The sequence below is a fragment of the Arsenophonus endosymbiont of Crataerina pallida genome, from assembly GCF_964020125.1.
Lineage (GTDB): Bacteria > Pseudomonadota > Gammaproteobacteria > Enterobacterales > Enterobacteriaceae > Arsenophonus > Arsenophonus nilaparvatae.
Genome location: NZ_OZ026540.1, coordinates 1477661 through 1707088 on the forward strand (window position 1 = coordinate 1477661; position 229428 = coordinate 1707088).

The window sequence follows — 229428 nt, forward strand, 5'->3', positions numbered from 1 at the left end:
GTGGAGCCGACCTATATGGAGCCAACCTACGTGGAGCCAACCTATATGGAGCCAACCTACGTGGAGCCAACCTATATGGAGCCAACCTGCCAGAGTTTACATTTATGATCATCGGTGAAACCTATCCAATCACAATCACAAATGGAGAATATCTGCGTGCTGGATGTCAGCATCATTCGGTAGAGAAATGGCGGCAATTTACCAAAGAAGAAATCTCAGGGATGGACGGTAGAAAAGCACTTGAATTCTACCCTCGTTTACTTGACATTCTGGATTTTTACTTGGGTAAAGGTGAACGCCCTGACTGGTTAAACCAAACAGCGCAATAAGAAGGAGTCTGCTCATGAAACTCGATAATCCACGCATTGTAACAGCGAAACATCCCAATATGGGCAATTTGGTTGGAGTAACTAATGGTAGTCGTCATTTGAGCGATGCAAAATACTTAAGCAGCATTGATATATGGAATGACGACGACATGGAAACAAGAACTTTCAAGGAAATTATACAGTGCTTAACAAAAGAAAATGAGCGTCTTAAAAAAGAGAATCGAAGGCTGATGAAGATATATCGTGAAATTGGCGGGCTGTGCAGGACTTGAACCTGCAACCGAAGAATTAAATCCCCTGCTATACCATTCAGCTAACAGCCCAATGATAATTATAGTGCAAGAATTAGAAGAATTTCAGTATTGCCGTTGCAGCACTAACAATCCCTAGCATAACAGCACTTAGTTTTATAAGAAGACTATTAGTTAACGCTTCGACATCTTTGCGGACTAATGCTATGTCAGAAGATAAATCTTTGCGGACTATTTCCATGTCTTTGCGGACATTGGTTATTTCAGCAGATAAATCTTTACGAACATCGGCTATTTGAGCTTCGTTCTTCTCAAAGCGAGCAGCCATGTCTTTGCGAACATCAGCTATATCACGTTTGACTTCGGTAATATCAGCTTTAGTCGCTACATCAACCGCTTCGTGCGATTCACGAACAGCCAGAGATATAGCTTTTGCCTGGTCTTTAGGTAAACCAGCACCTTCAAGCGTTTCAACAAATTTTAATGTATCAAATGCAACTTGACCCATAGGGAATCCTCCTTTTTGGTAAGTATAACGGATTTCAGGTTCAATCTGCAAAATCTTTCACGTTAATACCTTCATTCGTTTCATTACGGAGAAATATTTTTATGTCAAAATTACATCAACTGATTGCAATAGAAACTAATAGTATTAATGGCGAAACTGTCCAAACGGTTAATGCTCGTGATCTACATACGTTTTTGGAAAGTAAGCAAGACTTTTCCACATGGATAAAAAAACGAATTTCAGATTATGGATTTGTTGAAAATAAAGACTTTATTCGCTTCCACAAAAAAATGGAAGCCAACAACGCTACTATAATCGACTATTACATTTCCCTCGACATGGCGAAAGAACTATCCATGGTTGAGCGCAACGAAAAAGGGAAACAGGCAAGACAGTACTTTATTGAATGCGAAAGACAGGCAAAAACTGCTACTCATGTTATTCCACAAACACTTCCTGAAGCACTACGGCTTGCCGCTGAAATGGCAGAGAAAGTTCAACACTTGTCGTTAGTTAACAAAGAGCAAAAAACCGAAATCGATAGTCTTAAAAACCTGTTCCAGGTTGGCATGTCACCTGTTCAGTTTTGCAAACAACTTAATGGCGTGAACATCAACCAGGTAAATCTATTTCTAGAATCGCGTCATTTTCTCTACGACGCAGAAAAGGATATCTGCAAGCCCCATGTTTGGCGTGTTCACTCCTATGCGAGAGATACGTATCTAACCGAATCACCTTTTATCATGACAAACGATTACGGGCAACGCCAGTGTTACAAAGTTGTTCTGCTAAAAAAAGGCGCTGCATGGCTATATAACCAATACCTCAAAGGTAAGCTACCCATGAAGAAAGACTGGAACGGTGAATTCACCCACGACAAATATAGTCAGGTGGCATAAGATGACGATGAATCAGGACGTTATTATTGCTCGTATCATTGCGGCATCCAAAGATATTTTTACCTGTGAAAAATCCATTGTGACGCTGAAAGATATTTATCATTCTGCTATACGCCAATATTTACTCAAAAATGGTGACCCTAGAGCGAATTGTGGTTCACTTAGCCCAGAAAAACCGGAATACGAAGGGGTCATCAAATATACAAAGCCTCACTATAGAGCGTTAATGAAGAAAAAGCGTGAACTCTATAACGCGCATCGCCGCCACCGCAGAGCAACACAGACACTACTCAAATATCAATCAAAGAAAACGGACGAATAAAGACCGGATTCTACAAATTAATCCCATCTAAATATCAATTAAGGTTTAAAAACATGAACCAGCTTAAACAGCAGGAGCTTCGCTATATCTTAAATAGTGACAGCTTCTCTCGGAAAGAATCCATAAAAATTATCCCCACCTTGCTAATCATCGCGTTGGCAAGCCTCGTTTTACTGTTAGCAAGATAGGAATAACCCATGACTTTATTTGAATTGACTCAGTTGCTCAAGGAGCGAAGAAAAAGCAATGAGCTTAAGGAGCATAACAAATATGAACATCAACGTGAAGTGCTTGGACAACAAAACGTCCCTATCAACTGGCAGGATTTTCGAGGAGATTTTACATGAAAATGCCACGATTGACTGATGATAAGAGATGTAAGTCGAAAGAGGAAGCTATTGCTTATGCAATGCAACAAATAGAGGTTATCAAACAAGGTAAAGAACCCTTATCGCCGTCAATGAAAGAAAAACGTCAAGCAATGGAAATGTACGATAAAGAAGCAAAAGAAATAGAAAAACTAATAACCAAAACATCGACAAATTACCAACCGATAAATACAGAAAATAAAAAATACAACCCTTTCATTGGTCAAGAACTAAGAGATGGACCGTTCGGTGGAAAAATCAGAGGTGATTAGATATGGGAACAGCAACATTAATATTAGGTGAGTCAGGAACAGGAAAAAGTACCAGCTTAAGAAATCTTGATACAAGTAAAACGTTAATCGTTCAATGCATAAATAAACCGCTGCCATTTCCCACTAAACAATGGAAATTAAGAAATAGCGCTAACCCTGATGGCAATGTATATCGTACTGACCAAACCGATAATATCGTAGCCGTTCTTAAAAAAGCGCCACATGAAATTATTGTTATTGATGACTATCAGGCTGTGATGGTTAACGAACTCATGGCAAAGTGCAATGAAAGAGGGTATGACAAATTCACATCTATTGGTAAGAATGCCTGGGAAGTATTTCGAGCTGCTGGCGAGGGTTCAGCGCGTCGGCGTGTTTACATCTTGTCCCACACTCAAACCGATGACTTCGGCAGCGTTCGGATGAAAACGGTCGGTAAATTAGTTGACTCAACACTCGTACCCGAAGGGTATTTTACTATCGTTTTGCGAACACATGTATCAAACGGCTCTTACTCTTTCTCAACTCAATCAAATGGCAGTGATTGCTGCAAAAGCCCTATGGGAATGTTTGATTCTCAACTCATTGAGAATGACCTGAACGAGATAGATAAAGTTATCTGCAACTATTATGGCATCACGCCACAACAAGAGGAAAATAAAGTATGAATCACAACGTTATTTTTACTTATACAGAAGAATCCGCCCTTGCTGCTTATCAGGGAGGCTTCATTAATGAAACAGGCGCATATGTAATCACTATTACGGAGGCTAAATTAACAAGAAGCGAAGGAGGCGCAGAGTTTATTGAATTCTCGGGTGAATCTGAGGATGGGAAAAAAGTTAACTATCTGAGTATTTGTTGTAAGAAAAATGACGGCACAGTCAACAATTTTGGTCAGAATATAGTCAATGCCATTATGGGATGCGTCGGTATTCAGCGAGTCACCTCGGTTGTTCACAACAATAACCTAGTTGCACCAGAATTTCATGGCAAGAAAGTAGGACTTGTTTTACAAAAAATTCTGAGAACAAAGAAAAATGGTGATGAAAGTTACAGCTTTGATATCCGTATGCCATTTGTAGCAAACACGGGGAAAACGCTTTTAGAAAAAGTTGAAAACAAACCCGCTCAAGCTGTTAAAAATCTATTACGCACTCTGAAAGATAGAGACGAGCGTAGACCAACTAATACGCCAGTAAGCACTGAACAAGTAAATAATGAGTTTACCTCTTTTTAGACAAGGAGTCCCCACCATGTGGATTTTAATCTTAGCCATGTACGCCAGCCCTTACGCATCAAGTAACGTAGCCAGCCTTCATACTCAGGAATTTGACACTGAAAACATGTGTCAATTCGCCGCTAAACAGTTTGAGTGGGAATTTGAAACTTTCAAGGATATCAACGCCAAAGCGATTTGCGTTAAGAAATAAGCTAATTATATCGGAGGTTCAACCATGAAACTTAACATCATCAAATTACTAATCACGACATTATTGTTTATCAGCGCAGCGTTTGCCTTCGAACTGATAGTGGGACATCTTGCCCATGCCGATGCCGTCATTGACCCGCAAATCAGGTTTAAACGTGGCGAATTAGGCAATATCCATTTAGGCGGGCAAGAGCTACTGGTTATTAGCATCATGCTAGTGCCAGCTCTTATGGTTTATTTGGGGGTATTTCTTGATACCTTGAAGAAATAGTTACAAAACAAGAAGTCATTACCCCACCTAGCTTATTCCACTTAATTAATACTCATTCATCAATTTTAATATTGAAGGATAGCTATATGCAAAATTTAACAAATGAAAATTATCCCGTTATTGCGGGCGTAGAAATCACGACAGACTCAGAAGGCCGATTCAACCTTAATGCGTTACATAAAGCCAGTGGTGGCAAAGATGCTAAACGCCCTAAAACATGGCTTGAGACAAAACAAGCCAAAGAGTTAATTGAAGAGCTAAGGCAGAATTCCGCCTTAGGTCAAGAAGTAATCAAAGTTCAAAAAGGCGGCATAAATCCAGGCACTTTTGCTCATGAACTGTTAGCCATTGAGTATGCAGGCTGGATTGCACCAAAGTTCAGATTAATGGTTAATCAAACCTTCCTTGATTACAAAACAGGAAGATTAGCCCCTGTCATCCAAACAACAGATTGGTTAGATAATCCCGCCCAATTACGAAAAATGCTAATTAGCTATACCGAGCAAGTGGAAAAAATAAGCAGTGAGCGTGATGAAGCAATTAGAACAAAATCACAAATCAGTCGGACGCGTGAAGCTTCTGCAATGGGTAAACTCAGTGTTGCTACCCGTAAAAATCGGGAGCTAACAGAACGATTAGGAGAAAGTGTTAAACATGCCACCATCACAGCAGTAAAGAATGCTACAGGGAAAGAATATAAATTTGCCCCACTTCGTCGATGGTGCCGTGAGAACGAGGTGGAAGCAACCGAAGTGCCTGATATTCGTTATGGTCAGGTTAAGTCATGGCCTGCTGAATCATGGCTACAGGTATACGGCATCAATCTGAAATCGTTATTTGCTAATAGCCAACGTATTCACTAGAAATTGACCGCTATTTGGTATTTCCGAGCAACTTTAAAAAAGACCAGCGCAAGGCTGGCCAACACCAGGGAAAATGTTGCTGTTAACCAACACACAACAGAAACAAGACTACCATAAATAATTGAATTTGATCAAATTTTGATCAACATTTACATTCATGTAATCAATAACCGGAGAAATACTATGAATAACATCCATGAATACAGAACAACGTTACATCATGTCAAAGCAGGGATGCAGGTTATTTATCATGGTGAGATGATGACAATAATCAGGTTGCGGGAGAAGAAATTAACAAACAAAGGATTGATATATCAATTTGATATCGATGGAGAAAGTGGAACATTAACCGGAAATGGCGGTAATAAAATCACTGTGTTAGAAAAAATAGACGACTTGCATAAAAGTAAAAGTTGGTATGTTTAGGAGATGAAGTGAAGTATGACCTGATACTCGCAGACCCACCCTGGCAATACCAAAACAAAGCATCAAACGGCGCAGCACACAATCACTACAACACCACTGACTTTTACGCCCTCACCCGATTACCCATAGAAACCATCGTTAATGATAACTCCGTACTCTGCATGTGGTACACGGGGAACTTTGCGCTGGAAGCTATCCGGTTAGCAGAAGCATGGGGATTTAAAGTCAAAACCATGAAGGAATTTACTTGGGTCAAGTTGAATAAGTTAGCCAAAGAGCGGATTTCTAAAGCTATCGAAAAAGCCAAGCTGTCTGATGCTGATGACTTTCTGGCATTACTCAATGCTGAAACACGCATGAATGGCGGTAATTATACCCGCAGTAATTCAGAAGATTGCTTAATTGCCATCAAGGGGAAAGGACTAGAACGCAAGGACGCTTCCATCAAACAGGTTATCTACGCCTGTCTCGGTGAACATAGCCAAAAACCCAAGGAAGTCCATTACCGATTAGAGAAGCTCTACGGTGATGTGAAACGTATCGAACTTTTTGCTCGCGACAAAGTGCAGAGGTGGGATATGTGGGGCAATGAAGCGCCTGAGAATAGTGTGAGTTTTTAAATGAGGATAAATAAACATGATTACTTTAGCGGAATGGAACGCTCGAAGGGACAGGCCGCGCCGGATGGATACCGTCAGAATTTGGGCAAGAAATGGACTCATACAGCCCCCACCCATTAAGGACGGTAGAGAGTACCTTGTCGAAGAATATGCCGTCAAAGTCAATAGTCTTAACGAAATTAGCCATCAAAGTATGTTGCTGCAAAGGATAGGTTATGACCGGAATCAGAAAGATAAAAAATCGGGATTTACCCCCTAATTTGTACAAAAGAAATGGCTACTATTCATACAGAGACCCTCGCACACGGAAGGAATACGGTTTAGGCAGAAACAAGGCCTATGCAATTAACGAGGCTATCAGTGCGAATCAGTTATTGCTCAATACAGAGAAAGTAAAACCACTGACAGAGAGGATTGATGGACAGGGAAGTGTCTATTTTCATGAGTTTTTAGATAGATATGAAGAAATATTGAAAACAAGAGGATTAAGAGAAAAAACATTAAAAGACTATCGACAGAGAATAGGCGTAATCAGAAAAGGATTTCTTGATACACCGATACAAAATATAACCACAAAAAATATTGCGGATTTTCTACATCCTTTTATTCATGAAGAAAAAACTACAACTGCGAAACTAATGCGCAGTTTATTAAATGACTGTTTTAAAGAAGCAATATCATTAGGGTTACTACAAATAAATCCGGTTATATCAACAAAGACACCAAAAATAAAAATACAAAGAGCGAGATTATCTTTCAATGATTTTAATGCTATTTTGAGCTTAATAAATAATGACAACCATTGGTTAACTCGCACCATGAAATTAGCTCTAGTTACAGGGCAAAGAGTATCTGATGTTTCAAAAATAAAATATAAAGATATTCATGATAATAAATTATGGATTATTCAACAAAAAACAGGAGCAAAAATAGCAATACCTCTTGATATTGAACTTTATGGAATAAAGTTATCAGATATTTTGGCAGATTGTAAAAATAATTCAGAGTTTGTTATTAATATTAATGGAAATAAAATTACAGTAGAAAAAATATCAAAAGAATTTAGAAGATTTAGAGATATTTCTCAATTGAAATGGAAAGGTGAACCACCCTCTTTTCATGAAATTAGAAGTTTATCAGCAAGACTGTACACTGAAAAAATGGGTAGCGATTTTGCTCGAAAATTGCTTGGGCATAAGTCGGCTGCAATGACAGCTAAATATCAAGATGATAGAAATAATGGTTGGATTGAACTTTAATTTATAGTGAATGAATGGTGAATTATAGTGATAATATTATTTTAATATATTGATTTTTATAAATAAATTATTGTGGAAACTAAGAATGCTTTAGTGGCTTAACTAAGTTGTCTAGCCCTTCCACTTTGACTGTTAACGTCATTTCCATTAAATAACCTAGTCTTCCTTGAGGAAATTCACCTTTACGTGCAAACCAAAGTAAATATTCTTCGGGTAAATCAATCAAAACCCGTCCTTTGTATTTACCGAATGGCATAACGGTATTAGCAATATCGATCAGATCCTGTTTCTGCATGCAGAATTCCACTATATTATTGGTTAATAGAACCAAACACGGCATTCGTTAATCAAGAATGCCGCTTTGCAAACATACTGTCAAATTATCACAAAACTAATCCCGTTATTGCTGCCGATAAGAAACTGACTAGCGTGGAACCATATAATAATTTTAAGCCAAAGCTAGAAACAACATTTCCCTGCTTTTCATTGAGCCCTTTTATTGCTCCTGCAACAATGCCTATTGATGAAAAGTTAGCAAAAGAAACTAAAAAGACCGACAAAATACCTACTGAACGAGGGGATAATTCAGCGGCAACTTGTTTCAAATATCCCATAGCGACAAATTCATTAGATACTAATTTGGTGGCCATAATACTACCTACTTTAAGTGCATCTTCAGCAGGTATACCCAAGATCCATGCTAATGGATAAAACACATAGCCTAAACAATCCTGAAAGCTTATTCCTATCACTGCACTGAAAATGGCGTTAATTCCGGCGATAATCGCAATAAATCCTATCAACATTGCCGCTACAATCAAAGCAACTTTAAAACCAGCCAGAATATATTCGCCTAACATTTCAAAAAAACTTTGTCCATCATGAAGATGACTGACTTGAATATCTTCTTCTTCGTCAACCGAATAGGGATTAATTAATGATAGAATAATGAATGTACTAAACATATTCAGGATCAGCGCCGCAACGACATACTTAGGATCAAGCATTCCCATATAGGCGCCTACAATCGCCATAGAAACCGTCGACATGGCTGTTGCTGCCATCGTATACATACGACGTGGTGACATTCGACTCAATATATCTTTATATGCAATAAAGTTTTCTGACTGACCAAGGATTAATGAACTGACCGCATTAAAAGATTCCAGTTTTCCCATACCATTAACTTTAGCCAGTAATGTTCCTATTATTTTAATAATAAAAGGTAGCACTTTGATATGTTGCAGGATGCCAATTAAAGCTGAAACAAAAATAATTGGACATAATACTCGCAAAAAGAAGGTAGCGAGATTTGCGTCCATCATTCCACCAAATACAAAATCAGTTCCTGCTGCGGCATAAACCAATAAATAGTCAAAAAATTTAGTAAATCCAGCCCCAAATCCCTGACCAATATCTGAATTGAGGAAGAACCAGGCTAATATTAACTCAATAACTAATAGTTGAAAAACATAGCGAATGCGAATACTAGCACGATCGCTACTGGTTAAAATCGATAACCCACCAATAAGAATAATGGATAAAAGAAAGTGAAAAACGGCAGACATAAATATTTCCAAGTAGGTTTTTAATTTAACAAATAGTTATATTATTTTATGTAATAGAAAATAATCGGGCGTGATTTTAATCACAAAAAACCGTATTAAGTGGGTAATTTAATGATTTAACTTGCTGATAGCTAATTGATGATGAATAAAACGATTACGAAATCAAAGCAGTCAACATCCTGCGAATTACTACGCCGAAAAGCCATAAAAGATTAATGTTCTTGTAGTAACTCCATTAATTCATCCTCATTAATAATTTTTATTCCTAACTCATTTGCTTTTGCCAATTTAGAACCAGCAGCTTCACCTGCGATCACCAGATCGGTTTTTTTAGAAACACTGGCAGTGACTTTTGCGCCAAGTAATATTAATTTGTCTTTAAGCTCATCACGCGTTAAACGGTTTAATGTACCGGTTAAAACTAGTGTTTTACCGGTAAATGAACTATTGGTTTTCTTAACTGGTATAGCTGGCCAGCTAATACCAATTTCATTCACTAATTCATTAACAACATCGCGATTATGTTGTTCGTGAAAAAAATTAATAATATGCTTTGCTACTACCTCGCCAACATCGGGTACTGTTTTTAGCGACTCTATATCCGCTGACATGAGTGAAGTTAACGTCGCATAATGTGTCGCCAAATTGCCCGCCGTTGCTTCGCCAACTTCCCGAATACCCAACGCATAAATAAAGCGGGCTAATGTGGTTTGTTTGGATTTATCAAGCGCATTAATTAGATTTTGTGCAGATTTTGGCCCCATACGCTCTAATCTGGCTAAAATATCAGGATTTAAACGGTAAAGATCGGCCGCTGTCGTTACATACTCTTTATCAACCAATTGATCAATAATCTTATCACCCATGCCCTCAATATCCATTGCTCGGCGCGAAACAAAGTGCTTCAAGGCACCCTTACGTTGTGCGGTACAAATTAAACCACCAGTACAACGGATCACAGCCTCACCTTCGATACGTTCAATGGCTGAACCACAAACCGGGCAGTGAATAGGAAACCGAATTTCTCTGCTATCAGTAGAACGTCTTTCAGTGAGCACATTAACAATCTGCGGGATCACATCACCCGCTCTGCGAATAACGACGGTATCCCCAATGCGTATACCTAAACGTTCTATCTCATCAGCATTGTGCAATGTTGCATTGCTTACCGTGACCCCTGCAACCTGAACAGGCTCTAATCGGGCAACCGGTGTAATAGCACCGGTACGTCCTACTTGAAATTCAACATCATGCAATAAAGTTATCTGTTCTTGAGCGGGAAATTTAAATGCCGTAGCCCAACGAGGAGCTCGAGCAACAAAACCAAGCTCTTCTTGCAGCGACAACGGATCCACTTTAACAACGACACCATCTATATCAAAACCTAAGCCTAAACGCTCTTGCTCAATTTGATGGTAATAGGCTAAAACTTGTTGGCTATTTTGGCAAAGCGCTACCTTATCACTAACGGGTAAGCCCCATTTTTTAAACTGCATTAGACATTGATATTGGCTAGCCGGCAATTGTCCGCCCGCTAACAAGCCGAAACCATAACAAAAAAAGGCTAATGGCCTTTTGGCAGTAATACGAGGATCAAGCTGACGTAATGAGCCTGCTGCGGCATTACGTGGATTGGCAAAAATTTTACCATCATTACGCCGAGCTTCCTCATTCAGTTTTTCAAAACCGCGATGAGTCATAAAAACTTCACCCCGAATTTCAATACGCGCAGGAATATTATCGCCGGTCAAACGGAGCGGAATTGCTCGAATGGTACGAATATTAGCCGTAATATTTTCGCCTGTTGTACCATCACCACGCGTCGCAGCCTGCACCAGTTCGCCATGTTCATATAACAGGCTAACCGCCAAACCATCTAATTTAAGTTCACAACAAAATGTCAACTGGCTATTATTTTTTAAACGATCATGTACTCGTTTATCAAAGGCTAAATAACTCTCTTCATCAAAAACGTTATCTAATGACAGCATCGGTATTTCATGGTGTACCTGCTCAAAAGCCGTTAATGGCGCAGCACCAACCCGTTGTGTTGGCGAATCAGCAGTAATCCATTCTGGATGCTCAGCCTCCAATTTTTTCAATTCCTGCATCATCCGATCATATTCTGCATCGGGTATTTCAGGCGTATCTAATACATGATAAAGATATTCATGATGCCGTAATTGCTGTTTAAGCCGAGCAAGATAATTTTGTTGTTCTTTCATTATTCACCATACAACTAAAGACAAATCCCCCGCTATCACGGGGATCGATTACTAATCATCTAATATTTAAGTTAATGCTTTTCTAATTCGGCTATGATATTCCTCTATCATTTGGGGTGTCAGCATTTTGCGATCCTCATCAAGCACGACACCACCAACATCAGCCGCAATACGTTGTGCTGCTTGCAACATCAATTTGAAGTTTTGTGCTGAGTCACCATATGAAGGTACCATCATAAATATAGATACACCCGGAGTGGTGAAATCAGACATGGCCTCTGGCTCAAAAGAACCGGGTTTCACCATATTGGCTAAGCTAAATAAAATCTGCCCAGAACCAGAAGGATCAACATGACGATGAAAGATCTGCCTTTCACCAAACTGAAAACCCGATTGAAAAATACTTTGTAACAACAGATCACCGCCTAAAACTTGACCTTGCAGTGCCGCAACATGTAAAACAGCAACAATATCCTTTTTATCAGCTTCATCAGCTAAGTTACTTTGTTGTTTTTCACCATCAGGATGTTCAACTCCACCAACAGCCTGTTGGCTGCTTTCTGCTGTGTTTGCTACGAAAGCGTCTTCCCTTTCTTCACTATTAATTGAATTTAGCGCAGGCTCAGAAATCTCAAGTTCAAGCTGTTTAGTCTGAACGCTCTTTTCTTGCTTAGCACGAGATCCAATTTCTACTTCAGTATTAGTTAGATGTGGATCATCGTTAGGTGTTTTCACTACCTTAGATGATTCAGATTTTCGGGAAGCAAATTGTTCATTTGCCTTCTGACTAGTCAATTTAGATGCTGATTGTTGTGCCTCCATCATTTTATCGCCAAGGGATGGATCGCCTGCACTCTCAGGTGTATCCTGATTATGTTGTTTACGGCGCTTCATAGGGCGATCTTTAAATAGCTTCGAACGCTCTTTACCACTTGTCCAAAAGCCATGTAACAGTAAAGCTATTATAGCTATCGCACCAACGACCACTAATATTAGACGCAAATCCTGCATCACTCTATCTCTGTTGTTTGAAAAAATAATCGCCACCATGGCGGTATCATTATATTAAGAGTATTTGCCAATAACGTTAAGTGCAACCCTCTACATAATTTTCTTACAAAAAGTTAGATATTTATTCTTTTTTCGCTGTTTTTTTAGCCAACAAAAGACTAGCCAGCTAAAAATCCTATCTATATGATACAAGATCAAACCTAAAGGAGATAATATGAAGTATGATTAATTCAATAAAATCACTAAAAACTGCGAATGGTTTCTATTATTTTGCTCAGGGATGGCAGCTAGTTACTCGTCCAGGTATAAGACGTTTTGTTATCTTACCCTTATTAGCAAATATTATTTTACTCGGTAGTGCCTTTTGGTGGCTTTATAGCAAATTAGGCGATTGGATCCAAACATTACTTTCTTATGTTCCCAGCTGGATGCAGTGGTTAAGTTATCTAATATGGCCTATTGCGGTGATCTCTATTTTACTTATATTTGGCTACTTCTTTAGTACTATCGCCAATTTTATTGCTTCTCCTTTTAATGGCTGGTTAGCTGAAAAATTGGAAGCCGAATTAACAGGAACTCCCGCACCCGATACCAGTTTTGCGGTACTTATTGCCGACATACCGCGGATCTTAGCACGGGAAGTAACAAAATTATGTTACTACCTTATTCGTGTTATTCCGTTGCTGATCCTGTTTTTCATTCCCGGTATTGCTCAGACAATCGCACCGATTTTATGGTTTTTATTTGGTGCCTGGATGATGGCAATTCAATATTGTGATTATCCTTTTGATAACCATAAAGTAAAATTTGATCAAATGAAGTTGGCACTTGCCAATAATCGAACAACCAGTATCCAGTTTGGTGCAATAGTCAATTTGCTGACGATGATCCCTATTATCAATCTGGTTATCATGCCCGTCGCAATCTGTGGTGCAACAGCAATGTGGGTTGATCTCTACCGTCTGAAACATAACCGTCATTAACTCAAACGCTGAAGTTAGCTAAAATTTCTTACCCTAACTTCAGCTATTCTCAGATAGTAATAATAATCAAAATAAATGATTGTGGCATATTTGATGTTAGTATCCACAGTCAACATAAAAATTAAGCTTAATTTACTAAAAAATAGTTATTAGTTACCACCAAATATCCCGTTATATCAGTTAGTAAAAATTAATCAAAGCGACGATAAACACCTGTGCGATATAACGATAGGATAAATTTTTATTTCCAAAATAATTCGCTTAGCGTATGGTGATTAGTACTATATTTGAGCATGTTTATAGCTTCTGAAAAATAGTAAGGACGATCGATGAGCAACATCTTTGAAGATAACTCGCTAACTATTGGTCATACTCCATTAGTTCGTTTGAAACACTTTGGTAACGGAAATTTGTTAGCAAAAATCGAATCACGTAACCCAAGTTTTAGCGTAAAATGCCGCATTGGTGCCAATATGATTTGGGACGCAGAAAAAAAAGGTCTGTTAACCCCTAAACTAGACAAATTGACAACCAATAAAACTTTAATCGAGCCGACCAGTGGCAATACCGGAATTGCCCTGGCTTACGTTGCCGCTGCGCGTGGATATAAGCTTACCTTGACCATGCCTGAAACTATGAGCCTTGAGCGGCGTAAATTATTAAAAGCGCTTGGCGCTAATTTAGTCCTAACTGAAGGTGCTAAGGGCATGAAGGGCGCCATTGAAAAAGCCATCGAAATTGTTGCCACTGCTCCCGATCGTTATCTTCTTTTGCAACAGTTTAATAATCCAGCCAATCCTGAAATTCACCAAAAAACAACTGGACCTGAAATTTGGCAAGATACTGATGGTGAGATAGCCGCTGTCGTGGCTGGAGTTGGTACCGGTGGTACAATTACTGGCATCGGCCGTTATCTAAAAAAGAAAGCAGGCGGTGAAGCCATTAAAATGATTGCTGTCGAGCCAGCCGCATCGCCAGTAATAAGCCAGACATTAGCTGGCCTAGAAATAAAACCTGGTCCACATAAAATCCAAGGCATAGGTGCTGGTTTTATCCCTGATAACCTGGATCTTGATCTTATTGATGATGTGTTTGCTATTAGCGATGACGAAGCGATACAAACCGCTCGTCTAATTATGCAAAAAGAAGGTATTTTAGCCGGTATATCATCAGGCGCTGCAGTTGCCGCAGCGGTAAAATTAGCGGCAAAACCGGCATTTCAAAATAAGAATATTGTGGTTATTTTACCTTCTTCCGGTGAACGTTATTTGAGTACAGATTTATTTTCTGCTGCCAATGCAAGCTAATGACTATTTTTGCGCACAATTAGCTAAAAAAGCACTTTAAAAGTGCTTTTTTTGTGTCGTAGATCAAAGTTTAGTGTGTATTAAGATGATTTCTTGAAACGAGTTTAGTATTTAAGTCATTAATTATTTCGACAATCGAAATTAATCAAAAAATAAGCAGTGAAAATTTACAAATAAGGCATAAACTAGGCAAATTAACATGTCTGGCTCTATAATGTCGATATACATAAAATTTATGTTTGATAATGGAAAAAAAACGTTTTTCTTTTATTATCACTGAAAAGTAATACGCAAATCCAGATTATTTCAGCTAAAATATTTTAGATTTACTAATAAAAAATATTAAGTTTGTTGAGGGAAAAAATATGTTCCAACAAGAAGTCACCATCACAGCACCTAATGGTCTTCACACTCGCCCGGCGGCTCAGTTTGTCAAAGAGGCAAAAAGTTTTTCTTCTGAAATTACACTTTCCTATAACGGCAAATCTGCGAGCGCTAAAAGTTTATTTAAACTACAAACACTCGGCCTGACTCAAGGAACTGTTGTCACTATTTCTGCTGAAGGTGAAGATGAGCAGAAAGCAGTAGAACATCTAGTTAAACTAATGGCCGAATTGGAGTAATGACATACGGGCAATATAACATTTATTTTCTATTTTTTATCCCTGAATATCTTTATCTGGGGATATCTATTTAACCATAAGTATCAAAGCCAGTCCTATGAGCTAGCTATTTTTCGCCCATTGGTAGTAAGGTAACATTTATGATTTCAGGAATTTCAGTATCACCAGGTATCGCCTTCGGCAAGGCATTAATTCTTAAAGAAGCGCCAATTGTTGTCAATCAAAAGAAAATTTCTGACGACCAAATTGACAGTGAAATTAACCGTTTTATTGCTGGACGCGAAAAAGCAATAGCACAATTAAAAACGATAAAAAAAACCGCAGAAAAAAATCTTGGTGAAGAAAAAGCGGAAATATTTGAAGGTCATATAATGCTGCTTGAAGATGAAGAACTTGAGCAGGAAATTTTTTCTTTCATCAAAAAAGAGCACAAAACTGCGGATGCTACAGCCCAAAAAGTGATTGAAGAACAAGCCACAGCATTAGAAGAATTAAATGACGAATACCTCAAGGAACGTGCCGCTGACGTCAGAGATATTGGTAAACGCCTGCTAAAAAATATTTTAGGGTTGCCTATTGTTGATCTTGGTTCAATTACAGAAGAAGTCATTTTGGTTGCGGCAGATCTTACCCCGTCTGAAACCGCACAATTAAACTTGAAGAAAGTGCTTGGCTTTATTACTGATATAGGCGGACGCACTTCTCATACTTCAATTATGGCCAGATCGCTGGAAATTCCGGCTATTGTTGGCACAAGCAATGCAACGAAGAACATCCAACCAAACGATTATCTTGTTTTAGATGCTCTCAATAATCATATTTATCAAAATCCATCTGATAGTGAGATTGACAAGCTTAAACAAATTAAAGATGAGTATTTACGTGAAAAAAGTGAGCTCGCAAAATTGAAAGATTTGCCCGCAATAACTTTAGATGGTCATCAAGTTGAAGTTTGCGCAAATATTGGTACTGTACGTGATGTAGAAGGTGCTGAGCGTAATGGTGCTGAAGGTGTGGGTCTGTACCGTACTGAATTTCTGTTTATGGATCGCAATAATTTACCTAGCGAAGAAGAACAATTTCAAGCTTATAAAGCGGTTGCAGAAGCTATGGGGCCACAGGCTATTATTATTCGTACCATGGATATTGGTGGGGATAAAGATCTTCCCTATATGAACCTACCGAAAGAAGAAAATCCTTTTCTTGGTTGGCGAGCAATTCGTATTTCCCTTGATCGCAAAGAAATCCTGCACGCTCAATTACGTGCTATTTTAAGAGCCTCTGCCTTCGACCATCTACGTATTATGTTTCCCATGGTCATTTCTGTGGAAGAAATTCGCACCTTAAAAGAAGAGCTAGCTATACTTAAACAGCAATTAACCGAGGAAAAGCACGCTTTCGATCAGTCGATTGAAGTTGGGATTATGATTGAAACACCAGCAGCTGCGGTTATTGCGCATCATTTAGCAAAAGAAGTCGATTTTTTTAGCATCGGAACCAATGATCTAACACAGTATACCTTAGCGGTTGATCGCGGAAATGATCTGATTTCTCACCTTTATAATCCAATGTCTCCTTCAGTGTTAAAACTTATTAAACAAGTTATTGATGCTTCTCATGCAGAAGGGAAATGGACAGGTATGTGTGGTGAGCTTGCTGGTGATGAACGTGCTACACTATTATTACTTGGTATGGGATTAGATGAATTTAGTATGAGTGCAATCTCAATCCCAACTATTAAAAAAATTATCCGAAATGCAAATTTCAAAGATGCAAAAACATTAGCAGAACAAGCTCTTAATCAACCGACAGCGAAGGAATTGATGGATTTGGTTGAAACATTTATTAAAGAAAAAACACTTTGCTAAAATCATCAACCAACTCTTGACCCCATAAGAAAACAATTAATTAGCAACTGTCTTGAACGTTAAAATTATGGAGAAACGTGATGGTACGACTCATTCCATTCTTCGTTCTTTCTGAGCATCGCGTTCAGGATAGTCAGCAGCTTGCGCATACAGGCGACCAGCGCCACTTTTTTGGCTTTTCCCGCTGCAAGCAGACGCATGTAAAAGGCTTTTATCACCGGATTAAAGCGAGTTGCTACAAGCGCGGCCATATAAAGTGCTGTTCGGACTCCGTCCCTTCCGCCAAATATGGTTCGCCGACCACGCATGGTACCCGAGTCCCGGTTTATGGGGGCAACGCCTACAAGCGCGCTAATAGCTCGCCTCGAGAGGCTGCCCAGTTCGGGAAGCTCCGCCAACAACGCAGCAACTGTCATGGTACCAACCCCTTTAATGCTGCTCAGCCTAGCGGCCAGATCCTTAAAGTGGTTCCTTATGTGGTTGTTCATATCCTCATCGATTCTGGCAAGTTCATCTTCCAGCGCCTTGATGATGATGTTGATGCTTTTTCTATTCTGTGGATGTGCGGTATACAGCCTATTACGTTCTGCCACCAACATTGTAATCAACTGGCGTCTGCGTACGACCATCGCAGCAAGAACCTGACGTTCTGCATTTGGCAGAGTCCGGATAAAGCGCTCTCGCTCCGGATGTCGATTAATAACCTCTGCCATTTGTGCAAGCACTTTGGCATCAATACGGTCAGTTTTTGCCAGATAGCCCATAGCGCGGGCAAAGTCTCGGGATTGTCTGGGATTGATCACAGTGACGTCAAAGCCTTCAGCCTGGAGCGAGCAGGCCACAGTAGCTTCAAGCCCGCCAGTTGCCTCCATCAGAACCAACACCACCGAATGCTTTCTCAATTCGGCGATAATGGCATCAAAACCGTCAGAGTCATTACTGACCGTAAACTGTGCAATATCACAGCTGGCTGCTATGTCCAGCGTTGCTTTAGAAACATCAATACCCACACAAAGTGGATTTGGCTGACTCATGATTACCCATCCTTGCAAATGCGTTATGGAGTACGGACAACTGTTCGGGTTTCAGATGAGTGGCTCAGTGTATGCGCCGGTCGCTAATTAACGGGCTTAAAACCCTAGGAGGAATCGGGCTGCATGCACCTTGCCAAATCTAATCGTAACTATTTTAAACCGTTTTCAAGATACAAGGAGGAATCGGGCTGCATGTACCTTGCCAAATCTAATCGTAACTATTTTAAACCGTTTTCAAGATACAAGGAGAAGATCCATGGGTCTGTTTGACAAACTCAAATCACTGGTTTCAGATGATAAAAATAGCACTGGTAATATTGATATTATTGCGCCAATTTCAGGTGAAGTTGTTAATATAGAAGATGTTCCAGATGTTGTTTTTGCCGAGAAAATTGTTGGTGATGGCATTGCTATCAAGCCTACTGGTAACAAAATTGTTGCTCCAGTTGATGGAACTATTGGTAAAATATTTGAAACGAACCATGCATTTTCTATCGAATCAGATAATGGTATTGAGTTATTTGTCCATTGCGGTATTGATACAGTTGAATTAAAGGGTGAAGGATTCACCCGAATAGGAGAGGAAGGACAAAAAGTACAAAAAGGAGATTTAGTGCTTGAACTTGATCTTCCTCTATTAGAAGAAAAAGCAAAATCGACATTAACACCTGTGGTCATTTCTAATATGGATGAAATAAAAGAGCTAACTAAACTTAGTGGCTCTGTTGTTGTAGGTGAAACCGTTATTATGCAGATCAAAAAATAAACTACCATTCTTCCCTTCATTAATAATTAATGAAGGGAACTTCTTCTCTATTTCGCTATTTAATAACAATGATTGTTTACTATAAACAACTATTTATCTTTGATATTATTTAATTCAATTAAATAATCCGGTGGAAAGATAACGATCCCCTCTGTCACAAATAATAGTCACAATAACTGCCCCAGGGTTCTGTTTAGCAACGCGTAATGCCCCTGCCACAGCGCCTCCTGAACTAACACCACAAAAGATACCTTCATCTATTGCTAGGCTCTTCATCATTTGTTCTGCTTCTATCTGAGTGATATCCAATATTCTATCAACTTGTGCAGATCTGAATATACTTGGAATATAATCTTGAGACCAGCGCCGAACCCCTGGAATATAGCTATTTTCCGCTGGTTGCAAACCGATTATTTCTATTTTATTTGATTTAGATTTTAAATATTGGCTGACACCGGTAATTGTCCCAGTTGTCCCCATACTTGAGACAAAATGCGTGATCCGCCCTGCTGTCTGACGCCAAATTTCAGGGCCTGTCGTCATAAAATGGGCTAATGGATTATCAAAATTATTAAATTGATCAAGCACTTTACCTTCATTTCGAGATTGCATCTCTAATGCACGATCACGAGCCCCTTCCATCCCTTCCGCTTCACTAACCAAAACTATTTCAGCACCATAAGCTCGCATCACTGACTGACGTTCAACACTCATATTTTCCGGCATTAATAATTTTAGTTTATATCCCTTTATGGTGGCTATCATTGCCAATGCGATCCCTGTATTACCACTAGTTGCTTCAATTAAGGTATCACCAGGTGTAATTTGACCTCGTTTTTCTGCTTGCTGGATCATAAAAAGGGCAGCACTATCTTTGACTGAACCGGCAGGATTATTACTCTCTAGTTTTACCCAAATTTCAGCATCCCTATTTTTAGCCAATCTTTTTAGCTTAACTAGTGGCGTATTACCAATAAATTTTTCCAAATAATCCACATTATTTACCTAATTATTTTTATTATAAAGAATAAAACAACGCTAATAGCAATATAAACAACAAAAATAGCTGATAATCCTTGCAACAAAGTTATAATATGCAACTTTGATTAAAGGATTTAAACAATTCAATTTTTATGTCATATCTTGATATAATTTATTACTAAATTAAATCATTATTGTGCAGACCAAATAATACCACTTACTTTCCAATTAGCTAAAACATCATTTGATGGCACTAGATTTTTGGGACCACTCCATTTGCCAGTAAAACGATAAGTAACATGGCTAGATTGAGGAGAAACACAATTGATAGTTAACATATTGGTTTGCTTTGAATCAGGGTAACAACTACCTTGCACTGCGTTTTGATAGATTTGCGAGAATAGTGTTCCTATTTTTGTATCCCATACTGTTTTAATATCTTCATCCACGATTTCGATTCGCTTAACTTCCCCATTCTCAACACCATAAATAACTATCTTTTCTTGAAAATTATTTATACCTTGGAAAAGAGACATTAATTGCCCCTGCTCAATTTGCATTCCAGAGCGAAAATGGTATCGGTTATTTAACGCTGCTGCAATAATCTGCTCTTCCATCGGGGTCATTTTATTAATCTGACCAACTCCGGTAGCGGAAATTTTAACTGAACTGGCAAACCAATTCATTGGATATAAACTTGACCATGAAATACTGCTACATCCGGTTAGTGATAATAGACTTGTTGCAAATGACACTTTTAACCAAAATAATCGGCTGTTGCCAAAAAGTTGTGGCATAAAAAACCCCTTAAAATTAATTTACAATATAATAAAAAAAGTAAAAATATTAATAATTTTATTTAAAATTTGTTTATAATGTGTGAAATTAGCAGCGTGATAGAATACAAGTTAATAATCTACAAAAAAGTAAGTAAAACAAGTTTTTTCCAAATAAAGATGAAATTAACTTTTATTAATCTGACAGTTTAAAAATAACCCACTAATACCAATAAAAAATACACTGGCACAAGATTGCGCAGTCTCTATGTTTACCTTATGGAAAAGAAATTTATCCCAACTATAAAAAATGGTGTGATCGCTATTTTTTTATCAAACATCGCAATGAGCCACGCGGCGTTGGCGGCCTTTTCTTTGACGATTTAAACCAGCCCGATTTTACTACCTGCTTTCACTTTACACAGGATATTGGCAATGGTTTTCTTAAGGCATATTTACCTATTGTTGAAAAAAGAAAACAGACAGCTTGGAGTGAACGCGAGCGCCAATTTCAATTATACCGCCGAGGACGTTATGCAGAATTTAATCTGGCATGCGATCGTGGAACCCTGTTCGGGCTGCAGACTGGCGGTAGAACAGAATCAATTTTAATGTCCTTACCACCACTAGCACGCTGGGAATATAACTATCATCCTGAGTCCAATTCAGATGAAGAAAAACTTTATAATCATTTTTTAATCGAAAAAGAGTGGGTATAAATATTAGCAGCACACTTATTTTTTAAGTGTGCAATTTGTTATTAACGTTTTTTAAGATGGGCAATTAGACGTTTACGCTTACGTAGCTGCGTTGGTGTCAATTTATTTTTCTTGCCGGCATAAGGATTAGCGCCTTCTTTAAATTGAATACGAATCGGCGTCCCCATAACCTGTAATGTGCAACGAAAATAGTTCATTAAATAACGTTTGTAAGAATCGGGTAATTCAGCAACTTGATTGCCATGGATGACCACAATCGGTGGATTATAACCGCCGGCATGAGCATATTTCATTTTCACTCTGCGACCTCGTATCAGGGGTGGCTGATGTTCTTCTTCTGCCATCTTCATAATACGTGTTAATAAGGCTGTACTTACTCGCCGTGTTGCCGATTCATAAGCTTCATGGATAGACTCAAATAAATTACCAACACCACTACCATGCAACGCTGAAATAAAATGCACTTTAGCGAAATCAATAAAACCTAATCGCAAATCCAGCATATCTTTAACCGATTGACGATCCTCTTGCGACATGCCATCCCACTTATTGACTACAATCACCAGAGAACGCCCTGCATTCAAAATAAAACCTAATAATGATAAGTTTTGATCAGAAATACCCTCTCTGGCATCAATAACCAGTAAAACAACATTAGCATCTTCAATTGATTGCAACGTTTTGATCACCGAAAATTTTTCGACCGTTTCAGTTATTTTTCCGCGCTTACGCACACCCGCTGTATCAATCAGTATATATTCACATCCATCCCGTTCCATCGGAATATAAATGCTATCCCGCGTTGTACCTGGCATATCATAAACAACTACTCGATCTTCGCCCAAAATACGGTTAGTTAAGGTTGATTTACCAACATTTGGCCGACCAACAATCGCTAACTTAATCGGTAGTGAACGCGGATCAAAGGCTTCTTCTTCACTATTATTATCAAGCGCCTCTTTCTCTTCCTGAGCAAGCCAATAAGCTGCATTAGCCTCCTCTGGCGACAATTCAATATCATTGGCTGATTTTTGCGGCGAATAGGGAGAAACCACTTTTTCAATCAGTTGAGTAACACCACGTCCATGAGATGCGGCAATGGGATAAATATCCTTGATCCCAAGTGCATAAAAATCACCTAAAACTGTATCGATATCCAAACCATCAGTTTTATTTGCTACCAGGTAACTATCCTTTTTGCGACTGCGCAAATGTTTCGCAATCTCATAATCTGCCGGCATCAATCCTGAACGAGCATCAACCATAAAAAAAACAATATCAGCTTCTTCAATCGCTAGTAAGGATTGAGAAGCCATATGGGTTTCTATCCCCTCTTCTGAACCATCGATACCACCGGTATCAATAATAATGAATTCCTGTCCTGCAAACTCTGCTGTGCCGTATTTTCGGTCACGGGTTAAACCAGGAAAATCAGCAACCAGCGCATCCCTAGTTCGAGTTAATCGGTTAAATAAGGTAGATTTTCCTACATTTGGACGCCCTACTAGCGCAATGACAGGTATCATTTTTAAGATGCCTCATAAAAATTAAAATCGGTATTCTGATTCCAATCTTCAGAATACTAAAAAATAAAACGGCTGCGGAAATCAGCAGCCGTTAATTCTATCTGGAAAATAAGAAAATGTCAGGCAATTAACGTTCAATCAGATATACAGTTCCATCTTTTGCCTGAATAAGTAATTTATCACTGGCAATAATCGGACGGCTGCGTAAGCCCGAACTATCAACTTTATTTTGTGCCACAAATTGACCATCTTGGGTATCTAACCAATGAAGATAACCTTCACCATCGCCAACTACTAAATAACCATCATAAATAGCCGGTGCGGTCAAATTGCGATGTAATAAAGCATCTTGTGTCCATAAAGTGACACCATCATTTTTACGAATGGCCAGCACACGATCATTTTGATCAACTAAGTAGATAATATCATTAGCGACAATAATATCATTCACCGTGCCTAGATCACGCTTCCAGATAATTTGGCTAGAGCGCATATCCATTGCAACTAAATCACCATTATACGCAATAGCAAAGATAGCGCCTGAATTAGTATCAATAACCGGCGTCATATTAACATCGTGCAAACGATCAATTTCCGTTGCATCACGGATCTGAGAAATATATTGTTGCCAGGCAATCTGCCCTTGAGCAAGCATTATGGCACTAATACGACCACCATCACTACCAACAATCGCGACGCCATAAGCAGTAGCTGGCGCTGACTTTCCTCTTACTGATAATGTCGAGGTGTCTAAATTAATACTCCATTTACTTTGTCCAGTCTGTGCATCTAACGCTTGTAACACACCGTTACTGGTATGGATCAATACCAAACCGTCACTCACTACTGGCTGCGAAAGTGCTTCTCCGGCAACATCTGTTTCCCATGCCATTTCTCCATCGGCTTTATTCAATGCGATAACTTTGCCAGTTTCTGTCCCTATATAAAGCTTATCTCCTGAAACCGTTAATCCGCTGGAAAGTAAGGCCGGCAAATTAGCCGTGAAAAAACCAACATGTTCTGATAAATCAATTGACCATAGTATCTCACTTGAATCAACATCCATTGCTTTCACCGTTCCTTTACGATCGGCTGCATAAACAACAGAATCATCGTAAGCCGGTGAAAGTTGAGAATAATATTTTCCACTACCATCCCCTATCGAGCGATGCCAGATGATAGAAGGGGTAAATTGATTGTCAACCTCAGGTAAAGGAGACATTACGATAGAATCTTTTTCCGTTGAGCATCCCATTAATAAAGTCATTGCCAACAAACCAACCAAGAGCGTTCTAGCCAATTGCATGTTAATATTCCTCTTAGTTTGGCAAGCTATTAATTTTTATTTTTAATATTGTCTTCATCATTTCAGCTCCACTTGATTCAATTCCTTTAGAATAAGCTGCACGAGCGCCAGCAACATCACCTTTTTTCAATAATATATCGCCACGAATATCTTCAACAATCGTACTCCATCCTTTATCCTGTACTTGAGTCAAAGTAATCAGTGCTTGATCTGTCTTGTTCAAAGTTAACTGTACGCGTGCCAATCTGACATTGATCAAATCTTTAAGATCATCTAATTTTGCTACTGCTAATGCCTTTAGTAATGCTTTTTCTGCACCAGCAATATCACTCTTTTCCACCGCAATTTTGGCAAGTTCAATATTGGTCAATACACCATAAATATTGTTTGTTTCATTAGCAAATTGTTCGCCAGCAGCCAGTGCTTGTTTTGAACCTGTCTGCAATTGAGATGAAATTTGTTCAAAGGCTTGAGCACTTTCTTGCAAACGATTTGCCTGATGTGATTGCCAATAATTCCAACCAATAATCGCGCCAACTCCGACAGCTAACCCAATTACTAACGCTTTGCAATTGTTAACAAAAAAGCGTTTAATAGCATCTACCTGCTCGTTTTCAGTGGTATAGACTTCCACAGAGTCTCCTTTAACCTAAAAGTTCAACCAAACGTACAGCAACATTCTGCTGAGAAATTTTTTCCTGTTCGCCGGTACGCAAATCTTTTATTGTGACTTCATCCGATTGACACTCATCTTCACCTAAAATTAGGGCAATTTTCGCCTGGTGTTTATCTGCGCGAGCTAACTGTTTTTTAAAGTTACCTCCACCATGATGAGTCATTAATTTCAAAGTTGGCAATTTATCGCGAATTTTTTCCGCCAGGACTAATATTGCCTGTTGACTTGCCTCACCACAAGCAACCAAATAAACATCAACTAAGGTACAGTCAGCAACAAAACCTGGATTAAGCTGTTGCACCAATAACACCATGCGCTCCATTCCCATCGCAAAACCTACCGCGGTGGTCGCCCGCCCGCCGAGCTGATCGACCAGACCATCATAGCGGCCGCCGGCACATACCGTACCCTGCGCACCTAATGCATCAGTAACCCACTCAAATACAGTACGATTATAATAATCTAAACCACGAACTAAACGTTGATTAATTCGATATTGAACGCCTGCTGCATCAAGTAATTTACAAAGTCCAGTAAAATGTTGTTTCGAGTCATCGTCAAGATAATCAGCAAGTAATGGCGCATCATTAAGCAGTTTTTGCACGTCAGGATTTTTTGAATCAAGGATGCGTAACGGATTAGTCAACAGTCGACGTCGGCAATCTTCATCCAATTTATCTTCATACTGTTGCAAAAAAGTGACTAATGCCTGACGATATTTTGCGCGCGCTGCTAATGAACCAATCGAGTTTAATTCCAGTGAAACATGGTTAGCGATCCCCAATTCTCGCCACCAACGTGCTGTCATCATGATAAGTTCGGCATCAACATCGGGCCCGGCTAAACCAAAAACTTCTGCACCTAACTGATGGAATTGGCGATAACGCCCTTTCTGTGGCCGCTCATAACGAAACATCGGGCCTAAATACCAGAGACGTTGTTGCTGATTATACAATAAACCATGTTCGATCCCAGCGCGTACACAACCAGCTGTATTCTCTGGACGCAGTGTTAAGCTGTCACCATCCCGGTCATCAAAGGTATACATCTCTTTCTCAACCACATCAGTGACCTCACCTATTGCGCGAGAAAATAATGAGGTTTGCTCTACGATGGGAGTTCGAATCTCACTAAAACCATAACTAGCAAGGATTTGTTTTGATTTACTTTCAATTTTTTGCCAGAATTGAATATCGGCAGGAAGACAGTCATTCATACCGCGAATAGATTGAATGTTTTTAGCCACGTTATTTCTCTATTTAAAAATCTACCATAATATGGATTATAAAAGTGAATATTAACAGGGTGCAATCCATAAACAAAATCGGCTCATTACTTTATGAGCCAATATGATTAAATTATTTATCTAATTGTTCAATATCAATCCGCCAATTTTCATCCAACATAACGGCCTTTGCCCGAATTTTAGCTTCCAACTGATAGATCATATCAACATTGTCTAAACGTTCTTTTTGACGAACGCCGTCTTCATAAAATCCGCTCTTTGCTCTTGCCCCTGTGACGCCAAGGGTAGAAACCTCGGCTTCACCAGGACCATTAACAACACAACCAATAATTGAAACGTCCATCGGGGTAATAATATCTTCTAACCGTTCTTCTAATGCATTAACGGTACCAATGACATCAAACTCTTGACGTGAGCAGGTTGGACAAGCAATAAAATTAATACCTCGCGAGCGAATACGCAGAGATTTCAAAATATCAAAACCGACTTTAACTTCTTCAACCGGATCAGCGGCTAATGAAATACGTAATGTATCACCAATCCCCTCAGACAATAACATTCCCAATCCGATAGCAGATTTCACCGAACCGGCTCGCGCTCCACCCGCTTCGGTAATACCTAAATGTAAAGGTTGATTAATTTTATCAGCTAGTAAACGGTATGCGCCTACAGCCAAAAAAACATCTGAAGCTTTAACGCTAATTTTAAACTGATCAAAATTCAATCTATCTAATATATCCACATGGCGCATAGCCGATTCAACTAACGCTGCTGGCGTGGGTTCCCCATATTTTTCTTGAATATCTTTTTCTAATGAACCACCATTAACGCCGATCCGAATAGGAATATTTTTATCACGTGCACAGTCAACAACCTGACGAATACGTTCTTCATTACCAATATTACCTGGATTGATACGTAAACAATCCACACCATATTCAGCTACTTTTAGTGCAATACGATAATCAAAATGGATATCAGCAATCACAGGAACATTAACTTGTTGCTTAATAAGTTTAAACGCTTCTGCTGCATCCATTGTAGGCACAGAAACACGCACAATATCAACGCCCACTCGTTCTAAAGATTTAATCTGTTTAACTGTCGCTTCAACATCCGTTGTCCGCGTATTTGTCATAGATTGTACTGTGATGGGTGCACCATCACCAACGGGAACATTTCCTACATAAATGCGCGTTGATTTACGCCTTTTTATCGGTGATTGATTATGCATATTACTCTCCTTCAACATCCATGTTTAATAAGTTGCGCTATTTCTATAATTGAAGCCATCGAATTGACGATGGCTTCTTATTTGTTCACAATTTATCATTATTTATAGATGTTGTCTTACAATATTCATTTACAATCCAGGCAATTTAAACTTGGCTGGACGATTAGCTTTAATAAAGCGATTTAGATCAACGGAATTACCTTTGAATAACAGATTAACATTGGCGGGTATACCAATATTAAATTGATAAGGAAGTTCACCATTTAATTCAAGTTTCTGGCCTGCATTTTTAATACCACTAAATAAAATCTTACCTTTAGCATCACGAACTTCTAACCAGCACTCCCCTTTAAAGTTCATCACAACTCCATCACCAGATTCTATATTAGCAGCATCAGTATCAGTAGAAACCTCTGCTGTTCTATCTCGTTCTGGATTACTATTATTATTCATACTGCCTGGCAATGGTACTGTTTTTACTTCTGCTGGATTTACTGACTCGATATTAGCATTTATATCACTATTTTTTGGTGTTTCAGAAGTTAATGGCGTTTTAGGAGCCGGTGATACGACATTATTAGCTATCGATGAGGTTACCGGCTGTACAGTAGTTTCTGTCGACGATGTATTTAAATTATTCTGTTCAGTCTCTGCTACTTCACCAGGAGTAGAAGAAGTTGGATCTGCCGGCATTTGAGCAGTATTCGAGCGATTCTGTTCAGCCATCGTGGCAATTTCTTGTTTTTGTACTTTATAACCCTGCCACCACCAAATACCTACCATGGCAATACAAATAATGATAATTAGCCAGGTAAATTTCATTAACCAGCCTTCGCGTTTTTTACGGGTTTTTCCTAGAGAATAACTCTGCATAGGAGAAACTACAGCTGCTTTTGCTGGTGTATGTTTATCCAATAATTCAAGAATTTCTTTTTCTGGAATTTTCACTAATTTTGCATAAGAACGAATGTAACCACGCAAGAAAATAGGATCAACATTATGGGAATTGCTGTCTTCTTCTATCTCACGTACTGTGCACACTTTTAAGCAAAGTCGCTCGGCAACGATTTCTCGGGAAAGACCAAGCGTTTCCCGTGCCTGCAATAAACGTTGGCCAACGGTGATTTCTGTTTTTTCTGTTTTAGGTTTGCTATTCATTCGCGGAAATATTGGTCTTTTTTGAGTTTTAACATCATGAAGGCTTTTAAAAAACTTCATCTATAAGTTAATAAAAAACCTTCATACCGATAATATTTCTTATTTTACTTTTGAAATATTTTGACAATTCAGCCCACTACGCTCTTCCTCTTTCCTCAATTTAATTATCTCCTCAGATATGTTTTCAGAGCATAAAAAGTCTAAATAATAATATCGCATACTTGTATTATTGATTGCTGATGAACGAATTGCCACTTTAAAATATTTTAATGCTAAATCTGGTTGCTTTTGCTGACGCATAATGACCGCCATGCCTAAATTTGCTATCCCATTTTTTGGCTCTACCAGCATTATCTTCTTAAAATGATAAGATGCTGCTGGATAATTCCCTGCTGATAAATAAGCAATGCCTAGCTGTGTCCGTGTCACAATCGCAATATCAACGTCTTTATTAATACTAATACATCCTATTAATAAACCCACTAACAATAGAATATTAATGATAGATATCCTTATCATATCACTCTCGTTTGTTTATATAGCTGGTAATAAAAGGAATTATGATATCTAATTCTCTTTATTTACATAATTAATATTCAGACTGCTTTTACTATAATTGGTTCACCAACAAGCTGTTTTTTCAATGTTCGTTTTGTTCGATCAATAACATCACCCGCTAATTGACCACAGGCCGCATCAATATCATCACCACGTGTTTTACGCACAATAGTAGTATAACCATATTTCATCAATACTTTTGCAAAACGATCAATACGACTATTAGAACTACGGCTGTAAGGCGCACCAGGAAATGGGTTCCAAGGAATTAAATTAATTTTGCTAGGCGTATGCTTAAGACATTCAGCTAGCTGATGTGCATGTTCAATACTATCATTCACACCATTTAGCATCACATACTCAACGGTAACACGTCCCTGATTTGCATTAGATTTAGTGAGATAACGCCGAACACTAGCTAGGAAGGTTTCAATATTGTATTTTTTATTAATAGGTACAATCTGGTCACGAATTTCATCAGTCGGAGCATGCAAGGAAATTGCCAAAGCAACATCGATCATATCACCCAATTTATCAAGCGCAGGCACAACACCAGACGTCGATAAAGTCACCCGTCGTTTTGACAATCCAAAGCCAAAATCATCCATCATAATTTCCATTGCTGGAATAACATTGTTTAGATTTAATAGGGGCTCTCCCATTCCCATCATCACAACATTGGTAATTGGCCGCCGGCCACTAGATTTTAAAGAGCCGATGACTTTAGCTGCCCGCCACACCTGGCCTATGATTTCTGCAACGCGTAAGTTACGATTGAAACCTTGTTGAGCGGTTGAACAAAACTTACATTCAAGGGCACAGCCAACTTGAGAAGAGACACAAAGTGTCGCTCGATCATCTTCAGGAATATAGACTGTTTCGACTTGTTGCTCACCTACCGTGATTGCCCATTTGATAGTGCCATCAGCAGAGCGCTGCTCTTGCGCAATTTCAGGCGCCCGAATTTCTGCAACTGCTTTTAATTTAGTCCGCAACACCTTATTGATATCAGTCATCAAATCAAAATCATCATAACAGTGGTGATAAATCCATTTCATTACCTGATCGGCTCGAAATGGTTTTTCACCCATGTCACTAAAAAATTGCCGCATCTGTTTACGATCCATATCCAACAAATTAATTTTTGTTGATTTGGTAACAGGAGAAAAAGAGGGCACACACTGCGCTGTTGTTTTAGATTGAAACATTTTTATTGCCTCGTTATTACACTTTTCGGCGAAAACTGTAGATTTTTAATAATTAACTATATTTATTGGCATTAAATCTTATTTTAATAGCTTTATATGCCATAACCTTGTCAATAAATCACTTAACAAGGCATGGTATTTTACAAACTTTATTAATATTTTGCTAATAATATCCTATTTCTGTTTGTTAACGCGGACAAATTTCGTCATCAGTAAAGAAAAAAGCAATTTCTCGCTCTGCTGACGCGACAGAATCTGAACCATGGACTGCATTTTCGGTAAAACTATCAGCATAATCAGCACGTAATGTCCCAGGCAATGCCTTAGCGGGATCCGTTGCGCCCATCAAATCACGATAGCGCTGTATAGCATCGTCACTAGCTAAAACTTGCAACATTATGGGGCCTGAGGTCATAAACTCGACTAATCCTGCAAAAAAAGGCTTACCTTTATGCTCAGCATAAAATCCAGCTGCCTGTTCTTCGCTTAAATGCACCATTTTAGCAGCAATAATTTCAAATCCAGCTTGCTCAAACCGGCCATAAATCGCACCAATAGCATTTTTCTTAACTGCATTTGGCTTAATAATGGAAAACGTGCGTTGTATTGTCATTAGAAATCCTCTTAGCTGTTATTTTTCATCAGGATATTTTTGCCTTGCATCCATTCTGCCCGCCAAGAAAAAGATTTATCATCATTTTATTAAGGCAAAATAGCTAGCTATTATAAATATTGGCAATTCAATTGCCCACTTAACGATAAATTTTGTTAATTTTTTTTTATACAATTTTTTTATTTCTTTAGCTTAAATCACATTTTTATAAAACTTAAAACACCAGCCATGATCACAAACAATAATCTGCCCAATTCTCTTTAGGATTTAGGCATAAACAAATTTAAATATAAAAAAGCGGGGTATAAATAAGGGAATAATGGGTGACATAATTTAACAATTTTTAACAGCAATGGTGCTGCGCAACCAGCCCCCTATTTTACGTTGATAAAATGGCTGCGTATGGCACACAATAAAATGATCGATACCTGTACTATTCGGTTGCAAAAAATAAAAATCAACTGACTGATTAGCTTCCAGATAATCAAGCGCCATGCTTCCTAACTGCGGAATTAATAGTTGCCCTTCTTTTTCATAGCCAATATTAATTTCTAAAGCAATAAGCATAACCGACGCTTCTACTACAGTATCATCCTCCGCTTGCAGTAAAAAAGCACGGCGTATGATTTTATGTTGTTGGAAAAATTGACATAGCACATTGATTAATTGTTGCGGCATAGTTTCAGGTATGCGCAATTTAATGACACTACCGCCTGGCACTGTAATGGTAGTCATCAGCGCGGCTTGATTAATTTTATTAGCTGCCATTTTAGCTTCTTTCCTAACTAATACTCTTTTGCTAACTAATTATTTACCCGTGGAAATAATATTTCTGGGTAAATAATCATACCAAATAACCGCTATTTTGCTTTTTTTAGCAATAGACTAGCAATCGTCCTGACGCCAATGCCAGTCGCACCTTCCGCCCATAAATTCACAGCAGATTTACGATAAGCCGCCGAACAATCGATATGTAACCACCCCTTATGATAATTTTCAACAAAATGAGATAAGAAAGCAGCAGCGGTGCTGGCGCCCGCAGTATGAGAAGGTGATGCAATATTATTGAGATCAGCAAATCCAGAAGGTAATTGGCGGCGATGAAATTCAGCTAAAGGTAATCGCCAAAAGAGTTCATTCTCCATTTCTGCTGCTGACATCAATTCAGCCACCAATTTGTCATCAAAACTCAATACCGATTGATAATCGTTACCTACCGCGATTTTGGCAGCGCCAGTTAACGTAGCAGCATCAATAATTAATGCTGGTTTTTCTTTGCAAGCATCGATCAATCCATCTACTAAAACCAGTCTTCCTTCCGCATCGGTATTCATAATTTCAACAGATTTGCCGTTACGGTAGCGAATAATATCACCTAATTTAAAGGCATTACCACTAACCATATTATCGGCAATGCAGAGGAAAAGTTTTACTCGTTGTTTTAAACCTCGGCTTATTGCTAAGGCTAACGCTCCAGTTAGCATAGCTGCCCCACCCATATCGGCTTTCATTGAATTCATTGATGAAGATGGCTTTATGCTATAACCACCAGAATCAAACGTAATTCCCTTTCCTACTAAACAAGCAAATACCGGTGCTTTTAAATTGCCAGTTGGATTATAATCCAGCACTAGTAATGCGGGTGGACGGCTTGAGCCACGGCCTACAGTATAAATTCCACTATATTTCTGTTTGGCTAACTCTTCACCCTGAATGATACGGTAGTTAATATTATCTTTTACTGTTTCACATAATAAATCAGCGCTACGCTGAGCCAGCTGTTCAGGCGATAATTCTTCAGCCGGTGCGTTAATAATATCTCGTACCCAATCAATAATTCGGATGCGATACTGTAGCTCTTTTTTTTCATTTTCAGATAAATTTGGCCATTCAATCGAACGCGCTCCCTTAGGTGCTCTGAAACCTTGCCAAAATGCCCAACTTTTTTCCAAGTCCCAGTCATTACCTGCTAACAGCACATGATGAATGCCTTGACTGTCCAATCTACGACCAGCACTCTGGATAGCACACAGTTTTGCTTGTGGCTTCAGATGAATGACTATCCCTTGTTCACTAGAACTGATTAATGCATTCTTTCCCCAACAAGGCGCCGCTGCTTGATAAGATAGCGAGACTTGCATGATCTGCTTTTCCATTCCCTCTTCCCACCTTAGTTTGTCATATTGTGTTTATGGAATAATTGATAAATATAAGATATTAATCATAGAGGTTATCATGAGTTAATACATTGCACGATGAGTGATAGCAATAAAAAAGCTGGCAATTCCCAGCTTTATATGTAATTGATTGCTTCAATCAGTCATTATTGATACTCATCAAGCCATATTAATAGAATGGCTTCTAGGATCTTTTCATTTGAAGCTTGCGGATTGTCATTAAAATCATCTAATTGGCAAATCCATTGATGCATATCGGTAAAACGAACCGTTTGCGGATCAATATTAGGATATTTATCATAGAGTGCCTCTGCAATTGCACGGCTATCAGTCCACTTTAAACTCACCATCCCCTCCTGCAATTAAATATAAGGATCAATGCTCTCTGGCATGATTGATCGTATATCTAGGAATTTCTATTACCAGATCTTCGTTGGTCACAATAGCCTGACAACTTAAGCGGCTTTCAGGCTCTAACCCCCATGCTTTATCTAGCATGTCATCCTCTAGCTCAGAACTTTCTTCCAGTGAATCAAAACCTTCACGAACAATACAGTGGCATGTGGTACAAGCACAAGATTTTTCACAAGCATGTTCAATATCAATACCACTACGTAAAGCAGCATTAAGAATTGATTCACCTTTCTCGACTTCCACAACCGCCCCTTCAGGGCATAACTCTTTATGCGGTAAAAAAATTATTTTCGGCATTATTATATCTCGTCCACAGAATGACCTGATAATGCCTGACGAATAGAGATATCCATACGTCTGGCAGCAAAATCCTGTGTTTGCTTATCCAGTTGTTTAATTGCATTTTCAATCGCAACAGGGGAGGAGCTTTCCTGTGTGCAGTTAACTAATTTATTTACAGCATTATCAATTGCTGTTTTTTCTTCTTTATTCAATAAATGCGCATCTTGTTTTAATGCAGCCATTAAACTTTCTATTACCCGAGCAGCTTCAACTTTCTGCTCAGCAAGACGACGCTCTACCATATCATCTTGAGCATTAGTGATTGAATCAGTGATCATATTGGCAATTTCTTCATCGGTTAAACCATATGAAGGTTTAACTTGAATCGAAGAACGAACACCGGTTGACTTTTCTACTGCGCTGACACTCAATAATCCATCTGCATCTATTTGAAAAACGACCCGAATATGCGCTCCGCCGGCAGCTAGTGGCGGTATTCCACGTAGGGTAAAACGCGCTAACGAACGACAATCATTAACCATTTCACGTTCTCCTTGGACAATATGAAATGTCATGGCTGTTTGCCCATCTTTGAAGGTAGTAAATTCCTGTGCCTTAGCGATAGGCAGTGTCGTATTGCGTGGGATCACTTTTTCAACCAGGCCCCCCATGGTTTCTAAGCCAAGGGACAAAGGAGTAACATCCAGTAGCAATATTTCACTATCAGGTTTATTACCAACTAAAATATCTGCCTGAATAGCCGCCCCAATAGCAACAACTTTATCCGGATCAATTGAAGTTAATGGTGTAAGGCCAAAAAATTCTTCAACCATAGAAACCACCAACGGTACACGCGTCGAACCACCCACCATGACGACCTGCAAAACATCATCGATATCAAGCGCTGCATCTTTCAATGCGCGACGACAGGTTAATAAAGTGCGTTTGATCAATGGCCAAATTAATGTGTTTAGCTGCTCCCTTGACAAAACCCCTCGCCAACCATTGATTTCAATCTCAGTATGGCTACAATTCGTTAATGCTATTTTAGCCTGGCTGGCTATATTTAAAATCTGTCGCTGTAGGCGATGATCTTGGCGATCAGTAATACCCGCTTGTTGATATATCCAATCCACCAGCAGATGATCAAAATCATCACCTCCTAATGCCGTGTCTCCTCCTGTTGCTAATACTTCAAATACGCCACGCTGTAACCTAAGAATGGAAATATCAAAAGTACCACCACCCAAATCATAAACAGCAATGATACCCTCTTGTTGTGAATCTAAACCATAGGCAATAGCAGCCGCAGTGGGTTCATTCAATAAACGTAATACCTGTAATCCGGCCAACCGCGCCGCATCTTTAGTCCCTTGACGTTGCGCATCATCAAAATAAGCAGGCACAGTGATCACTACACCTTCTAATCTACCATTAAATGTTTCTTCTGCCCGCTGCACCAACGACTTTAATATCTCAGAAGAAACTTGAATAGGATCAACTTGCCCTATAGCTGTCTGGATCAGCGGTAAGCCATTTTTACTTGCTGTCAATTGGTAGGGTAAATTAGGATAACGTTGCTGGATCTCAGCCAGTGAGCGACCCAATAAACGCTTAGCTGAAATAATGGTATTAGCCGGATCTTGTTCTACTTTTGCTTGTGCTTGCTTACCTACTGTAATAGCCGTTGGTTGATAACTAACTATTGAGGGTAGCAATTCATATCCTGCTGGATCAGGCAGTGTTTCCGCTTTTCCGCTGCGAACCGTTGCAATCAACGAATTTGTGGTACCTAAATCAATACCAGCGGCTAAACGGTGCTGATGTGGCATCGACGACATGCCCGGCTCACTAATTTGTAATAATGCCATAAAATTTACTCTAAAAACGATTGAATAAGCGCTCTTCCAATTGTTCAACTTGTTGCTGCAACTTATCAAGAAAACGAAGTTTCCGAACAGTATCAGCTGCATTTATCCACTGTTCACTATTTAGTTGTTTTTCCATTTCCTGTAAGTAGCTTTTTATTGTTTTAACTAAACTAGAGGAAAACAAGGCTAATGCCTCTTCTGCTTGAACACTGGTTTCGATACACTCCAATTCTTCACGTAGCACAAGCTGCTCCATCAAAAAAGCCGTATCATGCATAGTATATTGCTCATTATTGATATCAATATCATATAAAGTGAGCATATATTCAGCACGTTTCAAAGGGTGTTTTAAGGCTTGATAAGCAGCATTAATTGTCGCAGCCTGTTGCAGTGCAGATACTTTGTCTCTTTCAGATTGGTTAGCAAAGCGATCAGGATGATACCGGCGCTGTAATTCCTGATAACGGTAAGTTAATTGCTCAAGATCAATAGAATATGAAAATGTCAGACCGAAAAGGGTAAAATAATCCATAAATGCTCTAAGTTGAAAATATTAAATAGACGGTTAAAAAATTTATCACGTCGTCTATTTAGTTTTAGACTTAACAAATAAATTCTCATACGTTAAAGCTTTCACCGCAGCCACACTCATTTTTGCTGTTAGGATTGTTAAACTTAAAACCTTCATTAAGACCTTCTTTAACAAAATCCAATTCTGTCCCATTGAGATAAACAATGCTTTTACCATCAACGATAACTTTTACGCCTTTGTCTTCAAATACTGTATCATCTTCATTAATGATATCAACAAATTCAAGCACATAAGCCATGCCTGAGCAGCCAGAAGTCCTAACGCCTAAACGTAATCCTTCACCTTTTCCTCGGTTATGTAAGAAAGTCAGAATACGCTCTGCAGCATTTTCTGTTAGAGAAATTGACATACAACACCTCTCAATCAAAACCAGTGCAGGCGGATACTATAAACAAAAATAAAATAGCATCACGCCTAAAAGGGATTTTTATATTAATTAATTATTTGCTTTGCCGTTTATTTTTATAGTCTGCAATGGCGGCTTTAATCGCATCTTCTGCCAAAATAGAACAGTGAATTTTAACCGGAGGCAGCTCTAATTCCTCTGCAATAGCCGTATTTTTGATAGTCTCCGCTTCATCCAATGTCTTACCTTTCATCCATTCCGTTACCAATGAACTAGAAGCAATGGCCGAACCACAACCATAAGTTTTAAAACGCGCATCTTCGATGATGCCTGCGTCATTAACTTTGATCTGAAGCTTCATGACATCACCGCATGCAGGTGCCCCTACCATCCCACTGCCCACCATTGGATCATCATTATCAAACGAACCTACGTTACGTGGATTTTCATAATGATCAATTACTTTCTCACTATATGCCATATTGTAAACTCCTTAATCCGTCTATTAATGATGAGCCCATTCAATGCTATTAAGATCGACACCCTGCTTATACATCTCCCATAGCGGAGAAAGATCACGCAGCCGACCTATCGCATTATGGATTAGCTGGATGGCATAATCGATTTCTTCTTCTGTGGTGAATCGACCAAAGGAGAAACGAATTGAGCTATGAGCTAACTCATCATTCATTCCCAATGCCCTTAGTACATATGAAGGTTCGAGGCTGGCCGATGTACACGCGGAACCTGATGAGACAGCCAAATCTTTGAGTGCCATCATCAATGATTCACCTTCTACATAGTTAAAACTGACATTCAGAATATGAGGTGCGCCACTTACCAGGGAGCCATTAAGATAAACTTCTTCAATATTCTTAATGCCGTTCCATAAACGTTGGCGTAAGGCATTTAATCTATCAGATTCTACCGCCATTTCTGCTTTAGCAATCCGATAAGCTTCGCCCATTCCTACAATTTGGTGGACAGGTAATGTTCCTGAGCGCATGCCTCGTTCATGACCACCGCCATGTTGTTGGGCTTCAAGTCGAATACGGGGTTTACGACGCACATAAAGTGCACCTATTCCCATTGGTCCATACAGTTTATGTGCTGAGAAAGACATTAAATCAACTTTTAGTTTACTCAAATCAATCGGTAATTTACCGACCGCTTGGGTAGCATCAACATGAAAAAAAATTCCTCGATTGCGGCAAAGTTCGCCAATAGAGGCAATATCTTGAATGATTCCAATCTCATTATTGACATGCATGATAGAAACCAAAATTGTATCATCACGCATAGCCGCTTCAAGTTCATGTAAATCAATAAGACCACTATTTTGTGGTGAAAGGTAAGTCACTTCAAAACCTTCACGCTCAAGTTGACGGCAAGTATCCAAAACCGCTTTATGCTCGGTTTTACTGGTAATGATATGTTTACCTTTTTTCTGATAGAAATTGGCAACCCCTTTCACTGCCAGGTTATCTGATTCAGTCGCTCCTGAAGTAAAAACAATCTCACGCGGATCCGCATTGACTAATTCAGCAATCTGATTTCGCGCAATATCAACAGCTTCTTCAGCCCGCCAGCCAAAACCATGAGAGCGCGATGATGGATTACCAAAATTGCCATCCATTGTCATACACTGGATCATTTTTTCAGCAACACGAGGATCAACTGGTGTAGTCGCCGAGTAGTCTAAATAAATCGGTAGTTTCATTAACTCACTAGCTCCATAAGACGAAAAACGTCTCAAAATTTTATCACTTTGCAATTATTCTATTTTGTAGAACCGTGCAATTTATGCTCGTATATTAATAATGGGTTCGGATTGATGAGTCGCTCTCACATGGTGTTTATCGTTATCTTGACGATCAGCAACTTCTTGTACTTCTTGATTATTGACCAATTCTTCTAAGCTAATATTACTAAGAAAACCTGTAATACGGTCACTTAAATCACGCCACAGTGCATGGGTCAAACAACGCTCTCCACCTTGACATCCTTCTTTTCTTCCTTGACAACGAGTGGCATCAACAGACTCATCAACAGCAGAAATCACTTGAGCGATAAAAATATTTTTCGCTTCCCGACCTAATAAATATCCGCCGCCAGGGCCACGAACACTGGAAACCAGTTCGTTTTTGCGAAGTCGAGAAAAAAGTTGCTCAAAATAAGAAAGAGAAATGCCTTGACGTTCCGATATATCAGCCAATGGCACAGGCCCTGTCTTTGAATGCAATGCCACATCCAGCATGGCTGTTACTGCATAGCGTCCTTTAGATGTGAGTCTCATAATATATCCCCATAGTTAAATGTGACGAAAATTGTGTCATTCCAGAGTGTTTTAATCAACTATTTAACCTAGTAATTTACTCAACTATTATTTATGCCATTTTTCAATTGATGTGAGAATGCCACGCAAAATATGGAGTTCCTGCACTTCGGGACGCGCTCGAGTAAATAAACGTCGCAATTTATTCATGATTTGCCCAGGGTGACGCTTTCTGATAAATCCAGATACATTAAGCACTGCTTCAAGATGGTTATAAAATCGTTCTATATCCTCAAATGGCGGATATTGTACCCTATCTTCATTATCTACCGAGGATTTTTTTCATTTATTGCTAGGTATGCCATACGAATTTCATAACTGATCAATTGAACAGCCATTGCTAAATTGAGTGAACCATATTCAGGGTTGGTTGGAATATGAAGATGATATTGGCATCTCTGTAGTTCTTCATTTGTTAAACCAACTCGTTCACGGCCAAAAATGATAGCCACCGGAGAATTTATTGCCTGGCGGACAGTTTTTTCGCCACATTCGCGAGGCGTTACTTGTGGCCATGATAACGTACGATCGCGCACACTCGTTCCAATTACCAAGCTGCATCCAAGCAAAGCTTGATCTAATGTTTTCACGATAGTCGCTTGACCAATAACATCACTGGCGCCAGCTGATAATGCAATAGCCTGTGCATCCGGCAATATGAGTGGATTAACTAAGTACAAATTAGTTAGTCCCATCGTTTTCATCGCACGGGCAGTTGATCCCATATTTCCGGTATGCGAGGTTTCAACCAAAATAATGCGAATATTTTCTAGCATGATTGTCTTTATTTGGTGTTAATAATCAGGCTATTCTACCACAATCATAGTCATGTTGACGAATCTCTGTTATACTGCCGAACTTGCTTAAACCTTGTTCTTTAACATTCCAGTGGAAATAACCCATGCATCCAATGCTAACTATTGCTATACGGGCAGCTCGCCAAGCAGGTAACTTTATTGCTAAAAGCTATGAAAAACCTGACTCTATCGAAATAATGGCAAAAGGCCAAAATGATTTCGTGACCAATATTGATAAAAAAGCAGAACAAATTATTATTGAAGTCATTCAAAAATCTTATCCTACTCATACCATTATTACCGAAGAGAGTGGTCAAATACTTGGTGAAAAAAATGATATTCAGTGGGTTATTGATCCTTTGGATGGCACAACCAATTTCACTAAACGCTTACCCCATTTTGCCGTCTCCATCGCAGTACGTATTAACGGCCGTACAGAAATCGCCGCTATTTATAATCCTATGCTTAATGAGCTATTTACTGCGGTACGTGGGCAAGGTGCACAATTAAATGGTTACCGCCTTCGTCTTAAAAATAATAATGAATTAGAAGGGGCAATTATTGCCACGGGTTTTCCTTTCAAAGCGAAACAACATTCAGCTGCATATATTAATATTGTCGCTAAACTATTTAAAAAATGCGCCGATTTTCGCCGCACAGGTTCAGCGGCTTTGGACTTAGCTTATGTTGCTGCTGATCGTGTCGATGGCTTTTTTGAGATTGGCTTAAAACCGTGGGATTTTATGGCTGGAGAACTATTGGTGCGTGAAGCCGGTGGAATTGTAACTGACTTCGTTGGCGGACATAATTATCTCACCTCTGGCAATCTGCTAGCTGGCAGTCCACGGATAGTGAAAAAAATGGTGCTAGAAATGCAGACCGAGTTAAGCGATCCATTGAAATGCTAAACAATGCGCTTAAAAAGCAATAGCCAAAGTTATATTGAGTTAATAATGTCTTGATGGCGTAACTTTGTCATTTACTAATTGGTGAAGGCTGCAAATGGTAAAAATTCACCATGGCTTTAATTAGTTAAATAAACCCGCTAAATATTTTCAATATTTACTCTTGTTGTCGGTGCTTTATTGCTTAATTGGATATAAAACCCCTATTCCTTTTCAGGCATTAAGGGGTATTTTAATGATTGGCCAGCTTGTTTAGTTTTAATATAAAAATTTTTATCTGCATAGTTGGTTAATATTTATCTGTTATTCAAATTAAATGAACAACTTTAACTTAATTGTTTGGCTATTCCATCGAATTTAATGATGTTATTTTTTTATTCGGGCGAATAAATAGTGCTGGAATGGCAATCAATACCATTAACCAAAATACCCAGTTATGGTGAAAAGGTAAATGTTCATAAACAAAACCTACCACAATTGTCACTAGCGCTAAACCACCTCCTAGTCCAAATGCCGAATAAAATGCTTGCAGCGGAATAATTTCACCTTCGCTACGTGCACTAATAAAACGCATTGCCGCTAGATGACAAACAGTAAAAGTACCACTATGTAAAAGTTGGCTAACTATCAGTATTGGTAAAGTGGTAAAATAGGCCATTAATCCCCAACGAACAACCGCGCAACTAGCTGATAACAATAATAATCCACTTACCTGCCAATGACGGAAAAGGACATGGCTAAAGGTAAACACAATCACTTCAGCAACAATACTTAAAGACCATAACAGGCCAATGATACCATCGGAATAACCCACTTCTTGCCAATAAATTGAAGAAAAACCATAATAGGCAGCATGAGAAGCTTGTAATAAGGTAATGCACAGTAAAAAACGCCAGACTGAGCTATCGGCTAATAATTGCTTCAATGATATAGTTGTATTAGCTATTTGGCGATAAGTGGCTTTAGGCATAACTGTAGGTTGTAATAACATCGTCAACAGCATAATGATTATACTGACAAGTAATGCGTAAATAATTATTTTATGTCCCCCGCTATTCGCTAAATAACCGATCCAAGAAGCGCTAATAATAAATGCAATCGAACCCCAAACCCTTAATTTTCCATAATCAAATGTTAACTGTTTTTGCCAAGTCGCGGCTAACGCATCGGTTAAAGGTATCATCGGTGAAAAGAAGAGATTGAAAGCCAACATGATAAATAATAACCATAACCAATGTGAACTTACGGTAAATCGAACAGCAAAGAGCAGCGTTAAACCAGCAAATAGACGCAAAGTCGTAATTAGGTGATAGGCTCGTTTCACTATCGGTGCGATCATTAAAGAACCAATAAAACGAGCGGTAAGGCCGGCGGCTAGCAAGATACCAATTATATCAGCCTCAAGTCCTTCACCATTTAGCCAAATCGCGATAAAAGGCAAAAAAATGCCATAAGCAAAAAAATAAGTGAAATAATCTAAAGCAAGCCAACGTGTTGATGGAATAATCATTATTTATTCCCATTTGATTATCGATGTAAAAAGCCCGTTTCAGTTAACAACTAAAACGGGCCGAAACGGATGACTAAATTTTAACTTATTTATGCATAAACAGGAAACTGTTGGCAAATCAACAATACTTTTTGTTTTACATTTTGGATCACGCTTTCATCATCAATCTTATCCAAAATATCACATATCCAATTGGCCAATTCAGCCGATTCTTTTTCTTTAAAACCACGACGAGTAATGGCGGGTGAACCAATACGAATACCTGAAGTAATAAATGGGCTCTGAGGATCATTCGGTACACTATTTTTATTGACGGTAATATTAGCGCGACCCAGCGCAGCATCTGCCTCTTTACCTGTGATCCCTTTATCCACTAAATCTAATAAAAATAAATGGTTTTCAGTTCCACCAGAAACAACCTTGTAACCACGTTTGATGAAAACTTCCACCATCGTTTTCGCATTTTTAGCCACTTGCTGTTGATAAGTTTTAAATTCAGGCTCCATCGCTTCTTTTAATGCAACCGCTTTACCAGCAATAACATGCATTAACGGACCACCCTGAGCACCAGGGAATACGGCAGAATTTAGTTTTTTGTAAAACGCCTCATCACCACCTTTAGCCAAGATCAAACCACCACGAGGGCCAGCCAAAGTCTTATGGGTAGTGGTGGTCACGACATGTGCATGAGGAACAGGGTTAGGATAAACACCAGCAGCGATCAAGCCAGCGACATGTGCCATATCAACAAATAAGTAAGCACCAATACTATCTGCAATTTGACGCATTTTAGCCCAGTCAACCACGCCTGAATAAGCAGAAAAACCGCCAATGATCATTTTAGGTTTATGTTTTTGTGCCTGAGTGGCTATATCGTCGTAATCAATTTTACCCTCTTCATCGATACCATAAGGAACGATATTATAAAGCTTACCGGAAAAATTGACGGGTGAGCCATGGGTTAAATGTCCACCATGTGCCAAATTCATGCCTAATACCGTATCACCAGGTTGCAATAAAGCCATATAAACAGCGGTATTAGCTTGTGAACCTGAGTGTGGCTGAACATTAGCAAAATCCGCATCAAATAGAGTTTTTGCTCGATCTATAGCGAGTTGTTCAACAATATCAACATATTCACAACCACCATAATAACGTTTACCAGGATATCCTTCGGCGTATTTATTCGTAAGTTGAGAACCTTGAGCCTGCATAACTCTTGGACTGGTATAATTTTCTGAAGCGATTAACTCAATATGCTCTTCCTGACGCTTAACTTCATTTTCCATTGCCAGCCATAGTTCTTGATCATAATCTGCAATATTCATTTCGCGCTTTAACATTTACTTCTCCTGACTCAGCCACATTTTAAATCTTTATTCAACTAAATGAATATCACACAGTGTAAACTCTTTTAGCTCACTGAGATAGCCCAAAAATAAAAAATTACGCAAACGATTGCCACATCCGAATTATCAAATAAAAACATTTCTCAATAGCGATTTTATTGCCAATTAAATATGCTAATTCAATCTCAGTTTTACAATTAATTATTTACTTTTAACATTAAACAATTTAAGTTTCATATGAAATGCAACTTATAAACTCTGGCCAAAACTTAGGAACTTTATATGATAGATACTCAAACTATCGCGACCGTCAAATCAACTATTCCTCTTATTGTCTCCACCGGCCCTAAATTAACCGCTCATTTTTATCAGCGTATGTTTCAACATAACCCTGAATTAAAAGATATTTTCAACATGAGTCATCAAATTAATGGTGAACAAAGAGAAGCTTTATTCAATGCCATTTGCCTCTCTGCCAGCAATATTGATAATGTTTCAGCCTTACTGCCTGCCATTGAAAAAATCGCCCAAAAACATGCCAGTCTGAATATAAAACCTGAACATTATTCGATTGTTGGTCAACATCTATTGCATACCATTGATGAGCTATTTCAGCCTGGAAAAGAAATTATTGATGCCTGGGCTAAAGCTTTTCACGTGCTAGCCGATATCTTTATTAACCGTGAAGAGCAGATCTACCAAACAAATGAAGAGCGTATCGGAGGTTGGCGAGGTTTACGTCATTTCAAAGTGGCTAAAAAGATCCCGCGCAGCGAAACGATCACCAGTTTTCAATTTATTCCAGAAGATGGTAATGAAGTAGTCGATTTCCGCCCAGGACAATATTTAACTATTTACCTACAGGATAATGAAAAACTCACTAATCAACAAATTCGGCAATATTCATTAACCAATGCACCTAATGGCAAAAGTTATTGTATCGCTGTAAAACGTGAAGAAAAAGGAAGTGTGTCAAACTATCTTCATAATGAGATAAAAGAAGGTGACATCGTCAAACTGGCACCACCCTGCGGTGATTTTTTTCTCGCCGTTAATGCCGATACACCAGTAACACTAATTTCAGCCGGTGTCGGCTTAACGCCGATGATAAGTATGTTGGAAAAGTTACATCAGCAACAACATAAAGCACCACTGAATTGGCTACACGCGACAGAGCATGGTGGACATCACGCCTTTGCTAATGAAGTAAAAAATAAATTAACCGATTTTACTCATGGCTTCAGTGCCGTTTGGTATAACAATCCGCGAGAGCAAGACAGACCACAAGAACAGTACCAATACCAAGGGTTAATGGAGCTGTCAAAAGTAAAAGAGCAGCTTAATCTTAAAAATATGCATTATTACTTCTGTGGTCCAGTCAACTTTATGCAATTTATTGCCAAACAGTTGCTCGCCATGGGTGTAAATACCAGTCACATCCACTATGAGTGTTTTGGACCACATAAAGTTATTGAGGGAAATGAACAATAATAATTAAAACCCTCACTAAAACCAGGGTAAGTGGTAACAGGTGGAACAAAAAGTTACAGATTCCATATCAACTCCTTTTTAACTTTCAACCATCTGTTACCCTTTAAAATCAAATAGCCGCTTCATCCTGCTCGCCGGTTCGAATACGGATCACATGAGCAATATCATAAACAAAAATTTTGCCATCACCAATTTTTCCTGTTTGTGCCGTCTGTATTATCGTTTGAATACAACTGTCAACAATATCGTCCGGAACAACAATTTCAATTTTTACTTTAGGCAAAAAATCAACCATATATTCTGCACCACGATAAAGTTCTGTATGACCTTTTTGGCGGCCAAACCCTTTTACTTCCGTCACTGTCATTCCGGTTATGCCGACATCTGCTAAAGCTTCTCTTACATCATCCAACTTGAAAGGTTTGATAATTGCATCAATTTTTTTCATCAAATTATCCTATTATCACCAGTTTTTACGACCAAAAGCCGAAGTAATTGGGTAACGCCTATCCTTGTTGAAATTTCGCATTGTAACGCGCGGACCTATCGGTGCCTGACGCCGTTTATATTCATTAATATCAACTAACTTGATCACTTTACGAACTGTTACTTCATCAAATCCAGCCGCAACTAATTCACTGACCGATTTATCCTGTTCAACATAACCTTCCAGGATCGCATCCAATACAGGATAAGGGGGTAAATTATCCTGATCGAGCTGCCCTGGCGCTAGCTCAGCAGAAGGCTGCCGTTCGATCACGCGCTGAGGGATGATTGGTGAAATCGTATTTCGATACTTTGCTAGCTCAAATACTAACATCTTTGGTACATCTTTAAGCACCGCAAACCCGCCGGCCATATCACCATAAAGAGTGGTATAACCAACGGCGGACTCACTTTTGTTACTGGTCGTTAATACTAAACGGCCACGCTTATTCGATATTGCCATCAGAATGATAGCCCGACAGCGAGCCTGCAAATTCTCTTCGGTTGTGTCGGGCGCCATGCCGATAAATAATGGTGACAAACCTGCCATAAATGCATCATACATAGCTTCAATAGATATTATCGCAAATTCAATATCTAACAATGCTGCCTGCTCTTTGGCATCATGGATACTCATTTCAGCGGTATATTTGAAAGGCATCATTACTGCCTGAACTTTATCTTTACCTAAAGCATCTACTGCAATAGCCAAGGTTAAAGCTGAATCAATTCCGCCTGATAATCCCAAAATAACGCCAGAGAATCCATTTTTATTAATATAGTCACGGGTTGCCATGACTAATGCTTCATAAACCTGGGCTATCGGTGATAAAGTTTTTGCTGAATTAGCCACTGGCAGTGGTTCATCATCATTAAATTTACACTGGAGAACTTGCTCAGCAAACTGCGCTAAATAATGCGTTATCTCACCCTTGCCATTGAATACTTTTGAGCCGCCATCAAAGATGAGCTCATCTTGTCCACCAACCTGGTTTAAATAGACAATTGGTAATTGGGTTCTTTGGCAGTGTGATTTTAATAATGTTGAACGAATATGTGGCTTTTCACGATTGTAAGGTGAAGCATTAATGATAATGAGGACATCAGCGCCTTGGGCTTTAATTGCATCAACTGGCTCATCAAACCAGACATCTTCACAAATTAAAAAACCTAACTTGTAACCTTTAAAAGGTATTACACAAGTTTCGTTAGCTGAATGAAAATAACGCTTTTCATCAAAAACACCATAATTAGGCAATTGTTGCTTAAAATATTGCGCCACTAACTGCCCCTGCCAGAAAAATGACAATGCATTATAACATTTTTCGTTTTGCCAGCATGGATGACCAACAACAATGGCAATATTTTGACTAGCGTCTTTCAGACGATCAAGCTGTTTGCTACAGCGTTGGTAAAAATCCGGCCGAAAAAGTAAATCCTCGGGCGGATAGCCAGTTAAAGCTAATTCCGAAAACAGAATAAGATCTGCCCCCTGTAACTGTTGAGCCTTAGCTTCCTGCAACATGCGTTCACAGTTGCCTTCAATATCACCTACCAGCCAATTTAATTGTGCTAGTGCAATATTCAGCGTTCGGTTCATAAAATTTCACTCTCCAGACATAATAAAAATTATTCTTTAAAATCATTAGCATCCAGTTTATGCCTGGCTAATAACTTATAAAACTCCGTTCGGTTTCGACCTGCCATACGCGCGGCATGGGTAACATTACCTTTTGTCATTTGTAACAATTTACGCAAATAATTAAGCTCAAATTGATTGCGAGCCTCAACAAAAGTAGGTAATGCAGTATTCTCGCCTTGCAGCGCCTGAATGACTAATGCTTCACTAATAACCGGCGCGGTTGTTAATGCAACACACTGCTCAATAACATTCACTAATTGCCTTACATTACCCGGCCAACTTGCCGCCATTAAACATTTCATTGCATCCCTCGATAGGCTATGCACAAAAGGTTTATGACGCTTTATTGATTCCCTTAACAAATGATTTGCTAATAAAGGGATATCCTCCGAACGCTCATTAAGGGTAGGAATTTTGATATTTACCACATTCAAACGGTAATAGAGATCTTCCCGAAATTCATTTTTTTCCATTGCCTTTGGTAAATCACGATGGGTCGCTGAAATAATTCGAACATCAATATCCAAATCACGGTTACTGCCTAAAGGCCGCACTTTACGTTCTTGCAAAACCCGCAATAGTTTCACTTGAAGAGACAAAGGCATATCACCAATTTCATCGAGAAATAGTGTCCCACCTTGCGCAGCGAGAAATAGACCTTCACGATGTGTAACCGCACCGGTAAAAGCGCCCTTGGCATGACCAAACAGCTCCGATTCTAAAAGCTGCTCAGGTAAAGCCCCACAGTTAATTGCAATAAAGGTTTTTTTAGCTCTAGGACTAGCACGATGAATTGCTCGTGCCAACACTTCTTTACCAGTACCACTTTGCCCATTTATTAATACACTAACATCAGATTGCGCCACCATACGTGCCTGTTCTAATAAACGAAGCATTATCGGGCTACGAGTGACAATTTCCTCACTCCAATTTTCATCAGAAACGGAAATTGACATAGCCAAGGCTTCACCAATCGCTTTATAGAGGGCATCACGATCAACCGGTTTAGTGAGAAAACTCGATACCCCTCTTTGTGTTGCCGCTACCGCATCAGGGATTGAACCATGCGCCGTTAAAATAATGACCGGCATGCCTGGCTGCTGTTTCTGTATCTCCGCAAAAAGTGCCATGCCATCCATTTCATCCATACGCAAATCACTGATAACCAGATCAATTTTATCTTTTGCTAGAATTTTCAAGGCATCCACACCATTTTCTGCGGTAACCACCTTAAATCCTTCACTAGTCAAACGCATACCCAATAATTTCAATAGACCGGGATCATCATCTACCAATAATAGATTGGCTGATTTATGCACTGTCATTGGGGATTTTCTCCGCTTTTATCAACCTGATGAGACTCTTTAATCACATCTGTCGTTTTCGGCTCTGCGCTATTTGCTGTTGAATTGGTACTGCTTTTATCCATTTTTCCACTTGAAACAGCTTGTTCCTGCTGTTTGCGTGAAGAAAGTTGTCGTTCAATATCGGTCAGATTTTCCAACTTACGTGAGACAATATTTAATTCATAGGTTAGATGAGCGTTTTGTTCAGCTAAACGATCTAGTTTATTATCGCTCTCTTGTTGTAAACGTAAATATTTAGCATTTGCTTCTTCAACATTAACAATCTGAATTTGCTTTTCACGCCATAATTCTAACAGTGGGCGAATAGGTGAAGGGAACTGCAAACTATAACTATTCAAATTATCAATTATTTTACGCCGGGCAGTGACGGTTGGCTCTGCGACATCGAGTAAAATACTATGTCGAAAAACATTTTGCCAATTAATTAACTGAATCGTTTTAGCCATCAAAGCCGCTTGCTCTTTATTCAATCGATTAGCACAGTCAACAATTCTCAACCAGTAAAGCGGATTATCTGAAGCATTCTCACTATCTATATTCCATATTTTTTCACAAGTAACATAGCGATAATCTGTTATACGTTCTTCTATTGGTATCGATTCATTTATCATATCCAGTGGTAATGGATGGTGATATTTACTACAAGCTATTAATAAAAAAGGTAAAAGAAGTGTTGTTAACTTTACTTTCCATTTAGTGGAAAAAGATCCCCCACAACTTAGCTTCGCAAATGCAATATGCCATGTTTTCCGCATTATCCCTGCGGCTATTAGGGTGTTGTAATTAGACCAATTTGGCATTATTCATACTCTGTGGTTAGTGGTAGCTCAATACGAAAACAGACATCAGCAAACTGACAATCAATAAGCAACAATTGACCATTCATTCTTTTAATACAATCTTGGGCAATGCTTAATCCTAACCCGCTCCCTTTTACTGCCCCTTTACGCAATAAAGATCCTTGAAAAAAAGGTTCATAAATCATATTTTGTTCAGATTCTGGGATAGGTGTTCCTGTATTAGCGATATCGATTTGGAGTTTATCATCAGTTTCATTGCTTATTATCCAGATCTTACCCGATTCAGAACCGTAGTGCACTGCATTAGAATAGAGATTATCGATCACTCTTGCCAAAAAAGTTGGCTCTGCACAACAATGAGTAATATTTAACTCAATTTCAGTTTGAATATTTTTAGCTCTAGCCGTTAGATTATGTGAGGAAACGACATTTGCCACTAACTTGGTTAAATCAATTTGCTGAATCAGTGCTGGCCCATCGGCTAACTGACGATTATAGTCTAATAATTGCTCAATGAGTTGTTGCAAATGTTTACTACTATTATCCAAAATAGCGACAACCTCTCGTTGATCTAAAGTCAAAGGCCCTGCTACTTCATCAGCTAATAGTTCAGCCCCTTCACGTATACTGGCTAAAGGTGTCTTTAATTCATGAGAAATATGACGTAAAAATTCATGCCGTTGTGATTCCAACCAGCTCAGTCGCTCACTTAACCAAACAATACGCTGAGCTAATGAACGTAACTCACTAGGGCCCTTAAAACGTTCAAGTCTGGTGAAAAGTGTTCCTCCTGCCCCAAGATGATTAATCATACGCTCAATAGCTTTAACCGGACCAATAATCATTCTAGTAAACAACACAACTAATAATACACTCAATAAAAACACAATTAGCGTTTGCCAACCAAAATATTGACCTTTTTCAGCAATTGCATTCTGCAATTGCGTACCTCGTCCAAATACAACATCACGTGTTAATTGTACTAACTGATTGTTGGTAACCGAAAAACGTTCAAGTGCCGTCGCTATTGCCGGGATAGGTGAGTTATTTTCGCATTTTAAATCGGAGAGATCTTCCAGTAAGGTTTGAATAGTCGTGATTTGGTTTTTATCAGGCAAAATAGTCATTTGGCGAGCTAGCATCTCACTATATTCTTGCCGTTTTTTCTTATATAGAGCAGCAAAAGTTTGATCGTTTAACACACAGTATTGACGATAGCTACGCTCCATTTCAAGCGCAGTACTCGTCATGATTTCACTGCGCCTAGCATCAAGCAAAGTGGTACGGTTGATATCAGCCGCTTGATTACTCAATTGATCTAAACTTTGATAGGCCTGGTATGCCAATATTAATAATGGCAAAAGAACCAATAAAAAAGCCATCACCACCAGTTGGCGTAGTGAACGCGGAAAAGAATGCCACTTATTCAAAGAAATCATCTCATTACCTATTCATACTATTATGGTAACAGAACTTATATTCGATAGTGAATTTGCCTGCCGATTTAATAAAAAATTTCTAATTTGATTATTATGTGAAAAACAGTCTTTTAATCACCAAAATCGAGGGTAACATTTTAATTAATAAGGGAATAAGGCAAGGAGAGTAAATAATATTCATGCGCTTAAGCAGCAACAAATACTTTATTAAATAATTCACTGCGCCCCACCGATATTGGCGAGGAGAGCAGAGAATTTTTAATAGATGGTGCCTCACTCCACGTGTCACCCGATGTTTGATAAAGCTTGTTTATAAGCAAATATCATGCTGCTGGACGGTAGGCACCTGACTTTTGGCATCATTCCTGGCTTATGTGGTGTGCATCCCTCTATATTGGGACCAACATAAAAAGTTGAATGAGCGACTACCCAATATAATATGCACCTTATATGCCAACTTTTTAAAAATTTTATTAACTTATTGAAATTTAATATAAAATAAATTTTTTAAGCATTTAAAATGGTTTTTCATTAAATTTAATGCCATGATTTTTAATAAAAATGTCGCCTATTAGCGATATTTCATTGAGTGAATAAAATATTAACAAAAAATCATACAATTAAATGTCTCCAATTAGAGACAACTTATTTTTATCACTTAGCTAATTGACGACAGTTATAAGATTTAATAAGCAAATTTAAATAATTTTAATAATAATCAACATCAAATTTCAGCTAAATTTAGCTCATAATGAAATTTATTTTTACTTATTTTCAATCAACCGCGCAAAAACTACATTTTATCTCCTATGACTAACCAAGTTTTTATCACTTTAATTAGCCATAGGGAAAAATATTTATATCAATATCAACCCAGCTGCCGCCGCGCATTACGAAAAATACGCATCCAGGGGCTATCTTCGCCCCATTCTGGCGGATGCCATGAATGGGTAACTGTACGAAATACTCGCTCCGGATGGGGCATCATGATAGTCGCCCGCCCATCTAAGCTGGTCACTGCAGTAATACCATTAATCGATCCATTTGGATTTGCTGGATACTGTTGAGTAACCTGACCATAATTATCAACAAAACGTAGCGCAACTAAATGATTTTTTTCCAACTGGTCAAGATGCGCAGTGTCTCGCATTTCAACTTGACCTTCACCATGAGATACCACTATTGGTAGCTGACAATCAGCCATATCTTGTAAAAATAGTGAAGGACTTTCCATCACTTTGACCAAACTAAAACGCGCTTCAAAGCGTTCTGAACGATTACGTACAAATCGTGGCCAATGCTCAGCACCTGGAATCAACTGATTGAGATTAGACATCATTTGACAGCCATTACATATGCCTAATGATAAAGTATCAGAACGAGTAAAAAAGCCTGCAAATTCGTCACGTACGCGTGAATTGAATAAAATTGATTTTGCCCAGCCTTCTCCCGCCCCCAATACATCACCATAAGAAAAGCCGCCACAGGCAACTAATAGCTGAAAATCAGCGAGTGTTACCCTGCCTGCTAACAAATCACTCATATGCACATCAATGGCAGTAAAACCTGCACGGTGAAATGCGGCCGCCATTTCAACATGAGAATTGACACCCTGTTCACGTAAAACAGCCACTTTAGGTGACGGGGTTGTCATAATATAAGGCGCAGCAATATCATCTGCTGGATCAAAGTTTATTTTTATATTCAATCCAGGATCTGTCAGATCTTGTTTAGCCTGATGTTCTTGATCTGCACACGCAGGATTATCACGTAAACGTTGCATTTGCCAGGTAGTCTCAGCCCACCATAAACGCAATTGGCTACGTTTTTCACGATAAATTTCTCTACCGTGACTATTGATAGTAACAATATCGTCTTTAATTGCTGTACCAAGATACTGTACACACCCAGCCAATCCATGCTCGGCCAAACATGCTTCCACCATTTCCCTATCCGCTTGCTTGACCTGAATGACTGCCCCTAATTCTTCGCTGAATAAAGCAGCAAGAATATCTTTATCATAATGACCGATATCAATATCTAACCCACAATGACCGGCAAATGCCATTTCTGCTAATGTAACAAATAGGCCACCATCGGAACGATCATGATAAGCTAATAATTTTTGTTCTTTTATAAGCGCCTGAATTGCATTAAAGAAACCGGTTAATAATTTAGCATCACGAACATCCGGGGCATGATCACCTATTTGCCGATATACCTGTGCAAGTGCTGAACCTCCCAATGCATTATGACCTTGCCCGAGATCAATTAATAATAATGCATTATTTTGATCAATTTTCAGTTCAGGTGTAACCGTCAGACGAACATCCTCAACCCGGGAAAAAGCGGTAATAACCACAGAAAGCGGCGCCGTCATTTCACAAATCTGTTCGCCATCATGCCAGGTGGTCTTCATTGACATCGAATCTTTACCAACTGGGATGGTTAAACCTAATGCCGGACATAGCTCTTCTCCAATAGCCTTCACCGCTTGATACAAACCGGCATCTTCACCAGGATGTCCCGCTGCTACCATCCAATTAGCGGAAAGCTTCACCCGTTTTAAGTCCTGAACATAAGCAGCAGCGATATTGGTCAACGCTTCTCCAACCGCCATCCGGCTAGATGCCGCATAGTCCAATAGCGCAATGGGTGAGCGCTCACCGATCGACATAGCTTCGCCATAATAATTTTCTAAACTAGCTGTCGTGACCGCACAATCAGCAACCGGGATCTGCCAAGGGCCAACCATTTGATCGCGGGCCACCATTCCGGTAACACTGCGATCACCAATTGTAATCAGAAAAGTTTTCTCTGCTACTGCTGGCAAATGTAATACCCGTTTAACTGCTTCGGTTAAGGTTATCATTTCTCGATTAATCGGCTTACCGGCAGCAAATTGAGAACTAACATCACGTAGCATTTTAGGCGTTTTACCTAACAAAATATCTAGCGGCATGCAAATAGGCTGGTTAGTAAAATAACTATCATTAAGAACAAGATCGCGATTTTCCGTCGCTTCACCAACAACAGCATATGGCGCGCGTTCTCGACGACAGATAGACTCAAATAGGGGAAGTTGTTCAGGTAAAACAGCTAATACATAGCGCTCTTGAGATTCATTACACCAAATCTCACGAGGATCCATGCCTGGTTCATCATTCAATATTTGACGTAGTTCAAATATTCCGCCTCGATCAGCATCATTCACTAACTCAGGCATAGCATTAGAAAGTCCACCAGCGCCAACATCATGAATAAATAGGATCGGATTATCAGTACCCAACTGCCAGCACCGATCAATAACCTCTTGACAACGGCGCTCCATTTCAGGGTTATCACGTTGTACCGAAGCGAAATCAAGATTAATATCAGACTGCCCTGAAGTCATCGATGAAGCTGCGCCACCTCCCAGCCCAATATTCATCGATGGGCCACCCAATACGATTAATTTAGCGCCAACTGGAATATTGCCCTTTTTAATATGTTCTGCCCGAATATTACCTATACCGCCTGCTAGCATAATCGGTTTGTGGTAACCACGTAATTCTGCTCCATTATGACTATTCACTAGCTCTTCATAAGTGCGAAAATAACCTAATAAAGCGGGTCGGCCAAATTCATTATTAAAAGCGGCGCCACCCAATGGCCCATCAAGCATAATATTAAGCGCACTAACAATACGCTGTGGTTTGCCAAAATTTTGTTCCCAAGGTTGTTTAAAACCTGGAATACGTAAGTTAGAAACAGCAAATCCAACTAAGCCGGCTTTAGGCTTTGCACCACGCCCTGTTGCCCCTTCATCACGTATTTCTCCACCTGAACCGGTGGCAGCACCAGGCCAAGGAGAAATAGCTGTTGGGTGGTTATGGGTCTCTACTTTCATCAAAATATGAGCATTTTCATGATGATAATCATACTTGCTGGTTACTGGATCAGGAAAAAAACGCCCAATATTCAATCCTTCCATTACGGCAGCGTTATCTTTATAAGCTGATAAAATATAATCTGGCGTTTGTTGATAAGTATTTTTTATCATACTAAACAAAGAATTAGGTTGTGATTTACCATCAATAACCCAACTGGCATTAAATATTTTATGCCGACAATGTTCTGAATTAGCTTGCGCAAACATATAGAGTTCAACATCCGTTGGATCCCGTTCTAATGTTTGGAAGGCATCCATTAAATAATCAATTTCATCTGTAGCTAACGCTAACCCTAATTCAATATTTGCCAATTCAAGTGCACGACGACCGTTTTTTAATATTTCTATCGTCACCATCGGTGCCGGCTTATGGTGCATAAAGAGTGATTCTGCTTGCTCGAAAGAAGTCCAAACAGTTTCAACCATCCGATCATGCAAAATGACAAATAAATCATCCAATTGTGATATATCCAATGGCGAGGAATAAATAATATAATAAGCAATTCCACGCTCAAGCCGGATAACCTGCTGTAATCCACAGTTATGAGCAATATCCGTTGCCTTTGAAGACCAGGGTGAAATAGTGCCTGGTCGAGGAGTAACCAAGAGTAACTGGCCAGCAGGCTGTTGCTCAGTTAATGAAGGACCATAATGAAGCAATTGACTTAGTTTTTGTCGATCATCCTGATTTAATGGCGCACCAAGTTCAGCAAAGTGTACATATTCAGCATAAATGTCAGTAACCGGTAGTTGCTGCTGCTGGCATAGGGAAAGAAGCTTAGTAATGCGAAATGTCGATAAAGCGGGTGAGCCACGCAGAATTTCCATAGTAATAGATTCTCTTAACTTATAAAGCTGGCCTGAAGGATATGTATCAGGAAAACTGGAAGGCTATTATAAATCATCATGAACCAATACGAAACCGTTTGCGTGCACATTTATCACGCACTCGCAAATGTTAAAGATATGTAAAATAGATTAAATTAAGTTGCAAATTCTACTTTTGTTAAGCAGAATGTCGGGCTCTTAAAAAATTGGCCATAATTTGGTCATTTTAATTAAGAAAATATGTTTAACTAACGAGATATAACCATTTGATTAATATTAGAATTAATTATCTTGTTATCGTTATTGTCTCTATAATTTCTGTTGGTGTCATTACACTTAATATTGAGTGGCCCAACCAGCAGCAAGACCAGGTGAAGAGAATTATTTCTCGCGGTGAATTACGTGTAAGTACCATTAATTCACCCCTTATGTCCTTTAACGATAAGCAAGAAGCAAGCGGATTTGATTACGAACTGACTAAACGCTTTGCCGATTACCTTGGCGTAAAGCTACATATCAATGTACGTTCAAATATCAATCAACTTTTTAATGACCTTGAAAACGGTAATAGTGACTTTATTACTGCAGGACTTCTTTATAATGAGAAGCGCCTCGATAAAGCACAGCCTGGCCCTGTCTACTATACCGTTTCCCAGCAGCTAATTTATCGCAAAGGGGTAAGTCGTCCACGCTCTTTGAACGATGTAAAAGGAAAGTTTGTCGTTGCCACTGATTCAGTAAACGCTAATACGCTGCAACAGTTGAAGCAAAAATATCCAAATCTTCAATGGGAAGAAACCAGTCATTATAATGCGACTGAGTTATTGCAACTGCTAGCCGAAGGGAAAATTGATTATACCTTAGAAAATTCTATTGTCGTCGCTATGCAGCAATGTTAGACTTCTTCAATAAAAGTAATGAAGAAGAACTTTTAACACGTTTAGATGAAAAATATTTTGGCCATGTTGCTACTTTTGACTATTTTGATACGCTTTCTTTTATTACTGCAATTAATAAAACTTTGCCAACCTATAAGCATCTATTTAAAAAATATGCAGAAGATATAGATTGGCGTCTACTAGCAACAATTTCCTGGCAGGAATCACACTGGGATCCACTAGCCACATCACCCACTGGTGTTCGTGGTTTAATGATGCTAACAGTACCTACTGCACAAACTATGGGTGTGTCAGATAGGCTGGATCCAGAGGAAAGTATTAAAGGTGGCGCCGCTTACTTGCAATATCTGATTTCGCGCTTACCAACTACTATTGCGCCTGATGATCGTATTTGGTTTGCCTTATCGGCCTATAATATGGGGTTGGGACATATGCTTTATGCCAGGAAACTGACACGCATACAAGGCGGAGATCCGGACAGTTGGTTAGATGTAAAAGCCAGACTGCCGCTACTTAGCAAGAAAAAATATTTTGCTAAATTAACCTACGGTTATGCACGTGGCTATGAAGCCTATCGCTATGTGGAAAATATCCGCCGTTATCACCAAAGTTTGGTGGGTTACCTACAGAATAAGGAAATTAATCAAAATATGCAGCTCGCTGCAAGGGAGCCGCTATTATTCTCTAGAACCAGCAGCAAAGAAAAAAGTAGTGACTAATTTAGCTAATCATTACAAACAGTATTAGCTTCTATTTCTGCCTAAGCCGCCTTACTAAGCGACTTAGGCAGATTTAATTTATCAACGCTGCCCTTTCCTGGCCAATTTTTTTTCTGCTCGCCGTTGTTGAAAAAAAACACTTAACATCGTCGAACATTCATCGGCCAAAACCCCTCCCAATACCAGAATACGATGATTCATATCCGGATGATTAAAAACATCAATAATTGAACCAGCAGCACCAGTTTTTTGATCAAAGGCGCCATATACCAAACGACCGATGCGCGCATGGATCATAGCTCCGGCACACATAATACAAGGCTCGAGTGTCACATAAAGCGTCGTATTGAGTAAGCGATAATTTTGTAAAGATTGACCCGCTGCCCGCAAAGCTAAAATTTCCGCATGAGCAGATGGATCATGAGACAAAATAGGATGATTCCAACCTTCTGCAATCAATTCATCTTCATGTACTAATACCGCGCCAACAGGAATCTCACCTTTTTCTTGAGCATTTTTGGCTAGTAAAATAGCTTTTCGCATCCAATAAACATCTTTTTTGGCTTGATCCACGAATAAAAACCTCAAATATTAATTTAAATCGCAAAAATAGTTATAATATAATATCAACTTATGATTTAATAACTCTTTAATACTAATTAATAGCCATCTCATAAATAAACCACCCAAAAAATCACTTATGTTATTAATAAAATTAACTAATTTAACTTTGTGTATTGTTGCATTAAGGGTAGTCACTGATCTAAATCGGATATAATAAATGATAAAAAAATTAATAAATGATAATCGAAATTTTTTGCTGAAAATATCGCTACTTATTATATTATTCAGCCTAATTCATTACGCTATGGGTTACCCTCCAAGATTAAACTATACAGCTGGTATCGTCGCATTGCTAATCGTTATCAATCAGTTACGAATAATATATAGTGGATTCATTATTATATTCACCATTATTGCAGCGCTATATTTTCCGATTAGGCTACTCTATGGTACTCCCTCACTAACCATAGCAACATCAGTTACTTATACCAATTTAAATGAAGCAATAGAATTTATTAGTAATATTCCATACTATCTTTATGCTGGATCATTATTTATTTTACTGTTCGGCTTTTTCTGTACAACATTTAAGCTTAAAACAGGTAACAAAACAAAGATTGGTGCTTTTATTACCTTTTTGGCGTTTCTTCTATATGGCCCAATAAAAGATTATAAAGAAACGGGTGAATTCGATATTTTAAATAGCGGTTATCCAGAAATCAAATTTGTCAAAGACTTTAATAGTGCCAAGGAAGAAACCAATAAACTTTTTAGTTTACTTGCGCAAACAGATGACTTCCAGCCAAACAATAGTGCCACGCCATTTGATACCTATGTTATGGTGATTGGTGAAAGCGCTAGACGCGATTTTATGCACGTTTATGGCTTTCCAATTAATAATACCCCATTTATGGATAGCGCTAATGGTATTCTATTCAACCATTATATTTCAGCCGCTTCATCAACTATTCCATCATTAACCAGCTCCCTGACTCAAGCGCCCAAATTAGCCAATAGCGTTATTGCGCTGGCAAAAAAATGGGGATTTACTACCTATTGGTTATCAAATCAGGGAGCTGTTGGTATCTACGACACACCGATTGCCTCTATGGGGAAAAAAGCAGATCATTCGTTTTTTCTGAAAAGAGCAAGTTATAACAGTAAAGAGACCAATGATGATGAATTACTGCCACAAATCGCAACAGCAATCAAAGCTCCTCAGGCCAAAAAATTCATTATTGTTCATTTAATTGGTAGTCATCCTCGCGCTTGCGCAAGGACTAATGATCACTATGAAACTTTTTACAAAAGTGAAGAAATTTCATGCTATATACAGAGCATAAAAAAATACTGATCAACTGTTAGCAACAATTCATCAATATTTAACCGACAGCCAATCAAAATGGACAATGATCTATTTTTCTGATCATGGCCTCGGTTTCGTCAATAAAAATAATCCGAGTGACCTAAAACTTACCCATAATGATCAATACCGTCAGGATTATGAAGTACCACTATTTATTAGTTCTTATAATTCTAACGAACGGCAGTACATTACTGCTGCTAGAAGTGGAATTAACTTTTTAACTCTATTTTCTGAATGGTCAGGCATTGACGATGCCAGTATTGACCATTCCTGTCATATGATTTCAAACGATATTTGTCATCAACAAAATAGTGTTATTGACTTTAATAATAAACGAATTGACTATACAAAATTACCGTCAGATATGGCGCCATGACATTATGCCAAATAGCAAACAGCGAATAAGGCAAATATTGTGATTATAGCATGATAATTTGTTATCTGAGGTATAAAATATACTGCGTTTATTCATGGCCTTAGCTTAATAATAAATGCAGTTTTGACTAATTTAATGATATAAGTAATATTTTAAATAGAGCTTAACATGTCACTATAAATTACTTATCGCTGTATCAATTGTGATATAAAATAACTTTAAATAGTTTTAAAATAATTGTAATATAGTTTTGTATTATCTTTTAATTTTTTGAATTGGCGTTACTTATTCGCAATTTCGCTCTATTTATCAACACAAAAAAATACCAAGCATACATAGAAATACCAACCTGCTATTAAAACAAATTAAAGATATATTCAATACCGCTAGCTGAAAAGTTATATATCTTCATTTTTATTGCAGATTAATAAATTAATTATATGAAAACCGCAAAAAATACTTTAACTATATAATAATATTATTATTATTTATATTCTCACTTCTATTAAATGTTTTTGTTTTCAAAGAAGATTCAAGACTATCGCATATATCTAGTTTTATTATTCTCTTAATTACTTTCTTATTAATAATAAGTAAGAATAAATTACCAAAACTAATTGGATTACTTTTTTTATTCTTTATAAATATAAAAGTTATATATTCGTTAAATTTTAACGGAAATATAACAACCTCTGTTCTACATTCCATCCTTGAAACCAACATAAATGAAGCTCTATTTATGTCAGGCAGTTTACTGCTAAAGTTAATTTTTCCTACATTGATTTTTACTGCTTTTTTATTTTATCTAATAACAAGAATTAAGAAAAATTTAGAAAATACCTCTCTATTATTGTATTCAGCATTATCGTTTACAGCACTTTCGATGATCCTGGTTGTTTTAGATATCAAAGATGAAAACAGATTAATTTCTAATATCAAAGAAGATAAAAAACAGCTCGGGATTTTTTTTCATCATAAAATCCCTTTAGTATTTGGTGACGTGGTTTATTTATTAATTTCATCATATGAAAATAATAAATATGCAAATACAGCCGAAATTGAAAAATTTAATCATGCAATATTATCTAAAAAAGACAATAATAATAAAAATATTATATTAATCATGGGAGAAGCCTCACTCTACTCCCGTTATAGTGCATATGGCTATCATTTAGATACAACGCCACATATGACAAAAATATTTTCAACCGAAGATAGCTGCATCTTAAATAATGCCCATTCCAGTTCACCGATAACCCGAGATTCAGTGTCAATGACACTAGCCTTTCACACACCGGAAAATGAAGAAAACCTGTTCAACAATAAATCTATTATTGAAATGGCAAAAGCCAATGGATATAAAACATATTGGTTAGGTTCCCAAGAAATAAAAGGTCTGCATGGTTCAAAATATGGTTTTATCGCTCAAAAAAGTGATGATTTAAGGCTAACCAATTATAACGATAATAAATTAGCCAACCTGCTAGCAAAAGTGTTATCTGATAATGCACAAAAGAGATTTATCATTATTCATCTTTATGGTAATCATTTACCCTATGACAACTATGATGCAATAGATAAAAAAGCTTTACCAAAAGCAGCGGATTATGATCTCACTATTCATCATACTGACAGAATCATAAATGATATAATGAATATCATTAATGCAAAAAAATAGATTTTAATTTAATTTATACCGCAGATCACGGCGAGATAGTCAATGTTGGTCATGGATTGGAAAAAGGAAGAGAACAATATTTGATCCCCTTTATGTATAAATCGACCAATAAACATTTTAATTGTGCTTTTATCGAATCTTTTCGTAATAAAGACGGATACTTGAGTGGTTTGATGAATAAGTATATTTTATCCGAACTGCTTGGCTATGACATTGATAAAAATATTCTTAGAAGCGAAAGAGAATATGATCGAGTGCTAACAGCTAATGAAAATATTTTACCTTTTTCCTTGATAGAATAACAATTACTTAGTAATAATATTGCTGGATTTCAATTTAAAATCCAGCCTTAGATTATATTCTTTTGGGTTTTTAGATCGACACGATTTAGCAAAGTGTTTTAAAATAGATTTAGCTGCTGCAACACAGATTTTAGCTATGAGTTTACATCAAACCGCCAACACTCAGTTTTTTTGTCTGTGGTGTACTGTTCTAGCTGCTATTGAACTGCTTTTTGAACAAACAGTCAACGTAATGCTCATACCCTTATCATTGTAAAGAGAGTAAAATCGATCTGGGTTGCAGCTTTGTATTACTGAATTGGGTTTTTCAATAGAATATATACTGTACAAAATCATCAGTTACAGATAACATTATGTTTTTAATGCATAATTTACTCAAATTACTTATAACATATTGCTATGTCTTTATTAATTACTCAACGCTGTATCAATTGTGATATGTGTGAACCAGAATGCCCAAATGAAGCGATTTCAATGGGAGAAGAATTTTACCAAATCAATCCCAATCTTTGCACTGAATGCATTGGCCACTATGATAAGCCAACTTGCCAATCCGTTTGTCCGATCAACAATACCATTTTAAAAGATCCTGATAATCCTGAAACAGAAGAACAATTATGGGATAAATTTGTCCTATTACATCATGCCGATAAAATTTAACTTTCCATAATCACAGTGGCACAAGCATAATTTTGTTCATCAGATAATGATACATGGATATGTTGTACACCTAAAGAATCAGCCAATATTTTTGCTTGTCCTAATAAATTAAGCCCTGGCTTACCTAATTGATCATTAAAAACTTCAAATTGATTAAGCGCTAAACCGTTTCGGATCCCCGTGCCTAAAGCTTTTGCTGCTGCTTCTTTGACCGCAAAACGCTTAGCCAAAAAACGGACTGGCTGAGAATGATGTTGATATTGTCGCCACTCTTGCGCGGACAATATACGCTTCGCTAGACGTTCCTCTAAACGCTTGATAATTTGTTCAATACGTACAATTTCAACCAGATCAGTACCTAATCCAATAATCGCCATTAACAACGCGTCTCACGAAGAATTTTCTTCATATCACTCACAGCTGTCGCCATGCCACTAAAAAGTGCTCGCCCAATAATCGCATGGCCAATATTAAGTTCATATATATCAGGCAATTGAGCAATACGTTGAACATTATGATAAGTTAACCCATGACCGGCATTGACCTTAAGTTTTTTTGCAGTGGCATAACTTATCGCCTGCTTGATACGTTTAAACTCTTCTTGCTGCTTTAACTCGCTCTTAGCATCAGCATAGGCACCAGTATGAATTTCAATAAAGGGCGCACCAATTTCCACTGCTGCATCAATTTGTTGTTCTTTAGCATCAATGAACAAAGAAACCGTGATACCTGCTTCGGTTAATCGTTTGACCGCCGTTGCGACTAATGCTTGTTGTCCAACAACGTCAAGCCCACCTTCCGTCGTAACTTCTTTACGTCGCTCTGGTACCAAGCAGCAAAATTGAGGTTTGATCTGACAGGCAAAATTGACCATTTCATCCGTTATTGCCATCTCCAAATTCATCCGGGTTTGTAACGTCTGGCGAAGTAACTTAACGTCACGATCAGTAATATGACGGCGATCTTCACGCAAATGAACAGTGATCCCATCTGCCCCAGCTTGTTCAGCAAGAAATGCTGCATGTAGTGGATCAGGATATTGTGTTCCCCGCGCATTTCGCACCGTGGCAACATGATCAATATTAACGCCTAATAATAACTCTGCCATATTTAACTCCTGTTATCCATTTCATAGTTTGAATTTCGTTTATCCATGCAATCATAATATATTCAAAGAGGTTTTAATAAGCTCGCTTCAACGCGTTTTAGGCAATATGACCTGGTAAAAAAGCTCACGGCTTTTTAATGGACTTCCCCCCAGATAAGGCTTTAGCGCAATACGCGTAAAACGCTTGGCTGCTCTTAATGTATCGACATCAGGAAACTGACGAACGGCAAATGCCTTAAGCTGCTTACCGGTAAAACTTAAGTGATCAATAACCAAACTGGCAATAAAACCTTTTTCTTCTCGATAACGGTAAGTCATGCTATCTGCCACCAGTTCACCACTACCGGCACAGTGTAAAAAATCAACACCATAACCTAAATGAGATAGCAATGATAATTCAAAACGGCGCAATGCATGTTCCGGCGTATATTCACTACCAGCCAATACCTGCAAACAGGTCAGGTATTCAAAAAATAGGGTTTGATAAGGGATATTTTGGGCTAAAACTCGCGCAAGCAATTCATTAACATATAGACCGCTATACAGTACGGTACCGGTAAATGGTAGCGCTAGAGAAATAGGTTCTGCGCCACGCAACGTTTTCATTTCTCCCTTGCCTCCCCAACGGATCAGCAATGGCGTAAAAGGTTGTAAGCAGCCTTTTAAATTAGATCGACGGCTACGAGCACCTTTGGCTAATAGTCGAATACGGCCCTCATTTTCGGTGAAAAAATCTAACAGTAAACTCGTTTCACTATAAGGGCGAGTATGAAGTACAAATGCACGTTGCCAACCGTCCACGGAAACCCGCCTTAATGAAGATCGTCCATATAGCCTAAACTACGCAGTGCACGTTCATCATCAGCCCATCCGGCTTTAACTTTCACCCAAAGTTCAAGATGAACCTTAGTAGCAAAAAGTTTTTCCATATCCATCCGAGCTTCAATGCCAATTTTCTTAATTTTGCTACCTTTATTGCCAATAACCATTTTTTTCTGGCCATCTCTTTCAACCAAAATCAGGCCATGAATGTTATAGCCACCGCGTTCATTTACCACAAATTGCTCAATTTCAACTGTGACCGAATAAGGGAGCTCATCGCCGAGAAAACGCATTAATTTCTCACGAATAATTTCACCAGCCATAAAACGTTGTGAGCGATCAGTGATATAGTCCGCTGGAAAATGATGTGCTGCTTCTGGCATATGTTGACGGACAATTTTAGTAATAATATCGATACCGGTACCTTTTTCTGCACTAATTGGCACAATATCCAGAAAATTCATTTGCTTGCTAAGAAATTCAATATGGGGCAGCAAACGGGTTTTATCCACCACATTATCAATTTTATTGATCACTAATAATACCGGACAAGGCAAATGACGCAGCTTATTTATTACCATCTCATCATCGCTTGTCCAATGTGTGCCTTCAACAACAAAAATAATCAGTTCCACATCACCAATTGAGCTACTTGCTGCCCGATTCATTAAACGATTTATTGCGCGCTTTTCTTCTACATGCAATCCTGGAGTATCGACATAAATTGTTTGATAATTACCTTCTGTCTCAATGCCCATGATGCGATGACGGGTTGTCTGTGGTTTACGTGAAGTAATAGAAATCTTTTGCCCGAGTAATTGGTTCAATAATGTTGATTTACCCACATTTGGGCGTCCTACAATGGCTACAAATCCACAATAGGTATTCTGTTTGCTCATTCAAGCTCCAATATTTTTAATGCCTGTTCAGCTGCGGCTTGTTCAGCCTTACGACGACTTGAACCCACTCCTTCAACCGGTTCATTTATACCACTAACCTGACAATGAATAGTAAATTCCTGATCGTGCGCTTCATCGCGAACTTGAACTACCAAATAACTTGGTAAAGGTAAATGGCGTCCCTGTAAATACTCTTGTAAACGTGTTTTAGGATCTTTTTGTTTATCGCCGGGGCTAATTTCTATTAATCGAGTGTCATACCAAGCTAAAACAATTTGTTCAGTCGTTTGAATATCACTATCTAAAAAAATACTGCCAATTAACGCTTCGATAGTATCTGCTAATATTGATTCTCGACGAAAACCACCGCTTTTTAATTCACCTGGCCCTAAACGCAAACATTCTCCCAAATCAAACTCTCGTGCAAGCTTAGCCAGTGTATTACCCCTGACTAATGTTGCTCGCATACGACTCATATCGCCTTCATCAACCTTAGGAAAACGATGATAAAGATCATTGGCAATCACAAAACTAAGAATTGAATCGCCTAAAAACTCCAATCTCTCATTGTGACTACTACTGGCACTACGATGAGTTAACGCTTGCTTTAATAATTCAATTTGTTTAAAAGTATAGCCAAGCTTACGCTGTAGCTGTTTAATTTCTTGTCGCTCTGACCACTCAATTAAAGAAGAATTCATGTGCTACCAATTATTTCATTATCAAATTACAAAAAACATACGCAACAGATCTGCAAAATAAATTTTTACAAAACTGTTGCGTTGGCAGGTTTCCTGATATCGTTCAAGAAACCATCATTTTTGATTATCGTGCTATATTCTATATCGATTACGATATAAATCAATTTAGCATTAATGATTAGTTTATCTCATTATTTTATTAGTTGATTGCACCAATACGACTTAAACGCACTCCAGTTGGCCATTCACCCTCATGCTTATCAAGGCTAAACCAGATAATAACTGCACGCCCAACTAAATTTTCTTCTGGCACAAAACCCCACATACGACTATCTGCACTATTATCCCGATTATCTCCCATCATAAAATAGTGTTTAGGGGGAACAATCCATTCATTGTCTGGTAAACCGGGCTGTTGGTAACGTGACTGGGTATATACTTGTGGGATCACTAAGATTTCATGGCTAGTATCATCTAATTTTTCGATTCTTTCCGCTTGACGTAATGCGTTACTTGGTACTAGTTCGCCCAATGGAATTTGATAACTTCCTTTCTGACTTTCGACCATAGAGTCAATATTAAAAAATAAAGACCATTCACTCTCTTTTAATGAAGAATAGATAATTGGTAACGCTCGAACACAGTTTGAAATTGAACAATTCGGATATATACGTAACTCTTTTTGTTCAGGATCATAAACAATTTTATCACCAGGTAGACCAATAACACGTTTAACAAAATCTACACTAGGATCCTTAGGATATTTAAATACCGCAATATCACCACGTTTAGGTTTTCCTGTTTCCAATAATGTCGTTTGGGTAACAGGATCTTTTAATCCATAAGCAAACTTTTCTACTAGTATAAAATCACCGACCAATAAGGTAGGCATCATTGAACCTGACGGGATTTGAAATGGCTCATAAATAAACGAACGTATCACTAATACAATCGCTAATATCGGAAAAATAGATGAACACGTATCAACCCATGATGGTTTATGAATACTTTCAGCTAAATGCGTCTGCTCTACGCTTCCCTCAGTAACTTTTTGCTGCTGCGCTATTTTTTTCTTACGAGCAGGTGCTAATTTAAAACGATCAATACCCCAGATAATCCCTGTAATCAAGGTCGCCAGCGTCAAGATCAAAGAAAAAGTGTTAGCCATTATGACTCCTTACAACGGTTAGTTATCTTTACCTACGTGAAGAATAGCAAGGAACGCTTCCTGTGGTAGTTCAACATTACCAACCTGCTTCATACGTTTCTTACCTTCTTTCTGTTTCTGTAGTAATTTTTTCTTACGGCTAACATCACCACCATAACATTTAGCTAATACATTTTTACATAATTGTTTCACCGTTGAACGCGCTATAATATGGGTACCAATTGCAGCCTGGATTGCAATATCAAACTGTTGGCGCGGGATCAGATCTTTCATTTTATCAACTAGCTCACGACCACGATATGGTGCATTTGCACGATGGGTAATCAATGCTAAGGCATCCACTCTTTCGCCATTAATTAACACATCTACACGCACCATATCAGCCGCCTGGAAGCGGACAAAGCCATAATCCAATGAAGCATATCCTCGAGAAGTAGACTTCAAGCGATCAAAGAAATCTAACACCACCTCAGCCATAGGAATTTCATAGGTTAATGCGACCTGATTACCATGGTAAACCATATTAGTCTGAACACCGCGTTTTTCTACGCAGAGCGTAATAACATTACCAAGATATTCCTTAGGCATTAGCATGTTACATTCTGCAATTGGTTCGCGTAATTCATTTATATTATTAAGTGCTGGTAATTTAGAGGGACTATCAACATAGATGACATCACCATTTGTTAACTCAACTTCATAAATAACTGTAGGCGCGGTTGTAATAAGATCCAAATCATATTCACGTTCCAAACGCTCCTGGATAATCTCCATATGAAGTAGGCCAAGGAAACCACACCGAAATCCAAAACCTAATGCAGTTGAACTCTCTGGTTCATAAAATAACGAAGCATCATTCAAGCTTAATTTAGCTAAAGCGTCACGAAATGCTTCATAATCATCAGAGCTAACGGGGAATAAACCGGCGTAAACCTGTGGTTTTACTTTTTTAAAACCAGGCAACGCCTGTATTGCAGAATGACGAGCACCAGTTAATGTATCGCCAACCGGCGCGCCGTGAATATCTTTTATGGCACAGACCAGCCAACCGACTTCACCACAATTTAGTTGTTGACGATCAATTCGTTTGGGTGTGAAAATTCCTAAGCGATCAACATTATAAAGTTGGCCAGAGCTCATCACTTTAATTTTATCACCTTTACAAAGCGTACCATTTTTAATCCGTACCAGCGAAACAACACCTAAATAATTATCAAACCACGAATCAATAATTAATGCCTGCAAAGGCGCTGCCGGATCACCTTCTGGTGGTGGGATCTCTTTAACCAGCCGCTCAATTACGTCTTGTACCCCTAATCCAGTTTTTGCCGAACATCGAACAGCATCATGAGCATCGATGCCAACAATATCTTCAATTTCTTCAGCTACCCGATCAGGCTCTGCAGCAGGTAAATCGATTTTATTAAGTACAGGAACAACTTCTAAATCCATTTCAATAGCGGTATAGCAATTAGCAAGGGTTTGCGCTTCCACACCTTGCCCTGCATCAACAACCAGTAATGCCCCTTCACAAGCAGCTAATGAACGGGATACTTCATAAGAGAAGTCAACATGGCCAGGTGTATCAATAAAATTAAGCTGATAAGTTTCACCATCACTGGCTTTATAATTCAGAGTAACACTCTGCGCTTTTATTGTGATCCCTCGTTCCCGCTCCAAATCCATAGAATCTAATACCTGGGCTGCCATTTCACGATCAGAAAGGCCACCACAGATCTGGATAATACGATCCGACAGAGTTGATTTACCATGATCAATGTGAGCGATGATGGAAAAATTTCTTATATGTTTGATTTTCAAGGTTATATCTTCTTCTAAATGGCCTTATAAAATCAGTTTTAGCGATAGCTTAGCCCTACAAAGCTAAAACTAATAAAAGCTGTTATAACAATCTTGGGAATGCATTTTACATATAAGCGACAAACAACTCAAAGAATCATTGATAATGAAAAAGTCGTTTTTATGAATAAGGCGGTTATAGGCATAGATTAGTGACGATATGTAATTACTAATGATAGGCATTTAGGCTTACTATGTCATTCATACTTGCTGTTTTAATTCATCAGGCGGTAAACCTATTTGTAAAATGATCGGTTGATATAGCGTCTCTTTTTCCCAATATTGCGCAATTTTTTTTGCCAGAAAAAAGCCAACACTGCCACCAATAACTGCACCTAAAAAGATAATAAATTGATTTAAAAAAAGAAATTGCATAACCCCACTGCCGATAAAAAGGCCAAGTAATGGGGTAAGGTAAACAAGCATTGCTGAACGTAATAAACTGGCTTCAGGGATCCCGACTTCAATTTTCTGACCAACTATCAGAGGCTGACTGACCTCAAGTTCTAATTGATACTCAGTTTTCGGTCCTATTTTATTGAGAATATAAGATCCGCAAGTTGAGCGAGCAGCACAACTACCACAACCGGAATTAGAACCATATCGCAACACAGCTCGACCATTATGCCAATACACAACCGTTGCCCACTCTTTAACCATTACTAGCCTCTTTAAAACTAACATTAGCTGCAATCTGGCTAGCGGTTAACAATGGTAACTGGCCAATAACCGTCACTTCGTATTGTCCTTTTATCACCGTATAAATAGTTAAACCACCTTTACGAAATGGTTTTTCACTAAGTTGACGCTCACCTGCTTTAGTAACATTAATAGAAAAACTAAATAACCCATCACTAAATAACATGGCCTCTAAAGATTCATTAGCAGCAATCTCTTTACAACTACGAGAAATTTCTTCAAATCCCAACGGCAGTTGGTTTATTTGCCAGTTAAATCGCTTAGTGATCGATTTGGGAATAAGTAATAAGGGAGGCATATTCAACGATGCGATCACATGCATTGATTTCAGCAACGCTTGACTATTAAAAGCCACAGAAACAACTCTAAATTGCTCTAATATTTCATTCTTATTATCTAAAAGATCAATGCGCAATGGTAACTTGCTTTTTTCATCAATTAATAAGATATAGCTAAAACGTGAATTATCTTTCGGTATAACACGAATAACCTGACAGCTTATATCACCAATATGTGTTCTACCTAACTTAATGAAATTATAATAGGATTGCAGTTTAGTAAAATTAGCAAAAACTACCGACGGCAAATAATCAACGATATAAGCGCCCTCTAAGCTAAAAGAATCAAATCCTGGCTCAAAGTAGCTAACTTGATTACCTTTCTGAATAATTTCACGACGAGAATTATCCATCTGCATCATTTGAGCAATTGGTTTATTGTCAATAATGACATGACGATATCTGATCGGCGTTATACCTTGTGGATTGACAATAATAAATGATAATTCGTAGGGTAAAGACTTTACTGCATTACCCATATCAGTTAATAAAGTTTCAGCCGATAATTCTTTCGCATAGGAATGTAAAGGCAACAATAAACCGCCCAGCAAAAAAAAGAGGGCGGATAACCAATGCTTCATTACTACTATTCTGCTCCTGAGTAAGATTTTTCTGCTACTGGTGAAGATGATGTTACACTTTGATTCAGCATTGAGCGACGCTCAAGCTCATATTGTTGTAACATCAGACCAAGTCGGCGATTACGTTGTTCTAGCTGCTCGGTTTGTGGATGAGCAAACAATTGATCATTAGATACATTTAAACTCACAGACGACGCAGCCCCCATGATAGGTACCGTATTAAATATGGGTGAGTCAGATTTGACATCAGTTTCTATGCTAGACATATTATAATTCTGAACACCTGCAATAACAGCTACGGCAACGCTCGCTGCGACACCAACTTGTGTCATCTGGTTAGCCCAAGGGCGAAGCTTACGCCAAAAAGGCATTAAACACCAGCTAGCAGGCACAGGTTGTGACTCCGGTATTGCATTAGGCGCAATTTGGATAGGCTCACTTGCCAGCGCCTGCTCTACTTTGTCGGTAATATCAAGATGGATAACTTCATTGATATCGCCTCTCAAACTGTCGCGGATAAGATGGTAGCTCTCCCATCGTTTCTGTAACGAAACATCTTGTAAAATGGTATGGATCAATTCTGAATCAAAGATCTCTCCATCCATTAAAGCGGAAAGTCTCTCTCTATGCATGCCAAAGTACCCTTCAGTAAAATGTGAACCACATTTAATTTCGTATTAGCGGTTGCACTTTATTATCAATAGCTTCTCTTGCTCGAAAAATGCGCGAACGAACTGTACCAACAGGACAATCCATAATAAGCGCTATCTCCTCATAACTTAGTCCATCTAACTCCCTAAGCGTAATTGCCAGACGTAAATCTTCAGGAAGTGACTCTATAGTCCGGAAGACTACTTTTCTCAATTCTTCTGACAACATTAAATTCTCAGGGTTCGAAATTTCTTTTAATGCATTAGAAGCCTCAAAATTCTCTGCATTAACTACATCCAAATCATTCGATGGCGGTCGACGTCCTTGGAATATAAGATAATTTTTTGCTGTATTTACAGAGATCCGGTAAAGCCAAGTATAAAATGCGCTTTCACCACGAAATAAACTGATAGCGCGATAAGCTTTAATAAATGCCTCTTGAGCTACATCCGGTACATCTCCCTGCGGCACATAACGAGAAATAAGGCTCACAACATTATTCTGGTATCTAATAACCAGTAAATTAAAAGCTTTTTTATCCCCTTTTTGCACCCGTTCAACCAGCACCTGGTCTGTTAACTGCTCGCTCATTCGAGGTCACTTCTCCCGAAAATAAGCCTCATATTTTCCTTATTTGAACCCGCCATGTTTTCTCTCATTTGTAAGCAAGCATTTTTTTGAGTGACAAAAACTCGCAAAGTTCCAGTCAATTTAAATTATTTATATTTAATCTAAGCTAAACCATAAGAAAAGTTCTTTCAAGGCCATCGTATTTACTCTAAATAAAAGAATAGGCTAACATGGTAATTTACTCTATTCCGAAACCTTAGTAATAAAATATTATGCCATCAACACAACATTATACGGATATTTTAATCATTGGTAGTGGCATCGCCGGTCTGTCGTTAGCACTTCGATTAGCGCCACAATACCAAATAACGATACTTAGTAAAAACATTTCAACTGAAGGCGCATCTTACTATGCTCAAGGTGGAATTGCAGCGGTTTTTGATCAAACCGATAGTATAGAAGCCCACGTTAATGATACTTTAATTGCCGGTGCCGGGCTGTGTGATAAAAAAACCGTTGAATTTGTCGCCTGCAATGCCCGCCATTCTGTCCAATGGCTTATTAATCAAGGTGTTTTATTTGATAAAGAGCTAAATTTGGCCGGTAAAGAACAATATCATCTTGCAAAAGAAGGTGGCCATAGCCATCGCCGTATTCTTCATCATGCCGATGCAACAGGCAAGCAAGTAGAAACCACCTTGGTTGAAAAAGCCATCAAGCATCCGAATATCACGATTAAGGAGCAGCATAACGCCATCGATTTGATCCGCTCAGATAAAGATCCAGCAACAATTATCGGTGCTTACATTTGGGATCTCAATCAACAACAAATCGTTATTTGCCATGCAAAAGTGACAGTTTTAGCAACCGGAGGAGCCGCAAAAATATATCAATATACTACCAATCCTGACATTTCATCAGGCGATGGAATTGCAATGGCCTGGCGAGCCGGTTGTCGTGTAGCCAATCTTGAATTTAATCAGTTTCATCCGACTTGTCTTTATCATCCACAAGCGCGCAATTTTCTACTAACTGAAGCGTTACGAGGTGAAGGAGCCTATCTTAAGCGACCTGATGGCAGCCGCTTTATGCCTGATTTTGATAAAAGAGCGGAACTCGCCCCTCGTGATATAGTTGCCCGGGCTATTGATCATGAAATGAAACGCTTGGGGGCAGATTGTATGTTTCTTGATATTAGCCATCAGCCGGCAAGCGAGATAAAACGACATTTTCCAACTATCTATCATAAATTAGCCACATTAGGTATCGACATTACCAATGAGCAAATTCCGATTGTACCAGCGGCGCATTATACATGCGGTGGTGTTATGGTGGATCATTATGGTCAAACCGATCTTCGACACCTATATGCTATTGGTGAAGTCAGTTATACCGGGTTACATGGCGCCAACCGACTAGCATCCAATTCATTATTAGAGTGTGTCGTCTATGGATGGTCTGCGGCAAAACAGATAAAACAACATATCGAACAAATTGATATGCCATCTACACTCGCCAAGTGGAATGAAAATCAATGTCATAATTTAGATGAAAAAGTTGTTATTCAACATAACTGGCATGAGTTAAGACTGTTCATGTGGGATTATATGGGAATTGTCAGAACGACCAAACGACTGACCCGCGCATTGCGGCGCATCCATTTACTACAACAAGAAATAGAGGAATACTATTCAAATTTCCGTTTATCAAATAATTTATTGGAACTGCGTAACCTTGTGCAAGTAGCTGAATTGATGATCCGCTGTGCGCTTGATCGTAAAGAAAGCCGTGGATTACATTACACATTAGATTATCCGCAACAGCAACCAGATGCTAAACCGACTATTTTGACCCCATCAACTAAATAACTAGAGAGGGGAATATAATTAACCCTCTTTCATATATGACGGAGAAAATACTACCGAATTGCCATTAATTACTAATAATTATTTATATATCACTCAAACATTCAACAAAACATTTTAATAGATGAACAATTTGGGCGTTCTGTTTATAATCCATTGCCTAACCAGAGGTATACAATGACTGCAACCACATTTTCTGAACTTGAGTTAGACCAAAGTCTTCTCAATGCACTGGATGATAAAGGCTATGACCGCCCGACAGCCATTCAGCTTACAACTATCCCTGCCGCTATGGAAGGACGCGATATTTTAGGTTCATCGCCTACAGGAACAGGAAAAACTGCCGCTTACTTACTGCCGGTGATCCAACATTTACTTGATTTTCCACGTAAACGATCTGGACCACCGCGTATTCTCATATTAGCGCCAACCCGTGAACTGGCAATGCAAGTAGCTGAACAAGCAAAAGAATTAGCCAAATATACCCATCTTGATATCGCAACCATTACTGGCGGGGTATCTTATATTAACCACGCTGAAATTTTTAGTGAAAACCAAGATATTGTGGTCGCAACCACAGGACGCTTACTACAGTATATCAAAGAAGAAAATTTTGATTGTCGGGCGATCGAAACGTTAATTTTAGATGAAGCTGATCGAATGCTTGATATGGGATTTGCCAACGACATTGAAACCATTGCCGGTGAAACACGCTGGCGCAAACAAACTATGCTATTTTCAGCAACACTAGCCGGTGATGTCATTCACAATTTTGCTAATCGATTACTAAATAATCCTTATGAAATTGATGCTGACCCTTCAAGGCGTGAACGAAAAAAGATCCAACAATACTATTATCGCGCTGATAACCTCGAACATAAAACTGCGCTACTTTGCCATCTGTTAAAACAACCCGATGCCACTAAATCTATTATCTTTGTCCGTAAACGCGAAAGAGCACATGAGTTAGTTCAATGGTTACAGCAAGCCAAAATAAAAACCTGGTTACTTGAAGGAGAAATGGTTCAAGCAAAGCGGACTGAAGCGGTTAAACGCCTAAATAGTGGGCAAATTAACGTCTTAGTCGCGACCGATGTTGCCTCACGTGGCCTTGATATTGACGATATTAGTCACGTATTCAATTTCGACTTACCGCGTACTGCTGATGTTTATCTGCATCGAATTGGTAGAACCGCACGCGCGGGGCGAAAAGGGATTGCAATTAGCTTAGTAGAAGCCCATGATCAACCGCTATTAGGTAAAATCAACCGTTATCTTAAAGAGCCATTAAAAATACGCGTCATTGATAGTCTTCGACCCACCACCAAAGCACCGGCTGAAGGTTCACTACGTAAACCCAAACCGTCGAAAAAAATTCAGCTAAAACGACAAGAAAAGAAAAAAATTGACCAACAAAAAAAGAAAAAAACCAAAGAACGCCATCGCGACAGTAAAAATATTGGCAAACGTCGTCAACCATCAGTAAAGCAAACTAATAACAAATAATAAATATTTAAACTATTTATTGATTTATTTGGTGAAATAACCAAAATTAATAGCCTGATAAAATTATCAGGCTATTAATTATCCATCAATTAATTGAGCGCTACTTTATTATAAACTTTGCGTAAAAGTACGCGTAATAACATCGCGTTGCTGCTCAGGGGTTAAAGAATTAAAACGCACCGCATAGCCTGAAACACGAATGGTTAATTGAGGATATTTTTCTGGGTTTTCAATCGCATCTTCTAATGTTTCCCGAGTCAGAACATTAACATTTAAATGTTGTCCGCCTTCTACTGACACCTGCGGTTTAACCTCAAGGGGAATTTCGCGATATTCAAACGAACCTAACAACTCCTTGGCAACAATTTGTCCTTCATTAAAATCAGTTTTAGCGCAAATACAGCGAACTTCATTTTTTTCGTCGTCTAATAACCAAAAGGAATTTAATAGTGCTGTATTAGCTGCCTTAGTAATCTGAATTCCAATAACCATGTCGACCTCCAAATTCGAACAAGATTGAAATAACAATTTGAAATTATTTTCAAATTGGCTATTTGCTATAACCATTATTTCTATAAAATATATATCAATTAAATATCAGCAATTCATTGACATTAATCAATAATTTCAAAGCGTTATTAATAATATTATCGACAGGTTACTGTTTTAAATCAATTTTTCATTTAAAAAAATTTATAATTTTTAGAAAATATTTTTAATATCAAAATATATAATGAAAAATAAGCGATTTCCGTTTTAAAATTTACCTCACATAACGTAGATGTTAAGTTAAACATGATATTAATCAAAATCTAAAGGAATGGTTATGCCCTCTTTGCCCAGCTGGCACGATGTCATCGGCCTAGAAAAAGAACAAGATTACTTCCGTAACACCCTGGCTTATGTTGCCAAAGCACGTCAACATGGCACAACAATCTATCCACCACAAAAAGATGTCTTCAACGCTTTCCGTTACACCGAACTCAGCGAAGTAAAAGTTGTGATCCTAGGACAAGATCCATACCATGGACCGAATCAAGCGCACGGACTCTCGTTTTCAGTTCGGCCAGGTATTCCTGCACCGCCTTCACTGGTTAATATGTACAAAGAACTGGCAAAAGACATTGCCGATTTCCAATACCCCAATCATGGTTATCTCGTCAGTTGGGCACAACAAGGGGTATTATTATTAAACACGGTTTTAACCGTTGAACAAGGCAAAGCTCATTCTCACGCCCATCTTGGCTGGGAAACATTTACGGATAAGGTTATAGCGGCAATTAATCAACACCGTGCTGGCGTGGTTTTTTTATTGTGGGGATCCCATGCGCAGAAAAAAGGCCAATTTATCGATAACCAAAAACATTTTGTGCTTAAAGCGCCCCATCCTTCACCACTCTCGGCCCATAGAGGTTTCTTTGGATGCAAACATTTTTCCAAAACCAATGAAATACTCATAAAACAAGGATTAAGCCCGATAGACTGGACACCTTTCATTCCAGAACAATAAACTAAATGCCACCACCATATGGGTGGCATTATTTCAGTTTATTTTGCTTTTGACACAATCACCATCGCCGGGCGTAGCAAGCGACCGTTTAAAGTATAGCCTTTCTGCATAACATCAATAACTTGATTAGGTTCATGTTCTTCTGAATCGATCATGGTCATGGCTTGATGCAGTTCTGGATTGAAAGCAACATTCTTCTCCGCTACCACCTTAATACCGTATTTACCAACAGTAGCTAAAAAAGATTTTAAAGTTAATTCAAGTCCTTCAAGCATTGACATCGATTCAGCATTTTCCCGATTAACAAATTCGATTGCTCTTTCCAAATTATCAATAACGGGTAATAACTCATTGGCAAACCGCTCTAGGGCAAACTTGTGTGCTTTTTCAACATCTTGCTCAGTACGGCGGCGAATATTTTCCACTTCAGCCTTAGCGCGTAGCAACGCTTCACGCTCACGTTTTTGCGCTTCAAGCAACTGCTGCTCTAATTCAGTAATGCGTGGATCAATTAATACTTCTTCAGTAGAACTCACTGGTTGTTCGGTCTCAATTGCTTGTTCTTTTGCCTCATTTTTTTGTGATTTTTTTAATTCTTTTTGTTTAGAGGCTTGCTCATCATGCACTTTATGATCTTTACTACTCATGAGTATCTCCACATTCTTTTTAGCATTAATCCAGATTATTAGCTTATTATGGGGATAAAAGTTTGGGATTCAAGAGAACACGCCAACTTGATAAGAGGAAATAAACCATGCTGACCGGAAAAGCAGCAAAAAAGACATTATTTGAATATATTGGTATTGTTGGTCATCCTCGACATCCAGAGGCATTGGCAACTCATGAACAACTTTATAATTGGCTTCGAGCGCAAAAATATAAAGTTATTGTTGAACGACAAATTGCTCAACAGCTTAAACTAAAAAATGCCACCATTGGTGGATTAACAGAAATTGGTAAAACAGCTGATTTAATTATTGTTGTTGGCGGTGACGGTAATATGCTCGGCGCTGCTCGTGTTCTATCACGCTATGAAAATAAAGTTATTGGCATCAATCGCGGTAACCTTGGTTTTTTAACTGATCTTGGGCCAGATAACGCGCTACAACAGCTAACAGAAGTATTAGCTGGCTATTTCTATGAAGAACAACGCTTCTTACTGGAAACTCAAATCAGCAAAAAAAATCACAAACCTCTCATGAGTACGGCAATTAATGAGGTCATTTTACACCCCGGCAAAGTGGCTCACATGATTGAATTTGAAGTTTATATTGATGATCGCTTTGCCTTTTCTCAACGTTCCGATGGACTAATTATTACTACACCAACTGGCTCAACCGCTTATTCACTCTCTGCCGGTGGCCCGATACTCACTCCAAATCTTGAGGCTATCGCGCTAGTCCCTATGTTCCCTCACACCCTTTCATCGCGTCCATTAGTCATCAGAAGCGATAGTAGTATTAAATTAAAATTTAGACAAAAAAACATCAATTATGAAATCAGCTGTGACAGCCAAATTATTTTACCTATCCAAGATGATGATGAAGTATTAATCAAACGAAGTAATAAAAAACTTAATCTCATCCACCCAAAAGATTATAATTATTTCAATACATTAAGTTCAAAATTAGGCTGGTCAAAGAAAACCTTTTAATTTTTTTTAATTACCACTTTACTGTATAAAAAACCAGTTTATACTGTATTTATTAACAGTTGTGTTTTTACATACAGGAAAAGCACATGCTTATTCAATTAACCATCAATAATTTTGCCATTGTCCGCAAACTAGAAATTGATTTTCATCCTGGTATGAGTGCTATTACCGGTGAAACAGGGGCTGGCAAATCAATTGCAATTGATGCATTAGGTTTATGTTTAGGCAACCGAGCGGATACCAATATTGTTCGCCCTGGTGCTTCTCGTACCGATATCTGTGCCTATTTTTCTCTTACTGATACTCCTTCAGCGCAAGATTGGCTTAAAAATTATCAGTTAGATAACCATAATGAATGCTTGCTACGCAGAACCATCACTGCTGATGGACGATCACGTGGTTTTATTAACGGCACAGCGGTTCCCTTATCACAATTGCGCGAACTAGGGACGTTACTTATTCAAATACATGGCCAGCACGCTCACCAATTATTATTAGATAATCAGCATCAAAAATTTCTGTTGGATACTTACGCTAACCAAATCACTCCTTGGCTGAAATGAAATCGGCGTGGAAAAATTGGCATCAAAGCTGCCAAGAACTAACGAAATTTCAACAACAAGCAACTGAACGCCTGTCGCGCCAACAACTTATTGAATATCATCTTAAAGAATTGGGTGAATTGATACCACAAGCTGATGAATATCAAAAATTAGAGCAAGAGTATAAACAGCTAGCAAATCGTGAACAATTTCTTTCCTTGAGTCAAAATGCATTACAAATTCTTAATGACAATGAGGAACAAAATATTATCAGTATGCTAAATCATGCAAAGCAAGAAATTAATGAGCTTGCTTCTGTTAGTAATCAATTCAGTCATTTACTTGATATGCTTGAAGAGGCATCGATCCAAATTAATGAAGTGAGTAATGAATTGCGTCATTATGGTGATCGAACGGAGCTAGATCCTAGCCAACTATTCGAATTAGAACAACGCATCGCGAAATATGTCAATTTAGCCCGTAAACATCGGGTTGCGCCCGAATTATTGTTTGAATTACACCAACAACTACTGGCAGAACAAGAAAAACTAAATCAGCAGCAAGATGATTGTGACCACTTAACTAGTCAGGTCGAAGTTCAACATCAATATGCATTAGAAATAGCCGGCAAACTCCACCAAATACGGCAACAATATGCCAGTGAATTAAGTCAATTAATCACCAACAGTATGCATCAACTTTCAATGCCTCATGGCTATTTTACGGTTGATGTAAATTTTAATCCTGAACATTTACAAATTGATGGAGCAAGCCAAGTAGAGTTCAACGTGACAACCAATCCTGGGCAACCACATCAAGCATTAATAAAAATTGCTTCAGGTGGAGAACTATCACGCATCGCGCTGGCCATACAAGTCATTACAGCCCAAAAAATGGATATTCCCGCACTTATTTTTGATGAAGTTGATGTGGGTATTAGCGGTGCTACCGCCGCGGTGGTTGGAAAATTGTTACGTGAATTAGGCAATTCAACTCAAGTTATGTGTGTTACCCATTTACCTCAAGTTGCAGCCTGTGGACATCACCATTTTTATGTGAGTAAACAGACCAATGGCTGTGAAACAGAAACACAAATGCAATTATTAGATAAAAAAACTCGCTTACAAGAGATTGCCCGTTTACTGGGTGGTAGTGAAGTAACAAAAAACATCCTGGCTAGCGCAAAAGATCTACTTGCTGCTTAAAAACATCCTCAACTTTATTGTATAGTATAGGTCATAGAAAAATGAGGAAAGGTTTTCAATTTCATCAATGTCGATTATTATCGATATTCTGACTCTTAAAGGAATATATGACCATGCGTTGTAAACTGTTAATTGCTGCTGCTATGTCTGTTGTTGTTTTAACAGCGAGTTGTTCTATAGCAGAACGACTTGTTTACCGTCCTGACATTAATCAAGGCAACTATCTTTCTGCCAGTGATGTTGCAAAAATCCAAAAAGGAATGACGCAACAGCAAGTAGCCTATACATTAGGAACACCAATGCTAAAGGAACCGTTTGGCCAGCAAGTTTGGTATTATATTTTCCGTCAACAGCCTGGACATGAAAAAGTTAAACAGCAAACACTAACACTCACTTTTGATCGCAATGGGATTTTAGTTGACATTAAAAATAACGATACCTTAGCAGCACAAAAAGCATCAACACTTATATAGATGCTACATCACGTTATTGATATTTATTTAAATAAATATTAATAGACTGCCAATTAGGCGACATTTAAATTGGCGGTCAACCTATCTCATTACAAACAGGCTATTAAGATTTTTGTTTGGCTTTTTCTGCCCGTTTACGACGTATCTCTTTCGGATCAGCAAGTAATGGACGATAAATTTCAACCCGATCACCATCAGATAAGATATCGGATAATTTAGCGGGTCGACTATAAATACCGACTTTATTTTTACTCAAATCAATGTCATCTCGAAGTGACAAAATACCTGATTGCATAATTGCCTCTTCAACACTCGCACCTTCTGCTAGCTTGACGTGCAACAGAAATTGCCTATCCGGCAATGCATAAACCACCTCAATATTTATTTCAACCACGATAAACCTCGTGAGCACGTTGAGTAAAAGCTTGTACCATATTTCCAGCCAGCTCTTTAAAAATCCGACCAAAAGCCAACTCAATCAATTTATTAGTAAATTCAAAATCAAGATATAATTCCACTTTACAGGCATTTTCATTTAAAGGTGTAAATAACCAATTACCCATTAATTTACGAAATGGCCCTTTTACCAACTGTATTTGAATACTCTTATTATCTTGCAGTATATTATGCGTAATAAAAGTTTTACTAATACCCGCTTTAGCAACCTCAACCGACGCAGTCATTTCATTATTAACATGATTCAGCACCCGACTGCCCACACAACCTGGTAAAAATTGTGGATATGAATCTACATCATTAACTAAATTGTACATTTTCTCCGCACTATAAGGCACTAATGCAGATCGACTAATTTGCGGCATAACCATTCTCACCAAATAAATCAGAGACAATAATAACATTGATATACACTTAAATAAAAATTCTGCACGACAACTTAGTCTAATAAATGCTCACTTAACACCAAATAATAGATCCTTACCGTGCCATTTATTTATACATACAGTATAATCGCCAATTATGACAAAGAAAAAAGCACACAAGCCCGGTTCGGCAACGATTACGTTAAATAAAAGAGCACGCCATGAATACTTCATCAGTGAAGAAATTGAGGCGGGCTTAGCTTTGCAGGGTTGGGAAGTCAAAGCACTACGCGCAGGTAAAGCCAATATTAGCGACAGTTATGTTTTACTGAAAGAAGGTGAAGCTTATCTTTTTGGTGCAACAATTACCCCGCTAAATGTAGCCTCCTCCCATGTGGTTTGTGATCCAATGCGCACCCGAAAGTTATTGCTAAATCATCGTGAACTAGATTCGCTATTTGGTAAAATCAATCGCGAAGGCCACACAGCGGTAGCATTATCCCTTTACTGGAAAAATGCCTGGTGTAAAGTCAAAATTGGTGTCGCCAAGGGTAAAAAAGTGCACGACAAGCGTTCTGACATTAAAGATCGCGAATGGAAGTTAGACAAAGCGAGAATTATGAAAAACGCAGGTCGATAATGACCTAAGTGCTAGCATTATTAAGTTTTTTTCTGATATAATTGAAGTAATCAACTTGGGGCTGATTCTGGATTCGACGGGATTTGCGAAACCCAAGGTGCATGCCGAGGGGCGGTTGGCCTCGTAAAAAGCCGCAAAAAAATAGTCGCAAACGACGATAAATACGCACTGGCAGCTTAATAACCTGCGCAGAGCCCTCTCTCCCTAGCCTCCGCTCTTAGGACGGGGATCAAGAGAGGTCAAACCTAAAAGAGATCGCGTGGATGCCTAGCCTGGGGTTGAAGCGTTAAACTTAATCAGGCTAGTCTGTTAGTAGTGTGTCTGTCCACAGCTAGCTGGCGAATGTAAAGACTAGACTAAGCATGTAGTACCGAGGATGTAGAAATTTCGGACGCGGGTTCAACTCCCGCCAGCTCCACCAATTTTACCTGGTCAGCAGTAGGACAATAGCTTTAAAAACAGCAAGTTATAAAAATTAAGCGGACTTCGATATGACAACAATAGGACTTGAAAAGATACGCAAATGACACGCGTCTTCTCCTGAAAAATACCCATTGACGAAAGAAGAAATCATGCGCTATAGTCCTTCTAAGGTGCTGAACACACTCTAGAAGCGGATACCGCTCCCGATAGTCTAGCGGCTTTTTTATGTCCAAAATTTGTTATGGTCGGGTAGCGAACAGAATATACAACACCCTCCTATTAGGGGAAAACTGTTGGCCGTCTTCTAGCGGTGTTCAAGTACCCGACCGCCCATCTGAACAATGGGATTTATGAACAATCTAGAAGGACATTGAAAATGAATAACCAACTGTCTACCATTAACCCAAAAGTTACTATTCACAATGGAAAAGCAATTACCACATCCTTTTCGGTAGCTGATTATTTTGGGAAAAGACATGATAATGTTTTGCGTGCCATTGATAACATTGATTGCTCGGAAAAATTCACTAACCTCAATTTTGAGGTTTGCTTTAAAAACAATGAGTTACAAAATGGAAAGCCCCAGAAATATTACCAAATGACCAAAGACGGTTTTGTGTTCTTGGTTATGGGATTTACAGGAAAGAAAGCTGCTCAATTTAAAGAGGCTTACATCGCTGAATTCAGCCGCATGGAAACAGAACTTAACACAAATTTACAAGACAATATGACTTATACAGAAGTAATATATGTCGATAAAGGGAAAGTGGTAAGAACCCAACGATTAGAAAAAGGTGAAATTGTGGCAAGCATTGAACACTTTATGCAAATAGCAAGAAAAGCTGGATATATCGTTGTAAGCCAAAAAGAGCTACTGGAAAAGTTAGCTCAATAAAATGAATACTAAACCTAACTTAAACGAAAAACCAATTAATACTCAAAAAACAATAATCAGTTAACTATAATCATGCCCCTGTAAACAGGGGTTTTTTGTGAGGATTTATGAATAAAACATCAATTTTATTAATTTCTTGTCTATTTTCTGGTGCTGTTATAGCAAAAGAAGGCGATCAAACTCTATTATTCGGCTATTTGAATGTTAACTCTAATAGCATTAAAGATAACGTTAATTTAATGCGTAATGATGTAAGAGAGGCCGGAAATACAATAACAAATAGTTTTGGAGTGCCAGCCACTTTGTCTTTGGACAGTTATTCAAACTTGGGCGGTGCTTTTATGCGTTACCGATATGAACTAACTGATGATTGGGGGATTATTAGCTCTCTTGCTTATTCAACAAAAGATTATAATGCCAATGCAAGTGCCACTAAAAATAAAGAAAAAGACAGAATGTCAACAAAAAATAAAGTTTCTGGTGATTACATTTCTTTGATGATCGGCCCAACTTATCGATTTAATGAATATGTTAGCGTTTATGGTTTAATTGGCGGTGCTTATAAAAAAGTTTCTTATGAATCTATTTCTCAAGAATTTAAAAATAACTCATTAATTAATAGCTCAAGAAGTTCTCAGTCAGATAATAAAACAGAAATAGCTTATGGTGTTGGTATGCAAGTTAATTTCTGGCAAAATGCAACTCTTGATCTTGGCTATGAACAATCAGGCAGTGGTGACTGGAAAACAAGCGCTTGGACGGTCGGGATAGGTTATAAATTTTAATTTTCTTGCTTTTGATGCCACACAGAATTTGGTGGCATTTCAACTCTAACATCCAACCATGTCGACATCGGAATATCAACTCGTTCACCGTCAGCATAATGAATTGGCATGCCGTCAATAATCTCTTTAACTCGCCAATTTTGAAAATCTTTAGGTAAATGGGTGTGTTGTCGGTGAAATGTTTGAATCTCGATGCTACCATTAGATAGAATTTTGTCTTTGACATAGATAAGTTCTAATCCGTTAATATCTTTAGGTATTGATACGCCACCATTTATGCCCCATGCACCGTCTGCGTTATAGCCCAGGATGCCAGAAATTAAATATTTTCCTGTATCGAGTCGTTGAACCGTTGCGCCTTCTGATTCCTCATTCGTTTCAAAATTTCCATTAGCGTAAATTTTTATGATGGGCGATGCTTTTTTGAAAAAACCATTTGAATCTGCTCTCATTTTTGGAATGTCAGAGGTTAGTGCCATAATTCCGCTTTTTTGAGGAATTTGTATAGTTGTCTTTGCTCCAACATCATGAATTTGAGTTCGTTTTGAACTTCTAACATAGGCGAATTCAGAACCAGAAGAGCCATTTGTGCCGCCAAGATTGAAGATTGTATCTCCCCTAGCTGATTCAACGTTTAGTCTGCCAGATTTCAACGTTTCAGTTGAATCTTTTTTCGCAAAAGCATCGGTGCTAGCTTTCTGACTCATGACTTTGTTATCAGCATCGCCTACCACCTGTACAATATCAGTTTCATCAAGTTTATTTTTTATCGTCTCACTGACTTCAGTAACTGATTTACTTATTTCTTCAACCTTTTTTGCATCTGCTTTACTTTCTAATGCATCTTTTATTTCTTCAACACTACTTGCATCTGCTTTACCCTCTACTAATTCCTGTAATGCCTTAATTGACTCTAACTTAATCGTTTTTCCACTGGGTAAAGTAAGCTCAACGACACCATTATCCCCCATCCAGGTATCCATGTTTTGCAAAAAATAGAGGATGTAAGTGTTAGCAGCGACAAGCGCTCTTGCCGCATCAGAATTATTATTGGGTTCAGTGAGATTAATGGTGTAAGTTGTGTCGGTAGCTGAGAATGTAGCTTCTTCAGCAAGTACTAATTCCGTATCACTGTTAACGGCTTTAATCATGTAAAGATAATTTATATCCCCGTTTTTAACTAGCATTAACATGCCAGGTGATACTAATGGATTATTACTATTCCATTTCGTGCCTGTGCCTTTGACAATAGTTGAACCTGACACTATTGTAATTGTGCCTGTGTTGTATATCATAATTTTTCTCTAGAAATAAAGGTCGAAATCAATAACGTAAGATGGCGTGCTGTAACTGATATAATCAATTGCTGAAGTATCTACAAAGACCCACTCCAAATTTCTGCCAGGCTGAATAGTTATTTTATTTCCTTGAAAACGATAACCACCCGCTTTGCAATATGTCCAGTCTTGATAAACGCGATCTATCATTTCTGCGCATTCATTTGCTTGTAACATAGGCCTGGCAAATGGGGTTGTTACACCCTGTTGAGTCAGTGTGATATTAGCACCAACCAGAAAAGGTAAATAATTAGATGAATAACTCACTGTTCCTTTTTGATTGTAAATATTAAGACCGTATCTTGTCCTGATAACCAATCCATGGACTGCCTAATCGTCTGTAAATCCATTTATTTCCACTCAAGAAATCAAACAGGTCTTTGGGACGTAATTGCAACTGTTTAGCAGCATCAGTCACACACATAGCACCATCGGATTTAGCGATGCGTTCCAAAGCTGCTACATCAGGTTTCATTTCGGCTATTTGACGATCACGCTCGAGAACTTTTTCAGTGTAACTCAGAAGTGTACTACGAAGAAATTCGGGATCATCAAGTGCTATAATGGGTTTATTAAACGCCTTTAGTTTTTGTAATACAGCACGACGTACAGCTTTTGATTCACGCATGCCAACTAAAGTCATTTGTTCCATATTGAGAACATACCCTTTAACAGCTCGTTTTGCCCCCTGAGAAGTGGTCACGTAAAATTTTTTCGCGACACCTAAATCATCAATCTCGTCTTCGATGCGGGTAATAAAGTGACGATTTTCTATCTGAGGTTCGCCAGCTAATAGCTAATAGCTAATAGGCGCGCCGGATTTATAATGTTGTTGAGAAAGTCAATACTTGACATAGTGACATTTGGTGTTGTAACTGCTAAAGTATTCATGTTGTTAATCTCACTGTAAATGGTTAACTCATTTGAAACCCTAACTGTTCCCGCAGTTGGGGTTTTTGCTTTATTACCCAAAAATTTTTTTATCATAATTAATACTCCAAACAAGTCTTTGAATAATTGCTGAATTTAAAGATAAACCTTCTTCTTTTGCTTTTCTTTCAATTTGAGCTTTCACTCCTTTTGGTAACCGTAATGTTAACTTTTCTGTTGCTCTTTGAGTATATAGTGAATCATTCATTTAATTTTCCTTTTTAGAGGCTATTTGCCGCTAAAGTCAATTTAACACGATTGACAATAAAGTCAAGTAGCCACCATAATTAATTTAGTAAAATATTATTAGGTAACAAAATGAAACGATTTCCAAGTCAAATACAAGATAAGTTTACAGTCAGATTTCCTGATGGAATGCGAGATGCTATAGCTAAAAGAGCCGAAGCTAACGGACGTTCAATGAATTCAGAGATAATCAAAATCTTGCAAGACACATTAGATAATAAAGATCCAATTAATTTTTCTGAAGATACGGTAAAATTTATTGCCATTAATATAGGAAATAAAGGCGAACATTTGTTAACTATTGATTTGGATAAAATAAAAAAGTCTATAAGAAAATAAACCTACATGAGATCAATAGATGCTAATTAATTATGATCCTCTGCGTAATACAGATAATGATTATAGGAATCACCCTTGGGAGAAAACCGCTTATAAAGAAAATATGGGTTTCTACACTAACTTTATAGATTATCCTGAAAAAATAGCTTTAGTCTTGGAGGACTTTATTCCTCACGCTGAACAACCTGCAATTTCCTGTTTCTATAATTACTTACATTGGATAAACGGTAAAGACAGTCCGTTTGAAACGAATGATGGCGCTTTAAGAGAAGGAATTATTGTTAATAACGACAAAATATTTAAAAAATCCCATATGATAGATGGTAGGGTTGAGTTTTTCTTTAGGAATCATGCTGTCAGTTCTAATACAGCAAGTATTACATGGCTAGTTAGAATGTTTTCTCTTTACCTGCAGGTATACAGGCCCGATTTCCTCAATGGAATCGTCGATATCCAGTTTGTTGCGAGGACAGCTTTTAAGGTTTGCCAGACGGATTGTTTCGTTGATTCGTGGAAGAGTAAGTTATCTTCCATCACTTAACTTCTCTCATCTCCACCCCTTTAGCGGCATAACCGGTTACCTGTTTCCCCGCTATCCGCTGACGCTTTTTCGTCAAAAAATGGATATGGTCTTCATAAACATAACGGTATTCACCATCGACAAGGATGTGTTTAAAAGCTTTCATTGGTTGTTTTGCATACTGCACAAATTTATTATTATCTTTATATATCAATACATTAGATGGACGTAACGTTTTTCTTGCTTTCGATTCTTTAATTTCCTTCTCTGCACCCCTGTATATCCAGAATGTTTCTTTATGGCCCGTAATTTTACGTGTACGAACTTTAATATAACCAAGCCGTGCCATTAATCGACTAAACTCATTATTACTTTTTACCAACAAAGAAAGTTCATAGGTTGATTCACATAACCAGCCATGACGAACATACTCTTTGACCAATGCCTTATTGTGTTCAATGTTAATCACTGTATATTTATCATGTTGTCTAGGATGTCGATAGATAACCCAATTATCAAAAGCGTCTTGCCTTTCATTTGTTAATATCTGCACTGCAAAAGTTCTTAACGCTTTTCCATTTTTACGATTCCAATATTCAACCCATGAATCAGAGCGGTTAAGTATCAAAAGACAGTAATCATCAACTTTATGTGAATGCACGCCACGTGAAAAAACCTTATTTTCCAATGGCCTATCTGGACATAACGATGCTTGATATTCATAAGATTTTTTATATCCTCCGGTGAATCCGGTATCACTATCTGCCTCATGAACGGAAATTCCAGAGTTTAGCCAGACTAACCCATTTCCATTGTGTCTCAGTCCTAAATCCGTTAATGTACAGATACCGTTGTTAATGGCTGACCAGTTACCCGTAATCACCGCTTTTCGGCGGTTAAATATATTGAAGTCCTCACTTTGGGCACAAAAATGTCCCTCACAGCGATTTGCCATGTTTTGAATTTTCATATTTTTGCCTATTTGATTTTTATTGGGGTAGGTTTAGCGAAGTACAGGTGAAATTTTCTATTGATACTTTTGGCAATTTATCACGCTTTCCAGCTTTGCCATTGCCAACAGTCCAGTAGTAATCCGTCTTCATAAATTGCATTTTGAACATGGACGGCTGGGATAACATTTCCAGGCATCCTGTTCTGAGAGTGCTTTGTCGCTAAAGCGATACCAATAGACAGGTTCGCCACCATCCTTAACAAGGGTTGCTTCGATTTGGTATTTCATGATTATTGACCTAAATTCCCTTATGCTTGACTCTCAACATTCTGTCCTGTTCAATGAGCTTGCCTATCATCGATAGGATAAATTTAATTTTTTGGTTATCGGATGTCGTTTCATAACGTTGTAACAATGCCAACTCCGGTCTTTCTGAATTTTTTAATATTGACGATATATCGTTTAAATAGGGAGTTAAATTACTCATGGGAATGCTCTCTTTTGATATTACCTGCCCACACTGCCTTAAAGACAATGCCGTGCTGGAAGGATTTAGTGAACATCATAAAAATGATAAATATATTTATGATGTTCCATTTTATTGTAGAAGCTGTGAACAAGCAGGTATTGCTGTTGTGGATTCCTCTACTAACGAAGGTCCTTATTCATATTGCATGCGTAAAAATATAAATATTGTCTTACCTCGTGATAATTCAATTTTTATATTGGATAAGATTTATCCTGAACCGAAAATCAATATATGCCCTCAAGATACTCCTGATAGAGCAGCAAAATTCTTCATTGAATCGAAAGACGATTTGCAGCGTCAGCGCTATGAAACCTGTGTGATGAATTGTCGAAAGGTTATCGATATTTCAACCAAAGAACTTTTGGGGGATGAAGTGAAAAATGAAAAATTATCTCAATGCATTTCCATGCTACAGGCAAAAGATAGAATCACTGAACAAATGAAAAACTGGGCACATATTATTCGAATTGATTCAAATGGCGCTGTTCATTCAGATGAAGAGTTTACTCAAGAAGAAGCGGAAGAAATACTGAATTTCACAGAGTTATTCCTGTTGTACGCATTCACGCTTCCTGCGATGGTTGAACCAAGAAAACAGACCAACCACTACACGTTAAGCTAAATACCACTCTTAGCCACGGTGACTTCGATTTGGTGTTTCATTGGGGGTGTCCTGATTATTTGAAGATGTTGAAACTGGGTTCAATCTCTAGATACATTGTTGTTCATCCATACCTGGTCATAGTCACTGTTTGGCATGTTGGCGATGTAATTGTATGGACTTGTATTTTCTTCTGGTAAAAATTGATGCGCCTGTTTATCCAGATACAATGAGATTTTTCCTTCCCACCCTTCCCCATTTCGCTGTTTTTCCAGACACAATATGGAAGCAGGCTCTTTTAAATATTCCTGCTCTTTTTCAGTTAGTATTTGACTAGCCTCTAGTTTCTGTAACGCTCGTTCTCTGCGTTTATTTCGCCAGATGATGAAAAGGTTATCGGCAAGGTCAGTGATTGAACCTGAGCCTTTTACGTCCATTTTTCCTGTGGGTTTTTCTTCACTTTCCGATTTACGGCTGTGTGTCACTAAAATAACATGGCTTGAAGTTTTGTTTTTAAAATCACACAATGCATCCATGAAGGCTTTTTGCCCATTGTAATCATCATCGGCAAGCCCACACTTCATCAGGCTATCAATGATAAACAGATTGATACCATATCGGCGGTTAGCATATCTAAATATTTTTCCAGTAATCGTGATGATTTCGCTGTCCCTGTTAAGCCAAATAACCAGAGACTATCATCATAAAACTTAAAAGCGGACTCAATTTCTAATTGTGAGGGTAATTTAGTGCATGTTGCTTGACGGGTTAGACGCTTTAGAAATGTTGCGGGTTTTAACTCAAACGAAGCAACACAGGCTCTGATTTCTTGGCGCATCGCTTCACACAGAATATGCCCCAATATTTCACTCTTACCGTGTCCATTGACCCCATTGAGTAGCGTTAACTCAGATTCACGATAACTAAAATGGCGATTTAATGACTCCCAAGGTGTCTTGAACAAATATTCCTCTCTACCGTAGAATGCATCCAGCGTACTCTGATAAAAATCTCTCGCTGTGCAGAGTTCTTCAGGGTCAAAATAAGCGGCTGTTTCAAGGTAGTGTACAATTTCCTGTTGTGTCAGGCCAGCCTGTAAACATTCGTTAATGTCCTTGTGGGGCAATTTGACTAAACGACACCGATATTCCCCTAATCGACGAGCAATTTCCAAGGCGGCCTGTTGCCCCACTTCGTCATTGTCCATTGACAACCAGATTTCAGTAAAGCGGTCAAGATTATGAAATTCATACTCAATCCACTGTTGTTTTGCCCCACTGCCGCCGCCAAAGGGAACCGACAATGCGCTTAACCCGTACTGATGATAACTCATGCAATCAATTTCACCCTCGCATAAAATTACTGCACGGGTTGCTTTAGGTAACGCCTGCCAGCCGAACAAGCAAGGCTCGCAATCTGCTTCAACTGAAATGACCTTCTTCCCATTAGGTCTTACTGTGCTAATACGTTTAACCTGCATCAGCTCGCCTTCTCGCTTGTAAGGGAACGCTATAGCGGGTAATTCCCTGTTATCTTCAGGTGACCAGACAATCCCATCACTGACCTGAAATTCTTCTGCCGTTTTGCGGTCTATGCCTCGTGATTGAAGATATTCGTAACAGTCTTGTGGTTTACGGACGGTTTTTTTCAATGATGCGGGTTGTGGGCGTTTAAACTGTTTTTTCCGTTTTGCTTCAAATGCACCGGATTCATCCGCTATCCCTAGAAACTGTTTTGCCTCTGCCATCGCCTGATGCAAACTACAGTCCCTGACCTGAATCCATAAATCGAGTAAATCCCCCCTGTTCCCTCAGCAAAATCTGACCAAACCTTTTTGCCAGACAGATTAACTTTTAAACTTTTCCCCTGCTCACCATGCACAGAGCCAGCCACCCACTCATGACCCTCTTTTTTGCCTTCAGGTAAGAGATATTTAGCCACTCTGACAACATCAAGCCATAAGCGCTCAGATAATTCCGTAATCGTTATCATGCTTCCCTCAGATTAAATTTATCAAAACCGTATTGCACAATGCCAGCACTCAGCCAGCCGTAGTTATACCCACGGATGAGTATTGATTTGATAATTGATTTCATGATGATTTTGTTAGAAAAATACCAAGCCGTTACTAACGGTAAACGTTGATGTGGTTGTTGCTTGAGGTTTGGTTGAATGGGATTGTATTACCGGTTTGTCATCCAGCCAGCGTTTGCCATTGAGGTAAGTGGCAGGATGTAACTTTTCAAAGCCAAATTGTTTAGCCTGTAACCTCGAACGGATATCAGCCACAAGAAATTCTGCAAACTGCTCAGGTGTTTCTCCAGTCTCCTTCCGCCACAACTTGAATTGAGTTTTAAATGCGGATTTGGCGGATTGCTTACCCACTTTGCGCTGAACCTGTGGCCAGAATATGCCTTCAAACGCTAAATCAATTGGATTTTGATTTGCTTTTGCAATTTCAGAGTCTGTTTTTTTAACCTCAGATCGAACGGGTTCGATCAATATGTTTTTATTCTTTGTAGTAATCTCTGTAGTAGTCTCTGTATACGTCTTACGTTTCAACGTAGGGGGTATTCCGTTTCAACGTAACCCCTATTGCATTTTTTCGTAGGAGCTATTACAGAAACTGATTCTAGTTCAGGGTGATTATTAACCCATTGTGTGGCGTTAGTTATCTCATCAATGCGTGCAGGAACAGGTTCAATAAACAAAACATTACAACAAGCCCCGGTTGAAGTATTAATTGTACGGAGTTCTAGGGTAATAATACCTTGCGATTTCAATCGCTTTAAGGCATCAGTCACTTCTCGTTTTGTAAATCCGAACTGATCAGCAAAAGATTGATAACTACGCTGTAATTTGTCACCCTGAAAACGCTTGCGCCAGCCTTTCAGTTCGCCCGTACATTCGTCTCTGATTTCAGTTGGACGATACCAGTAAATAATTTCAGACAATAGAACAATAGCGGTGCTATCAGGCTTTCCACTTGGCATTTTGATATGATGCCACCAGTTAGCAGGGATAACATTACCAGACAGATTTAGACGCCCAATTTGGTTAACGGTCTCGGTTGGAGTAAGATGTTTCATTTACTTTCCCTCACTTAAAATGGTATATCCACGAGCGGATTCGACCTGTAGCTTAGAGTTATTATCAAGGGAGCCTATTTTTCGAACTTTTAAATACCCCTGCCTTGCCAGTGCGTTACGTTCCCGGTAGAATGCGTGCTTGCTACAACAACAGAAATCAGAAAATGCACTGTCATCAATAATCCTTTCTTCTGTACCGTCATGACTACCAGCCATTACAATTCTTACCATAATTAATCTATGAATTGGTTTAGTAAATGGATATGACATCGCAAAGTCTGATGGCGTGTTGTAATTATTGAACGATTTCATTTTGATTCCCTCATAATTGATTCTTGACGGTGTTTAAGCGTTAATTTCGCATCTTCTAATGCAGCTTTAAGCTTCTTGGCGGCTAATTCTGTGAAAGAGTGATTGAAGCTCTCTCGAATAATGTTTTTATGGATATTTGGCTGGTAAAATCGTCGTTTTTTTGGCATAATGACCTCGCTGAAATTGAAAGAAAAAAGGGAAATTCGGTGTTTCCCTTCTCCTTGAAATACTAATTAAATACAACCCTCGACTTGACATTTAGAGGCTTCATCGTTTTTTAACCTTGAAGCTTCTTTTTTTGGCAATCTCAAATGCTCCAGCATGTCTATCAGCTTGCGTATCTCTTCACCTGATATATTCGTTATGACTAAATCCTGCTTCGGTGAATCGTAGCCAATGTAATCAAGCAATTTTGCCATCTTCGGAATTATCCCATCCTCTGACTGCCATCTCGTGATTTGAGATGAATTTACACCAATAGCCTGAGCAATTCGTATTGCTGAATGCGCCTGAATGCCATTGCGTATTATGGCTTCAATGTTTTTTGCATTTGATTTGCGTGTAATTGTGGTTTCCATGTCTATACTTAATTCCATAAGTTTCAGATAATAGTTATCCCTCCCGATGGGCTGGGAATGTAAAATCTCCCAATTTCAGGGAGCCCAGGTTGTTAAAGAGCGGTAATTGTTTAGAACAATCTATTAATAAAAAATTAAATCGAATTATTTTTCAGAGTTTTTATTGTCTTATTTTGATAAAGGTTAACATCAAGCATTAGGTTCTTTTTCGTCAATTTTTCAATGAGAAGAGAATATTTCCAAGGAATAACCTCTTCCCAAAGGCTAACTGTAGATTTGGAAATATTAAGAATTTTTGCTGTAGCAACTGTACCTCCAAAATAATTAATCACATTTTTCTTAAGCATGAACTTATTTCCATCCATAGGAGATTTAACCATGTCAGGAAGTTTACACAACAAAACAAATATGATCAACATTCAAAACTTAAAATGTTTAATAATATAAACATGAAAAAAACAACTATTAATGAACGTATCATCTCGCGCATGCGAGAATTAAAGCTAAAACACAAAGACATTGTGAAAGCGACTAAAGCTTCTAAAGGAGCAGTGAGTCAATGGATCAATGGCGGGAATAAACCGTCAGCAGATTATGTGGCTGCTTTAGCCCACGTACTTAAAGTAAGTGAAAAATGGTTATTAGAAGGTGAGTTAAATGATGAAGTAAAACCGTATCATTATAAAATGAAAAAAATACCACTACTATCGCTAGAGCAGGCAGTAACATGGAGTGATAGTATTATGAATAATAATCCTTGGATAGAAACTTCGTTTAATACCAATAATTCCTGTTTTGCAGTTAAAATTAGAGGAGATTCTATGGTAAGTACAGCTGGATCAGGGATTTCACTTCCTGAAGGAGCTTTGTTAATTATTGATCCTAAATATAAAGTTAGTAGTGATCTGATAGTGGCTGCTCATTTACCTAGTTCTGATGCCATTATAATAAAAAGATTAATTATAGACGGACCAAATAATTATCTTATCTCTATAAATCCCAATTACAGACCTATCCAGATTGATACTTTAGATTGTATCATTGGTGTTGGAACTCGTATTGAGTTTGATCTTGTCTAATCCATTCTTTTTAATAACTCGCTGAACTAAAAAGTCAAATCTAAAATTCTTTTAACATAAACTGCCTGCCTAAAGTTTATATAACAAAACAAACATTGACACAATTAGTTTTGTTATATAAACTATATTACATCAACTCACTGCAACAGGCAAACGCCAGACAAGACTCCGAGTTATCTGAAACCTTGCCAGACGTTGCTAAGTAGCCAGCCTGAGGCATATGAACATGAAGGCAAGTGACGACAGTTAAGCCGTACCGCTCTTTACCGCTCTTTACCGCTCTTTACCGCTCTTTACCGCTCTTTACCGCTCTTTACCGCTCTTTACCGCTCTTTACCGCTCTTTACCGCTCTTTACCGCTCTTTACCGCTCTTTACCGCTCTTTACCGCTCTTTACCGCTCTTTACCGCTCTTTACCGCTCTTTACCGCTCTTTACCGCTCTTTACCGCTCTTTACCGCTCTTTAACACTCTTTCGCTGAAAAAGCGTAACCATAAAACACCCAAACAGTCGGTTTTGGGGTGTGTGAAATAGCCAAAATACAGTCATTAAGTTAAAACCAACACCAGGGCACTATTAATATGACTGTAAATTTGACTTGTTAGCTTTATCACACACCACCAAAACCCATTGTCAGGAGGTCATATGTGTAACTTTCATGGTTATGATAATGCTCGCCGTCGTCGACATAAGCGTAGAAGCGCCAAGCAAGCAGCCTATCACTATAACAAAGCGCTTAATATGGCATTAAAAGCAGCGTTAAATCCATCTAAACCCTCTCAGCAACAAACAACGCCAAACACTAAACGCCCTATTCTTTCACTAAAAAGAAAAGTGATAAATCGTGTAGAAAAAGCTATATCAATTCGTCCTACTAAAGTTTATGACGCATTTGATAATTGCTGTTTACCTCAAGCAGCTTTGTACAACAGCAAACGTTTTAACAATAAACCTAAATCACATTTTGGAGTTAGTGCAAATGCTTGATAATGACGAAAAAGAGCGTAAAGAATGTGAATGGTCTTGGATTGATTCAGATTATTATTGGGACGCATCTTGCGGATTTACATTTCAATTCATGGATGGTGGCCCGAAAGAAAACGACATGAACTATTGCCCAGAATGCGGAGGTAGGTTAATTGTAGAAAATACATAAGTTTCGCACTGACATATTACATTCTATTTTAGGAGAAATGATGAAATTTGAAGAATTGAGTGAAAAATCTCAAGAGAAAGCCAGCGAAGCGTTACTGTATGCATTACAGGCAGAAATGGATTCAAATCGTGCTATCGATAATGTCAGGGCGAAAGCACTTGCATCGGCTATCAGAGACGGTTTTATTGCACTTGAAACAGAAGAGCTAGAAAAAAGAGCTAGTAAAGATCCTGGTAAAAACAATAAGAATTTTGGGTTTGCCAATTCATGATGTATACGGTAACCAGGCTTCCCAATCGTCAACCAGGCTAGTCACTCATTATTGATATACCTGTTTTGTGTGTTGTCGTAAACCACAAAGGGGGCGAGCCTGACGAGCCAGAAATATCAGGAGTTAATAAAGGAAATCGCTTTTATAAGCATCAGCTATCTTAAAAAGTTCTTTTTCATTGTCACCCACAAAAAATATAAGCAAGGATTCCGTAGGGGGATAATAGCGTTCAATTATGCCTTTTTGCCTCAATTTGTTGACTATTCTGTTTTCTGTTGGTAATTCAACGATTTCGCCTGAGTCAATCATGTATTTAATTAAACTGATCTCATCATTAGTTAATGTATTTAATATTGCTTGCCTTGTTGAGCGTTTAATACGAGACCTGAATCTTCGTTTAACACCAGCTATTAAGAGCATGATTAATTGCGAAGTCACATAACTAACAAGAAACAAACAGAAATAAAGCCAGTAAGATAAAAAAATATCCGGACTACTGGAATTAATCCAGTCTTTTATTGATGAGGGTGTAATTAATATCAATAGTACAAAAATAATAAGCATATACATCAATCGGTTTAGTGTTATTCCTTGCAGGAAGAAACGAACAAATTCCTGCCACCAAGTGTTGTTCATAGGCTTAATTTTCTCACTCTGTAAGGGTGAGATTATTTTAGCCTATTTCTCTCTGTAGGGGTACAAGAGAAACCACCGAGCCTGATGTGGTGAAAAGACAGGCGTTTCAACCTAAAATTCACGCCTCCGGTCAAGCTACCGCCGGAAAATTCAATAACAAACACGAGGTTTCTATGGAAAACAAAGTTAATTCAACTGAGAAATTGGTCACTATCGGCGACAGGAAAATTGATAGGGAAATTGCCAAGTACTGTTTGGAAAAAGCGGAGCCCGCTATTTATGAGGTGGTGACACATTTAGTCAAAGAACGGTGTGAAAAAGCGGATGTCATCGAAGCAGCAAAAACGACCGCCGAGGCGATCGTAGAAGGCATGACCTCTATTTTTCGTCGTTAAAGAAATTAAGTAATCTAGAAGAATTCTCTCTTAATTTTTAGTTAAAATTTACCTTTAAGGTAAGGAACTCATTATATGCTTAAGCTCTCTACCTTTAAACGAAGAAAGCCAACCACAAGTTCGACACTGAAAGGGGAAATGGGGGAATCCAGCGCCGACCTGTTTAAGACAATTGGGGCAATACACCGATGTGATGTAGCCGCCAGAGGGATTTTTTCGAAAAGACGCTCCCATATGCTCGACAAACTCATCTTTTTCCCTATAACTCGCTATTTGCTTCTCAAATTCTATTATTTTTGCTTTTGCTTCGGACAGTTCTTTTATGGTAGCTTCATTGGATTTTCGAACTACCTCCAGCTGCTCATGGATGAAAACGATTCTCTCTCGAAGGACTTCATTGCTTTGAACGCTAGAAAGCGCCCCAATAGCATTTTTAATCGTGCCGATAAATAAATTAATATCCATGTTAAATATATTTTCTTTGACTGTGGAAAAGTCAATATATCAAATTTCCTTGACTGTGGAAAGCAAGGAACCACTGCCGCCTGAGGTGGTTAAACATTCAGGCAATCTAATCAATTTAAGGATGTGTGAATACGGCTCTGCGCTCGTGGGACAGTCAACACTATAAATTATCTTTCAAATAGCTAATAGCGTTTGATTGCGTTTACCCGTCCGTCATGACTGTAAGCGGACACCGAGAGGCACTCGGCATACATCCTATCTCACACAAATGTATAAGACCTAATCAGGTCTTTTTTATTGCCGAAATTAAGGGTAAAAAATGAACAGCGATGAATTAAGAAAAATACTTGATGAACATAAAGTTTGGGTAGAGTCGCTTGGCGAGGATGGATCTAAGGCCGACCTGTGTAGAGCCAACCTACGTGAAGCCGACCTATATGGAGCCCAACTACGTGAAGCCGACCTACGTGGAGCCAAACTATATGGAGCCAACCTGTGTAGAGCCAAACTACGTGAAGCCGACCTATATGGAGCCAACCTGCCAGAGTTTACATTTATGATCATCGGTGAAACCTATCCAATCACAATCACAAATGGAAACTATCTGCGTGCTGGATGTCAGCATCATTCGGTAGAGAAATGGCGGCAATTTACCAAAGAAGAAATCTCAGGGATGGACGGTAGAAAAGCACTTGAATTCTACCCTCGTTTACTTGACATTCTGGATTTTTACTTGGGTAAAGGTGAACGCCCTGACTGGTTAAACCAAACAGAGCAATAAGAAGGAGTCTGCTTATGGAGCTCGATAATCCACGCATTGTAACAGCGAAACATCCCAATATGGGCAATTTGGTTGGAGTAACTAATGGTAGTCGTCATTTGAGCGATGCAAAATACTTAAGCAGCATTGATATATGGAATGACGACGACATGGAAACAAGAACTTTCAAGGAAATTATACAGTGCTTAACAAAAGAAAATGAGCGTCTTAAAAAAGAGAATCGAAGGCTGATGAAGATATATCGTGAAATTGGCGGACTGTGCAGGACTTGAACCTGCAACCGAAGAATTAAATCCCCTGCTATACCATTCAGCTAACAGCCCAATGATAATTATAGTGCAAGAATTAGAAGAATTTCAGTATTGCCGTTGCAGCACTAACAATCCCTAGCATAACAGCACTTAGTTTTATAAGAAGACTATTAGTTAACGCTTCGACATCTTTGCGGACTAATGCTATGTCAGAAGATAAATCTTTGCGGACTATTTCCATGTCTTTGCGGACATTGGTTATTTCAGCAGATAAGTCTTTACGAACATCGGCAATCTCAGCAGATAAATCTTTACGAACATCGGCTATTTGAGCTTCGTTCTTCTCAAAGCGAGCAGCCATGTCTTTACGGACATCTTCTAAATCTCTCTTGGTTGCTACATCAACCGCTTCGTGCGATTCACGAACAGCCAGAGATATAGCTTTTGCCTGGTCTTTAGGTAAACCAGCACCTTCAAGCGTTTCAACAAATTTTAATGTATCAAATGCAACTTGACCCATAGGGAATCCTCCTTTTTGGTAAGTATAACGGATTTCAGGTTCAATCTGCAAAATCTTTCACGTTAATACCTTCATTCGTTTCATTACGGAGAAATATTTTTATGTCAAAATTACATCAACTGATTGCAATAGAAACTAATAGTATTAATGGCGAAACTGTCCAAACGGTTAATGCCCGTGATTTACATGCGTTTTTGGAAAGTAAGCAGGAGTTTGCTAATTGGATAAAAGATCGCATTCAACAATATGGTTTTATTGAACATCAGGACTTTTTGATAAATTTATCAAAAACCCCAAATGGAGGCCGTCCAGCAAAGGAATATCATATTTCCCTCGACATGGCGAAAGAACTATCGATGGTTGAGCGCAATGAAAAAGGGAAACAGGCAAGACAGTACTTTATTGAATGCGAAAGACAGGCAAAAACTGCTACACATGTTATTCCACAAACACTTCCTGAAGCACTACGGCTTGCCGCTGAAATGGCAGAGAAAGTTCAACACTTGTCGTTAGTTAACAAAGAGCAAAAAACCGAAATCGATAGTCTTAAAAACCTGTTCCAGGTTGGCATGTCACCAGTTCAGTTTTGCAAACAACTTAATGGCGTGAACATCAACCAGATAAATCTATTTCTAGAATCGCGTCATTTTCTCTACGACGCAGAAAAGGATATCTGCAAGCCCCATGTTTGGCGTGTTCACTCCTATGCGAGAGATACGTATCTAACCGAATCACCTTTTATCATGACAAACGATTACGGGCAACGCCAGTGTTACAAAGTTGTTCTGCTAAAAAAAGGCGCTGCATGGCTATATAACCAATACCTCAAAGGTAAGCTACCAATGAAGAAAGACTGGAACGGTGAATTCACCCACGACAAATATAGTCAGGTGGCATAAGATGACGATGAATCAGGACGTTATTATTGCTCGTATCATTGCGGCATCCAAAGATATTTTTACCTGTGAAAAATCCATTGTGACGCTGAAAGATATTTATCATTCTGCTATACGCCAATATTTACTCAAAAATGGTGACCCTAGAGCGAATTGTGGTTCACTTAGCCCAGAAAAACCGGAATACGAAGGGGTCATCAAATATACAAAGCCTCACTATAGAGCGTTAATGAAGAAAAAGCGTGAACTCTATAACGCGCATCGCCGCCACCGCAGAGCAACACAGACACTACTCAAATATCAATCAAAGAAAACGGACGAATAAAGACCGGATTCTACAAATTAATCACATCTAAATATCAATTAAGGTTTAAAAACATGAACCAGCTTAAATAGCAGGAGCTTCGCTATATCTTAAATAGTGACAGCTTCTCTCGGAAAGAATCCATAAAAATTATCCCCACCTTGCTAATCATCGCGTTGGCAAGCCTCGTTTTATTGTAAGCAAGATAGGAATAACCCATGACTTTATTTGAATTGACTCAGTTGCTCAAGGAGCAAAGAAAAAGCAATGAGCTTAAGGAGCATAACAAATATGAACATCAACGTGAAGTGCTTGGACAACAAAACGTCCCTATCAGCTGGCAGGATTTTCGAGGAGATTTTACATGAAAATGCCACGATTGACTGATGATAAGAGATGTAAGTCGAAAGAGGAAGCTATTGCTTATGCAATGCAACAAATAGAGGTTATCAAACAAGGTAAAGAACCCTTATCGCCGTCAATGAAAGAAAAACGTCAAGCAATGGAAATGTACGATAAAGAAGCAAAAGAAATAGAAAAACTAATAACCAAAACATCGACAAATTACCAACCGATAAATACAGAAAATAAAAAATACAACCCTTTCATTGGTCAAGAACTAAGAGATGGACCGTTCGGTGGAAAAATCAGAGGTGATTAGATATGGGAACAGCAACATTAATATTAGGTGAGTCAGGAACAGGAAAAAGTACCAGCTTAAGAAATCTTGATACAAGTAAAACGTTAATCGTTCAATGCATAAATAAACCGCTGCCATTTCCCACTAAACAATGGAAATTAAGAAATAGCGCTAACCCTGATGGCAATGTATATCGCACTGACCAAACCGATAATATCGTAGCCGTTCTTAAAAAAGCGCCACATGAAATTATTGTTATTGATGACTATCAGGCTGTGATGGTTAATGAACTCATGGCTAAATGTAATGAGCGAGGGTATGACAAATTCACTTCTATTGGTAAGAATGCCTGGGATGTGTTTAGAGCTGCTGGCGAGGGTTCAGCGCGTCGGCGTGTTTACATCTTGTCCCACACTCAAACCGATGACTTCGGCAGCGTTCGGATGAAAACGGTCGGTAAATTAGTTGACTCAACACTCGTACCCGAAGGGTATTTTACTATCGTTTTGCGAACACATGTATCAAACGGCTCTTACTCTTTCTCAACTCAATCAAATGGCAGTGATTGCTGCAAAAGCCCTATGGGAATGTTTGATTCTCAGCTCATTGAGAATGACCTGAACGAGATAGATAAAGTTATCTGCAACTATTATGGCATCACGCCACAACAAGAGGAAAATAAAGTATGAATCACAACGTTATTTTTACTTATACAGAAGAATCTGCCCTTGCTGCTTATCAGGGAGGTTTCATTAATGAAACAGGCGCATATGTAATCACTATTACGGAAGCTAAATTAACAAGGAGTGAAGGAGGCGCTGAGTTTATTGAATTCTCGGGTGAATCTGAGGATGGGAAAAAAGTTAACTATCTGAGTATTTGTTGTAAGAAAAATGACGGCACAGTCAACAATTTTGGTCAGAATATGGTCAATGCCATTATGGGATGCGTCGGTATTCAGCGAGTCACCTCGGTTGTTCACAACAATAACCTGGTTGCGCCAGAATTTCATGGCAAGAAAGTAGGACTTGTTTTACAAAAAATTCTGAGAACAAAGAAAAATGGTGATGAAAGTTACAGCTTTGATATCCGTATGCCATTTGTAGCAAACACTGGGCAAACGCTTTTAGAAAAAGTTGAAAACAAACCCGCTCAAGCTGTTAAAAATCTATTACGCACTCTGAAAGATAGAGACGAGCGTAGACCAACTAATACGCCAGTAAGCACTGAACAAGTAAATAATGAGTTTACCCCTTTTTAGACAAGGAGTCCCCACCATGTGGATTTTAATCTTAGCCATGTACGCCAGCCCTTACGCATCAAGTAACGTAGCCAGCCTTCATACTCAGGAGTTTGACACTGAAAACATGTGTCAATTCGCCGCTAAACAGTTTGAGTGGGAATTTGAAACTTTCAAGGATATCAACGCCAAAGCGATTTGTGTTAAGAAATAAGTTAATTTTACAAAGGTTCAACTATGAAACTTAACATCATCAAACTATTAATCACGACATTATTGTTTATCAGTGCAGCGTTCACCTTTGAAATGATAGTTGGACATCTTGCCCATGCCGATGCCGTCATTGACCCACAAATCAGGTTTAAGCGTGGCGAATTAGGCAATATCCATTTAGGCGGGCAAGAGCTACTGGTTATTAGCATCATGCTAGTGCCAGCTCTTATGGTTTATTTGGGGGTATTCCTTGATACCTTGAAGAAATAGTCACAAAACAAGAAGTCATTACCCCACCTAGCTTATTCCACTTAATTAATACTCATTCATCAATTTTAATATTGAAGGATAACTACATGAAAAATTTAATAAATATACAAAATGTTATGCTTCCTAACAGTGAAACAATAGACTCGCAACAATTACTGTTCATGGTTAACGAAACACGAAAAGAATATGGTGAATCACCTATTAGAAATAACGTCTTTATTGATCGCATTAAAGATGAACTTGAAGGAGAGACCTACAAAATTTTTGTAGGTCAAAAAAACGGCGCTGATATTGAAATTATCGAAATGACGCTTAAGCAAGCCCTCCGCGTTGCCGCCCGTGAATCTAAAGCGGTTCGCCGCTCGCTAATTGATAAACTGGAGCAGCAAAGTAAACCACAAAGCGCCAATGAAATTATTGCAGCAATGGCATTAGCTAACGTTGCACAGGAGCGTCGGTTAAAGAGTATTGAACATCAGGTAGAGCAAGTCTCAGAAGAAATCGAACATATCAAACAAGGCACTATCCCAGCCGGTTTCCAAGGCTATAGCCATCTGAAAACAAAGTATGGCTTGAGTGATGCGAAATGTCGGCAATTAGTCATGGCGTGGAATGTGCCTTGCAAAAAAGTGCCCCATGTTGCGCCAGGCGGCCAAATTACCCAAATGTCAGTGGTTGATGAAGCAGCCTTTAGAAGTGCACGGCATAACATGATGCTTCAGGCTGAGAAACGTGGCAGTCAGTGGTATCATCCCAAAATGGGGCGCTTTGCTATTTCAGAATAGGAAACTAAATAATGACTGATTTTGTGCCGATATCAACCGGTATTTTTAACGAGAAACAAGGATGTTTCACTTATGCCGATGCTATCAATATGCTCGACTCTGGTAAATTTGATAACGATTTAAAATCTGGATGCACGCTTGTAGGAGCCATATCCAAGGGATGGGAGCATAATTACTTTTCACCCACCGTAGACCAACGTGTAAGTATTTGGCGCTGGATAGTGGCCACTTGCTTTATTATCGAGCAAACCAAAAAGAACGGGATAGTTGAAGTTCAAAATGAGGAGGGTAGCATCGATATTGCGGCGCTTTACGCGAACGACACATCATCAATAACCATTTACCCTGCGGCTGAACGCTTTGCTTTAGCTAATCATGTTGAAAGCATTGCTATTGAGAAGTATGGCAGAGAGCAAGGGCTGGAAATGGCCATCAGGATGTATAACGGTTTTATTACGACTACACCTGAAGACGGGATGATTTTATCTGATTTTGGTCGTGAAAGTCTGACAACGCTCCATGAAGACTATTTAAAGATGCTGCAAGATGAAGGTATACCATTACCTGTCATGGTTCACTAGCAATTACTCAAGAAATCAACCGCTATTTGGTATTTCCGAGCAACTTTAAAAAAGACCAGCGCAAGGCTGGCCAACACCAGGGAAAATGTTGCTGTTAACCAACACACAACAGAAACAAGACTACCATAAATAATTGAATTTGATCAAATTTTGATCAACATTTACATTCATGTAATCAATAACCGGAGAAATACTATGAATAACATCCATGAATACAGAACAACGTTACATCATGTCAAAGCAGGGATGCAGGTTATTTATCATGGTGAGATGATGACAATAATCAGGTTGCGGGAGAAGAAATTAACAAACAAAGGATTGATATATCAATTTGATACCGATGGAGAAAGTGGAACATTAACCGGAAATGGCGGTAATAAAATCACTGTGTTAGAAAAAATAGACGACTTGCATAAAAGTAAAAGTTGGTATGTTTAGGAGATGAAGTGAAGTATGACCTGATACTCGCAGACCCACCCTGGCAATACCAAAACAAAGCATCAAACGGCGCAGCACACAATCACTACAACACCACTGACTTTTACGCCCTCACCCGATTACCCATAGAAACCATCGTTAATGATAACTCCGTACTCTGCATGTGGTACACGGGGAACTTTGCGCTGGAAGCTATCCGGTTAGCAGAAGCATGGGGATTTAAAGTCAAAACCATGAAGGGATTTACTTGGGTCAAGTTGAATAAGTTAGCCAAAGAGCGGATTTCTAAAGCTATCGAAAAAGCCAAGCTGTCTGATGCTGATGACTTTCTGGCATTACTCAATGCTGAAACACGCATGAATGGCGGTAATTATACCCGCAGTAATTCAGAAGATTGCTTAATTGCCATCAAGGGGAAAGGACTAGAACGCAAGGACGCTTCCATCAAACAAGTTATCTACGCCTGTCTCGGTGAACATAGCCAAAAACCCAAGGAAGTCCATTACCGATTAGAAAAACTCTACGGTGACGTGAAACGTATCGAACTTTTTGCTCGTGACAAAGTGCAGGGGTGGGATGTGTGGGGCAATGAAGCACCTGAGAATAGTGTGAGTTTTTGAATAATCTACATCTGAAAATGTACAGAGGTGAATATGTTTTACGAATGCGTACCAATCTCAAAATATTGTGAGTTATTTGGTGAATCAACCGAAGCAATAAATAAACGTTTACAAAGGCAATTTTGGCAAGAAGGTGTTCAAGTTTTAAAAGTTGAAGGTTCAAAAGAGCGTTGGATTGATATTAGGGAGGTAAACAAATGGGCCAGAAAAAACAAAATGAAATTAATATTCCCAGAGGAATAATGATCCGTAAACATAAAGCTGGCTCTACAATTAATATATCTTTTACATATAAAGGCTTGAGATGTAGAGAACCTTTATCAAATCTAGAAGTTAACTCTAAAAATATAAAGTATGCAGAGCGTTTATTAGCAACTGTCTTGAACGTTAAAATTATGGAGAAACGTGATGGTACGACTCATTCCATTCTTCGTTCTTTCTGAGCATCGCGTTCAGGATAGTCAGCAGCTTGCGCATACAGGCGACCAGCGCCACTTTTTTGGCTTTTCCCGCTGCAAGCAGACGCATGTAAAAGGCTTTTATCACCGGATTAAAGCGAGTTGCTACAAGCGCGGCCATATAAAGTGCTGTTCGGACTCCGTCCCTTCCGCTAAATATGGTTCGCCGACCACGCATGGTACCCGAGTCCCGGTTTATGGGGGCAACGCCTACAAGCGCGCTAATAGCTCGCCTCGAGAGGCTGCCCTGTTCGGGAAGCTCCGCCAACAACGCAGCAACTGTCATGGTACCAACCCCTTTAATGCTGCTCAGCCTAGCGGCCAGATCCTTAAAGTGGTTCCTTATGTGGTTGTTCATATCCTCATCGATTCTGGCAAGTTCATCTTCCAGCGCCTTGATGATGATGTTGATGCTTTTTCTATTCTGTGGATGTGCGGTATACAGCCTATTACGTTCTGCCACCAACATTGTAATCAACTGGCGTCTGCGTACGACCATCGCAGCAAGAACCTGACGTTCTGCATTTGGCAGAGTCCGGATAAAGCGCTCTCGCTCCGGATGTCGATTAATAACCTCTGCCATTTGTGCAAGCACTTTGGCATCAATACGGTCAGTTTTTGCCAGATAGCCCATAGCGCGGGCAAAGTCTCGGGATTGTCTGGGATTGATCACAGTGACGTCAAAGCCTTCAGCCTGGAGCGAGCAGGCCACAGTAGCTTCAAGCCCGCCAGTTGCCTCCATCAGAACCAACACCACCGAATGCTTTCTCAATTCGGCGATAATGGCATCAAAACCGTCAGAGTCATTACTGACCGTAAACTGTGCAATATCACAGCTGGCTGCTATGTCCAGCGTTGCTTTAGAAACATCAATACCCACACAAAGTGGATTTGGCTGACTCATGATTACCCATCCTTGCAAATGCGTTATGGAGTACGGACAACTGTTCGGGTTTCAGATGAGTGGCTCAGTGTATGCGCCGGTCGCTAATTAACGGGCTTAAAACCCTAGGAGGAATCGGGCTGCATGCACCTTGCCAAATCTAATCGTAACTATTTTAAACCGTTTTCAAGATACAAGGAGTAAAAATGACACCGGAAACAGTGATGGGGCTTGGTATTGATGGGATGAAAGTTGCTATTGCATTAGCAGCACCACTGTTGCTGGCGGCGTTGATCAGCGGTTTAATTATTAGTTTATTGCAAGCAGCCACCCAAATTAATGAGATGACCCTGTCTTTCATTCCTAAAATTATTGCGGTTTTTATAACTGGGATAGTAGCCGGCCCATGGATGTTAGAACTATTTATTGAGTATACCCGTCAGTTAATCACTCAACTACCGCAATTTATTGGTTAATGATGATCACTTTTACCACCGATTTTTTTTATACTTATGTTAACCAACTATTTTGGCCATTTGTGCGAATATTAGCCCTATTTAGTATTGCACCTTTTTTTGCTGAAAGACAAATTCCTAAAAAAAGCAAAATTGCCCTCGCCTTGATGATCACGATTTTAATCTCAACGGCATTGCCTTTACCGCAAATTCCGCTCTTTTCTGCCATGGGTTGTTGGATATTAATACAACAAGTTTTAATCGGTTTATTAATGGGACTGACGATGCAAATTGCCTTTGCCATCGTTCGTTATGCAGGGGAAATATTAGGCATGCAAATGGGGCTCTCTTTTGCATTATTTGTTGATCCGTCAGCCGGCCCCAATATGCCAATTATAGCGCGTTTTATGAATCTATTATTACTACTCTTGTTTCTCTCTTTCGATATTCATCTTTGGCTATTGTCACTGTTGGCAGATAGTTTTCAAACCATTCCGTTGCTATCATCATCATTAAATAGCAACAGTTTTATATTAGTTGCCCAATCAGCCGGAATTATTTTTTATTATGGCTTATTATTGGCTTTACCTATTTTAACCTTATTATTAATTATTAATATCAGTTTGGCGATTTTAAATCGAATGACCCCCCAGCTTTCTATTTTTGTTGTCGGTTTCCCACTGACACTTTTAATTGGTATTTATCTATTACCGCTGTTAACAACCATAGTGACCAAATATGCCGAGAAAATATTTAATGATATTCTCGGTCAATTAACGCTGATATTGCTTACATTAGCTGGAAAATAATAGTTTTAAAATCGCTTTCTCCGATAACTTTAATTCTTTATTTAATACTAGATCGCTAAATCCGTTTAATTCTATGCCATAACCGGTATAAATTTAGCTTATTTTTAAATTAATAAAGCCACTTTGCCCGATAAGTAATAGAGTTTATTTAGGTATCGCTATCCACTCAGCAACAATATCCTGATAAACACCAGTCTTTTTATTTAGATGTAACCATTGATCTACATATAGTTTCCAACTCATATCGTCACGTGGCAGCATATAAGCTTTCTCAATGTATTGCAGAGGTCTTTTCGGATTAAGCGCGCACAATTTTGGATACTGCTTTTGTTGATAAAGCGCTTCTGATGCATCGGTAACCATAACATCAAATTTTTTATCAATAATTTGCTGGAATATTGCCACATTATCATGAGTCAGCTGTAACTGTGCTTTCGGTAAATAACGGTGCACAAAAGCTTCGTTAGTACCACCAAACGGAGCAATTAAACGTACTGTTGGTTTATTGAGTTGCTCAATAGTTTGGTATTTTGCTTTATCATCACACCGTACTAATGGGATTTTACCATCAACCGCGATTGGGGCAGATAACCAAGCCGTCTGTTGACGCTTTAAGGTGACAGAAATACCACCAACCGCAATATCACACTGTTTATTGCGAAAATCTTCCATTAAAGTTTTCCAGGTGTTTTTTTGCCATTTAACTGTTGCTCCCAGACTGGTGGCCAGATTTTCCATCAGTGCCACATCAATCCCTTCATATTTACCATCCTGCAGTAAATGAGTATAAGGCTTATAATCACACGTTGCGCAAACCGTTAATGTTTTCGTTTTCATCACTCGATCAAGATGAGACTGCGCCTGTGCTGCTGCGCTCAAGAAAACCAGGCTGACTACTGTCAATTTCTTCGTTATGCTTGTTCCTTCCTTTATCTCAGGAAATTGTTTATCGCAGAAAAATCCAGCTAAACAAAATTACCCTCAATTATGAAAATGAAAAATAGTAAAATTTGTTCAATATTACTATTTTTTCAACACTATGAAACTGTTATTTTTTGATATTACGTTATAATTTTTGACGTTATATTATATATAGTAACTTGATAGTTAATTCAATAGCTATCCATCGAATTCTATTATCCTGCAATAATATTGGCTCAATATTTAATATAAAAAATTAACTATTATTGAATAATAAAAATAATTTTTCAGCTATTAATTAAAATAAGTAAGATAGAAATAAAAATAGCGTAGATGAAAAAAAAATAAAAAACCAGGAGAAAAATATCTCCTGGTAAAATTTTTATTTAATTATCAGCTGATTTTTTGTTGTTTACTTTGTAATCTAAAAAAGTATTAACAAAATCACTCAACGCAAAATTTTAAATAGCGATAAATCTTTCATTTGACCATATATGCTATAAGAAGCCTGCATCACTTCTTCTAACTGCTTAAATTCCGTTATTTCTTCCAGCAAATTTGTATCCATTAATTGGCTTTGCCGCTCTTTTAATAATACTGAAGTCTCTTCATGACGGCTATTTAAATTTTCAACCTCTTTTAATTGTAAACCAAGCTGGCTAGTAATAGTAGAGAGGGCTTTGGTGGTATCTTGTAAACCTCTAGTAGCCGTACTTATCACAGCGGACATAGCAGTTTGATCCTGAGGAGCCGCTGATTGATAAGGTGTTTTTAAAGTAGTAATTACCGAATCTAATGATTGAAAAATATTTGACCCAGCTGTCGGCAACAAAACTTGTTCGGCAGTAAAGTACACCGTTACTTCACGATCAGCATCAATATGTTGCTTAACCACATCGGCGCCACCTTGATAACTAACCGTACCACTGTTATTCATCTCTAACGGTGCGGTATCGGTTTTATAACCAGCAAACATATAATTGCCTGAACCATCTTTACTATTGGCTAAAACAAACAATTGAGATTTTAAATCTTCAATTTTAGTGGCATAAGCCAGGTGTTCTTTATCATTCAGAATCGATTGATTAGAAACTGCCACCAAGGTTTCCTTGATGTTACGCGTCACATCCGCCATTTTGTCTACAACCTGCAATTGTGATTGCATCTGATGTTGAGCAATATTATTCACTCTTTGATATTGAGCTAAACGGACTTGTGTCTGCTTAATTTGTAGGCTTTCTGCCGCTGCTGCCGGATCATCCGCTGCTTGTAACAGCCGTTCTTTGGTTGTTATACGCTGATATTTTTCTGCTAAGTCTGACTGGGAGCGCATCATGCTACTCATCTTCTGATAATGCATCAATTGATTGCTTAAACGTGTTATCATCACTCTTTCCTTTTAAATTAATTACATTATCAACATCAGAAAATACGCATTAAAGTCTCAAACAAGTTATTTGCCACTTGAATAACTTTGGCGTTTGACATATAAAATTCTTGCATTTGGGCCATTTCCAAATATTCTTCATCCAGGTTGACACCCACAATTGACTGCTGCTTCTGGTAATAACTATCGGTTATCACTGATTGTCCTTTTACGTCTACTTTAGCCTGGTTTGCTTTAGTCGCTATATCACTAACAACCGAAGTATAAGCTTTGCTGTAAGTTGACGTGCCATCAATCAACTTTTTATCTTGTAGTGCTAATATTTTCTTAATATTGCTATTATCTGCTTGCCCTGCTCCCGCCTGGCCGGCAGCCGCAATACCTGTCGGATTGGTCATCACAACCGATAATCCATCAATAACACCCTCAACCGGCTTGATAATAAACTGGTCACCCGCTTGTGGTGCTGAAGTCGTAGCAACCTCAATTTCCATGCCAGCAAAGGTCAATTTTGTGCCGTTAGTACCAGATGCAGGTGTAACATTGACAGTTACCTACTGCTTTGTTGCCAGTTCAGTGACCTGCCAATTGTTACCATCAAAGGTCATGGCATAGTCAATGCCTTTAACCTGAGTGGTATCGGTAAATTGAGCAGAAAAATCACTGCTACCCTGATTTTGTTGATCGGCCACAATAGTCGGTTGGCCAGTCTTAAACAGTGCTTGACCAGCATTGCCCTGTAAATCAAAGCCGCCCTGCTGAACCTGATTGACACTTTCAGCCAACACCAAACCCAGATGATTAATTTTTTGTCGGTTAGGTTGCAGTACCTCATCACGCACGGCTAATGCACCGGCTAATTGACCGCCAGTGACAGAAGCATAATCAATTTCACGGCGGATGGTCATCCCATCATCATAACCTAGTGTGATATGGTTAGGATCAGCGGCTGATGGCTGCGCAAAGATCTTATTCGCTTTGCTACCATTGACCAGTGATAAACCATTAGTAAGGTTAATATTGATAGTCTCACCATGGGCAACAACATTAATGCCAACCACTGCTGACAGTTCGCGTGTCAGTTGATCACGCCTATCTAATATCTCATTCGGTACATCGCCCTGAAGGCCTTTGACTTTTGTGATCTCACCATTTAAATTGGCCACTTGTTGCGCCAACTGTGAAACTTTATCCGCTATCATGCCAATGTTGCCATTTAACTGCCGTTCCATGGCATTAAATTGTAGCTCAACCGATTTAAACCGATTAACTAAAGCTTGAGATTTGTTAACCACGACATTTCTCAACGGTTCAGAAGCAGCATCCGTTGACAGCATTTGCAAACTACTAAAGAATTCAGTCACCGATGAAGCTAAATCGGTATCAGAAGCCGACATTAATTTATCCAATTGCAATGCATAGTCAGCATAAACTTTTAACTCAGACTGCTTTGTTAATGACTTGTTATAATTGGTATTGATAAATTCATCGTATTCACGTTGAATACCAGCCACTTTTACTCCATTCACATTGTTTGTACTGCTGCCATCCGTTGCTAAGGTAATGGTTTGACGGTGATAACCCTCTACTTTAGCATTGGCTATGTTACTACTAATTGTTCCAACGCAGTTTGCGCTGTTTTTAAGCCGCTCATTGCGGTATTCATTAAACTGCCAGACATAGTCAGTCTCCTAACAAATTCTAATACTGCCAGCTAACCGACAGTGAGATAATGGTTTTACCCAATAAAATATCGGCTTTGAAAGACGAAACTTAAGTAGTGAGCATCAAAAAAGATCTCTTAAATCATGCTGATAGAGTTGCTTTGCTTGTTGAGTGGTAGTTTTCAACTGTTGAATAAGTTGGATCAGTTTTTGCACATAGCTCGGATCGGTAGCATAACCCGCTGCTTGTAACGCAATTGCCGCCTGTTCTGGGGTGTTGGCAGCCGCCACTTTAGCGTAACGTTGGTTTTGCGTCAGCAAATTAACATAATCGGTAACCGCCTCAAAATAAGAGGGATAGACCCGAAAATCATCGCGTATTTTGACTGCCTGGCCATCAATATATTCAGTAGTGACAATATTGGTCACCTTGCCACGCCAATTTTTACCGGCTTTAATAGCAAATAAATTATGGCTAGGGGTTCCTTCAACAGTCATAATTTGACGCTGTCCCCAGCCAGATTCTAAGGCCGCTTGGGCAATAATCAGTAAATGCGGAATACCACTATTTTCACTGGCTATTCTGGCTGGTATAAACAACTTAGCCAGGAAATCAGCACTGTTTTCTGATAGATATTTTAGGGCTCCCGCTGCTTCTTCAGGTAAAAAACGGCGAAATGTACTAACTATCTGTTCCGGTAGATGGTGGTTAAGTGGCGGCGCAGACTGAACATCTTGCGGTTCACTATGCTGACGAGTTAACTGTTCAACCATAATATCAGCAAAACCTAAGCTTTTGTGCGACAAATCTTGGGCTAATTGCTGATCATAAAGGGAGGTATAAAGATGACTTTGTTGGTTACTGAACAAACTTTCCTGTGGTAAAGCAGCCCGCATGCTTTTTAGCATCATCTGGACAAAAACACTTTCTAATTGCTCAGCGACCTGACGCAGCCCCTGTTGGGGCTGCTGGCTAACTTGATTCTTCAAGGCATTCAATGATCTGGCGTCGTAGGCTGCTCCTACCAGTGTAGCAAGATCTTGCATTAAATGATCTCCAACTTAGCGCGCAAACATCCCACACTTTCCATCGCCTGTAAAATTGACATGAGATCCATTGGCGTAGCACCTAACACATTTAACGCGCGGATCACTTCATTTAAATTGGCACTGGCATTCACTTTATGTAGCCCATCATTTTTTTCATTCAAGGTGATATCGGTGTTACGGGTCACTACCGTCTTACCACCGGCAAAAGGGGTGTCAGGCTGACTGACGTTAATTTATCTATCCACCGTAATCGAAAGCCCACCTTGAGAAATGGCACAATTATCTAACATCACACTACGATTCATCACCACCGAACCGGTACGCGCATTTAAAATAATTTTGGCATCAATTGGTACTGATTTAATAGATAAATTCTGAATTTGCGCTAAAAAACGCACTTGTTCACTTTGAATAGCCGGTAATCTGAGTTGAACTGTTCGGGCATCCAATGGCGTTGCAGTACCAAAACCTTTGATACGATTAACTGCATCAGAAATAGTCTGTGCCAGTGAAAAATTTTCTTCATTCAACTGTAAATTAAGGATGTTGGTTTTACCAAATTGGCTGGCCAATTCACGTTCGATTACCGCTCCTCCACTAATGCGGCCACCCGCTAATTGGTTCACCTTGACACTACTGCCACCGGCACTGGCGCCGGCGCCACCCACAATGATGTTACCTTGGGCAACGGCATACACCTGATTATCGGCGCCTTTTAACGGGGTCATCAAAAGAGTACCGCCACGCAAACTCTTGGCATTACCCAATGAAGAAACTACCACATCAATGGTTTGTCCAGCACGGACAAAAGGGGGTAATTTGGCGGTGATCATCACCGCCGCCACATTTTTCAACTGCATGTTGGTACCCGCTGGCACCGTGATCCCCAATTGAGACAGCATATTATTCATACTTTGGGTAGTAAACGGGGTTTGCATAGTTTGATCCCCCGTTCCATCCAGACCGACTACTAAACCGTAGCCGATCAACGCATTTTCCCGCACGCCTTCAATACTGGTTAGATCACGAATACGTTCTGCTGATACCATGCTCGAACATAACAATAACATTGGCAATGGTAACCAAAATAGTAACTTAGCTAATAATGAATCAACCATAAGCACCCTCTGTTTAGAATGGCGAAATATTTAACAATATCCGCTGTAACCAGCCCATATTTTGCGCTTCGTTAATATAACCATCACCGACATATTCAATACGGGCATCAGCAACCTGGGTTGAATTGACGCTATTGCTACCACTAATGGTTCTTGGATTGACCACGCCCGAGAAACGGATATATTCGGTGCCCTGATTAATAGCGAGCTGTTTTTCACCGACAACCTGCAAATTACCGTTAGCCAATAATTTAGTGACGGTCACGGTTATGGTTCCTTTGAAGGTATTATTGGCATTGGCGCCACCTTTGCCGCCAAACTCATTTTCGCCTTCCATATCAAACTGTAATTTATCAACGTCGACTAATTTATTTAACACCTTCGGTGTAGCGCCAGCAGAAAAACCACTTTTCCCTTTACGACTGGCATTAGCAGAAGAATTTTTACTGGCACTGACATTTTCTTGTAAGATGATGGTCAATGTATCACCAACATGGCGGGGACGCCGATCTTCAAATAGCGGTTGATAGGCATAATTAACCGGTTGACTAGCTTGATAAATCGAACCGGTTACTTTGGCACCTGGCATCGCTGCGGCTCAACCGTTGTTGGACCTGAAACCAATGGCTTTTTCGGTACGTAAGCACACCCTGACATTACCAATGCTGAGCCAATAATCGCCAACCACCATCGGCTATTTCCTGTCTGGCGAATCGCGGTAAAAATAAGCGGTAGCAAATTGGCCATGCTCTTTTTATTCATGTTAAAAACTCTTTATGATCAACCATCACAGTCTATTGCTAGGGTGATGGCGGGATGAATTAAAGTTGCATTAAGCGCTGTAACATTTGATCGGAAGTTGACACCGCTTTGCTATTAATTTCATAAGCACGCTGAGTCTGGATCATGGAGACTAACTCTTCCGCCACATTAACATTCGATGTTTCAACATAACCTTGGTAGAGTAGCCCTGCTCCATTAACCCCCGGCGCCGTTTCAACCGGCACACCTGAACTGTTAGTTTCCAAATAAAGATTTTCACCAATATTTTCCAAAACCGTCTCATTAATAAAGGTGGTTAAGGTTAATTGGCCAACTTGCTGCGGTTCAGAATTACCCGGCGTAACCACACTGACAATACCATCTTGGCTGATGGTGTATTTAAGTGCATTTTCCGGTATCACAATTGCCGGTACCACCGCAAAGCCACCGGCAGTGACTAACTGGTTATGTTGATCTCTTTGAAAAGAACCATCACGGGTGTATGCATCACTACCATCGGGTAATTGAATGTGGAAAAATCCCTGTCCTTTAATGGCAACATCTTTACTGTTATTAGTTTGTGATAAATTACCCTGGCTATGTAATCGCTCAGTAGCAACCGGTCGGACACCTGTTCCTATCTGTAATCCTGAGGGTAGTAAGGTTTGCTCTGAAGTCAGTGCACCCGGTTGACGTAAGGTTTGATACATTAGATCTTGAAATACCGCCCGTTGACGCTTAAAACCATTGGTGCTGACGTTAGCCAGGTTGTTAGAAATTACATCCATGTTAGTTTGTTGAGCATCCAGCCCAGTTTTTGCAATCCATAAAGAACGGATCATTATCTGTTTTCTCCCTTAATAACTTAACTAATGGCTAACAGTTGATTAGCACGCTGGGCATTATCATTAGCACTATGGATGACCTTCATTTGCATCTCAAAAGTGCGTGCATTGGCTATCATCGCCACCATGGCTTGTGCCGGATTAACATTACTCCCCTCTAGTACACCGGACAGTAATTTGACACTATTGTCGATCGCTAACGGCTGCGCATTAGGTTCAGCTAGATGAAATAAACCCTCTTCACCACGTACCAATTGTTGCTCGCTGGCTTTTACCCGCTTGATCCTACCAACCTTGCCAAGATCGGTCGGTGGATCGGTTGGAATATAACCAGTAATGGTGCCATCGGCCGCAATCGTCAGTTGTACCTGGGGCGGAACCCTGATTTCTCCTCCATCGCCCATCAATGGACGATGTTGGATCACTAATTCACCATCAGCGGAAATTTGAATATTGCCGTTGCGGGTGTATGCTTCGCGCCCATCCGCTAATTGCACCGCTAAATAACCACCCTCACTGATGGCTACATCCAACGAACGGCTGGTATAGTTCATCGCACCGGCTCGCTGATCAGTAGCCGGTGTTGATGCCATAGCTAGTGTGCGAGTTTGGTGCCCCACTGTGCTTTCAATCGGCACAAAGCGGGTGGCAGCTAACTGAGCTTTAAAACCATGGGTTGAGACATTAGCCAAATTATTGGTAATGACCGCTTGATGTTCTAATGCATGACGCGCACCATTTAGGGCGGTATAAATGACATGATTCATTTAATCACCCATCATTAACGTAAATTGACCAGAGTCTGTAGCATCTGATCCTGAGTCTTAATGGTTTGCGCATTAGACTGATAATTGCGTTGTGCCAGGATCATGGTTACCAGCTCCTGTCCCATATCGACATTAGAAGCTTCTAACGCATGAGAAGTTAATTTACCGAGAATACCCGTGCCAGCCGTACCAATCAGCGCTGTTCCTGAACTACTGGTTTCGGCCCATACGTTGTTGCCCTTCGCTATTAAGCCGGTAGGATTAACAAAATTGGCTAACACTACCTGGCCGACTAATTGCTGTTGGCTATTGGAATAAGAAGCGCTAATAGAACCATCTTCTTCAAAGTTGAAACTGGTAAATTCACCAGCCTGATAACCATTTTTTTCTATATGAGAAATATTCGATTCAGCTAGTCGCTGTTGGCGTGAACCGGCAAAATTAAAATTAATCACACTGGCAGCACTACCGTTATGAGCGGCTAAGTTATAATCAAAATTAGCGGCTAACGGACTTGCGGCAGTTTCCGGATTTAATTGGCCATGTTGATTAAAATTGAGACTTAGGCTTGCTGTCGTTGGCACTGTCTGACTAGGATCAACTATATAGATATCCCATTTAACATCAGTAGACGGAGCTGCATTAGGGCCACGCTTAACAAAATAGACATTCAGTGCGCGCTCATTACCTAAACTATCAAAGGCAGTCACACTGGAGCTATAACTATAGGTTTTATTATCCGTTGGACTAAATGTAGTAGTAGCAGGAATTACCGCTTTTCCTGAGTCTAAATTGGCCGTCATCGAAATATTGTCGGTTGCTTTAGCATTCATCATATCCGTCGGGATAATAATCGGGGCTGGTGATGCACCAGGTTGGATTGTCGGTATACCATTTATCGTTGCTACCGGATAGCCAGTGACGACCATTCCTTGGGGATTAACTAATTGGCCTTTAGCATTTTTATCAAACTGACCATTACGGGTATAAAAAATATCGCCATTAGTATCTTGCACGCGGAAAAAACCACCGCCAGAGATGGCTAAATCGGTCACCCGATTCGTTTTAGTAATCGAGCCATTACTAAAATTTTGCTGAATGGCGGTAAGTTTTACTCCTAAGCCAACACCTGAACCAGCATAAACATCGGCAAAAGAAGCTATCGCACTTTTAAAACCAAAAGTTGCTGAGTTGGCAATATTATTACCAATCACATCCAGATGACTGGATGCCACATTTAATCCACTAATTGCTTGTGAAAAGGCCATACGCCCTCCATGTTAATTTTTATTGTTCCAATTACAAAACCTGACGGATCTCTTCTAATGAAATACTGTTATCTAAACCAACATCGAGCAAAATACCTTGCGGGCCATTTGAAACGCCATTAACCAAAGCGTAATTAAGTGGCTTAACCGGTACTTGGCCCTGTTGAGAATAAGCGTTGACAGAAAAACGATACCTACCTGCAGGCTGTTTATTACCCGCGGTATCACTACCATCCCATTCATAACGGTAAACATCTGGCTTCATCCCTTGCGCCATCTCGACGGTTTTTAGCACATTGCCAGCTTTATCTATGATCTCAAGTACCACCTTATCTGCTGCTCCAATTAGCTCAAAACCAAATGGCGTAGCAGTCAACTCATTGCTAGCTGTGGCCTGAGCATTTTGCTTTTCAAATAAGCTGATTTTATTACCTTCGATCATCACCCCCTGACCAACCAGTTTAGCGGCGGTTAATTTTTGATTTTCATTAAGCTGGCCAGTTAAGTTACCCACCGTTTCATTGAGTTTTTCCACCCCTTGCACCGTACTGATTTGGGCTAATTGGGTAGTCAGTTCATTGTTTTGCATCGGGTTGGTCGGGTCTTGATTTTTCATCTGTGTCAGTAATAGCGTCAGAAAATTATTCTGAATATCATCACTGCCTTTTTTCTTGATATTTTGTGGTGAAGCCGCTGAACCCACTCTGGTATTGTCCAGCGATTCATTGATTGAACTTACAACGCCCATTTATCTTCCTTTACTATTGGCCTAGGGTTAATGTCTTTTGCATTAAGGATTTGGTGGTATTCATCACTTCAATATTGGCCTGGTAACTGCGAGAAGCAGAAATGGTATTGATCATCTCGGCAGTCACATCAACATTAGGTTTACGAATATAGCCGCGTTCATCGGCTAAAGGATGAGAAGGCTGATATTCCAAACCAAAAGGCGACGGATCATCTACTACCTGAGCCACGCTAACACCACCAATACCATCAGCTGACAAGCTAGAAACAGAAAAGACCACTTGTTTAGCACGATAAGGTTCACCATCAGGGCCCGTAACACTATCAGCGTTATCCATATTACTGGCGCTGACATTTAAACGTTGAGATTGGGCAGATAAAGCAGAGCTGCTGATCTCAAAAATCGAAAAAAGTGACATCATCTATTCCTTCTATTTATTGCATAACCGCCATCATGCTTTTTATTTGCCCATTTAATATCGACAGATCGGTTTGATATTTAACGCTGTTATCCGCAAAATGACTGTGCTCTATGTCCATATCAACGGTATTACCATCCATAGCGGCTTGTTGGGGAACACGATAAAGCAGATCGACCGTCAGTGAATTCACTGGCTGTACCGCAATGTGTTTGGCGGAGGTTACCGCCAGCGATAACTGTTTACCGCTGACTGAATTTGCCATCAGTTTTTTTTCTAATTGGGCACTAAAATCGATATCACGTGCCTGGTAGCCCGGTGTATCAGCATGGGCAATATTGGCTAATAAAATAGACTGGCGCTGGTGCCTTAATGACAGTGCCTGTTGCTGAAAACTCAGCGTTGCATCGAGTTTATCGAGCATAACTTTCCTCTGTTAACGATAGAGATCCAATTTTGACAATATTTTAGGGCAATAGCTTATAGGCAGAATAAAAAGTCAAAGGCGGGAAAAAACGATTATTAATAGTTTATTTATCACATTATCAGCGAAATAATGCTCTACACTGCTGGCTATACAGATAATGGTTGGTTAAATAGTGGCTATTAAATAAAAATGAAGAGAAAATTTGTGGTTAATCGAATATTTGTTTTACTACTACTCTTGCTACCCGTTAGCGTCAGCGCAGCTGTTAGTCTGCCAAAGACGTTACAGAACTATTTTAACCCGCAGTATCTAAAGAAAGATAAGGTGACAATTACTATTCTTACCCCTGCAGAGCAGTTGCCTAGCTGTCACAAATTACAAATTAAACCGGCGCCTTCCCAACAATACTGGGGGAAATTAACCCTACCTGTTAGTTGTGATGAAAAAAATATTATCTTCGCTTAGCCGTTAGTGTTGAAGGCACTTATTGGGTAGCTAATAAACCGATAAAACGTAATTCGGTTATTAATCAGCATAATGTGATGGCTAAACGCGGTATGTTAGAAAAATTACCACACGGCATTATCCGTGATATGCGTAGCTTAAAGGATAACTTTAGTTTACGTGATATTGCTGCCGGACAGCCCATTACGCAGAATATGTTACGCCCTGTCTGGGTTATTCAGGCCGGTAAAAATGTGATTGTTTATGCCCAAGGTCACCATTTTCAAGTGAAATATGCAGGCAAGGCGATTAATAATGCTGCCGAAAATGAGCCTGTGTGGATCAGAATGCCGGCCGGCCAAATTATCACTACGATTGCACAAAAAGAGGGTAATGCCAAAATTACGCTAAAAAATTAAAGTTTTTGGTCGCTAAGCCGTTATATGATCTATAAAACATGATAGTAAACCTTAATGATAGCTATCACACCTAAGCCGATTAAATAACAGGATGTAACTCATGAGCATTGAAAAAACCACCCCACTCAGTGGTATAGCAGCGCTTTCGCACCATGAAGAGCGACAACCACAACCTAAAAAAGTAAAACCATCAGTCACTAGCGACGAAAAAGACCCTATCTTTACCTTAAGTTTGAGTGGATCACCAGAAAAACTATTGCAAGCCAACGACAAAGATATTCGTCAGCCCTTAGTTGAACAGGTACGACAAAAAATTGAACGTGGCGAATTAACCGTCAATGCAGAAAAAATTGCTGATGCCCTGATCCAATTAAATACCAGCATACGTGATTAAATCGATGATCCAACAGACGCTACAGGAGATCCTCATTGAGCAACTTTCCCAATTGGAAACGCTCAATGAGCTACTCAATATTAAATATCAATTACTGATTGCAGGTAAAGTTAATTTACTGCGTTTAAATGAAGTGACCGAAAAAAAACAGTATTGGTTAACCGCACTACACCATAGTGATGAAAAACGCATTACTTGCAGTCAACAAGGCAATTGTTTGCCGCCCTATCAGCAAGATAAAACGCTGGCTCCTATTTGGCAAAAAATCGAACTGCAAATTAAACATCTTTATCAACATAATAGCCAAAATGGGCTGCTGCTTAAGCAGCATATGCAGATCAATCAAGAGCAATTAACCTTCCTTAAAAAACGTCATAGTCCAGCACTGTATGGTGAGCATGGCCAGACAGAAAATGTCGTCGCCAGCGGTTACCGAATCAAAATTTAATCCTCAGGCATTGACCAACAATGCCTTATTTGCGATTAAGCAATACGATATAACGCTGCTATAAACCGATTACCAATCACCAACAGCTTGTTGCTCAATATTACCCGCCAGCCCCGGCTCTAATCCACCGCCCGATTGTAGCGCCTGGATCAAAACTCGCTCAAGGCTAACATCCAGACCAATGGCTTGGATCTCTAGTTTATCACCAAACCAATGCTGCGTGATCGCCCTGGCTAACGCAATACGAACCAAACTGGTCAGTTCCGTTACCTCTTTTTGTTCTGCCGCATGCTCTGCTAAGGTTTCAATGATGGTGCGCATATCACGTATCGGCACCTGCTCACTTAATAAATTCTGTAATACTTTATGAAACAGCGTTAAATTGATCACATCAGGCATCAAATCCTGCGTCAGTTTTGGTAACTCTTTACTGATCCGTTCATAAAGCTGCTGCGCTTCTTGACGACCAAATAATTCACTAGCAAAGCGACTTAACAGATGATTAAAATGCGTCGCGATTACCGTACTAGCTGCAACCACCGTATAACCTTGCACTTGCGCCTGTTCACGTAATGCTTCATCGATCCAGATAGCCGGTAAACCAAAAGCAGGCTCTTGGGTCGCATCACCGATCAATTCCCCGATGGCACCACCTGGATTAATTGCCAACCAACGCCCTGGATAGGATTCCCCCCGACCAATTTCTACCCCTTTCATTAAAATACGATAGACTTCGGGCTTCAGCGCCATATTATCGCGAATATGTAACACCGGCGGTAAATAACCTATCTCTTTGGCAAATTTTTTGCGGATGCCGCCAATTCGATTAAGCAGCTCGCCATTTTGTCCCTGATCAACCAATGGGATCAAACGGTAACCAACCTCCATACCCAATGGATCTTCAGGCTGAACATCATCCCAACTAACCTCTACCGCCTGGTAACGCTGTTCAATCTTTTGTTGTTGCTCAACATCAATTACCGGTTTGGCCGAGCGTTTCATCAATTTCCAACCAATAAAACCTAATACCAAAGTAAAGAGCAAAAAAACAATATTTGGCATACCGGGGACAAGCCCAAGCAAACCTAATACTCCCGCCGTTAACATCAATACCCTTGGGTTATCAAACAGTTGGCCCAACATCTGCTCGCCGACGTCTTCATCAGTTGCGACCCGGGTAACAATCACACCAGCAGCGGTAGAAATAATTAATGCCGGGATCTGTGCCACCAGGCCGTCACCAATGGTTAACAGGGTGTAGATACTCGCTGATTCACCCAACGTTAAACCATGTTGAGCAACACCAACCACTAACCCGCCAATGATATTGATCGCCATAATCATCAGTCCGGCGATGGCATCACCACGCACAAATTTACTAGCACCATCCATTGAGCCATAAAAATCAGACTCTTGGGTAACTTCTTTCCGTCGTGCTTTCGCTTCCGCTTCATCAACCAAGCCGGCATTAAAAATATATTATTCTTGATATAAACAGGTTTTTATAAAATAAAGATATTCTTAATAGAGATTTTTTTATTTAAAATTTAGAATATATAATACAAATAATAAAAGAAATATTTTTAAAAATATAATATAAAAATAATAATTTTTTAGTAAATTATACCTGGTCTTATAGGCTTATAAAGCATATTTAGTTATAAATTATTTATTAAAACAATTATCAATTTAATCAGCTTTAAAAACCCTTTACCCATGGCAAAGATATTCAGTGCAGAAATAATAATTCACTAGGTTAGGAAGATGTTAATTTATATTTAGTCACTCTCTTTTGGTATCACATAAATACCTGCACCTGCCGTATTCTCATTAAAAAACCAAATACCAGTAGTATATTCAGGCAACTCAATTAAATACATTATTCCCTCATTAAAAGGCTCTATTAATCGAATAATACCTTCTCGCATCTGCTTGCCATCAGTCTTTACTAAAACGCTATCATTGATTTTCATCGGTTATGCCAAAAAATTGAATGTTGTACCAAAAAATTTTACTACAAAATAATAAAGAAGCCTGCCGCTTGCACGACAGGCTTCAAGAAATCCATTTATTTAACTAATCTTAAAGAGCAGTTACATTCGCTGCAGCTGGGCCTTTCGAACCATCTTCAATAGTAAATTCTACATTTTGCCCTTCAGCCAGGGTTTTGAATCCATTTCCTTGAATGGCAGAGAAGTGAACGAATACATCTTTGCTACCATCAGAAGGAGTGATGAAACCAAAGCCTTTAGATTCGTTAAACCACTTCACTTGACCCTTCATTTTGTCAGACATGTGCCTTTTCCTATATAACTAATAAACATTGCCGCTTTCGGCAGGTATATAAAAGCCTACATCACTATTTAATTCATGGAAGCACTCAGCAAGAAACGGTCGAAAGGCTATCAAGGATAACGCTACTCATAACACATTAACTTAAATGTCGTAAATAAAATAGATCTGTTTATTAGGCTTCCTCCCATTAACGCACGAGTAGTTAATAATATCAATAGTTTTATGCTTTTGTTTAAGAAAAAAATCGAATTTTTTCAAGAATATTCTTCGTTAACCCAATAAATTAATAAAAAAATCAAAATGATCTAAATAAATCCATAAATATAAATTTTTTTTCTGTTTGGGACGATTCCTAATCAATAGAAATTTTGTTTAAAATAAGAGAAAAAAAGATATGTCGATAACTCAAGCAATTTAATATACTAGTCTCAGGGTTTAGATTCATCTATAAATCTAATCAATTAAGGTAAATATCATGGATATGATAAAAGTAATCCTGAATGAAAATCTCTGCCAAATAAATAAACAGCAAAATCGTAATAATAGGCCTTATCTAAATTGGCAGTTTATTACTGCCCATCCATACCTATGTATAGGAATGGTCATGACTTACTTGCTAACAGCGATTCTAATCTATCATACCTCGTACTTTGGTTTGTACTGGACAATCGGTTTTACACTTTTTTTTCTTTTGCTCGCCGCTGCATTACTGTTTGATATCAAACCAACATACCGCTTTAAGGATATTGGGATACTGGATTTACGTGTATGTTACAATGGTGAATGGTTTGTTACTGAAAAAGTATCAGATGCTGCGATTAATAAAATACTTGCTGAGCCAACTATCAACAATGCAATCAAAACCGAGTTAAAACGTCTTATCAAGCAAAAAAACAAAATAACATTTTATGATATATATCTACTTGCATACCCGCCTAATTCAATAAAAAATCGCTCATAATTCATATAAAACTCATATAATATCAGATAAATAGTTTATTTTTGATGCAATGTGATTACAGTATAAACAAACAGTAAAAATATTATATTTTTAACGTTGACAGTGGTGCAGGACATCGTTAGTATGCAGCCAGCTTTTTTAGCTAGCTTAATTCCTCCATAGTTCAGTCGGTAGAACGGCGGACTGTTAATCCGTATGTCACTGGTTCGAGCCCAGTTGGAGGAGCCAAATACTTAAAGCCCGCAATCTTGCGGGCTTTTACTTTTTAGTTAACATACCATAATTATACGCCGCCAAAATTTACTTGTTTTTCATCCAATTCTTTTAGCTAATACAAAATACGCCACTCAATTTGGTCAATTTTTTAAACTTCTACAATATAAAACTCGGATTTTTAAATCTAAAATCTTGGTTCTTGATTACCTTATGACCAAACAGTGATTATTTTCATTTTTACACTTTACAACTAAGATAAGCCCCGCTATTATTCCGCTCGTTGTGAAGCGCACAGCCAATTCCTCCATAGTTCAGTTGGTAGAACGGCGGACTGTTAATCCATATGTCACTGGTTCGAGCCCAGTTGGAGGAGCCAGATTCTTAAGAAAACCTGCCTAGTTGGCAGGTTTTTTGCTTTCATAGGCAAATTAGATAGATTAAAAATCAACCGTTATGCTTACTATAACGCAACCTCTCGCTAGCCAACATATTGTTATATTCAAAACTCCGCACTGCTGATTAATATTACTCCTTTTGGTCTTTGACAAATTGACTTTCTATCGATAACATTCAGTGCTCATCTAATGTTATTCCTCCATAGTTCAGTCGGTAGAACGGCGGACTGTTAATCCGTATGTCACTGGTTCGAGTCCAGTTGGAGGAGCCAAACAATCTTAACTTATACTTTTGTTATTACTTTTATAACTTATTAGTTTGATACAGGTTAATCTGCTATTTAATATAGCTATTTTGCTTTTTTCACTTTATCATCTCTAGTTAACATACTCACAACTCATCTTTTTCATTATCTACTTTTAAGATGGAGTCAATTTAATGACCCAAATCACGACAACTATTAAAATTCGCCGCCCAGACGACTGGCATGTTCATTTTAGAGATGATGATATATTAAAACTTGTTATGCCTTATACTAGCCGATTTTTTGGTCGAGCTATTGTTATGCCAAACTTGGTACCGCCAATTACTGATATTGATCAAGCAAAATCTTATCGAGAAAGGATCCTTGATGCGATCCCTGCAGAACATTCATTTACACCATTAATGACCTGCTACCTAACCGATTCCACTGACGCCCAAATAGTAGAAGAAGGCTTCAATCAGGGGATATTTACTGCCTGTAAACTTTACCCAGCCAACGCAACGACTAACTCTAAATATGGGGTATCAAAGATAGCCAATATTTATCCCGTTTTTGCCAAAATGGAAAAAATAGGTATGCCACTATTAGTTCACGGTGAAGTCACAAACAGTGATATTGATATTTTTGATCGCGAAGCCTATTTTATTGATCAAACGATGGAGCCTATTAGAAAAGATTTCCCCAGCCTAAAAATTGTGTTTGAACACATTACCACTAAAGAAGCCGTTCAATATGTACTGGCTGGTAATGAAAAGCTGGCTGCGACCATCACACCACAACATTTAATGTTTAACAGAAATCATATGTTAGTTGGTGGCATCAAACCTCATTTATATTGTCTACCTGTTCTAAAGCGCGACATCCATCAAAAAGCATTACGTGAAGCAATAACAACAGGTTGTCAACGCTTTTTCCTTGGCACAGATACTGTGCACCCCATACACAAAATAGAAAAGAGTCTGCCTGTGGTTGTGCCGGTGTTTTTAATGCACCTACTGCCCTTGCAGCTTATGCTACCGTTTTTGATGAAATGAATGCGATGGAAAACTTTGAAGCGTTTTGTTCATTAAACGGCGCTAAATTTTATGGCTTACCTGTTAATGAAGGGTTTATTGAACTTAAACGTAAAAAAGTAATTATCCCTGACAAAATTTCCCAAGGTGAAAATCATTTAATTCCTTTTTTAGCAAATGAAGATGCTAATTGGGAAATCAATGTACTATAATTCTCTACTATAAAGTTACCATGGCAATGGTTGATTATTAATTTATCAACCACGGCCATCTTTTATCATATGATTTGTGCTTTAAAAACAGCTATTTCATTAAAAATAACGCTATTATCGAGGTTTATTTTACTAACAATATATTATTTATAATCAATATAAGATCATACATTAGTTAATCTGTTTAGCAAAAAAATTCTATAAAATAAACAATAAAACTAATAAAAATCCAGAAAGATAATGAATATACTTTCTGAAAAGTGTTATTAATAAAGCTAAATTATATAAATAAACTAAATCAATAAATAAACAATATTAAGCTAATATGGGTATTCAATTAAATACTTACTATGATATTTTAATTATATAACTAAGACATTTACAAAATTTTATCGTTATTTCTTATTTTACTTATAGCAAGAAATCAATAAGAAATTTATCGTTTATCTATTACTTAGACAAGGATGTTTTGTAATGAAAGTTTTAATCGTTGACGAATGTTATTATACAAGATTAGCATCAGTGAATATTTATCAAAAATCAATAAACTACAGTTTATTAGTCAAGATAATATTAACTCTGCCATTAATCATATTAATAATTTTTCTCCTGATGTTGTTTTAGCCAATTTAACACATTATTGTCATCATGCAGAGTATTGTAATCAACTACAAACATTTATTGAAAAATTACATAATGTACGTTTCTATATTTATCTTGATTCTCCTTATCCTTTCACGAATCGGCCCATCTTACTAAAAAATCAATGTTTTATTATGTCTAAAAAAATATTAAATCACGTATTAGAACGTTTAATAGAAACCAATAGCATATTAAAAAATATCACTTATTTATCCAATGACAATGCATCTATTTTTAGTTATCAAGAGCAAAAAATTATTAAAAATTGGATGAATGCAGTACCTAATCACGTTATTGCCAGAAAACTTGGAATTAGTAATAGCACTGTGTATTCCCATAAAAGACACATTACTGAAAAAATTTTTGTTAATAATCGAATTGAACTTTTTTTTGTTTATAATATTTTTAAATATATATATTCAAATGATTAAAATATTTTCTATTTACAAAAGGAATACAACTTAATCATATTATAAATAATATAATTAATTTTATTCTTAATTTATATCAATTTTCTTGCTTTGCATTTATTTAAAATGAGTACGACCAATCATTCTCGTGCTCACTATCTTTTATTTCATTTACATCTGATATCATTGATAAAATACTTCAATATATGATCTTTAATAAGTTATACCAACTGCTAAAAAGAAAGACCATATTAAATTGCAGCATATCACCCTCATCAACGGAAAAACGTATAGTAACCCCCTCTTGAAGCAAACCAATGTTAAGTAGTGAATGGCGGTTAAATATACAATTATAGTTTTAGCTTTGCTAAAAAGGTGTCACAATAGATAATATTAATACTGACTAAACAAAACGCAGATGATAAAAGTAACTCCTTTTAAAATTTCATATTTACATCCCCAATATTGGCTAACATGGTTAGGAATTGGGCTCCTTTATTTACTGGTTTTACTGCCTTATCCTGTTATCTATTGGCTAGGAACTCGCCTTGGACGGTTAGCCAAATATTTTCTAAAAAAACGCCTACAGATTGCAGAGCGCAATTTAGAACTCTGCTTTCCGGCTATGAGTGCGCAGCAACGCCAGCAAATGATCGATAAAAATTTTGAGTCTGTAGGTATGGGATTATTTGAAACAGGTATGGCCTGGTTCTGGTCTGATAAACGAATACAACACTGGTTTACGATTAAAGGGCAGAATAATATTGAAAAAATTCAGCAGACAGGGCAAGGGATCATCGTAGTAGGAATTCATTTTCTAACGCTCGAATTAGGCGCTCGTATCTTTGGTATATTAAATCCTGGTATTGGTGTTTATCGCCCAAACGACAATCCAGTAATGGATTGGTTGCAAACCCGAGGACGGTTGCGCTCTAATAAATTTATGCTTGATCGCAAAGATATAAAGGGCATGATACGCAGCCTAAAGCACGGAGAAATTTTGTGGTATGCGCCAGATCACGATTATGGCCCAAGAAAAAGTGTTTTTGTGCCTTTTTTCGCTGTCAAACATACCGCTACCACTATCGGTACCCATATTCTGGCAAAACTTGCCGATCCAGCCATAATACCTTTTACCCCCAGGCGATTAACTAACGCAAAAGGTTATGAATTGCTTATCCAACCGGCAATAACCCACTTGCCACAGCAGGATGAAATTTCTACTGCAGCTTTTATGAATAAATTGATTGAGAAACAGATTATGCAAGCGCCCGAGCAATATATGTGGCTACATCGTCGATTTAAAACTAGACCCAAAGATATGCCATCGCTTTATGGTGAGCTTGATAACATACACGATTAATAAAACTACCAGTGACTGTGTTATCTGACCAGTCACTAGGCTTATCCAGACAATTTTTTGCTAATCTTTTTTATAAAAAATGGTTTAAATAAAAGTAAATATAGTTTTCTAATAATTAAACATAAAATAATATTGCACGATATTGGATTAACAGCAATATTTGAACTGAAAAAGATAATATTTTATAACTTAAGGCTAATATTTTTTACTTTTATAATTTCACTGGTAGAGTATTGATGGGGAATATTTAGATGCAACGCACAGTAACTAAAACCTTCTTTGGTCATCCCTATCCTCTGAGCTCTCTCTTCTTAACTGAGATGTGGGAACGTTTTTCATTTTACGGCGTGCGGCCACTGTTGATCCTCTTTATGAGTGCAACCTTATTGCAAGGAGGAATGGAATTAACAATCGAGCAAGCATCAGCTATTGTTGGTATTTTTGCCGGTGGAGTTTATATTACCTCACTCCCTGGCGGATGGTTAGCTGATAACTGGCTTGGGCAGCGTAAAGCAGTTTGGTATGGATCACTAATTATTGCATTAGGCCATCTTTCCATCGCGTTTTCTGCAATTTGGGGTAATAGCCTATTTTTTATCGAATTATTATTTATTGTACTTGGAACGGGTTTATTTAAAACCTGTGTTACTGTTATGGTTGGCACTCTGTATAGAAAAGATGATACACGCCGTGATGGCGGATTTTCACTGTTCTATATGGGAATTAACATGGGCTCATTTATTGCACCGTTAATTATTGGACCACTTTATGAAAAATATGGTTGGCATATCGGCTTTGGCCTTGGTGGAATTGGGATGCTGGTTGCTCTACTTATCTTCCGATTTTATGCCGTCCCCCAAATGCGTCGCTATAGTAAAGAAACAGGTATTGATGCTAGTTGGGAACAACCAACCACCGTCAAGCGTAAAAACATTGGTAAATGGATCACATTTGTGCTAGCAACTCATTATAGTTTACTTGCTGTGGATCAAAAGCGATGCGAATAGCTTCTGCATGTCCTAATTACCGGAGCAAACCTGTTCATAAGTGGGGTTTTCTACAGTTCCACCGGTATATCCGCTTTCTACCGATTTTACACCAATTACCTGTTCAAATATCGCTTCCGTACACCAAAAACATCCACCACTAATTACTGCATATTCAATAGTCATAGTGATTGCCTTGTAAGCTGGTAAATAGAATTAGAATCAATTAATACGATTTATCAAAAAAGATGATAGCTATTTTTGTCATATCAAATGAGTCGTCTGAGCCTAGTTTATTACTGTAATATAGTTTTAGGTTGATAGCTATTCTAAGTGGCTAGCTTATAGTTTTGATGCTGAAAATAGTCAACATTTTGATTTTTATCCGTTATTAATAGCTCCCCTTAATTTTTCGATCGAGGGGAAGGAGTTCATTATTTAGCCTAAATAGTTTGTTGATCGGCGTTTTGTAGCATTTTTCTGATAGGAATAATTAAGATTGCCAACACTGCAGCGCAAATTATTAGGGCAATAGAAACGTGGGAAAAGAGGGCCGGCATAGACTGTAACTGTTCTTTATTGATATTTCCGCCCATAATTCCTGCAACCAGATTACCTAACGCGCTAGCACAGAACCAAAGCCCCATGACTTGTCCGCGCATTTTTTTAGGCGCCAGTAATGTCATTGTTGCTAGTCCAATTGGACTTAAACATAATTCACCTAAGGTTAATAATAATATACTGCTGATTAACCAAATAGGTGAAACATTGACATTATGCATGATAACTATGTTTGCGGCCAGCATCATAACGGCAAACCCAGCAGCAGCAAATAAGATACCTATGACAAATTTTGTGGTACTAGTCGGGTTTATATTGCGCTTAGCCATTGTTGGCCATAGCCAACTGAATAGCGGGGCAAGAGTGATGATGAAAAGCGCATTAATTGATTGAAACCAAATAGTTGGAATTTCGAAGCCATTATTAAGATAGCGATCAGTATAGTCACGAGCAAAAATATTAAATGAGGTCGGTTTTTGCTCAAAAGCTGACCAGAAAAATGTCGCTGAAATAAGTAGGATGAGGCAGACTAATAATCGCATCCGCTCATTTTGATTTAATCCTGCCAGGAAAAACATATAAATAAAATAGAGGCTAACAAAGGCGGCAATGATATAAGCAAAGCTTTTGGCCACAATGGTAGCATTAAATGGCACGATATCGGTCGCAATAAATATCACGATAGCGGCCAATAATACCATTACAAATGTGATCCATTTACCAATGTTTTTACGCTTGACGGTGGTTGGTTGTTCCCAACTAGCATCAATACCTGTTTCTTTACTATAGCGACGCATTTGGGGGACGGCATAAAATCGGAAGATAAGTAGAGCAACCAGCATCCCAATTCCACCAAGGCCAAAGCCGATATGCCAACCATATTTTTCATAAAGTGGTCCAATAATTAACGGTGCAATAAATGAGCCCATGTTAATTCCCATATAGAACAGTGAAAATCCGCCATCACGGCGTGTATCATCTTTTCTATACAGAGTGCCAACCATAACAGTAACACAGGTTTTAAATAAACCCGTTCCAAGTACAATAAATAATAATCCGATAAAAAATAGGCTATTACCCCAAATTGCAGAAAACGCGATGGAGAGATGGCCTAATGCAATAATTAGTGATCCATACCAAACTGCTTTACGCTGCCCAAGCCAGTTATCAGCTAACCATCCGCCAGGGAGTGAGGTAATATAAACTCCACCGGCAAAAATACCAACAATAGCTGATGCTTGCTCGATTGTTAATTCCATTCCTCCTTGCAATAAGGTTGCACTCATAAAGAGGATCAACAGTGGCCGCACGCCGTAAAATGAAAAACGTTCCCACATCTCAGTTAAGAAGAGAGAGCTCAGAGGATAGGGATGACCAAAGAAGGTTTTAGTTACTGTGCGTTGCATCTAAATATTCCCCATCAATACTCTACCAGTGAAATTATAAAAGTAAAAAATATTAGCCTTAAGTTATAAAATATTATCTTTTTCAGTTCAAATATTGCTGTTAATCCAATATCGTGCAATATTATTTTATGTTTAATTATTAGAAAACTATATTTACTTTTATTTAAACCATTTTTTATAAAAAAGTCAACAAAAATATTATTTTTCCTATCTTAGATAGATTAAAAACAGAAAATATAGTTAATATAAATTTTTAAATTTAATAATAATTAAATTTAAAAATCATGTAAATCAATAAGATAAATGTTCATTTTCTGATTGTTATTATATTGTTTATTGCAGAATTTAAACAGCAAGCCATAACCGCTATGACAGAAAAATTAGTACATTTAGATTTAGCAGATGCTTATAAACAAATTTCCACTATTTTGGATTTTAAAAATTCAACACTATGTAAAAAAGACAAGTTGTGTGATCTGATTAGTACCCCCAATAAGATGATTATTAATGCCGATAAACAGCCACTTGTATTTGGACCGTTAGGACTTTATTTTAATATCACAGAAAATTTTGTAAAACAATTGTTACTGTAAATTAATCAAATCATATCTTAGTTAATATAATCTTGTATTAATGTATTTCTGGTATACAAATCATGATCTGCTTAAATATATAAATAGTAATTTGTACAAATATATAAATAAGGAGGATTTGACATGAAAAAAATAGTAACCCTGATAATAGCAGTATCATTAATTAGTTTTTCTATAACATCTGAGACCACTGAAAATTGTCCGGCATTAAATAAAATTGCAGGTGCTAGCGGTGTTTTCCGCGCAGATGGAATAAATGGAGAGTGGCGTGGGGTGTTGCAAGGCATTATTGCAGAAAAAGCAGCGGTACAATCTTTTGAAATGGCACTTGCAATACAGGAAAGTCAGACGGCTCCTAGCAAGTTTCAGCATTGTACCTATTTAGTTGGTGATGATAAAACCCTAGATATGAAGTTTGTTTTAAAGAATGAAAATGAAAATGAAATTGAAAGAGAGTTTACCATCCAAACTGTAGGTAACCTATGGAAAAAAGAAGATGGGCCTTTTGGACTTATTTATGATGCCTGTGAAAAAACTGCGCCAGAGAATTGTATATTTACAGTTGATCATTAAAATATCCTTTAAAGAATAATTTTTTGGTTCTGTCCCAGTAAGATTGCTTCAATTTGTTCAAAGCAACAGATAGCAGTTTTATGGTAAACAGCTATTGATTTTATTGGGTATCTGTTTTATTGGATCGGAACCTTTATTTTTAATTTAGTCGAAAGCGTCAATACTGTTTAAAAAAAGAAGCTAATTAATAAAGGCTAAATGTTCTATTAAGCGGATTTTGGTTTTAGCCTAATATGAAATAGTATAGATTTTACGCTTCCATATATTTATTAATAATTAATTTCTATTAGGTAATAGTGTATGAATAATTTCGGTATTGGTAATAAACATGGTTATATTCGATTATCAAGTGACAGTTCTATGAATGCTACAGTTAGTGATATTAGCCACACTAACGTATTATCGGATCAATTGGCTAGTGTAAAAAATAGTGCCGCTGCTAACTATCAACCAGATAATCCTAACATGGAAAACTATGGACGTAGTACTCGGGATAATGGTAAGGATACAATGAGAATGGCAATAACTAAGCTTTATAAAGTGGTTTCTAATTCTGATAAAATAAATATTGATAAAAAAGATTTAAATAAACTAATTGATAAAATGAATCGTAATGACGTTAATTATTATGATATAAAAAAACAAGTCACAACTTTAGGCGAATTAAAAGTCTTGCATCGCAGTATAGGTAACAAACATAGCTGAATCGCGAAATTATCACTTAGAAGATAAAAGATAATAATTAGTAGGCGATAGTGATTAAATAGCAGTTATTTTAATAAGCATTTATAAAAAATTAATAATTGCCAATATTAAAATAGCAGCAAAAATTCCCAATACCATGCTAATTATTTCTTTTGTTAAAAGTTCACTGTTTGCTTACGATGGTGAGCGGCAATTGTTAGCAAAAAGTGAGCGTAGCTTTTGTAATTTGGCAGGGATTATAGCTAAACAATAACTGTTATGTTGACCTTCATTCTGCCAAAAATTTTGATGATATTTTTCTGCTGGATACCATTTTTTAAAAGGCTCTAAGGTCGTTACTATCGGTGCTGCATAGGTTTGTTGGGCATTGTTTATCGCTATTTCGGCGGCCTGTTTTTGTTGCGCAGAGGTGAAGAAAATAGCGGAACGATATTGGCTACCAATATCATTGCCTTGTCGGTTTAACTGAGTCGGATCATGGGTAGCAAAGTGGATAGCTAGCAACTCATTATAGTTTACTTGCTGTGGATCAAAAGCGATGCGAATAGCTTCTGCATGTCCTGTATTACCGGAGCAAACCTGTTCATAAGTGGGGTTTTCTACAGTTCCACCGGTATATCCGCTTTCTACCGATTTTACACCAATTACCTGTTCAAATATCGCTTCCGTACACCAAAAACATCCACCACTAATTACTGCATATTCAATAGTCATAGTGATTGCCTTGTAAGCTGGTAAATAGAATTAGAATCAATTAATACGATTTATCAAAAAAGATGATAGCTATTTTTGTCATATCAAATGAGTCGTCTAAGCCTAGTTTATTACTGTAATATAGTTTTAGGTTGATAGCTATTCTAAGTGGCTAGCTTATAGTTTTGATGCTGAAAATAGTCAACATTTTGATTTTTATCCGTTATTAATAGCTCCCCTTAATTTTTCGATCGAGGGGAAGGAGTTCATTATTTAGCCTAAATAGTTTGTTGATCGGCGTTTTGTAGCATTTTTCTAATAATTAACGGTGCAATAAATGAGCCCATGTTAATTCCCATATAGAACAGTGAAAATCCGCCATCACGGCGTGTATCATCTTTTCTATACAGAGTGCCAACCATAACAGTAACACAGGTTTTAAATAAACCCGTTCCAAGTACAATAAATAATAATCCGATAAAAAATAGGCTATTACCCCAAATTGCAGAAAACGCGATGGAGAGATGGCCTAATGCAATAATTAGTGATCCATACCAAACTGCTTTACGCTGCCCAAGCCAGTTATCAGCTAACCATCCGCCAGGGAGTGAGGTAATATAAACTCCACCGGCAAAAATACCAACAATAGCTGATGCTTGCTCGATTGTTAATTCCATTCCTCCTTGCAATAAGGTTGCACTCATAAAGAGGATCAACAGTGGCCGCATGCCGTAAAATGAAAAACGTTCCCACATCTCAGTTAAGAAGAGAGAGCTCAGAGGATAGGGATGACCAAAGAAGGTTTTAGTTACTGTGCGTTGCATCTAAATATTCCCCATCAATACTCTACCAGTGAAATTATAAAAGTAAAAAATATTAGCCTTAAGTTATAAAATATTATCTTTTTCAGTTCAAATATTGCTGTTAATCCAATATCGTGCAATATTATTTTATGTTTAATTATTAGAAAACTATATTTACTTTTATTTAAACCATTTTTTATAAAAAAGTCAACAAAAATATTATTTTTCCTATCTTAGATAGATTAAAAACAGAAAATATAGTTAATATAAATTTTTAAATTTAATAATAATTAAATTTAAAAATCATGTAAATCAATAAGATAAATGTTCATTTTCTAATTGTTATTATATTGTTTATAATAAATTTAATTTGAAGTAAAAAAAACGATAAAGCCATCATTTAATCACATATTAGGGTGATATTTTAGCATTTAATCAATAGTTAATTTAATATAACTAACTGGCGATATTAAAGCTAAAAGAAGCCATATCATTAATCTTTTTTTCATCTTTTCAACGCTCCTTTAAAGTTCATTATAATTTATTTTATTAATAAAACTTTATTTAGATGGAGTCAATTAAAAATAAATTTCATTTACCATAAAATTTTGACTTTGCTTGTTTTTAAGAATATTTATTAATTTCCACTTCAATTACATGAAATAAGATGGTATTTGATAATACATTTTCTGGTAATAAATTTTGCTTATATTACAAACAACATAATCATTAACATAATTAATATTTATTTAATATCGGATGATTACTTACGTACCTTTAACAAGCGGGCACTGCAATCAGAATAATATACTGATTATGGTAATATGTTAGTGAAAAAAACTAAAACCTTCCGCCAATTACAACGTGCTAATTACAAGACTGATATTACAAAAATAAAAGTCTATATAATATCTATTATTATATAAAATAAAAATTCTCGATTATTAAATTAATAAAATTTAACTTTTACATAATTGCAAAAAAAAAGCCATCATCGCCAAAATGACTGGCTTTAAACACACAAGGAAAAAAAATATTTTTTGATAAAATTACTTGTTTTAATCTCATAAACGAGAGTAAAAAAATCAGTATTTTTAAATAGTGTTTATTTTAATCAATCTATAAGCATATAATTCACTATTAATTAATAATAAATTATATGAGCGATAAATTAGCAACCAAAAATATTACAAATCTATTAATTGACTTCAAATTATCTTTTATATCTGTGCCTTAATCATTATTAAATTTTCACAAAAAATACTCATATTGCAAAAAACCATGATGTAATAATCCCTAAGTGTTGGCGCCAATCATGCCATAAAAATAATGCTGGTTTAGACTAAAGCTATTTTTATTGTTTAATATGCTTTAGTAAAAATTATGCTAATAAAATATTTATCTATAACTTTTCTAATTATGGTAAACATAAAATACCGATAATCAGAAAAATCATAGCTCAGAACAGCTGACGATTTAACACTATTAACAATGCAGATACCATATTGCTTAAACGTGTTAGCGGTACATTTTTCATTGTCCTCTAGTTGAGTAAAATTTAATACCTCAAGTAATAAACATAAAAAGAAAATATAAATCTTAGTTAACGTAATCATTATAAATTAAACCAAAACAAAATTTATGGAATAAATCATACCTAAAATAGTCATATAAAAAAAATTGATATAAACGATCAATACTTGCATATATGATAGACTTAAACTATTGTAATGCAATTATCGATCGTTTATATCAATAATTTACGCTGAATTTATATTAAAATAAAAATTTTTATGATAAATTTTCTATTTTTAAAACTCATGCTTCTATTTTACAACTCGATAACCATAAAAATATCACAACTTACTTAAAAAGAGTAAGCGATTTTTAACTAATAAAATACTAAATTAAACAAGTAAATTTTAACTTTACAAGATCGTTTTTAAAGCCATATTTAAATTTATAAAAAAGCAAATACAACCCCATTTGCTATTCTTACTGATATTTAATTACTAAATAATTTTTTTGTGTACTGCTGGCACACTTTGCTTCTTACACCTTTCTCATTAAAATATCTATCAACGTAGCATTTTTTATCCTTTATGTCACAAAAAACTCCATTATCAAATGTAAAGGCGGTTTTATCAAATGAACCTTGAGACAATATGCGCTTAGCTTGTATTTTGCCTAAATATTTTTCTGTTAAACTGGCCGATACTCCTTCAATTCTATCAGCACATATGTATCTATCACACAATACATTAGGTGCTGGTGAAGTAAGTAATTTTGGTGATATGGCCAAAGTAAAAGCTGAATAGAAATATAAAACCACACTTAGTAACAATAATATAAAATTTTTCATAAAAATATTCTTCATTTAACCTCTAACTAAAAAATATAAATAAAGTATCTAATACAAAACTGATAAAGATACACATAAATTTCTATTTTACCTTTTCCCGAGTAAAAATAGAGCTATGGCACAACATGAACGATTATTTAACATTAATGTAATAAAATGTTATTTACAATTAATCCATTGAGCTTATTTAATTAAATTATGTATCAAATATAAAATACCATACGATGATAAAATTATCGATTTAACCATTTCAGATAGCTATTATATTAAATATTTTAACAATTTTATATTTATTATCAATGAATTGCATGATGGCTATAATACTTGTCTAAATTTAGCAAAATGAGCATTAATTATGTAAAAAATAGTGTTAACATCATCTCATTACAATCTTTATCTCTGTTATTTTTATAATCATAAACAAATAATCACAAAATGTAGAAAATGATCCTATAAAATCTACATTACGAAAAAATAAGAGGGAAAATTACTATAAAAAAAATACTACAATTAGTTAAAGTAAGCATAGTTAACACATTATGCTTTAGCGCCCTTAATTTAACAAAGTCATAACATTATGTGCGGAACTGTTTTATTACAGATGACTAATTCCTAACGCTAAATTTTTTGGCAAAATAACATAAAAATTAGAATATTACGTCATTTATTTATTTTGTTAATTGAATAGCAAGTCAATTAACAAACGGGCTAATTATCAGGGTATATCATGAATACATCCATTATCTATACCGAATCTTCGATGAACTTTGGTGGCCAAGAAGCTCAAGCTTTACTACAAATGAAAGGCCTAATACATCGAGGCTTTAACGTAACTTTAGCTTGCCATATTGACAGCCAAATTGCACATGAAGCAAAAAAAACAACATTCCTATCTATCATGTTTCATTTACTAATAGTGCTCATCCTACGTCAATCATACGTCTACGCAGACTAATACGCCAGCAGCAAACAATTTTAGCCGTTTGTCACAGTGGCCATGATGCGAATAACCTTGCCATCGCAGTAAAAACATTAGCTAAGAAACAACGACCATGTGTACTGCGACAAAAAACCTATCTGTCGGGTAAAATAAAAGCCTTCAGTATGAATTACTTATTCGATTACGTCATTGTACCCAGCGAACCAATGCGAAAAACATTATTGCAATCTGGTTGTATGCCACAAAAGGTGAAGGTTGTTCATCCTGGATTTGATTTTTCTAAAATGGTTGCCGAAAATCATACACCTGTCGCTGATAGTATTTTAACTTGGATAAACGATGGAACAGCACCAATAATAATTCAAGTCGGTATGCTAAGAGAAGAAAAAGGACATGATATTATTTTAGCAGCGCTCGCCCAATTAAAGCGTCAAGGCCGTTCATTTCGTTATTTAATTATTGGTGATGGCGCTTGTAAGGCTAAATTACAGAAAAAAATTATCGACTATGATTTAGAGCCTGAAACACTGCTAGCCGGTATTGTTTTTCCTTCTTCTGCCATATATTCATATGCATCTTTAACCGTAATTCCTTCTACTAAGGAAGCGTTTGGTATGGTAGCGGTTGAATCACTTTTCTTTGCTGTGCCCGTCTTTGCTAGTAATCTGGGTGGACTACCTGATATTATCCAACATAAGAGCAATGGACTATTACTACCACCATCTGATATCAACAATTGGGTAGCAGCTATTAATGATTTTCTACAACAACCTAAAAAATATCAAGAAATGGCACAACGAGGACAACTTCAGGTAACCCAAAAATTTTCAATCGAGTCATGCTTATTCCGTCTGTTACAAATTGGCAAAGTATCTGATATTAATTCTCATAATAAAGCCTCTCAGGAGCGAACAAATAATTAAAGTCATCCAAATTAAATAAAAACTCTGTACTGATAGCTAATTTATCAACTAATGCTGACAGCTAACTCTATTTGTCTTATAACTACAAAAATTACTAATATTCTCTTTTTTTTATAATTATTTGATCGATTAATGATATAACATTAACATTTATGTAATATTTAAATACTTGCCATTATGCTAACAATTGAGTAAAAATAGTTAACTACGTATTAATCAATGATTTTATTAATATAAAAAATAATAAGTTAGATAAAATAAATTATATTAGTCAAAAGGTTAATTAAAAAATATGTATCTTAATTTATTTTTATATACACAGTCATGTACAAATTATTTTTCATACCCCCGTGTTATCTTTGCCATAATACCAAAAACAAAACCGCAATCTCTCACAAAGCCACTTACACTCAACCAACAACTAATAGTTAACAACTTCCGCCAACGCTGCTAATATCATGCCCCTGAAATGGGGCTAATTTGTTATTCGGGCTTCTTAGGCCAGTCAATCTCGGGTGCGGTGGCGGTATCAATATCATTGAGTTTTACGCTGTACATTTCCCAAGCCCGTAGCGCGGTTTTCTCGCTATTGGTGGCCATCCCTAATCGCACTTTACGCTCAAGCAAGGTAATTTTTGTTTCCGCTTCGTCGATTAAATGTAATTTTGTCTGATTTGCGGTGTTGATTTGGTCTGCTTTCATCGCCTGATTATCCGTTACCCATTTTTTGCCATCCCATTTATCGAATTTCGTTACCGGTGCTAACAAGGTGAAGCCGGTTTTTATCACGCCGAGATAATCAACGGGATAGGAAGCACGATTATTGGTATCGTATACCGTCTTGCCGCGGTGGTCAGGAACATATAGCCACTGTTTACCATCAAGACTCCGGATAATGGCGATTTCGTCATTGTTCGGTATTTCTGGCGCATCCGTATAAGAACATTCTCCCACGCTGAGACCATCATGCAAAAATTCCATTGTTGCACCGATATATTCATGGGGTGCGTCCTTCATGCAAATAAACGTTTTTATCCAGCCTCGGTTTTTCGCGAAACCGTTTTCACCGATTTCGGTGGTTTTTATGTCTACACTGTATTTCATTATGCAGCCCTCACGATGTATAAAAATGCGACATTTCGCGGTCGGTTTTCGTTTGCGGTAGGAACGACCCGCGAAGCATTAAAAGACATGACGCTGCCCCAATCGTCATTTCGTCCATTACCGATATTACTGTTGTGATTGCTGTCTTTTCGGAATGCGCCATCACCCCCTGCAATCGGTGGTTCGGTTCCGCCATGTCTGGCATACCCAATGCGTCCGGTGATATTTCGAATAGCATCACCTTGATTACTTAATACTGTTCTGCCTGGGTCAACTCCTATGCCTAAATCCAGCCCGCGAATAAATTCACCGTACAAAATGGGCAATTTCCCAGAAGGGTAAGCTAATGCTAATTGGGGATACTTGGCTTTATCGAAGTTATTGCCATCGCAGACAAAATAACCGTTAGGGGGTGTCGCCTGGGGCCAGGGAATGGGCGCGCCGACCGGATAATTGTTAATCGCGTCCACATCAGACGTTAAAGCAAGTTCACCGGATTTTTGCGGAAACAAAACCGTTGTTTTTGTGTTTGTATCGTGAACCTGGGTTCTTTTTGAATTTCTGACGTAAGCAAACTCAGCACCGCTAGAACCATTAGTGCCACCTAAATTGAAAACCGTATCACCCGTTGGTGATTCAATGTTCAGTCTTCCAACTTTGAGAGCTTCTTCTGAACTTTTCTTAGCATAATTATCGTCACAGGCTTTTTGGCTCAGCACTTTATCGGTCGAATTCCCCGTTGTTTGCAAGACGCTTGCTTTATCGAGTTTTTTATTGACTTCATCAATACTCACCGTTTTCGCCAAGTCATAAGCAATTTTAACCGCTTTAGGTGTGGCTGCTAGCGTTTCGTCATTGCTGTCAGTGGCGCTACTGAGTTTCGTTATACCTGCTACTGTTTTTGTGGCAGTTGGCACCGTGTTATTCACGTTTTTTGATAAGGCACTGATGAGTCCGGCTTTCAGTTTGCCAACGTTGCCGTCGTCCAGTACATCACTGTTATTAGTCTCTGCAATAAATTGCGCCACCACGTGCGCAATCATTGCTGACTGACGCCAGACAGTATTGAGTTCCTGTGAACGTGCCACCCCCCGCACTAAAACCATTATTACGCGCGGTGAGTTTCTGATACTCCTCTGCCGGCAACACGTTAGCCCCGTCGGCTATACCAAACGGTAAAATTTCATTTTTTGCCATGATTATTCCTATAATTTTACTGACCAGCTACCGACGTCAAAGCCGTCGATGTAACGATTATTGACATCAAACCCAAAAATACCGTTATCCCCTTCGGAACCGGTGTAGGCGTTAAGTCTTACGCCTTCTGGCTTGATATTGAGATATCCCTGTTTGATAACGGCTTTTGTCACTTCCGGTATGACGCCACCGGTTAGATACACATCCATCGACATATTCTGATTGTCGATAAAAAAGATTTTTACTGTTTCATCAGGGATTACGCCCTGATAAATTTCTGAGAGCATCTCGCTTGTGCCATCCCAGTGATTTGCGCGGATTTTTGCTCTTAATATGAAGCGGTAGGTTTCGTCATCAAGCTCAGTAAAACCACTATCAGCATCAAAGCGCCGTTTCCAGCTCCCTTGGTCAAAGCCCACCTTTTCGGTATCCAGTGAAAAATAGACCCCTTTTATCGGCGTTTTGACAAAACGTGATAAGCCTATCCATTCACCCACGGCATCCAGTTGTTTACCCGTTGCCGTATCAATACTGAAAAAGGCATTAAGCTGTGAGGCCAAAGCTGAAATATCACTTAGCGCGCGCGTCATTAACTCAATATGTTGCGTAAACTTTTCTGCTTGACGATGTTGTGGGGTAATGTACTCGGTGTAATCTCTCATGAGGTCACCACCAGTTTGATGTTATTCTCACGACAACTGACTGCTTCGTTGAAGGCAACGACTAAATTTTCTTCTTTCACGCTTTCTGGTGTTCGACCAATCTTTAACGACGTAATATCAAACGTTTTCCCTTCTTCATCAGCGGGCAGATTTGCCGGGGAGTAAAGACGGGTCAGATACAGATTGTCGCCAATGAGTTGCTGGTTAATATAGTCTGCAACTTTACGTCGGATTTTATCACCGGTTAAGGTGGTAAATCCTAAAAACGCCGTTAAGTCAATTTCAACGTGTACCTCAACCGTTTTAGGCCGGGAAAAGCGAATCGTAATTGGCATATCGTAACGGTCTTTTACTGTCACGGCGGTATCACCATACGTGCCTGCACCTGGGGTTTTCTTTTGTGAGATTGCGTTGGCAATCGTGGTGACATCGCCACCATCGACTATCATCGCAATGGAATGCGGAGAAATACCGGTTTTATCCGTTTTACTGGTGTCATTTTCAAAACCGCGTTGTCTCGTCACCCCTGATATGAGACTAATCGCGCCCTGTATACCTTCCAGTACCGTGCGTGAAGGGAGTGAGACCGATTTTCGCTGCCGTTCCCGTAACTGATTATCCGTTTCAATCGGCCTGCCTTGTGTTGCGGATTTTGGATTGCTCACCGTTTGCCAGCCTCGCGTGGGTGTGGCTATCTCGTTAATTTCACCGGTCAATGCGGTAACACTTCCGGCAACCAGACAAACCGCTGTCACCGTCGCTTCACCGTGCGTATCGAGCGTAACCGTTTTCGGTAACCGCCAGATATTGCCGTTTTTATCGCGCACACGGCCATTTTTTATCACCGTACCCACTTGCCCCGTTAATACGACATCCACATTCGAGTACCCCGATGCATGACGGGAAATGCCGTTAATGGCGACATTATTTGAAAGTGCAGCCCCTGTACTGGTACTCGGGCTAAAACTGTTGTAGGTGGCGATAAGCGCATTATTGGCATCGTGGATAGCGAGTGCGTAAATGGCTATCATCTGGCCGTCTTTGCTATCCGGCGTTAAATACGCATCCTGCCCATAAATTTCATGAAAAAAATCGGTTAATCGCATCAGTATCGTCTGATAATCCGGCGCACTGATGCCATCGTCAGTCACTTTCGCTGACAACGCTAACGTATCAAGATTTAACATTATGCCTCGTGGGTAAAAGAAGTTTCGCCGTATTGGGTTTGTACTTTTGTGCTGATAGTCAGTTTTCGCGTCGTTGAATTTTGATTGACATTGAAATCGGTTAATGTGGTTACACCCTGCGTGTCCAGTATGCGCTGTTTGAGGGTCATACCGTAAGCCTCCCGATAAGGCTTACCCAATACCGATTGCAACCAAGGCGTACCTTCTTCACGGTCTAAAAACCATTGCCCCTGCCAGAGGGACAAGCGGGTTTTAATTGCAAGGGCGACGGCATCAGGGGTGTTGGTTAAAAACGTGTTATCCCCTTGACCAAAGCTGTAGTCGCCTTTAGTCGTTTCTCGTCGATAACGCATCAATAGAGTCCTTTTACTGTTGCTTTTTATTTTTTTCAACTACCTTGATGTCTTCTAACTTTAAGGATGGCTCTTCATTGATGATTAATAAAAAAATCACGCCCAGAAGTCGCCATGAGGTTTTTAGTTTGTGTAAATATGAACCGCCGAAAAAAATATTAACGCTTTCTTTCATTTAATTTACCTCACCTGAATTATCCCCACCGGCTTTGACACCTTTGTAGGTATGTGTGTCGTCAATCCGTTTGCCGTTGGCGGTCAATGTGCCCAAAAACTCAATCGCACCGGTGATTTTTGCAGCCACACCGGAGGCCGTTGAACCTACCATGCCACCTAGCCAACTCAATAGTCCTTTTACGGTAATTCTCTCCGAAAAAATAGCTTCCGGTGTGATAATTTCAAGCCCCCCAGGGGCGACAATTTTCATTTTTTGCGTTGTCGGGTTTACTTCAAAATAGGTTGCGCCATCGTCACTTCTTAACTGCATTGCATCGGTGCTAATTTGGCTTATCTTCTGTTTTTGTGATTGCACACCGACGAAAGCGAAGGCATCTGATAAATCATGCTGTCTGGGGTCGATCGCTTCTTGTATCCCGCCGTTTTGCCACCAAAAATCAATACATCTATCTGCAAACACCACCAGACACTCATCACCGCTTTTAATGGGGAAGGTCATTGTGACACCGCCACCGCGCGGGAACACAACCGGTACATCAACTAGCAGGGGCAAATTCACCGACTGGCTATTCCCTTTGGTATCCGTCAAGGCTCCCTTTATCGCTGGTTGTACAACACAAGTGACTTTGCTGGCATCGAAGGATTGAACAATAGCCGGCATCGCGACGCGAAGTTGTGACGAAATCGCATGGCGAAAGACTTCAAGCAGTTGTTGTTGGTCGCCGGTGCGCGCTGATACGGAAATCGCCATCATCCCACCTTCTTGATATCGATTCGGTCATTTGATCCCTTGGCAATACACACCAAATCCATATACCACGGCTTGCCGCGCGTATCGCCGGAATACGTGATGTTTTTCACAATATAATCCCCATCGGTGGAAAGACTGGCCGGTTGTGAAACAGCGCCTTGGGTTTGCTGTAAGCCGCCGTCATCGTTTTCGCTTAACTTGCTGTACCCCAAAGCGATATCGCTGTTGGGCAACATCGTGCGATAGATTAACGCCTGGTCAAGACGAATAAGCCCATTGATTTGAATGTTTGGGTTAATCAAACAACGCACATTCACCCCCGCCTCAATCGTTTGTTGCGGTAAGCCAATCAAGCCCGTTGCGCTATTCAGGACAATCGCTTCATGGATATAATTCTTCTCCGGCACCATCACGAGCTGGCCGTTAATGTATTGCCACGAGGCAAGGCATTGCCCTGCCAGATTATCAGCGGCGTCCCTAACCATACCAAAATAGACTTTACCCCTTGGAAAGCGGATACTATCAAACTCAGGCGTCACGCCTTTGACAATCCCGTAAGGGGTAAGCCCTGTCAGTAACGTATTGTGTTGCTCTGCCTGAGTATGCCCTGCGCTTAAGGTAGTATTTAGCGTGGCGTAGTCATAGGCCTCATGAGAATCAATCGCCTGAACAATAACAAACGTGTCAGTAGGATTATCTCTACCTGAAATCGTGTAGCGGATTTTTCCAGTAAATATCAGACCCGTATTATCCTGATAGCCTGCCATGAGCTGAATGTTAACAAACTCCTTCGCCTGAATTTGACTGACGGTTTCTTTTCTCAGATTCCAGACTTTAAACACCCCCGCACGAGGGTAACGCGTATCTGGCCACGTGATATTGAACGTGGCGCGAAAATCCGATAGCTCAATACCTTCCCCGTTTTTATCAGAAACAATCAGTGAGCATTTTCGTATCCAGTTTTTTGACATAACAATCAGTCCGTGATCCAGTATAATTTTACGGTTGCGCCCAACGTATCCGCGTTGATATCGCTTTCTTCATCTGATAGCAAAACGAGATTTCCTTTACTGATAAGGTGACTATATTGAGCCAGTAGATTTTCACCCACGATCAGCGGAATACCCTGTATCACCGGTTGATTGTCAACCGTGAGCATATCCAGCACCCAGCCCGCACTATCACGCCAGATAAGGCGAAACTGCCAAACAGTATCAGATAGCTTAATCGTAAATTGCTGGTTGGTGGGGGTAAGCGGTATTTCGTTAATTTCCATTGAAAAATGCGGCTCCTCGCTGTAATAGGCTGCGATTATCAACGGGTTTTGGCGTTTTCATACCGGTATTACTCACGCCACTCGTTGTATTCCCTTCCCGCATATTTTTTGCATCGGTAGATTTGATATTAACCGTTTGGGTTTGGGTGATGTTAAGCTCCCGCAAGGTTAATATCGCCATCAACACGGTTTCTGTGTGCTTATCCGTGGTCACCTCGATAGCGCGAATGCGCATATTCTTATACTTGCGCTTACCTGTTATGACATCAAACGGTTGACGGCTGGCTTGAAGCGCTAAAATTTGCTGGTAGATTTCCGGTGCGCTTAACCCTGCGCGAATAGCCACTTTTGCCGTGTCCCAAAAATCCAGTAGAGATCCACCACTTGAAAAACCCACCTCCATGGTCACTTCCGCCGGACGTTTGTAAGCGTGATCGGCAATTTCCGCGCCCAGTTCAACCGGATGTTCTGTGATTTCAAGGGTGTCGTGATGTTTTTCTGAGATAATGACATCCGGCACCAGCAAACCGATTTTGCGCGATCGTTGTGAAAAAAGCGTAGAAAGGATATCCATCAGTAGGCTCGCTGGGTTAATTGTCCAATCAGTCTGGCGTTAACGCCCGTTTGTTTATCGGCAATCGCATTGGCGGTAGCGTGGGGGTCTAATGCGCCTTCAACATTGATCGTGATATTCTGGTCAATATTATTTCGCATACCCGCATTTGCGGCATGATAGAGCATTGCCTGACTATACGGCTGTCTGCCATTTTCGTGCTCAACGATGCCAGACATGAGCGATGTCATGACCGTCGGATTGGACAGATTCAACACGGTGTCAGGGGAAACCCCTAATTTACCGGATATTTTATCAATGTAGGCACGAGTATTATTTTCACTGGCGGGAGCCCAGGTGCTAATAATTTTTTCAACGGTATTTAATCCCCTTTCAGCGTAGCGATTAAGCTGTGAAGAAAGTGCTTGTAAGCCCTCAAATGCGGTATTGAATTTGGCGAATCTTCCGTTAGGTGATTCACGTACTGCACCGCGTTGTCCAACAAAATTCAAATTACCCGGATTGTTATTACGAATACCCCGTGGAATATCGCCGGTAGGCACATCAGCGATATTATCCGGTATATTGCTGCCTTGATTTTTGTTTGCCCAGTCATTATCAATACCAAAAAAACGCAAACCGTTACCGATCGCACGTTTGACTTGACGGGTGTTGTAATCCCATGATGCGCTTGCGCTATCACTAATATTATCTTTATCTGAAATCAGATACCCCGCATAGAGACTCCACAATTTCAGCCAAGGTGGGATAGGTAACTTCGCTATTTTACTAAAAGCGCCCAATACCTTACTTACCCACGCGCCCGCAATAAAAATTGCTAAGATTTCAAGTGCATTTTTCCATCCACCCACCAGGTCAACCAATCCCGTTAATTTTTCACCTAACCATTTAAATGCCGCTTTTGCCTGGTTGATTTCACCTTCCCACTTAGACCAGTTGATAAAGGATTTTCCACCTTCTTTCCACGTCTGGTAGTCTTCCCAAAGTAACAATAAGGCCGCGATAAGACCGGTGATAATCCCGATGGGCGAAGCAAAGAATGCCCGATTGAGCCCCCAGATAGCCACTGCCAATCCGCTAAAGGTAGTGATGAGTTTTTTAGATTTTCCGTCTAAATTGCGCCACCAGTCAAAAATCTGCTCGATCGCCTGACTCATTCGCCAGATAACGCGCCCCACCATTTCACCGGCTCGAATAATGCCACTAATGAGACGGGTTAATACTCTCTCAATTTTAGGAAAATTATCCAGCAGTATTTTGCGCAGATTGTCTATCTCTTTAGTCAACCCCCCTGCTAGGTTTGATCCGACTTTATCGCGTAAAATACCAAATAACCCGGTCAATCCTTTCATCGAGGTCATAAACTGGTTGGACTGTTTGGCAGCAACGTCTGCGTTAAATCCGGTTTGTTTAAGCATACGCTGGTAATCAGCAGAAAATTTGTTCAACCCTCTACGCATGGCCATTAGCGTATTTTCATCAATGCCTAACAGTTGGGCATATTGATTGGCGCGGTAATAGGGCATTGAGGCCAGTTTATTCCCCACACGGGTAAAAATAGCGCTCATATCCTGCAAATTGCCATTGGCATCACGGGTCTGCACCCCAAGACGATTTAAAAACCCCTCAGCACCCGGACTGTTTCTCAAAAATCGTGCCAGATTTTCAAGTGAACCTCTTGCCGCTTCTGCGCTACTGCCGGTGAGACTGGCGGCATACCCTAATGCTTTCATGCCGTTAACACTAGCGCCTGTACGCTGTGACGCCCAGTACATCTTATCAAGACCGGCGGCAATTTGTGTGGTAAATCCCACGACGGCAAGCGCTGCCCCCTCAACCGACGCACCTAGTTTGATAACATTGGCACTCACCCCCGTAACAACGGACTGAAATTTTCGCAGGCCACTGTCATCAACCTTAAAACCTAAGCTGATGAGAAAATCTTGCAACGTTTCAGCATTCGCCATGGCGATTTCTCCAACGCGCAATTCGCGCTTCGTTATCCTGTTCGATATCTATCCACTCATTCATTTCTGCTAAATCTGCCAAATCGATTGAGCCATCTTTTAATTTGTCGAATTTTATGTACCCATACTTAACAGGAAGGCGTAAAAAGTCTTTACCATCCGGCATTGAATCCAGGGTTAATCCTGCGACAGGAGGCTGGCTGTCTCGTCGCCTTGGGGTGCGTGAAAAAAATTACCGAGGGAATCTCCAATCACCTGCGCCACAATCTCAAGCAGGGTTTTTAAGTCAATATCATCAAACATCAATTCGCCCTGGCGAAAAATCGGCGTCCATGCCTTGGCATTTTTGCGTGAAACCACGGCTAAACAAGGGTGCAAAATCGCGTTACAGTCTTCATCGCTCATTTGGGCAATGGAATTTGCCATAATGGGTAACACCGCTGCCATTGGCATTTCCCCTTGCTGTAATTTTTGCAGTTCACCCGTTAAACCGGATAACACCGGCAATAACTTTCGCGTCACCTTAAGCTGGTCAAACACATTGAGTTTTTGACTTCGATATTCATGACCGTTAATTTCAATTTCCACTAGAATTCTCCTAATAAGGCGTCGATCTTAATGCAGTCAAAGACCCATGCTAAAACATTCGCCTCTTTTGCATTTTGCAAATCCGGTATTTTTTGAAACGCACAACTGCGCGCGGTGATCATATCGCCAGATACCGGATTACGGATCACAATCACGTTATTACCCCAAAGGGTAGATGACACGCTTTGCGCGTTATAGGCGATCATCAGTTTTTTGTTAACCGGTGAGGCTTTAATCAGACTGACCGTAACGGTGCCGGATTTTCCGCCATGTCGGGTATGCATCCCTTCACCATCAGCACCAATGGTCATGGTGTTTTTGGCTTCGGTCATTGTCACCACTATTCCTTCTTCCGAGTTCGCCGAGCCAGCGCCCAAATCTATCACCCCCGTGGGGCCGGTTAGCGTGGCGGAAACATCAGCAAAACTATAAGCGGCCATTTTCTCTCCTTATCGAACAATGGTGATTAAGACATCCGCGAAATGCACGGCACCCGCTAACTTACAGGCAACCTGAATCGGCGGCGCCTTGCGTTTTTCGCGCTCAGATTGCGCCTGCACTGCCAGCGGTTGAATATAAACGTAATATCCTTTGGTGAGCGTATCCCCGCTTGTTAATTGACCTATACTGCCACCGTTCCATACCCCCGGTGCCAGTAGCCCATTAGTGACCACCTGCGCTAACGATTGCTCAACATTGGTCAGAAGCTGCGTGCTGCCTTGCTCCGTTTGAGGGACTTTGGTGGGGCTGGTATACAAAAGATTATACAGATTGGTTTGCACAAAGTTTTGCAACCAGTCCAGCCCATGGCGTTCATCGAAAAAATCACCATTGGCCATCACGCCTTCTTGTATAATGGCGGTGTCGTTATCGTAATTGACAAACACGTTGCAGTTTTTGGCCGCCAGCGTATTCGCCTGTGACGTAGTCAACGTCTCCGCTTTAACACCCGGTTCCTGTTTGAATTTGAGGGTGATCGTGGTGTTATTGCCGTTGAAATTCACTGAAAACGCCCGTCCAAAAGCAGAGGCTGCTGCATAGGGGGTTGATGAAGAATATTGTGTAAAGACCCGTTGATATTTCGCTTTTTTCAAAACAGAAGCGATATCATCCGCTTTCGTACTATCCAGTACGGCGGTATCTTGGGTGGTAAACCCAAAAACGCGGGAACTTCCGGCCGCGCCAATAAAGTTGGCGATACCTTTCACTTCATCGGTAGAAAGCGCAGCGGTTACCACCAGTCCATACCAGCCGCTCGAAAAATCCGCCAATGTTGAAACCGCATCAACGATAGTTTCACCGTCCATACCTAAAACAGGGGTTGCGCCACTCTCTTGGGTTAGTTTCAACAACGCCGATAAATCGGTACCTGATTCCGGTGCGGAAGCAAAACCCACTGCGCTTGTTTTATCTGCCGTATTCGATGTCATCACAAATCGACTATCGTTATTATTCCACGTTATTGTAGACGTGCTCATTTTTTCACCAATTCGGGCGGCAACACCGTTTAAATTGGTTTCTTGCGAAAAATCAATGGCACTTAACTTAACCGTTCTTCCGTTTACACTGATATTCATCGCGCCATCGGTAATCGCCTTAAAATTGTTAATTTTTGTCTCTTCTTCGGACAAAATGCCACCGCGCAATAATGCGGGTGAGGCTGCTTTTACCCAGCGTCCCACGTATAAATCGACGGGTTTTGGTGACTGCTGGTAATAGAGTGAAGCCGCCTGATACTCGGGTGCGGTTGTACCAAAATCATTGGCGACTTCCTCAATATTGGAATACGCCCGTAATCGCTCAAGCGGATCGATAACGGGTGAATCACCTAAAATGAGTAGTGAACCAAAATTACGGCGACTTGCGGCACGCGGTGACATATCAAGCGTGACCTTAACCACCCTTGAAACGGGTAAACCTGTTGACATTATTTGTCTCCCAAAAACGTGACGTGGGCATCTGTCACTGATTTTATGTGATAGCGACGCACCACTTTGCGACGTAGATGAACGGTTATATCAAATCGGTTCACCCACTGATTGTTGATAAGCTCAGGAAACGCGGTAATTTGGCTGTGGCTACCGAGGGTAAGATTGGACTTATTCAGTTCGGCGTTATTTTGACTGAGCATAATGCCATCCCGAAATCGGGCGGCGTAATACATGCCCTCTTTTCCGTAGAAAGAGGCCATACAGGTTAAGGTTTCGTACTGCCAAAGCTCGCTCGATTCATCACTTTGATTAACTAAAGCGGGATTGGCGTCACTTTCAATATTGATAATACCAAACGCGCACCAATCGGTATCCGGTGGTGGCAATGGTGCGGGCTTTGCTTGCCAACGGGGTAAAACCTGTTTTTCAACCAAGCCAGAAACACCACCAACCCAACGACTTAACAGGCGATTGAGGGCTTCATTGTATAGGGCATTATCATTAAAGGGCGTTAACCATCCCGCCTCGGCACTGCTGTTATTGCTCAAAGTAGGATCCCCCGTCAAACGGCATCAATTCACAATGCGCCTGCACAAATCCGGCACCGTAAGCGGTGTAAGGATCGACGGATTTCACCAGATATTTGCGCCCCTGATAGGTAACAATATCGCCAATATGATAGGTCTCACCGGCGATCAATCGGGTTGTGGTGACAACCAGTATTCGCCCACTGACCAGTTGCCCAGAAGTTCGTATTTGTGCTTCAAGCGCACTGTCCACGGTTACCACGCCTGAAAAAGGATACGTACTTTCCTTTGTCGAAGTAATACCGTCATCATCAATCAAAATTTCACGCCGCGTGTAAGTGAGTGTGGTATCGCAAAAATCCGGATCAAAAAGCACATCAGTCACATCAAGCATTGGCATTTTTCTTCCTCACAACATAGGTGATCGAACGACGATAGATGCCGGTGTCAATCAGGGGTCTCGCGTTGGCATTATCCGGCGCTAAACCGGCTTTTCGATTTTCAAGCTCTTGTGCCGCGCCTTTGCGCCCACGTCTTGCTCTGGCAGCTAATGTACTGTCCGCCAGTGGCACAAATTTGCTTTGAGTAATGACGGCTTGCACGCCTTGAACGGCGATCTGACCTGCTCGATTTAACGCTTGCTCTGCTTTATCCGGCTGATCATCCAAAATGGCTTTAGCGGCAGATTTCAATTCAGCAGTGGTTTTGGGTTCCACTGAACGAATGCCCGGTATCAAATGCGGTCTTGCCGGAATGTTTTTTGCCGGTGAGCCAAACTCATTGATATAACCAATCGCCGCATTGCTAAAGGGAATATCCTCCCGTTCGCTATTTTCAGCCGGAATTCCGACCAGTACCTCTTTTTTGCCAAGTTGAACGAGGGCATCAAAAAATTCACTGGCCTTGTCAACACGTAACGTAACGCCACTTTTCATAATTGCCTTCCTCCCGTGCCAAACATTAACACCCACTGATAAAACTCTGCGCCAAAACGGGTGTTATTCCAAAATCCGGCATCGGGGTTTAGCGTCACGCTGTTGTCATAGCTGACACTCACCTTATCCACTGACTTAGAGGTTGCCACCCCTGAACTTGAACCGCCCACACCGCCCGCCTGTAAATAACGCGAATCCATGGCATAAAGCGTGAGGTAATGCGCCACGAACAGCCCCGCCCAGTAAGGAAAAACTTCACTCCCTGAGACATTTTCGCTCAGGAATTTGTCGGCTAAAGTTAATCGAAACTGAATTTGCGCATCTGGAAATTTAACCTCATCGTTAAACTGGGGAAAATCATTGCGAAATTGTTGTACCGTTGGCAGGTTTTTGTTCCGTTGACTCATCAATACCCTCTTTATTTTCGGTTTCCTGGTTGATTTTTTCTTTCCCTTTTTTCTCGGTCTTGGCATTCCCGTTTTCTTTGGTTTGCAGCTGAACGGGAGTCCATCCCAGCTCCATTCCCCAATTTGCCTGAATTCGCATAATTAGATTCCAAAAATGAAGCCCCAATAAGGGGCTTAGATACCATCGCAGTAAGCAAGTGTTTCCGGATAAACCGCTTCAACCGCACCCAGACGACCATAATAAGTCACCAATTGATACAATCCGCGGTATTGGATAGGGATACTCTGTAACGGCACCATCGGGAAGCGAACATACTGTTTATCATTGGTATAAGCGATCATGCGATCTTTGTTGCTGACACCTCGCCCTTTTAACCATTTCACCGCGTAAATATTGAGTGGCACCCCGTTTTGGTGATAGGCAATGGTATTGGTCTTCAGATACGTTAACAGTGACTGATTACCTGCGCTCGAAACGATAATACTGGATATGTGAGCAAACTGTTCAGGCGGAATAAGTAAGTCGGTGGGAACCATCGAGTAGGCCGATGCTGCCCACGCATCACTGAGTATTTTATTAATACTGTCACGGATTTCATCAGCGGTGGACTGGCTCCAGGTTTTGGAGGCATTGTTAGTCTTGATATTGTCAAGATTCAGCAAGCCTTTAATGCCCAATCCGGTATCACCAATATAGACTTGTTCGTCCATATCCATATTCCACTTCAGACGCATCCCTTCATGTTTCTGTGCATCCACGGGGCGACCTGCTTGTCTGGCGGATTGTAATTCGACAACCGTCCAGCCCAACTCCATTCCCCACAGTGGCAGAGGGAAACCCTTTTTTTGAATATCGATATTGATGCCCGCTAATGCGGTGGAATCCATGCTAATCCAGTTTTTACCGTTAGGATTAGCGCCACTGCCTGCTGCTGCAAATCCGGTACGGGTAAAGCTCGAAATTTCATCCGCAATCGAGACATCTTCCCTGCGCTGCACATCCCGACTGTTGGTGTATTGCACCAAAGGCATATTAATTGTAGGGTCTAAACGCTCAAGCTCACCGATTAAAAACGCACCCGTTGAATCAATCGTGCGTTGGTCAAAAGTTAACATAGTCATTCCTTAAATTTTGTACGAGATTTCAACGTTGCCGTCAGCATCACCGTGGCCGGTAAACTCAGCATTATTCAATATCACGGTATTGGTTTTTTCTGATGCCCCTGACCCTGTTTTTTCTTCGGCAATCAAAATAGCACCCAGTGGGCTCTTATCCGTTGCCCCTGCCACTCGCACATAGACCTTAGCGCCTTTTTTAACCTGTTCGCTATCCACACCCACATTCACCATCACATAGCCTCGCTTTAGCGCATCACCGGTGAAATTTTTATCTTTCCCGACTTGTTGAATAAAATCTTGCGTTTGCGTTGTTGGATAAGGACGAATATAGATGCCTTTGATAACATCAGCGGTATCACCTTCGGCAAGCGGCACAAAATAATCGCCGTCATATTTCCCGGCTAATCCATAGGCGGGAAAACCGTCTTTAGATTTCAGCAAAACGGGCTCCGTTGTTAAATCTCGATAGCGTGAGATAGCACCGGCAATGCCAACTGGCATCCGGTATAAATAAGGTTTCATCATTTTTTATTTGCCTCGTGTTGCCCAAAATTCGGCATTTGCCTTGTTTAAATCGGCGATAGTATTGCCGGATTTTTGGCGTGAATCTGTCGTGAAGGTATTGGCGGTATTGCGATTTTTCGCCAGTTCTGCCACCGCATTAAACGCCATATCCACGGTGCGTTTGGGTAATCGGTTAATTTCCGCATCCCCGACAATTGAACGTACGATGTTTTGATCGGCATTTGCTAACACCTGACGTTTAAAGGCCGTGGGTTTTACCGGTGTTGAAAGGGCTACCCCTGGCATAATCAACTCTGCTTTATATGCCGCATCGCCGGTAATGGTTTCTGCCTTTTCGTTTTTTTCCTCGTCATCAACAGTACCGTCTGTTTTATCCTCCGGTTTATCGCCACTATCAGCGGTTTTACCCTCAAGGGCATCTAACCTTGTCAAAATGGCTTGAATGTAATCCGGTACCCCCTCATCACGGGTCACGACTTCGGGTTTTTCGGCTGGCATCGGATTTTGAGGGCTGATAGTAATATTAATCGCCTTCGGTAACTCGCCGGTGCCTTCATCACCGGTGAGGGATTCAGGCGGATTATTTAGGACTGATTCCATTGCCACGGCGTCTTTCGTGCGATGGGCACTTAGTAGCCGTTTGAACCAGGTTTGCGTTTTGTTTGACATACTGTCTCCAATTGCACATCGTATTCCCGCTCTGCCTTTAGGTACCAGAGCGACATGATTGCCAACGATTTCATACTGACGTGCGATGCCAGGCGCAATCTGTTCGTATTGCGCGTCATAACCACACGAGACTTCGTCGTTGCCGTTGTTAATTTCCTCGATAGCGAGCGCATCTTTGATAATCAAATCCGCGATTATTAAATCCGCCTGTTCACCCTCTCCACGTCTAACGTTTTGCACATGCCCTTGCGCTAAATCGCGCCAATTGTCGGTATCAACAAAAATGACATTGCCTTCTTCATCTTCGGGATGCAGTAGTGTGACACTCATCCCTTCAAACGAGGCCAGCGTTTCGGGACGAAAGACGTCACTTTCCTCTCTTTCTACCAGGATTTGTCCGCGGCTATCCGGTTTGACCTTCGGCAAATCCAAGGCGGAATAAACCTGCGTGCCCGTTCGGGCAATCGGTACGTTTTTACACAATAGCGAGCCGTCCGCCATCTGGTAACGGGTGTTACCAAGACGGGTTTCAAAATAATATTTCATGGGTTTTATCTGTCAGAAAAAGAGACTTCACAGTAGCAACGGCAATTGGGTAATGCGCCCGCGTGCCCTGTCATACCATCCAGGGTAGGTGGGTTGTGCCAATCGATAAATTGACCTTCCAGTTTTTTGTGTGATGGCCTTACATCACCATCATGGGCGGTACGCCAAATATAGCCGGTTGAGCCAATTGCCAATGCTCTCGCTTGAGTTAAGGCTTGCGTTGCTCGGCCTAGTTCGGTACGGGCTAGCATCTTTGCCCGCGATGCCGCCACCTGACCGGATTGCGCTATCATTGTGGTAAAATGTTCAGGTCTTTCGGCGTTCACTACCGCTTCAATCGCTCTGTTTTGGATATCGTAGACTCTATCAGCGGCATCCATTGGCAGCGATTTAATGTACTTGATTTGCTCATGGACAATAGACTGCATGACATGCCCCACGGGTGCTTGAGCAATTAACTGTTTGAGTTCCCCGCTCATTTCATGGCTATTTTGTTGCCACAATTTCGCGTTATCTTGTGATACCGTGTCGACAAATTTTGTCGCTACCCGCCTTGCCCAACTCTCGATAAGTTCGCTGTAATCCTCTAATGCTTGCTGAATGTCCAGCACTGAATCATTCGAACCGTCGTAGCGTTGGTTGATAATAGCGCCAATTTCGCGGGCAACCTTACTCAGGCTCGTTCGATATTGGGTTTCCGCCCGTTTTGACAGTCGCTGCGTGGACAGCACTGAGCCTTGGCGGCGGTTCGTCTTCCGCATGATTGATATCCTCATCGGTGATGGTACTGCCAATACTGATAACATCGGACAAATCCCGTAGCGAGGACATGGCCGCTTTCACTGACAGCATGCCGCCATCCTGTGCGGCATTGAGCGCATTAATCATGTTAACCGCGACGGTAGACTTATCCATGTCTGACATTTGCCAAAGGGGATTAAACGCAAAACTAAAATCATCGGGTAAGGGTTTACCTAATGCCGATTGATGCGCTATCTCAAATAGCTTCCTTAACGGTTGCTTTAATCGCCTTGATTGTTGCGTGGCGATATTGTCGTAGTAATTGGCTAAATCGGCATCGCCAGTATTGAACCCTGACGGGGATTGACCAAACAGCCGGACTAAGGGAATACCTGTCGCTCCGCTAATCTGTTCAGCAAACCGCGTCAGCACGTTATCTAATCCTGAAAACGAATAGCTATGCGTTTCAAAGTCATCGTCCGTATCCATGAGCGTCATCCCTTCGTTGCTCTGGTACTGACGTATCATGTCCATGTGCTTCATCAGCGATTCGTATGGCTTGCCGCCAAAACCGATGATTTCACGGAGCTTATTCACTTTGAATGTTCGTAAATGCGCTTTATACACCAATTGCGCAATACCGGTTGTGGTGCTATCAAAGGCGGTTAACCGGTCAAAAATACGTTCAATGACCGACATGCCCCACTCATTCTCGGTTTTGGCTTGCTGATAAGGGAGCGTCACACCGTCAAAACGGATAAGGCGGCTATGATGCACTTTCCAGGCAGGAATGCCGTTCTCAACGGTCACAATGTCGTAGAATTCTGGTCTACCTAGGTCCTTGCTTAACGTTTTGATACGACGATTCAAATCCGGGTTAACCTGCCAACGGTCAAGCGGTAAAATACCTTTGAATTTACCTTGTCCTATCGTCTCGATACGTAATGGTGTAAAAGGCGCTTGCCCTTCTATCATAATAAGCCCTAATGCGCCGCCGTAGAGCCGTGACCACTTAATGGCATTATTCAGGCTTTCCCAGATTTCCAGTTCATCAAATAAAGATTCGATTTCCCCTTTGTCGCTCGACTCCATTTGTGAGGTGATACGCACGCCTTTTCGTGTCATATCGTCGGCGACGGTATCGACAGCCGCACCAATGATCCACGATGAGCGATAAGCATATTCGAGTAATAACCGGTTTCGACTTGTCCAATCAGGGCGATAAGTCGAATCCGCATGTTGATTGGGTGTTTGCATCCCGACCCGAGCGGTAAAATTCTCATACCCATCAACGGTTTTTTGAGAGAATGATTTTTTCTTTTTTGTCATGCGCTTCTACCCAGTAGTGTCCAGATTTCAAGTGCCGTGTTCATCGGCGCAAAATTAATCATCACCGAGTCGGCTAGATTGGGGGACTTTGTCCCATCGGGTTGTTTATCTATTACGATTTTCCCCACGGCATTGATGGAATAGGTTGGCTGCGATAATTCAACGATGAGTTTGTCTTTGAGTCGCATTGCACCATTAATGGCAATCAGTTCATCCGGTTTGAAGGGTTGTTTTTCGACTACCGCTCGGTAAACATTTTGAAAGCGTTTGCGTAAATGCCACCAACTTTGTGCTTTGGCATTAGCGAAAAAATCCTTGTTTAATCGTGCATTCTGTCCATCAAATCCGGCGATCGCTTCTTTGTCTGGGTCAAACACCCCACCACTGCCACGAAACGGCACGGCGTCAATACGTGCGGCGCTTTTTTGTCTACGCTGGTCATTGATAATTCTAGCGTCCCCTCGCACACCTGCCCCTAATCCATCTTCATCAAAGCGAAAGCTCTCTAGCTGATACTTATCGGCTAACTGAAAAACGGTCTCAACGCTGCCAAAAATATCACTGCCTTTTCCCGACCATTCCTCAATACCTTCAAGTAAAAAGCCGTGACGCCAAGAAAAGGCGTTCTTGTCTCTGCCCTCATCCGCCACATCAAAGGCGCCCAGGCGGATACCGGTTGGGTTAATGCCAAGTTTCGTGTGGGCATCAATTGCTGCCTGTACCCATTCGGCCGGAATTAAGACACCTTCAACCGACGCCTGATAGTTCAAATCCAGCTCTTGCGCCACAATGACCGGATTATCAATTTTCTGGCATTCTTTCTCGTACCATTCTTCGTCTTTACGCGGGTCACTGCGCCAATGAAAAGTAAATACTGGAATACGGCCACTATGGCGTTTTTGGGCAAACGGATTGGCCATGCCGTTGACCGAGCTCAAATCAATGCGGCAACGGGTGGTTTGCGATAAGGCAGCATCAATCAATAATGGACGAAATAAAAAGGCAGCCTCATCAACGAAATAGAGTGTCGTCCGGTCACCCCGTCCGATATTGTCCCCCGCCTCACCTTTGATGATAGCGCCGGTTTCTGGAAAGTTGACCCGCATATAAGGCGCGTGTTTTTTTGCTTCCCAGCCACCTCGAAACTCCTGAGGTAACGTTTCCACAAATTTGCGCGCTTTCCAAAACAGCGCTTTCGGGTCACCTGTGCTGTCGACATACTCCTCTTTACGTGAACCAAAGCCAATCACCATCTCTTTGTTAAAGAGACATAAAGAACAGGCCAGCGCAATTGACGTCCAGCTTAAGCCATTTCCCGGCTTTTTTCGGTAATGCCGTTTTCACGTCCACGCCAGCGGCACATTATCCAATCAATCCACGCTTCTTGTTTCGGGAAAAGCAAAAAAGGAATAGTCACCGGTAGTCCATAATCAATGTTACGTGGGTCTGTTGTCATGCCCCAGTCAATAATAAACTGCGCGGGATTTTCCTTATAAAATCGGGTTAATAGCTTAAGACTTTCCGGCTGCTCCCGAAGACGCTTTAATCGCTCAGCGCGCCACTCAAACACCTGGACATAATCCGGTTTTTTAAAGTCAAAAGGGAACGGTAATGGCATAGGAATTTGTCCGGGGAAAAAAGCGAGTCAAAAAAATATTTTGCACATATATGTGTACATATGAAATATTTTTACTAAAATTAATTTATATAATTAATTGATATTAAATCAATATTTTTAATTTAATATTATTTTTTATAAAAATAGGTTAGCTGTTTTAACCCTTTACCCCATCAATTTTTTATAGGCTTCTGTCGCCTGTTCAGGGGTCATGTCATGGGTAATATGCTCAATAGGATTACCCGCTTTTCCGGTGTGCTCATTACTGATCTGTTCGCGAAAAGCCTGAACAGCGATATGCTTACCTAAAAGCTCAAGGTTTTTGATTTTGTCAGGCCACTTTATTTTTTTGAGCAATGCTTCTGCGCCATCAACTCGTATGGCTGCAATGTCAAAACCGCTTAATGTTGTTCGCCACACTTTAGGCCAGTCTTTAATCGGTTTTAAATCACCTGATTCGGTAATAATATCCAACACATCCATCTGGTCGATATCAACCAGTCGCTTAAGAACGTAGTCAGCGTCAATATTCATGCGGTTTTTTCGCGCTTCCATAAGCCCCTGAATTCTTTTTTCAACCTTAACATTTGCTAACAACCTACTAGCTTGTTCATGTGCTGTTTTTTCACTATACCCCGCTCTTATTGCTGCCTGCGTCGCATTTAAATCAATCAGGTACTCTCGACAAAATGCTTCCTGTTTGTCTGTGAGTGCCATTTCCCTTTCCTCTACTTTTGTCATGGTCAATTAAAATTAGCCACTACACTGCGTCTTGATATAACGCTGTAAATATTCTGTCTGCTTTTCGTTCTCAACTATCATTTCTCTGCGCTTCAATTCGCTTTATTGCCTGTTTGTCAAGATTACACTGCTCAATCACTGTCAGTAACTGCTCATTGAGTATCAGGCTATCACGCCATGTCATCATACCCGCAATCGCTGGCGGCAAGCAGTCAGCGAGTAGGTGAGAGGGTATCGGAATGTGAGGGGTCTGAACGTATTCGGCTCGTGTGCTGCTGCAACTCGACAACAGCACCATTAGGGATAATGCGATTGGCGCAATCCCGATTGGCGACATGCGTTTTAATTGCTGCTTGTGTTGCTTCAGAGTCAACCGCTTTACGCTGACGGGTTTCACTATTAATTTGTGCAATATCATTGATTACCCTCATTGACTGAAATGCATTAGTCGTGATGGCTACCTGTTTATTGAGGTCAACGGTGAGTTTTGCATTTAATGCCCTGACTTCGTTTAAGGATGTCAACAACCAAGATGCCCATAAGATTAATCCTGCAATAATCACTACGACAAATGCGTAAGGTCGCCATAACATATTACGCTCTCTATTTCCCTGCGAGTCATTAACCCTTTTTGTTTTATACCCTCATCGTAGATCCATCGCTTCATCTCATCACATGCGCCCTTTCGGTCATTTGTGTTGAGCTTTTTAAGCAAGGTGGATTTAGCAAAATTGCCGACGCCCACGTTGTAGGCAAATGAGTAAAGGGCTGCCTGAGTGAGCGTATTGATACTGACCTTAATCAACGGGTCAACATAACGTTTAACCACTTTCAAATCGTCATCAAGCCACTTATCACATTCTGCTTTGGTGTAAGTTCGGTTACGCTCAATATCGTTGCCTGTGTGCCCGTAACAGACGGAAAGCACACCACCCCCATCGAAATAGGGTTTGAGTCTCAACCCTTCAAAATGGGTTATCATGCTTGAGGCTAGAAACAACGCACTACCGCCTGTTGCCATCACTATTTTTTTCGGTATTTTCATACTGACGCTCCTTGAGTTTGTACTCCTTTTTGCGGTAGTACACGTTGATTAAAAATGTCCCTATCGTGCAGACAATACCGACAATAGCCACCCACTCCTCAAGGGTAAAAAAACCTAAAATGGTCGTCATAATGCCCCAGAGATAGGCCGTTGGGGTTGAGTATTTTTCAGGCATGCGCATATACCCTCCTTGTTGAGGGTTCCATTGCTTGGATTAAACAGGGGAGCCAACCGCCTTACTCGTTTCGATTATTAGATTTGTCAGTATTGCGGTGGCGTAAATGCCAAAGCGAAATAAAGCCAGTTAAGCGACTGGCGGCACATATCCGTATTTGATATTGTTAAATCGTCAAATAAACCAATGTCAAAATAAGGAAAATTATGTCTGACCAAAAACAATCACCAAGTGAAAACAACACCCAATCTTCTAACGCCGGAAAAACCACGCCAGAACAAGGTGCTAAAGACTTCACAACAAAACGTATGGTTGTCGGGGATTCAGCGAAAAATATCAAAAAAAGTAATAAGTAATTGCAGATATTGTCATTGATAATATTGGAGTGAGGATTGTTGCGATCCTCACTCTATTTAAATGTTTTCTAATTTTGATGTTAATATCAATCAATTCATCCGCGGTAGCACATAAATCAATTAGCCGGTAACGCCGTATGAGCGTTAAGGGTTTTCTTTGCGCTTTGAACCCTTTGATTTCTAAATTTTTATAATCGGTATCACAAATGGCTTTGTAAGGTTGCGTATACAATCTGTTTGGCGAAGTAAACACAGCACCTCTAATATTTGGTCGTAAGCAGAACAAGACCAGATACCCTGCACAGAGCACCCAACACATCAGGAAGGTAGCTAAACCCATCGTTAAATACGCAAAAATTGGCTTTTGCGTTAAGAGCAAGAAAGCGGAGCCAATGCCTACTATCAAAATGTTTAGCAATTTATACGCGTTTTCAATATTAACCGTATTCGACTTGTAAATTTCTTTAGCGCACTCCTCACCTTGTTTTTCAAGAAATGCCAATAGGTCATCATCCACATCAAGGAAATAATCACTTGGAAGTTTGTTCATCCCCACCCCACAAAAAAGAAAACCTCGCAAAAGCGAGGTGAGCAAAAAATACTTAATCGAGGTTTTATTTATCAGCGTACATTTCGGCTGGACGCAAAAATTCATCATGGGCACTTTAGCATACCTTTTGCGGCCGCACCAGTGTTTGATAACTGTTTGTATGATATTTGTACAATACATCGATATCTAATTGAATATCAAGGGTTTCTAAGCATCCCAAAATAAAGCCTTCCGCAATTTGCATTCTTTTTCGCACCTCATCCTCTCGTACCGCAAACTTTCGCGCGATGGCGCGCTTGGATATGCCACGGATATAATAGTCCTCGATGTAATTCAACTCTCTGGCCATCCCCACCGTGTTAAGACGACTGACGCACACATCAATCACCAGCCCATCCGCATCACTGCACGATAAACGATTTGCGCCTGTAAACGGCATGAAGCGGTTAAAGCCCGATGCCACCGGCAACCAGCTCACCGATGCGTACGGATCACCCGTACACCAACCGCCCCAGTGGAGTAGTATTTTCTCTATGTCTCTGCTCATGATCTTTTCGCACCTGTTGTGAACGGCAATGTTTTTGGCATTCATAGGTGTAACAACCGTAACGACACACAAGCGTTATGTTGTTACATCTTAACTTATTGATTTTAAATGAATGTTACAACCGTACCAACCGTAACAACCTTTTCTCTATTAAATACATATATATATAAGATACCTATAACCTTCTATGTACTGTTTTGTACGCTATATACTTACCTAAGGATATTAATAACAAAAAGGTTGTTACGGTCGTTACACTAACTTTAACCTATTGATATTAAATAAGTTAATAGCGTAACAACCTAATGGATTTTAGGTCGTTACAGGCCGTTGCAGGTTGTTACACTGCTCCCAAACCCTGCAAACTTTTCCATCAACGCGACGCAAAATTTGTTTATACCCACAATTTAGTAAAACATTACCAATGCGCATTTGTTCCCTTCGCGATATATTTTTTGCTTCCAGGTTCAATGCTTCACGTAAAATATCCGCTGACCGTAAAAATTGCCGTGCCCGTGGTTTTTGTCCGGTCATTAAATCCGGTTCATCTAACCAACGCTCGATAATTTCCTGCCATGCATCTTTGATAAAATATTTTTCATGTACCTGATTAGTCAATTGCTCTGCTTCTTGAAATTGAATACCCGTTTCGTTAAATAGTTCTCGCGCTTCCGCCCAAAACTGAATCACATCCTTTTTGATACCTTCTACATCCATTTTCCCAACTTCAACAGGCAGCCAACGCCGATTACCGGTTTTGTCGCCTAAAAATTCGTCTTCATTTGTCGTACCAATACTTAATGAGCGTCTGGGAAATTGGGTGGCGAATTCTTTAAACTTGGGGATCCACTTTTCATGTGTCCGCGTGACAAAGGCTTTGATGGATTCCAGTTCTTTAGTATTAAGTCCGCGTAATTCGCTAATTTCTGCCACCAGACAACCGCGCATCTTACGCGCCAGATCATCATCTTTTTCAGCAAAGGAAATTTCAGTGAAAAAAGCCGGATCAGGGGATAACGCCGCCACGCAAGAAGATTTTCCAGCACCTTGCGCACCTACCAAGATCGGCACCATATCCGCTTTGATACCTGGCTTTAATACGCGTCCCGCAAGGGCTGTCCACATATAGCGCGATACCGCACGGGTATAAGCGCTATCCTCAGTGCCAAAATGGGTATGATAAAACTTTTCGATACGCGGTATGCCGTCCCATTCGAGGCTTTTTAGCCATTCCATCGCTGAGTCAAAAGGATTTTCGTCCGCGACCAGTAATACCACATCGCGAATTAATTCACGTCCAACCGCTTTAAACCCTCGCTTTTCCATTGTGATACGCAATCGGGAATAATCAGCATCCGTAAAGGTTTGCCACGCTTTAGTGCCAACAGGCGCAAACATGATCTCATCTCGGAAAGTATCAAAGCGAATTTCTACCCCGACAAAATCAGGGCACATAACCGCTTTAGCCGCATTGTCAATGGTGGCTTCTATTTGGCCTGACGTTTTATTGCGTTTAAACGTAGGCCATTTTGAATTTTCAGTAGGGTCTGTTAGATCGTCGAACTCATCAATTGTAGCAACCGCCGTTTTCAATCGCTCGGCACCGGGATTTACCCATCCTCTTTTCTGTGCAAGGGCAAAAATCGACTGATAACCCGTGCGTTCAGCCTTTAGTTTACCGTCATCCCACCGCTTTGCTGCTATATCGACATCATCTTGACTTCCGCCACCTTTGGCAGACCATTCTAACCAAATCGATCTCGCCCATTCTTCAAATTCCGTCCCAATAAACCATGCAAGACGACACCCCATTGCTGCCCAGGCATCGTGTTTATCGCTTCTTGGTGCTGCATCAGCCAACACGAGTGGATGAAACATAGCTGAACGTAAATCTTCAAACGTCTGATCATTAATATTTTGCAAATCGACTAAACGGGTTAAATCGTCATTATCGGGCTTAGGGAGATCAACCTGCTCAATAACAGGCGTATTATCGGAGGCTAAAAGCGTATCCACATCAACCACTGTGCCTTCAAAACTTTCATACTTTGCCCCTTCATGAGGAGCAAAAACCATATGCGAAGGTTCATAGACTGAGCGGTCCCACTTGATCGCCAGATCACTGAGCAATTCGAAACAATCCATCAACTCCTGTTCAATCCGTGGCCCTAGTTGTGCATACTCGGAGGCAGTCACCTCACGGGATAACAAAAAACCAATACGCCAGCGTTGTTCACCCTGCGCAACAGGATGTTCATGGCTTGCGGTGGTATAGGCAAAACATTGATAAAATCCTAGAATGCCTGTAAGCATTTCCCACGCGTCCAGGGTACACCCATCCATGTCAAGCCATAACACGCTGCGGTTACCCGCATTAAGTGCGTTACGCCCTTTCTTGGCATTTTTCATCGCACCCCAGATATAATTAAGGGCTTTTTTCTTTTTGTCGAAAATGGCTTTTGTATCGGTTGGACTAATATTAATAGGTTTGGTTAAATTTTTGATCGCCTGCTGATACTCGGCAAAAGAGCCAGCAACAGCAGGACTCGGGCGCTGATCAGTAACACTACGCCCGACAGAATAATTTATTTGCATGGGTTATTTGGCCTTAGTGTTAGACGGAGTTAGAGTTTTATTAACGCTATATGATCTCGAACTAAACACATCCTCAAAGGTACAAAAAATCCCTCGACTATTAAATTCAGATAAAATTTTTTTCGCAATATCAATATTAAGCCTACGTATACCTTTTTCGTAGTGCGCAACAGCTCCTTGAGTTAACCCTAAGGCATTAGCAAGTCTCGCTTGGGTCATACCAGCTTGCTTTCTTAATTTTTTTAGGTTGTTCATCTTAAAAATCCTATATTCAATTGGCTAGAATACCACAAAAATACATTACGTAATTTAAAATCGTAAATAAATATTACATATTGTCACTTCCATAAAAATTACGGAGTGTAATAATAATTATATGAACATGAATATCAGACAAAAGTGGAACGTTTTGGCTAAAACCAAAATGAAAGAAAAAGGGCTCTCTCAGGAGAAACTGGGAGAAATACTTGGAAAAACACAAGGAGCAATCGCTCATTGGCTTAACGGGAGAAGAGAACCGAGTATTGAAGATATAGCTAAAATTATGAAAGTACTTGGAATATCTGAAATCAATTTGAATTCAGATGCTAATGTAAAAGAAATCAAACAAGATAAGATAGAATTTATAGGGGTACTCAAAGAAGGTTCAGTTCCTGTAGTAGGAGAAGCTATGATGGGAATTGATGGTGAATTTGATATGTCTGAAAATTTGTCTGGTTATTTGCAAATATTCAGCGCTGATCCGCGAGCTTTTTCAGTTAGAGTAAAAGGCGATAGTATGTTTCCTCGGATAAATTCAGGAGAATTTGTTGTTATAGAACCAAGCACATCTATCACCGCAGGTGACGATGTATTTGTTCGCACAGAACAAGGTAAAAATATGATTAAAAGATTAGGTTACAACAGAGAAGGAACTTACCAGTTTCTCAGTATAAATCAACAACATCCGCCGTTAACTATGTCCGAAAAAGAGATTGAAGTCGTATATTTTGTAGCCGCTATTGTCAAATCTTCGCGATATCTAGATCTTATATAACAAAAAACTAATCATCCCTAATCTGACCCACAAATATGTGGGTTTTTTCTTACCCGCATAAAAATAAAATACATTTTGTATTGACAGTGATTTTTTATACTTATATTCTCTATAAAACAAAATGTATTAATTTTATAATATAACCAAACCATCGCTCTTTAACAATTTAGAAAGTCGGAACCGCACAGATTTTTCTGTATAGACCCCTGCGCATAAAATGCGATGTACCGTCAAACGCGATCCGGTTGGCGAGAAGATTAGCCCCATTTGATAAAAATGGTCGTGAAAGGGCAACACTGACAGAAAAAGAAATGCAAACGCAAAAAACACTAATTATAGGTCATTTTGCGAAGTGGCCTATGGTGGGTGACGACAGTTAAACGCTAAATTACATTAAATTAAGAGGTCAAACATGGATAACGAACAGTTAAGTAGGAAAACCGTGATTATTGACGGGAAAGAAATTGATAAAGAAATTGTTCATCACTGTATGGATACGGTGGAGCAAGCGGTTTTAGACGTTGTGACACATTTAGTGAAAAACGGTGCAGAAAAAGAAGACGTGATTAACGCTGCAAAAACTACCGCCGAGGCGATAGTAGTTGGAATGGTTTTTAATCTTTCTGGCCTAGCTTCTTCCAAATAGCTAAAGACTTCTTGCTGCCAGCATCCTCAATAATTTTTTGATAAACATCTTCTAGTTTAAGAACTTCAATAAGATATTCTTCAGGGGTAAATTTTTTATCACAACGTCTAAGGTATTCGACCGCTAAAGCGCGAGCATCGTATTTATAGCATACAAATTTTTCATTTTTATTGGACATTACTTTTTCCTTATAAGTTAATCGAACCATAAGGATACCACCTCGCCTGACGTGGTTAAAAGCAGGCAATGAATAAATTACGTTAACAAGCACCGCGCTTTAGCCCTTTTTACGGTGAACAAAATGCTCAGATATATCAATATTTCGATTAGGTTTTTATTTATAATTCTTGCTCTCCCAATCGTTTTTTATCTTGGTGTAGTTCAAAATACTGATTTGAGTTTTTTTATTGGTAGATGGGAAGCCAAGGCTGAAAAACTCCTCGCTTTACTACAAACATTCTTGGATAAATATTTCCCTGTAGCGTCAGAGCAAGAAAGATGATGCGCCAAACAGTCGGTTTTGGGGTGTGTGAATAACCAAAATACAGCCATTAAGTTAAAAACCAACACCAGGGCACTACCAATATGGCTGTAGATATAATCCGGATACCTCCGGCACACACCGCCAAAACCGATTGGTATTTAGGAGAAATGATGAAATTTGAAGAATTGAGTGAAAAATCTCAAGAGAAAGCCAGCGAAGCGCTACTGTATGCATTACAGGCAGAAATGGATTCAAATCGCGCTATCGATAATGTCAGGGCGAAAGCACTTGCATCGGCTATCAGAGACGGTTTTATTGCACTTGAAACAGAAGAGCTAGAAAAAAGAGCTAGTAAAGATCCTGGTAAAAACAATAAGAATTTTGGGTTTGCCAATTCATGATGTATACGGTAACCAGGCTTCCCAATCGTCAACCAGGCTAGTCACTCATTATTGATATACCTGTTTTGTGTGTTGTCGTAAACCACAAAGGGGGCGAGCCTGACGCGCCAGAAATATCAGGCAACTCAATAAAATAGTTGATCACTTGTAATCCCTAACATACTCATAAGGGAAATCATAATAGGCATTGCATCTATGACAATGGAAAAGCGCATCGTGAAGAGAAGTATCACCTGGTTTAATGACAGCATATTGAAGTATCGATTTCACGCCAGACTCATAGCAATGAATACAAAGATAGTGAGGTTTTTGCTCAGCACTTTCAGGTATTTTGCTACGGTAGACTACCGTACCCGGTTTAGGGTTATAAAGTTCATAATTAGATTTTTCAACCAACCATTGCTCTTTGTTATTAACCTCTTTTTCAAGCTCAATGATGCGATTCTTTGCCATCATCAAAAGTTCTTGAAGTAGTATTTGTTGTTGGGATACCGCACCTAATTTATTTAATAAATCTATCGTTTTTGATTTGACTTCATAATCGATTTTCATACTGAGAATAGCCCGGCAAGCACTAAAAGCCTGACCAACAGATGAAGTCGTGTCTGTTAACACCTCAGTTATTTTAGTAATAATGTTTTTATCTTCTGACATAAAAATATCTCACTCTGTAAGGGTGAAATTATTTTAGCCAATTTCTCTCTGTAGGGGTACAAGAGAAACCACTGCGGCCTGAAGTGGCAAAATAATCAGGCATCCCCTATTTAACCCATCCCATCGGAAAAACCACCATGCAAAAAGCAAAAATCCTGTCATCGGAGCGATTTCCGATGAACAACAACGTCCGGCGTTTACGCTATTTACAAAAATTAGAAGCGCTAAAACGTAATAGCAATCACCAATTCCCTGTCACTGTATATCGTTGAGGTCGACGCAAAATGCTTACCGCAAATAGCCCCCTGCTGGCAAGACTGGCAGAAAACCACACGCAAATGATCATGGCGCACAATCAACTGGCCGAAGCCCATAAAATGTTAATCAGTCAGTTGGTCGGACATACTGAAAATGACCCCAGTGACCCAAATGAACCGACAGGGGTGAAAAAGCCGAAACCCTTCACACCGGATGTTAAGCCACAACCTGTTGCGCCATCGGTTACCTTTGAACCTCAAGAAGCGATTGAACCTGAGCCTGTTGTCAAAGCACACACTAAAGCCGAAGACAAACCAGCCCCCGTTGTCGCCGAGAAAAAGGTTCAAGCCCCAAAGACCGAAACGAAACCTGCTAAAGCCGTTAAACCAATTGAGCCGATTATTGAAGCGCCTGAAGTAGCGCCTAAGCCCGAACCGGTGGATATTGAATCACTTGATTTGCGTCACGTGGTCGCCCTGTCTGTCTTGTTTGGGGATAAAGCGCTTAAACCTGACAATACGCAAGTTGCTAAAGCCAAAGCGACTTTTGCGTCCGAAAAAGCAGATAGCGTTACCGGGCAAATTGATGCACTTTATTGCGCCTTGAACGGGTTACCTAAAGTGACATTTCTTCCTAAAGCCAAAACCTTCGACGTATGCCTAAAAATACTGGCTAACTGGGATAATCTCTTTGGCATTACCGATCGTCGCGAATTTGCCTTGTCATTACTGCGTGAATTGCCTACCCCAGCAGAAGTCAAACCGATTGATTTTAAGGCACTTCGCAGTGAGGCTTCGGCCTGCATTACTCAACTGGTCAAAGGCGGATATCGCAATGAAGCGGTGGATATCCTCGCCTCATTCAACGCTAAAAAAACGGGTGACGTTACCGATGACAATCTGGTTCAGTTTATCGAGAAAGCCCAACGCGTTTTAACCGATGATAATGCCGAGGGTAGCGATGGCTGAACATGCAAAACTTTCTCCCTCCTCAGCGCATAGGTGGATGAGATGCGCAGCTAGTCTCGCAGTCGAGGCCACCTTACCCGATAAAACATCGCCGTTTGCGGAAGAAGGAAGCGCGGCGCATGCGTTAGCGGAAAGTATCTTAACAATGCGCCAAAACCCGTTTAGTGACGGGCGTAGACGAACATCTGGATTTGATGCGAAAGACTATATCGGCACGTATCCATTGTTAAAAGCCAACTCGCCACAAGTGGATGAGGAGATGATTGAGCACGTCCAGACCTATATCGATACCGTCTGGAGGCTTGCGGACGGGAAAATCTTACAGGTTGAGGAGCGAGTTGACTTTTCAGCCGTCATTGACGTAGAGAATTCGTTTGGTACCGCCGATGCGATTATTGTCAGCGAGGATGAGTTACAAATCCATGACCTGAAATACGGTAAAGGCGTTAAAGTCGATGCCAGGCAAAATGCGCAACTTATGCTCTATGCGCTAGGGGCGTTACATCAGTTTGACCTTATTTATGATTTTAACACGGTTCGTCTTTTTATTCATCAGCCCAGACTTAACCATCTGTCCGAATGGGCGCTATCGGTTGAGGACTTAAAAGACTTTGGGGACTTAGCCAGATTGAGGGCGCAAAAAGCCATGGAGATGGTAACCCTTGCCGAGCGCAACGGGCTTGATGCGCTACCGGATAGTGCCTTTTCACCGGGCATCAGGCAATGCCAGTTCTGCAAAGCAAAAGGCGGATTGTGTTTTGCCCAGGCGCAATTTGTCCATAATGAAGTCAAAGGCGATTTTGTCGATTTGACCCAACCGCTCGCACCACAATTAAGCGATGCGCCGAAACGTATTACGTTACTAACCCCTGGGCAAATGGCAACACTCTACCCGCATATCGATTTGATAGAGAGTTTTTGTAAAGCCCTGCGAAATCGGGTCGCTGAGGCATTACATACGGGGCAATCGGTACCGGGCTTTAAACTGGTTACCGGCAAACAGGGTAATCGCACCTGGTGTGATGAACGTGAAGCCGAAACGCTGTTAAAAGCCGCCAAACTTAAACAGGAACAAATCTACCACAAGAAAATTATTAGTCCGCCACAGGCTGAGAAACTACTTAAAAAAGACAAACCGAGTCGCTGGGCAAAACTGGAAGCACTTATTGAGCGAGCAGACGGGAAACCCGTTATCGCACCGGAATCTGACCCTCGCCCTGCCCTTGTTATTAATCCCTTAAACGACTTTGACGATGTGACCGAAGCGGCACTCGCTGATAAATCCATCTAATTAAAAGGTAACGTGATGAAAATTAAATTAAACAACGTACGTCTGGCTTTTCCTGAATTATTTGAACCTACGCAAGTCAGTGGTCAAGGAGCGTTCAAATACCGTGCCAATTTCCTTATCGCCAAAAGCCGTACTGACCTGATTGAAGAAATCAAAACGGGGATTAAGGCGGTCATTAAGGAAAAATGGGGAGCCAAAGAGGTAGAAAAAATTTATAACAGCATCTGCCACTCCAACAACCGTTTTTGCTTCCGCGATGGCGACAATAAAGAATACGATGGCTATGCCGGAAATATGTACATCACCGCCAGTAATAAAGATCGTCCGTTAGTCATTGACGTAAATCGTACACCACTCACCGCACAGGACGGTCGTCCCTACTCTGGCTGTTACGTTAACGCCACCATTGAATTTTATGCCTATGACAATAATGGTAAAGGGGTTTCAGCCTCCTTAAGAGGGGTTCAGTTTTTCCGGGATGGCGATGCCTTTAGCGGTGGAAGCGTGGCCTCCGTTGACGAGTTTGACGACCTGAGCATGGCTGAGGAAGAAGACGATATCGCCTTTTAAAACACCAGAGAAACCACTGCGGCCTGAAGTGGCTAAATAATCAGGCATCGATTAAAAATATGAGTAGTTTTTACTCTATTTAGCTTACGGGAAATTTGATATGTAAAGTGTAAATAACTCAAGGAGGCTTAAAAATGAAATTAGATAATATGACTGAAGTCCTTACGCTCACTAACCCCAGTAACAACGGCCGTTATTTACTTAACTTAGCGCAACCCGTTTATGCCGATGAGGAAACCAAGACATTAATCAATATGATTCAACTACTGGCAGAAGAAAATCAATACCTGAGAAAAGAGAATAAACGACTGGCAAAAATGCATCGGTAAGTTGGGGGCTATGCAGGGTTCGAACCTGCGACCGATGGATTAAGAGTCCACTGCTCTACCCACTGAGCTAATAACTCATGATAGTAATTATAGTGCAGGCATCAAAAAGGCTTTTACCACCAGAGAGAGGATACCTAAAATACCCGCGCCTAACATCCAGCGCATTAACTTTTGTTCAGCACGAATACCTGACATCTCAAGTTGTAAGTCTTTACGGGTGATTTACATATCTTTGCGGACATTAGTTATTTCAGCCGATAAGTCTTTACGAACATCAGCGATTTCAGCAGATAAATCTTTACGTACATCAGCGATTTCAGCAGATAAATCTTTACGTACATCAGCGATTTCTTTTCTGACATCAGAGATTTGAGTAGTTAAATCTTTACGTACGTCTTCTAAATCGCGCTTTGTCGCTACATCAGCAACCTCATGTGATTTGCGTACAACAAGCGAAATAGCCTTAGCTTGCTGACTAGTAAGTCCAGCGGTTTGAAGTTCTTCTGATGCTTGTAATGTATCAAATGCAACTTGACCCATAGGGAATCCTCCTTTTGGGTAAGTATAACCTAACAATAACCATTGACGAAAGAAGAAATCATGCGCTATAGTTTATTTGCATCTGATAAATCAGGTGCCAGGTCTGCAAACCTGCCGTAACTAAGAAGGCGCATAGCACGCCAACAGCGTGTTTTTTTATGCGTCAGTCTGCCATATCAAGAATCAATGGTGGACTGGATGGGGGAGCCGAAAGGCTCGCCGGGATCCTTCTTAGCCGGTTTTTGCAGCCCTGTTCAGTTCACCGCCATATTAAGAGCCTGCAAACTCTTTGGTGGTGATTATCCTAATTTAAGAAGGAAATCATTACTATGACTACTTTAATTTTCCGCAGTACTGCTCTTGAAACTATTTCTCATAAAAACCAAATTTGGTTTACTTCTACTGAACTTGCTAGAGCTTTGCAGTATCAACAAATTGACTCTGTTACCAAAATATTTAACCGTAATAAAGACGAATTTACATCATGTATGACACAGACGGTCAATTTGACCGTCAGCGGTAAAATCAATGGGTTACAGCACAAAAAGACCCGTATATTCTCCTTACGTGGCGCACACCTGATCGCTATGTTTGCGAATACGCCAGTAGCAAAAGAATTCAGAAAATGGGTGCTGGATATTCTCGATAAGCAAACAATTAATCAAACCAGTAACTTTACCCCAAAATATCAACCAAAAGCCGTAGAGCGTTTTACTCATTCGGATACACGTAACCTAACGCATTTAGTTTGGTGTATGACAAATGGCTTCCGGTTTGAGCGTTCATGGACTAATGCGGTGTGGCTGGCTTTACGTGAAGTCACTGGCACACCATCACCGGAGCGTTTTCAGGTAGAGCATATACCGTTAATGGCTGACGAATGCAGACGGATTTACTATATCACCGAGTCACTACGCCAGATTATCAATGACGCTGAAAAACAGGTTATCAAACGACTTTTACGTAAGCGTGAGAATATCGATACCGTTTTAGCGGAAATAAAACAGCTTTTTGAGCAATTCCACCATCAACAAATCGGGATAATCACCGCACGCACCGATCAGTGGTATGAAGGTGAATTGACCCATTTCTTAGAACGCCACTAATTAATCTTAACGCCCCTTTTTATAGGGGCAATTTTTCATCAATTTAACTATTGAGGAATTTTTATATGCAAAATCTAATGAACGCACAAAATATCACATTTTCCAACAGCGAGACCATCGATTCACAACAATTGCTGCTAATGGTCAACGAAACACGAAAAGAACATGGCGAACCACCAATTAGAAACAACAAATTTATTGAAAAGGTTAAAGATGAACTTGAAGGAGAGACCTACACAAAAAGTGTAGGTCAAAAAAACGGCGCTGATATTGAAATTATCGAAATGATGCTTAAGCAAGCGCTTCGTGTTGCCGCCCGTGAATCGAAAGCCGTTCGCCGTTCACTGATTGATAAACTGGAGCAGCAAAGCAAACCACAAAGCGCCAATGAAATTATCGCAGCAATGGCGTTAGCTAACGTTGCACAGGAGCGTCGGTTAAAGAGTATCGAGCATCAGGTAGAGCAAGTCTCAGAAGAAATCGAACAAATCAAACAAGGCACTATCCCAGCCGGTTTCCAGGGCTATAGCTATCTTAAAACAAAGTACGGCTTAAGCGATGCCAAATGTCGGCAATTAGTCATGGCGTGGAAGGTGCCTTGCAAAAAAGTGCCCCATGTTGCGCCTGGCGGCCAAATTACCCAAATGTCAGTGGTTGATGAAGCGGCATTTAAAAACGCGTTGGATAACATGATGCTTGAGGCTGAGAAACGCGGCAGTCAGTGGTATCACCCTAAAATGGGGCGTTTTTCCGTAACCGCCTGATAAGGATGGATTATGCAAAATTTACTATTTTGCGATTTAGAAACCTATAGCGATATTCCGATTAATTGTGGCACGCATCGCTATGCTGAAAATGCAGAAATTTTACTTTTTGCTTATGCTTACAATCATCACCCCGTAAAGGTCTGGGATGTGACGCAAGATAAAACGATGCCGACAGATTTGAAAGCGTATCTTAATGACACAGAAATTTTAACTGTCTGGCACAACGGCGGCATGTTTGATACGGTAATTTTAAAACAGGTGTTAAATATTGACTTACCGTTATCCCGCGTTCACGACACATTAGTACAAGCACTGACACATGGCTTACCCGGTGCGCTCGGTTCGCTTTGCGATATCTTCAACGTCAATAGCGATAACGCCAAAGATAAAGAAGGTAAAGCGCTCATACAGCTATTTTGCAAACCGCGTCCTAAAAATAGCAAAATACAACGCGCCACGGCGTTAACTCACGCAGAGGAATGGCAACGTTTTAAGCAATACGCAGGTTCTGATATTTTAGCCATGCGCGAGATTTATCAACATTTACCGGGTTGGAATATGAGTGTGGACGAAACCCAATTATGGCAGTTAGACCAAAAGATTAATCGCCGTGGGATGTGCATGGATGTTGAACTGGCGAAAAGCGCCTTGACTGCCGTTGAAAACGAGCAAAAACGGTTATCAACCGTCACCCAGCAATTAACAGATAATGCCGTGCAAAACGCAACACAACGCGATGCACTGTTACAGCATATCGTTTCGGCATTTGGCATCACGTTACCGGATATGCAAGCCAGCACGCTACAGCGCCGCGTTAATGACCCTGATATTCCACCGGCTTTACGCGAACTGCTGTCAGTCCGTTTGCAATCGTGTACAACCAGCACCAGTAAATATAAGGCGCTGTTAAAATCGGTAAGCGCAGATGGACGACTTCGAGGAACCAAGCAATTTTGTGGTGCCTCACGCACCGGACGATGGGCGGGACGTATTTTTCAGCCGGATAATCTCCCCAGACCCACGCTTGACCAAAAGACGATTGATAACGGCATTGACGCATTAAAAGCCGGTTGCGCCGAGCTGATTTGTGATGACATTATGCAACTGACCAGTTCTGCGCTTAGAGGGTGTATTATCGCGCCACCCGGTAAAAAACTGGTTATCTCGGATTTGTCGAATATCGAAGGCCGCATGCTGGCATGGCTGGCAGGGGAAAACTGGAAAGTCAATGCTTTTAGCGAGTTTGATAACGGCAAAGGCGATGACCTCTATAAACTCGCCTATGCGCGCGCATTTAATCTTTTACCTGAGAACGTCACTAAAGCTCAACGACAAATCGGTAAGGTGATGGAACTCGGCTTAGGCTATGGCGGTGGGGTTGCGGCATTTTTGACATTTGCCCTCGCCTACGGTCTGGATTTAGATGAACTGGCGGAAGCCGCATTACCTAACATACCGCCTAACGTTAAGCGAGAGGCGATGCGCTGGTATCAAAAATCCGTTGAAACGGAGAAGACTTATGGCCTCAGCGAAAAAGTCTTTGTTACCTGCGATTCCCTTAAGCGCATGTGGCGCAATGCCCATCCACAAACCGTATCATTCTGGTACGACATTGAAGACACTGTAAAACAAGCCATTCAGTCACCGGGGATAGTGTTTAAGTGCCGTAAACTTAGCCTTCGTCGCGATAAAGGCTGGCTCAGAATTTGTCTACCATCAGGTCGTAGTCTTTGCTACCCTTCTGCGCGAATAGAGAATGGACAAATTAGCTATATGGGCACCAATCCCTACAGCCGAAAATGGGAACGGTTAAAAACCTACGGCGGTAAAATTACTGAAAATATCTGTCAGGCCGCCGCACGCGATGTCTTGGCCTATAGCATGCCACGCATTGAAAAGGCGGGTTATGCGATTGTCTTAACCGTCCATGATGAAATTATCAGCGAAGCGCCGGATACTCCTCAATTTTCCGCCGAGGGGTTAAGTAAGCTGTTAAGTCTTAATCCGGATTGGGCTTTTAATTTACCGCTTAGTGCAGCGGGGTTTGAGACTTATCGTTATCGCAAGGAATAAATAACACACACAGGATAAAATAAACATCATGGCCTTTATGAAAAACGACAGCCCACTTTATTTCAAGGCAGCACAGGATGCGGTACACCTTGAACAGTCAGGCCAATACCATGAAGCGGCGCGCGCATGGTCACAGGCAAACCGACTGGCGCGCAATCGCAATAATCGTATCTGGAGTGAACACCGCGGCGATTTTTGCCTGATGCAAATCAAACGGGAACATATTAAAAGGATGTATCCATGCGGTTAATCAGGGAAGAGAGCATTGAAAAACATTTGGTGCGTGAGGTGCGAAAAATCGGCGGCATTGCCTATAAATTTGTTTCACCCGGGCGACGAGGCGTACCTGACCGATTAGTTGCACTCCCCAATGGCAAGATTATTTTTGTGGAATGTAAAGCACCGGGCGAAAAACCCACCCCTTACCAATTACGCGAACACGCACGGCTTTTTGCCTTAGGCCATCAGGTCATCGTACTGGACAGTCAGGATTTAAGCAGCATTTTACCTGCTTTTGGTTGATAACCTTAAAAACAATTTATTTCTTGTAGAATCCACATATTTTTATTATTTTTTAGTTAATTATTTTTGCATAAGGAGAGCAGTTACACATGCAGCTTAATTTCAGTTCGTTAGATTCTTTTGATCATGTCATATCTCCTTTTGAAGAAATGGCAGCTTATGAAGCTTTGTGGTCTGAAAATGGAGCTACATTCAGGTCTATTGCAGACAGATTTAGAAAATATCCTGATACCATTCCATCAAGAATGGTTACTGAGAATGTAAGAAAAGAATTTAAGGAGATCTTAAAAGATATTTTTGACCGATTTCAGGTTAAGCATTTTGGAATTAGAATACATGGAGCTAATGAATATCCCGAGAAATTAAGGGATGCTAAACATCCGATAGAAGTTTTTTATTATCAGGGATGGTGGGATCTAATAAATACTCGCAACGTTGCAGTTGTTGGCTCTCGTAGGGTATCTGAAGAAGGTAAGAAAAGAACAAGAAAGCTTGTTAAATGCCTTATAGAAGATAATTTTACCATAGTTTCCGGTCTTGCTGAAGGTGTTGATACTGAGGCTCATAGAACAGCATTGGATGCTGGAGGGAATACTATAGCAGTTATTGGCACGCCGTTATCACATTTTTATCCAAAACAGAATATTGAGTTACAACAACGGATTAGAGAAAATTATTTATTGATCAGTCAGGTACCGTTCAAACGTTATCTAGATCAAGATTATCGTACTAATAGATTATTTTTTCCTGAGCGCAATGCTACTATGTCTGCTTTATCGGAAGCGACAATTATTGTAGAAGCATCCGATACGTCAGGAACTTTGACTCAAGCCAGAGCAGCTTTGGATCAGGGTAGAAAATTATTTATACTGGATAGCTGTTTCCAAAATAGTACAATATCTTGGCCTGCAAAATATGAAGCTCGTGGTGCAATTAGAGTTAAGAACTACCAAGATATTAAGGATAATCTGTGACATTTCTATTACAAAAGATAGATGAGCTTACTCTTGGTCATCATTTTCATTTAACTGAAGATGATATCTGTCTTTATTTTGGAGAGTATACAGCGGAAAAAGGATTTGCTTTCAGTAATACTAACAATTTGATTCTTAATTTAAAAAAGGATGTTTTAAAAAAAGATAAACCTGAATATAAATACAAGAAAAGAGCGATTAAACAAATAGCTTCTTTTTTATCTGAATATCGTGATTATTTACTTAAATGTACAGTTGTACCTGTCCCACCATCTAGATGTAAATTAGACCCCAAATATGATGATAGATTAATTAACATCCTTGATGAATGTAAAAAAATAAATTCCACTGTTGACTTTAGAGAGCTAATAACACAAAGAGAAACGTTAATAGCATCACATAATTCTTCAAATAGACCATCTTGTGAAGAATTAGCAAATAATTATGAATTCCATGGCTCTTTAGCCAATAATATTAGATCTACTATAATTATTTTTGATGATGTTTTAACCGCTGGTAGTCACTATAAGGCGATGAAAACCGTTATTAAGCAACATATTCCAGATGTTCAAATAATAGGGCTTTTTATCGCAAGAACGGTTAGAAATATTATTGATGATTTTGATGTTATAGATTTTTAATCAAATTTTATATTCAACGCCGATTTTCCCCCAGCAGTTTTTGTGTATCGATACCGTGTTAGCGGAAATAAAACAGCTTTTTGAACACTTCCACCATCAACAAATCGGGATAATCACCGCGCGCACTGACCATTGGTACGAAGGTGAACTCACCCACTTCCTAGAACGTCATTAATTAATCTTAACGCCCCTTGCTAAGGGGCAATCTTTCATCAATTTCATTATTGAGGAATACCTTTATGTCAAATTTAATCAACATCGAAACAAAAAACATCAATGGCGGATTAATCCAAACGGTTAATGCTCGTGATTTACATGCGTTTTTGGAAAGTAAGCAGGAGTTTGCTAATTGGATAAAAGATCGCATTCAACAATATGGTTTTATTGAACATCAGGACTTTTTGATAAATTTATCAAAAACCCCAAATGGAGGCCGTCCAGCAAAGGAATATCATATTTCCCTCGACATGGCGAAAGAGCTATCAATGGTTGAGCGCAATGAAAAAGGGAAACAGGCCAGACAGTACTTTATTGAATGTGAGAGACGAATTTTACAACCTCAAACATTACTACCAACGGCAAAAGAACTGGCGCTCATGGTTGTTCGTGCCGAGGAAGAGAAAGAAAAGTTATTACTGGAAAATAAAAACCTATCAACCGAAAACGATTGTCTTAAAAATCTATTCAAAGAAGGCATGACCCCTACCCAATTTAGCAAAATGCTTAACGGCGTGAATAGTCAACAGATAAATCATTATCTTGCTGAGATTAAGTGGCTCTATAACGACAGTAAGTCCGGCAACAATTTACGCTGGCGTGTTGCCGCTACCGCTCGGGATAAATATTTAACCGAAAAACAAAACGAAATAAGCCCCCATGGTGCAAATAGCTTTATTAGCTATCGCCCTGTTTTGCTCAGAAAAGGCGCACAGCGACTTTATGACCAGTATTTGGCTGACAAACTCCCCATGAAAAAGAACTGGAACGGATTACATACCCATGACAAAACTATCCAGATTGTCGCCTGAACAAAAGACAATCGCAAAAACCTTCACCCCTCGCCCTTACCAAAATCTCATTATCAATCACCTGCTCGATATTAAACGCTCAAATGTCTGGGCGGGGATGGGAATGGGTAAAACAGCAGCAACCCTGACGGCATTAGAAAATCTCTATTTATCAGGCAGTGAAACCAAACCCACACTGGTATTAGCCCCTTTACGGGTAGCCCAATCCACTTGGCCTGACGAAGCGCTTAAATGGGGCCACCTGCGTAATATTGAAGTGCAGCCCATTATTGGCACTGCAAAAACGCGGATGACAGCTCTCAAAAATACCCATGCCAGCGTATTTACGGTCAATTATGACAATCTCGTCTGGCTGGTTGAAACACTAGGTGACAGCTGGCCTTTCGGCACGATTATCGCTGACGAGAGCACCCGGTTAAAATCATTCCGGCTACGCAAAGGCGGTAAACGCACCGCTGCACTCGCCAAAATCGCCCATAAATCGGTTCATCGATGGGTAAATCTGACCGGTACGCCTTCACCGAATGGCCTGATGGACTTATGGGGGCAAACCTGGTTTGTTGACCAGGGCGAACGGCTAGGCAGAACCCATAATGCGTTTACGTCTCGCTGGTTTAACCGTATCCAGTTCCCCGGGCAACAGTGGAGCAGGTTTGAGCCTTTAGGATTTGCGCATCTACAAATTCAGTTAGCACTCAGCGATGTCACGCTATCCCTTAATGCCGCTGATTGGTTTGATATCGACGAACCCGTACACAACGTTATTAACGTTGAACTACCCGCGAAAGCGCGAGCACACTATCAGGCCATGGAAAAAGAACTGTTTCTTGAATTGGGCGAGAGTGCGATTGAAGCGTTAAATGCCGCGGCCAAAACAATAAAATGTTTGCAAATTGCCAGTGGTGCTATTTATAGCGATGACAATCGCAACTGGACAGCGATACACGATGTCAAAATCCAGGCACTGGAGAGTATTGTTAATGAATCAGGAGGGACGCCAGTACTGGTCGCTTACCATTGGAAACATGACCTTGAAAGATTAGTAAAAGCGTTTCCAAAAGGCAAAATGTTAGACGCTAACCCACAAACCCTTACCAACTGGAATAGTGACAAAATCCCGTTGCTTTTTGCCCACCCCGCAAGCTGTGGACACGGCTTAAATTTACAGGACGGCGGTAACATTCTGGTCTTTTTCTCCCATTGGTGGGACTTGGAGCAGTACCAGCAAATTATCGAGCGTATCGGCCCCACGCGTCAAGCGCAAGCCGGACATAATCGCCCTGTCTTTATTCATCATATCGTCGCTAAAGATACACTCGATGAAGTGGTGATGGCGCGCCGTAATTCAAAACGGGCAATACAGGATTTATTACTGGAAGCGATGAAGAGAAAGTAAAAAAGACCAGCGCAAGGCTGGCCAACACCAGGTAAAAAAATTGTGAATAGCAAACACACAACCAAATAACTATACCAAAGTATATCAAAACTGTATATATAAACAGACTTAACCTTAAATTTACAAAAATTTATACTTTAATATCAAATAGTTATCATTAACATTACCATTCTCATTAACAACGGAGAGCCCACCATGTGGATTTTAATCCTAGGCATGTATGCCAGCCCTTATGCATCGAGTAACTTTGCAAGTGTTCATACTCAGGAATTTGACACTGAGAACATGTGCCAATTCGCCGCTAAACAGTTTGAGCGTGAGTTTGAAACTTTCAAGGATATCAACGCCAAAGCGATTTGCGTTAAGAAATAAGCTAATTTTACAAAGGCCAAACCATGAAACTTAACATCATCAAATTATTAATCACGACATTATTGTTTATCAGTGCAGCGTTCTCCTTCGAACTGATAGTTGGACATCTTGCGCACGCCGATACCGTCATTGACCCACAAATCAGGTTTAAACGTGGCGAATTAGGCAATATCCATTTAGGCGGGCAAGAGCTACTGGTTATCGGCATTATGATAGTGCCAGCACTCTTTGTCTATTTAGGGGTATTCCTCGACACATTGAAGAAATAGCATAGAGCGAATAAGCATTATCCCACCTGAATTTACCCCACTCAAATTACCCATACCGAAAGGTAAGCGTTTAACAGTAATAAAGGAGAATATCCTATGAATGAATCCCCTTTTGTCAAAACCAGTGAACTGGCAAAAAGGTACAAAGTGTCAACTCACACTATCAGACTATGGGCGGGTAACGGATACCAACGGCGGGAAGGTTTTCCACGCCCTCGGTTTAGATCTGATGAGCTTAATTTTGCCCGGCAGGATATTCTGGATTGGGAGATGGGTAAACGATTTGATTAACTTTATTCCACCAGCGATCATAAGCCTCTCGCTGTTCCTCTAGGTAGGTATGCTTGTCGTATACCTGCCAAATCCCCGGTAGTTTATGCCCTAACATGATCTCAGCAACATGGGGCTGGGTTAATTCCGCAACCCCCGTACGCATGGTTTTACGCAAATCGTGAATTGACCAGTGAGTATAGTTCTCAAATCTGCGAGCCATTTTTTTGTTGAGATTGCTAATAAAACTAATATGCCCACTGACACACAAAGGTTTCCCTTCTGAGACGGTAAATAAATAATCACTGCCATAATTCAATTTTTTAGCAGTTCTGATCAATTCCTCTGCCTCGGGGATAATGGGCTTTTTGCTTTTACACCCTGTTTTATGATTCTCTGGTGGCACTGTCCATATTCCTTTAGTAAAATCGAAATCAGCCATTTTTGCTTTTAGCAATTCACCTATCCGGCAACCAAACAATAACGCTAGGTTGATTATCAGGGCATTTCTAGGGTTATAGTCTGGCGCATCAATTAACGCAAATAATACCCTGAGCTCGTTGCTACTCAACACTCTCTCGCCTTGTTGCGTTTTTACCCCTAAATCCTGTGAGGTAACATCGATAAGTGGATTTAAAGAAATAATCCCCCTGCGAATTCCCCACCGATGGGCAGTTTTGGTATAACGTAAAATCCGTGCTCCTATCGCCGGTTTCGCTTTCACCACCTCTTCAATTAGCGATAGCCAGACATGCAAGTGCGTTTCGTTGTGGGGTAAATTGCCGATCTTGGGGAAAACATAAATTTCAAATGACCGTAATATCTCACCGGCTTTAACCTGTGAATTTTTAAGCGATTTCTCCCACCAGTCACGAATAACGGATTCAACCGTTCGCGCTTCAACTGATTTTTGTTTACGAGTGCGTTTGACCACTTTCGGGTTTCTGTGCTGCTCTAGTTCACCACGGTAAAAAAGCGCACTATCACGCGCATCTTTTAAACTAATTGCCGGATAGGTTCCAATGTCTATCCGATCACCTTTCCCCTGCCAACGATAGCGATATTGAAAAATGACTTTACCTTTTGGTGTCACGCGAACCGATAAACCCTCTCTGTCGGATTTAGTCACCATTTTAGCTTGTGGCTTACCATTTACCGCTCTTAACCAAGAATCACTTACCGCCATATTTTTTTCTCCTTACGTCTTTTTTATATAATATTTCATGTACACCAATATGTACATAAATTTGATGACACAAGGAATATAATAGGTGACTGAAAACAGTCATTCTATACTGAGATAAAAAATAAAATCATTATAAAACAAAGTATTAATTTTAATTTATCGACTGTCAGTGGCTGTTGACGACTGTTATTGAAGCTTCCATTTTATTTATATTGATAATAAAAATCCTATCCTGCTTAAGCATCATTAAATTTACTAAATTTTTTATTATTTCTAACATTTAATGTTTCTGTCTATTATTTATAAAGATAATTTTATGTCTGAATGGCAATAATCGAATGAAAAGTATACTAAATAGCCTTCCGGTATTTGTTGCTGCTGCTGAAGCTAACAGCTTCTCTTAAACAGCGGAAAAATTACATCTAACGCGCTCATCGGTAGCAAAAAAAATTGCGCAATTAGAAGCAAGACTGGGTGTAACCCTGTTTCATAGAACAACCCGCACGCAAAGTTTAACAGAGGAAGGAATGCTGTATTATGAATATTGCCGACGTGCACTCGATGAGATAGAAAAGATAGAAGACATTCTTGACAGCGGTAAGCATGAAGCTTGTGGAAAATTTAGGCTTTTCGATGCCGGTATTATTTGGCCATTTATGTATAGCCCCCCTACTCATTGCTTTAATAAAACAGTACCCCAAGCTAGAGCTAGAAATGTCATTCAACGATCGTATCGAAGAAGGAATTGATTTATCAATCTATATTGGCACACTACCTGATAGCAGTAATCTAGTCGCGAGAAAAATCGGCCAACATCGTATGACGATTTGCGCTTCCCCCTCTTATCTTACTCAAATGGGTGAACCAAGCACAATTAAAGAGTTGGCTCAACATTTTGCTGTCGCTTATAGCCGTTCAAATCAAATACAAAAATGGCGCCTCAAAGGCGATAACGGTGGTATATACGAATTCAGACCAAAAACAAGATTAATAATGGATGACATGCAAGCAATAAAAGATGCGATTATTTCAGATGCAGGTGTTGCCTGGCTTCCTGACTGGTTAGTCAGAGAAGAACTGATCAACGGGAGCCTGAAAGAAATTATGCCTCATGCGGTTGAAATAACCTTCTCTATTTATGCGGTATGGCCAAAAACCCCTTACCTTTCGCGAAAAGTCCGACTCATTGTTGATACTTTAGTTAACGATTTACCCGCTTATATGGAAAAAATAGCAGCGCCAAACTGAGCAGATTTGCGTTTACTGGCATTTTACATGCCAGTAAGCAAATCATCATGCTTACGCTATAAGACTCGCAATTTTAGCATTAGCATTAGCAATCCCTTGTTTTTGCCCATCAGGTTTTATATCCATCCCTTCGGCATAAATGAATTCCACATCAGTGATACCAATCAATCCTAAAACCGATTTCAGATAAGGAGTCACTGCATCCGTCTCTTGTCCCAAGTGGATACCACCACGAGAACTGACAACAACCGCACGTACCCCTTCAACTAATCCCATCGGATAAGTTTCCGTATATTTAAACGTAACGCCTGCACGGGTAACAAGATCAAACCAATTTTTCAACTGAGTTGGCACATTCAAATTATACATGGGTGCACCGATAACAACGATATCACTCCCTTTCAGTTCGGCTATCAATTTATCTGATAGGGCGACCGCGTTAAAGGCTTTTTCACTGAAATCACTCGCTCCTCGCATCGAATTAAATAGTTCATTATTCAATACAGGAAGATTAAGCTTAGCTAAATCACGTATCTCGACTTCATCGTTTAATCCTTTTAATTGTCTTTCCGTCAGATAAGTATCTATCAAAGTATTTGTTTGAGAATTATTTCCCATGATGCTGGATTTTAAAACAAGAATTTTATTCATAATATAATTCCTACTACACTATTATTTTAATATTTCAGATCGATAATTTTTATTACAAACCTGAAATTAAGAACAAATCAAATTTTACTACTAAAAAAAATTATTAGTGTTGAAAGAAAGAATTTATATTGATTCCAATAATGCAACAATTAAAAAAAAGCCTCGCATAATATTGGCGAGGCTTTTATTTTTTACAATTCAAGTTAATTAGGTAATACCTAAATTTCAGCAGATTATTTAGCTTTTTTTGTTTTTTTGGCCACTGCTGGTTTTTTAGTGGCTTTTAATTTTTTAGACTCATTTTTTTTGCCTTTTTTGATTGTAATTTTTTTTACCTTTTCATCTTTAGGGATCTCATATTCAAGATGAATTTTAAGTAAGCCATCACATAATTCAGCATTTTGGATTTTGGCATTTTTACCTAATGAATATTGGGCAGAGAAGGATCGATGAGAAATACCTTGGTGAAGCCATTCACCTTTTTTTGGAGTTTCTTCTTTATGATCACCAACAACAAACAATTGCCCATTAGAAAACGAAACATCTAATTCATTTTCAGTAAAACCTGGAACACTGATTATTAGTTCATAATGGGTATCATCAATTTTCTTTAAATTATAGGACTCACTTGGTAATGATAGCGGCTTAACACCAGTTAAGTGACTAAATAACTTATCTATCTTATCAAATCTGTCAGAATATAAATCATTTGTTAAAGTTGGAAATAACCTTAATGGACGAATCATAATAGACCTCTCCTAATGTAGCTTAATTAAGCATGGAGAACTTTGTTCTCTATTATTCTTATAGGAGTTACTGCAGATTTTTCCACTTATTTATTACAATGTAAATACACTTCTAAATAAAAATATCTAATAAACAAGTATTTATTTAATTGAGCTTTATTCACTGATTTTTTATTTAATACCATCATAAATCAAAGGATCAACCAAGAAATCAGAAATTAACCCTGACTCTGGCAAAAATTGATTACCTCTAATTAAAGAAAATTGACTACCTTCATCACCATAGGAAACATTGCGTTCATTGCCATTTTTTTCAGTGAGTTGCGTATAGGAATAATTTTGTATGTCTTGATAGAGATCACTATTTTTTGCTATCGACTGATGTAATTCTAATAAATCTCGATCGCTCAATTCCAACTTTTTATCTAGCTTGACACCCCATCGAGTTAAACAGACTTCGGCAAAGTGACGAACAATTAACCCTGGCTCATATAAAACTTTGCCTTCGCTAACACTATCAAGAGATGCATTACCGGCAAGAGTTGCATGCCGACCACGCATCGGAAATATACGAACAATCGTTGCACTATCCGTTTTCGGAATTACACAGCAAAAACCCTTCGAACGTTCGTCTTTAGCATAAAAAGCAACATATTCTTTAACATTCTTACCTAACGAAACCTTTTCATTTTGGAAATTTAATGGGCCAGGCACAGGATCAATAGCAAAAATATTTACTGGAATTTCTTTTAAAAGCTCATCTTCTAACATTGCATTGGCGAGCATATGACAACTAATTCCTCCTCGGCTCCAACCTACTATATTAACCTGACTGGGTATAACCCCGCCTTTGCGATACATTTTAATAATTTGTTGTTGCAATTGCTGCTGAGAAACTTTTCGATTGCCATAATCATAATGCCGCCAGAAATAAGAACCTGATACTTCTACGTCATCAATGGCTATATTGGCTTTTTTGAGCAGGTTATACTGTTTTTCAGTCAGTTTCTCTCGCTGCCAATCAAAATTACCTTTAATAATATGGATTGCATGCTGCACATTTTCTTTCCAGCCCTTACCAAAACCTACTCCAGTCCAATTATAATAACCCCCATCTTTTACCCAGAGTTCATCTTGCTGAAGATTTCCACTTCCAGGACCATCAATAATAATCCATTCTGCAAATTCACGACCTAAATTATTTGATGCCAACATCGAGACTAATTCACCTTGCCAATACTGCTTATTTGAATCCTCAAATTTAGTAACTCCTGTACCACAAAAATAGACCGTTAATATTGTCATAAAAACCTCGATAAAATTAATTAATAAGTTTTATTTTTAATCTCAATAATTATTTGATCATGCTTTGCTATCCCAAAAATGGATAAACAACGGGTTTAACCGAACCGGTTATTTTTGTCATACCAATGATGAGATAATTATCAAGAAAAACCGAAAAGAGAACTTTTTCTTAACCGTTCACTATATTGATATAATAATTTATCAGCAGATAGGCACTAATTTAATCACTTAATCGAGGAAATTATTTTTCAAATATAGCCAAATTTAACTAGTAGTAAAAAAATTATAATAAGATTTTTATTATTAATTAATATTATCTTTTTTATGATGTGAAAATGACATTTACCAAATTTAGTAATAAAATAAATAATATTTTCTAAATAGTTTATTAATTTATTTTATTCTGCTTATATTTCCAATTTGCCATGCCGATTTTTTGCATAAAACACCACTAGCAACAATATATAAATAAACTAAACTCACTTATTATCCATACAAATTTTACTTATGATTAGCGGAATTCAGTACTAAATTAATCAGGGCATGAATAAATATCCATACCCCGTATTAAATATGCCATGACAAAATAAATATTTGGCTATAATAAATAACTTTAAAATTAATGTGCCAGTTTTAGCCCAATAATCCCAGCAAAAATTAGCCCCAGGCTTAATAAGCGGAATAAACTGGCTGATTCACCAAGAAAAATAATCCCAATTATCGCCGTACCAACTGCACCAATACCTGTCCAAACCGCATATGCAGTGCCCGTCGGCAATGTTTTCATTGCATAAGCTAATAACACTACACTAAACAACATGGCAACTAAAGTAATAATACTGGGGGTTAATCTGGTAAATCCTTGGGTATATTTCAATCCTATTGCCCAAACGATTTCAAGTAAACCGGCTATTAATAAAATTAACCAGGCCATCATTCCTCCTTGTATCTTGAAAACGGTTTAAAATAGTTACGATTAGATTTGGCAAGGTGCATGCAGCCCGATTCCTCCTTGTATCTTGAAAACGGTTTAAAATAGTTACGATTAGATTTGGCAAGGTGCATGCAGCCCGATTCCTCCTAGGGTTTTAAGCCCGTTAATTAGCGACCGGCGCATACACTGAGCCACTCATCTGAAACCCGAACAGTTGTCCGTACTCCATAACGCATTTGCAAGGATGGGTAATCATGAGTCAGCCAAATCCACTTTGTGTGGGTATTGATGTTTCTAAAGCAACGCTGGACATAGCAGCCAGCTGTGATATTGCACAGTTTACGGTCAGTAATGACTCTGACGGTTTTGATGCCATTATCGCCGAATTGAGAAAGCATTCGGTGGTGTTGGTTCTGATGGAGGCAACTGGCGGGCTTGAAGCTACTGTGGCCTGCTCGCTCCAGGCTGAAGGCTTTGACGTCACTGTGATCAATCCCAGACAATCCCGAGACTTTGCCCGCGCTATGGGCTATCTGGCAAAAACTGACCGTATTGATGCCAAAGTGCTTGCACAAATGGCAGAGGTTATTAATCGACATCCGGAGCGAGAGCGCTTTATCCGGACTCTGCCAAATGCAGAACGTCAGGTTCTTGCTGCGATGGTCGTACGCAGACGCCAGTTGATTACAATGTTGGTGGCAGAACGTAATAGGCTGTATACCGCACATCCACAGAATAGAAAAAGCATCATCATCAAGGCGCTGGAAGATGAACTTGCCAGAATCGATGAGGATATGAACAACCACATAAGGAACCACTTTAAGGATCTGGCCGCTAGGCTGAGCAGCATTAAAGGGGTTGGTACCATGACAGTTGCTGCGTTGTTGGCGGAGCTTCCCGAACTGGGCAGCCTCTCGAGGCGAGCTATTAGCGCGCTTGTAGGCGTTGCCCCCATAAACCGGGACTCGGGTACCATGCGTGGTCGGCGAACCATATTTGGCGGAAGGGACGGAGTCCGAACAGCACTTTATATGGCCGCGCTTGGAGCAACTCGCTTTAATCCGGTGATAAAAGCCTTTTACATGCGTCTGCTTGCAGCGGGAAAAGCCAAAAAAGTGGCGCTGGTCGCCTGTATGCGCAAGCTGCTGACTATCCTGAACGCGATGCTCAGAAAGAACGAAGAATGGAATGAGTCGTACCATCACGTTTCTCCATAATTTTAACGTTCAAGACAGTTGCTAACAACTAGGGTCGTCCCCAACAAAATGATATTTCTCAGGTCGTCCTGAGCAACAGATCAAACTGAAAAAATTATAACTAGGCAATATAATAACTGCAACACTATGTATATTTACTTAATTACCATTGAAGATTAGTTTAGTTAAAAAAATTAGACGTTCCATTTCTGTTACTGCACTCCCTGATAATGTCATAAATATTAGCTAACTTGCTGAGTTCTATCGCATTCAGGATAATAAATTATTCATACTTACCTAACAGGGTAATGGCAACGGTACTTTTGGCAGTTTGTTACTGTTGCTACATTCTGTAGATATCTATTTTAGTCAGGAATAATAATCGGTCTGACTAGCCGTTGATACTGATTGAATAGTATATATTTTTTCATAGCGAGTTAATGATCATAATCTAACGTGATGGCTTAAAGCAGGTTAAAATGAGCCTGTCACATTGAGAATGGTGGAGACAAATGAATGTTAGACTAATAAAGCTAACAAGCGTTACTGAGGATAGTTGTATATTTTAATACCACGAGCCGCCTGGCTTTATCCAGCATATTTACCATAACGTTATTAACAAGTAACCACATTGAATTTATACCGAATATGCGATTGACAGCAAAAAATAGGCCTGTACTAAACGCTACTGAAGGGCTCTAAAGACAAACCAGCAGCAGCATATGTACAGGCAATTATCAGGAAAAGAAAAACCAATTTATACTATATAGATTAGTGACTTAAAATATAGCTCATGCTTTTTTATCGGAAATTGGTTTACCTTGTTCAGCAGCTAACATAGCCAACGCTTGCATTTGTGCTGGTGTTTGAACCATTTGTCGATCACGTGTGGAACGCATCTCTCTAACAATACTTTCTAAACTTAGATTACTTTCTGGGTTTATTAATTCCCTTGTGGCAAGTAGTTGACCAGTACGCCCAACGCCAGCTCGACAATGTATTACTGGTAATAATTTATTTTTATCCCCTATCGCTCTGCTTCCCTTTTTCTCATACATATCATTTTTTTTATTAACAACGGCATTAACATGCTCAGCTAATTCTTTTAATCCTTCATTACCAGAGGCAGTTCGATCCGGCCAATTAGGAACATGAATAACAGGTATGGTAACTTTAGCATCTTGACCTTTATCAATGACTTGTAATAAATATTGATGATAATCTAATCCGTCAGCTAATTTGCCCTCACCGTTACCTTTTGCAGTGACTAAAACATCACCATATTGATTGCTTTTTCTAAAATATTCGGGCAATTTCTCGCCAAATTCTGGATTAATATCTTTTTCTGATGCCAATACAACCAGCGCAGGTGTCCGATTAGCCACCAACATCTTAAAATAATCTTCCATTGATTTTGGTTTTGGATATTGGCAAGCAATAGCCACATTCTGACCAGCAATTTGTACCCGATTGGCGGATAGAGGCTGACCATTCGGGGCTGTCACAGCCGTTGCTTTTGCGGTCCAGATATTGCCAAATCGTTGATTCTCAACTTTCTCAATATATTGTGATTTGTCTATGTTGGTATTGCTAAATTCGTCTGTTAATTTTTTAAATAAATTTTCAGCTAACTTAGCGGTTTGCTGTTGGTCTTCTGCTGACATTCTACGTGGCGGTAATGGCGGTGCGGGTACCTCTGGATCACTTAACATTCTCTTTAATTTTGTTGGTAGTATATCTGTATCAGTAGCATTTTCTAATTTAGTCGTACCTTCATCCATCTTAGCGGATGATCTTTTATCACGAATGTAATTGCCCTTCGTTTCTTCAAATTGCTTAAGTAACTCCAGCGGTGATGCTTTATCTAATATTTTTGCGCTAGTGGAATTTTTTATTTCGTTAATAATTTTTTCAGCACTCAATTTATTACTAGGTTTAGATACTTGAGTTGCGGCAACCAGAAAAGCCGAGCGGTCATATCCTTTACTACCATGTATTACTGGTAATACTTTATTGAGATCATGTACTGTTTTACTATTTTTTGGTAAAGCTCAGTCGAATGATCATGGCTTGCCAGATTAATACGATCAGCGATAGCCTTTAACCCTTCATTATTGATGCTATTTTTTCCTAGCCAATTATTAATATGAATAACAGGCACTTGATATGAATGCTTACCTTCCTTAATTTCTATTTGATACTCGTCATAGTTAAATTTGCCAGCAGATCGATTTTCCACACCCTTTTCAACCTTAACTGACACACTGCCATACTTTCCACTTTGCTTAAAATATTCAGGTAAGCCTCCAGTCTCAATGTCCTTATTTGATGCCAAGACAACCAGAAGTGGCGTTTGATTATCAGATAGCATTTTAAAATAACTTTCTAAATATTCTGTTTTAGAATACTCACTGATCATTGCCACATTCCGATCCGCAATTTGCACGCGATTTGCGGGTAATAACTTACCATCCGGCGCTTTAACTAAAGTTGCCTCAGCCAGCAAAAGCTTATTATTTCGTTGGTTACTGAGAAGGATACCATCATCGCCAATTATGCTTGCCGCACTCGATACTTCACCAGCAACCGCTTTTTCTGATGGTATATTCAGGGTTTCTGTCGCACCTAACTTTGGCTTAGGAGGAAGCTGCGGTGGGTTGGTTAACTTTTTTTCCGCCACAGTAGGTTTTGCTGGAATTTCCGGTGGCGTTACATCAATCTCAAAATTCATACCAGCATGACGCCGCGTTTGATTACTGTCTAGATCCGTTTCAGTATCAAAATGGGATTTGTGCCGTAACAAAATGGACGACGATTCGCTATTCTTGATAATATTACGCCCTTGATACTCAGTTTTTTGCGTCCCATTTTGGCCGCCAGATGCCTCATCTGAGGCATAATTGGTATTAGGTATTACATTATTATAAATCGGTAAAATATTAGGCATCATAAAACCCCTTATTTTTAAGTTAATCTATTACTTTTCAGCTACACATTGTTCTGATTTTTCAAGCAATAATTCAAAAGTATCAATAATTTCATATGTGTTGATCTCATATAAAGGCAATTACACCCATAATATAAGATGTTGTTCTTCATTAAGTGCGGCAATTGGTTGCCAACGTAGCTGGGTCAAATTATTAAAATGCAATAAAGATAAGAAAGTAATATTTTTTTGCGTTAACTCATTTACATGACCTAAATCAGTAAAAATATATCAATCAAACTGATCAATTAACCCCAAATAAAAGTCAAATTTATTATCAATAGTTAAACTGAAAGTTTCCTGTTTGGATGTTTTTTCTATTGGTTCAAGACCAATATGATTAAAAAGTAATGATACTTTTTGGTGGAAAATAGCAAGTTGATGCACTAAACAATACCCCTTATTAAAAAATAACTTCTGTGCTTACTGCTTTTATTTGGCGTTATTCTTATTATTTATTAAAAAAAATAAAAAATGCTATTTAATCCCGCTCAAACTAAATTAATAAAGCAAAATGAATAGTCCATTTAAACATAGAAAAATTAATTATTTCTAATCATGCTCTTTTACAGAAAATAATTATTAGTTACAAATAAAAAACGATACAACTAGCCTGTTTCACAGCAAATAGGAAAGTGACCTAATTAACAATTATGCAAAATAATTTTTACATCTCATCGGTTAGCACGTTTCAGCTAGTTGAGCTTTAAGCAAAATAGATTATAAGAATGGAGATCATCACTTTTTTACTAATAACAACATTAGATGGAGCTAATATGAATAACGTTATTAAACCTCTGAGCTGGGTTATTTTTGCTCTGCTAGGTGCCTTTTCATTGGGTTATATTGCCCACAATCGAGGTGAACAAATTAACGCATTATGGATTGTTGTTGCGGCAGTTTGTATCTACTTAATTGCCTATCGTTACTATGAGCGCTATATCGCCAATCAGGTTCTTGCTATCGATCCGACTCGCATGACTCCCGCTCTTCGCTATAATGATGGCTTAGATTATGTACCAACCAATAAAAAAATCCTATTTGGTCATCATTTCGCTGCCATTGCCGGAGCGGGTCCTTTAGTTGGGCCAGTGCTTGCTGCCCAAATGGGCTATTTGCCTGGTATGCTGTGGATATTAGCGGGAGTTGTTTTTGCTGGTGCAGTGCAGGATCTGATGGTACTGTTTGTATCTGTTCGCAGTGATGGACGTTCACTTGGTGAATTGGTAAAAACCGAAATGGGAAATATCGCAGGGATCACGATCCTTATTGCTTGCTTTATGATTATGGTGATTATTCTTGCTGTTTTGGCCATGATTGTCGTAAAAGCCTTAACGCATAGCCCTTGGGGAACTTACACGGTAGCCTTTACCATCCCGCTAGCCATTTTTATGGGGGTGTACATCCGTTATATTCGCCCTGGCCAAATTGGTGAAATTTCAATTATTGGTTTTACTTTCTTAATCTTTGCTATCGTTTCAGGTGAATGGGTTAGCAAAAATGAAAGTTGGGCCTATTATTTCGATTTCGATGGTATTCAGCTAACCTGGCTACTGATCATTTATGGCTTTATCGCTGCAGTGCTGCCTGTCTGGTTACTATTGGCGCCACGAGATTATCTATCAACTTTCTTAAAAATTGGTACCATTATCGGACTGGCTATCAGCATTATCATTACTCGTCCTACGTTACAAATGCCAGCACTGACCCAATTTATTGATGGTAGCGGACCAGTATGGTCTGGTGAACTATTTCCTTTCCTATTTATTACCATCGCCTGTGGTGCCGTTTCGGGCTTTCATGCTTTGATTGAATCAGGTACAACACTAAAAATGTTAGCAAATGAAAATCAGGCCTGTTTGATTGGTTACGGTGGCATGCTAATGGAGTCGTTTGTCGCTATCATGGCATTAATTGCGGCTTGCATCATCGATCCCGCGGTCTATTTTGCAATGAATAGCCCAATGTCAATGTTAGCGCCGGTTGGAACCTCTGACGTGGTGGCTTCCGCGGCGCAAATAATCAGTAGCTGGGGATTTCATATTACACCAGAAACCCTAATCAACATTGCTAACGAAGTTGGAGAACAATCTATTATTTCAAGAGCCGGTGGGGCACCAACCCTGGCTGTTGGGATGGCTTATCTACTACATAGTGCATTTAGCGGCTTACTCAATGTCTCGTTCTGGTACCATTTCGCGATCTTGTTCGAAGCGTTATTCATTTTAACCGCTGTCGATGCTGGAACAAGAGCTGCACGCTTTATGTTGCAAGATTTATTAGGTGTTATATCACCACCGCTAAAAAGAACCGATTCATTACTTGCCAATGTTATTGCCACAATACTTTGTGTGTTAGCGTGGGGATATTTTCTTTATCAAGGTATAGTAGATCCATTAGGCGGTATCAATACATTATGGCCACTGTTCGGTATTGCCAATCAGATGCTAGCAAGTATGGCGTTAATGCTCTGCACCGTCGTTTTATTCAAAATGAAACGACATATTTATGCTTGGGTAACCCTATTACCTACCAGTTGGCTGATCATTTGTACGATGACAGCGGCTTGGAAGAAAGTATTTAGTAAAAATATTAGTATCGGTTTTTTGGCCATTGCCAACAAATTTCAGTCGCTAATTAACAGCGATAATATTCCGCCACAATATAGCCAATCTCAGTTAGTGCAATTAGTTTTTAATAATCGTGTCGATGCAGGATTGACCAGTTTTTTTATGATCACGGTGGTGATTTTAGCATTGTTTTCAATCAGAACGATTTTAAGCGCGCTCAAATCAGCCATCCCGATCAGCCGTGAAACACCCTACTTAGCAATAGCGGCAAATGATGAGAACATTATTGTGAATCCACAGCGAATTATTAATACCTAAGTCCTAAATCACTAATGGCTAATAACAAACAGATAAATCAATAGCTAAGATAATAGAAAATATTGCGGAAACAATAATAGCCTGAAATTTTCAGGCTATTATTAGCAATAAAAAATAATGCTCCTATCACTCCATTCATTGTTAACAAACAACCTTTAATTAAAAGCGATAGATTAGCTAAATATTATTTCACCCGAGAAACATATTCACCGGAGCGGGTATCAACTTTAATTACCTCACCAATTTGAACGAATAGCGGAACTTTTACCACCGCACCGGTACTTAATGTTGCCGGTTTTCCGCCAGTACCTGCTGTATCCCCCTTTAAACCCGGATCGGTATCAACCACTGCCAGTTCAACAAAATTCGGTGGCGTGATAGCAATAGGCTGTCCATTCCATAATGTAACAATGCAATCAGCTTGATCGATTAACCATTTTGCATTATCACCGACCGCTTTTTCATCAGCAGCTAGTTGCTCAAAAGTCTCATTATTCATAAAATGCCAAAACTCACCATCACTGTATAGATAGGTCAAGTTCAGATCCATAACATCAGCATTTTCGACAGAATCAGTTGACTTAAATGTTTTTTCTAATAACTTATTAGAAATTAATTTACGGATCCGTACGCGAGCAAACGCTTGCCCTTTGCCTGGTTTGACAAATTCGCTTTCCACAATTGCACAAGGCTCGCCATCTAACATGATTTTAAGACCTGAGCGAAATTCATTGGTACTATAGGTAGCCATAGAAATCCTCTAAATTTTTTAAGTAAAAATGGCATAGCCAAAAAATGTTTAATATTGTAACTCAAAAAAGCCCTGCCAGAGAAGTCTGGCTACAACAACTTGCAGAAGCTGTCACTGATCCTGACGAATTGCTACGATTACTGTCACTACAAAATGATCCGGAATTGCGTGCTGGAAGTGCTGCTCGTGCTTTATTTCCGCTGCGCGTACCTCACCCTTTTATTGCAAAAATGCGGATCGGTGATGCCAATGATCCCCTTTTACGGCAAGTTATTACGCTAAAATCTGAATTTAATCTTACGCCAACATTTTCGACTGACCCGTTAAATGAGCAAAATAGTCCAATTCCAGGATTATTACATAAATATCAGGATCGCGTCCTACTATTAGTGAAAGGAGGTTGTGCCGTTAATTGCCGCTACTGCTTCCGGCGTCACTTTCCGTATGAAGAAAACAAAGGCAACAAACAAAATTGGCAGACTGCATTAAATTATATTCAACGCCATACTGAGCTTAATGAAGTTATTTTTTCAGGCGGCGATCCTTTGATGGCAAAAGATCATGAGTTAGATTGGCTGATGTCACAGTTAGAAACTATCCCTCATATCAAACGGCTTAGGATCCATAGCCGATTACCGGTGGTTATTCCTGCTCGCATTACCACAACACTTTGCCAACGTTTCAATATTTCTCGATTACAGATTATTATGGTGACTCATATCAATCATGCCAACGAAATTGACAGTGAGTTTAGTCGCGCGATGGAACAGTTAAAACAGGTAAGTGTTACCTTATTAAATCAAAGTGTACTTTTGCGCGGTGTGAATGATAATGCTGACTGTCTCGCTAAATTAAGTAATAAACTGTTTGAAAACGGCATACTACCTTATTATTTACATCTATTAGATAAAGTCCAAGGTGCCGCCCATTTTATGGTAACGGATGAAGAGGCTCGCATCATAATGAAAGAACTGCTTACCCGTATCTCAGGCTATCTGGTACCGAGATTAACCAGAGAAATAGGTGGAAAATTGAGTAAAACACCGATTGACTTACAATTACAATTTAGCTACATGATAAAACGCATGATCCTATATTATTCAGGATCATGCTTAGCATGCGTTATGGACACTTATAAACTTGTCCTATCATTTTACTGTCAGTAGGAATAAAACTCGAGAGTAACGTTTCCGTTGGGCTATTAGCGCCATAAATAACATTACCTCCCATCTCAGCAGCTTTATTGCGTAAATTATTTGCTGCGCCACGCAGTGAACTAGACTCATTATTTACGCCACTAAGCCAATTACTTTGGGTGCCGGTAACCGACCCTAAATGCCGACATTCACTTCCTGGCTGGGCATTAACGAAACGAACTTTTTCACCCGCGGTGGTAATTTTATTGGTTGTTGAACAGCCAGCCAAGACAAATAGTGTGGCACTAAGCAATACTTTAATTCGCATGTTGTTCCTCATTTACTTTTAGCTATATATTAATATCAACGCTTACATTACCGAATTTTTTTGCCAAATTAAGCTTATTATCAATAACAACATAATATCCAGCCAAATAGTTTGGCCATCAATCTTTTATACCAGCGTGTTAACAACATTTTACCCTATTCTAGTAAATATACTCGGTTAAATCATATTATCGCAAAATTAAATCATCTTATGTGAAAAAATAGACTTAAAGCCAATAACCAGCCGCTAGCAAACCCTTAATGAAATCAAATTGCAAACAGATAAAAATTTGATAATGAAAAACCCCGAGTCAAAAGTTAAACTCAGGGTTCTTCTCGTGATAAGGATAACGATGTTAGGATTTTAATACCTTACATCATACCACCCATACCACCCATACCAGCAGCAGCACCTAGATCAGCTTTATCTTCTTTTGGTAAATCAGTTACCATAGCTTCAGTTGTGATCATAAGACCGGCGATTGAGGCAGCAAATTGTAAAGCCGAACGAGTAACCTTAGTTGGATCCAGAATACCCATGTCAAGCATGTCGCCATACTCTTCAGTTAAAGCGTTATAACCGTAGTTGCCTTTACCTTGTTTAACATTGTTAACAACCACAGCTGATTCTTCACCCGCATTCTCAACAATTTGGCGCATAGGTGATTCCATCGCGCGAAGGGCGATATCAATACCAACTTTTTGATCTTCGTTGTCACCTTTCAACTTATCTAATGCAGCTGCAACACGAACCAGAGCAACACCGCCGCCAGCAACAATACCTTCCTCTACGGCTGCACGAGTTGCATGCAACGCATCATCAACACGGGCACGTTTCTCTTTCATTTCAACTTCAGTCGCAGCACCTACTTTAATCACCGCAACACCGCCTGATAACTTGGCAATACGCTCTTGTAATTTTTCACGATCATAATCGGAGGTTGCTTCATCACGTTGTTGCTTAATTTGTTCGATACGGCTTTTAATCGTGCTTTTTTCACCGATACCATCAATAATAGTGGTGTTATCTTTGTTAATAACGATACGTTTCGCTTGACCTAAATCTTCTAGCGTCGCTTTCTCCAACTCCATACCGATCTCTTCAGAGATAACAGCACCTTTGGTTAGAATAGCAATATCCTGCAACATGGCTTTACGGCGATCACCAAAACCAGGGGCTTTTACCGCAGCAACTTTTACAATACCACGTAAGTTGTTTACCACCAATGTCGCCAGGGCTTCACCTTCAACATCTTCAGCAATAATCAACAACGATTTGCCTGCTTTAGCGACAGCTTCCAATGCAGGTAACAATTCACGAATATTAGAAACTTTTTTATCTACTAACAAGATATAGGCATTTTCTAATTCGACAGAGCCCGCATCTGGCTTATTAATAAAATAAGGAGACAAATAACCGCGATCAAATTGCATACCTTCAACAGTAGCTAGTTCGTCTTCTAAACCGGAACCTTCTTCAACGGTAATAACACCTTCTTTGCCAACTGCTTTCATTGCTTTAGCAATTAATTCACCGACGGTTTTATCAGAGTTAGCCGAAATCGTACCGACTTGTTCAATCTCTTTATTATCAGCACACGGTTTAGATAATTTTTTCAATTCTTCAACTGCCGCAGAAACCGCTTTATCAATACCGCGTTTTAAATCCATTGGGTTCATGCCGGCAGCAACCGCTTTTAAACCTTCGCTAACAATCGATTGAGCGAGTACTGTTGCTGTGGTTGTGCCATCACCTGCTGCATCATTTGCCTTAGATGCAACTTCTTTTACCATCTGGGCACCCATATTTTCGAATTTATCTTCTAATTCGATTTCACGCGCAACAGACACACCATCTTTAGTAATTGAAGGTGCTCCGAAAGATTTATCCAGAATTACATTACGGCCTTTCGGACCTAAAGTAACTTTAACTGCATCAGCAAGAATACTCACTCCACGAAGCATTTTTGCACGGGCGTCAATCCCAAATTTTACGTCTTTAGCTGCCATTGTTTCTTTCCTTTAAATTCATTCATTCTGAAGATCTAAGCGAGAAATTATTTTTCAACAATTGCCAGAATATCGCTTTCTGACATAATCAATACTTCGTCGTTATCAATCTTTTCTGTCTTCACGCCATAGCCGTCGTTAAAAATAACAGTATCGCCAACTTTCACATCTAACGGTTTATTTTCACCATTTTCTAAAATGCGACCGTTACCAACAGCTAGCACTTTGCCTCGAGTTGACTTACCAGCAGCAGAGCCCGTCAAAACAATGCCTCCAGCAGATTTAGCTTCAACTTCTTCGCGCTTGATGATAACCCGATCATGCAATGGACGTATCTTCATTAATAGATCTCCTATAAATAAAATCCATATAAGGTAAATAAGGATGATACTAGTATGTCTTATTAAACCAGTACCCTGTTTGACGAAATGGGGTCAATTAAAATCAGTTCAAGGGGGTATACAAAAAATTTTTCATTTTTTCTTTCTACTTTAAAAACAAAATCGTTAGTATTATTTATCATCATGATCTTCTTTTTTAGAAAATTTGTCTTCATGTTTAATGCTGTTTGATGGAGAATCAGATTTTCTATCAAATTCGCCTTCATAGGTATGCCCTTTTGAAGAACGGTTAAAATTATCGTTAGCTGCCCCGGCAGAATAAAAATGAATATGTGGCATAAGCTTCACGACTATCAGTTTTTGGATCGGAGAAAATAGTAGTAACAAACCTAAAAAATCCGTAAAAAAACCAGGTATGATTAACAGAATACCTGCAATCACTAAGGCCACATTCTTAATCATCTCCTCGGCCGGATTTTCACCGTCAGCTAATTTTTGACGTATTAACAATAAGTTCTTAATTCCCTGACTTTTTACTAAAGAAATTCCAAGGCATGAAGTTAAAACGACCAATATTAAAGTGGTTAATACACCTATGCTCTCAGCAACTCTAACAAAAATAACTGCTTCGATATAAATTAACAGGCATAAAAGTATGAATGGAAACCAACGCATACAATTCTCCTAATATTTGCTAATAAAACGCTAGCCTCTTGACTTAGCAAGATAAATTGGCTTAAAAAAATGAATATCACAATATTTGCTTTATAAGCCGATAATACCTATATGATGCAGATCTATCATACATTTTTCAATGATAAAAAATTTTAATGTTTTTAATGGGTTATGTGAATGTGATCACACATATCATATTTAATCCACTAAGATGCATATATAGTATTCCATATTTATGACAATACCACTATTTCGGAATATATATCACGGTTATAATTAAAATCTTAATTATTAATTTCAAATCTGACGTTAATATAATCCATTTTTACTATTACATTACATATTCAGTTAGTAAATCGCTATTTAATTTTAAGAAGGTTTGTATGTCTAAAAGTATCCGTTCTGAAGAAGACCTATTAGGTAAACGAGATGTACCTGCTGAAGCCTATTATGGTATTCATACATTGCGTGCGATCGAGAATTTCTATATTAGCGACCGAACTATTAATCATGTACCCGAATTTATTCGTGGAATGGTAATGGTAAAAAAAGCAGCGGCAATGGCAAATAAAGAACTAAAAACCATTCCACAAAAACAAGCAGATGCGATTGTTAATGCCTGTGACCAAATTTTAGATAAAGGCAAGTGCATGGATCAGTTTCCAGTAGATGTCTTTCAAGGGGGAGCCGGTACATCATTAAATATGAATACTAACGAAGTCCTGGCTAACATTGGTCTTGAATTAATGGGACATAAAAAAGGTGAATACCAATATTTAGATCCCAATGACCATTTAAATAAGAGTCAATCAACTAATGATGCCTATCCAACCGGCTTTCGAATTGCGGTTTATAACTCTATTACTAACCTAATTAAATCAATTACCCTACTTCAAGAAGGTTTTGAACAAAAAGCCAACCAATTTAAAGATATTCTTAAAATGGGTCGCACCCAATTACAAGATGCGGTTCCTATGACAGTAGGGCAAGAATTTCATGCATTTGCTACATTATTAAAAGAAGAAATAAAAAATTTACACCGCGCTAGTGAATTATTACTTGAAGTCAATCTTGGTGCAACCGCAATCGGAACCCGAGTAAATACCGCTGCCGGTTATCAAGAATTGGTGGTAAAAAAATTAGCTGAAGTAACAGGATTGCCCTGCATTCCGGCAGAAGATTTAATTGAAGCAACTTCCGACTGTGGTGCTTATATTACAGTACATGCAGGATTAAAACGCTTAGCCGTTAAACTATCAAAAATCTGTAATGATCTTCGCCTACTCTCTTCCGGCCCTCGTGCTGGTTTAAAAGAAATCAATCTACCCGAACTACAAGCGGGTTCATCTATTATGCCTGCTAAAGTCAATCCTGTTATCCCTGAAGTGGTTAATCAAGCATGCTTCAAAGTTATTGGCAACGATACTTGTGTTACTATCGCAGCGGAAGCAGGACAATTGCAATTAAATGTGATGGAGCCGGCAATCGGCCAGGCAATTTTTGAATCTATTTCATTAATGAATAATTCTTGCCGTAATTTACTGGAAAAATGTATTAACGGTATTACCGTCAATAAAGAAATATGCGAAAAATATGTTTTTAATTCGATTGGTATTGTCACTTATCTTAATCCATTTATCGGTCATCATAATGGCGATATCGTCGGTAAAATATGCGCTGAAACAGGTAAAAATGTTAGAGAAGTAGTATTAGAGCGAGGTTTACTAACAGAAGAACAATTAGACGATATTTTCTCTGTTGAAAATCTAAAAAATCCTCAGTATAAAGCGAAACGCTTTGATGACTAAATTAGCATGTTAACAATAAAAATTAATTCGTCTTAATTTTTAAGGCACGCTCTCTGCAAAGAAGCGTGCCTTTTACTTTATGCATATACAAAAAACAAACAAAATATTATCAATTACTTTAAGGAGTAAACATTATGTTAGCCGTAGAATTTATTATTGTTCTGCTGGCCATCTTTCTGGGAGCACGACTAGGAAGTATCGGTATAGGCTTTGCTGGCGGTCTTGGCGTCTTGATGCTGGCAATTTTAGGCGTTAAACCAGGAACAATACCCTATGATGTTATTTCCATTATTATGGCTGTTATCGCCGCTATCTCGGCCATGCAAATTGCCGGTGGATTAGATTATTTGATTGATCAAACAGAAAAATTACTTCGTAAAAATCCTAAATACATTACCATCTTAGCACCGATCGTTACCTATTTTCTGACTTTATTTGCAGGTACAGGTAATATTTCATTGGCAACTTTACCGGTTATTGCAGAAGTTGCTAAAGAAAATGGTATTAAACCCTGCCGGCCCTTATCAACAGCTGTTGTTGCGGCACAAATCGGCATCACTGCATCACCGATTTCAGCGGCTGTGGTCTATATTGCTTCGGTTATGGAAAATCCTGCCATGGTTAGTAAACCCATTAGCTATATTAGCTTACTAGCGATTCTCTTACCGGCAACTTTTTTAGCTATTTTACTTATGTCATTCATTATTTCTTGGTGCTTTGATTCTAAACTGGCTGATGATCGCATTTATCAACAACGTTTAGCCGCCGGATTAATTGAATTAAGAGGTTGTCAGTCTAAAAAAATTAAAGCTGGCGCGAAAAAGTCAGTGTTATTTTTTCTGCTAGGTGTCATATGTGTGGTTATTTATGCCATGATTAATAGCCCCAGTCTTGGTCTAATTGAAACACCACTAATGAATACGACCAATGCAATTTTGATTATTATGTTAAGTGTAGCGACCTTAATTACACTAAGTTGCCATGTTAAAACAGATGCTATCTTAAATTCTAGTACCTTTAAAGCAGGTATGAGTGCCTGTATCTGTATTTTAGGCGTAGCATGGTTAGGCGATACTTTTGTCCAGGCTAATATTGAGTGGATAAAAGCCACTGCCGGTCAACTTATTCATAATCATTCATGGATGCTAGCGGTGATATTTTTCATCTGTTCTGCACTCCTCTATTCTCAGGCTGCAACGGCTAAGGCGCTAATGCCCATGGCTCTTGCTTTAAACGTCAGTCCATTAACCGCGATTGCCTCTTTTTCTGCGGTTTCGGGTCTCTTCGTTTTACCAACCTATCCAACATTAGTTGCCCCTGTTCAAATGGATGACACCCGTACGACTCGCATTGGTCGCTTTGTGTTTAATCATCCATTTTTTATTCCTGGCACTATTGGTGTTTGCCTATCTGTCCTTTTCGGTTTTTTGTTTGGTAGCATCATCCTTTAATGTTAGAAAAATCTGATTCAAGGACCTAAAGTCCTTGAATTTTTATCGTAACAATCAATATTCTTTAAACAAATTAGCCACTAAAACTTTTACAATCGATAAACAGTAGGTTATAGTTCAATAATTATCTTATTTTAAACTTAACAGCTATTTTTAAATCTATTATGCAGAGACGTGTTTATGTTTTAGGCTTATTACTAATACTGTGTGGGACATTCCTTTTATCAACCGCAGCATATGCTATTTTTGAAAAAGGAGGAATGAATCAATTGCTCTCTGCTGATCAAGCCTTCGTGTTTGATTTTGAACAAAAAGAGAACAAATTGATAGTGAACTGGCAAATACAGCCCGGCTATTATCTCTATCAAAAACAGATAAAATTCCTTCCCAATCATGCCAAGCTCGGTAAATATCAATTACCAAAAGGAAAATATCATGAAGATGAATTTTTTGGTAAAACAGTTGTTTATTTTAATAATTTAGTTATTAATATTCCTATTATCAGTGCCACAGACCAAGCCAATATTGAAGTGAGATATCAAGGGTGTGCAGCTGCCGGCTACTGTTATTCACCAGAAACAAAAATTATTCCACTTAGCTCCGTCATTGCCACCAAAAAATCTCTAGCCACCAGTAAATTTGTTCAACCAAACGCTAACTCGTCAGCGAAAAAAGCGACTAGCGGAAAAACAGAGCAACCTTTTTCACCTTTGTGGGCACTGCTATTCGGTATTGGTGTTGCATTTACTCCTTGCGTCTTACCGATGTACCCTTTAATTTCAGGTATTATATTAGGTAAGCAAAGACCCAAAAGTTTAATAAAAATTTTTTGGTTAGCTTTTAGTTATGTTCAAGGAATGGCTCTCACTTATACCCTATTGGGGCTAATTGTTGCAGCGGCCGGTTTATCATTTCAAGCCACACTTCAGCACCCCTATGTTTTGATCATAATTTCCGTTCTGTTTATTCTGCTGGCATTTTCGATGTTTGGTTTTTATAACCTACAGCTACCATCTTCACTGCAAACAAAACTGATTAATTGGAGCGACCACCAAAAAGCAGGATCTTATTTTGGTGTATTTATTATGGGCGCACTGGCCGGACTTATCTGTTCTCCCTGTACCACAGCGCCACTCAGTGCTATTTTGCTTTATATTGCCCAAAGCGGAAATCTGTCAATCGGAAGTCTAACACTTTACCTATATGCATTAGGTATGGGGCTGCCACTTATTGGCATAATATTATTTGGCCATCGACTACTTCCTCGTAGCGGCCCTTGGATGCAATATGTTAAAGAAGCGTTTGGCTTTGTGATCTTAGCGTTACCCATTTTCTTACTCGAGCGGATTTTTGGCGAGATCTGGAGTCTTAGGTTAAGCAGTTTATTAATAACTGCATTTTGTATATGGGTGTTCATTCTATTACTTAAGAAACATAACGGCTGGGCGCGGATTGGTCAGATCTTATTTTTACTGTTGGCTATCATAGCAGCCCAGCCGCTACAAAATGGAATTTGGCAAATACCAGCCATATCAAAACCACAAGGCCATATGGATTTAAAATTTAAACAGGTAAAAAATTGGCAAGAAATCAAACAAGCAATAAACAATAATACTAGCAAAATAGTTATGCTTGATTTTTATGCTGATTGGTGTGTCGCCTGCAGGGAGTTTGAAAAATATACCTTTAGTGATCCCAAGGTCAAAAGTAAACTGGATAATATGTTATTACTGCAAGCCAATGTGACAGAAAATAATGCTGAACAAAAATCTCTTTTACAATATCTCGATGTCTATGGATTACCCACCATTATTTTCTATGATGATAAAGGCATCGAATTACCTAATTCACGGGTTTATGGTTTTATGAATAGCAAAATGTTCTATCAGCATTTAGAACAAATTACGCAACGGCAAGGGAAATAAACATGCACGTGAGCAAGTACTGAACTCTGTACTACAACTGTTAGAACAACATGGCCTTGGCTGTAATATTGAAATATTACTTAATAAACTTAAAGTAGAATTCAATAAATCGCGTCAATTTTGGCCAAATAATGAAGCGTTGCTTTATGATTGTTTACGTCACCATAGTCAACAAATTGAGACCTGGCAGCGGCAGATACAACTCAATGACCAACTTTCGCCGGAAGAAAAACTATTAGCCCGTTATAACCAGTTAGCTCAAAAAGTCAGCGATAATCGCTTTCCAGGCTGCCTATTTATTGCTGCATGCAGTATTTTTCCAGATCCAGAGCATCCAATTCATCAACTGAGTGAACAGCAAAAAAAATTGTCATTTAATTTTAGTCTTGAGCTGCTAAGGCAACTAGATATAGACGACAGCAAGCAAGTTGCTAAGCAAATGGAGTTAATTTTAGAAGGTTGTCTAAGCAAATTAGTGGTTAAGAGAAATATTGAAAATGTTTTGATCGCAAAACTACTAGCAGAAGATATCTTAACTATTGCTAAATGTAGAAAGAATGATGCATTAAATTAAAAAAATAATTTACAAAAAAGATAGTCATTATCTCGTGGTTCAAAAAAACAGCAAATAAGCATGATTTCGCGTTTTTTACCGGAAATACATTGACGAGTTGTGTGGAATAGGGTTTAATGCGCGGCGTTGCCCGGATAGCTCAGTCGGTAGAGCAGAGGATTGAAAATCCTCGTGTCGGTGGTTCGATTCCTCCTCCGGGCACCACATTCCTAGCACGGTGATTGAAACTGAGAATTTCGATTATTTTTTGAAATCATTCTCGATTGAATATTGATTTAATGATTTTACTGCATCCAGACTTACGGCCCTGTTGCAAAGATCGAATCGAATCGCTGATAATCATTCCTGACGATTTAATCAATGATGCCCTACATGAATGTTTTTAAAGGTCGACACTTTACCCGCGACATCATACTGTGGGCGGTACGCTGGTACTGTAAATACGGCATTAGTTATCGTGAGCTGCAAGAGATGCTGGCCGAGCGCGGCGTGCATGTTAACCACACTACCCTCTATCGCTGGGTTCAGCGTTATGCACCTGAAATGGAAAAACGGCTGCGGTGGTACTGGCGTAACCCTTCCGCTCTTTGCCCGTGGCACATTGACGAAACGTATATAAAGGTGAATGGCCGCTGGGCTTATCTGTATCGCGCTGTAGACAACAGGGGGCGTACTCTGGATTTTTACCTTTCACCACGGCGTAATAGCAAAGCGGCATACCGGTTTCTGGGTAAAATTTTAAATAATGTAAAACAGGGACAGATCCCACGCGTTATCAATACAGATAAGTCTCCGACATATGCTCGTGCGCTTGCTCAGCTCAAACGTGAAGGCCAATGTCCGTCTGATGTTGAACACCGACAGATTAAGGGTTCTGTCGCATTAATGTTGAAAGTTTAATTTGTGGTAGTTAGAAGAATTGTTAGGCGACTAAGGTGTAAAAAGCATCGGCTGGACAGAGAATTAGGCCATTGATCGGGATTTGTTGTTTATGGCGCATATGCAATATTTCTATTCCTTCCAGTAAAACTTTTGCCGTTCGGTACGTCTTAAAACCAAGCAAGCTCGATAGCGTTTTTTAATGAAACGGTGATCTTGCTCTACCATGTTATTTTTATAACGGCACTGTCTTATTTTCATCCCCAGTTCACGCTGATTAAGTGACATCAATGCCGCCAGATTAGCACCACTTTTATCAATATTCACCCCCATAGGGTAGGTATTTTGATGGATAGCTTTCCTCAAAAAGCGTAATGCAGATTTTTTATTTCGCTTTTGACTGAGAACAAAATCTATCGTTTCACCGCTAGCCTCAACGGCACGATAAAGATAATGCCATTTCCCTTTTATCCTGATATAGGTTTCATCCAGATACCAGGTGCCGCCATAGATTTTTCGTTTCTTTCTGGCAACCCTGGCGAGTTTTGGCGTTAGTCGTAAAACCCAGCGATGAATGGTGGAGTGATCAACAAAAATACCTCTTTCCTGCATCATCTCCTCAAGGTTGCGCAAGCTTAAGGAATACGCCAGATACCAACGTAGACACACTAAAATGACATCGACGGGATAATGGAGACGTTTAAAGCTTTGTTTAACAATACACATGGAAGCTACTCATATCTGAAAACAATATTCAAATATTCATTTTATCAGGCTGACATTTTTAATGCGACAGAACCCGTAAACTACTATTATCGCTTGTCGATATGGGATTGCCATTAGCGACAGAAGCACTTGATCCAAATAGCCCACAATATTTAGGTGATTTATTCAGTTGGTCCGCTATAGGTGCTAGAACAACTGAATCGCAAACACATCGTGAAATGGCTTCAGGACTCTCCATGCCGGTTGGTTTTAAAAATGGTACTGATGGTAATTTAGTTACAGCAATTAATGCAATGAAAGCTGCTGCAATGCCACATCGGTTTATGGGTATCAATCAATCAGGTCAGGTTTGTTTATTACAAACGCAAGGTAACCCTGATGGTCATATCATTTTAAGAGGAGGGGAAAAGCCAAATTACAGTGTGCAAGATATTGCAAATTGTGAAATACAGATGCGCAATGCTAATTTATCACCCTCTTTAATGATTGATTGTAGCCATGGTAATTCTCAAAAAGATTTTCGCCGTCAACCGCAAGTTGTTGAATCTATTATTGAACAAATTACAAATGGTAATCGGTCAATTACCGGTATGATGCTGGAAAGCCATATTAATGAAGGAAGTCAATCTTCTGAGCAATTACGTTCTAAAATGAAATATGGTGTTTCTGTCACTGATGCTTGTATTAGTTGGGAAACAACAGAGGCAGTATTAAGAAAATTACATACTAAAATTCGTTCAGTACTTAAAGAGCGTATTAAGACCCTAGAAAAAGCAAGTTAATTCAAGGTAAATTGATGTCAGCAGAATTATTACAATTACGTCAACAAATTGATGAAATCGATAAATCATTACTAGCTTTATTAGCAAAAAGAATGCAATTAGTGACGGCAGTTGGTGAGGTAAAAAGCTAACAAGGGTTACCTATCTATGTGCCAGAGCGTGAGGCTTCAATGTTGGAGGCGCGTCGCAAAGAAGCGGAAAAAATAGGTATTGCTCCTGATCTGATTGAAGATATCTTACGCCGCATTATGAGAGAATCTTACCTACATGAAAATAATCAAGGATTTAAAAAATTAAATGCTGATCTAGGGCCGATTATCATTGTAGGCGGCCAAGGTCGGATGGGAAAATTATTTAGTCGCTTATTTAGACTCTCGGACTATGAAGTTTATAGTTTGAGCGAACAAGATTGGGATAGAGCTGATGAATTATTGGCTAATGCGGCGCTAGTAATGATTAGTGTTCCCATTCACTCAACGCTAGAAGTTATCCATAAATTGCCAAAATTGTCTGAAGATACATTATTGATGGATATCTCTTCTATTAAGCAGCAACCGCTTGAAGCTATGTTATCAGTGCATAATGGGCCTGTTGTTGGCTTACATCCCATGTTTGGCTCAGATATAAATAGTATTGCTAAACAGGTTATTATTTATTGTGAAGGGAGAAATCCACAAGCATACCAATGGTTATTAGAACAATTGACTGTTTGGGGAGCCAGATTACATAAAATTAATGCTGTAGAACATGATAAATGTATGGGATTTATCCAGGCACTTCGTCATTTTACTACTTTTGCTTATGGACAATATTTATCAGAACAAAAAGTCGATCTGCAACAATTGTTAACCCTTTCATCGCCTATTTATCGATTAGAGTTAGCAATGGTTGGACGTCTGTTTGCTCAGGATCCACAACTTTATGCAGATATTATTATGGCATCCGATCAAAACATTGATTTAATTGCTAAATATTACCAAAGTTTTGGTCATTCTGTTGGATTGCTTAAAGAGAAAGATAAGGAAGAGTTTATTTCTCAATTTGAGAGAATTAGCCAATGGTTTGGTCAAGATGCTAAACGGTTCATGCAAGAAAGTAATACATTATTACAACAAGCTAATGATATTAGCCGTTAATTTACTGTTATTAATACTTTTTAAAAACCGGTTATACAACCGGTTTTTTAGTTAGCAACACCGGTAGATACTAAATTATCAGCTGGGTAGCAGCCTAAAATTTTTATTGAGCGTGTCATTGCAGTTAACTTTTCTAAAGCATGTTGCATATCTAATGAGCGTAAGTTTGCCTGTACATCAATGTAAAACATTTCTTCCCATGGTTTGTTATCGATAGGGCGAGATTCTAATTTACTCATAACAATATTATGTTCTTTCAATACTAATAATGCATCGACTAAAGCACCGGCATGTTGGCTGGTCGCGATCAACAATGTAGTTTTAGCGGGAATTTGCTCTGATACTTGTACTGCATCACGTGCGATAATAATAAAACGGGTCATATTATTCGATTGATTGGCTATATTATGTTCTAAAATGGTCAAGCCATATAACGTGCCGCCAATTTCACTACCCAATGCAGCCACTTTAGCTGAATTAATTTTAGCCACTTTTTGCATAGCACTGGAACTACTATCGCAATATTCAATTTTCCAATTAGGATATTGTTGTAGAAATTGGTTACATTGTTGAAATGGTTGTGGATGGCTATATACCGTCTCAATATTTTCTAATGGTACTTTAGTTATTGCTAGTAGGCAGTGATTAATAGGTAAACGCATTTCGCCTACGATTGAAAGTGGAGTGGTTTGCAGTAAATCATATACATCATTAATTGCACCTGAACTAGAATTTTCTATAGGTAAAATGCCGTAATCAGCTTGCTTTGTCTCGACTAAAGCAAAGATATCTTCGAATTTATCACAACTACATTCAATTGATTGGCTAAAATGGTGGGCTGAATATTGACGTGCTGCAAGATGAGAATAGGATCCATTAGGGCCTAAAAAAGCAATTCGGCCAGAATTATTTGGTAGCGGATTTAAGTGTTGCTGAAAAACAGCCTGCTGCGTTAACACGAAATCTTGATTGATTGTTTGAAAAAGCCGCGTGATATAAAAGCTATCTAGACCTTGTTTTTTCCCTTCAGCGATTAATCTATTTAGCAATTGCTGTTCATCGTTTGCCTCATTAATAGGCTGATTTATTTTTAATTTAGCGTCAGCGATATTAGTTGCTAAATGATGTCTTTCCGCCAGTAAATTTAATAACAAACTATCAAGTTCATTTATTTTTTTCTGCATATTTAATAGATTAGATTTATTATCCATAATGATTTTCTCTGGTTGTATTTTTTTATTTTTGGGTGATGAATGATAATAAAAATACGCCTTTCTGATAATTATCAAGAAGCCAACAAAAACTCAGTGAGTATAACGATTAAGCTTAATTATTAATCCTGTTTTCAATCAGTATGAATTATGAAGCTTATTTTTATGTTAGGCAAAACAAATAACATAATAAAAAACGCACTATTAAAAGTGCGCTTGGAGAAAGATTAAATGGCGAAATAGTTATTACAAGGCGGCAAGATCTATCTCTTTTGCGGCTGGATAAGCACGCCTGGCCTCATTTTTATGTTGACGCTTATTAAGTTGTTTCTCAAGTTTAGTTATTAATTCATTGGTTGCAATATAAAAATTACTATGTTTTGCGCTTGCAAATAATTTTCCATTAGGTGTGTGAATATTGGCGTCGACAATAAACTCTTGAGGCTCTTTTGACAGCACAATGTGAGGATTAATTAAAGAAACTTGCCATTTGCTAAGTTTATTCAAACGTTCTTCAATGTGGTGACGTATAGCAGGTGTAATTTCTATGCATTTGCTTGTTATACTAACTATCATATCGCTACCTCACTTGTCATTGAGTTATGGATATTTTCAGAATAGCGATAATTAATAGAAAAAAAGTGATCTTGATCGGTTTTATTTGGTCTCTAGTTAAAGTAATAGTGAGATTGTGATGCATTATCAAAAAAAGATGCTTGCTACTTGCATAAGATACTGGTTTTTTGCATTATTACTCGATTGTGCTATTTTTATCGGTTTAAAAATTTAACATCTGGCTAAAACTCTTTTTACTATTAAAGTTAAAAACAGCAAAATAGCTTTGCTGTTTTTAATCAATAGCTTCTAACGATTATTTCGCCTCTAGGCATGGTTAGCTGCGATTAATTCTGCAACCTTATTTTTTTCCTGTGTTAAACCTAACTTATTATAGGCTATTTCCATGTATTTTAATGCATTGCGTGTTGACTGGGTATCGGGATAATTTTTTAGCATCTGTTCAGTGCGATTAATAACAGCAACATAAGCACCACGTTTATTATAATATTTAATAATAGCCAGTTCATATTTTGCTAAACGCTCTTTTAGGAAGGCTAAACGTTTGCTAGCATCTGTTGCATACAGACTATTTGGATAAAAACGAACCAATTGGCTAAAGTCTCTAAAGGCTACAATTGCATGTTGAGGATCGCGATCTGAGCGATCAATACCAAAAAAATCTTGTAGAGCACTATCGTCTAACGCTTGTGCTGTAAGACCGCGCATATACAAAACATAGTCAATATTGGGATGTGTTGGATTCAGGCGAATAAATCGGTCAATGGTTGCTATCGCTAATGGCAGCTCCGCTGATTTATAGTAGGCATAAATCATATCCAATTGAGCCTGTTGGGCATAAGGGCCAAATGGATAACGATTATCAAGGGTTTCCAATAATTTAATTGCCCCTTTATAATTACCGTTTTGTAGTTTCTCTTGACTGCTGGTATAGATATCAGTGGGAGAGCTTTCTGGTACAGTATCCTTATTGCTGGAGCATCCGGTAACAAGTAAACTCAATGTGGCTGCTGCCAGCAGATATTTTATACTTCTAATCACGTGGTTATTTCCTCTGAATGTTTTTGGGGCGATCTCCATAAAGCCCCAAACGGAATATGAGTTACAATAGCACATATTTTAATTAAAACGGCACTGCCGTCAAAATGTAAACTTTACTGTAGATAATTTTATGGCTCAACAATTACAACTCCAGGCGCAAATTCTAGAATCACAACTTGGCCAACGTTTAGACCAGGCATTAGCTGAATTATTTCCTGATTATTCTCGCTCACGAATAAAAGAGTGGATTTTAGATAATAGAGTGCAGGTAAATGGCAAAATTATAAATAGGCCGAAAGAAAAAGTATTTGGTAGCGAACAAATTGCCATTGATGTACTTATTGAAGAAGATATGCGCTGGCAGCCACAAAATATTCCATTAAATATTGTTTATGAAGATGACGAAATAATTGTCATTAATAAACCTCGTGATTTAGTGGTTCATCCTGGTGCAGGGAATCCTGACGGAACGGTACTAAATGCGCTTTTATATCGCTATCCCGAGATTATTAATGTTCCACGAGCGGGGATCGTTCATCGGCTTGATAAAGATACTACCGGGTTAATGGTTATTGCAAAAACGATTCCTGCCCAGACTCATCTGGTTGAAGCTTTACAGCTAAGAGAGATTACGCGTGAATATGAAGCGGTAGTAAATGGTCGTATGACTGCTGGAGGAACGGTAGATGAACCTATTGCTCGTCACCCAACTAAGCGAACACATATGGCCATTCACCCGCTGGGCAAACCCGCTATTACCCATTATCGAGTAATGGAGCATTTTCGCGCTCATACCAGGCTTAGATTAAGGTTAGAATCGGGTAGAACGCATCAAATTCGTGTTCACATGGCGCATATTAATCATCCTTTAGTTGGCGACCCGGTATATGGTGGCCGTCCACGCCCATTAAAAGGTGTTTCGGAAGAGTTTCGTCAAGTTATGAACAATTTTGATTGTCAGGCTCTCCATGCCACGATGTTAAGTTTATATCACCCTCGTACAGGTATTGAAATGGAGTGGCACGCAGATATTCCTGCAGATATGGTTATACTAATTAATATACTCAAAGCAGATGCCATGATGCACAAAGATGAGATGGATTGGTAAATGGATAGCTTAATATATCCGGACTGGCCGCAACCTAAAACAGTCATGGCTTGCAGTACAACCCGTATTGGTGGCGATAGTTTGCCACCTTATGACAGTTTCAATCTAGGGTTACATGTCGGAGATCAAACGAGATTAGTGGAACAGAATCGCAGTAGCTTAATGAAAATTGCCCAACTACCAACGCAGCCTTACTGGCTTAATCAGGTACATGGCACGCATATTATCGATTTGGCTAACGAAAAAAATGGTAATCGGCAAGCGGATGCTGCATATAGTAGCGAGCGAGGACAGGTATGTGTCGTGATGACGGCAGACTGTTTGCCTGTTTTACTCTGTAACCAACAAGGCACGGAAATTGCTGCCGTACATGCTGGCTGGCGCGGTTTGTGTGACGGGATCCTGGAAAAGGCAATAAAACAATTTAAATCACCGGGTTCCTCTATTATGGCCTGGTTGGGACCGGCAATTAGTGCGGAAAAATTTGAAGTAGGTAGTGAAGTCAGGGATGCTTTTATTCAACATGATGCAGAATTAGTGCAAGGTTTTAAAGCTTATGATAATGGTAAATATCTCGCTGATCTCTACTTGCTAGCGCGTTTGAAATTAAATGCAGTGGGTGTCAAAAATATTTATGGTGGAACCTATTGTACGGTTAGTGAGCCAACGCGTTTTTTTTCCTATCGACGTGATGGCGTGACAGGACGAATGGCATCATTGATCTGATTAAAATAAATCTTTAATCAGATTAATTATTATTTTTTATATCAATAGCTGATTTTTATCGTAAGTAACTTGAATAATATGAAATAAAACCTCATTTAATCTGCATAAATGATTGCAATTGTATTTTGGAGGTATTATGCATTTGGATCGTCTTACCAACAAATTTCAACAAGCACTAGCTGATGCTCAATCTTTAGCAATTGGACAAGATAATCAATTTATTGAACCAGTACATTTGCTGGTTGCCTTGCTAGATCAAGAAGGCGGTACATTACGTCCTTTATTGACATCGATAGGGGTTAATATTAGTCAGCTTAGTAACAAATTAAACGATATTCTCAATACCTTACCGCAAGTGCATGGCACTGCTGGTGATATCCAGCCATCAAACGATCTTATTCGGCACTTAAATTTGTGTGATAAGTTGGCGCAACAGCGAGGTGATACGTTTATATCCTCAGAGCTATTTCTTCTGGCAATTTTTGATGCCAAAACCTCCCTGGCAGATACACTTAAAACGATGGGAGCGAATAAAGCAAATATAGAAAATATAGAAAAGGCGATAGAACAAATGCGTGGTGGTGATAATGTTAATGACCAAGGTGCTGAAGAGCAGCGTCAAGCACTTAAAAAATACACAATTGATTTAACTGAAAGAGCTGAACAAGGCAAACTCGATCCTGTTATTGGACGTGATGAAGAGATCCGCCGAACGATACAAGTTCTCCAGCGCCGAACAAAAAACAATCCGGTTTTAATTGGTGAACCAGGGGTAGGTAAAACCGCGATTGTTGAAGGTCTTGCTCAAAGAATTGTTAATGGTGAAGTACCCGAAGGGCTGAAAAATAAACGCGTTCTCTCTTTAGATATGGGTGCTTTGCTAGCTGGCGCTAAATATCGGGGCGAATTTGAAGAACGCTTAAAGGCTGTCTTAAATGATCTGGCCAAACAAGAAGGAAGTGTGATTCTGTTTATCGATGAATTACATACTATGGTTGGCGCAGGTAAAGCTGAAGGAGCGATGGATGCTGGTAATATGTTAAAACCAGCACTAGCGCGAGGAGAATTGCATTGCGTCGGTGCGACTACACTTGATGAATATCGTCAGTATATTGAAAAGGATGCGGCATTAGAGCGTCGTTTCCAGAAAGTTTATGTTGCTGAACCTACCGTTGAGGACACCATTGCAATATTAAGGGGACTGAAAGAACGTTATGAGCTGCATCATCATGTACAAATAACTGACCCTGCCATTGTTGCTGCTGCCAGTTTATCAAATCGTTATATTTCTGATCGTATGCTTCCTGATAAAGCAATAGATTTAATTGATGAAGCTGGCGCTAGCTTACGGATGCAGATGGATTCTAAACCGGAAGCGCTTGATCGTTTAGAACGTCGAGTTATTCAATTAAAACTTGAACAACAAGCGCTAAAAAAGGAATCTGATGACGCCAGTAAAAAGCGGCTTAAAATGTTAGAGGAAGAACTAACGGAAAAAGAACGGGAATATTCAGAGCTAGAAGAAGAGTGGAAAGCGGAAAAAGCAGAGCTTACCGGTACACAGCATATAAAAGCGGAATTGGAAAACGCACGTATAAGTATGGAGCAGGCTCGGCGTAGCGGTGATTTAGCTAAAATGTCAGAATTGCAATATGGTAAAATTCCTGAATTAGAAAAACAACTTGAAGCTGCCACTAAGGCGGAAAGTCACACCATGAAGTTATTGCGCAATAAAGTAACTGATGCAGAGATTGCAGAAATATTAGCGCGCTGGACAGGCATTCCCGTTTCAAGAATGTTAGAAAGTGAACGTGAAAAGTTACTCCATATGGAACAGGATCTTCATAAGCGTGTCATTGGTCAGAATGAAGCTGTTGATGCGGTATCTAATGCTATTCGGCGTAGTCGTGCTGGTTTATCAGATCCAAATCGGCCTATTGGCTCATTCTTATTTTTAGGTCCTACGGGTGTTGGTAAAACCGAGCTATGTAAGGCACTGGCAAATTTTTTATTTGATAGTGACGATGCAATGGTACGTATTGATATGTCCGAATTTATGGAAAAACATACAGTCTCCAGGCTAGTTGGTGCACCTCCAGGTTATGTAGGATATGAAGAAGGCGGTTATTTAACGGAAGCCATCCGACGTCGCCCTTATTCTGTTATTTTGCTTGATGAAATTGAAAAAGCACATCCCGATGTTTTCAATATTTTATTACAAGTTCTGGATGATGGACGTTTGACCGATGGGCAAGGAAGAACGGTCGATTTTCGTAATACAGTTGTCATTATGACATCAAACCTAGGTTCGGATTTAATCCAAGAGCGTTTTGGTAGTTTGGGTTATGACGAAATGAAAGAGCTCGTCATGGAAGTTGTCAGCCGTAGTTTCCGACCCGAATTTATAAACCGTATTGATGAAGTAGTAGTATTCCATCCACTCGATAAAGAGCAAATTACAGAAATTGCGCAGATCCAACTATCGCGTTTATATAAGCGAATGGAAGAGCAAGGCTATAAAGTAAAAATCACGCCAGCGGCGTTAGAAAAATTAGGCGAAGCGGGATTTGATCCGGTATTTGGTGCACGCCCTTTGAAACGAGCGATCCAACAAGAGATAGAAAATCCATTGGCTGAACAGATGTTATCAGGCAAATTAGTGCCAGGCAAACAAGTCACTTTAGATATTAAAAAAGGTGTTATTGTTGCTAAGCAATAAATAAAATTAAATTATTAATCTTATTTGAAGAGGTAATATTTGCCTCTTCAATAGTATTATAAGAACTCAATCGCCTTGATTAAAGATCATTATTAGCAACTAGCATAGATACTATTAATTTAAGGTTAGAGCAATAAATGAGCACTTAAACAGAAAAAATGTAAATAATAGTTGTTAGTTTCAGAAAAGCCCCTATAATGCTGACCCGTTATCGCGACTTATGTCATCAATAAAAGAATAAACGCGTATTAAGGTGAAAAGCGTAATATACGCCACCTCGCGGCCTGGGTCGCACGCTCTTTAACAATTAATCAGACAATCTGTGTGGGCACTCACAAGACATCATCAAAAAATATTTGATTTTAAAGTCTTGAAGAGTGACAAAACAGTTAATTCATATATGAACTAATATGCAGTAACGTTATTTTGGTCGGCAGCGGCGAAGGCGGTCAAATACTGGCAAAGCGAGTTGAACAAAAGGGCGTTACGGTCAGTAAAACATTCTTTGAGCATCAAGCTTTTAATTGAAGAGTTTGATCATGGCTCAGATTGAACGCTGGCGGCAGGCCTAACACATGCAAGTCGAGCGGCAGCGGAAGGAAGCTTGCTTCCTTGCCGGCGAGCGGCGGACGGGTGAGTAAGGTATGGGGATCTGGCCGAAGGCGGGGGATAACCACTGGAAACGGTGGCTAATACCGCATAATCTCTAAGGAGCAAAGTGGGGGACCGTTCTGGCCTCACACCTTCGGATGAACCCATATGAGATTAGCTAGTAGGTGGGGTAAGGGTTCACCTAGGCGACGATCTCTAGTTGGTCTGAGAGGATGATCAGCCACACTGGGACTGAGACACGGCCCAGACTCCTACGGGAGGCAGCAGTGGGGAATATTGCACAATGGGCGCAAGCCTGATGCAGCCATGCCGCGTGTATGAAGAAGGCCTTCGGGTTGTAAAGTACTTTCAGTCGTGAGGAAGGTGTTAGGGTTAATAACCTTAGCAATTGACGTTAGCGACAGAAGAAGCACCGGCTAACTCCGTGCCAGCAGCCGCGGTAATACGGAGGGTGCGAGCGTTAATCGGAATTACTGGGCGTAAAGGGCACGCAGGCGGTTAATTAAGTTGGATGTGAAATCCCCGGGCTTAACCTGGGAATGGCATTCAAGACTGGTTAGCTAGAGTCTTGTAGAGGGGGGTAGAATTCCATGTGTAGCGGTGAAATGCGTAGAGATGTGGAGGAATACCGGTGGCGAAGGCGGCCCCCTGGACAAAGACTGACGCTCATGTGCGAAAGCGTGGGGAGCAAACAGGATTAGATACCCTGGTAGTCCACGCTGTAAACGATGTCGATTTGGAGGTTGTGGTCATGAACTGTGGCCTCCGGAGCTAACGTGTTAAATCGACCGCCTGGGGAGTACGGCCGCAATGTTAAAACTCAAATGAATTGACGGGGGCCCGCACAAGCGGTGGAGCATGTGGTTTAATTCGATGCAACGCGAAGAACCTTACCTACTCTTGACATCCAGCGAATCCTTTAGAGATAGAGGAGTGCCTTCGGGAGCGCTGAGACAGGTGCTGCATGGCTGTCGTCAGCTCGTGTTGTGAAATATTGGGTTAAGTCCCGCAACGAGCGCAACCCTTATCCTTTGTTGCCAGCGAGTAGAGTCGGGAACTCAAAGGAGACTGCCGGTGATAAACCGGAGGAAGGTGGGGATGACGTCAAGTCATCATGGCCCTTACGAGTAGGGCTACACACGTGCTACAATGGCGTATACAGAGAGAGGCGAGCCAGCGATGGGAAGCGGAACTCAGAAAGTACGTCGAAGTCCGGATTGGAGTCTGCAACTCGACTCCATGAAGTCGGAATCGCTAGTAATCGTGGATCAGCATGTCGCGGTGAATACGTTCCCGGGCCTTGTACACACCGCCCGTCACACCATGGGAGTGGGTTGAAAAAGAAGTAGGTAGCTTAACCTTTTGGATGGCGCTTACCACTTTGTGATTCATGACTGGGGTGAAGTCGTAACAAGGTAACCGTAGGGGAACCTGCGGTTGGATCACCTCCTTACCTAGATAGATGGAATGTGAGTGTTCACACAGATTGTCTGATGAAATAGCGCGTAAAGCCAATCTAAGATTGACTAAAGAGCTTGAAGTCGCCTTCGTCTAGAGGCCTAGGACATCGCCCTTTCACGGCGGTAACAGGGGTTCGAATCCCCTAGGGGACGCCACTTTAGTGATTTAGAAAGGCGGTGCATCAAGCTTTTAGTGTTGTGCACTGTTTGTGCTTTACGCAATAATGATTAAACCAATTTAGTGAGTTGGTTTACCAATTATGCTCTTTAACAATCTGGAACAAGCTGAAAATTGAAACACACATTATTGAAAAAATAGTGTGGAGAACTCTCAAAACTCCAATCAGTTGGGTTTTTGTTGTCATGATGAAGCGTTATGAGCGAGCAGTCAGCAATTCGAGGCGGCCAGCGCACAGCAAGCGCAGCGTACTAAAGTACGTGAGCATTGCGCGCACTGCCCAACAAAGAATTGGTGGACGCGCAGCCATAACCCAACAAAAAGACAGTAGAAGACACCTTCGGGTTGTGAGGTTAAGCGAATGAAGCGTACACGGTGGATGCCTAGGCAGTCAGAGGCGATGAAGGACGTGCTAATCTGCGAAAAGCGTCGGTAAGCAGATATGAAGCGTACTAGCCGGCGATGTCCGAATGGGGAAACCCAGTGCATTAATGCACTATCGTTTGATGAATTCATAGTCAAATGAGGCGAACCGGGGGAACTGAAACATCTCAGTACCCCGAGGAAAAGAAATCAACCGAGATTCCCCCAGTAGCGGCGAGCGAACGGGGAGCAGCCCAGAGTCAACATCAATATTTACCGCAGGAGAAGGGTCTGGAAAGGCCGGCAATAAAGGGTGATAGCCCCGTATCTGAAACGGTAAGTGTTGTGAACTCGAAGAGTAGGGCGGGACACGTGTTATCCTGTCTGAATATGGGGGGACCATCCTCCAAGGCTAAATACTCCTGACTGACCGATAGTGAACCAGTACCGTGAGGGAAAGGCGAAAAGAACCCCGGCGAGGGGAGTGAAATAGAACCTGAAATCGTGTACGTACAAGCAGTGGGAGCACCCGAAAGGGTGTGACTGCGTACCTTTTGTATAATGGGTCAGCGACTTATATTCTGTAGCAAGGTTAACCGCATAGGGGAGCCGTAGGGAAACCGAGTCTTAACTAGGCGTTAAGTTGCAGGGTATAGACTCGAAACCCGGTGATCTAGCCATGGGCAGGTTGAAGGTTGGGTAACACTAACTGGAGGACCGAACCGACTAATGTTGAAAAATTAGCGGATGACTTGTGGCTGGGGGTGAAAGGCCAATCAAACCGGGAGATAGCTGGTTCTCCCCGAAAGCTATTTAGGTAGCGCCTCGTGAATTCATCTTCGGGGGTAGAGCACTGTTTCGGCTAGGGGGTCATCCCGACTTACCAACCCGATGCAAACTACGAATACCGAAGAATGTTATCACGGGAGACACACGGCGGGTGCTAACGTCCGTCGTGAAGAGGGAAACAACCCAGACCGCCAGCTAAGGTCCCCAAGTCATGGTTAAGTGGGAAACGAAGTGGGAAGGCTTAGACAGCCAGGATGTTGGCTTAGAAGCAGCCATCATTTAAAGAAAGCGTAATAGCTCACTGGTCGAGTCGGCCTGCGCGGAAGATGTAACGGGGCTAAACCATGCACCGAAGCTGCGGCAGCGACATTTAGATGTTGTTGGGTAGGGGAGCGTTCTGTAAGCCGTAGAAGGTGGACTGAGAGGTCTGCTGGAGGTATCAGAAGTGCGAATGCTGACATAAGTAACGATAAAGCGGGTGAAAAACCCGCTCGCCGAAAGACCAAGGTTTCCTGTCCAACGTTAATCGGGGCAGGGTAAGTCGACCCCTAAGGCGAGGCTGAAAAGCGTAGTCGATGGGAAACGGGTTAATATTCCCGTACTAAGGGTTACTCCGAAGGGGGGACGGAGAAGGCTAGGCTATCCGGGCGACGGTTGTCCCGGTTTAAGCGAGTAGGTGGGTAGTGCAGGCAAATCCGCACTGCTACAACACTGAGACGTGATGACGAGCCACCAAGGTGGTGAAGTAGTTGATGCCCAGCTTCCAGGAAAAGCCTCTAAGCGATAGGTAATCATTAATCGTACCCCAAACCGACACAGGTGGTTAGGTAGAGAATACTCAGGCGCTTGAGAGAACTCGGGTGAAGGAACTAGGCAAAATGGTGCCGTAACTTCGGGAGAAGGCTCGCTGGCATTAGGTGAAGGGTCTTGCATCCGGAGCTGAAGCCAGTCGAAGATACCAGCTGGCTGCAACTGTTTATTAAAAACACAGCACTGTGCAAACACGAAAGTGGACGTATACGGTGTGACGCCTGCCCGGTGCTGGAAGGTTAATTGATGGGGTAAGCCGTAAGGCGAAGCTCTTGATCGAAGCCCCAGTAAACGGCGGCCGTAACTATAACGGTCCTAAGGTAGCGAAATTCCTTGTCGGGTAAGTTCCGACCTGCACGAATGGCGTAATGATGGCCAGGCTGTCTCCACCCGAGACTCAGTGAAATTGAACTCGCTGTGAAGATGCAGTGTACCCGCGGCAAGACGGAAAGACCCCGTGAACCTTTACTATAGCTTGACACTGAACATTGAGCCTTGATGTGTAGGATAGGTGGGAGGCTTTGAAGTGTGGACGCCAGTCTGCATGGAGCCAACGTTGAAATACCACCCTTTAATGTTTGATGTTCTAACTTAGGCCCGTAATCCGGGCTGAGGACAGTGTCTGGTGGGTAGTTTGACTGGGGCGGTCTCCTCCCAAAGCGTAACGGAGGAGCACGAAGGTTGGCTAATCACGGTCGGACATCGTGAGGTTAGTGCAAAGGCATAAGCCAGCTTGACTGCGAGCGTGACGGCGCGAGCAGGTACGAAAGTAGGTCTTAGTGATCCGGTGGTTCTGAATGGAAGGGCCATCGCTCAACGGATAAAAGGTACTCCGGGGATAACAGGCTGATACCGCCCAAGAGTTCATATCGACGGCGGTGTTTGGCACCTCGATGTCGGCTCATCACATCCTGGGGCTGAAGTAGGTCCCAAGGGTATGGCTGTTCGCCATTTAAAGTGGTACGCGAGCTGGGTTTAGAACGTCGTGAGACAGTTCGGTCCCTATCTGTCGTGGGCGAAGGAAGATTGAGGGGGGCTGCTCCTAGTACGAGAGGACCGGAGTGGACGCACCACTGGTGTACAGGTTGTCATGCCAATGGCATCGCCTGGTAGCTAAGTGCGGAAGAGATAACCGCTGAAAGCATCTAAGCGGGAAACTTGCCTCAAGATGAGTCTTCCCTGACAGTAATGTCCTATAAGGGGTGTTCGAGACGAGGACGTAGATAGGCTGGGTGTGTAAGCGTAGCGATACGTTGAGCTAACCAGTACTAATGACCCGAGAGGCTTAACCTGACAACACCGAAGGTGTTTTGAGAGAGAGAATTTTAGCTTGTTTTGAGATTGAATCTGGTCGAATTTTACTGAAGGCCGAGGTGTGTTCGCTACTGAGGTAGGTGAGCAGACTGTAAGGCAGCGAAATAAGACGGGATAAATAGAAAAGAATTTGTCTGGCGGTAATAGCGCGGTGGTCCCACCTGACCCCATGCCGAACTCAGAAGTGAAATGCCGTAGCGCCGATGGTAGTGTGGGGTCTCCCCATGTGAGAGTAGGGAGCTGCCAGACTTTAATTTAAGGCTAATGGGAAAGACCGTTAGCGAAATGGATCTGTGATAGAACAGTTTGGCTAGTCGTTATTTATCTATACTTTTAATTATTAATATGATGGATAGGCTGCTTAAACGTTCGTTAAAATATAAATAGCAAAGAATTTGCTTAGTAGCTATAGCGCGGTAGCTCCACCTGATCCCATGCCGAACTCAGAAGTGAAATGCCGTAGTGCTGATGGTAGTGTGGGGTCTCCCCATGTGAGAGTAGGGAACTCTAAGCTTAAAATATTAAGGCCACCTAATTAAGGTAGCTTTTTTTATCTGAAAAATAGCTATATTCAATATAAAACTTGCATAACAACTTTAATACTAATGCAATTTTTTATATCAATAATAAAAGTGATATTTATATTAATTTTAATAATTTCATTTGTTCATAATTAATTACGCGAATTATCTTGTAATATATTTATTTGATATTAGCGACATTATTATTCTATTTTTTTAACAAAATTGAGCCTATAAACATTTATCTATTGAATATTTGATATAAGATTAAATAACCTCAAAAAAAGGATAATGATTAAGGTAAACATATGTTAGCTGAACCGATGCTAAGTATTGTTGTTGCTGTATTTAATGGCGAACCATTCTTACCAAAATTTTTTAATTGTCTTGAACAACAAAAATTAGAAAACTGGGAACTTATTTTAGTCAATGATGGTTCAACGGATAATAGCACTTTATTATTAGAGGAATGTATAGAGCGATTTCCGAATACTAAGATTTTACATCAGGAAAATCTCGGCGTATCTGTCGCACGTAATGTGGGAATGAATATTGCTACAGGTAAATATATAGCCTTTCCTGATATTGACGATATTATTCATTTAGGTATGTATAACCGTTTATTAACGTTGGCAAAATTGGGTAATTTAGATGTTGCGATGTGTAATGGTACTTATGTTTATATGGATGGCTCACCCTCTAAATTAATTTTTCCCTTAAAAAAAGTTCCATCGACAGGCATAATTTCAGGAACCGAATGGTTACAAAAAGGTTTAAGTTCAGGTAAATTTTTACACGTGACTTGGCTGAATATTTATAAGTTAAGTTTTATTCGTGAACATCAGTATCAGTTTGAGCCGCAACTCCATCATCAAGATATCCCTTGGACAACAGAAATATTACTTAATGCAAAACGCGTTCAGTTTATTAATGAATCTTATTATGATTATTTTATTCATAGTAAATCAGTTTCACATTCATTATGCGGTGATGCTTTACGAGTACGTAAGGTTAATACTTATTTGAAAATTATTGATATGTTAATGGATATATATAAAAAATATCCTAATGCGGTAAATCAAACTCCAGCTTGTTGGTGGCAAATTAGTAAGGAAGGTTTTGGTGTTGTATTGTCTATTCAAGCGATTAAATCGCCAAAAATTAAATATGAGATGGTTAAGCGCTTTTTTGACGAAGGATATTGGCACATTACCTGGCAACATGCGACAACGCTAAAATTAAAATGGCGACTGAGCCGACGTTATTTAAAACTAAAATCGTTACTTAAATACAAAACGTAGTATTATGTAAAAAAAGCTTTAGTAATGAGAAAATATCATAATGCTCATTATTATTTTAAAATAAATCGATGATCTAGATGTTAAACTTATACCAGAGTTTAGTATTCTTACTCGACAAATGTGATGCATTTAATGGATCAAATAGTTTTTTGCTTTACAATGAAATATTCTATGGATATTAAATAAATTTCCCAAGTAATGAATAATGTTTGCCACTGTTTGTTTAAACAAACAGTGGCAATTTTTTGTATCAGCATTAAAAGAAAGTTGATATCATTTTTATTAAAAGAAAAAAATAACATTTTTTAATAAAGCATTTAAATAAAGTGAACAAATGGTTGCAAATGCTAATATAAAAGAGTCAATATGAATATAATGAGTTGTAGACAAATAGCATGGATAATTAATGTTAACATTAATTGAATTATTATCATCAGTGGCTTTATTGGTATGGGGCACATATATTGTCCGAACTGGTATTATGCGGGTTTTCGGTAGCGATTTACGCCGAATATTAGGCAAAAGTATCGGTAAAAAATCGCGCGCATTTTTGGCGGGTATTGGTGTCACTGCTTTAGTACAAAGTAGTAATGCGACGGCATTATTGGTTATTTCTTTTGTGACACAAGGGTTAATTTCTATCACGCCAGCTATGGTTATTATGTTGGGTGCTGACGTCGGTACTGCGATAATGGCCCGGGTGTTAACTTTTGATTTGGCATGGTTATCACCATTGTTAATTTTATTTGGTGTTATTACTTTTCTTAGTCAGAAAAAAAATCGTTCTGGTCAATTAGGGCGAGTTGCGATTGGCCTAGGTCTGATTTTATTAGCTTTAAAGCTTATTGTTGGTTCAGCAACACCAATTACTCATGCATCCGCTATCCAAGCAATTTTTACCTCTTTAAGCGGTGATACCATTTTAGCACTACTAGTTGGTGCGGTATTTGCTATGCTCACCTATTTCAGTCTGGCAGCGGTTTTGTTGACAGCAACATTAAGTGTGGCCGGACTCGTACCGCTTTATATCAGCCTCTCGATTGTTATTGGCTCTAATATCGGTAGTGGTTTATTAGCTATGATAGGTAGTAGCCAGCAAAGCGGATCGGCACGGCAAGTGGCTTTAGGCAGTTTATTATTCAAGCTTATTGGCGCAATAATAATTTTACCCTGGATTAAACCATTAGCTGACTGGATTGGTCATTATAATTTTAATGCCTCTGAAGTGGTGATCTATTTTCATGTATTTTATAATTTACTGCGTTGTTTAGTAATGCTGCCATTTGTCGAATTCATGTCGCGTTTATGCTAACGTCTTATTCCTATTTCCCCTGTAGAGGTCGAGGTTTTTGCACCTCGTTATTTAGATAAAGCGGCGTTGGAGACACCTTCATTAGCGATTGCCAATGCGGTAAGAGAGACACTACGTATGGGGGATATTGTTGAGCAAATGGTTCAACGTTTGGCTGAAGTTCTAAAAGGCAATAAAATACAGCGGCGTTATATTGCACACCTGGAAGAAGAGATCGATATGCTACATAGTAGCATTAAACTCTATTTGGCTCAAATTCAGCAAAATCAACTAGGGGAAGCTGATTCTCGTCGCTGGGCTGAAATTATTGATACTGCTTTGAATTTACAGCAATCAGCCACCATCATTAATCGTATGGCAACAGAAGTGGTTAAAAAAATATTTGATAAGCAACATTTTTTCTCCCCTGCCGGTACTAAAGAACTGAATACTCTGATGGAACGATTACAGAATAATTTGAGTTTAGCTATGTCGGTATTCGTATCTGGAGACATAGATAATGCGCGTCGATTACGAAGGGCTAAACATCGATTCCGATTATTAAATCAAGGTTATGCTTATGCGCATGTTGAGCGCCTACATAAGCTAAATGTACAAAGTCTCGATACCAGCAACTTACATGTTAGTTTACTTGGGGATATGAAAAGATTAAATTCGCTTTTTTGTGCTATCGCTTATCATGTATTAGAAGATGTAAGTGAAAACCGTGCTGAACAAATTAATCCTGAAAGTGATAAAAATATATAATTAGTTATTCATTAAATAATAATTGAAACGCCAATGACAGAGAGATGATTTAAATCGTTATCTTCATCAGACTTTGTCATTTGAAAATGAATTATTTATTTATGCTAAATAAAGTTGCAATTAAATATTGTTACTGACTTCCATTCTCATCTCTCATTCACTTAAAACGAAAGTGGTAACAATGTTATTTAAATAATTAATTATTTTGCTAAAAACTTATCGTATCAGATTTAACGAAATTTGCTGGCTTGATAAACCTTGAATTTACCTGTTTGGGCAAGTATTTCATGGCGACCAAACGCTTTATCTAACCAATCTGGATAAGGTAAGAAGGCATTGGCAACCATTCTAAATTTTCCACCTGGTTTTAGATGATTTGATGCTTGTTTGATGATTGCTTCAGCGGCTGAATAATCCGTTTTTAATCCATCATGAAACGGCGGGTTGCAAATTATCCAGTCGTAACTATCTTCAATCGCAGAGTAGATATCACTTGCTATAACATCGCCAGTTAAGCCATTTATTTTTATGGTTTCAATAGAGGATGTGACCGCCGCAGCGTGAGTATCGCAGAGAGTTAATTTTATGCCAGGGTTTCTCTTGCCAATAACCGTTGCAAGCACACCAGAGCCGGATGCGATATCTAATAATTTACCCTTGATAGGTTTATCAAATGTAGAAAGAAGTAGTTGACTACCGGCATCCAGCGCTTGTTGACTAAATACGCCAGGTAGGGTTTTGATAGTTATATCAGCGACCTTATAGATATTCCACCAATCATTTAAATGAAAGTGAGGTTGTTTTTCTAGCTGGCAATAATAGAGGCTACAGCGCCGTGCTGCATCAATTTTGCGTACACTGCCTATTTCTTCTAGAATTTTATTGGCGCTATTTACACCACTACGATTTTCACCAACAATAAAAATATCACTACTTACTGGTAAAACTGAGCAAATATTGTGTAGTTGAAAATGGGCTTCTTGCTTGTTTTTAGGCCAAAAATAGATCAGTGTATTAAATTGTCTCGCCACTGTTTTTTCAAGCGTTAAGTCATAATGGGCTTTTTCGCCTAGCGCTTTGTTAAATGATAACCAGTAGTGATATTGATTAGTTAAAATATGTAAAATTTCAGCGCTCATTTCAGCGCTAATATTATCTTGTAAGTTACCAGCGATTAAAACACGACGGCCGATAAAGTATTCATCATGGCGTAAAATCACTTCACTTGCGGGCATCAGTGAAGACATAAATGTTGGCTCCTGTATTAGATTAGGTTTCCTTTTACCAACTATAAAAGGAAAATATTCGCAGTAAGCGTAAAAATATCGCTCATAGGATCGTAAATTTTGATAAATTTGTGAGATATGAACTTATTATCGCGATTGTATCACTATTATTAGATTTCAATCCAATGGTTACTTGTTATCTACTATTTAGTGATCATATTGTTTCTTGATAACTTAATAATTTGTCTATTTACCCTATTTATTTGCAGTTTAGATTCAGCAAATAAATATAGTTAGAGAGAAAGAGTAATTGTGTTTATATTGCTAGGTTTTGCAATGTTATTATTTTGATTTATATAACTCGGTTTGATATGGTGGCTTGGTATATATTGTGGTGGAGTAGTTTGATGACGATTAGAGATCAATTACTAAAGCAGATGGGAATTGTGCAATGGACATTACGCGATCCTGCGCTACTGCGTGGTGAACATGCAGTGTGTATTCCTGACGCTACCCAATTAATTATCATCGCTGATGAACGCATTGATTTAGGTAACCTTTTTGTCAAAGATATTTTACGAGCGATGATGATAGACAGTCGTCAGGTATGCTGTTTATTAACTAAAGAGGTATCGCTGTTACCAAAAGAAATTCTTTGGCCTTGTTGGATCATAGGCAAACAATTACCTGTTAGTTCAAAAACATGGGTTATCCATACTTTACCATTGCCAGAAATTTATTCTGATCCTCAGTCAAAACGCGCTTTGTGGGCGCAAATATGCCAGCATGAAAATAATTTCGAATTTAGAACAAACTGATTTAGTCTCTGCTTTTGCTATTGAAAACTTGAGTCATGCTTTTCCCTGGAGTGAAAAGGTATTCTACGGTAATCAAGGAAAGCAATATATTAATTTAAAAATCAGTCTTGAAAATCAATTGGTTGGTTTCGTTATCACACAATATTTGCTTGATGAGGCAACCCTCTTTAATATTGCTATTCATCCTGATTATCAAGGACAAGGTTATGGTGAGTGTTTACTACGCTATTTGATCGAACATTTGGCAACCAAAAATATCAAAACTTTGTGGTTGGAAGTCCGGCAATTAAATCATGCGGCAATTCAGCTATACGAAAAACTGGGTTTTCATATTGTCACAATAAGAAAAAATTATTATCCGGCGGCAAAAAAACGTGAAGATGCAGTGGTTATGGCGTTAACTATTTTGCCTGATAGTATGCCTGCCTTATAAATTTAAATACTTAATTAAGATAAAAAAAATAGTTTAGATTCGATAATAGTACCATTGATAGGCGCTATTGAGTGGTAATTTGTGTATCAATATTCGCTTAATAGGCCTATTTGTAATGAAACAACATAGAGAAATTATCCCGCTTTTTTATAAAAAATTTAAATGTATAGGTGATCAGTGTTTGTCTCATTGTTGTCGTGGTTGGACGATTAACATTGATAAGAAGACTTATAAAAAATATAAAACTGCCCATCAAATTGAGATCAAAGAGATCACTGATAAACATCTGATTAAATATCCTAAAGGTAGTGGTACTAACCAGTACTCTTTTATTGCATATGATGAAGATGGCAAATGTCCATTTTTTGGTCGTGACAAATTGTGTGGGATTTATAAAACATTAGGACCCAGCGCATTAAGCCATGCTTGCCAGACTTATCCAAGATTAAAAACGCAATTTGATGGTTATACGCAACATTCGTTGAGTTTTTCTTGCCCAGAGGTAGTTCGTTTAGTGTTATTTCAGCCGGATTCGATGAAATATGAAGAGAACATGGTGATTGAAAAAGTTAGAATTACTGAAAAGCGAGTTATTGATCAAAGTAGAGTAATGACGCAAGAGCATCAAATTATACAGCTATTTTGTAGTCATTTAATTATGGCTGAAAGTCCTTTTATTGAAGATAATCT

252 protein-coding genes, 6 tRNA genes, 4 rRNA genes, 1 other RNA gene and 21 pseudogenes (2 of these 284 only partly in view) are annotated in these 229428 nt (G+C 39.4%); 130 read left to right on the top strand and 154 right to left on the bottom strand.

Annotation, left to right across the window (positions count from 1 at the left end; all coding sequences use genetic code 11):
- Both AACL31_RS07815 and AACL31_RS07820 read left to right on the top strand, forming a co-directional pair.
- Window positions 1-329: the 3' portion of a pentapeptide repeat-containing protein gene (locus AACL31_RS07815; RefSeq protein WP_339053908.1), read on the top strand. The gene continues 118 nt to the left of window position 1, outside the view; the window shows 329 of its 447 coding nt (coding positions 119-447); the start codon falls outside the window, past its left edge; it ends in the stop codon at window positions 327-329.
- Window positions 330-343: 14 nt separating this feature from the next.
- Window positions 344-601, top strand: coding sequence for a hypothetical protein (locus tag AACL31_RS07820; RefSeq protein ID WP_310513665.1), 258 nt, complete (start codon window positions 344-346; stop codon window positions 599-601).
- A 73-nt stretch (window positions 602-674) separates the two neighbouring features.
- On the opposite strand, the gene AACL31_RS07825 is transcribed toward AACL31_RS07820, so the two are convergent.
- Complete coding sequence (locus tag AACL31_RS07825) at window positions 675-1088, bottom strand: hypothetical protein (protein ID WP_339053909.1); 414 nt, start codon at window positions 1086-1088, stop codon at window positions 675-677.
- A 101-nt stretch (window positions 1089-1189) separates the two neighbouring features.
- On the opposite strand from AACL31_RS07825, the gene AACL31_RS07830 reads away from it, so the two are divergent.
- The 13 genes from AACL31_RS07830 (at window position 1190) to AACL31_RS07890 (ending at window position 7820) form a co-directional block, all read left to right on the top strand.
- Complete coding sequence (locus tag AACL31_RS07830) at window positions 1190-1987, top strand: antA/AntB antirepressor family protein (RefSeq protein ID WP_339053910.1); 798 nt, start codon at window positions 1190-1192, stop codon at window positions 1985-1987.
- Window position 1988: 1 nt separating this feature from the next.
- On the top strand, window positions 1989-2309 hold the full coding sequence (locus tag AACL31_RS07835; protein WP_310513104.1) for a hypothetical protein: 321 nt from the start codon (window positions 1989-1991) through the stop codon (window positions 2307-2309).
- Between the two features lie 197 nt (window positions 2310-2506).
- Entirely contained in the window at window positions 2507-2656 is a 150-nt protein-coding gene (locus tag AACL31_RS07840; RefSeq protein ID WP_339053911.1) for a hypothetical protein, read from the top strand.
- The gene (locus AACL31_RS07845; protein WP_310509880.1) at window positions 2653-2949 is read left to right on the top strand and encodes a hypothetical protein; all 297 of its coding nucleotides are present in this window, start codon (window positions 2653-2655) and stop codon (window positions 2947-2949) included. Before AACL31_RS07840 ends, AACL31_RS07845 begins: the two co-directional genes overlap by 4 nt.
- A gap of 2 nt (window positions 2950-2951) precedes the next feature.
- Window positions 2952-3617 (top strand): ATP-binding protein, encoded by a 666-nt coding sequence (locus AACL31_RS07850; protein ID WP_339053912.1) that lies wholly within the window; start codon window positions 2952-2954, stop codon window positions 3615-3617.
- Window positions 3614-4189, top strand: a complete 576-nt coding sequence (locus AACL31_RS07855) for a DUF669 domain-containing protein (RefSeq protein ID WP_339053561.1) — start codon at window positions 3614-3616, stop codon at window positions 4187-4189. Before AACL31_RS07850 ends, AACL31_RS07855 begins: the two co-directional genes overlap by 4 nt.
- Window positions 4190-4205: 16 nt before the next feature.
- A complete protein-coding gene (locus AACL31_RS07860; protein WP_310513101.1) occupies window positions 4206-4382 on the top strand; it encodes a hypothetical protein in 177 nt (58 codons plus the stop codon).
- Window positions 4383-4406: 24 nt separating this feature from the next.
- Window positions 4407-4652 (top strand): hypothetical protein, encoded by a 246-nt coding sequence (locus tag AACL31_RS07865; protein WP_339053277.1) that lies wholly within the window; start codon window positions 4407-4409, stop codon window positions 4650-4652.
- 86 nt (window positions 4653-4738) lie between these two features.
- Complete coding sequence (locus AACL31_RS07870; protein WP_310513249.1) at window positions 4739-5515, top strand: KilA-N domain-containing protein; 777 nt, start codon at window positions 4739-4741, stop codon at window positions 5513-5515.
- 183 nt (window positions 5516-5698) lie between these two features.
- Window positions 5699-5941 (top strand): hypothetical protein, encoded by a 243-nt coding sequence (locus AACL31_RS07875; RefSeq protein WP_310513649.1) that lies wholly within the window; start codon window positions 5699-5701, stop codon window positions 5939-5941.
- An 8-nt stretch (window positions 5942-5949) separates the two neighbouring features.
- Window positions 5950-6561, top strand: a complete 612-nt coding sequence (locus tag AACL31_RS07880) for an MT-A70 family methyltransferase (RefSeq protein ID WP_339053913.1) — start codon at window positions 5950-5952, stop codon at window positions 6559-6561.
- A 16-nt stretch (window positions 6562-6577) separates the two neighbouring features.
- Window positions 6578-6820: an excisionase gene (locus AACL31_RS07885; RefSeq protein ID WP_339053563.1), complete on the top strand. Its 243-nt coding sequence runs from the start codon at window positions 6578-6580 to the stop codon at window positions 6818-6820.
- Window positions 6777-7820, top strand: coding sequence for a tyrosine-type recombinase/integrase (locus tag AACL31_RS07890; protein ID WP_310513210.1), 1044 nt, complete (start codon window positions 6777-6779; stop codon window positions 7818-7820). Before AACL31_RS07885 ends, AACL31_RS07890 begins: the two co-directional genes overlap by 44 nt.
- 79 nt (window positions 7821-7899) lie before the next feature.
- On the opposite strand, the gene AACL31_RS07895 is transcribed toward AACL31_RS07890, so the two are convergent.
- The 4 genes from AACL31_RS07895 to zipA form a co-directional block, all read right to left on the bottom strand.
- On the bottom strand, window positions 7900-8115 hold the full coding sequence (locus tag AACL31_RS07895; protein WP_032114724.1) for a DUF3820 family protein: 216 nt from the start codon (window positions 8113-8115) through the stop codon (window positions 7900-7902).
- 88 nt (window positions 8116-8203) lie between these two features.
- Window positions 8204-9388: a NupC/NupG family nucleoside CNT transporter gene (locus tag AACL31_RS07900; RefSeq protein WP_310512871.1), complete on the bottom strand. Its 1185-nt coding sequence runs from the start codon at window positions 9386-9388 to the stop codon at window positions 8204-8206.
- Between the two features lie 212 nt (window positions 9389-9600).
- Window positions 9601-11613: an NAD-dependent DNA ligase LigA gene (gene ligA / locus AACL31_RS07905; RefSeq protein WP_310512872.1), complete on the bottom strand. Its 2013-nt coding sequence runs from the start codon at window positions 11611-11613 to the stop codon at window positions 9601-9603.
- Window positions 11614-11679: 66 nt separating this feature from the next.
- Window positions 11680-12624 carry a cell division protein ZipA gene (gene zipA / locus AACL31_RS07910; RefSeq protein ID WP_409013953.1) on the bottom strand — a complete coding sequence of 315 codons (945 nt, stop codon included), beginning with the start codon at window positions 12622-12624 and terminating at the stop codon, window positions 11680-11682.
- A 221-nt stretch (window positions 12625-12845) separates the two neighbouring features.
- On the opposite strand from zipA, the gene cysZ reads away from it, so the two are divergent.
- From cysZ to ptsI, 4 genes are all read left to right on the top strand, one after another.
- The gene (cysZ, locus tag AACL31_RS07915; protein ID WP_032114728.1) at window positions 12846-13607 is read left to right on the top strand and encodes a sulfate transporter CysZ; all 762 of its coding nucleotides are present in this window, start codon (window positions 12846-12848) and stop codon (window positions 13605-13607) included.
- Window positions 13608-13936: 329 nt separating this feature from the next.
- On the top strand, window positions 13937-14914 hold the full coding sequence (gene cysK / locus AACL31_RS07920; RefSeq protein ID WP_310512874.1) for a cysteine synthase A: 978 nt from the start codon (window positions 13937-13939) through the stop codon (window positions 14912-14914).
- Between the two features lie 365 nt (window positions 14915-15279).
- The gene (gene ptsH / locus AACL31_RS07925; protein WP_032114730.1) at window positions 15280-15537 is read left to right on the top strand and encodes a phosphocarrier protein Hpr; all 258 of its coding nucleotides are present in this window, start codon (window positions 15280-15282) and stop codon (window positions 15535-15537) included.
- A gap of 140 nt (window positions 15538-15677) precedes the next feature.
- A complete protein-coding gene (ptsI, locus tag AACL31_RS07930) occupies window positions 15678-17405 on the top strand; it encodes a phosphoenolpyruvate-protein phosphotransferase PtsI (RefSeq protein WP_310512875.1) in 1728 nt (575 codons plus the stop codon).
- A gap of 65 nt (window positions 17406-17470) precedes the next feature.
- Here the strand turns inward: ptsI and AACL31_RS07935 are convergent, their stop codons facing one another.
- On the bottom strand, window positions 17471-18439 hold the full coding sequence (locus AACL31_RS07935; RefSeq protein WP_339053074.1) for an IS110 family transposase: 969 nt from the start codon (window positions 18437-18439) through the stop codon (window positions 17471-17473).
- A 123-nt stretch (window positions 18440-18562) separates the two neighbouring features.
- Here AACL31_RS07935 and AACL31_RS07940 point away from each other — a divergent pair, with 123 nt between their 5' ends.
- Both AACL31_RS07940 and crr read left to right on the top strand, forming a co-directional pair.
- Entirely contained in the window at window positions 18563-18709 is a 147-nt protein-coding gene (locus tag AACL31_RS07940; RefSeq protein ID WP_339053914.1) for a hypothetical protein, read from the top strand.
- Entirely contained in the window at window positions 18696-19205 is a 510-nt protein-coding gene (crr, locus tag AACL31_RS07945; RefSeq protein WP_310511737.1) for a PTS glucose transporter subunit IIA, read from the top strand. Before AACL31_RS07940 ends, crr begins: the two co-directional genes overlap by 14 nt.
- 114 nt (window positions 19206-19319) lie before the next feature.
- On the opposite strand, the gene cysM is transcribed toward crr, so the two are convergent.
- Window positions 19320-20201: a cysteine synthase CysM gene (gene cysM, locus AACL31_RS07950; protein ID WP_310511736.1), complete on the bottom strand. Its 882-nt coding sequence runs from the start codon at window positions 20199-20201 to the stop codon at window positions 19320-19322.
- 176 nt (window positions 20202-20377) lie between these two features.
- On the bottom strand, window positions 20378-20983 hold the full coding sequence (locus AACL31_RS07955; RefSeq protein ID WP_310511735.1) for an RpoE-regulated lipoprotein: 606 nt from the start codon (window positions 20981-20983) through the stop codon (window positions 20378-20380).
- Between the two features lie 218 nt (window positions 20984-21201).
- Between AACL31_RS07955 and AACL31_RS07960 the strand changes: the two are divergent.
- A pseudogene (locus AACL31_RS07960) lies at window positions 21202-21681 on the top strand (coproporphyrinogen III oxidase); the annotation flags it as partial.
- Window positions 21682-21722: 41 nt separating this feature from the next.
- Here AACL31_RS07960 and der read toward each other — a convergent pair.
- From der to trmJ, 20 genes and pseudogenes are all read right to left on the bottom strand, one after another.
- Window positions 21723-23207 carry a ribosome biogenesis GTPase Der gene (gene der / locus AACL31_RS07965; protein WP_310511734.1) on the bottom strand — a complete coding sequence of 495 codons (1485 nt, stop codon included), beginning with the start codon at window positions 23205-23207 and terminating at the stop codon, window positions 21723-21725.
- 127 nt (window positions 23208-23334) lie between these two features.
- Window positions 23335-24513, bottom strand: a complete 1179-nt coding sequence (gene bamB, locus AACL31_RS07970; RefSeq protein WP_339053915.1) for an outer membrane protein assembly factor BamB — start codon at window positions 24511-24513, stop codon at window positions 23335-23337.
- A 13-nt stretch (window positions 24514-24526) separates the two neighbouring features.
- On the bottom strand, window positions 24527-25147 hold the full coding sequence (locus tag AACL31_RS07975) for a YfgM family protein (RefSeq protein ID WP_310511732.1): 621 nt from the start codon (window positions 25145-25147) through the stop codon (window positions 24527-24529).
- Between the two features lie 10 nt (window positions 25148-25157).
- Entirely contained in the window at window positions 25158-26435 is a 1278-nt protein-coding gene (hisS, locus tag AACL31_RS07980) for a histidine--tRNA ligase (RefSeq protein WP_310511731.1), read from the bottom strand.
- A gap of 112 nt (window positions 26436-26547) precedes the next feature.
- On the bottom strand, window positions 26548-27669 hold the full coding sequence (gene ispG, locus AACL31_RS07985) for a flavodoxin-dependent (E)-4-hydroxy-3-methylbut-2-enyl-diphosphate synthase (RefSeq protein WP_310511730.1): 1122 nt from the start codon (window positions 27667-27669) through the stop codon (window positions 26548-26550).
- Between the two features lie 129 nt (window positions 27670-27798).
- A complete protein-coding gene (gene rodZ / locus AACL31_RS07990; RefSeq protein WP_310511729.1) occupies window positions 27799-28827 on the bottom strand; it encodes a cytoskeleton protein RodZ in 1029 nt (342 codons plus the stop codon).
- A gap of 99 nt (window positions 28828-28926) precedes the next feature.
- Entirely contained in the window at window positions 28927-29346 is a 420-nt protein-coding gene (locus tag AACL31_RS07995; RefSeq protein WP_310511728.1) for a fimbrial assembly protein, read from the bottom strand.
- A 77-nt stretch (window positions 29347-29423) separates the two neighbouring features.
- Window positions 29424-30593, bottom strand: coding sequence for a bifunctional tRNA (adenosine(37)-C2)-methyltransferase TrmG/ribosomal RNA large subunit methyltransferase RlmN (locus AACL31_RS08000; protein WP_032114742.1), 1170 nt, complete (start codon window positions 30591-30593; stop codon window positions 29424-29426).
- A 187-nt stretch (window positions 30594-30780) separates the two neighbouring features.
- A complete protein-coding gene (ndk, locus tag AACL31_RS08005; RefSeq protein WP_310511727.1) occupies window positions 30781-31206 on the bottom strand; it encodes a nucleoside-diphosphate kinase in 426 nt (141 codons plus the stop codon).
- A gap of 333 nt (window positions 31207-31539) precedes the next feature.
- The gene (locus tag AACL31_RS08010) at window positions 31540-31974 is read right to left on the bottom strand and encodes an enhanced serine sensitivity protein SseB C-terminal domain-containing protein (protein WP_310511726.1); all 435 of its coding nucleotides are present in this window, start codon (window positions 31972-31974) and stop codon (window positions 31540-31542) included.
- A gap of 92 nt (window positions 31975-32066) precedes the next feature.
- Entirely contained in the window at window positions 32067-33362 is a 1296-nt protein-coding gene (pepB, locus tag AACL31_RS08015) for an aminopeptidase PepB (protein ID WP_310511725.1), read from the bottom strand.
- Between the two features lie 167 nt (window positions 33363-33529).
- Window positions 33530-33730, bottom strand: a complete 201-nt coding sequence (gene iscX / locus AACL31_RS08020; protein ID WP_032114745.1) for a Fe-S cluster assembly protein IscX — start codon at window positions 33728-33730, stop codon at window positions 33530-33532.
- Between the two features lie 28 nt (window positions 33731-33758).
- Window positions 33759-34094 carry an ISC system 2Fe-2S type ferredoxin gene (gene fdx / locus AACL31_RS08025; RefSeq protein WP_032114746.1) on the bottom strand — a complete coding sequence of 112 codons (336 nt, stop codon included), beginning with the start codon at window positions 34092-34094 and terminating at the stop codon, window positions 33759-33761.
- Between the two features lie 2 nt (window positions 34095-34096).
- Complete coding sequence (gene hscA, locus AACL31_RS08030; protein ID WP_310511724.1) at window positions 34097-35950, bottom strand: Fe-S protein assembly chaperone HscA; 1854 nt, start codon at window positions 35948-35950, stop codon at window positions 34097-34099.
- Between the two features lie 10 nt (window positions 35951-35960).
- Window positions 35961-36482, bottom strand: a complete 522-nt coding sequence (gene hscB / locus AACL31_RS08035; protein WP_310511723.1) for a co-chaperone HscB — start codon at window positions 36480-36482, stop codon at window positions 35961-35963.
- Window positions 36483-36567: 85 nt separating this feature from the next.
- The gene (iscA, locus tag AACL31_RS08040; RefSeq protein ID WP_032114749.1) at window positions 36568-36891 is read right to left on the bottom strand and encodes an iron-sulfur cluster assembly protein IscA; all 324 of its coding nucleotides are present in this window, start codon (window positions 36889-36891) and stop codon (window positions 36568-36570) included.
- Window positions 36892-36982: 91 nt separating this feature from the next.
- Window positions 36983-37369, bottom strand: coding sequence for a Fe-S cluster assembly scaffold IscU (iscU, locus tag AACL31_RS08045; protein ID WP_180560302.1), 387 nt, complete (start codon window positions 37367-37369; stop codon window positions 36983-36985).
- Window positions 37370-37393: 24 nt separating this feature from the next.
- Window positions 37394-38608 carry an IscS subfamily cysteine desulfurase gene (locus AACL31_RS08050; protein WP_310511722.1) on the bottom strand — a complete coding sequence of 405 codons (1215 nt, stop codon included), beginning with the start codon at window positions 38606-38608 and terminating at the stop codon, window positions 37394-37396.
- A gap of 81 nt (window positions 38609-38689) precedes the next feature.
- Entirely contained in the window at window positions 38690-39184 is a 495-nt protein-coding gene (gene iscR, locus AACL31_RS08055) for a Fe-S cluster assembly transcriptional regulator IscR (protein WP_310511721.1), read from the bottom strand.
- An 87-nt stretch (window positions 39185-39271) separates the two neighbouring features.
- Window positions 39272-39999, bottom strand: a pseudogene (gene trmJ / locus AACL31_RS08060) (tRNA (cytosine(32)/uridine(32)-2'-O)-methyltransferase TrmJ).
- A 125-nt stretch (window positions 40000-40124) separates the two neighbouring features.
- On the opposite strand from trmJ, the gene suhB reads away from it, so the two are divergent.
- Window positions 40125-40928: an inositol-1-monophosphatase gene (gene suhB, locus AACL31_RS08065; protein ID WP_310511720.1), complete on the top strand. Its 804-nt coding sequence runs from the start codon at window positions 40125-40127 to the stop codon at window positions 40926-40928.
- 340 nt (window positions 40929-41268) lie between these two features.
- Here suhB and AACL31_RS08070 read toward each other — a convergent pair whose 3' ends face one another.
- Window positions 41269-42435: a 3-phenylpropionate MFS transporter gene (locus tag AACL31_RS08070; protein ID WP_310511719.1), complete on the bottom strand. Its 1167-nt coding sequence runs from the start codon at window positions 42433-42435 to the stop codon at window positions 41269-41271.
- A gap of 89 nt (window positions 42436-42524) precedes the next feature.
- On the bottom strand, window positions 42525-43778 hold the full coding sequence (glyA, locus tag AACL31_RS08075; RefSeq protein ID WP_310511718.1) for a serine hydroxymethyltransferase: 1254 nt from the start codon (window positions 43776-43778) through the stop codon (window positions 42525-42527).
- 288 nt (window positions 43779-44066) lie between these two features.
- On the opposite strand from glyA, the gene hmpA reads away from it, so the two are divergent.
- Complete coding sequence (gene hmpA, locus AACL31_RS08080; protein ID WP_310511717.1) at window positions 44067-45275, top strand: NO-inducible flavohemoprotein; 1209 nt, start codon at window positions 44067-44069, stop codon at window positions 45273-45275.
- A 109-nt stretch (window positions 45276-45384) separates the two neighbouring features.
- Here the strand turns inward: hmpA and glnB are convergent, their stop codons facing one another.
- The 7 genes from glnB to purL all read right to left on the bottom strand — a co-directional run bounded on the left by glnB (window position 45385) and on the right by purL (window position 55768).
- Window positions 45385-45723, bottom strand: a complete 339-nt coding sequence (gene glnB, locus AACL31_RS08085; protein WP_310511716.1) for a nitrogen regulatory protein P-II — start codon at window positions 45721-45723, stop codon at window positions 45385-45387.
- Between the two features lie 15 nt (window positions 45724-45738).
- Window positions 45739-47361: an NAD+ synthase gene (locus AACL31_RS08090; protein ID WP_310511715.1), complete on the bottom strand. Its 1623-nt coding sequence runs from the start codon at window positions 47359-47361 to the stop codon at window positions 45739-45741.
- 29 nt (window positions 47362-47390) lie between these two features.
- Window positions 47391-48728 carry a two-component system response regulator GlrR gene (glrR, locus tag AACL31_RS08095; protein ID WP_310511714.1) on the bottom strand — a complete coding sequence of 446 codons (1338 nt, stop codon included), beginning with the start codon at window positions 48726-48728 and terminating at the stop codon, window positions 47391-47393.
- Window positions 48725-49525, bottom strand: coding sequence for a two-component system QseEF-associated lipoprotein QseG (gene qseG, locus AACL31_RS08100; RefSeq protein ID WP_310513273.1), 801 nt, complete (start codon window positions 49523-49525; stop codon window positions 48725-48727). Before qseG ends, glrR begins: the two co-directional genes overlap by 4 nt.
- Before the next feature lie 44 nt (window positions 49526-49569).
- Entirely contained in the window at window positions 49570-51009 is a 1440-nt protein-coding gene (locus AACL31_RS08105; protein WP_310511712.1) for a HAMP domain-containing sensor histidine kinase, read from the bottom strand.
- A 185-nt stretch (window positions 51010-51194) separates the two neighbouring features.
- Window positions 51195-51329, bottom strand: a complete 135-nt coding sequence (locus AACL31_RS08110) for a hypothetical protein (RefSeq protein WP_310511711.1) — start codon at window positions 51327-51329, stop codon at window positions 51195-51197.
- Between the two features lie 548 nt (window positions 51330-51877).
- A complete protein-coding gene (gene purL, locus AACL31_RS08115; RefSeq protein WP_310511710.1) occupies window positions 51878-55768 on the bottom strand; it encodes a phosphoribosylformylglycinamidine synthase in 3891 nt (1296 codons plus the stop codon).
- A 266-nt stretch (window positions 55769-56034) separates the two neighbouring features.
- Between purL and mltF the strand changes: the two are divergent.
- A pseudogene (gene mltF, locus AACL31_RS08120) lies at window positions 56035-57386 on the top strand (membrane-bound lytic murein transglycosylase MltF).
- Window positions 57387-57467: 81 nt separating this feature from the next.
- On the opposite strand, the gene tadA reads toward mltF, so the two are convergent.
- Window positions 57468-57929 (bottom strand): tRNA adenosine(34) deaminase TadA, encoded by a 462-nt coding sequence (gene tadA, locus AACL31_RS08125; protein WP_339053996.1) that lies wholly within the window; start codon window positions 57927-57929, stop codon window positions 57468-57470.
- Window positions 57930-58167: 238 nt separating this feature from the next.
- Here tadA and AACL31_RS08130 point away from each other — a divergent pair, with 238 nt between their 5' ends.
- The 5 genes from AACL31_RS08130 (at window position 58168) to AACL31_RS08150 (ending at window position 62332) form a co-directional block, all read left to right on the top strand.
- On the top strand, window positions 58168-59304 hold the full coding sequence (locus AACL31_RS08130) for a phosphoethanolamine transferase (RefSeq protein ID WP_310511708.1): 1137 nt from the start codon (window positions 58168-58170) through the stop codon (window positions 59302-59304).
- Between the two features lie 16 nt (window positions 59305-59320).
- Window positions 59321-59692: a sulfatase-like hydrolase/transferase gene (locus AACL31_RS08135; protein WP_310513275.1), complete on the top strand. Its 372-nt coding sequence runs from the start codon at window positions 59321-59323 to the stop codon at window positions 59690-59692.
- Window positions 59693-60431: 739 nt separating this feature from the next.
- Window positions 60432-61370: a sulfatase-like hydrolase/transferase gene (locus AACL31_RS08140; protein WP_339053916.1), complete on the top strand. Its 939-nt coding sequence runs from the start codon at window positions 60432-60434 to the stop codon at window positions 61368-61370.
- Window positions 61371-61426: 56 nt separating this feature from the next.
- Window positions 61427-61672, top strand: coding sequence for a hypothetical protein (locus AACL31_RS08145; RefSeq protein ID WP_339053917.1), 246 nt, complete (start codon window positions 61427-61429; stop codon window positions 61670-61672).
- A 399-nt stretch (window positions 61673-62071) separates the two neighbouring features.
- Window positions 62072-62332, top strand: coding sequence for a YfhL family 4Fe-4S dicluster ferredoxin (locus AACL31_RS08150; RefSeq protein WP_032114763.1), 261 nt, complete (start codon window positions 62072-62074; stop codon window positions 62330-62332).
- Here the strand turns inward: AACL31_RS08150 and acpS are convergent.
- From acpS to rpoE, 11 genes are all read right to left on the bottom strand, one after another.
- The gene (acpS, locus tag AACL31_RS08155) at window positions 62329-62709 is read right to left on the bottom strand and encodes a holo-ACP synthase (protein WP_032114764.1); all 381 of its coding nucleotides are present in this window, start codon (window positions 62707-62709) and stop codon (window positions 62329-62331) included. The genes AACL31_RS08150 and acpS overlap by 4 nt on opposite strands.
- Window positions 62709-63440 carry a pyridoxine 5'-phosphate synthase gene (gene pdxJ, locus AACL31_RS08160; protein ID WP_310511706.1) on the bottom strand — a complete coding sequence of 244 codons (732 nt, stop codon included), beginning with the start codon at window positions 63438-63440 and terminating at the stop codon, window positions 62709-62711. Before pdxJ ends, acpS begins: the two co-directional genes overlap by 1 nt.
- 87 nt (window positions 63441-63527) lie before the next feature.
- Window positions 63528-64241 carry a DNA repair protein RecO gene (gene recO, locus AACL31_RS08165; protein ID WP_310511705.1) on the bottom strand — a complete coding sequence of 238 codons (714 nt, stop codon included), beginning with the start codon at window positions 64239-64241 and terminating at the stop codon, window positions 63528-63530.
- Window positions 64242-64252: 11 nt separating this feature from the next.
- The gene (gene era, locus AACL31_RS08170) at window positions 64253-65161 is read right to left on the bottom strand and encodes a GTPase Era (protein ID WP_310511704.1); all 909 of its coding nucleotides are present in this window, start codon (window positions 65159-65161) and stop codon (window positions 64253-64255) included.
- The gene (gene rnc, locus AACL31_RS08175) at window positions 65158-65862 is read right to left on the bottom strand and encodes a ribonuclease III (protein ID WP_310511703.1); all 705 of its coding nucleotides are present in this window, start codon (window positions 65860-65862) and stop codon (window positions 65158-65160) included. The genes era and rnc overlap by 4 nt, the downstream gene beginning before the upstream one ends.
- Window positions 65863-66061: 199 nt before the next feature.
- Window positions 66062-67030: a signal peptidase I gene (gene lepB / locus AACL31_RS08180; RefSeq protein WP_310511702.1), complete on the bottom strand. Its 969-nt coding sequence runs from the start codon at window positions 67028-67030 to the stop codon at window positions 66062-66064.
- Window positions 67031-67048: 18 nt separating this feature from the next.
- Complete coding sequence (gene lepA, locus AACL31_RS08185) at window positions 67049-68845, bottom strand: translation elongation factor 4 (protein WP_310511740.1); 1797 nt, start codon at window positions 68843-68845, stop codon at window positions 67049-67051.
- A gap of 246 nt (window positions 68846-69091) precedes the next feature.
- The gene (rseC, locus tag AACL31_RS08190; protein WP_310511701.1) at window positions 69092-69550 is read right to left on the bottom strand and encodes a SoxR-reducing system protein RseC; all 459 of its coding nucleotides are present in this window, start codon (window positions 69548-69550) and stop codon (window positions 69092-69094) included.
- Window positions 69543-70508 carry a sigma-E factor regulatory protein RseB gene (rseB, locus tag AACL31_RS08195; RefSeq protein ID WP_310511700.1) on the bottom strand — a complete coding sequence of 322 codons (966 nt, stop codon included), beginning with the start codon at window positions 70506-70508 and terminating at the stop codon, window positions 69543-69545. Before rseB ends, rseC begins: the two co-directional genes overlap by 8 nt.
- 5 nt (window positions 70509-70513) lie before the next feature.
- Window positions 70514-71140: an anti-sigma-E factor RseA gene (gene rseA, locus AACL31_RS08200; RefSeq protein WP_310511699.1), complete on the bottom strand. Its 627-nt coding sequence runs from the start codon at window positions 71138-71140 to the stop codon at window positions 70514-70516.
- A gap of 34 nt (window positions 71141-71174) precedes the next feature.
- The gene (gene rpoE / locus AACL31_RS08205; protein ID WP_310511698.1) at window positions 71175-71750 is read right to left on the bottom strand and encodes an RNA polymerase sigma factor RpoE; all 576 of its coding nucleotides are present in this window, start codon (window positions 71748-71750) and stop codon (window positions 71175-71177) included.
- A 251-nt stretch (window positions 71751-72001) separates the two neighbouring features.
- On the opposite strand from rpoE, the gene nadB reads away from it, so the two are divergent.
- Together nadB and srmB are read left to right on the top strand one after the other, a co-directional pair.
- Window positions 72002-73597 carry an L-aspartate oxidase gene (gene nadB / locus AACL31_RS08210; RefSeq protein WP_409013911.1) on the top strand — a complete coding sequence of 532 codons (1596 nt, stop codon included), beginning with the start codon at window positions 72002-72004 and terminating at the stop codon, window positions 73595-73597.
- Between the two features lie 174 nt (window positions 73598-73771).
- Window positions 73772-75100, top strand: a complete 1329-nt coding sequence (gene srmB / locus AACL31_RS08215; protein WP_310511697.1) for an ATP-dependent RNA helicase SrmB — start codon at window positions 73772-73774, stop codon at window positions 75098-75100.
- A gap of 108 nt (window positions 75101-75208) precedes the next feature.
- On the opposite strand, the gene grcA is transcribed toward srmB, so the two are convergent.
- Window positions 75209-75592, bottom strand: a complete 384-nt coding sequence (grcA, locus tag AACL31_RS08220) for an autonomous glycyl radical cofactor GrcA (protein ID WP_310511696.1) — start codon at window positions 75590-75592, stop codon at window positions 75209-75211.
- A 334-nt stretch (window positions 75593-75926) separates the two neighbouring features.
- Between grcA and ung the strand changes: the two genes are divergently transcribed.
- Window positions 75927-76610 (top strand): uracil-DNA glycosylase, encoded by a 684-nt coding sequence (gene ung / locus AACL31_RS08225; protein ID WP_310511695.1) that lies wholly within the window; start codon window positions 75927-75929, stop codon window positions 76608-76610.
- Window positions 76611-76648: 38 nt separating this feature from the next.
- Here the strand turns inward: ung and grpE are convergent, their stop codons facing one another.
- A complete protein-coding gene (gene grpE, locus AACL31_RS08230) occupies window positions 76649-77257 on the bottom strand; it encodes a nucleotide exchange factor GrpE (protein WP_339053918.1) in 609 nt (202 codons plus the stop codon).
- A 107-nt stretch (window positions 77258-77364) separates the two neighbouring features.
- On the opposite strand from grpE, the gene nadK reads away from it, so the two are divergent.
- The 3 genes and pseudogenes from nadK to bamE all read left to right on the top strand — a co-directional run bounded on the left by nadK (window position 77365) and on the right by bamE (window position 80484).
- Window positions 77365-78264 (top strand): NAD(+) kinase, encoded by a 900-nt coding sequence (gene nadK / locus AACL31_RS08235; RefSeq protein WP_310511693.1) that lies wholly within the window; start codon window positions 77365-77367, stop codon window positions 78262-78264.
- Between the two features lie 86 nt (window positions 78265-78350).
- A pseudogene (recN, locus tag AACL31_RS08240) lies at window positions 78351-80011 on the top strand (DNA repair protein RecN).
- 113 nt (window positions 80012-80124) lie between these two features.
- Complete coding sequence (gene bamE / locus AACL31_RS08245; protein ID WP_310511692.1) at window positions 80125-80484, top strand: outer membrane protein assembly factor BamE; 360 nt, start codon at window positions 80125-80127, stop codon at window positions 80482-80484.
- A 103-nt stretch (window positions 80485-80587) separates the two neighbouring features.
- Here the strand turns inward: bamE and AACL31_RS08250 are convergent, their stop codons facing one another.
- Window positions 80588-80878 (bottom strand): RnfH family protein, encoded by a 291-nt coding sequence (locus AACL31_RS08250; protein ID WP_032114780.1) that lies wholly within the window; start codon window positions 80876-80878, stop codon window positions 80588-80590.
- Window positions 80871-81305 carry a type II toxin-antitoxin system RatA family toxin gene (locus AACL31_RS08255; RefSeq protein WP_032114831.1) on the bottom strand — a complete coding sequence of 145 codons (435 nt, stop codon included), beginning with the start codon at window positions 81303-81305 and terminating at the stop codon, window positions 80871-80873. Before AACL31_RS08255 ends, AACL31_RS08250 begins: the two co-directional genes overlap by 8 nt.
- 157 nt (window positions 81306-81462) lie before the next feature.
- Here AACL31_RS08255 and smpB point away from each other — a divergent pair, with 157 nt between their 5' ends.
- The 4 genes from smpB to AACL31_RS08275 all read left to right on the top strand — a co-directional run bounded on the left by smpB (window position 81463) and on the right by AACL31_RS08275 (window position 84048).
- On the top strand, window positions 81463-81945 hold the full coding sequence (gene smpB / locus AACL31_RS08260; protein WP_310511691.1) for an SsrA-binding protein SmpB: 483 nt from the start codon (window positions 81463-81465) through the stop codon (window positions 81943-81945).
- 57 nt (window positions 81946-82002) lie between these two features.
- Window positions 82003-82366, top strand: a transfer-messenger RNA (tmRNA) gene (gene ssrA, locus AACL31_RS08265).
- Window positions 82367-82744: 378 nt separating this feature from the next.
- Window positions 82745-83263, top strand: a complete 519-nt coding sequence (locus AACL31_RS08270) for a Rha family transcriptional regulator (RefSeq protein ID WP_310511690.1) — start codon at window positions 82745-82747, stop codon at window positions 83261-83263.
- A gap of 107 nt (window positions 83264-83370) precedes the next feature.
- Complete coding sequence (locus AACL31_RS08275; protein ID WP_310511689.1) at window positions 83371-84048, top strand: Ail/Lom family outer membrane beta-barrel protein; 678 nt, start codon at window positions 83371-83373, stop codon at window positions 84046-84048.
- On the opposite strand, the gene AACL31_RS08280 is transcribed toward AACL31_RS08275, so the two are convergent.
- From AACL31_RS08280 to AACL31_RS08300, 5 genes and pseudogenes are all read right to left on the bottom strand, one after another.
- A complete protein-coding gene (locus AACL31_RS08280; RefSeq protein WP_310513274.1) occupies window positions 84045-85343 on the bottom strand; it encodes a hypothetical protein in 1299 nt (432 codons plus the stop codon). The two genes, AACL31_RS08275 and AACL31_RS08280, sit on opposite strands and share 4 nt — an antisense overlap.
- A gap of 9 nt (window positions 85344-85352) precedes the next feature.
- The gene (locus AACL31_RS08285) at window positions 85353-85652 is read right to left on the bottom strand and encodes a hypothetical protein (protein WP_310511687.1); all 300 of its coding nucleotides are present in this window, start codon (window positions 85650-85652) and stop codon (window positions 85353-85355) included.
- Between the two features lie 22 nt (window positions 85653-85674).
- Window positions 85675-85860 (bottom strand): phage antirepressor KilAC domain-containing protein, encoded by a 186-nt coding sequence (locus tag AACL31_RS08290; RefSeq protein WP_339053997.1) that lies wholly within the window; start codon window positions 85858-85860, stop codon window positions 85675-85677.
- A gap of 98 nt (window positions 85861-85958) precedes the next feature.
- A pseudogene (locus AACL31_RS08295) lies at window positions 85959-86276 on the bottom strand (hypothetical protein); the annotation flags it as partial.
- 73 nt (window positions 86277-86349) lie between these two features.
- Entirely contained in the window at window positions 86350-86523 is a 174-nt protein-coding gene (locus tag AACL31_RS08300; protein ID WP_310511686.1) for an Arc family DNA-binding protein, read from the bottom strand.
- Window positions 86524-86633: 110 nt separating this feature from the next.
- On the opposite strand from AACL31_RS08300, the pseudogene AACL31_RS08305 reads away from it, so the two are divergent.
- Both AACL31_RS08305 and AACL31_RS08310 read left to right on the top strand, forming a co-directional pair.
- Window positions 86634-86777 (top strand): annotated as a pseudogene (locus AACL31_RS08305) (Arc family DNA-binding protein); the annotation flags it as partial.
- Window positions 86778-86919: 142 nt separating this feature from the next.
- Window positions 86920-87441 (top strand): hypothetical protein, encoded by a 522-nt coding sequence (locus tag AACL31_RS08310; RefSeq protein ID WP_310511685.1) that lies wholly within the window; start codon window positions 86920-86922, stop codon window positions 87439-87441.
- Here the strand turns inward: AACL31_RS08310 and AACL31_RS08315 are convergent.
- Both AACL31_RS08315 and AACL31_RS08320 read right to left on the bottom strand, forming a co-directional pair.
- Window positions 87434-88390, bottom strand: a complete 957-nt coding sequence (locus AACL31_RS08315; protein ID WP_339053902.1) for a hypothetical protein — start codon at window positions 88388-88390, stop codon at window positions 87434-87436. The two genes, AACL31_RS08310 and AACL31_RS08315, sit on opposite strands and share 8 nt — an antisense overlap.
- A 129-nt stretch (window positions 88391-88519) precedes the next feature.
- A complete protein-coding gene (locus AACL31_RS08320) occupies window positions 88520-88660 on the bottom strand; it encodes a DUF1187 family protein (protein ID WP_339053919.1) in 141 nt (46 codons plus the stop codon).
- Between the two features lie 197 nt (window positions 88661-88857).
- Here AACL31_RS08320 and AACL31_RS08325 point away from each other — a divergent pair, with 197 nt between their 5' ends.
- Window positions 88858-89523 (top strand): DUF4145 domain-containing protein, encoded by a 666-nt coding sequence (locus tag AACL31_RS08325; RefSeq protein WP_310513254.1) that lies wholly within the window; start codon window positions 88858-88860, stop codon window positions 89521-89523.
- A gap of 80 nt (window positions 89524-89603) precedes the next feature.
- Here the strand turns inward: AACL31_RS08325 and AACL31_RS08330 are convergent.
- The 7 genes and pseudogenes from AACL31_RS08330 to AACL31_RS08360 form a co-directional block, all read right to left on the bottom strand.
- Window positions 89604-91491 (bottom strand): annotated as a pseudogene (locus AACL31_RS08330) (toprim domain-containing protein).
- Between the two features lie 117 nt (window positions 91492-91608).
- Entirely contained in the window at window positions 91609-92004 is a 396-nt protein-coding gene (locus AACL31_RS08335) for a DNA replication O domain protein (RefSeq protein ID WP_339053266.1), read from the bottom strand.
- A 56-nt stretch (window positions 92005-92060) separates the two neighbouring features.
- Entirely contained in the window at window positions 92061-92591 is a 531-nt protein-coding gene (locus AACL31_RS08340; RefSeq protein WP_339053920.1) for a hypothetical protein, read from the bottom strand.
- Window positions 92592-92822, bottom strand: coding sequence for a transcriptional regulator (locus AACL31_RS08345; RefSeq protein ID WP_339053232.1), 231 nt, complete (start codon window positions 92820-92822; stop codon window positions 92592-92594). It abuts the gene before it with no gap.
- A gap of 77 nt (window positions 92823-92899) precedes the next feature.
- Complete coding sequence (locus AACL31_RS08350) at window positions 92900-93070, bottom strand: DUF2740 family protein (protein ID WP_310513258.1); 171 nt, start codon at window positions 93068-93070, stop codon at window positions 92900-92902.
- Between the two features lie 66 nt (window positions 93071-93136).
- Window positions 93137-93481 carry a CII family transcriptional regulator gene (locus tag AACL31_RS08355; RefSeq protein WP_339053921.1) on the bottom strand — a complete coding sequence of 115 codons (345 nt, stop codon included), beginning with the start codon at window positions 93479-93481 and terminating at the stop codon, window positions 93137-93139.
- 134 nt (window positions 93482-93615) lie between these two features.
- Window positions 93616-93828 carry a Cro/CI family transcriptional regulator gene (locus AACL31_RS08360; protein WP_310513184.1) on the bottom strand — a complete coding sequence of 71 codons (213 nt, stop codon included), beginning with the start codon at window positions 93826-93828 and terminating at the stop codon, window positions 93616-93618.
- A 102-nt stretch (window positions 93829-93930) separates the two neighbouring features.
- Between AACL31_RS08360 and AACL31_RS08365 the strand changes: the two genes are divergently transcribed.
- The 5 genes from AACL31_RS08365 (at window position 93931) to AACL31_RS08385 (ending at window position 95987) form a co-directional block, all read left to right on the top strand.
- A complete protein-coding gene (locus AACL31_RS08365) occupies window positions 93931-94560 on the top strand; it encodes a LexA family protein (protein WP_310513183.1) in 630 nt (209 codons plus the stop codon).
- Between the two features lie 236 nt (window positions 94561-94796).
- Window positions 94797-95027: a hypothetical protein gene (locus tag AACL31_RS08370; RefSeq protein ID WP_339053922.1), complete on the top strand. Its 231-nt coding sequence runs from the start codon at window positions 94797-94799 to the stop codon at window positions 95025-95027.
- 178 nt (window positions 95028-95205) lie between these two features.
- A complete protein-coding gene (locus AACL31_RS08375; RefSeq protein WP_339053923.1) occupies window positions 95206-95547 on the top strand; it encodes a hypothetical protein in 342 nt (113 codons plus the stop codon).
- Window positions 95540-95716 (top strand): hypothetical protein, encoded by a 177-nt coding sequence (locus AACL31_RS08380; RefSeq protein ID WP_339053556.1) that lies wholly within the window; start codon window positions 95540-95542, stop codon window positions 95714-95716. Before AACL31_RS08375 ends, AACL31_RS08380 begins: the two co-directional genes overlap by 8 nt.
- A gap of 37 nt (window positions 95717-95753) precedes the next feature.
- Window positions 95754-95987, top strand: a complete 234-nt coding sequence (locus AACL31_RS08385; RefSeq protein ID WP_310513607.1) for a hypothetical protein — start codon at window positions 95754-95756, stop codon at window positions 95985-95987.
- A gap of 123 nt (window positions 95988-96110) precedes the next feature.
- Here the strand turns inward: AACL31_RS08385 and AACL31_RS08390 are convergent, their stop codons facing one another.
- On the bottom strand, window positions 96111-96623 hold the full coding sequence (locus AACL31_RS08390) for a super-infection exclusion protein B (protein WP_310513606.1): 513 nt from the start codon (window positions 96621-96623) through the stop codon (window positions 96111-96113).
- An 89-nt stretch (window positions 96624-96712) separates the two neighbouring features.
- On the opposite strand from AACL31_RS08390, the gene AACL31_RS08395 reads away from it, so the two are divergent.
- Window positions 96713-97018 carry a hypothetical protein gene (locus AACL31_RS08395; protein ID WP_310513605.1) on the top strand — a complete coding sequence of 102 codons (306 nt, stop codon included), beginning with the start codon at window positions 96713-96715 and terminating at the stop codon, window positions 97016-97018.
- Between the two features lie 54 nt (window positions 97019-97072).
- Here the strand turns inward: AACL31_RS08395 and AACL31_RS08400 are convergent, their stop codons facing one another.
- Entirely contained in the window at window positions 97073-97483 is a 411-nt protein-coding gene (locus AACL31_RS08400) for a hypothetical protein (protein ID WP_310513604.1), read from the bottom strand.
- Window positions 97484-97802: 319 nt separating this feature from the next.
- Between AACL31_RS08400 and AACL31_RS08405 the strand changes: the two genes are divergently transcribed.
- Window positions 97803-98264, top strand: coding sequence for a pentapeptide repeat-containing protein (locus tag AACL31_RS08405; protein ID WP_339053924.1), 462 nt, complete (start codon window positions 97803-97805; stop codon window positions 98262-98264).
- A 14-nt stretch (window positions 98265-98278) separates the two neighbouring features.
- Complete coding sequence (locus tag AACL31_RS08410; RefSeq protein WP_339053226.1) at window positions 98279-98536, top strand: hypothetical protein; 258 nt, start codon at window positions 98279-98281, stop codon at window positions 98534-98536.
- 73 nt (window positions 98537-98609) lie between these two features.
- On the opposite strand, the gene AACL31_RS08415 is transcribed toward AACL31_RS08410, so the two are convergent.
- Window positions 98610-99035 (bottom strand): coiled-coil domain-containing protein, encoded by a 426-nt coding sequence (locus AACL31_RS08415; protein ID WP_339053925.1) that lies wholly within the window; start codon window positions 99033-99035, stop codon window positions 98610-98612.
- A gap of 101 nt (window positions 99036-99136) precedes the next feature.
- On the opposite strand from AACL31_RS08415, the gene AACL31_RS08420 reads away from it, so the two are divergent.
- The 14 genes and pseudogenes from AACL31_RS08420 to AACL31_RS08485 all read left to right on the top strand — a co-directional run.
- Window positions 99137-99934, top strand: a complete 798-nt coding sequence (locus tag AACL31_RS08420) for an antA/AntB antirepressor family protein (protein WP_310513587.1) — start codon at window positions 99137-99139, stop codon at window positions 99932-99934.
- A 1-nt stretch (window position 99935) separates the two neighbouring features.
- Complete coding sequence (locus AACL31_RS08425) at window positions 99936-100256, top strand: hypothetical protein (RefSeq protein WP_310513104.1); 321 nt, start codon at window positions 99936-99938, stop codon at window positions 100254-100256.
- Window positions 100257-100453: 197 nt separating this feature from the next.
- The gene (locus tag AACL31_RS08430; protein WP_290607096.1) at window positions 100454-100603 is read left to right on the top strand and encodes a hypothetical protein; all 150 of its coding nucleotides are present in this window, start codon (window positions 100454-100456) and stop codon (window positions 100601-100603) included.
- Complete coding sequence (locus tag AACL31_RS08435) at window positions 100600-100896, top strand: hypothetical protein (RefSeq protein ID WP_310509880.1); 297 nt, start codon at window positions 100600-100602, stop codon at window positions 100894-100896. The genes AACL31_RS08430 and AACL31_RS08435 overlap by 4 nt, the downstream gene beginning before the upstream one ends.
- A 2-nt stretch (window positions 100897-100898) precedes the next feature.
- Window positions 100899-101564, top strand: a complete 666-nt coding sequence (locus AACL31_RS08440; protein ID WP_310513103.1) for an ATP-binding protein — start codon at window positions 100899-100901, stop codon at window positions 101562-101564.
- Window positions 101561-102136 carry a DUF669 domain-containing protein gene (locus tag AACL31_RS08445; protein WP_310513102.1) on the top strand — a complete coding sequence of 192 codons (576 nt, stop codon included), beginning with the start codon at window positions 101561-101563 and terminating at the stop codon, window positions 102134-102136. The genes AACL31_RS08440 and AACL31_RS08445 overlap by 4 nt, the downstream gene beginning before the upstream one ends.
- A gap of 16 nt (window positions 102137-102152) precedes the next feature.
- Entirely contained in the window at window positions 102153-102329 is a 177-nt protein-coding gene (locus tag AACL31_RS08450) for a hypothetical protein (RefSeq protein WP_310513101.1), read from the top strand.
- A gap of 23 nt (window positions 102330-102352) precedes the next feature.
- Entirely contained in the window at window positions 102353-102598 is a 246-nt protein-coding gene (locus tag AACL31_RS08455; protein WP_339053926.1) for a hypothetical protein, read from the top strand.
- Between the two features lie 86 nt (window positions 102599-102684).
- Window positions 102685-103383 carry a hypothetical protein gene (locus AACL31_RS08460; RefSeq protein ID WP_339053927.1) on the top strand — a complete coding sequence of 233 codons (699 nt, stop codon included), beginning with the start codon at window positions 102685-102687 and terminating at the stop codon, window positions 103381-103383.
- An 11-nt stretch (window positions 103384-103394) separates the two neighbouring features.
- Window positions 103395-103964, top strand: coding sequence for a hypothetical protein (locus AACL31_RS08465; protein WP_310513203.1), 570 nt, complete (start codon window positions 103395-103397; stop codon window positions 103962-103964).
- 195 nt (window positions 103965-104159) lie between these two features.
- On the top strand, window positions 104160-104402 hold the full coding sequence (locus AACL31_RS08470; RefSeq protein ID WP_339053279.1) for a hypothetical protein: 243 nt from the start codon (window positions 104160-104162) through the stop codon (window positions 104400-104402).
- An 8-nt stretch (window positions 104403-104410) separates the two neighbouring features.
- Complete coding sequence (locus AACL31_RS08475) at window positions 104411-105022, top strand: MT-A70 family methyltransferase (RefSeq protein ID WP_339053567.1); 612 nt, start codon at window positions 104411-104413, stop codon at window positions 105020-105022.
- Window positions 105023-105055: 33 nt separating this feature from the next.
- Complete coding sequence (locus AACL31_RS08480; RefSeq protein ID WP_310513660.1) at window positions 105056-105265, top strand: excisionase; 210 nt, start codon at window positions 105056-105058, stop codon at window positions 105263-105265.
- Window positions 105220-105408, top strand: a pseudogene (locus tag AACL31_RS08485) (Arm DNA-binding domain-containing protein); the annotation flags it as partial. The gene AACL31_RS08480 and the pseudogene AACL31_RS08485, both read left to right, overlap by 46 nt.
- Before the next feature lie 7 nt (window positions 105409-105415).
- Here AACL31_RS08485 and AACL31_RS08490 read toward each other — a convergent pair.
- A complete protein-coding gene (locus AACL31_RS08490; RefSeq protein WP_339053928.1) occupies window positions 105416-106384 on the bottom strand; it encodes an IS110 family transposase in 969 nt (322 codons plus the stop codon).
- Between the two features lie 185 nt (window positions 106385-106569).
- Between AACL31_RS08490 and fliQ the strand changes: the two genes are divergently transcribed.
- Both fliQ and fliR read left to right on the top strand, forming a co-directional pair.
- A complete protein-coding gene (fliQ, locus tag AACL31_RS08495; RefSeq protein ID WP_310512626.1) occupies window positions 106570-106839 on the top strand; it encodes a flagellar biosynthesis protein FliQ in 270 nt (89 codons plus the stop codon).
- Window positions 106840-106841: 2 nt separating this feature from the next.
- On the top strand, window positions 106842-107627 hold the full coding sequence (fliR, locus tag AACL31_RS08500; RefSeq protein ID WP_310512630.1) for a flagellar biosynthetic protein FliR: 786 nt from the start codon (window positions 106842-106844) through the stop codon (window positions 107625-107627).
- A 144-nt stretch (window positions 107628-107771) separates the two neighbouring features.
- Here fliR and AACL31_RS08505 read toward each other — a convergent pair whose 3' ends face one another.
- The 14 genes and pseudogenes from AACL31_RS08505 to flgB all read right to left on the bottom strand — a co-directional run bounded on the left by AACL31_RS08505 (window position 107772) and on the right by flgB (window position 118999).
- Window positions 107772-108464 (bottom strand): transporter substrate-binding domain-containing protein, encoded by a 693-nt coding sequence (locus tag AACL31_RS08505; protein WP_310512629.1) that lies wholly within the window; start codon window positions 108462-108464, stop codon window positions 107772-107774.
- 532 nt (window positions 108465-108996) lie between these two features.
- Window positions 108997-109935, bottom strand: a complete 939-nt coding sequence (gene flgL / locus AACL31_RS08510; RefSeq protein WP_310512625.1) for a flagellar hook-associated protein FlgL — start codon at window positions 109933-109935, stop codon at window positions 108997-108999.
- Between the two features lie 35 nt (window positions 109936-109970).
- A complete protein-coding gene (locus tag AACL31_RS08515; protein WP_310512624.1) occupies window positions 109971-110444 on the bottom strand; it encodes a flagellar basal body rod C-terminal domain-containing protein in 474 nt (157 codons plus the stop codon).
- 45 nt (window positions 110445-110489) lie between these two features.
- A complete protein-coding gene (gene flgK / locus AACL31_RS08520; protein WP_339053998.1) occupies window positions 110490-111551 on the bottom strand; it encodes a flagellar hook-associated protein FlgK in 1062 nt (353 codons plus the stop codon).
- A gap of 171 nt (window positions 111552-111722) precedes the next feature.
- Window positions 111723-112646: a flagellar assembly peptidoglycan hydrolase FlgJ gene (flgJ, locus tag AACL31_RS08525; protein ID WP_310512623.1), complete on the bottom strand. Its 924-nt coding sequence runs from the start codon at window positions 112644-112646 to the stop codon at window positions 111723-111725.
- Window positions 112646-113719, bottom strand: a pseudogene (locus tag AACL31_RS08530) (flagellar basal body P-ring protein FlgI). The gene flgJ and the pseudogene AACL31_RS08530 overlap by 1 nt, the downstream one beginning before the upstream one ends.
- Window positions 113720-113780: 61 nt before the next feature.
- Window positions 113781-114356, bottom strand: coding sequence for a flagellar basal body L-ring protein FlgH (locus AACL31_RS08535; RefSeq protein WP_409013942.1), 576 nt, complete (start codon window positions 114354-114356; stop codon window positions 113781-113783).
- Window positions 114338-114529 (bottom strand): hypothetical protein, encoded by a 192-nt coding sequence (locus AACL31_RS21000; RefSeq protein WP_409013941.1) that lies wholly within the window; start codon window positions 114527-114529, stop codon window positions 114338-114340. Before AACL31_RS21000 ends, AACL31_RS08535 begins: the two co-directional genes overlap by 19 nt.
- A gap of 59 nt (window positions 114530-114588) precedes the next feature.
- On the bottom strand, window positions 114589-115371 hold the full coding sequence (gene flgG, locus AACL31_RS08540; protein ID WP_310512622.1) for a flagellar basal-body rod protein FlgG: 783 nt from the start codon (window positions 115369-115371) through the stop codon (window positions 114589-114591).
- A gap of 23 nt (window positions 115372-115394) precedes the next feature.
- Window positions 115395-116141, bottom strand: a complete 747-nt coding sequence (locus AACL31_RS08545) for a flagellar basal body rod protein FlgF (protein ID WP_310512621.1) — start codon at window positions 116139-116141, stop codon at window positions 115395-115397.
- A 14-nt stretch (window positions 116142-116155) separates the two neighbouring features.
- Complete coding sequence (gene flgE, locus AACL31_RS08550) at window positions 116156-117409, bottom strand: flagellar hook protein FlgE (RefSeq protein ID WP_310512620.1); 1254 nt, start codon at window positions 117407-117409, stop codon at window positions 116156-116158.
- 31 nt (window positions 117410-117440) lie between these two features.
- Complete coding sequence (locus AACL31_RS08555; RefSeq protein WP_310512619.1) at window positions 117441-118157, bottom strand: flagellar hook assembly protein FlgD; 717 nt, start codon at window positions 118155-118157, stop codon at window positions 117441-117443.
- A 13-nt stretch (window positions 118158-118170) separates the two neighbouring features.
- Entirely contained in the window at window positions 118171-118575 is a 405-nt protein-coding gene (flgC, locus tag AACL31_RS08560; RefSeq protein WP_310512628.1) for a flagellar basal body rod protein FlgC, read from the bottom strand.
- Window positions 118576-118591: 16 nt separating this feature from the next.
- Entirely contained in the window at window positions 118592-118999 is a 408-nt protein-coding gene (gene flgB, locus AACL31_RS08565; RefSeq protein WP_310512618.1) for a flagellar basal body rod protein FlgB, read from the bottom strand.
- 207 nt (window positions 119000-119206) lie between these two features.
- Here flgB and AACL31_RS08570 point away from each other — a divergent pair, with 207 nt between their 5' ends.
- The 4 genes from AACL31_RS08570 to AACL31_RS08585 all read left to right on the top strand — a co-directional run bounded on the left by AACL31_RS08570 (window position 119207) and on the right by AACL31_RS08585 (window position 120707).
- Window positions 119207-119467, top strand: coding sequence for a hypothetical protein (locus tag AACL31_RS08570; protein ID WP_339053929.1), 261 nt, complete (start codon window positions 119207-119209; stop codon window positions 119465-119467).
- Window positions 119468-119508: 41 nt separating this feature from the next.
- Window positions 119509-119865 (top strand): flagellar basal body P-ring formation chaperone FlgA, encoded by a 357-nt coding sequence (gene flgA / locus AACL31_RS08575; RefSeq protein WP_339053999.1) that lies wholly within the window; start codon window positions 119509-119511, stop codon window positions 119863-119865.
- A 100-nt stretch (window positions 119866-119965) separates the two neighbouring features.
- Window positions 119966-120259 carry a flagellar biosynthesis anti-sigma factor FlgM gene (flgM, locus tag AACL31_RS08580; protein ID WP_310512616.1) on the top strand — a complete coding sequence of 98 codons (294 nt, stop codon included), beginning with the start codon at window positions 119966-119968 and terminating at the stop codon, window positions 120257-120259.
- Between the two features lie 4 nt (window positions 120260-120263).
- Window positions 120264-120707, top strand: coding sequence for a flagella synthesis protein FlgN (locus AACL31_RS08585; RefSeq protein WP_310512615.1), 444 nt, complete (start codon window positions 120264-120266; stop codon window positions 120705-120707).
- 84 nt (window positions 120708-120791) lie between these two features.
- On the opposite strand, the pseudogene AACL31_RS08590 reads toward AACL31_RS08585, so the two are convergent.
- The 3 genes and pseudogenes from AACL31_RS08590 to cspE form a co-directional block, all read right to left on the bottom strand.
- A pseudogene (locus AACL31_RS08590) lies at window positions 120792-122177 on the bottom strand (flagellar biosynthesis protein FlhA); the annotation flags it as partial.
- A gap of 308 nt (window positions 122178-122485) precedes the next feature.
- On the bottom strand, window positions 122486-122680 hold the full coding sequence (locus AACL31_RS08595; RefSeq protein WP_310512614.1) for a hypothetical protein: 195 nt from the start codon (window positions 122678-122680) through the stop codon (window positions 122486-122488).
- Between the two features lie 109 nt (window positions 122681-122789).
- On the bottom strand, window positions 122790-123002 hold the full coding sequence (gene cspE, locus AACL31_RS08600; RefSeq protein WP_026823671.1) for a transcription antiterminator/RNA stability regulator CspE: 213 nt from the start codon (window positions 123000-123002) through the stop codon (window positions 122790-122792).
- A gap of 475 nt (window positions 123003-123477) precedes the next feature.
- Between cspE and AACL31_RS08605 the strand changes: the two genes are divergently transcribed.
- The 8 genes and pseudogenes from AACL31_RS08605 to AACL31_RS08640 form a co-directional block, all read left to right on the top strand.
- Window positions 123478-123963, top strand: a complete 486-nt coding sequence (locus AACL31_RS08605) for a YlaC family protein (RefSeq protein ID WP_310512613.1) — start codon at window positions 123478-123480, stop codon at window positions 123961-123963.
- Window positions 123964-124115: 152 nt separating this feature from the next.
- Window positions 124116-124191, top strand: a tRNA-Asn gene (locus tag AACL31_RS08610).
- A 288-nt stretch (window positions 124192-124479) separates the two neighbouring features.
- Window positions 124480-124555 (top strand) — tRNA-Asn (locus AACL31_RS08615).
- Window positions 124556-124770: 215 nt separating this feature from the next.
- Window positions 124771-124846, top strand: a tRNA-Asn gene (locus AACL31_RS08620).
- A 167-nt stretch (window positions 124847-125013) separates the two neighbouring features.
- A pseudogene (gene pyrC / locus AACL31_RS08625) lies at window positions 125014-126065 on the top strand (dihydroorotase).
- 497 nt (window positions 126066-126562) lie between these two features.
- Entirely contained in the window at window positions 126563-127138 is a 576-nt protein-coding gene (locus tag AACL31_RS08630; RefSeq protein WP_310513380.1) for a LuxR C-terminal-related transcriptional regulator, read from the top strand.
- Window positions 127139-127535: 397 nt separating this feature from the next.
- Window positions 127536-128480 (top strand): Kdo(2)-lipid IV(A) acyltransferase, encoded by a 945-nt coding sequence (locus tag AACL31_RS08635; protein ID WP_339053930.1) that lies wholly within the window; start codon window positions 127536-127538, stop codon window positions 128478-128480.
- 251 nt (window positions 128481-128731) lie between these two features.
- Window positions 128732-129442: pseudogene (locus AACL31_RS08640) on the top strand (peptide MFS transporter); the annotation flags it as partial.
- On the opposite strand, the pseudogene AACL31_RS08645 reads toward AACL31_RS08640, so the two are convergent.
- Window positions 129438-129652: pseudogene (locus AACL31_RS08645) on the bottom strand (peptide-methionine (S)-S-oxide reductase); the annotation flags it as partial. The pseudogenes AACL31_RS08640 and AACL31_RS08645 overlap by 5 nt on opposite strands.
- A gap of 257 nt (window positions 129653-129909) precedes the next feature.
- Window positions 129910-131433, bottom strand: a complete 1524-nt coding sequence (locus AACL31_RS08650) for a peptide MFS transporter (RefSeq protein WP_339053931.1) — start codon at window positions 131431-131433, stop codon at window positions 129910-129912.
- Between the two features lie 329 nt (window positions 131434-131762).
- Here AACL31_RS08650 and AACL31_RS08655 point away from each other — a divergent pair, with 329 nt between their 5' ends.
- The 3 genes from AACL31_RS08655 to AACL31_RS08665 all read left to right on the top strand — a co-directional run bounded on the left by AACL31_RS08655 (window position 131763) and on the right by AACL31_RS08665 (window position 133304).
- On the top strand, window positions 131763-132026 hold the full coding sequence (locus AACL31_RS08655; protein ID WP_310513242.1) for a hypothetical protein: 264 nt from the start codon (window positions 131763-131765) through the stop codon (window positions 132024-132026).
- Window positions 132027-132149: 123 nt separating this feature from the next.
- Window positions 132150-132599 carry a DUF3757 domain-containing protein gene (locus AACL31_RS08660; protein ID WP_310513243.1) on the top strand — a complete coding sequence of 150 codons (450 nt, stop codon included), beginning with the start codon at window positions 132150-132152 and terminating at the stop codon, window positions 132597-132599.
- A 300-nt stretch (window positions 132600-132899) separates the two neighbouring features.
- Complete coding sequence (locus AACL31_RS08665) at window positions 132900-133304, top strand: hypothetical protein (RefSeq protein ID WP_339053932.1); 405 nt, start codon at window positions 132900-132902, stop codon at window positions 133302-133304.
- 174 nt (window positions 133305-133478) lie between these two features.
- Here AACL31_RS08665 and msrA read toward each other — a convergent pair whose 3' ends face one another.
- From msrA to AACL31_RS08680, 3 genes and pseudogenes are all read right to left on the bottom strand, one after another.
- The gene (gene msrA, locus AACL31_RS08670) at window positions 133479-134018 is read right to left on the bottom strand and encodes a peptide-methionine (S)-S-oxide reductase MsrA (RefSeq protein WP_339053933.1); all 540 of its coding nucleotides are present in this window, start codon (window positions 134016-134018) and stop codon (window positions 133479-133481) included.
- A gap of 296 nt (window positions 134019-134314) precedes the next feature.
- Window positions 134315-134821 (bottom strand): annotated as a pseudogene (locus tag AACL31_RS08675) (oligopeptide:H+ symporter); the annotation flags it as partial.
- A 1984-nt stretch (window positions 134822-136805) separates the two neighbouring features.
- Entirely contained in the window at window positions 136806-137177 is a 372-nt protein-coding gene (locus AACL31_RS08680; RefSeq protein WP_310513299.1) for a YcgJ family protein, read from the bottom strand.
- A gap of 1089 nt (window positions 137178-138266) precedes the next feature.
- Here AACL31_RS08680 and AACL31_RS08685 point away from each other — a divergent pair.
- Window positions 138267-139025, top strand: a complete 759-nt coding sequence (locus AACL31_RS08685) for a glycosyltransferase family 4 protein (RefSeq protein ID WP_310511203.1) — start codon at window positions 138267-138269, stop codon at window positions 139023-139025.
- Between the two features lie 483 nt (window positions 139026-139508).
- On the opposite strand, the gene AACL31_RS08690 is transcribed toward AACL31_RS08685, so the two are convergent.
- From AACL31_RS08690 to AACL31_RS08840, 33 genes and pseudogenes are all read right to left on the bottom strand, one after another.
- Window positions 139509-140129, bottom strand: a complete 621-nt coding sequence (locus AACL31_RS08690) for a tail fiber assembly protein (RefSeq protein WP_339053374.1) — start codon at window positions 140127-140129, stop codon at window positions 139509-139511.
- Window positions 140129-141217: a phage tail protein gene (locus AACL31_RS08695; RefSeq protein ID WP_339053934.1), complete on the bottom strand. Its 1089-nt coding sequence runs from the start codon at window positions 141215-141217 to the stop codon at window positions 140129-140131. The genes AACL31_RS08690 and AACL31_RS08695 overlap by 1 nt, the downstream gene beginning before the upstream one ends.
- On the bottom strand, window positions 141132-141326 hold the full coding sequence (locus AACL31_RS08700; protein WP_339053935.1) for a hypothetical protein: 195 nt from the start codon (window positions 141324-141326) through the stop codon (window positions 141132-141134). Before AACL31_RS08700 ends, AACL31_RS08695 begins: the two co-directional genes overlap by 86 nt.
- An 8-nt stretch (window positions 141327-141334) precedes the next feature.
- Window positions 141335-141988, bottom strand: a complete 654-nt coding sequence (locus AACL31_RS08705) for a DUF2612 domain-containing protein (RefSeq protein ID WP_339053703.1) — start codon at window positions 141986-141988, stop codon at window positions 141335-141337.
- On the bottom strand, window positions 141985-143175 hold the full coding sequence (locus tag AACL31_RS08710; RefSeq protein WP_339053936.1) for a baseplate J/gp47 family protein: 1191 nt from the start codon (window positions 143173-143175) through the stop codon (window positions 141985-141987). Before AACL31_RS08710 ends, AACL31_RS08705 begins: the two co-directional genes overlap by 4 nt.
- Entirely contained in the window at window positions 143175-143528 is a 354-nt protein-coding gene (locus AACL31_RS08715) for a hypothetical protein (protein WP_339053480.1), read from the bottom strand. The genes AACL31_RS08710 and AACL31_RS08715 overlap by 1 nt, the downstream gene beginning before the upstream one ends.
- 13 nt (window positions 143529-143541) lie before the next feature.
- Window positions 143542-143703, bottom strand: a complete 162-nt coding sequence (locus tag AACL31_RS08720) for a hypothetical protein (protein WP_339053369.1) — start codon at window positions 143701-143703, stop codon at window positions 143542-143544.
- A complete protein-coding gene (locus tag AACL31_RS08725) occupies window positions 143704-144456 on the bottom strand; it encodes a Gp138 family membrane-puncturing spike protein (RefSeq protein WP_339054000.1) in 753 nt (250 codons plus the stop codon).
- Complete coding sequence (locus AACL31_RS08730; protein ID WP_339053482.1) at window positions 144456-145427, bottom strand: phage protein; 972 nt, start codon at window positions 145425-145427, stop codon at window positions 144456-144458. The genes AACL31_RS08725 and AACL31_RS08730 overlap by 1 nt, the downstream gene beginning before the upstream one ends.
- 5 nt (window positions 145428-145432) lie before the next feature.
- Window positions 145433-145732 carry a phage baseplate plug family protein gene (locus AACL31_RS08735; protein WP_339053118.1) on the bottom strand — a complete coding sequence of 100 codons (300 nt, stop codon included), beginning with the start codon at window positions 145730-145732 and terminating at the stop codon, window positions 145433-145435.
- Window positions 145722-146306: a phage baseplate protein gene (locus AACL31_RS08740; protein ID WP_339053366.1), complete on the bottom strand. Its 585-nt coding sequence runs from the start codon at window positions 146304-146306 to the stop codon at window positions 145722-145724. Before AACL31_RS08740 ends, AACL31_RS08735 begins: the two co-directional genes overlap by 11 nt.
- Window positions 146306-148273: a lytic transglycosylase catalytic gene (locus tag AACL31_RS08745; RefSeq protein ID WP_339053937.1), complete on the bottom strand. Its 1968-nt coding sequence runs from the start codon at window positions 148271-148273 to the stop codon at window positions 146306-146308. Before AACL31_RS08745 ends, AACL31_RS08740 begins: the two co-directional genes overlap by 1 nt.
- Window positions 148260-148439, bottom strand: coding sequence for a DUF6889 family protein (locus tag AACL31_RS08750; RefSeq protein ID WP_310509987.1), 180 nt, complete (start codon window positions 148437-148439; stop codon window positions 148260-148262). Before AACL31_RS08750 ends, AACL31_RS08745 begins: the two co-directional genes overlap by 14 nt.
- 11 nt (window positions 148440-148450) lie before the next feature.
- Window positions 148451-148861, bottom strand: coding sequence for a phage tail assembly chaperone (locus tag AACL31_RS08755; RefSeq protein WP_339053115.1), 411 nt, complete (start codon window positions 148859-148861; stop codon window positions 148451-148453).
- On the bottom strand, window positions 148861-149301 hold the full coding sequence (locus tag AACL31_RS08760) for a phage structural protein (protein WP_339053364.1): 441 nt from the start codon (window positions 149299-149301) through the stop codon (window positions 148861-148863). The genes AACL31_RS08755 and AACL31_RS08760 overlap by 1 nt, the downstream gene beginning before the upstream one ends.
- Window positions 149302-149310: 9 nt before the next feature.
- Window positions 149311-150789, bottom strand: a complete 1479-nt coding sequence (locus AACL31_RS08765; RefSeq protein WP_339053938.1) for a DUF3383 domain-containing protein — start codon at window positions 150787-150789, stop codon at window positions 149311-149313.
- Complete coding sequence (locus AACL31_RS08770) at window positions 150789-151340, bottom strand: phage neck terminator protein (protein WP_339053631.1); 552 nt, start codon at window positions 151338-151340, stop codon at window positions 150789-150791. Before AACL31_RS08770 ends, AACL31_RS08765 begins: the two co-directional genes overlap by 1 nt.
- Window positions 151330-151719, bottom strand: coding sequence for a head-tail adaptor (locus AACL31_RS08775; protein WP_339053939.1), 390 nt, complete (start codon window positions 151717-151719; stop codon window positions 151330-151332). Before AACL31_RS08775 ends, AACL31_RS08770 begins: the two co-directional genes overlap by 11 nt.
- Window positions 151706-152254: a hypothetical protein gene (locus tag AACL31_RS08780; protein WP_339053633.1), complete on the bottom strand. Its 549-nt coding sequence runs from the start codon at window positions 152252-152254 to the stop codon at window positions 151706-151708. The genes AACL31_RS08775 and AACL31_RS08780 overlap by 14 nt, the downstream gene beginning before the upstream one ends.
- Window positions 152251-152661 (bottom strand): DUF4054 domain-containing protein, encoded by a 411-nt coding sequence (locus AACL31_RS08785; RefSeq protein WP_339053634.1) that lies wholly within the window; start codon window positions 152659-152661, stop codon window positions 152251-152253. The genes AACL31_RS08780 and AACL31_RS08785 overlap by 4 nt, the downstream gene beginning before the upstream one ends.
- On the bottom strand, window positions 152612-152800 hold the full coding sequence (locus AACL31_RS08790) for a hypothetical protein (RefSeq protein ID WP_339053635.1): 189 nt from the start codon (window positions 152798-152800) through the stop codon (window positions 152612-152614). The genes AACL31_RS08785 and AACL31_RS08790 overlap by 50 nt, the downstream gene beginning before the upstream one ends.
- Window positions 152801-152835: 35 nt before the next feature.
- Window positions 152836-153777 carry a DUF2184 domain-containing protein gene (locus AACL31_RS08795; protein WP_339053088.1) on the bottom strand — a complete coding sequence of 314 codons (942 nt, stop codon included), beginning with the start codon at window positions 153775-153777 and terminating at the stop codon, window positions 152836-152838.
- A gap of 9 nt (window positions 153778-153786) precedes the next feature.
- Entirely contained in the window at window positions 153787-154305 is a 519-nt protein-coding gene (locus AACL31_RS08800) for a structural cement protein Gp24 (protein WP_422389268.1), read from the bottom strand.
- A gap of 3 nt (window positions 154306-154308) precedes the next feature.
- Window positions 154309-155520, bottom strand: coding sequence for a DUF2213 domain-containing protein (locus tag AACL31_RS08805; protein WP_339053636.1), 1212 nt, complete (start codon window positions 155518-155520; stop codon window positions 154309-154311).
- Between the two features lie 5 nt (window positions 155521-155525).
- Window positions 155526-156281 (bottom strand): phage minor head protein, encoded by a 756-nt coding sequence (locus AACL31_RS08810; protein WP_339053453.1) that lies wholly within the window; start codon window positions 156279-156281, stop codon window positions 155526-155528.
- Window positions 156190-157590 carry a DUF1073 domain-containing protein gene (locus tag AACL31_RS08815; protein ID WP_339053940.1) on the bottom strand — a complete coding sequence of 467 codons (1401 nt, stop codon included), beginning with the start codon at window positions 157588-157590 and terminating at the stop codon, window positions 156190-156192. The genes AACL31_RS08810 and AACL31_RS08815 overlap by 92 nt, the downstream gene beginning before the upstream one ends.
- Window positions 157587-159208 (bottom strand): annotated as a pseudogene (locus AACL31_RS08820) (TerL protein). Before AACL31_RS08820 ends, AACL31_RS08815 begins: the two are co-directional and overlap by 4 nt.
- A 165-nt stretch (window positions 159209-159373) precedes the next feature.
- Entirely contained in the window at window positions 159374-159925 is a 552-nt protein-coding gene (locus tag AACL31_RS08825; protein WP_310513187.1) for a terminase small subunit, read from the bottom strand.
- A 36-nt stretch (window positions 159926-159961) separates the two neighbouring features.
- Window positions 159962-160030: a hypothetical protein gene (locus AACL31_RS21005; RefSeq protein ID WP_409013970.1), complete on the bottom strand. Its 69-nt coding sequence runs from the start codon at window positions 160028-160030 to the stop codon at window positions 159962-159964.
- On the bottom strand, window positions 160020-160247 hold the full coding sequence (gene lysC, locus AACL31_RS21010) for an Rz1-like lysis system protein LysC (protein WP_422389277.1): 228 nt from the start codon (window positions 160245-160247) through the stop codon (window positions 160020-160022). The genes AACL31_RS21005 and lysC overlap by 11 nt, the downstream gene beginning before the upstream one ends.
- Window positions 160162-160542, bottom strand: coding sequence for a hypothetical protein (locus AACL31_RS08830; protein WP_339053941.1), 381 nt, complete (start codon window positions 160540-160542; stop codon window positions 160162-160164). The genes lysC and AACL31_RS08830 overlap by 86 nt, the downstream gene beginning before the upstream one ends.
- Window positions 160512-160994: a lysozyme gene (locus AACL31_RS08835; protein ID WP_339053942.1), complete on the bottom strand. Its 483-nt coding sequence runs from the start codon at window positions 160992-160994 to the stop codon at window positions 160512-160514. Before AACL31_RS08835 ends, AACL31_RS08830 begins: the two co-directional genes overlap by 31 nt.
- Window positions 160954-161175, bottom strand: a complete 222-nt coding sequence (locus tag AACL31_RS08840) for a phage holin family protein (RefSeq protein ID WP_339053639.1) — start codon at window positions 161173-161175, stop codon at window positions 160954-160956. The genes AACL31_RS08835 and AACL31_RS08840 overlap by 41 nt, the downstream gene beginning before the upstream one ends.
- A 200-nt stretch (window positions 161176-161375) precedes the next feature.
- Here AACL31_RS08840 and AACL31_RS08845 point away from each other — a divergent pair, with 200 nt between their 5' ends.
- Window positions 161376-161525: a hypothetical protein gene (locus AACL31_RS08845; protein WP_339053351.1), complete on the top strand. Its 150-nt coding sequence runs from the start codon at window positions 161376-161378 to the stop codon at window positions 161523-161525.
- Here the strand turns inward: AACL31_RS08845 and AACL31_RS08850 are convergent.
- From AACL31_RS08850 to AACL31_RS08865, 4 genes are all read right to left on the bottom strand, one after another.
- Window positions 161506-162075: a hypothetical protein gene (locus AACL31_RS08850; RefSeq protein ID WP_339053350.1), complete on the bottom strand. Its 570-nt coding sequence runs from the start codon at window positions 162073-162075 to the stop codon at window positions 161506-161508. The two genes, AACL31_RS08845 and AACL31_RS08850, sit on opposite strands and share 20 nt — an antisense overlap.
- A gap of 115 nt (window positions 162076-162190) precedes the next feature.
- On the bottom strand, window positions 162191-162622 hold the full coding sequence (locus tag AACL31_RS08855; protein ID WP_339053349.1) for an antiterminator Q family protein: 432 nt from the start codon (window positions 162620-162622) through the stop codon (window positions 162191-162193).
- 312 nt (window positions 162623-162934) lie between these two features.
- Window positions 162935-165217 carry a virulence-associated E family protein gene (locus AACL31_RS08860; RefSeq protein WP_310513081.1) on the bottom strand — a complete coding sequence of 761 codons (2283 nt, stop codon included), beginning with the start codon at window positions 165215-165217 and terminating at the stop codon, window positions 162935-162937.
- A 3-nt stretch (window positions 165218-165220) separates the two neighbouring features.
- Window positions 165221-165472, bottom strand: a complete 252-nt coding sequence (locus AACL31_RS08865) for a helix-turn-helix transcriptional regulator (RefSeq protein WP_310513082.1) — start codon at window positions 165470-165472, stop codon at window positions 165221-165223.
- A 121-nt stretch (window positions 165473-165593) separates the two neighbouring features.
- Here AACL31_RS08865 and AACL31_RS08870 point away from each other — a divergent pair, with 121 nt between their 5' ends.
- From AACL31_RS08870 to AACL31_RS08880, 3 genes are all read left to right on the top strand, one after another.
- A complete protein-coding gene (locus AACL31_RS08870) occupies window positions 165594-166253 on the top strand; it encodes a LexA family transcriptional regulator (RefSeq protein ID WP_339053943.1) in 660 nt (219 codons plus the stop codon).
- A 245-nt stretch (window positions 166254-166498) separates the two neighbouring features.
- Window positions 166499-166633 (top strand): hypothetical protein, encoded by a 135-nt coding sequence (locus tag AACL31_RS08875; RefSeq protein ID WP_339053345.1) that lies wholly within the window; start codon window positions 166499-166501, stop codon window positions 166631-166633.
- A 32-nt stretch (window positions 166634-166665) separates the two neighbouring features.
- Window positions 166666-166899, top strand: a complete 234-nt coding sequence (locus AACL31_RS08880; RefSeq protein WP_310513069.1) for a hypothetical protein — start codon at window positions 166666-166668, stop codon at window positions 166897-166899.
- On the opposite strand, the gene AACL31_RS08885 is transcribed toward AACL31_RS08880, so the two are convergent.
- Window positions 166868-167107, bottom strand: a complete 240-nt coding sequence (locus AACL31_RS08885) for a hypothetical protein (RefSeq protein ID WP_310513645.1) — start codon at window positions 167105-167107, stop codon at window positions 166868-166870. The two genes, AACL31_RS08880 and AACL31_RS08885, sit on opposite strands and share 32 nt — an antisense overlap.
- A 377-nt stretch (window positions 167108-167484) precedes the next feature.
- Between AACL31_RS08885 and AACL31_RS08890 the strand changes: the two genes are divergently transcribed.
- Window positions 167485-167784 (top strand): hypothetical protein, encoded by a 300-nt coding sequence (locus tag AACL31_RS08890; protein ID WP_310513657.1) that lies wholly within the window; start codon window positions 167485-167487, stop codon window positions 167782-167784.
- A gap of 141 nt (window positions 167785-167925) precedes the next feature.
- Here AACL31_RS08890 and AACL31_RS08895 read toward each other — a convergent pair whose 3' ends face one another.
- The gene (locus AACL31_RS08895; protein ID WP_339053944.1) at window positions 167926-168438 is read right to left on the bottom strand and encodes a hypothetical protein; all 513 of its coding nucleotides are present in this window, start codon (window positions 168436-168438) and stop codon (window positions 167926-167928) included.
- 137 nt (window positions 168439-168575) lie between these two features.
- Between AACL31_RS08895 and AACL31_RS08900 the strand changes: the two genes are divergently transcribed.
- From AACL31_RS08900 to AACL31_RS08920, 5 genes are all read left to right on the top strand, one after another.
- On the top strand, window positions 168576-168710 hold the full coding sequence (locus AACL31_RS08900) for a hypothetical protein (protein ID WP_339053341.1): 135 nt from the start codon (window positions 168576-168578) through the stop codon (window positions 168708-168710).
- 12 nt (window positions 168711-168722) lie between these two features.
- Window positions 168723-169664: a hypothetical protein gene (locus AACL31_RS08905; protein ID WP_339053945.1), complete on the top strand. Its 942-nt coding sequence runs from the start codon at window positions 168723-168725 to the stop codon at window positions 169662-169664.
- On the top strand, window positions 169636-170955 hold the full coding sequence (locus AACL31_RS08910; protein WP_409013971.1) for a DUF2800 domain-containing protein: 1320 nt from the start codon (window positions 169636-169638) through the stop codon (window positions 170953-170955). The genes AACL31_RS08905 and AACL31_RS08910 overlap by 29 nt, the downstream gene beginning before the upstream one ends.
- A gap of 15 nt (window positions 170956-170970) precedes the next feature.
- On the top strand, window positions 170971-171525 hold the full coding sequence (locus tag AACL31_RS08915; protein ID WP_310513679.1) for a DUF2815 family protein: 555 nt from the start codon (window positions 170971-170973) through the stop codon (window positions 171523-171525).
- A gap of 134 nt (window positions 171526-171659) precedes the next feature.
- Window positions 171660-171854: a hypothetical protein gene (locus AACL31_RS08920; RefSeq protein ID WP_310513699.1), complete on the top strand. Its 195-nt coding sequence runs from the start codon at window positions 171660-171662 to the stop codon at window positions 171852-171854.
- A gap of 4 nt (window positions 171855-171858) precedes the next feature.
- On the opposite strand, the gene AACL31_RS08925 is transcribed toward AACL31_RS08920, so the two are convergent.
- Both AACL31_RS08925 and AACL31_RS08930 read right to left on the bottom strand, forming a co-directional pair.
- A tRNA-Lys gene (locus tag AACL31_RS08925) sits at window positions 171859-171931 on the bottom strand.
- A gap of 10 nt (window positions 171932-171941) precedes the next feature.
- Window positions 171942-172394 (bottom strand): annotated as a pseudogene (locus AACL31_RS08930) (DUF1664 domain-containing protein).
- A gap of 329 nt (window positions 172395-172723) precedes the next feature.
- Here AACL31_RS08930 and AACL31_RS08935 point away from each other — a divergent pair.
- The 12 genes from AACL31_RS08935 to AACL31_RS08990 all read left to right on the top strand — a co-directional run bounded on the left by AACL31_RS08935 (window position 172724) and on the right by AACL31_RS08990 (window position 181542).
- Window positions 172724-173500 (top strand): BRO-N domain-containing protein, encoded by a 777-nt coding sequence (locus AACL31_RS08935; RefSeq protein WP_339053683.1) that lies wholly within the window; start codon window positions 172724-172726, stop codon window positions 173498-173500.
- A gap of 65 nt (window positions 173501-173565) precedes the next feature.
- The gene (locus tag AACL31_RS08940; RefSeq protein ID WP_339053946.1) at window positions 173566-174264 is read left to right on the top strand and encodes a hypothetical protein; all 699 of its coding nucleotides are present in this window, start codon (window positions 173566-173568) and stop codon (window positions 174262-174264) included.
- A 12-nt stretch (window positions 174265-174276) separates the two neighbouring features.
- Window positions 174277-176340 carry a DNA polymerase gene (locus AACL31_RS08945; RefSeq protein WP_339053465.1) on the top strand — a complete coding sequence of 688 codons (2064 nt, stop codon included), beginning with the start codon at window positions 174277-174279 and terminating at the stop codon, window positions 176338-176340.
- A 28-nt stretch (window positions 176341-176368) separates the two neighbouring features.
- Window positions 176369-176590, top strand: coding sequence for an ANR family transcriptional regulator (locus AACL31_RS08950; protein ID WP_310513200.1), 222 nt, complete (start codon window positions 176369-176371; stop codon window positions 176588-176590).
- Entirely contained in the window at window positions 176581-176862 is a 282-nt protein-coding gene (locus AACL31_RS08955) for a VRR-NUC domain-containing protein (RefSeq protein WP_310513574.1), read from the top strand. The genes AACL31_RS08950 and AACL31_RS08955 overlap by 10 nt, the downstream gene beginning before the upstream one ends.
- 89 nt (window positions 176863-176951) lie before the next feature.
- Window positions 176952-177836: a DNA-processing protein DprA gene (locus AACL31_RS08960; protein WP_310513575.1), complete on the top strand. Its 885-nt coding sequence runs from the start codon at window positions 176952-176954 to the stop codon at window positions 177834-177836.
- Window positions 177833-178477 carry a hypothetical protein gene (locus AACL31_RS08965; RefSeq protein ID WP_310513634.1) on the top strand — a complete coding sequence of 215 codons (645 nt, stop codon included), beginning with the start codon at window positions 177833-177835 and terminating at the stop codon, window positions 178475-178477. Before AACL31_RS08960 ends, AACL31_RS08965 begins: the two co-directional genes overlap by 4 nt.
- Before the next feature lie 40 nt (window positions 178478-178517).
- Window positions 178518-178652: a hypothetical protein gene (locus AACL31_RS08970; protein WP_310513633.1), complete on the top strand. Its 135-nt coding sequence runs from the start codon at window positions 178518-178520 to the stop codon at window positions 178650-178652.
- 64 nt (window positions 178653-178716) lie between these two features.
- The gene (locus tag AACL31_RS08975; protein WP_339053681.1) at window positions 178717-179505 is read left to right on the top strand and encodes an antA/AntB antirepressor family protein; all 789 of its coding nucleotides are present in this window, start codon (window positions 178717-178719) and stop codon (window positions 179503-179505) included.
- Window positions 179477-180901, top strand: a complete 1425-nt coding sequence (locus AACL31_RS08980; RefSeq protein ID WP_422389275.1) for an SNF2-related protein — start codon at window positions 179477-179479, stop codon at window positions 180899-180901. The genes AACL31_RS08975 and AACL31_RS08980 overlap by 29 nt, the downstream gene beginning before the upstream one ends.
- A gap of 195 nt (window positions 180902-181096) precedes the next feature.
- Window positions 181097-181273: a hypothetical protein gene (locus tag AACL31_RS08985; RefSeq protein ID WP_310513667.1), complete on the top strand. Its 177-nt coding sequence runs from the start codon at window positions 181097-181099 to the stop codon at window positions 181271-181273.
- A gap of 23 nt (window positions 181274-181296) precedes the next feature.
- Window positions 181297-181542 (top strand): hypothetical protein, encoded by a 246-nt coding sequence (locus tag AACL31_RS08990; protein ID WP_310513666.1) that lies wholly within the window; start codon window positions 181297-181299, stop codon window positions 181540-181542.
- Between the two features lie 235 nt (window positions 181543-181777).
- Here the strand turns inward: AACL31_RS08990 and AACL31_RS08995 are convergent, their stop codons facing one another.
- Complete coding sequence (locus AACL31_RS08995) at window positions 181778-182998, bottom strand: site-specific integrase (RefSeq protein ID WP_339053947.1); 1221 nt, start codon at window positions 182996-182998, stop codon at window positions 181778-181780.
- 338 nt (window positions 182999-183336) lie between these two features.
- Between AACL31_RS08995 and AACL31_RS09000 the strand changes: the two are divergent.
- A pseudogene (locus AACL31_RS09000) lies at window positions 183337-184246 on the top strand (LysR family transcriptional regulator).
- A gap of 51 nt (window positions 184247-184297) precedes the next feature.
- On the opposite strand, the gene AACL31_RS09005 reads toward AACL31_RS09000, so the two are convergent.
- The 5 genes from AACL31_RS09005 to AACL31_RS09025 all read right to left on the bottom strand — a co-directional run bounded on the left by AACL31_RS09005 (window position 184298) and on the right by AACL31_RS09025 (window position 188013).
- Entirely contained in the window at window positions 184298-184897 is a 600-nt protein-coding gene (locus AACL31_RS09005; RefSeq protein ID WP_310513031.1) for an FMN-dependent NADH-azoreductase, read from the bottom strand.
- Between the two features lie 233 nt (window positions 184898-185130).
- Window positions 185131-185643, bottom strand: coding sequence for an Hsp20 family protein (locus AACL31_RS09010; RefSeq protein WP_310513032.1), 513 nt, complete (start codon window positions 185641-185643; stop codon window positions 185131-185133).
- 171 nt (window positions 185644-185814) lie between these two features.
- The gene (locus AACL31_RS09015) at window positions 185815-186948 is read right to left on the bottom strand and encodes a hypothetical protein (protein WP_310513033.1); all 1134 of its coding nucleotides are present in this window, start codon (window positions 186946-186948) and stop codon (window positions 185815-185817) included.
- 619 nt (window positions 186949-187567) lie between these two features.
- Window positions 187568-187882 (bottom strand): quaternary ammonium compound efflux SMR transporter SugE, encoded by a 315-nt coding sequence (sugE, locus tag AACL31_RS09020; protein WP_032116143.1) that lies wholly within the window; start codon window positions 187880-187882, stop codon window positions 187568-187570.
- On the bottom strand, window positions 187882-188013 hold the full coding sequence (locus AACL31_RS09025) for a hypothetical protein (protein WP_339053948.1): 132 nt from the start codon (window positions 188011-188013) through the stop codon (window positions 187882-187884). Before AACL31_RS09025 ends, sugE begins: the two co-directional genes overlap by 1 nt.
- Before the next feature lie 123 nt (window positions 188014-188136).
- Here AACL31_RS09025 and AACL31_RS09030 point away from each other — a divergent pair, with 123 nt between their 5' ends.
- Window positions 188137-189099, top strand: a complete 963-nt coding sequence (locus AACL31_RS09030; RefSeq protein ID WP_339053949.1) for an IS110 family transposase — start codon at window positions 188137-188139, stop codon at window positions 189097-189099.
- 770 nt (window positions 189100-189869) lie between these two features.
- On the opposite strand, the gene AACL31_RS09035 is transcribed toward AACL31_RS09030, so the two are convergent.
- The 4 genes from AACL31_RS09035 to AACL31_RS09045 all read right to left on the bottom strand — a co-directional run bounded on the left by AACL31_RS09035 (window position 189870) and on the right by AACL31_RS09045 (window position 192451).
- Window positions 189870-191000, bottom strand: coding sequence for a protein-tyrosine phosphatase family protein (locus AACL31_RS09035; protein WP_310512701.1), 1131 nt, complete (start codon window positions 190998-191000; stop codon window positions 189870-189872).
- A 74-nt stretch (window positions 191001-191074) separates the two neighbouring features.
- Complete coding sequence (locus tag AACL31_RS09040; RefSeq protein ID WP_310512702.1) at window positions 191075-192028, bottom strand: protein-tyrosine phosphatase family protein; 954 nt, start codon at window positions 192026-192028, stop codon at window positions 191075-191077.
- Window positions 192029-192145: 117 nt separating this feature from the next.
- On the bottom strand, window positions 192146-192292 hold the full coding sequence (locus tag AACL31_RS21015) for a CesT family type III secretion system chaperone (protein WP_409013948.1): 147 nt from the start codon (window positions 192290-192292) through the stop codon (window positions 192146-192148).
- A gap of 3 nt (window positions 192293-192295) precedes the next feature.
- The gene (locus tag AACL31_RS09045) at window positions 192296-192451 is read right to left on the bottom strand and encodes a hypothetical protein (RefSeq protein ID WP_310512703.1); all 156 of its coding nucleotides are present in this window, start codon (window positions 192449-192451) and stop codon (window positions 192296-192298) included.
- Window positions 192452-192840: 389 nt separating this feature from the next.
- On the opposite strand from AACL31_RS09045, the gene cstA reads away from it, so the two are divergent.
- Window positions 192841-194952: a pyruvate/proton symporter CstA gene (gene cstA, locus AACL31_RS09050; protein ID WP_339053950.1), complete on the top strand. Its 2112-nt coding sequence runs from the start codon at window positions 192841-192843 to the stop codon at window positions 194950-194952.
- A 184-nt stretch (window positions 194953-195136) separates the two neighbouring features.
- On the opposite strand, the gene efp is transcribed toward cstA, so the two are convergent.
- Window positions 195137-195703, bottom strand: coding sequence for an elongation factor P (gene efp / locus AACL31_RS09055; RefSeq protein WP_310512705.1), 567 nt, complete (start codon window positions 195701-195703; stop codon window positions 195137-195139).
- A 44-nt stretch (window positions 195704-195747) separates the two neighbouring features.
- Between efp and epmB the strand changes: the two genes are divergently transcribed.
- Complete coding sequence (gene epmB, locus AACL31_RS09060) at window positions 195748-196869, top strand: EF-P beta-lysylation protein EpmB (RefSeq protein ID WP_310512706.1); 1122 nt, start codon at window positions 195748-195750, stop codon at window positions 196867-196869.
- Here the strand turns inward: epmB and AACL31_RS09065 are convergent.
- The 4 genes from AACL31_RS09065 to AACL31_RS09080 form a co-directional block, all read right to left on the bottom strand.
- The gene (locus AACL31_RS09065) at window positions 196826-197167 is read right to left on the bottom strand and encodes a DUF4156 domain-containing protein (RefSeq protein ID WP_310512707.1); all 342 of its coding nucleotides are present in this window, start codon (window positions 197165-197167) and stop codon (window positions 196826-196828) included. The genes epmB and AACL31_RS09065 overlap by 44 nt on opposite strands.
- A gap of 371 nt (window positions 197168-197538) precedes the next feature.
- Window positions 197539-199176 (bottom strand): chaperonin GroEL, encoded by a 1638-nt coding sequence (gene groL, locus AACL31_RS09070; RefSeq protein WP_310512708.1) that lies wholly within the window; start codon window positions 199174-199176, stop codon window positions 197539-197541.
- Window positions 199177-199223: 47 nt separating this feature from the next.
- Entirely contained in the window at window positions 199224-199517 is a 294-nt protein-coding gene (locus tag AACL31_RS09075; protein ID WP_032116137.1) for a co-chaperone GroES, read from the bottom strand.
- Window positions 199518-199688: 171 nt separating this feature from the next.
- Window positions 199689-200192, bottom strand: coding sequence for an FxsA family protein (locus AACL31_RS09080; RefSeq protein ID WP_032116136.1), 504 nt, complete (start codon window positions 200190-200192; stop codon window positions 199689-199691).
- A 383-nt stretch (window positions 200193-200575) separates the two neighbouring features.
- Between AACL31_RS09080 and aspA the strand changes: the two genes are divergently transcribed.
- From aspA to AACL31_RS09110, 6 genes and pseudogenes are all read left to right on the top strand, one after another.
- Complete coding sequence (gene aspA, locus AACL31_RS09085; protein WP_310512709.1) at window positions 200576-202000, top strand: aspartate ammonia-lyase; 1425 nt, start codon at window positions 200576-200578, stop codon at window positions 201998-202000.
- A 134-nt stretch (window positions 202001-202134) separates the two neighbouring features.
- The gene (locus tag AACL31_RS09090) at window positions 202135-203451 is read left to right on the top strand and encodes an anaerobic C4-dicarboxylate transporter (protein WP_310512710.1); all 1317 of its coding nucleotides are present in this window, start codon (window positions 202135-202137) and stop codon (window positions 203449-203451) included.
- 164 nt (window positions 203452-203615) lie between these two features.
- Window positions 203616-205376: a protein-disulfide reductase DsbD gene (locus AACL31_RS09095; RefSeq protein ID WP_339053951.1), complete on the top strand. Its 1761-nt coding sequence runs from the start codon at window positions 203616-203618 to the stop codon at window positions 205374-205376.
- Window positions 205377-205395: 19 nt separating this feature from the next.
- Entirely contained in the window at window positions 205396-205950 is a 555-nt protein-coding gene (gene dicD / locus AACL31_RS09100) for a division control transcriptional repressor DicD (RefSeq protein ID WP_310512713.1), read from the top strand.
- A 128-nt stretch (window positions 205951-206078) separates the two neighbouring features.
- Window positions 206079-206154 (top strand) — tRNA-Phe (locus AACL31_RS09105).
- Between the two features lie 168 nt (window positions 206155-206322).
- Window positions 206323-206820: pseudogene (locus AACL31_RS09110) on the top strand (IS6 family transposase); the annotation flags it as partial.
- A gap of 52 nt (window positions 206821-206872) precedes the next feature.
- Here AACL31_RS09110 and AACL31_RS09115 read toward each other — a convergent pair.
- Window positions 206873-207555, bottom strand: a protein-coding gene (locus AACL31_RS09115; RefSeq protein ID WP_339053952.1) for an IS6 family transposase whose coding sequence is annotated in 2 segments (ribosomal slippage) — window positions 206873-207015 and window positions 207015-207555 — 684 coding nt in all. Because the reading frame shifts where the segments join, the coding sequence is not laid out codon by codon here.
- A gap of 74 nt (window positions 207556-207629) precedes the next feature.
- On the opposite strand from AACL31_RS09115, the pseudogene AACL31_RS09120 reads away from it, so the two are divergent.
- Both AACL31_RS09120 and tyrA read left to right on the top strand, forming a co-directional pair.
- Window positions 207630-208337: pseudogene (locus AACL31_RS09120) on the top strand (3-deoxy-7-phosphoheptulonate synthase); the annotation flags it as partial.
- A 14-nt stretch (window positions 208338-208351) separates the two neighbouring features.
- A pseudogene (gene tyrA, locus AACL31_RS09125) lies at window positions 208352-209473 on the top strand (bifunctional chorismate mutase/prephenate dehydrogenase).
- Between the two features lie 47 nt (window positions 209474-209520).
- On the opposite strand, the gene pheA reads toward tyrA, so the two are convergent.
- The 3 genes from pheA to bamD all read right to left on the bottom strand — a co-directional run bounded on the left by pheA (window position 209521) and on the right by bamD (window position 212298).
- Window positions 209521-210684, bottom strand: a complete 1164-nt coding sequence (gene pheA / locus AACL31_RS09130) for a bifunctional chorismate mutase/prephenate dehydratase (protein ID WP_310512879.1) — start codon at window positions 210682-210684, stop codon at window positions 209521-209523.
- A gap of 246 nt (window positions 210685-210930) precedes the next feature.
- Window positions 210931-211260, bottom strand: coding sequence for a ribosome hibernation-promoting factor, HPF/YfiA family (hpf, locus tag AACL31_RS09135; protein WP_310510389.1), 330 nt, complete (start codon window positions 211258-211260; stop codon window positions 210931-210933).
- A gap of 306 nt (window positions 211261-211566) precedes the next feature.
- A complete protein-coding gene (gene bamD, locus AACL31_RS09140) occupies window positions 211567-212298 on the bottom strand; it encodes an outer membrane protein assembly factor BamD (protein WP_406850715.1) in 732 nt (243 codons plus the stop codon).
- A 133-nt stretch (window positions 212299-212431) separates the two neighbouring features.
- Here bamD and rluD point away from each other — a divergent pair, with 133 nt between their 5' ends.
- From rluD to AACL31_RS09190, 10 genes and pseudogenes are all read left to right on the top strand, one after another.
- Window positions 212432-213409 carry a 23S rRNA pseudouridine(1911/1915/1917) synthase RluD gene (gene rluD, locus AACL31_RS09145; protein WP_310512878.1) on the top strand — a complete coding sequence of 326 codons (978 nt, stop codon included), beginning with the start codon at window positions 212432-212434 and terminating at the stop codon, window positions 213407-213409.
- The gene (yfiH, locus tag AACL31_RS09150) at window positions 213410-214135 is read left to right on the top strand and encodes a purine nucleoside phosphorylase YfiH (protein WP_310512877.1); all 726 of its coding nucleotides are present in this window, start codon (window positions 213410-213412) and stop codon (window positions 214133-214135) included.
- A gap of 136 nt (window positions 214136-214271) precedes the next feature.
- The gene (clpB, locus tag AACL31_RS09155) at window positions 214272-216854 is read left to right on the top strand and encodes an ATP-dependent chaperone ClpB (protein ID WP_339053953.1); all 2583 of its coding nucleotides are present in this window, start codon (window positions 214272-214274) and stop codon (window positions 216852-216854) included.
- Between the two features lie 521 nt (window positions 216855-217375).
- Window positions 217376-218919, top strand: a 16S ribosomal RNA gene (locus AACL31_RS09160).
- Window positions 218920-219006: 87 nt separating this feature from the next.
- A tRNA-Glu gene (locus tag AACL31_RS09165) sits at window positions 219007-219082 on the top strand.
- A gap of 373 nt (window positions 219083-219455) precedes the next feature.
- A 23S ribosomal RNA gene (locus AACL31_RS09170) occupies window positions 219456-222359 on the top strand.
- A gap of 154 nt (window positions 222360-222513) precedes the next feature.
- Window positions 222514-222629 (top strand): 5S ribosomal RNA (rrf, locus tag AACL31_RS09175).
- Between the two features lie 149 nt (window positions 222630-222778).
- Window positions 222779-222893: ribosomal RNA gene (gene rrf / locus AACL31_RS09180) — 5S ribosomal RNA — on the top strand.
- The 16S, 23S and 5S rRNA genes sit together here with 1 tRNA gene alongside, the layout of an rRNA operon.
- Before the next feature lie 316 nt (window positions 222894-223209).
- On the top strand, window positions 223210-224202 hold the full coding sequence (locus AACL31_RS09185; protein ID WP_310511444.1) for a glycosyltransferase: 993 nt from the start codon (window positions 223210-223212) through the stop codon (window positions 224200-224202).
- A gap of 406 nt (window positions 224203-224608) precedes the next feature.
- A pseudogene (locus AACL31_RS09190) lies at window positions 224609-226261 on the top strand (Na/Pi cotransporter family protein).
- 230 nt (window positions 226262-226491) lie between these two features.
- Here the strand turns inward: AACL31_RS09190 and rsmC are convergent.
- Complete coding sequence (gene rsmC / locus AACL31_RS09195; protein WP_310511445.1) at window positions 226492-227508, bottom strand: 16S rRNA (guanine(1207)-N(2))-methyltransferase RsmC; 1017 nt, start codon at window positions 227506-227508, stop codon at window positions 226492-226494.
- 386 nt (window positions 227509-227894) lie between these two features.
- Here rsmC and AACL31_RS09200 point away from each other — a divergent pair, with 386 nt between their 5' ends.
- The 3 genes from AACL31_RS09200 to fliB all read left to right on the top strand — a co-directional run.
- A complete protein-coding gene (locus AACL31_RS09200; protein WP_310510235.1) occupies window positions 227895-228305 on the top strand; it encodes a DNA polymerase III subunit psi in 411 nt (136 codons plus the stop codon).
- The gene (gene rimI / locus AACL31_RS09205; RefSeq protein WP_310511446.1) at window positions 228274-228738 is read left to right on the top strand and encodes a ribosomal protein S18-alanine N-acetyltransferase; all 465 of its coding nucleotides are present in this window, start codon (window positions 228274-228276) and stop codon (window positions 228736-228738) included. Before AACL31_RS09200 ends, rimI begins: the two co-directional genes overlap by 32 nt.
- Window positions 228739-228853: 115 nt before the next feature.
- Window positions 228854-229428, top strand: partial view of a flagellin lysine-N-methylase gene (gene fliB, locus AACL31_RS09210; protein WP_339053954.1) — the 5' portion only. Its footprint extends 328 nt past the window's final position; 575 of the gene's 903 nt are visible here — the first part of the coding sequence; its start codon is at window positions 228854-228856; the stop codon falls past the right edge of the window.

What these genes read in the sequence shown, in the direction of transcription:
- AACL31_RS07895 (WP_032114724.1), bottom strand. Translation starts at nt 8,115, where the DNA reads ATGCAGAAACAGGATCTGATCGATATTGCTAATACCGTTATGCCATTC.
- AACL31_RS08535 (WP_409013942.1), bottom strand. Translation starts at nt 114,356, where the DNA reads ATGCCAGGTGCCAAAGTAACCGGTTCGATTTATCAAGCTAGTCAACCG.
- AACL31_RS08000 (WP_032114742.1), bottom strand. Translation starts at nt 30,593, where the DNA reads ATGTTTCAATCTAAAACAACAGCGCAGTGTGTGCCCTCTTTTTCTCCT.
- ndk (WP_310511727.1), bottom strand. Translation starts at nt 31,206, where the DNA reads ATGACAATACAACGCACGTTTTCCATTATTAAGCCAAATGCAGTTAAG.
- AACL31_RS08880 (WP_310513069.1), top strand. Translation starts at nt 166,666, where the DNA reads ATGGATAACGAACAGTTAAGTAGGAAAACCGTGATTATTGACGGGAAA.
- AACL31_RS08765 (WP_339053938.1), bottom strand. Translation starts at nt 150,789, where the DNA reads ATGTCAACAGGTTTACCCGTTTCAAGGGTGGTTAAGGTCACGCTTGAT.
- AACL31_RS07845 (WP_310509880.1), top strand. Translation starts at nt 2,653, where the DNA reads ATGAAAATGCCACGATTGACTGATGATAAGAGATGTAAGTCGAAAGAG.
- AACL31_RS09015 (WP_310513033.1), bottom strand. Translation starts at nt 186,948, where the DNA reads ATGACAATATTAACGGTCTATTTTTGTGGTACAGGAGTTACTAAATTT.
- rsmC (WP_310511445.1), bottom strand. Translation starts at nt 227,508, where the DNA reads ATGTCTTCACTGATGCCCGCAAGTGAAGTGATTTTACGCCATGATGAA.
- AACL31_RS09010 (WP_310513032.1), bottom strand. Translation starts at nt 185,643, where the DNA reads ATGATTCGTCCATTAAGGTTATTTCCAACTTTAACAAATGATTTATAT.
- AACL31_RS08915 (WP_310513679.1), top strand. Translation starts at nt 170,971, where the DNA reads ATGAAAATTAAATTAAACAACGTACGTCTGGCTTTTCCTGAATTATTT.
- AACL31_RS08465 (WP_310513203.1), top strand. Translation starts at nt 103,395, where the DNA reads ATGACTGATTTTGTGCCGATATCAACCGGTATTTTTAACGAGAAACAA.
- AACL31_RS08870 (WP_339053943.1), top strand. Translation starts at nt 165,594, where the DNA reads ATGAACATGAATATCAGACAAAAGTGGAACGTTTTGGCTAAAACCAAA.
- der (WP_310511734.1), bottom strand. Translation starts at nt 23,207, where the DNA reads ATGATACCTGTCATTGCGCTAGTAGGGCGTCCAAATGTAGGAAAATCT.
- AACL31_RS07940 (WP_339053914.1), top strand. Translation starts at nt 18,563, where the DNA reads ATGCACCTTGCCAAATCTAATCGTAACTATTTTAAACCGTTTTCAAGA.
- AACL31_RS08710 (WP_339053936.1), bottom strand. Translation starts at nt 143,175, where the DNA reads ATGTTAAATCTTGATACGTTAGCGTTGTCAGCGAAAGTGACTGACGAT.
- efp (WP_310512705.1), bottom strand. Translation starts at nt 195,703, where the DNA reads ATGGCTACCTATAGTACCAATGAATTTCGCTCAGGTCTTAAAATCATG.
- AACL31_RS08855 (WP_339053349.1), bottom strand. Translation starts at nt 162,622, where the DNA reads ATGAGCAGAGACATAGAGAAAATACTACTCCACTGGGGCGGTTGGTGT.
- AACL31_RS08595 (WP_310512614.1), bottom strand. Translation starts at nt 122,680, where the DNA reads ATGAAAATCAATGATAGCGTTTTAGTAAAGACTGATGGCAAGCAGATG.
- fliQ (WP_310512626.1), top strand. Translation starts at nt 106,570, where the DNA reads ATGACACCGGAAACAGTGATGGGGCTTGGTATTGATGGGATGAAAGTT.
- rseC (WP_310511701.1), bottom strand. Translation starts at nt 69,550, where the DNA reads ATGGTTAAAGAGTGGGCAACGGTTGTGTATTGGCATAATGGTCGAGCT.
- lysC (WP_422389277.1), bottom strand. Translation starts at nt 160,247, where the DNA reads ATGGTGCTGTTGTCGAGTTGCAGCAGCACACGAGCCGAATACGTTCAG.
- AACL31_RS08795 (WP_339053088.1), bottom strand. Translation starts at nt 153,777, where the DNA reads ATGTTAACTTTTGACCAACGCACGATTGATTCAACGGGTGCGTTTTTA.
- AACL31_RS08405 (WP_339053924.1), top strand. Translation starts at nt 97,803, where the DNA reads ATGAACAGCGATGAATTAAGAAAAATACTTGATGAACATAAAGTTTGG.
- AACL31_RS08280 (WP_310513274.1), bottom strand. Translation starts at nt 85,343, where the DNA reads ATGATATACAACACAGGCACAATTACAATAGTGTCAGGTTCAACTATT.
- AACL31_RS08920 (WP_310513699.1), top strand. Translation starts at nt 171,660, where the DNA reads ATGAAATTAGATAATATGACTGAAGTCCTTACGCTCACTAACCCCAGT.
- flgB (WP_310512618.1), bottom strand. Translation starts at nt 118,999, where the DNA reads ATGCTCGATAAACTCGATGCAACGCTGAGTTTTCAGCAACAGGCACTG.
- AACL31_RS08385 (WP_310513607.1), top strand. Translation starts at nt 95,754, where the DNA reads ATGATGAAATTTGAAGAATTGAGTGAAAAATCTCAAGAGAAAGCCAGC.
- AACL31_RS07820 (WP_310513665.1), top strand. Translation starts at nt 344, where the DNA reads ATGAAACTCGATAATCCACGCATTGTAACAGCGAAACATCCCAATATG.
- smpB (WP_310511691.1), top strand. Translation starts at nt 81,463, where the DNA reads ATGACAAAGAAAAAAGCACACAAGCCCGGTTCGGCAACGATTACGTTA.
- AACL31_RS08980 (WP_422389275.1), top strand. Translation starts at nt 179,477, where the DNA reads ATGACAAAACTATCCAGATTGTCGCCTGAACAAAAGACAATCGCAAAA.
- AACL31_RS08815 (WP_339053940.1), bottom strand. Translation starts at nt 157,590, where the DNA reads ATGACAAAAAAGAAAAAATCATTCTCTCAAAAAACCGTTGATGGGTAT.
- rnc (WP_310511703.1), bottom strand. Translation starts at nt 65,862, where the DNA reads ATGAATTCTTCTTTAATTGAGTGGTCAGAGCGACAAGAAATTAAACAG.
- aspA (WP_310512709.1), top strand. Translation starts at nt 200,576, where the DNA reads ATGTCTAAAAGTATCCGTTCTGAAGAAGACCTATTAGGTAAACGAGAT.
- rseB (WP_310511700.1), bottom strand. Translation starts at nt 70,508, where the DNA reads ATGAAGCATTGGTTATCCGCCCTCTTTTTTTTGCTGGGCGGTTTATTG.
- AACL31_RS08905 (WP_339053945.1), top strand. Translation starts at nt 168,723, where the DNA reads ATGCTTACCGCAAATAGCCCCCTGCTGGCAAGACTGGCAGAAAACCAC.
- flgE (WP_310512620.1), bottom strand. Translation starts at nt 117,409, where the DNA reads ATGGCCTTTTCACAAGCAATTAGTGGATTAAATGTGGCATCCAGTCAT.
- AACL31_RS08605 (WP_310512613.1), top strand. Translation starts at nt 123,478, where the DNA reads ATGGATATGATAAAAGTAATCCTGAATGAAAATCTCTGCCAAATAAAT.
- msrA (WP_339053933.1), bottom strand. Translation starts at nt 134,018, where the DNA reads ATGACTATTGAATATGCAGTAATTAGTGGTGGATGTTTTTGGTGTACG.
- AACL31_RS08650 (WP_339053931.1), bottom strand. Translation starts at nt 131,433, where the DNA reads ATGCAACGCACAGTAACTAAAACCTTCTTTGGTCATCCCTATCCTCTG.
- AACL31_RS09090 (WP_310512710.1), top strand. Translation starts at nt 202,135, where the DNA reads ATGTTAGCCGTAGAATTTATTATTGTTCTGCTGGCCATCTTTCTGGGA.
- AACL31_RS08790 (WP_339053635.1), bottom strand. Translation starts at nt 152,800, where the DNA reads ATGCGAATTCAGGCAAATTGGGGAATGGAGCTGGGATGGACTCCCGTT.
- cspE (WP_026823671.1), bottom strand. Translation starts at nt 123,002, where the DNA reads ATGTCTGACAAAATGAAGGGTCAAGTGAAGTGGTTTAACGAATCTAAA.
- AACL31_RS08745 (WP_339053937.1), bottom strand. Translation starts at nt 148,273, where the DNA reads ATGGCGAATGCTGAAACGTTGCAAGATTTTCTCATCAGCTTAGGTTTT.
- AACL31_RS08900 (WP_339053341.1), top strand. Translation starts at nt 168,576, where the DNA reads ATGCAAAAAGCAAAAATCCTGTCATCGGAGCGATTTCCGATGAACAAC.
- AACL31_RS08460 (WP_339053927.1), top strand. Translation starts at nt 102,685, where the DNA reads ATGAAAAATTTAATAAATATACAAAATGTTATGCTTCCTAACAGTGAA.
- glyA (WP_310511718.1), bottom strand. Translation starts at nt 43,778, where the DNA reads ATGTTAAAGCGCGAAATGAATATTGCAGATTATGATCAAGAACTATGG.
- AACL31_RS07850 (WP_339053912.1), top strand. Translation starts at nt 2,952, where the DNA reads ATGGGAACAGCAACATTAATATTAGGTGAGTCAGGAACAGGAAAAAGT.
- AACL31_RS08680 (WP_310513299.1), bottom strand. Translation starts at nt 137,177, where the DNA reads ATGAAGAATATTTTTATGAAAAATTTTATATTATTGTTACTAAGTGTG.
- AACL31_RS08735 (WP_339053118.1), bottom strand. Translation starts at nt 145,732, where the DNA reads ATGGAAATTAACGAAATACCGCTTACCCCCACCAACCAGCAATTTACG.
- AACL31_RS07840 (WP_339053911.1), top strand. Translation starts at nt 2,507, where the DNA reads ATGACTTTATTTGAATTGACTCAGTTGCTCAAGGAGCGAAGAAAAAGC.
- AACL31_RS08950 (WP_310513200.1), top strand. Translation starts at nt 176,369, where the DNA reads ATGGCCTTTATGAAAAACGACAGCCCACTTTATTTCAAGGCAGCACAG.
- epmB (WP_310512706.1), top strand. Translation starts at nt 195,748, where the DNA reads ATGTTTAATATTGTAACTCAAAAAAGCCCTGCCAGAGAAGTCTGGCTA.
- AACL31_RS08440 (WP_310513103.1), top strand. Translation starts at nt 100,899, where the DNA reads ATGGGAACAGCAACATTAATATTAGGTGAGTCAGGAACAGGAAAAAGT.
- AACL31_RS09025 (WP_339053948.1), bottom strand. Translation starts at nt 188,013, where the DNA reads ATGCACCTTGCCAAATCTAATCGTAACTATTTTAAACCGTTTTCAAGA.
- acpS (WP_032114764.1), bottom strand. Translation starts at nt 62,709, where the DNA reads ATGGCGATTATTGGATTAGGTACTGATCTGGTTGAAATTGTACGTATT.
- AACL31_RS08990 (WP_310513666.1), top strand. Translation starts at nt 181,297, where the DNA reads ATGAAACTTAACATCATCAAATTATTAATCACGACATTATTGTTTATC.
- AACL31_RS09030 (WP_339053949.1), top strand. Translation starts at nt 188,137, where the DNA reads ATGAGTCAGCCAAATCCACTTTGTGTGGGTATTGATGTTTCTAAAGCA.
- AACL31_RS08365 (WP_310513183.1), top strand. Translation starts at nt 93,931, where the DNA reads ATGAAAAAAACAACTATTAATGAACGTATCATCTCGCGCATGCGAGAA.
- tadA (WP_339053996.1), bottom strand. Translation starts at nt 57,929, where the DNA reads ATGCGAAAAGCTATTTTACTAGCCAAAAATGCTCAAGAAAAAGGTGAG.
- AACL31_RS08860 (WP_310513081.1), bottom strand. Translation starts at nt 165,217, where the DNA reads ATGCAAATAAATTATTCTGTCGGGCGTAGTGTTACTGATCAGCGCCCG.
- flgM (WP_310512616.1), top strand. Translation starts at nt 119,966, where the DNA reads ATGAGCATTGAAAAAACCACCCCACTCAGTGGTATAGCAGCGCTTTCG.
- AACL31_RS08435 (WP_310509880.1), top strand. Translation starts at nt 100,600, where the DNA reads ATGAAAATGCCACGATTGACTGATGATAAGAGATGTAAGTCGAAAGAG.
- AACL31_RS08430 (WP_290607096.1), top strand. Translation starts at nt 100,454, where the DNA reads ATGACTTTATTTGAATTGACTCAGTTGCTCAAGGAGCAAAGAAAAAGC.
- cstA (WP_339053950.1), top strand. Translation starts at nt 192,841, where the DNA reads ATGAATAACGTTATTAAACCTCTGAGCTGGGTTATTTTTGCTCTGCTA.
- AACL31_RS08420 (WP_310513587.1), top strand. Translation starts at nt 99,137, where the DNA reads ATGTCAAAATTACATCAACTGATTGCAATAGAAACTAATAGTATTAAT.
- flgG (WP_310512622.1), bottom strand. Translation starts at nt 115,371, where the DNA reads ATGATCCGTTCTTTATGGATTGCAAAAACTGGGCTGGATGCTCAACAA.
- rimI (WP_310511446.1), top strand. Translation starts at nt 228,274, where the DNA reads ATGAAAATAATTTCGAATTTAGAACAAACTGATTTAGTCTCTGCTTTT.
- hscA (WP_310511724.1), bottom strand. Translation starts at nt 35,950, where the DNA reads ATGGCATTATTACAAATTAGTGAGCCGGGCATGTCGTCGATGCCACAT.
- grcA (WP_310511696.1), bottom strand. Translation starts at nt 75,592, where the DNA reads ATGGTTATTGGAATTCAGATTACTAAGGCAGCTAATACAGCACTATTA.
- AACL31_RS08975 (WP_339053681.1), top strand. Translation starts at nt 178,717, where the DNA reads ATGTCAAATTTAATCAACATCGAAACAAAAAACATCAATGGCGGATTA.
- glnB (WP_310511716.1), bottom strand. Translation starts at nt 45,723, where the DNA reads ATGAAAAAAATTGATGCAATTATCAAACCTTTCAAGTTGGATGATGTA.
- cysZ (WP_032114728.1), top strand. Translation starts at nt 12,846, where the DNA reads ATGATTAATTCAATAAAATCACTAAAAACTGCGAATGGTTTCTATTAT.
- AACL31_RS08850 (WP_339053350.1), bottom strand. Translation starts at nt 162,075, where the DNA reads ATGAACAAACTTCCAAGTGATTATTTCCTTGATGTGGATGATGACCTA.
- AACL31_RS08940 (WP_339053946.1), top strand. Translation starts at nt 173,566, where the DNA reads ATGCAAAATCTAATGAACGCACAAAATATCACATTTTCCAACAGCGAG.
- AACL31_RS08835 (WP_339053942.1), bottom strand. Translation starts at nt 160,994, where the DNA reads ATGAAAATACCGAAAAAAATAGTGATGGCAACAGGCGGTAGTGCGTTG.
- nadB (WP_409013911.1), top strand. Translation starts at nt 72,002, where the DNA reads ATGCCATCAACACAACATTATACGGATATTTTAATCATTGGTAGTGGC.
- AACL31_RS08340 (WP_339053920.1), bottom strand. Translation starts at nt 92,591, where the DNA reads ATGAAACATCTTACTCCAACCGAGACCGTTAACCAAATTGGGCGTCTA.
- AACL31_RS07885 (WP_339053563.1), top strand. Translation starts at nt 6,578, where the DNA reads ATGATTACTTTAGCGGAATGGAACGCTCGAAGGGACAGGCCGCGCCGG.
- AACL31_RS08825 (WP_310513187.1), bottom strand. Translation starts at nt 159,925, where the DNA reads ATGGCACTCACAGACAAACAGGAAGCATTTTGTCGAGAGTACCTGATT.
- AACL31_RS08775 (WP_339053939.1), bottom strand. Translation starts at nt 151,719, where the DNA reads ATGCCAATGCTTGATGTGACTGATGTGCTTTTTGATCCGGATTTTTGC.
- AACL31_RS07830 (WP_339053910.1), top strand. Translation starts at nt 1,190, where the DNA reads ATGTCAAAATTACATCAACTGATTGCAATAGAAACTAATAGTATTAAT.
- AACL31_RS09185 (WP_310511444.1), top strand. Translation starts at nt 223,210, where the DNA reads ATGTTAGCTGAACCGATGCTAAGTATTGTTGTTGCTGTATTTAATGGC.
- AACL31_RS08750 (WP_310509987.1), bottom strand. Translation starts at nt 148,439, where the DNA reads ATGCCGGATGGTAAAGACTTTTTACGCCTTCCTGTTAAGTATGGGTAC.
- AACL31_RS08725 (WP_339054000.1), bottom strand. Translation starts at nt 144,456, where the DNA reads ATGGCGATTTCCGTATCAGCGCGCACCGGCGACCAACAACAACTGCTT.
- hscB (WP_310511723.1), bottom strand. Translation starts at nt 36,482, where the DNA reads ATGGATTATTTTACCCTTTTCGGTCTGACATTTTCATATTCTATTGAT.
- groL (WP_310512708.1), bottom strand. Translation starts at nt 199,176, where the DNA reads ATGGCAGCTAAAGACGTAAAATTTGGGATTGACGCCCGTGCAAAAATG.
- AACL31_RS08630 (WP_310513380.1), top strand. Translation starts at nt 126,563, where the DNA reads ATGTTATTATACAAGATTAGCATCAGTGAATATTTATCAAAAATCAAT.
- yfiH (WP_310512877.1), top strand. Translation starts at nt 213,410, where the DNA reads ATGGATAGCTTAATATATCCGGACTGGCCGCAACCTAAAACAGTCATG.
- AACL31_RS08390 (WP_310513606.1), bottom strand. Translation starts at nt 96,623, where the DNA reads ATGAACAACACTTGGTGGCAGGAATTTGTTCGTTTCTTCCTGCAAGGA.
- AACL31_RS08885 (WP_310513645.1), bottom strand. Translation starts at nt 167,107, where the DNA reads ATGGTTCGATTAACTTATAAGGAAAAAGTAATGTCCAATAAAAATGAA.
- AACL31_RS07995 (WP_310511728.1), bottom strand. Translation starts at nt 29,346, where the DNA reads ATGATAAGGATATCTATCATTAATATTCTATTGTTAGTGGGTTTATTA.
- AACL31_RS08910 (WP_409013971.1), top strand. Translation starts at nt 169,636, where the DNA reads ATGATAATGCCGAGGGTAGCGATGGCTGAACATGCAAAACTTTCTCCC.
- hmpA (WP_310511717.1), top strand. Translation starts at nt 44,067, where the DNA reads ATGATAGATACTCAAACTATCGCGACCGTCAAATCAACTATTCCTCTT.
- AACL31_RS08810 (WP_339053453.1), bottom strand. Translation starts at nt 156,281, where the DNA reads ATGCGGAAGACGAACCGCCGCCAAGGCTCAGTGCTGTCCACGCAGCGA.
- AACL31_RS08415 (WP_339053925.1), bottom strand. Translation starts at nt 99,035, where the DNA reads ATGGGTCAAGTTGCATTTGATACATTAAAATTTGTTGAAACGCTTGAA.
- AACL31_RS08760 (WP_339053364.1), bottom strand. Translation starts at nt 149,301, where the DNA reads ATGGCCGCTTATAGTTTTGCTGATGTTTCCGCCACGCTAACCGGCCCC.
- AACL31_RS08555 (WP_310512619.1), bottom strand. Translation starts at nt 118,157, where the DNA reads ATGGGCGTTGTAAGTTCAATCAATGAATCGCTGGACAATACCAGAGTG.
- AACL31_RS08445 (WP_310513102.1), top strand. Translation starts at nt 101,561, where the DNA reads ATGAATCACAACGTTATTTTTACTTATACAGAAGAATCTGCCCTTGCT.
- AACL31_RS08895 (WP_339053944.1), bottom strand. Translation starts at nt 168,438, where the DNA reads ATGTCAGAAGATAAAAACATTATTACTAAAATAACTGAGGTGTTAACA.
- AACL31_RS08840 (WP_339053639.1), bottom strand. Translation starts at nt 161,175, where the DNA reads ATGCGCATGCCTGAAAAATACTCAACCCCAACGGCCTATCTCTGGGGC.
- AACL31_RS07835 (WP_310513104.1), top strand. Translation starts at nt 1,989, where the DNA reads ATGACGATGAATCAGGACGTTATTATTGCTCGTATCATTGCGGCATCC.
- AACL31_RS08375 (WP_339053923.1), top strand. Translation starts at nt 95,206, where the DNA reads ATGTGTAACTTTCATGGTTATGATAATGCTCGCCGTCGTCGACATAAG.
- AACL31_RS08730 (WP_339053482.1), bottom strand. Translation starts at nt 145,427, where the DNA reads ATGTCAAAAAACTGGATACGAAAATGCTCACTGATTGTTTCTGATAAA.
- AACL31_RS08845 (WP_339053351.1), top strand. Translation starts at nt 161,376, where the DNA reads ATGTCTGACCAAAAACAATCACCAAGTGAAAACAACACCCAATCTTCT.
- ptsH (WP_032114730.1), top strand. Translation starts at nt 15,280, where the DNA reads ATGTTCCAACAAGAAGTCACCATCACAGCACCTAATGGTCTTCACACT.
- AACL31_RS09040 (WP_310512702.1), bottom strand. Translation starts at nt 192,028, where the DNA reads ATGATGCCTAATATTTTACCGATTTATAATAATGTAATACCTAATACC.
- AACL31_RS08130 (WP_310511708.1), top strand. Translation starts at nt 58,168, where the DNA reads ATGATAAAAAAATTAATAAATGATAATCGAAATTTTTTGCTGAAAATA.
- AACL31_RS07890 (WP_310513210.1), top strand. Translation starts at nt 6,777, where the DNA reads ATGACCGGAATCAGAAAGATAAAAAATCGGGATTTACCCCCTAATTTG.
- AACL31_RS08275 (WP_310511689.1), top strand. Translation starts at nt 83,371, where the DNA reads ATGAATAAAACATCAATTTTATTAATTTCTTGTCTATTTTCTGGTGCT.
- ptsI (WP_310512875.1), top strand. Translation starts at nt 15,678, where the DNA reads ATGATTTCAGGAATTTCAGTATCACCAGGTATCGCCTTCGGCAAGGCA.
- grpE (WP_339053918.1), bottom strand. Translation starts at nt 77,257, where the DNA reads ATGAGTAGTAAAGATCATAAAGTGCATGATGAGCAAGCCTCTAAACAA.
- AACL31_RS07870 (WP_310513249.1), top strand. Translation starts at nt 4,739, where the DNA reads ATGCAAAATTTAACAAATGAAAATTATCCCGTTATTGCGGGCGTAGAA.
- era (WP_310511704.1), bottom strand. Translation starts at nt 65,161, where the DNA reads ATGAGCAAACAGAATACCTATTGTGGATTTGTAGCCATTGTAGGACGC.
- AACL31_RS08995 (WP_339053947.1), bottom strand. Translation starts at nt 182,998, where the DNA reads ATGGCGGTAAGTGATTCTTGGTTAAGAGCGGTAAATGGTAAGCCACAA.
- fdx (WP_032114746.1), bottom strand. Translation starts at nt 34,094, where the DNA reads ATGCCGAAAATAATTTTTTTACCGCATAAAGAGTTATGCCCTGAAGGG.
- pepB (WP_310511725.1), bottom strand. Translation starts at nt 33,362, where the DNA reads ATGGAAAAGCAGATCATGCAAGTCTCGCTATCTTATCAAGCAGCGGCG.
- crr (WP_310511737.1), top strand. Translation starts at nt 18,696, where the DNA reads ATGGGTCTGTTTGACAAACTCAAATCACTGGTTTCAGATGATAAAAAT.
- glrR (WP_310511714.1), bottom strand. Translation starts at nt 48,728, where the DNA reads ATGACAGTGCATAAATCAGCCAATCTATTATTGGTAGATGATGATCCC.
- AACL31_RS08800 (WP_422389268.1), bottom strand. Translation starts at nt 154,305, where the DNA reads ATGATGAAACCTTATTTATACCGGATGCCAGTTGGCATTGCCGGTGCT.
- AACL31_RS08010 (WP_310511726.1), bottom strand. Translation starts at nt 31,974, where the DNA reads ATGGCAGCTAATAAAATTAATCAAGCCGCGCTGATGACTACCATTACA.
- AACL31_RS07825 (WP_339053909.1), bottom strand. Translation starts at nt 1,088, where the DNA reads ATGGGTCAAGTTGCATTTGATACATTAAAATTTGTTGAAACGCTTGAA.
- AACL31_RS08050 (WP_310511722.1), bottom strand. Translation starts at nt 38,608, where the DNA reads ATGAAACTACCGATTTATTTAGACTACTCGGCGACTACACCAGTTGAT.
- rseA (WP_310511699.1), bottom strand. Translation starts at nt 71,140, where the DNA reads ATGCATAGAGAGAGACTTTCCGCTTTAATGGATGGAGAGATCTTTGAT.
- lepB (WP_310511702.1), bottom strand. Translation starts at nt 67,030, where the DNA reads ATGGCTAACACTTTTTCTTTGATCTTGACGCTGGCGACCTTGATTACA.
- AACL31_RS08360 (WP_310513184.1), bottom strand. Translation starts at nt 93,828, where the DNA reads ATGCTTAAGAAAAATGTGATTAATTATTTTGGAGGTACAGTTGCTACA.
- AACL31_RS08450 (WP_310513101.1), top strand. Translation starts at nt 102,153, where the DNA reads ATGTGGATTTTAATCTTAGCCATGTACGCCAGCCCTTACGCATCAAGT.
- AACL31_RS08320 (WP_339053919.1), bottom strand. Translation starts at nt 88,660, where the DNA reads ATGAAATACCAAATCGAAGCAACCCTTGTTAAGGATGGTGGCGAACCT.
- AACL31_RS08270 (WP_310511690.1), top strand. Translation starts at nt 82,745, where the DNA reads ATGAATAACCAACTGTCTACCATTAACCCAAAAGTTACTATTCACAAT.
- AACL31_RS08455 (WP_339053926.1), top strand. Translation starts at nt 102,353, where the DNA reads ATGAAACTTAACATCATCAAACTATTAATCACGACATTATTGTTTATC.
- flgL (WP_310512625.1), bottom strand. Translation starts at nt 109,935, where the DNA reads ATGATAACACGTTTAAGCAATCAATTGATGCATTATCAGAAGATGAGT.
- AACL31_RS08400 (WP_310513604.1), bottom strand. Translation starts at nt 97,483, where the DNA reads ATGGATATTAATTTATTTATCGGCACGATTAAAAATGCTATTGGGGCG.
- AACL31_RS07855 (WP_339053561.1), top strand. Translation starts at nt 3,614, where the DNA reads ATGAATCACAACGTTATTTTTACTTATACAGAAGAATCCGCCCTTGCT.
- AACL31_RS08945 (WP_339053465.1), top strand. Translation starts at nt 174,277, where the DNA reads ATGCAAAATTTACTATTTTGCGATTTAGAAACCTATAGCGATATTCCG.
- cysK (WP_310512874.1), top strand. Translation starts at nt 13,937, where the DNA reads ATGAGCAACATCTTTGAAGATAACTCGCTAACTATTGGTCATACTCCA.
- AACL31_RS08480 (WP_310513660.1), top strand. Translation starts at nt 105,056, where the DNA reads ATGTTTTACGAATGCGTACCAATCTCAAAATATTGTGAGTTATTTGGT.
- AACL31_RS08960 (WP_310513575.1), top strand. Translation starts at nt 176,952, where the DNA reads ATGCAGCTTAATTTCAGTTCGTTAGATTCTTTTGATCATGTCATATCT.
- AACL31_RS08545 (WP_310512621.1), bottom strand. Translation starts at nt 116,141, where the DNA reads ATGAATCATGTCATTTATACCGCCCTAAATGGTGCGCGTCATGCATTA.
- AACL31_RS08315 (WP_339053902.1), bottom strand. Translation starts at nt 88,390, where the DNA reads ATGAAAATTCAAAACATGGCAAATCGCTGTGAGGGACATTTTTGTGCC.
- AACL31_RS07860 (WP_310513101.1), top strand. Translation starts at nt 4,206, where the DNA reads ATGTGGATTTTAATCTTAGCCATGTACGCCAGCCCTTACGCATCAAGT.
- AACL31_RS08350 (WP_310513258.1), bottom strand. Translation starts at nt 93,070, where the DNA reads ATGCCAAAAAAACGACGATTTTACCAGCCAAATATCCATAAAAACATT.
- AACL31_RS08740 (WP_339053366.1), bottom strand. Translation starts at nt 146,306, where the DNA reads ATGGATATCCTTTCTACGCTTTTTTCACAACGATCGCGCAAAATCGGT.
- AACL31_RS07900 (WP_310512871.1), bottom strand. Translation starts at nt 9,388, where the DNA reads ATGTCTGCCGTTTTTCACTTTCTTTTATCCATTATTCTTATTGGTGGG.
- AACL31_RS08890 (WP_310513657.1), top strand. Translation starts at nt 167,485, where the DNA reads ATGGCTGTAGATATAATCCGGATACCTCCGGCACACACCGCCAAAACC.
- AACL31_RS08105 (WP_310511712.1), bottom strand. Translation starts at nt 51,009, where the DNA reads ATGATTTCTTTGAATAAGTGGCATTCTTTTCCGCGTTCACTACGCCAA.
- iscA (WP_032114749.1), bottom strand. Translation starts at nt 36,891, where the DNA reads ATGTCAATTTCTCTAACAGAAAATGCTGCAGAGCGTATTCTGACTTTC.
- purL (WP_310511710.1), bottom strand. Translation starts at nt 55,768, where the DNA reads ATGGAAATTCTGCGTGGCTCACCCGCTTTATCGACATTTCGCATTACT.
- AACL31_RS08410 (WP_339053226.1), top strand. Translation starts at nt 98,279, where the DNA reads ATGGAGCTCGATAATCCACGCATTGTAACAGCGAAACATCCCAATATG.
- hpf (WP_310510389.1), bottom strand. Translation starts at nt 211,260, where the DNA reads ATGATAGTTAGTATAACAAGCAAATGCATAGAAATTACACCTGCTATA.
- AACL31_RS07935 (WP_339053074.1), bottom strand. Translation starts at nt 18,439, where the DNA reads ATGAGTCAGCCAAATCCACTTTGTGTGGGTATTGATGTTTCTAAAGCA.
- AACL31_RS08585 (WP_310512615.1), top strand. Translation starts at nt 120,264, where the DNA reads ATGATCCAACAGACGCTACAGGAGATCCTCATTGAGCAACTTTCCCAA.
- srmB (WP_310511697.1), top strand. Translation starts at nt 73,772, where the DNA reads ATGACTGCAACCACATTTTCTGAACTTGAGTTAGACCAAAGTCTTCTC.
- AACL31_RS08955 (WP_310513574.1), top strand. Translation starts at nt 176,581, where the DNA reads ATGCGGTTAATCAGGGAAGAGAGCATTGAAAAACATTTGGTGCGTGAG.
- zipA (WP_409013953.1), bottom strand. Translation starts at nt 12,624, where the DNA reads ATGCAGGATTTGCGTCTAATATTAGTGGTCGTTGGTGCGATAGCTATA.
- AACL31_RS08720 (WP_339053369.1), bottom strand. Translation starts at nt 143,703, where the DNA reads ATGAAAGAAAGCGTTAATATTTTTTTCGGCGGTTCATATTTACACAAA.
- AACL31_RS08935 (WP_339053683.1), top strand. Translation starts at nt 172,724, where the DNA reads ATGACTACTTTAATTTTCCGCAGTACTGCTCTTGAAACTATTTCTCAT.
- rodZ (WP_310511729.1), bottom strand. Translation starts at nt 28,827, where the DNA reads ATGAATAGCAAACCTAAAACAGAAAAAACAGAAATCACCGTTGGCCAA.
- pheA (WP_310512879.1), bottom strand. Translation starts at nt 210,684, where the DNA reads ATGGATAATAAATCTAATCTATTAAATATGCAGAAAAAAATAAATGAA.
- AACL31_RS09200 (WP_310510235.1), top strand. Translation starts at nt 227,895, where the DNA reads ATGACGATTAGAGATCAATTACTAAAGCAGATGGGAATTGTGCAATGG.
- AACL31_RS08150 (WP_032114763.1), top strand. Translation starts at nt 62,072, where the DNA reads ATGTCTTTATTAATTACTCAACGCTGTATCAATTGTGATATGTGTGAA.
- AACL31_RS08805 (WP_339053636.1), bottom strand. Translation starts at nt 155,520, where the DNA reads ATGAAATATTATTTTGAAACCCGTCTTGGTAACACCCGTTACCAGATG.
- AACL31_RS09075 (WP_032116137.1), bottom strand. Translation starts at nt 199,517, where the DNA reads ATGAAGATACGTCCATTGCATGATCGGGTTATCATCAAGCGCGAAGAA.
- AACL31_RS08140 (WP_339053916.1), top strand. Translation starts at nt 60,432, where the DNA reads ATGTCAGGCAGTTTACTGCTAAAGTTAATTTTTCCTACATTGATTTTT.
- nadK (WP_310511693.1), top strand. Translation starts at nt 77,365, where the DNA reads ATGCTGACCGGAAAAGCAGCAAAAAAGACATTATTTGAATATATTGGT.
- AACL31_RS09005 (WP_310513031.1), bottom strand. Translation starts at nt 184,897, where the DNA reads ATGAATAAAATTCTTGTTTTAAAATCCAGCATCATGGGAAATAATTCT.
- flgC (WP_310512628.1), bottom strand. Translation starts at nt 118,575, where the DNA reads ATGTCACTTTTTTCGATTTTTGAGATCAGCAGCTCTGCTTTATCTGCC.
- AACL31_RS07865 (WP_339053277.1), top strand. Translation starts at nt 4,407, where the DNA reads ATGAAACTTAACATCATCAAATTACTAATCACGACATTATTGTTTATC.
- AACL31_RS08715 (WP_339053480.1), bottom strand. Translation starts at nt 143,528, where the DNA reads ATGCGTTATCGACGAGAAACGACTAAAGGCGACTACAGCTTTGGTCAA.
- AACL31_RS08090 (WP_310511715.1), bottom strand. Translation starts at nt 47,361, where the DNA reads ATGAACCGAACGCTGAATATTGCACTAGCACAATTAAATTGGCTGGTA.
- AACL31_RS08490 (WP_339053928.1), bottom strand. Translation starts at nt 106,384, where the DNA reads ATGAGTCAGCCAAATCCACTTTGTGTGGGTATTGATGTTTCTAAAGCA.
- AACL31_RS08985 (WP_310513667.1), top strand. Translation starts at nt 181,097, where the DNA reads ATGTGGATTTTAATCCTAGGCATGTATGCCAGCCCTTATGCATCGAGT.
- iscU (WP_180560302.1), bottom strand. Translation starts at nt 37,369, where the DNA reads ATGGCATATAGTGAGAAAGTAATTGATCATTATGAAAATCCACGTAAC.
- AACL31_RS08505 (WP_310512629.1), bottom strand. Translation starts at nt 108,464, where the DNA reads ATGAAAACGAAAACATTAACGGTTTGCGCAACGTGTGATTATAAGCCT.
- suhB (WP_310511720.1), top strand. Translation starts at nt 40,125, where the DNA reads ATGCATCCAATGCTAACTATTGCTATACGGGCAGCTCGCCAAGCAGGT.
- AACL31_RS09095 (WP_339053951.1), top strand. Translation starts at nt 203,616, where the DNA reads ATGCAGAGACGTGTTTATGTTTTAGGCTTATTACTAATACTGTGTGGG.
- AACL31_RS08290 (WP_339053997.1), bottom strand. Translation starts at nt 85,860, where the DNA reads ATGAAACCTGATGTAGCAGCTTTGGAACGCATCGCTAAATCCGATGGT.
- AACL31_RS09065 (WP_310512707.1), bottom strand. Translation starts at nt 197,167, where the DNA reads ATGCGAATTAAAGTATTGCTTAGTGCCACACTATTTGTCTTGGCTGGC.
- AACL31_RS21000 (WP_409013941.1), bottom strand. Translation starts at nt 114,529, where the DNA reads ATGAATAAAAAGAGCATGGCCAATTTGCTACCGCTTATTTTTACCGCG.
- AACL31_RS08300 (WP_310511686.1), bottom strand. Translation starts at nt 86,523, where the DNA reads ATGAATGATTCACTATATACTCAAAGAGCAACAGAAAAGTTAACATTA.
- iscR (WP_310511721.1), bottom strand. Translation starts at nt 39,184, where the DNA reads ATGAGACTCACATCTAAAGGACGCTATGCAGTAACAGCCATGCTGGAT.
- AACL31_RS08380 (WP_339053556.1), top strand. Translation starts at nt 95,540, where the DNA reads ATGCTTGATAATGACGAAAAAGAGCGTAAAGAATGTGAATGGTCTTGG.
- AACL31_RS09080 (WP_032116136.1), bottom strand. Translation starts at nt 200,192, where the DNA reads ATGCGTTGGTTTCCATTCATACTTTTATGCCTGTTAATTTATATCGAA.
- pdxJ (WP_310511706.1), bottom strand. Translation starts at nt 63,440, where the DNA reads ATGGCAGAGTTATTATTAGGCGTTAATATTGATCATGTTGCCACGGTG.
- AACL31_RS08830 (WP_339053941.1), bottom strand. Translation starts at nt 160,542, where the DNA reads ATGTTATGGCGACCTTACGCATTTGTCGTAGTGATTATTGCAGGATTA.
- AACL31_RS08780 (WP_339053633.1), bottom strand. Translation starts at nt 152,254, where the DNA reads ATGAAAAGTGGCGTTACGTTACGTGTTGACAAGGCCAGTGAATTTTTT.
- clpB (WP_339053953.1), top strand. Translation starts at nt 214,272, where the DNA reads ATGCATTTGGATCGTCTTACCAACAAATTTCAACAAGCACTAGCTGAT.
- AACL31_RS08665 (WP_339053932.1), top strand. Translation starts at nt 132,900, where the DNA reads ATGAATAATTTCGGTATTGGTAATAAACATGGTTATATTCGATTATCA.
- AACL31_RS08345 (WP_339053232.1), bottom strand. Translation starts at nt 92,822, where the DNA reads ATGGTAAGAATTGTAATGGCTGGTAGTCATGACGGTACAGAAGAAAGG.
- qseG (WP_310513273.1), bottom strand. Translation starts at nt 49,525, where the DNA reads ATGCGGAAAACATGGCATATTGCATTTGCGAAGCTAAGTTGTGGGGGA.
- AACL31_RS08635 (WP_339053930.1), top strand. Translation starts at nt 127,536, where the DNA reads ATGATAAAAGTAACTCCTTTTAAAATTTCATATTTACATCCCCAATAT.
- AACL31_RS07875 (WP_310513649.1), top strand. Translation starts at nt 5,699, where the DNA reads ATGAATAACATCCATGAATACAGAACAACGTTACATCATGTCAAAGCA.
- AACL31_RS08310 (WP_310511685.1), top strand. Translation starts at nt 86,920, where the DNA reads ATGCTAATTAATTATGATCCTCTGCGTAATACAGATAATGATTATAGG.
- AACL31_RS08325 (WP_310513254.1), top strand. Translation starts at nt 88,858, where the DNA reads ATGGGAATGCTCTCTTTTGATATTACCTGCCCACACTGCCTTAAAGAC.
- ung (WP_310511695.1), top strand. Translation starts at nt 75,927, where the DNA reads ATGCCCTCTTTGCCCAGCTGGCACGATGTCATCGGCCTAGAAAAAGAA.
- rluD (WP_310512878.1), top strand. Translation starts at nt 212,432, where the DNA reads ATGGCTCAACAATTACAACTCCAGGCGCAAATTCTAGAATCACAACTT.
- sugE (WP_032116143.1), bottom strand. Translation starts at nt 187,882, where the DNA reads ATGGCCTGGTTAATTTTATTAATAGCCGGTTTACTTGAAATCGTTTGG.
- AACL31_RS08785 (WP_339053634.1), bottom strand. Translation starts at nt 152,661, where the DNA reads ATGAGTCAACGGAACAAAAACCTGCCAACGGTACAACAATTTCGCAAT.
- AACL31_RS08685 (WP_310511203.1), top strand. Translation starts at nt 138,267, where the DNA reads ATGAATTACTTATTCGATTACGTCATTGTACCCAGCGAACCAATGCGA.
- bamE (WP_310511692.1), top strand. Translation starts at nt 80,125, where the DNA reads ATGCGTTGTAAACTGTTAATTGCTGCTGCTATGTCTGTTGTTGTTTTA.
- AACL31_RS08070 (WP_310511719.1), bottom strand. Translation starts at nt 42,435, where the DNA reads ATGATTATTCCATCAACACGTTGGCTTGCTTTAGATTATTTCACTTAT.
- AACL31_RS08705 (WP_339053703.1), bottom strand. Translation starts at nt 141,988, where the DNA reads ATGAGAGATTACACCGAGTACATTACCCCACAACATCGTCAAGCAGAA.
- flgJ (WP_310512623.1), bottom strand. Translation starts at nt 112,646, where the DNA reads ATGCAAGATCTTGCTACACTGGTAGGAGCAGCCTACGACGCCAGATCA.
- AACL31_RS08355 (WP_339053921.1), bottom strand. Translation starts at nt 93,481, where the DNA reads ATGGAAACCACAATTACACGCAAATCAAATGCAAAAAACATTGAAGCC.
- AACL31_RS08425 (WP_310513104.1), top strand. Translation starts at nt 99,936, where the DNA reads ATGACGATGAATCAGGACGTTATTATTGCTCGTATCATTGCGGCATCC.
- AACL31_RS08255 (WP_032114831.1), bottom strand. Translation starts at nt 81,305, where the DNA reads ATGCCGCAAATTAGTCGATCTGCATTAGTGCCTTATAGTGCGGAGAAA.
- bamB (WP_339053915.1), bottom strand. Translation starts at nt 24,513, where the DNA reads ATGCAATTGGCTAGAACGCTCTTGGTTGGTTTGTTGGCAATGACTTTA.
- AACL31_RS08470 (WP_339053279.1), top strand. Translation starts at nt 104,160, where the DNA reads ATGAATAACATCCATGAATACAGAACAACGTTACATCATGTCAAAGCA.
- AACL31_RS08700 (WP_339053935.1), bottom strand. Translation starts at nt 141,326, where the DNA reads ATGGCAAAAAATGAAATTTTACCGTTTGGTATAGCCGACGGGGCTAAC.
- AACL31_RS08660 (WP_310513243.1), top strand. Translation starts at nt 132,150, where the DNA reads ATGAAAAAAATAGTAACCCTGATAATAGCAGTATCATTAATTAGTTTT.
- AACL31_RS07955 (WP_310511735.1), bottom strand. Translation starts at nt 20,983, where the DNA reads ATGCCACAACTTTTTGGCAACAGCCGATTATTTTGGTTAAAAGTGTCA.
- fliR (WP_310512630.1), top strand. Translation starts at nt 106,842, where the DNA reads ATGATCACTTTTACCACCGATTTTTTTTATACTTATGTTAACCAACTA.
- ispG (WP_310511730.1), bottom strand. Translation starts at nt 27,669, where the DNA reads ATGCATAATCAATCACCGATAAAAAGGCGTAAATCAACGCGCATTTAT.
- AACL31_RS08865 (WP_310513082.1), bottom strand. Translation starts at nt 165,472, where the DNA reads ATGAACAACCTAAAAAAATTAAGAAAGCAAGCTGGTATGACCCAAGCG.
- ligA (WP_310512872.1), bottom strand. Translation starts at nt 11,613, where the DNA reads ATGAAAGAACAACAAAATTATCTTGCTCGGCTTAAACAGCAATTACGG.
- AACL31_RS08690 (WP_339053374.1), bottom strand. Translation starts at nt 140,129, where the DNA reads ATGAAATACAGTGTAGACATAAAAACCACCGAAATCGGTGAAAACGGT.
- rpoE (WP_310511698.1), bottom strand. Translation starts at nt 71,750, where the DNA reads ATGAGCGAGCAGTTAACAGACCAGGTGCTGGTTGAACGGGTGCAAAAA.